Consider the following 164,871-nt stretch of genomic DNA (forward strand, 5'->3'; position numbering starts at 1 on the left):
GTCAGTCATGTTGAGCTCCTGCTCTGCAAATGCGCTGAAAATCGATGTCTGGAAAGCTGAACCGGCAAACGCCGCGCCCGCGGCGTTCATTCACGACGAAGACGCGTGTTGGCACGCTTTGGCGCGTATTGGCGTATGCCGGCGGGCAGGAACGTGTCAGGCCTTGGCCGAACCTGCCTTGGCGGCAGCCGGCTGGACCGCGACCGGCGTGGCTTGCTGGGCGGAAGCGACGCTCTGGAAACCGCTCTGGGCCGTTTCGATGGCCTGGCGGGTCACACCGCGCAGCGTTTCGGCGGCATTGTTCACGGCGGCGAAGGTCGAGTTCAGGGCCGCGACGAAGGACTCCGCGCCCGCGGGCGCGTTTTGCGTCAGGCCTTCGGAAAAGGCCTTGAAACGCTGCTCCTGCTCGCCCGATTGCACCTGGGCGGCTTGAATCCATTCGTTTTGGGTCGTCGTCGCGATGTCGACGAGATGGCGGCCGTACGACATGGCTTTGGCGGCCGCCTGCTGCGACGCACCAATCTGCTGCGTCAGGAACGCGGCGGGATTGCCGCTTTCGAGGGCACCCTTGAGCGTCGCTTCGCTTTCAGCGATGGCAGCCTTGCTGGCCTGGACGTTGAGATCGATCACGGCCTGCACGCCTTCGAAGACGGGCCTGGTGAGCGCAAAGAGCGCTGCGACGCCAGCCTGGTAGTTCGCGCGGAATTGTTCGGGTGCGGAAACAGACATCAGATCATACTCCTTGGTTAGTCTTACTAATTAAAGCGCCAACCCCCGATGGCCTGACTTGCGGCTGTATTCCTATGTTTGAAAACGAATGCTGCATCGCCGCAGTCAATTTAGAGTGTCCATTCTAAGACAGAAATTTAACAATTATGTGGCGATTGATATTAGGTGAAAACCCTTAGCGTAAGTCTTTCAGGTTCAGAAATTGCAGTTGTCAAGCAACATGCATTCTGGATCGGTAAGCTCGACACTGAGCGCGGAAATTGCATGTGAATAAATGGCCCGCGACGGATTTCCGGCGCGGCGCCGTTCAAGTCTGTATAGGGGCTGTTGACCCCTCTGCATCAAGGGAGAGACATCATGATCCGCACATCACTGCGTTCGTCATTTGCCGCCGCACTGCTCGCCGGCACCGCAACGGTCGCGCTCGCACAGGCCGTGATCGTCGAGCCGAATGAGCCGCCACGGCAGCCCGTGGTCGTCGCGCCCACTTCGCCGCCGCCTCCGCCACGGGAAGAAACCGCCCCGCCGCCGCGCGAAGGCTATGTGTGGGAGGGCGGCCACTGGACCTGGGACAGGGGCGTGTATGTCTGGGCGCCCGGCCGCTGGCGTGAGGCCCGCTCGGGCTATGACTGGGTGCCGGGGCACTGGGTAGAGGACGGTCCGAACTGGCGATGGATTCCGGGCCATTGGGCATAACGTGGCATCGAGCGGCATAAGGCCTGAATGCCCGACCTCAAACTGGGAAACGATTATGACGGCGCGTCAGCGGGTTCGCCTGCGGTGCAGACCGGCAAGACCGGGAAGGTCTTGAACGAACGCGATCCGGATGCGGAACTCGTCGCGCGCGTCGGCGCGCGCGATCCGCTTGCCGTGCGCGCACTCGTCGCAAGCAAGCTGCCGCGCCTCATTGCGCTCGCCACACGCCTGCTGGGCGACCATAGTGAAGCCGAAGACGTCGCTCAGGAAGCGTTCGTGCGGATCTGGAAACAGGCACCCACCTGGCGCACCGGCGAAGCGAAATTCGATACGTGGCTGCATCGCGTGGCGCTTAACCTGTGCTACGACCGCCTGCGCGGACGCCGCGAAGAGACCATGGAAGACGTACACGCCGTGAGCGAGCCGGCACCCGATCCCGCAGGTTCGCCCGACCAGCAGATCGAAGCGCGCACGCGCGACGAACGCGTGCGCGCCGCGCTCGCAGCGCTGCCCGTGCGCCAGCGCGAAGCGCTCGTGCTCACTTACTATCAGGAGCTTTCGAACCTCGAAGCCGCCAGCCTGATGGATATTTCGGTGGACGCGCTCGAAAGCCTGCTGGCGCGCGCCCGGCGCACCCTGCGCGCACAACTGGCCGGCGAAGCTGCCGGTAAGGACTCCGTATGACACCCGAACGATTCCACACGCTCGTCGCGGCCTATGGCGCCGACCCGCAACGCTGGCCGCAACACGAGCGCGAAGACGCGCTCGAATGGGCGCGCGCGCATCGCGCCGAAGCCAGCGCGGCGCTCGACGAAGCCATGGCGCTAGACAGCTGGCTCTCCCGCGACATGGTCGCGCCGCCCCCACGCGCACTCTTCGAGCAGATCGTTGCGGGTGCACCGGTGATGCCCGTTGCCGTCGCGAAGCGCCGCAGCTTCTGGTGGTCCGGCGCGGCATTCGCGGGCGTGGGCCTCGCGGGCGCGCTCGCGGGCGCGCTGACGATCTCGTTTGTCGTGCTCGGCGGCACGACGCCCGCCGCCCCGCACGAGACGTATCTCAGCACGAGCTTTGGGGGGACCAGTTCGGACTGGAGCGAATCGAACCTCAACTCCGGCGCCGAGGGGAGTGACGAATGAACGGCCGCTCGTGGAAAACGCTGCTCGTCGGCTCGGTACTCCTAAACGTTTTTCTGCTCGGCGCGATTGCGGGTGGAGCGTGGCGCTGGTTCGCCGTACGCGGCGAGCCGCAGGCACAAGCGACGCAGCGCGTGGCGTTGCGCTTCGCCACCGAGGAGCTGTCGCCGGAACGCCAGCAGCAGTTCGCCCGGACGCTCAAGGCCTCGCGCCGCGAAGGCAGCCAGTACGCGCGCGACGGACGCGACGGACGGCGCGAGGTGCTCGACCTGCTCGCCGCCCCGCAACTCGACCGCAACGCCATCGACGCCGCGCTCACGCGCACGCGCACCGCCGACAGTGCGTTACGCGCGCAAATCGAAAGCGGCGTGGTCGATTTCGCGGCCACGCTCACGCCCGAAGAACGCGTGAAGTTCGTCGAAGGGCTCGAAAAGCGCGGCCAGTGGCGACTGCCGGCGCAACTGCAAAAGCAGCCGCAGAAAGCCGCGAGCGAGAGGAGCGACGCACAATAAAAAATTTGGCTGACCAGCGACGGATAATGCGAGCGACGAGCGTTTAACGGGAATACGCAACGCTCCAGTGAGCACAAGGACCGCGCATGGAAAGCCTTTCGAATGCCCGCGCCGGCGCGATCGCCATGAACCGCTTCGGCCTCGGCGCGCGCGCCGACGAAACGCCGCCGGCCAACGCTCGAGGCTGGCTGCTCGGCCAGTTCCAGGCATACGAACCGCTGCCTGCCGCATGGCGCAACGAGCCCGGCGCACTGGCGCTCGCCGCGCGCTTCGGGGCGCAGCGCCAGCAAGGCATGGCGGGCAGCGCGGCAGCGAGCGCGGCTTCGGAGACGAGCGCACCAGATAACGCACAACAAGCCGCACGCCGCGCGGTCAACCAGGCGATCCGGCGCGAGAGCGTGGACATCTACCGCAGCGCGGTCAACGCGCGCCTCACGAGTGCCCTGCAGACCGACGCGCCTTTCGTCGAGCGCCTCGTGCACTTCTGGTCGAACCACTTCGCCGTGTCGGTGGACAAGGCGCTGATTGCAGGCGTTGCGGGCGCATTCGAAATGGAAGCGATACGGCCGCACGTGCTCGGCAATTTTGCGGACATGCTGATCGCCGTCGAGCAGCACCCCGCCATGCAGCTCTTTCTCGATCAGACGCGCTCCGTGGGCCCCGATAGCCGCGCCGCGCTGCGCGCCGACCAGCGCGACCCCGCGCACAAGCGCGGCCTCAACGAGAACCTTGCACGCGAGATCATGGAACTACATACGCTCGGCGTGCGCACCGGCTATACGCAGGACGACGTGACCGAATTCGCGCGCGCGCTCACGGGCTGGAGCGTGGCGGGCGTGCGCGGACCGCAGCCCGGGAACGCCGCCCCCGGCAGCTTCGTATTTCGCCCTGCGCTGCACGAGCCGGGCGCGCGCACCGTGATGGGCAAGCGCTACGATCAACCGGGCGAGCAGCAGGCGCTCGCCATCCTGAACGACCTCGCGCACGCGAGCGCCACGAGCCGCCATATCGCATTCCAGCTCGCACGCCACTTCGTGGCCGACAATCCGCCGCCCGCGCTCACCGGGCGCCTCGCGCTCGCCTTCGAGCAAAGCGGCGGCGATCTGCCCACCGTGTACCGCGCGCTCGTTGAAGCGCCGCAAGCGTGGGCGAGCGTCGATGCGAAGTTCAAGACACCGTGGGAGTGGACCGTTTCGTCGATGCGGGGTCTCGGCTGGCGCGAACCCGGCGACGCAGGCGAGCTCAATGCCGCGCCGCTGTTCACGCAGCTCGGCCAGCCGGTATGGCGACCGGGCTCGCCCGCCGGCTACGACGACATCGCCGCAAGCTGGGCCGCGCCCGACGCGCTCGTGCGCCGCGTGGAAGTTGCACAGCGCTTTTCGGCGCGCGTGGGCGACCGGCTCGACCCGCGCACGCTCGGCAACACGCTCATGGGCGCCACGCTCAGCGCGCCCACGGCCAGCGCGGTCGCGCATGCCGACAGTGCATCCACGGCGCTCGCCCTGCTGCTCATCTCGCCCGATTTCCTGAGGAGATAACCGCCATGGTTTCCCGCCGCCATTTCCTGCGCGTCGCCGCCGCCGGCGCGGGCGCGATGCTCGTCGCCCCACGGATCGTGTTCGCCAGCGTCGAAACCGAGCGCCGCTTCGTGTTCGTGATCCAGCGCGGCGCGGCCGACGGACTCAACATCGTCGTGCCCTATGCGGAGCCGGCCTACGCCACGCTGCGCGGCCCGCTCACCATCGACATCGACCGTGCCACGAAACTCGACGGCACGTTCGCGCTGCATCCGTCGCTCGCACAGATGGCGCAGATGTACGGCGAAAAGCAGGCGCTCTTCGTGCATGCGATCGCTTCGCCATATCGCGACCGCTCCCACTTCGACGGTCAGAACGTGCTGGAAACGGGCGGCCGCGCGCCCTACCAGGTCAAGGACGGCTGGCTCAACCGGCTCGTCGCCATGCTGCCTGCCTCGCGCGCGAACGCCATTGCGCTCGCGCCGACCGTGCCGCTCGCGCTGCGCGGCACCGTACAGGTGAGTTCGTATGCGCCCTCGGCACTGCCCAGCGCATCCGACGATCTGCTCACACGCGTTTCCGCCCTCTACGAAGCCGATCCGCAACTGCGCGCGCTCTGGACTTCGGCAATGAACGCACGCGCTCTCGCGGGCGACGCCAGCGCGCGGCAGGACCCCGCGAGCGTCGGCAAGCTTGCAGCGAGTTTCCTCTCGCGTCCCGATGGCCCACGCATCGCCATGATCGAAACCGGCGGATGGGACACGCACAGCGCACAGAACGCGCGGCTCGCGAACCAGTTGAAGGCGCTCGACACGATGCTCGCCTCGCTGCGCGACGGCCTCGGCCCAGCGTGGGACAAGACCACCGTGCTTATCGCGACCGAGTTCGGCCGCACAGCCGCGTCGAACGGCACGGGCGGCACCGACCACGGGCAGGCTTCGGTCGCGATGCTCGTGGGCGGCGCCGTTGCCGGTGGACACGTACAGGCCGACTGGCCGGGGCTGCGCAGCGCGGACCTCTACGAGTCGCGCGACCTCAAGCCCACGGCCTCACTCGACGCATTGATCGCGGGCGCGGCCGCGGAGAGCCTCGGACTCGATCCGCAGCGCACGGCATCGACGCTGTTCGGCGATGCGGGCACAAGAAATGCGATGACGGGTTTGATAAGGGCATGAACCGTTAGAACAGACCGGCACCGAAGCGGGCCGCCTTGCGCGGACCCGGATGCCGGCACGCGGCGAGACCAGCCATCCGTTCGGATAACCAAACAATCTTAGTCAGTGGAGGACACCCGTCATGAAGATAAAACTCCTGCAACCCGTGACCCTGGTCGCCTGCGCCGCCCTGCTTTCTGCGTGTATTGTGGAACCGGCCCGACCACCGGAACCGGCACCGCGCGTCGAGGCACCGCCGCCCGCACCCGCCCAGGGATACGCCTGGGTCAAGGGCCACTACCGCTGGGAAGGCAACCAGTGGGTGTGGATTCCGGGGCATTGGGTGCGGGGGTACTAAGATGGCCTTGTGCGGCGGTCAAATCGCATCGAGCGGATAAACCGGCCGCCGCACTTTGCGGAATTCGAGCTTGCCGTAATCCGAAGTCGTGACGCCCACACCCGCGCATTCGATCACCTCCCGCGCGAGATCGCCGAACCCGGCGCGCCAGTGCACACGGCTTTTCAGCACGATAAACCGCTTTTGCGTGGGGTCGATGCCCACCGAAGACAGGCAGTTCAGGTCGAACGGCTCCTGATGCGCCGATACCACCACGATTTCCACCTTGCCGGTGTCGATCACCACGGTCGGCCCGGTATCGTTGAGCGCGCCGCGATACATGGGTCCGCGATTGCGGAACACGCCGTCAAAAACGAGCTTCACGCGCGCCGTCACTTCGATGGGGCGGCTCGTCTCCTGCAACGCGGGCATCGGCAACTTGCCGCCTAGCGAAAGCGTAACGTCATTGCCGACGCCTGCCGCGATCGCCTGCTGAACTGCCTCCGGATCATAGATCGCATAGAACACCGCGCTGTCGAGCCCTTGTTTCAGGACCTCCGCGAGCACTTCGGTAGTATCCATCGTGCCGCCCGACGCCGTGTTGTCGCAATGGTCGAGCAACACGAGCGGGCCAGCGGTCGTCGAAGCCTTTGCGCGCGCAACCGATTCCACCAGCGGCTCGCTCGCATAGAGAAACTTTTCGCGCTCGCGCCACGCCTCGTCGAGCAGCGCATCGCGCAGCCTGGCCGCCTTCGCCTCGTCGCCATCGGTGCAGACCACGACACTCAGTCCCGCGTTCTCGATATCGGCGTTCGGGAAGCCCACGAACAGCGATGCCGCGAGCGCCTCGCCTTCCTCGTACGCCATGCAGCGAGCCTGCAGCGACCTGTTCGGCTCGGCGTGCGTGCCCTGACGCATCACATGAGGCAGCATGGGCTTGTTGCCCCAGACCATCACCGGTCGGATCTCACCCGCGATCGTGCGCGCGAGAATGCGTGCCGCGCGCCGTCCGGCCTCGTACATGTCCACGTGCGGGTAGGTGTGATAGCCGGTGACGACCGTCGCGTGCTTCACGATGTCGTCGTAGAGGTTCGCATGCATGTCGAGCGTCACGCCCACCGGCGTATGCGGGTCGATCTCGCGCAGGCGCCGCAGCAGCGTGCCTTCGCCGTCGTCGAGCGATTGCGTGACCATGGCGCCGTGCAGATCGAGCAGGATGCCGTCATAGCCGCCCTTTGCGACCGCGTCGAGAATCCGCTCGCTGATCCGGCGGTAGGCATCGTCATGCACGGGGCCGCTCGGGAAGGCGTCGGCCGCCACCGGCAGCACGATTTGCGCGCCCAGATCGTCGGCCACGTCGATGTAGGCGCCCAGCGCCCCGCCGGTGCCGCGGTAGGCTTCGAGCGCGGCCTCGCCCGAAATGGCGCCGCCCGTGCGGCGAAAGAAGCGCTCGAACGGAGTGGGAACCGGCGAGAACGTATTGGTTTCGTGCTTGAACATCGCGAGCAGCAAACGCATGAAGGTTTCCTTTCGAAGTGGAGGACGTTTCTTCGCACTGCCTGGCTATCGACGTATGACCAACGCGTTACACAACGCTCAACTGGCATGCCACGCCATGTCGGCATCGAGCGGGTACACGGGGCGCACAAGACGCTCGTAGTGAAAGAGTCCGTAATCGGAGCCGGTCACGCCGCGGCTGTCGCATTCCACCAGCGCGGCCGCTATCGGCACGAACACCGGGCGGCAGTACATGCGCGATTTGAGCAGCAGAAAGCGCGCGCGGCGCGGGTCGATCCCCACGCTCTCGAATACGCCGAGATCCCAAGGCTCGTGGGTGCGCTCGGTCACGACGAGCGTGGCCGCGCCGATATCGAGCACCGCCGCATGCCCCATGTACGCGCGCTGGCCCGTGTAGGTCGGGCCCGTGATCACATATTCGCCGTCGGTGATCGCGCGCACCACGCCCGTCGCCATGAAGGGCGCGCGCGGCGCCGCGCCTTCGCGTGCGAGCTTGTTGCCGACACCCAGCGTGACCCTGGCGCCTACGCCGGCTTCGATCAGTGCCGCCACGGCTTGCGGATCGCACAGCGGCCCGCTCACCATGCCCGTGAGCTCCTGGGCGAGCGCGGCTTCGAGCAGGTCCATCGTGTCGCAGGTACCGCCCGACATGCAGTTGTCGCCATGGTCGAGCAGCAGCACGGGTTTGCCGGCGCCCTGCGCCAGTTGCGCCGCCTGCGCGACTGACGCATCGAGGGGCGGACTGCGATAGACAAATTCGCCGCGTTCGTCCCAGATCTGCCGCGCGATGCGCGCCGCGACCGCCTCGGCAGCCGCCGCGTCGCCGTTGCCCACCACCACCACGCTGATGCACGGTGCCGGAATGTCGGCAAGCGAAAATCCCGCGAGCACCGAAACGGCCAGCATGCCCTGCGCCTCCGCCTCGCGCGCCGCCTCGATGGCGCGGTGCATCGCGCCCCCGGCGCTCGCGCTGCGCAGCGTGGAGGTGAGCAGCGGCGGCTGCCGCCACGCGAGCACCGGTTGCGCGCGGCCATGCATGCGATCGAGCAGCAGACGCGCCGCGTGTTCGCCGGTCTCGTACATATCCACGTGCGGATAGGTCTTGAAGCTCACGATCACATCCGCGTTGTCGATCATCTTCCGCGTGACGTTGCCGTGCAGATCGAGCGCGACGGCTATCGGCGCGTCGGGCACTGCGGCGCGCACGCGCGCGAGCAGATCGCCCTCGCCGTCCGCCGACTGCTGCGCAACCATCGCGCCGTGCAGGTCGAGCATCACCGCGTCGCAGCCGGGCGCGGCGGCGACGATGGCATCGCAGATCGCATCGTACGCATCGGCGGCAACGGGGCCGCCCGGATTCGCCGAAGCCGACACGGGCGTAACGAGTTGCGCGCCTTCGCGCTCGGCGGCGTCGATGAACGCCGACATCGCCGTACGCATGCCCTTGTTCTCGCGATACGCCGCTTCGCCCCAGGCGGGACCGTTGGCGCCGAACGCGGCAAGCGGCGTGGCCACCGGCGAAAACGTATTGGTTTCGTGATTCATCCGCGCGATCAGGATCTTCATGCGTCGCCCTCACGCGCATTAGCCACGCCCGCCGCCGCGAGCATTGCGTGCAGCAGCACGTTGCAGCCGGCTTCCAGATCCTCGGGACGCGCGTCCTCGATTTCGTTATGGCTGATGCCGTCCTTGCACGGCACGAAGATCATCGCCGTGGGCGCCACGCGCGCGAGATACACTGCGTCGTGGCCCGCGCCGCTCACCACGTCCATGGCCGGGAAACCGAGCGTTTGCGCACCCGCCCGCACGGCTTCCACGAGCGCGGGATCGAACGGCTGCGGCGGGAAGTACACGACCTGCTCGACGTCGATGTTCACACCTGCCTGCTGCGCCGCCGCGCGGCACGCCGCGCGCAGTTGCGCGTCCATCGCCAGGAGCGCCGCGTCGTCGGCTGCGCGCAGGTCCACCGTGAGCGTCACGCGCCCCGGAATCACGTTGCGTGAATTGGGATGCACGTCGAGCCAGCCGACGGTGCCGCGCCCGTGCGGCGCGTGCGCCAGCGCGATGCGATTGACCTCCTGAATCAGGCTCGCCGCAGCGAGCAGCGCGTCGCGACGCGAATCCATCGGCGTGGGCCCCGCGTGCGCCTCCATGCCGTGCACCGTCACGTCGTACCAGCGCTGGCCGAGCGCGCCCTGCACCACGCCTATCGTCATCGCGTGCGCTTCGAGCACGGGCCCCTGTTCGATATGCGCCTCGAAATAAGCACCGACGCGATGCGGCTCGAACGGCCTCTCGCCTGCGTAGCCAATATTCTCCAGCGCCTGTGATACCGAAACACCATCGTGATCGCGCTGCGCAAGCGCATGCTCCAGCGTGAACGCACCCGCGAACACGCCCGACCCCATCATCACCGGGACGAAGCGCGAGCCTTCCTCATTGGTCCACACGGCCACTTCGAGCGGCGCGAGCGTGCGCACACCCGCTTCTTCCAGCGTGCGCAGCACTTCGAGGCCCGCCAGCACGCCGTAGTTGCCGTCGAATTTGCCGCCTGTCGGCTGCGTGTCGATATGGCTGCCCGTCATCACGGGCGGCAGGTCCGCCCGCTCGCCCGCACGCCGCGCGAAGATGTTGCCGATGGCATCCACGCGTACCGTGCAGCCCAACTCCTTCGCCCACGCCATAAACAGATCGCGCCCCTCACGGTCGAGCGGAGTAAGTGCGAGGCGGCACACGCCGCCCTTTTTCGTTGCGCCGATTTCGGCGAGCCGCATCAGACTGCCCCACAGGCGTGTGCCGTTCGTGCGCAGGCCGGCGGGCGGAACGCGAGTCATTTCCTGAACTTGCATCGATTGGGTTCCTTGCTTGAATGGAAAGCGGTGCTCAAACCACGCCCACGCCCAGATAGCGGTCTTTTACCGTATGATCGGCGGCGAACTCTGCGTTGCGGCCTGTGTAGACGATCACGCCTTGCTCGATGATGTAATGCCGGTCCGCCAGTTGCGTGCAAACCTCGAGGTTCTGCTCGACCAGCACGATCGCCACGCCCGCCTTCCTGATCTGCCTGAGTTGCTCGACGATCTCTTCGACGATCACGGGCGCGAGTCCTTCCACCGGTTCATCGAGCATCAGCAGACGCGGATGATTCATGAGCGCGCGCCCGATCGCGAGCATCTGCTGCTCGCCGCCCGAAAGCTGCGCGCCGCCGTTTTTGCGCCGCTCCTTCAGGCGCGGGAAAATCCGGTAGATGTCGTCGAGCTGCCACGGCGAATCCTTGCGCGCACCGAGGCGCAAGTTTTCCTCCACGCTCAGCAAGCGGAATATCCCCCGATGCTCCGGCACGAAACACAGGCCTGCCGCCGCAATACGATGCGCGGCTTGTCCGCTAACCGTCCTGCCGGAGAAGTCGATCGCACCACCACGCGGCGCAACCACACCCGCAATCGTCTTGAGCGTCGTGGACTTGCCCGCGCCGTTGCGCCCGAGCAGCGTGACCGTTTCGCCCTCGTTCACCTGCAGCGACACGCCTTGCAGAATATGGCTCTTGCCGTAATACGCGTGAATATCCCGCACGTCGAGCATCATGCGCGGCCTCCCGTAATCATGTTGCCGAGATAGGCGCTGCGCACGCGTTCGTCGCCGCGTATCGCGTCGGGCTTGCCTTCCACGAGCACGCGACCTTGCTGCATCACCGTGATGGTATCGGAGATGTCCATGACGATGCCCATGTTGTGCTCGATGAGCACGACCGTATACTCGTCGCGCAGACCGCGTATCAGCGCCTTCATGTCGTCGAGGTCGTCGATGCCCATGCCCGAAGTCGGCTCGTCCAGAAAGATCGCACGTGGCCGCGCGGCCAGGGCCATACCCACTTCGAGGCGCCGTTGCTGGCCGTGCGAAAGCGCACCCGCCGATATATCCGCATGGCGTTGCAGCGCGAGGCGCTCCAGCACGCGCTCCACCGTCTGGGCGTGGGCGAGCGCGCCGTGCGGCGGGGTCCAGGCATTGAGCGCGCGGCGCGCCTGCACGCCCTGCGCCGCCACGCGCAGGTTCTCGCGCACGCTCAGGTTCTGGAACAGGCTCGTCACCTGGAACGAGCGCGCAATGCCGCGCCGCACGCGTTTGTGATCGGGCTCGCGCGTGATGTCGTGACCGTCGAATACGATGGATCCCGAAGAAATCGGCACCGTGCCCGTGAGCACGTGAAAGAGCGTGGTCTTGCCCGCGCCGTTCGGCCCGATCACCGAATGCACCGTGCGCGGCGCGATGCGCAGGTCCACGCCGGAAAGCGCCGTGAATTTGCCGAAGCGCTTCACCACGCCGCGCGCTTCCAGAATCGCTTCGCTCATGGCTGCTCCTTGCTGTGTGCATCCGCGCCGTCGTGACGCCGCAGCGCGGCCCCGACGCGCTCGCCGAGACCCCACAAGCCGCGCTGCATGAAGAGGCTCACTGCGATCAGCACGAGGCCGAGCAGGAGCAGCCAGCGCGGCCACAGGGTGGAAAGCCAGTCGGCGAAGAGCACGTAGAACGCGGCGCCGATGACGGAGGCGAACAGGTTGCCGCTGCCGCCTATCACCGTCATCAGCAGGATCATTTCGCTCGTGTGATAGTCGATGTTCGAGAGCGGCGCGATGCCGGTCATCATGGCGTGCAGCGCGCCGGCAAGTCCCGTGACCGCGCCGGAGATCACGAACGCCATCAGCTTGAAGCGGCTCACGTGATAGCCCGCGGCACCCGCACGGGCTTCGTTGTCGCGAATCGCGAGCAGCGTGCGCCCGAATACCGAGTGCGATACGCGCACCATCAACGCGAATACGACCACGAACACCACCGCGACGAAACCGTAGTACTGCCACGGCGAATCGAGCGCGACGAGCGCGTGCGATCCGGGCGCAAGCGCGGGACGCGGGATGTCGAGCAGGCCGTTGTCGCCGCCAGTGATGTCGGGCAACGAATAGGCGAGAAAATAGAACAACTGGCCGAACGCGAGCGTGAGCATCACGAAGTACGTGCCGCGCTGGCGTATGGAAAACCAGCCGACAACCGCTGCCGCGAGCGCACCCAGCACAGCCGCAGCCGCAAGCGCCGCGAGCACCGAGGGCACGCCGTGCGTGAGCAGGATGCCGGCGCCGTAACTGCCGAGGCCGAAGAAAATACCCTGGCCGAACGAAAGCAGTCCCGTAAATCCCAGCAGCAAATTGCAGCCCAGCGCCGCGAGCGCGAACACGAGCACTTCGGTCGCGAGCGAGCCGGAGCGCACGGTGAGCGGCAACGCGCACACCACGACGATTGCAAGGAGAACATATCGATAGCGGCGCAGCAGGCCGCCAGGCCCGGCCGCATCGCCTGTGCCCGCGCCGGTGGCGAGCTTCGTCGACTCGATCATGCGGCCCTCCCGAGCAGTCCGTTTGGACGCAGCAGCAGGACCGCCGCCATCGCCACGTAGATCATGAGCTGCGCGCCTTGCGGCCAGAGCGTGCTCATCAGGCTCTGCACGATGCCGACCAGCAGGCCGCCCACCAGCGCGCCGAGAAAGTTGCCCATGCCGCCCACCACGACGACGACGAAGGCCACGCTTAACGCCTCGAGCCCCATGAACGGATCGACGCCGCGAATGGGCGCGGCCAGCACGCCCGCGAGCGCCGCCGTGCCCGCACCGAGCGCGAATACGAGGCTGAACACGCGCGTGACGTTGATGCCGAGCAGCGACACCATCTCCGACGATTCGCTGCCCGCCCGCACCGCGCTGCCAAGGCGCGTGCCTTCGAGCACCCACCAGAGCAGCACCGCGAGCACCGCGGTAAAACCAATCACGAAGAGACGGTACTTGGGATAAACGAAGCTGCCCCAGATCACCACGCCGCCGAGCGCGTCGGGCACGGCCACGTTGTCGCCGAGCGGCCCCCAGACGAGAATCGCGCATTCCTGGATCACGAGGGCGAGCCCGACGGTCGCGAGAATATGGAACTCGTGCTGCTGTGCATAGATATGCCGCAGGACGAGTTTCTCGACGACCCACGCGAGCGCGCCCACCACGGCCGGCACCACCACGAGCGAGAGCCAGAAGCTGCCCGACCACTGCAGAAACTGATAGCAGCAATACGCGCCGAGCAGGTAGAACGCGCCGTGTGCGAAGTTCACGAAGCGCAGCAGGCCGAAGACGATCGAGAGCCCGACCGCCAGCAGGAAATACAGCATCCCGACGCCGATTCCATTGATGATCTGCAGCAGATAGACATTCATGGCGTGCGTAGCGTAGAAGTGACGAACAAGCGGCACCCGAGGCCGCCATGAAACCTCAGGCGATCTTGCACTCCGTCTTGTCGAGCGGAAGGAACGACTGCCCCGAACTGACGATGTCCACGTAGTCGTCGGCGTTCTTCATTGCCGACTTCTTCTTGCCCTTCAGAAGATAGTAGTTCTTGAGCACCTGGTGATCGCCCTTGCGAATTTCCTCAGGGCCCGTCAAACCGGCATATTTCATGCCTTCGAGCGCCGCAATGACCTTCTTCGGGTCGGCGCTGCCCGCCTTCACCATGCCGTCGAGCAGGATTTTCGAGCAGATGTACGAGCCCGCGAGGCTGTAGTTCGGGTTCGCCTTGAAGGCCGCCTGGGTGCGCTGCACGAGGTCGTGATTGAGCGGCGTGTCGATGCCGTGCCAGTACTGCGCACCGAAGTACACGCCGTCACACAGATCCGCGCCGAGCGCCTCGAACTGTTCGAGACCCGAAGCCCATGCCATCAGGATCGTGCAGTTGTTCTTCATGCCGAAACTCACGGCCTGGCGCAGCGTATCGGAGGACTGCGAGCCGAAGTTGAGAATGAGCAGCACGTCGGGCCTCGCCGCCACAGCGTTCGTCAGATAGCCGCTGAATTCCTTTTCGGTGAGCGAGTGGTAGCTGTTGCCCACGTGTTCGATGCCCTTCTCCTTGAACACGTTCTTCGCGGCGGTGAGCAACCCCTCGCCGAACACGTATTGCGGCGTGATCGTGTACCAGCGTTTGGCCTTCGGCTGCATCTGGATGAGCGGGCGCACGGTCTGCTCGATCGCGCCGAACGTCGGCACCGACCAGCGGAACGTCGCCGCGTTGCAGTCCTTGCCCGTGATTTCGTCGGCGCCGGCCGTGGTGATGAACACGCCACCGCTCTTGTCGACTTCCTTGCCCATGGCGAGCGCTTCGGACGACAGCACGCCGCCGGCAAAGAAGCGCACGCCCTTCTGCTGCTCGATCTCCTGCACGCGACGCACGGCCGTAGCGGGCTTGCCCTCGGTATCGAGCGTGGTGTAGTCGAGCGGCAAGCCGAGCACCTTGCCATACTGCTTGACCGCGAGCTGCATGCCGAGATCGGCGTACTTGCCGTTGGCCGCGAACGGCCCCGACATCGGCACGGGGCAGGCCAGCTGCACGCCCGACGCGCCCTGCGCGAAGGCCCGTGAGGACGAAAGGACGCTCAACGCGCCCGGCAAGGCCGACAGCGCGGCCAGTTTCAACAGTTCTCGGCGATTCAAGTTGAGGCTCCTTGTGGGGAAACACACACGAACGACGCGACACACTGCAAAACCGTACCGGCGCATACGAGGCGGCCCGCGAGACGGTGTATTCTATTTATCATGATAAATAGAATGAACCCGATGCTAGGTATAATTAATTTCAGTGTCAATCCGTCAAAAACCTCGTCTGCCTCGCCGCGCCTGCCCATGAAAGACGGCTCGGACAGCACGAAACAACCTCAAGCAGGGAGTCGCGAAGATGGTCACGAACCAGGCCAGATCGGGGACCGCCGTCGAAATCAAGCAGCCCAAGCGCGGCGATCTCGTCGCCGAGGAGATCAAGCGCCTCATTACCGAGAAGGACCTGAAACCGGGCGACCGGCTGCCGCGCGAGGCCGAGCTGCAGCAGCTCTACTCGGTCAGCAAGAGCACGATCCGCGAGGCGCTCAAGTCGCTCGAGGTGCAAGGTCTCATCAAGGTGTCCACGGGGCCGAGCGGCGGCGGCATGGTGGTGGAAGTGCCGCTCGACCGCACGCTGCAATTGCTGCAGAACTATCTGTTCTTCAAGGATGTTTCGATCGATGACATCTATACCGTGCGCCAGCAGCTCGAACCCGAACTCGCCGCAGGCGCCGTGCCGCATCTCACCGAAGCGGACTTCGCCGCGCTCGAAGCGAATATCGAGTGCTGCGACGGTGCGAGCGGGCCCCATGATCGCGGCCACCTCGTGCGTCAGCGCCAGGAGGACATGACCTTTCACGACATCCTGGCGGCCGCGAATCCCAATCCGTTCCTGCGCTTCATCTGCGAGCTCATCAACGAAATGATCCGTCAGCTGATCGAGTTCAGGAACGACACGCCCATTGCGGAACACCGCCGCTTTGGCGCCTCCAACGTCAAGATCCACCGCGAGATTGTCAAGGCCGCGCGCGAGCGCGACGTCGAGCGTGTGCGCGCGCTGATGGTCGAGCACATGATGGAGGCCCCCAAACATGTCAAGCGAATGAAAGGCAAGCTGCGCGGACGGCTGATTCTCGATTCGGAGATTCGCAAACGCGTGCGCATGATCACGGGTACCCGCGCAGCGAACGACAAGGAGGAGTGAGCCGCCGCCACCGGACCTGGCGGGTACGGCTGTCATTGCCCAGACTGGAACGAGTCCGTGCGCCGACACGGCCGGCACGAAGCTTCCCTGTTTTTACACAGTGGGGATATCGACGGAATTCGAATGGGGGCGCGGCCGCTCCCTCAATTCCCACAAGCATGAATCAAAAATTGCTGCATCGCTCTCGCCGGATCGCTGAGCACCGCTCCAGGATGCCACAACATGCCCGCTTCCATCTGCGGAATCGCATCCTCGATGGCGCAGGCGTCGATGCGCTTACCCTCCAGCGACCACGGCCTGAATACCATATCCGAAAGAATCGTCACGCCGAAGCCATGCGCCACGAGCCCGCGCAGCGCCTCCATCGAACTCGTGCGAAACGCGATATTCGGCGCAACGCGCCGCCTTTTCCAGTAGCGCAGCGTCGAAGCCTCGCCCTCGTCCACCGTGAGCTGGATATAGGGATAACGCGCGATGTCGCGCAGCGTGACGGCGCCCATCTGCGCGAGCGGATGCGTCGGCGCGGCCCACAACTGGCGGCGCGAACGCATCAGCACGTGGTGGCCGAAGCGCGCGCGCCGCTCCACGTTGGAAAGCAGCGCCACGCCGAGATCCACCTCGCCCGCGAGCACTGCCTCCTCGATGGCCGGCCGGTCCAAATCGTGCAGATCGATTTCGATCTCGGGATAGGTCGCACGAAAGCGCGCAAGCAGTTCCGGCAGGAAATAGCCGAGCAGCGTATAGGAGGCGGCCATGCGCACCGTACCGCGCAGGCTGTGCGCGCGAAACGGCGCCTTGTGCAGCGCGTCGCGCACCGACTCCAGCACGTGCCGTGCGTGATTGAGGAAGTCCTGCCCGTCGGGCGTCAGTTCCACGCCCTGGGGCAAGCGCACGAAAAGCCGCGTGCCGAGCGCCTCCTCGAGCGCGAGCACCGCATTGGTGATCGCCGACTGCGAGACATGCTCGGCTGCCGCCGCCATCGAAAACTGCCCGTTCTGCGCCGCCGCCACGAAGTAGCGGAACTGCCGCAAGGTCACGTCCTTGGCCATGTGTTTTTCGAATATCGAGAGTCGATCGTTCCGATTCTACGATACGCGGCCCTCGACGTCCCCGCGGCGCTCGTGTCCATGCACAATAGACTAGAGAAAACTTTCAATAGAATTGGAAAACGCCGAGGCACGCCGGCCAATAGACTAGAGAAATAGAAAGGACTCTTCGTTGTCGACCAGCCCGCCACCATCGGCGCATTACCGGTGGCCGTCGCTCGCGATGAAGGCGTTCTGGTTGCCTATCTGCCCGGGCTGGCGATGCGCCGCATTGCCGACCTGCATGCCGGTGAAGCCAAGACCGACGCCCGCGACGCCGCAATCATTGCCGAGGCCGCCCGTTCGATGCCGCATACACTACGTTCGCTTCGGTTGGCTGATGAACCGCTCGCCGAGCTGACCATGCTGTGTGGTTTCGACGACGATCTCGCCGCTCAGATTACCCAGACCAGCAACCGTATTCGCGGCCTGCTCACCCAGATCCATCCCGCGCTTGAGCGAGTTCTCGGACCACGACTGGATCACCCCGCAGTGCTCGATTTGCTCGAGCGCTACCGTTCATGCCGATACGAATTCTACATAGACGGCTCATGGAGATCCTTGCCTTGAATCCGGCAGCCAGCGGCTCGTCTACCCGCCGTTCCCGCTGCCAGGCAACGTCAAGCGCCTGCGGCGAGATAGTCCGCCAGCCGCGTCATCATCGCGTCACAGCGCGCCATCTGCTCGAGCGTGACGTACTCGTCCGGCTTATGCCCCTGGTCCATGCTGCCGGGCCCGCATACTACCGCCGGAATCCCGATCGCGTCGTACAGGCCGCCTTCCGTGCCGAAGGCGACGGTACCGAAGTACTGGCCGTCGTGCGACGCGCCGCTCAGCTCCGCAAGCAGCCGCGCCGCCTCGCTCGACGGGTCGGTCGCGAGGCCCGGATACGCGTTGAGCGCTTCGAAGCGGATGTCGGTGTCCACCTGCACCGCGCGCATCTGCGGCAATAGCGTTTCGTTCGCGTACGCTTCGAGCCGCGTCGCCACGCTTGTGATGTCGAAGTCCGGCACCGCGCGCACTTCGAAATCGAAGTCGCATTCGGCAGGCACGATGTTCAACGCGCGGCCGCCGCGAATCACCCCGACCTGCACCGTCGAAAATGGCGGATCGAAACGCGCGTCGCGGCGCGCGGGTTGCGCCAACTCCGCGCCGATCTCTTCGAGCTTGCCGATCAAACGCGCGGCGTACTGAATCGCGTTGACGCCATAGGGCGCGTACGCGGAATGGCACGCGGCGCCGCGCACGCAGCAGCGCACAGCCATCTTGCCTTTGTGCCCGAGCACCGGCTGCATCTGCGTGGGCTCACCGATCACGCAGACACCCGGCCTGACGCTCCGCTTTTGCAACTCCGCTAGCAAAGGCCGCACGCCGACGCAACCGATTTCCTCGTCGTACGAGAACGCCAGGTGAACCGGGACTGTGAGTTTTCGTTCGACGAACGATGGCACCGCGGCGAGCACCGAGGCCAGAAAGCCTTTCATGTCGGCCGCGCCGCGTCCATACAGCCGGCCGTCTTTCTCGGTCATCTCGAACGGTGCGACGCTCCATGCCTGACCGTCGACCGGCACGACGTCCGTGTGGCCCGACAGCACGACGCCGCCATCGATCATGGGCCCGATCGTCGCGAACAGGTTGGCCTTGGTGCGCGCGTCGTTGTAGAACAGTTCACTCGCGACGCCGAGCTCATGCAGATAGTCCCGAATGAACTCGATCAGTTGCAGATTTGAGTCCCGGCTGACGGTCGCAAAACCGATCAGTCGGGCAAGCAGATCGGTGCTCGAACGCTGGTTCATCGCGTGCCCTTGCAAAGATGAAACAGATTAGACACGTACCGCTCAGCGCTTCTCATACGCGACATACACGCGTTGCAGCGCAATGTGATCGGCGATGTACTTCGCGTCATGCCAGCATCCGTAGATGAACGACGACGCACGGTTGGTCAACTCCGGCAGCCCGAGGAAGTAGATACCGGTTTCCGCCGAAATGCCGCGTTTGTGAAACGGTGCACCGTTCGCGTCGAACGCATCGACCTGCAGCCAGCTGAAGTCGAACTTGAAACCAGTCGCCCAGATGATCGTCTTGATGCCGGTCTTCGCCAGATCGAGCTGCAGGATCGGGCTGCGCACGCAGGCCGGATCGTCAAGCAGCTTCCACGCGTCGGGCTCCTCGGGCAGATCGAGATCGTTGCGCGTGACGTATGCATCCGCTTCGCGCAGCACGTCGAAATACGCTTCGTCGCCGGCCTTGATGTTCGCAGCGAGATCGTTTTCGATTTCCAGCACGCCGTTCGCATAGCCCTTGGTCAGACCCAGCACGGTGATGCCTTGATGCGCGAGGCGGCGGAAGTCCACCGTCTTGCCGCCGTCATAACCGCTGACCGCGAACGCGACATGCTTCTTCTTCGAATTGGTCTTGATCTCGTCCCACTTGCCGAGTACGCCGAGCCACCACACGTAGTCGCGCTCACGGTACGCGCGCGGTGGCCGGTAGTGCTCGCCGATCGAGAGGTACACGGTCTTGCCGCATGCGCGCAGTTCTTCGGCGATCTGCGAGCCTGACGCGCCGCCGCCTACCACCAGCACCGCGCCGTCGGCGAGCTGGCCCGGGTTCTTGTACGCGGACGAATGAAACTGCTGGATGCCGGCAGCGTCGGGGACGATCTTCGGGTAGTCGGGGACCTGGAACGGCCCCGTCGCGGCCACCACGCGCTGTGCTTCGATCACGCCTTCCGAGGTCGTGACGGTGAAGCCCGGCCGCTTCTCGCAGCGCTTCACCTGCTTGACCTCGACGCCGGTCCGCACCGGTGCCTCGATCATCGCCGCGTAGTCTTCGAAGTACTTCGCCATGCGCTCTTTCGGCGGGAAAACATCAGGACCGATGTCGTCGAATTCGAGGTTCGGAAAGCGGTCGTGCCATGCCGGACCGTTAGCGACGAGCGAATCCCAACGCTGGGAGCGCCACGCCTCGGCCACGCGCTTGCGTTCGAGCACCAGGTGCGGAACCTTCATATCAGAAAGGTGCTCGCTCATCGCAATGCCGGACTGCCCCGCGCCGATCACCAGCGTATCGATTTGTTCAACAGACATGTTTGATCCTGAAAGAAGGACTGGTTGTGTGTGCTTCGTTGGAGGGGAAGTGTGCTGAAGAGCGTTGCCGCTGATAACCAGCATTTTCGAAGGCGGGGCTTCGGAAAAACCTAAGCGGTTCGCGCTGCCTGTGCGCAGAGCGGATTGCCTCCGTTTTTCCGACGTGTGCCCTCAAGATTCGCAAACGCCGCGCGTTTCCTTTTCTCGTATCCTTTGACACAACGCATTCGCCGACATCACATCCATGAAACTCGTAGCTTCAGCCGCCCACAGTCAAGCCAACGCGTCGCCATCGAGCGCGCCGGTAGCCGTCAGCATGGATCGCGTCGTTGCGAAGTATCGCGAGAGCACGATCCTGCACGACCTGTCGCTGAAGATCGCCCAAGGGGAGTTCCTCACGCTGCTGGGTCCGTCCGGTTGCGGCAAGACGACCTTGCTGAATCTGATTGCCGGCTTCACGCAGGCCGATCAGGGAGAGATCTTCATCGACGGCAAGCTGGTGACCGATCTGCCGCCGCATCAGCGCGAGATCGGCATCGTGTTTCAGAACTACGCGCTGTTTCCGCACATGGACGTGGCGCGTAATATCGGTTACGGGCTGAAGATGCGCGGCGTGCCGGCTGCCGAGATCGCGCAACGCGTCGATGCCGCGATGCAGCTCGTGAAGCTCGGCGGCCTTGGGCACCGCAAACCGCGCGAGCTCTCGGGGGGACAGCAACAACGCGTCGCGCTGGCGCGCGCGCTGGTGATCAAACCGAAGGTGTTGCTGCTCGACGAACCGTTCTCCGCGCTCGACAAGAGCCTGCGCGGCGCGATGCAGGTCGAGATTCGCGAGATTCAGCGCGAACTCGGTGTGACCACCGTGTTCGTCACGCACGACCAGGGCGAAGCCCTCAGCATGTCGGACCGCATCGCGGTAATGTCGCGCGGACGCATCTGCCAGATCGCGACCCCCGACGAAATCTACCGACGCCCGACCGACCCGTTCGTTGCGTCGTTCCTCGGCGATGTCAACATCCTCCCCTCGCATTTCCACGGCGAAGACGCGACGCATCTGCATCTGCGGGTCGGCGCGGGGCTCGTCAGCATCGAGCGTGAACGGCTGGTCGGCGGACAACACGCCGGCGGCCGCATGGACATCTACGTGCGCCCCGAACACATCCGTTTCGAGCCACTCGGCGCCGACTCGGTGCTTTCCGGCACCGTCGTCAATCACGTGTTCCAGGGCGATCACGTCGATACCTATATCGATGCGAACATCGCCGTCGACGGCGCGCAACGGATCATGGTGCGCACCGCGGGCCTCGAGTCGATCGAGCGCTTTCCGATCGGCACCGTCACCGCGCTCGCGCTGCCGCCGCGCAACATGACAGTGTTTCCCGAAGCGACCGCCTGAATTTGCGCTCGACTTCGCGCTCGATTTTGCGCTTGTCCCCGCTTGAGCTTTAACCCGATCAGAGCAATGACGATACCCACTTCCATGCAGGCCATCGTGGCGCGTGAACCGGGCGGCCCCGACGTGCTGACGCTCGTGGAGCGCGCCGTTCCCGAACCGGGTCCGGGCCAGGTGTTGCTGCGCGTGCTGGCCGCCGGCGTCAACCGACCCGACATCATGCAGCGCGAAGGCCGCGCGAAACCGGCCCGCGGCGCTACCGACGTGCTCGGTCTCGAAGCGTGCGGCGAAGTCGTCGCGTGCGGCGCCGGTGTCGAACGCTTCGCGCCCGGCTCCCGAGTGATGGCGCTGCTGCCGGGCGGCGGCTACGCGCCGTGGTGCGTCGCGCTCGCCGAGCATTGCTTGCCGGTGCACGCGTCGCTCGACGATGCACAAGCCGGTGCACTGCCCGAAGGTCTCTTCACCGTCTGGCACAACCTGTTCGAACTCGGCGGGCTGAAACTCGGCGAGACCGTGCTGATTCACGGCGCGGCGGGCGGTATCGGCACGCTCGCGCTGCGCCTCGCGCATGCGGCGGGCGCGATCGCGATCGCCACCGCCGGCCGCGACGACCGGCTTGACGCGCTGCGCGCGATGGGCGCCGCAGTCGCGCTCAATTACCGCGATACCGATTTCGGTGCCGCTTGCCGCGAGGCCACCGGCGGCCGCGGTGCGGACGTCGTGCTCGACATGGTCGGCGGCGACTACGTGCGGCGCAATCTCGACGCGCTCGCCTTCGGCGGACGTCATGTCAGCCTGTCGTTCCTGCAGGGCTCGCAAGTCGAAGTCGAACTTCTGACGCTGATGCAAAAGCAGTTGAGCCTGCATTCGTCGACGCTGCGTCCGCAGTCCGACGCCGAGAAGACACGCATGGCGCGTGCAATCGAACGACATGTGCTGCCGCTTGTCGCCACTGGCCGCGTCGGGCCCCGCCTGCACCGAAGCCTGCCGCTTGCGCAGGCCGCCGACGCGCACCGGCTTCTGGAGAGCGGCGACGTGTTCGGCAAACTGGTGCTCGTCCCATGAGCGCGCTGCAACTGCTGTTTGCGCCGACCTCGCCGTATGTGCGCAAAGTGATGGTCGGCGCGCATCTGCTCGGACTGGCCGAACGCATCGCATTGCTGCCGAGCGCCGCCAATCCGATCCAGCGCGACGGCCGGATTGCGCTTCACAATCCGCTCGCCAAGGTGCCGACGCTGATCGTCGCCGGCGGCCACGCGCTGTACGACAGCCGCGTGATCTGCGAATACCTCGACAGTCTGCGGCCCGAGTACGGGCTGTTTCCCGCCAGCGGCGCGGTGCGCTGGCAGGCGCTGGGCCGCCAGGCGCTTGGCGACGGGCTGCTCGACGCGGCCCTGCTCGCGCGTTACGAATACACCGCGCGGCCCGCCGACAAACAATGGGAAGACTGGCGCGCCGCGCAGCTCATGAAGGTGCGCGCGTGCGTCGCGGCAATCGAAGCCGAAGCGGGCACGCTCGCGACAGAGCAGTTGACGATCGGCGAAGTCGCGATTGGCTGCGCGCTCGGGTATCTCGACTTCCGCTTTCCGGAGTTCGCGTGGCGAGACACACATCCCGCAAGCGCGCGCTGGTTCGCGCAGGTGCAGTCGCTCGCGGCGATGCAAGCCACCCTTCCCTACGAATCCTGAGCCTCACATGACTGACTCGACGACGTCTTCATCGCCCCCGCAAACGGTCTGGTTTCTGAACGGACCGAACGCGAATCTGTACGGACTCGATGCGAACAAGGTGTACGGCAGCGACAGCTTCCCCACACTTAAGGCCCGCTGCGACGCGAAGGCCGCGTCGCTCGGTTTGACGCTGCATTTCGTGCAGTCGAACTGGGAGGGACAACTGGTCGACTGGATCCAGGAAGCGCGCGGCTGCGCGAGTGGGATCATCATCAATGCCGCGGGGCTCACATACTCATCGGTACCTATTCTCGATGCGCTGCTGTCGTTTCCGGGCAAGATCATCGAAGTCCACATGAGCAACATCTGGCGGCGCGAGAGCTTCCGGCATCACTCGTATATTTCGAAAGCCGCCGACGGCGTGATCGCCGGTCTGGGCGGCGACGGCTACGAGTTCGCAATCGAAGCGATGTCGCGGCTGATTCGACGATGAGCGCTGCCAACACTTCCGCCTCGTCCGGCACACTCGTCTTCTACAGCGAGTTCGACGACTTCGACACCTGGAAACGCGCGCTGCTGGCACAGTTGCCAAACCTGCGCGTGCTGCGCGCCGACGACATCGCCGATCCCGCAGAGATCGACTTCGCACTGGTCTGGAAACCGCCGGCCGGCTTCTTCGCGCGGATGACACGCCTGAAGCTGATTGTGATCCTCGGCGCCGGCGCCGATTCGCTGGCCTCGCGCGACGACCTGCCCGCCCACGTGCCGATCACGCGAATCAGCGACCCGAACATGGCGCGCATGATGGCGGGCTATGTGTTGTTCGCAACGCTGCGCCACGCGCGCGACATTCCGTTTTTCGAAGCCGCGCAGCGGCGCGGCGAGTGGGCGTACAAGCATCCGCGCAATCCCGAGGACGTGCGCGTCGCGGTGCTGGGCCTCGGCGAACTGGGCGCGCTCGCCGCGAGCGAATTGCGGCGGCAGGGGCTGACGGTGCTCGGCTGGTCGCGCAACCCGAAGCAGATCGACGGCGTAGCGTGCTACGCGGGACTCGATGCGCTCGGCAGCGTGCTCGCACAAGCCGACATTGTCGTCGTGATGCTGCCTTTGACCTCCGCGACGCGCGGATTGCTGGACCGCGCGCGGCTCGAAGGCCTGCGCCCGGGTGCGGCGCTCGTCAATGTGTCGCGCGGCTCGATCGTCGATCAGCGCGCGTTGACCGAGCTGTTGCGGACGGGGCACATCGGCTCAGCGACGCTCGATGTGTTCGAACGCGAGCCGCTGCCGCCGCATGACCCGTTGTGGTCGATGCCGAATGTGCTGATTACGCCACATCTGGCGTCGGTTGCGATACCGGCGTCGGCTGCACGGCAGATCGCAGACAATCTGCTGAATGTGACACGCGGCGGCGATCTGGCGAACCGCGTGGATATGGCGCGCGAGTATTAGAGAGTCAAGCAGATGTTCAGGCGCGCAGGGCCCGCGCAAAGCGGGCCTGAGCATAGGTCTGCGCAAGCCCCTTCCCGATCGCACTCAACCGCTCACGCGATGCGTCGCGAGCAACTCCGTGGTGAGTCCAGCGAGATCGGTGCTACCCAGCAAACGCATACACGTTTGCAGTTCCTTATGCAGCATCGTCAATACGTCGCTGGCGCCGACTTCGCCCTCGGCCGCCAATCCATACAGCGGCGCGCGACCCAGTAGCACGCCGCGCGCACCGAGCGCAACGGCCTTCGCGATGTCGCTGCCGCGCCGCACGCCGCCATCGACGAACACCTCCGCCGCGCCCGCTTCGCTGACCGTTTCAGCGAGCAGATCCAACGGGCTGCGTGCGCCGTCGAGCTGTCTGCCGCCGTGATTCGACAGCACCACGCCATCCACTTCGTGCCTGAACGCGAGCCGCGCATCGGCCGCGCTTTGCACGCCCTTCACCAGAATCTTGCCGTGCCAATGCCGGCGCAGCCACGCGAGATCCTGCCAGCTCAAGCCCTGATCCATCCGATGCGTGCGCGTGCCCATGCGGTCTTTGACGCCGGCCGCGAGCAGCGCGCTGCGCGACAGGTTCACGAGTCTCGGCTGACCGTGCACGCCGACCGTCGCAAGCCAGCGCGGATGCGTGACCAGCTCCCATATCAGCCGCGGCGTCCAGCGCACCGGCATCGCGAAACCGGTGCGCGCGTAATCGTCGCGTTGACCGAGGACCGGCGTGTCGACCGTCAGCAGCAAGGTCGAGAACTGGGCGTCGCGAGCGCGCGCCATCAGGTTCTCCGCGATGCGCCGGTCCTGCTGCACATAGAGCTGCAGCCACAGCTCGCCGTCGCTCACGCCGCGTACGTCTTCGAGCAGACTCGTCGACGCACTCGACAACGCAAACGGCAAGCCGGCCGCATGGGCCGCGCGCGCGAGCGCTTCTTCCGCGCGACGGCGGAAGATCCCGTTGATGCCGGTCGGCCCGACCACGGCCGGCCACGCGGCGGGCCGCCCCGCGAGCGTCGTGCGCGTATCGACGTTCGACACGTCGCGCAGCACGCGCGCGTCGAACGCGAGCGCTTCGAACGCGGCGCGATTGCGCCGCAACGTGATTTCGTTTTCGGCGCCGCCCTCCAGATACGCATACGCGAAGCGCGGCAGGAAGCGTCGCGCGGCGCGCCGGTAGTCGGCGACGTTCGCGTAGATCACCGGCTCTCCTCGATGTTGAGGATCTTGCCGAGGCCGAGGAAGTAGTTGGCGAACGCGAGCAGACTCGCGGTCACGACGATATACACGACCGACAGCGCGGCCAATGTCGGGTCGGCGAACTCGCGCACGTAGTTGTACATCGTGACCGGCAGCGTCTGGGTGTCTTCCGTGGTGATGAATAGCGACGCAGTGAACTCGTTGAACGACAGGATCGCCGCGAACAACCAGCCGCCGAACAGGCCCGGCGCGAGCAACGGCACGACAACCGTGAACAGCACTTTCACTGGCGGTGCACCGAGACTGGCGGCCGCGTGTTCAAGCCGCTCGTCGAGATTTTCCATCGACACGTACACACTGCGCAGCACGAACGGCAACACCAGAATCACGTGACACAACACGAGAATCGCATAGCCGCGATCCACGCCGATTTGTGCGACGAGGATCAGCAAGCCGAGGCCGATCGTGAACTGCGGAACGACCATCGGCATCCCGAGGATGGCCTGCAACGTGTCCTTGCCCTTGAAGTCGAGCCGCTTGACCGTGATCGCGACACCCGCGCCGACCACCAGCGCGATCAGTGACGCCCAGAACGTGACGATCAGACTCGAGCGCAGCCCCGCCTGGAAGTCCGCATACGTAAGCACCCGCGTGAACCAGTGCAGCGACCACTGCTGCGGCGGAAACGCGAGAATCGCCTTGTCGTTGAACGCGGCCAGCGTGACGACCACCACCGGCAACAACAGGAACGCAAGGATCAGGCAGATCGCCGCCGGACCGGCGATGCGCAGCGACAGTGGCAAGCTGGGTTTGATCTTCTTCATGTCAATGTCCTCCGAGCCGCTTCAGACGTCCGGTGAATCTGCCGAAGATCAGCAGCGACACGGCGGTCAACGCAAGACCGATGATGCTCAGGCTCGCGGCCAATGGAAAGTTCAGCGAGGACAAGCCCAGCTGATAAACGAGTGTGGAGATGGTCGGCACGCGGCCGCCGCCGATCATCTGCGGCGTCGCGAACGCGCTGAAGGTCCACGCGAACGCGGTGGTCGCACTCGCCAGAATCCCCGGCATCGACAGCGGCAGCGTGACCGTCACGAAAATCCGCACCGGGTTCGCGCCGAGACTCTGCGCCGCGCGTTCGTAATCGCGATTGATGTGCGAGATCGCGGCGCCCAGCATCAGCACGGTCACCGGAATCGTCACGTGCACGAGCGCGAGCACCACGCCGAAGTGCGTGAACATCAGGTCGATCGGCCAGTCGATCAGGCCGAGATTGCGCAGCACCGTATTGACGAAGCCGTTGCTGCCGAGCACGACCGTCCACGAATAGGTGCGCACGATTTCGCCGAGAAACAGCGGCGTGAGCGACATGATCAGGATGATCGATTTGAGCGCGCGGTTGCGCACCCGCACCAGCGCGTACGCCAACGGATACGCGAGCAGCAGCGAGAAGATCATCGTCTCCACGCTCAGGCGCAGCGTATTGAACAGCGCGTTCAGATAGATCATCCGGGTCAGCCCGGAGAAATTCGCAAGCGTGAAACCGCCCACGTCCAGCGAGCCCGGCACATAGGCGCGCAGGCTGAACTGCAACACCGTCAGCAACGCCGCACAAGTACCGAATGCGACGATCACGGCAGGCGCGATCATCCATCCCTTGAGCCTGCTATACATAGTCATGGTGTCAATCTGGTTCGTTGTTCAACTGCTATCTACAACCACCGGCTCCCCGCGAGCCGTGATGCGCTGCGGGGAGCTTGCGGGTTTTCAAAGCCGGCCTGAGCCGGTCGGCGGCAACAACATCAATTCATGATGTTTTCGGCGAACCACTTGCGCCAGGTGGGCGTCAGTTCCGCGCGCAGCTTCGAATCGATCACGATGGTTTGCTTGTTCCACTGATCGCGCGTCGTGAACACGCCGGGTAGCGCCGCGTCGGCCTTCGACACGGCTGCGTCGTCGACCACCGGACTCGCCTTCTGCAGCGCTACGATCTTCGCCTGTACCGCCGGCGACAGCGCGATGTTCATGAACTTGTACGCGAGATCGGCTTTCTTGCTCCCCTTCATGATGCCCATGCTGTCGATGCCGAGAATCGCGCCTTCCTTCGGGATCACCACCTTGATCGGCACGCCTTGCGCGATCTGGTAGTACGCGTTCATCGACAACAGCACTTCGACCGGCGTTTCGCCCGTCTGGATCAGCTGCTCGCCATTCGCGTCGTCGGTGTAGAACGCCTTGAAGTTCGGCTTGAGCGCCTTGAGCTTGTCTTCACCCTTCTGCCAGTTCTTCGCGTCGCCGCCCGAGAGCACCGCCGCGACCGTCATGATGTGGCTCGGGTCCCAGTCGGGCGCCGAGATCTTGCCCTTCAGCGCCGGATTCCACAGGTCGCTCCAGCTGTCGAACTTCATGCTCGGCGGGACCATGTCGGTGCGGTAGCCGATCGTGTACACATACGCCCACGTACCGATGTGGTACGGGCTGATCTTCGCCTGATCGACGAGGTGCGAGTAGTTCGGCAGCTTGCTGAAGTCGAGCTTCTCGAACAGGTTGCTGTTCACGTACAGCCAACCGACCTGCGAGGTCGTCACGGTGATGTCGCTTTCCGGCGTCGACGCGAGCTTGGCCTTGTTCAGACGGTCGATCGTGCCGCCGGTCACGTACTTGACCGGCACGCCGGTCTCCTTGGTGAATTCCTGGCCGACCGTCTGGTCGATCATGTCCCGGAAGTTGCCGCCCCAGGTGCTGACGACGAGCGCATCGGCGGCGCTTGCGGAGCCTGCTGCGACCAGCGCGCTGAACGCAATGCCTGCTGTGAGTATTGTCTTGATCACTCGAATTTCCCCGTAGGTTGATTGAAGAGCACGGCATGACGCGCTGTGCAGGTACGGGGCAATAGTGAAAGAGCGGGCGTGAATCGCCAAGTTGCCTTTTCCGCTGGCGTGCATCGCAATTTCCGACGCGGCTTTTTTTCCTCGCGGGCTGCGACGCGTATATCCCGCGCCTGCCATGCGGGTGCTTGCGGTCCGCTTCTGGTCCGAGCGCGAGCTGCCTTAAGAAAAGCTGACACCTCGCACCGGAAAAGCCAAATAGCCAGCGCGGGCGCCGTCACCGACCATGGCCGCAGTCGACCCAACCAGGACCTTCGCGCCATGAAGCACACCCGCATCCGCACATTCAACACCAAAGCCACCTACCCCGAACAGAAGCTGGACAATGACCTCTGCCAGGCGGTGGTCGCGCGCGGCAGCTTCGTGTTTCTGCGCGGCCAGATCGGCCAGAACCTCGACACATCGGAAAGCGTGTGCATCGGCGACGCGGCCGGCCAGACCGAGCAGGCGATGGCCAACATCGCGATGCTGCTCGGCGAAGCGGGCGGCGAACTCGCCGACATCTGCAAGATCACGATCTACATCACCGACCCGCGTTATCGCGAAGAAGTCTACCAGGTGGTCGGCAAGTGGCTCAAAGGCGTGTTTCCGGTGTCGACCGGCATCGTCGTCGCGGCGCTCGCGCGGCCTGAATGGCTTGTCGAAGTCGACGCGACCGCCGTTATTCCGGACTGATCCAACGCGGGGAAGATCCACATGACCTTTTCGATCATTGCCCGCTGCCCGCACACCGGCCAGTTCGGCGCAGCGGTCGCCTCGTCATCGCCGGCCGTCGCAGCGCGCTGCATCCGCGCGCGTGCCGGCGTCGGCGCGGCGGCCAGCCAGAACATCACCGACCCCGCGCTGGGGCCGCAAGCGCTCGATCTGATGGCTGCCGGCCAGGACCCCACCGAAGCGCTCGCAACGCTGCGCGCGCAGCCGTTCATCGAATACCGACAGTTGATGGCGATCAACGCGCAACGCGCGCCCGCCGTTTTTACCGGTGCCAACGCACTCGGCACGCTCGCGAGCGCGACCGGCGAGCACGCCGCGTGCGCGGGCAACATGCTGGCCTCGCGCGGCGTGCCGGCGGCGATGCTGGCCGCGTTCGAGCGCGCCGACGGACCGCTCGCCGAACGCCTGATGCAGGCCTTGCTCGCGGGCGAGACCGCCGGCGGCGAGGAAGGTCCGGTTCATTCGGCCGGACTGCTGGTGGTGGGCGAACTGGACTGGCCGATCGTCGATCTGCGCATGGACTGGGTCGAACACGGCCCGATCAAAGCGCTCTACGCCGCGTGGCAAGTCTACGCACCTCAGGTGGCCGACTACATCACGCGAGCGCGCGATCCGCGCGCCGCGCCGAGCTTCGGGGTGCCCGGCGATTTTTGACACGGTATCGGGCCCGGGCGCTTTGTGCGACTATCGTCACTGTCTATGCTGGATCCGTTGATCCGTTGCCCGGTGGCGGCTCCACCTCGTTCCATCGTCCCGCTCATGCTGAATCGTATTTCCCTGCGTCAAATGGAGTACTTCCTGGCCGCGGCCAAATACGGAAGTATCGCCGTCGCTTCAAGCCAGATTCACATCTCCGCGCCGTCCATTTCCGCCGCCATCGCGCACATGGAAACCGAACTCGGTGTTCAGCTGTTCATCCGTCATCCGTCGAAGGGCATGACGCTGACGCCGGTCGGCATGCAGGTGATGCAGGAATGCGAGCAGCTGCTCGAACGCGCGTCGAAGCTGTACGACATCGCGTCCGATTCGAGCGAGGCGATGCAAGGCGTGCTGCGCGTCGGCTGCTTCCAGTCGCTCACGCCGATGATCGCGCCGGAAGTGATTTTCGGTTTCGCGCGCGCGTTCAAGAAAATCGATCTGCAACTGGTGGAAGGCGATCAGCGTGAGTTGATCGAGAAACTGCGCAATGGCGAAATTGACGTCGCGATCACGTACGACCTCGAATTGGGCGACGAGGTGGACTTCGAAGTCTTGAGCAAGTTGCCGCCGCATGTGCTCGTCAACGAACTGCATCCGCTTGCTCAGCAAAGCGCGGTGACGCTCGGCGAACTAGCGCCACTGCCAATGGTGATGCTTGATCTGCCGATGAGCCGGGATTACTTTCTTTCGCTGTTCGCGCGCGCGAATGTCGAGCCGCAGATCGCGGCCAGGTCCCGCTCGGAGGACGTGGTGCGGTCGCTGGTCAGCAGCGGCATCGGCTACGCGCTTTTCAACGTGCGGCCGAAGTCGAATCAGGCGCTCGACGGAAAACGCTTTACGCGTCTGCGTCTGGCCGGCGAACATCGGCCGATGCTGCTCGGCCTCGCCACCTACATGCCCGCGAAACGCTCGCGACTTGCACAGGTTTTCATGCAGCGTTGCCGCTCGTACATCTCCGATCAATACATCCCGGGCATGAGCGCCGCACGCTATTTCGACCCGCATCTGATTGGAACGGCCGCGCACAGCGACGCTGCGTAAGTGCAGATCGCGTGCTATCACCGCTTTGCAAGCCGGCGTCGTGTGACGTGACCAGACGTAGTCGACGTAGACGGACGCGTTGGCCTCCCGAATGCCCTGTCGAAGAGCGACAAACAAACGTTACCCCACCGAGAAGAGTCGAAAACAGCGATACGCTGTGCGATAAGCGCCCCAAACAACCCATGCCGCACCGAAGTTCGGCACATGGTCGGACAACCAATACGGTGAGCGGTCGAGCATTGTCCGGGGTGGCGAGATTTAGTTCGCAAGTCTATTGTTCATTGACAGGTCGATCTCACACCAACCGGGTATTAGCGCGGCGCCATGCGCAACGCGCCGTCGAGCCGGATCACCTCGCCGTTCAGATAGCGGTTGCCGACGATATGCTCGACGAGCGCCGCGAACTCCGCGGGCTGGCCAAGACGCGGGGGAAACGGCACGCCCGCGCCCAGCGCCTGCTGCACTTCGGTGGGCATGGCGAGCAGCATCGGCGTTTCGAAGATGCCGGGCGCGACGGTCACTACGCGAATACCGTTGCGCGCCAGTTCGCGCGCGGCCGGCAGCGTGAGCGAAACGACGCCGCCCTTGGACGCCGCATAGGCCGACTGCCCGATCTGCCCATCGTACGCGGCGACCGATGCCGTATTGACGATCACGCCGCGCTCGCCGCCGGCCTCGGGCGTATTGCCCGCCATCGCCACGGCGGCGAGGCGCATCACGTTGAAGGTGCCGATGAGATTGACGCTCACGACCTTCGCGAACAGATCGAGCGAATGCGCCCCTTCTTTTCCGACGATGCGCTGCGCCGGCGCGATCCCCGCGCAGTTGACCACGCCATGCAGCGCACCGAAGCGCTGCGTAACAAGCGCAATCGCCGCCTCGACGCTCGCTGCCAGCGTCACATCCACCTCGACGGCGAGTGCATGCTCGCCGCCGGGCGCCGCCTCGTCACGCGCACGGGCCACGTCGATATCGCCGAACACAACCTTCGCGCCGCGTTCGAGCAGATGACGGCCCACTGCCGCGCCCAGTCCGGAACCCCCGCCCGTGATGAAAAACGTCTTGTCCTGCACAATCATTTGAGTCTCCTCAGGTAGTACCCGTTAGTTATCCGATCTTTCAAACGATCTTGCCCGCGAGTTCCGCTCGATACCGTTCGCGCAAACTGCGCGAGCGCTCGTAATTGCGCTCCTTGACGATACCGAAGCCTCGCACCGCGCCCGGCACGCCAAGCAGGCCGACGGCCGCCGCAAGCGTCTGCGGCGTCAGCTTGCCGAGTACGAGGCGCACGTCGTCTTCGAATTCGCCGATCATCGCGCGCTCGATCACGCGGTCGCGCTGCCGTGCGAACGGATCGAACGGCGTGCCGCGCAGCGCCTTGCCATGCTTGAGCGCGCGCAGCAGCGGCTCGGCCACACGCCGCGCAATGCGATCTTGTTGCGGCGTCCTGTTTGCGCGTCGCGGCGCGTGAGGAGCGGCGGCGCCATGTGGAAAGTCTTTTTGCCCGTCGTGCCGTCGAACAAACCGCGGAGGTACGCGCCGAAGCCGCCATCGGTGTGCAGACGCGCAACCTCGTACTCGTCCTTATAGGCAAGCACCTTGAAGTAATGACGCGCTGCCGCCTGCGCGAGCGCACCGCTCGCCCCTTCGATCCCACGCTCCGCCTGCGCGACGGCATCGACCAGCGCGCGATAGCGCTTCGCATACGCGGCGTCCTGGTACTGCGTGAGATCGTGCTCGCGCCCGGCCACGAAGCGCGCGAGATCGAACGGCGCGTTCGCGGCCGCAACGTCCACTCCCGTCACGCGTTCGAGCGCGCGAGCGTCCTGTGCGATCAACCGTCCCCAGAGGAACGCGCGTTCGTTCATCGTCACGGCCGCGCCATTGAGCCCGATTGCGCGCAGGATCGAGGCTTCGGAAAGCGGTACGAGGCCCGACTGATACGCGTAGCCCACCATCATCATGTTCGCGGCGATGGCGTCGCCGAAAATCGCTTCCGCGGCCGCCGTGCAATCCCAGAACACCGCGCCATCCGCGCCCATCGCGCTCTCTATCGCCGCCTGATGGACGGCCTTGCTCACGGGCAGATCGCCGTCGCGCACGAAGTCGGCGGTCGCGGTGATGCGCTCGTTCACGATCGCGCGCGCGCCGCTGCCCGGCAGGCGCGAGAGCGCGCCCGACGATGCCGCTACCACGGCGTCGCAGCCCAACAGCACGTTGGCCGCATGGGCGCCGATGCGCGAAGTCGTGATGAGGCCGCGGCTCTGCGCGATCTGCACGTGACTCAACACCGCGCCGTTCTTTTGCGCGAGGCCGGTGAAGTCGAGCGTCGAGGCGCCGCGCCCTTCGAGGTGCGCGGCCATGGCGAGGATCGCGCCGATCGTCACGACGCCCGTGCCGCCCACACCGGTCACGACCATGCGCAGATGCTGCTCCAGCGCCTGAGGCACGCGTGCGGGCGGCGCGAGCGTGGCGCCCAGTTCGGCTTCGATGCGCTGAATGCGGGCGGCATCCGGGCGTTTCGGCTCCATGCCCCTCACCGTCACGAAGCTCGGGCAAAAGCCCTTCACGCACGAGGTGTCCTTGTTGCAGCTCGACTGGTTGATGGCCCGCTTGCGGCCCAGCTCCGTTTCGAGCGGCTCGATCGCGATGCAGTTCGACTGCACGGAGCAGTCGCCGCAGCCTTCGCACACGGCCGGATTGATGACCACACGCGTGGGCGGATCGATCAGCTTGCCGCGCTTGCGGCGGCGGCGCTTTTCGGCGGCGCAGGTCTGGTCGTAGACGATCACCGAAACGCCCTTCTGCTCGCGCAAGCGGCGTTGCAGCGCATCGAGCGCGTCGCGGTGCAGGAGCGTCACGCCCGCCGGCAACACCTGCGAGCCCGCGTACTGCTCGGGCCGGTCGGTCACCACGGCGACTTCGTTCACGCCTTCGGCCTGCACCTGCGTCACGACGCGATGCACGGTGAGACCGCCCTCGGCTGGCTGGCCCCCGGTCATCGCCACCGCGTCGTTGAAAAGGATCTTGTAGGTGACGTTCGCGCGCGCCGCCACGGCCTGGCGGATCGCCAGGCTGCCCGAGTGCTGGTAGGTGCCGTCACCGAGATTCACGAACAGATGCGGCATGTCCGTAAAGGTCGACATGCCGACCCACTGCACGCCTTCGCCGCCCATCTGGCAAAACGTCGCCGTGTTGCCCGCCTCGCCGAGCGCCATGATGTGGCAGCCGATGCCGGCCGCGGCATGCGAGCCTTCGGGCAGACGCGTCGATGTATTGTGCGGGCAGCCCGCGCAAAAGAACGGCTTGCGGGTGAGCGGTTCGCCCTGCGGCACCTGAGCGAGCGCGATCACGCGCTGCGCGCCCGAACGCGCATAGGTTGCGCCCGCTGCGACAGGTGGCACATCGATCTCGACGTGCCGGAAAAACCGTTGCAGCGCGAGCGCCAGCTGCTCGGGTGCGAACTCCATGGCGGCGGGAAGCAGCGGCTCGCGCTCGCCAAGCGTCTTGCCGTGCACGGAGGGCCGCTCGTCGGCACGCACGTTGAAGAGCGCCTCCTTGATCTGCCGCTCCACGAACGAGCGCTTCTCCTCCACGACGAAAAGCGCCTGCATGCCGCGCGCAAACCCCTTGAGCCCTTGCGTTTCGAGCGGCCAGATCATGCCGACCTTATAGAGGCCGATACCGAGTTGTTCGAGGCGCCCGGACGTGAGCCCCAGCGCCTCGAACGCAGCCAGCACGTCCGCATGCGCCTTGCCCACCGTGACGATGCCCACGCGCGCCTGCGCGGGGCGCAGCAACGCGCGGTCGAGCGGATTGGCGCGCATGAAGGCGAGCGCGGCGGGCAGGCGTTCTTCGAGCACGCGGCGCTCGAGCTCGGCACGCTCCGCGGGCCAGCGCAATTGCGGGTCGTAATTGAAGCCGCGCTGCGCCGGCACCGCAATGTCCCCGGGCAAACGCAACGGCGGGCTGCGGCCCACGCGCATCGAGCGGCCGCTTTCCACCGTCTCCGTAATCGCCTTGAAACCGACCCACAGCCCGCTGAAACGCGAAAGCGCATAGCCCGTGAGTCCGTACTCGATGTACTCCGCAACCGTGGCCGGAAAGAGAACCGGCATCATCGCGCCTTCGAAGACATGATCCGTCTGGTGCGGGAACATCGACGACTGCGCCGCGTGGTCGTCGCCGGCCACCGCCAGTACGCCGCCGCGCCGCGCGGTGCCGAGCATGTTGGCGTTGCGAAAGACGTCGCCGGTACGGTCCACGCCCGGCCCCTTGCCGTACCACATCGAGTACACGCCTTCCACACGCTTGCCGGGAAACGCGTCGAGCTGCTGGGCGCCCCACAGCATGGTCGCGCCCAGGTCTTCGTTCAGACCCGGCTCGAAGCGCACGTCGAAGTCCGCGAGCAGCGCCTTCTGGCGCCACAGTTCCTGATCGAATCCGCCGAGCGGCGAGCCGCGATAGCCGGAGACGAGACCCGCCGTTTTCCGCCCGGCAAGCCGGTCCGCGCGCGCCTGTTCGATCAGGATGCGCACGAGCGCCTGGGTGCCGGTGAGAAAGACCGTGCCGTCCTCGCGCAGGTAGCGGTCTTCGAGGCGATAGTCCGTATCGATCTGACGGCCGGTCTCGACGGCTCGCATGTTCATGGTTGTCTCCGCTGTTCGACTTGTGGGTATTAGCGGATTCTAGGTAGCCAATAGCGGCGATTCGCGCCAAACTGAGCCACAAGTTGCTCATGAATTAGCAACACTTGCCTCAAATTCACCTTTTTCAGGGAAACTTGGCCAATGAAATTCGACCGCGTGGATGTGGCCATCCTGCACGCCCTGCAGCGCGACGCGCACGTGAAGTCCGCCGACCTCGCGGAATCGCTCGGCCTTTCGCTCTCGCCGTTCTACCGGCGCATCCGTATGCTCGAAGAGCGTGGCGTCATCACGCAGTACGTCACGTTGCTCGATCAGGAGAAGGCTGGCTTTCCTGTCAACGCGTATGTGTCGGTGGCGATCGAGAAGAAGAATGAGACACGGCTAGCCGCGTTCGAGCGCGCGATCTCGAACTGCGACGAAGTGATGGAGTGTTATTTGATGACCGGCGCGTTCGACTACATGCTGCGCGTGGTGGCGAGCGATATCGCGGGCATCGAGCGTTTCGTCATGACGCGCCTCACCAAGATCGAGGGCGTGCGTGACATTCACACTTCCGTGGCACTGCGCCGGGTGGAGTATAAAACCGAACTGCCGGTGCGAGTGCGCGACGAGTGACGCAGCGCAACGCCGCGGTTCATTCAGGAAGTCGAAGGAATCCCCGCTTGATCCATGCCTTCACGCACTCACGCCTTTCGCCCCGTCTTGCGCGCCGCTCGCAACGGCTTTGCGGCGGCTGTGGCGGCGCCCTGCTCCCACTCGGGCACGCGAGCTTCACGGGTCGAACGCAGCGCATCGAGCCGGCCTTCGAGCATGCCCACCTGGTGGCGTAAATCGCCCAGTTGCGCCTGCAATGCCTGAATTTCGGCGCGCGCACTGTCTTCCGTGCGCGCCGCGCGCTGCGTGGCGGCTTCGGCGTCGCGCTGCAACCGCGCGTTGGCCGTGCGCTCGCGCTCGATTTCGAGCTGGGCGCGTTTCTCTGCCGCCTGCCAGCGTGTTTCCGCGAGTTCGGCGCTTGCGCGCAGCCTGTCGCGTTCGGCTGCGAACTCGGCGCGTGCCTGGGTGAGCGCGGTTTCGCGTTCGCCGCCCGCTTCGCGCTCGCGCGCCAGTTCCGCTTCGAGTGCGCCGCGCGTGGCGGCCGCGGCGGCTTGGGCCTGTTCCAGTTCCTGGATGCGCACCTGCGCCGTGAGCAGCGCGGCGGTGCGCTGTTCGAGCGCCACCTCCGTGTGCGCCAGGTCTGTGCGCACGGCGGCCGTCGCGCCTTCCGCGGCGCGGCGTGCGTCCTCCACTTCCAGCCGCAGCGCTTCGAGCGACGCCTGCGCGGCCGCCGTGGCGCGCGTCCAGAGCGCGCCGATGAGTTCGCCGGCGGCCCCCTGCAGTTCCTCGGGCAGATCGGCGTGCTCGATACGCACGCGGCTCTTCTCGCGCAGGGTGGCCCAGAACTCCGAAAGCACTGCCGTAGGCGTGCTCATGCTGCCGCGGCGCACGAGCTGATAGAGCCGGTTGGCCGTGGGCGTGATGCCGTGACGGAAGAACATCAGCGCGCACACTTCGCGATACAGCTCGCGTGTTTTGGGAAACTCGGCCTTGAGGCGTTCGATCTCGGCGGCGAGGCGTACTTCGTCGGAGGCGACGTCGGTCATGAGGGGCAGTGCGGGGCTGGAATGCGTCGATATTACAACGTAAAGCGTACGATTCCTACCGCCCGTACCGGTGAGAAGCGGCACTTGCCTGGCCGCATAGCGCGTGAAAATTATAGAATCCTTGCATTACACTTGCTAAACTATTAAAGCGAATCCAGACGCGACAATAATCTGAATTAATTGCCCGCTTTTTTATCGAGCTGCGTAATTTAGGTTATCTAATGAATCGGCGAGGCCCGGTGCCTGCCTGGGTACGATCCAGACTGCCACAACGCGCTCGCCGCCCGGTCCCTCGCGGTCCGGCTACAGGCGGCCCCACGCCGCCCTTTGCGAAAGCCCTTCTTTCCCGCTTTCCCGACCGGACGCACGCCGCGTCACGCGCGTGCGTAAGCCGCATTGATTCGACCATTGAAGCGGTCGCCTGCAGTTCCGTTCAGTCCATGAAAACGCACGCCCGGCTATTGGCGCGCGCTTGTCCGATCCGTTGAATTGAGAGGTGTGCCATGTCCAGCCTGTCGAGCGAATCCATCGCCACACTGAAAAGCGCGCTGCGAGGCGTTGCCCTGCAACCCGGCGACGCTGCCTACGAAGAAGCCCGGCAAATCTGGAACGCGATGATCGAGCGCCGCCCCGCGCTCATCGTGCGCTGCCGCGGTTGCGCCGATGTGCGCCAGGCCGTGGCGCTCGCGCGTGAATCCGGGCTGCCGCTCGCCGTGCGCGGCGGCGGACACAATATCGCGGGCAGCGCGCTGTGCGACGGCGGCATCGTCATCGATCTCTCGCCGATGAAGTCGGTCAGAGTCGAGCCCGCCGCGCGCCGCGCATATGTGGAGCCAGGCGCCACGCTGCACGACTTCGACCATGAAGCGCAGGCGTTCGGCCTCGCCACGCCGCTCGGCATCAATTCGACTACGGGCGTGGCGGGTCTCACGCTGGGCGGCGGCTTCGGCTGGCTGAGCCGGCGCTTCGGCATGTCGGTCGACAACCTCGTCGCCGCCGACGTCGTGACCGCCGACGGCAATCTGCTGCGCGCGAGCGCGAAAGAAAACACCGACCTCTTCTGGGCGCTTCGCGGCGGCGGCGGCAACTTCGGCGTGGTGACGATGTTCGAGTTCTCGCTTCACGCGGTCGGCCCCGAGATCTACGGCGGGCTGGTCGTGCTGCCGTTCGACGCCGCGAAAGAAGCGCTCACGCACTACCGCGAGGCGGTCGACGCGATGCCCGAAGACCTGAGCGTGTGGAGCGTGTCCCGTCTCGCACCGCCGCTGCCTTTCCTGCCGCCCGAGGTTCACGGCAAGCCGGTCATCGTGTTCGCGATCTGCTATTCGGGGCCGCCGGAAAACGGGCCGAACGCGGTGGACGCAGTGCGGCGTTTCGGCAAGCCTTGTGGCGAACATCTCGGGCCGATGCCCTACGCCGCGTGGCAGCAGGCGTTCGATCCGCTGCTCACGCCGGGCGCGCGCAACTACTGGAAATCGCACAATCTCGCCGCGTTGCCCGACGGTCTCATCGACACGCTGATCGACGCCATCGCCACGCTGCCCTCGCCCGAGTGCGAAATATTCTTCGGGCAGATCGGCGGCGCGACGCAGCGCGTCGCGTCCGATGCGATGGCCTACCCGAGTCGCGACGCGCTCTATGTCATGAACGTGCACGGCCGCTGGACCGATCCCGCCGACGACGCCCGCTGCGTCGCCTGGGCACGCGGCTTCTTCGAAGCTTCCGCGCCGTACGCGCTCGGCAGCGTCTACGTGAACTTCCTCACCGACGACGAACGCGCGCGCGTCGAGGCGGCCTATGGTCCGAACATGAGCCGCCTCATCGCCGTCAAGACGCGTTACGACCCGCACAATCTTTTCCGCCACAACCAGAACATCCGGCCCGAAGGGCCGGCCGAGGGAGGCCAGTAATCTGCGTTTCGATGTCATCGTAAGGAGAATCGCCATGTCGACTTATGTGGTGCTTGCGCAGTTCACCGACCAGGGTATCCGCGCTGTCAGGAACAGCGCCCAACGGGCCGGGCAGGCCGCGGAACTCGCCAGAACTTTCGGCTGTGAAATGAAGCAGATCTACTGGACGCTCGGGAAATACGACATCGTCACGGTCATCGACGCGCCCGACGAGCAAAGCTTCATGGCGTTCGGCCTCGCACTCGGGTCGCTCGGCAATATCCGCACGCAGACGCTGCGCGCCTTGAGCAAGGATGAGTTCACAGCGGTTCTCGGCAAGCTCAATTAGAGTGCGCCGGCGCGCGGCACCCGGGCCGTGCCGCGCCGCCGCCCATCATTCTTCATACCTATGCAGAAGCCGCGCGCCGCATGCGCGGCGCATTTCCCCGCCGGATTGAGGAGGCAGTTCTCTGCCCGAACCCGGCATCGAGCGCTAGCGCCCTCCCGGGAAGCGGTACCCCGCGAGCGAAGTCTTTCTTTTTGGCAAACGTTTGCCGGCGGGGTATCAAGTCTGCGCGCGCGAGGCCGACAACGCGTACATCGCCACGATTTTTTGGAGACCCGGCCGTGACGCGTGTTTTGCTTTTACTAGCCGTAATGGTCGTGACAGGCTGCGCGCAACTGCAGCCGCCCACCACGGCACAAACCGGGAAACCCGCCGTGGCGAACGTCATCATGAAATTCGACATTCCCGCCGATGCGCTGGGCGCGCACGACCCGCAACTGGGCGCGGTGCTCGCCAAGGCCGGCGCGCTCGCCGCCGCGCAGAAGCAACCCACCGTGATCCGCGTGACGGCGCTCGGCCAGGACTTCAAGTACATCAATCAGGCCATCTGGCGGGGCGTGAGCGCGCAAGGGCCCAGGCCCACGCTCGAAAACCTGACGGCGGGCGCGAACCAGACGTACAGCGTCTCGATCGAGCCGTTGCACGCGGGGAGCTGACACGATGCGTCCGATCGTTTTCGCCGCCGCATTCGGCTTTTGTTGCACCGCCTGGGCGGGCCAACCCGCCGGCAGCGCGCCTGCCGCCGCCACCGTCGTTGCCGCTGCCGCGCCCGCCGCCGACAAGGTCTATCCGCCGCTGCCCTCGCTCGCCATGTTGCCGCCCGCCACCGGCGACGACGAGGCGCTTCCCGCGCCGCATTCGGCCTCGCGCAAGAAGAAGATCCATCAGCGCGACTGCCACTGCGCCATGCCCACGCCGCGCCTCGTCGTCTCCGACGCCTCGCGCGCCTATCTCAAGGACATCGAGCAGCAACTCGATTCCGCTCTCGCGCAGTGACGTCGCACAGTGACGCCCAACCCGGAGCTTCGATCCATGCAGCACAAGACCCACGCCCTGCCCCGGTTGCAATCGCGAATCATCGGCGCTGGGATCGCGCTCGTGAGCCTCGCGGCGCTCGGCGCGACGGCCGCGCATGCCGCGCCGAGCGCCGACGAATGCTTCGAAAAGGCCGGCGCCTACCAGGGCGTGAATCCGCTCGTGCTGCGCGCCGTGGCGTGGCGTGAATCGAAAGGCGACGCGGCGGCCGTCAATCACAATGCGAACGGCTCGATCGACGTCGGGCAAGCGCAGATCAACTCGATCCACTTTTCGGAGCTTTCGCGCGAGGGCATTCCGCACGGCGCCCTCACGGACCCGTGCGTGAATATTTTCGTGGCCGCCTGGCTGCTCAAGCAAAAGATGGTGCGATACGGCAACACGTGGCGCGCCATTGGCGCGTACCACTCGGAGTCGCCGCGCGAGCGCGACGCCTACGCGCGCAGCATTCAGGCCATCCTCGTGAGCTGGGGCCAGCTGCAACCGGGGCGATGACCGAAGCGCCCGGCGTCGCCGCCGATTCCTTGCAGGTGCAACGACCGCTTAGCCGCGCAGCTTGTTCAACAGCTTGAGCCCGCGGCGCGCCACGGCCGAATAAAGCTCGGCGCCCTTGAGCGCGGGGTCGATATGGCGTTCGTAAGGCTGCAGCGTGACCGGGAAATACGGCGAAAGCTTTTCCACCACGCGCTGCGGCGAGATGTGCGTGTTGCTCTGGACCACGGCGAACATGCCATCGCTTTCCGGCGCGAGATGGCGGCCCTCGCTCCAGCCTTCCATCCTGTCCGCAAACCATACGCTTTCGTCGGCGTGCAGCGCGCGCTGGCCCGGTTTCGGGCCCGTGTGGTACTGCTCGAGCAATCCAGCGTGCTCCGCGTTGAGCCAGTAAAGCGTGTATTCGGTCCAGTCGAGCGCGTAGTTGGCGAGCAGCACGCGGCGCCAGTCGGTGCCATGCAGCGCCGCGAGGCGCTGTTGCAGGCTCAGGCACAGCGTGCGCGACAGGATGGCCGGCGTCCACCAGATGCCGTCGCGCGTGAGCTGCGGATCGAGATTCAGCAGCTTCGCCGAAGCCTCCCAGTAATACGGCTCCACCGTACGCGGCTGAACATGCGTGAGCGCACGGCCGTCGAGAATCAGCGTATCCGCGCCGAAGCGATGCGTGGCGAAGCAGTCGGGGTCGAGCACGAGGAAATACTCGGTTTCGATCCATTCGGGCGCATTCAGCTTGATGATCTGCTGCCGGTGCCAGTTGCGGATCTGGTGACGCTGTGAGAACTCCGCAAAAATGCCCATGTACAGCGATTCGTCGACCACTTCGATGGGGAAATCGGACCACGCCTTCGCGTAGCCTTTGACCTCGTCGAGTTCGTCGTGCGGCACGACAATCACGAAACGGTGAAACGTTTTGGGTGTCGTGAAGTGACGCAGCGACGAGAAGAGGATGTCGCAACGGCCGATATTGTCGGCGTAATGCCGTCCCCGCGTTTTGACCGGCAGGATGGCGCTGAGCTGGTGCATCGCAGTCAGGTCCCGAATGTTAGAAGAATCGATAAATAAAGTTCGGGATGTAGCCGCGCCGATGCGTGAGCGCAATGCCGATCAGCCTGCCGCCCGCGTCGAGCAGCTGCGTTTTCAGGCCCAGGACCACGGGCTTGCGCGAAACCTCCGCGCGCACCGCCATGACCGTTGCGTCCGCCAGCGCGGCGTTTTCAATGCCGGCGAACGACTGGCTGGCTGGCGGCGCATGCACGACGATGTAGTCGTGCGCCTCGCGCAGCGTGTCGAACAGGCTCGTGGTCTGCTGCCACGAGGCCGGGAACGTGCCGCTTTCCGGCCGCGCGACGACAATGTTGTGCCGCTCGACGCTCTCGAACACGAGGCCGCCCGAAGCCGCGATCTCCGCAGGCGCGGCGCTCGCGGCACGGCTTTGCCCGCCGTGCCCCGACCACGTCAGCAGGCCTTGCGCGTTCGGCGGGCCATAGAGCGGCGCGTTGGCGCCGGACGCCATGTCGAGAATGAGCACCGGCTTGGTCGTGCGGTGCTCCAGTTCGACGGCGAGGCCGCGAATCACCGAAAGCAGCCCGTCGTTCTTGCCGAACGAGAGCGCCATGACCACCTTGGCGGGTGAGTCCGTGCTCGCGTTGATGGCCGCGATCATCCGGCCATACGCCATATGCGCGGGCCGGCTGGCCGCCTTGGCTGCGTCGGCTGACGCCCCGGGCCGGCGCGCGCCGCCGCCGAGCATCACTGGCGCATTCAGCACCGGCAGCAGCAGCGAGCGCTCTGCCTGTTCCGGACTCAGGAAGGTCTCGCGCAGGCTCGCCATGACGAGCACGACGAGCGCCGAAATCAGGAGACCCGCCGCCACGCTCGCCGCAATGATGAGGCTGGCCGACACGCTGCGCTGCGAAGGCGGGAACGGCGCCTGGATCACGCGCACGTTCGTGCTGTTCACCTGGCTCACCTGCCCCTGCTGGATCTTCGCAAGCTCGACCTGGCGCGAACGGTCCTTGAAGCTGTCGGCCAGAATATCGCGCGTTGCCTGCAGCTGGCGCATCTGGCTGGAGACATCGCTCAAGCCCCGCAGCGTCGCGCGGGTGTCCTGGATCTGTCCTTCGAGCGCCTGCTGGCGCGCGGTTTCGCCCGCGATGCTCGCATTGAGCGCGGCCAGCCGCCCTTGCACCACGTCGTAGTAATCGTTGTGGCCGTAGCGCGTGGCCGTGGCCATTTGCGCCTTGCGCCGCGCGATGCTTGCGTGCATATCGGCAATCTGCTGGTCGAGCTGCTGCACGAACGGCGAGCTGTCCATGTAGCGCGAGGCGAAATCGGCGCGGCGCGCTTCGAGCTGCATCAGCGAAAGTTGCATCGTGTCGAGCGCGTGAGCGGCTTCGGAGTCGTCGGTGAAGATCGGAATCGTGGCCTTCACCCCCTTCGACGACGCCTGCTCCGATTTCAGTTCGCCGCGGTGTTGCGCGAGCGACGTGTCGTTTTCGAGCTTTTGCTGGACGAGCTGGCTTTCGAGCAGCACGGCGCGCGAGGTCTGGTCGTCGATATTGACGATGCCGTGCGACTTCTGGAACGCGAGCAAGTCGGCATCGGCTTTTTTCAGTTGCCTTGCGACTTCATCGCGCTGACCGGTCAGGAAGTCGACGCGGCCCGACGTGAAAATCGTCGCGCGCCGGCGGAAGTACGTATCGAGCAGACGCGAAAGCGCGTCGGCCGCTTCCTTGGGATCGGCGTCGTAGTACGTGAGGCTGATGGTGCTCGCAAGATCGTTCTGCTCGATATGCAGCCGATGCTCGAATTCCTGCAAATGGCTGTCGATGTCGTGTTCGCTCGCGTTCGGCCCCAGTTTCGCGATCACCACGTCACGATGCAGTTCCGGGCTGCCGAGGATTTGCGCTTCGACGCCGTCGAGCTGGCCGATGGCGGGCTGCATCGCGGCGCCGCCATTCGGGTTGTTCGACTGGTCGTAATATCCTGCCAGGAGCACCAGCAGCGTGGACTGCGCCCGGTAAGGCATGGGCACCAGAAGCGCGACTGCCACGCCGATCGCTACAACGGAAAGAAATACCGCTGTTGCAATCCTGCGATAATAGAAAAAGGTGTTGAGATAATCCCGGACCGTCAGTTCGACAACAGCCGCCTTCCTTTCAGGCCGTGTTCTAGTAGTTATAACCATACAGGTGCGGTTCCCGGCCAACAGAGAAGTTTCGACGGCGCATATAATACGTAAGAAAACATCCAGAATGTCGCGTAAAACTGACAACTGAGCTAACAACTGCGAAAAAAACGTGTGAGTTCCACCCTTCATTAACGGCAATTCCTGCCGTTACTTGACAAGAGATCAGGAACCGCAAGCCACCGCTTCACCCACGCGCCCGATGAACATACTCCGACCAGCCTGCGTCCTCGGGCTGTTGACGCTTACCGCCTGCACCCAGACCTGGGTGGAGCCGCAATTCCAGCAGCGCGCGCAATTCGCCGCGTGGTCGCAGGCTGCGCCCAGCGTCTATCGCATCGAACCCGGCGACGACCTTTCGGTCGTCATGCCCTTCAATGCCGAGCTGAACTTCCGCGGTTCGGTCGCGCCCGACGGCGGCCTCACCATGCCGTTCGCGGGCACGATCCCGGCCGCCGGCCTCACGGTCGCCCAGCTCGGGGACGCCGTCAACAAGGCGCTGGCCGCCAACGGCATGGCGAAGAACGCCCACGCTTCGGTCTCCATCGTGCAGTCGGCCGCCAAGGTCTATGTGGCCGGCCAGGTCGCGCGCCCCGGCGAAATTGCGCTGCACACGGGCATGAGCGTGCTGCAGGCCATCGCCGCCGCGCAGGGTCTGCTCGACACGGCGCGCACCAACGAAGTCGTACTGATTCGCCGCAGCCCCGATGGCCGCCCGATGCTGCGCACGATCGACCTCGACGCGCTCACGCATCGCGGCGACCCGACTCAGGACGTCGTTCTGCAGGCCACCGACACGATCTTCGCGCCGAAGTCCTCGATCGCCGAAGTCGACCAGTGGGTCGATCAGTACATCGACAAGGTCATTCCGTTCCAGCGGGGCTTCGACTACACGATCTCGAACAACCCCACGACCTACTGAGCCTGCTCAGCGAGCCCGTGCCGCCCGACGGTTTTCCACGTCCGGGCCAACGAATCAGCCGCGAATCAGCCGCGAATCAACCGCAAATCGAACGCGAATCCCACGCGATGGAAACCGCCACCACGACCACCGGGCTTGGCCCCGTCTTTTCGAGCGAGCCCGCCAGGTGGCGGGTCACGTGGTGGCTGCTGGCGCTCTTGCCGCTCTTTGGCCAGACTTTCCACTACCTGAGCACGCTCGTGCCGCTCTGGGCGCTCTCGAAAGCGCTGCCGGTCATTTCGCTGCCCGCCGTGCTGCGTCTGGGCGGCGAACCGCGCTTTCCCATGACGCGACAGATCCTCATCAGCTTTGCCTGGCTCCTGCTCGTGCCGAGCTTCGCCGCCGTGTTCTATTTCCACGAGAGCTTTTTCACGAGCATCACGGCGCAGGTGAAACTGCTGCCCGTCCTGTACTTCTTTTCGTTTCTCGCGCTGCTCCTCACGCTCAGGCCCACGCTCGGCGAGCTGGAGCGCGGCTTCCTGGTGCTCGGCGTCGTCGTCCTCGCGGTGCTGATCGTGCTCTGGGCCGTCGTGCCCTCCGACTGGTACCAGGAGTCGTATGTGATCGGCCAGTCGCCCTTTTTCAGCAGCGACAACCGCGGCCATCGCATCCGTATGTCGATGTATTTCCCGCTGATCCTGCTGTTTTTCTGCTACCGGCGCGCCTTTTTCGAAAAGCATGCGGGCTATCTGTGCGGCGTGCTCGTCGCGCTCGCGGTCACGCTGCTGATCGTCAAGACGCGCTCCATGATCATCGGCATCATGGGCGTGCTCGTCATCAACACCTTCGCCTGGTCGCGCATGCGCACGCGCATTCTGCTGCTGCTCGCCGCGCCCGTCGCGCTCGTCGCCATGTTCTCGGCGGGCTACCTCGCCACGACGTTCAGTACCGACGCCAGCACGGGCTTCGACACGCGCCGCATCACCATCCTGCTCGCCACGAAGTTCCTCGGCAGCGAGCCGATGCGCTGGCTCTTCGGTGTGGGCACGATCAGTTCGACCAGCAAGGACAACCTGATCGACTATTTCCACCACTTTTTCTTCCTCGCCGACATCACGTGGCTCGGCATCGTGTTCGAGTACGGCCTGATCGGCGCGCTCATCATCCTGTTCTTCCAGTTGCGCGGCATCGTGTTCTACCGGCGCCTGCGCAAGAAGGTCGACGACGATTTTCTCGGCGCGCTGTTCGACTATCTCGTCTACGTCCTGCTCATTTCATTCTTTTACCCGCCTACCCTCACGCCCGGCGAGACGGCCGTCATTCTCGCGATCTTCGCGTACATCTGGCGCGTGGGCGAACTGGACGGCGAACACGACGACCATGCCGATCTGCAGGTTGACCATGCCTCGCCTTGAGCGCATCAAGCGCCCCAACCTGCATACCCTGCTGCTCGGCGCGCTGCTCATGTCGGGCGCGGCGGCCTGCTCCGACGCGACCTCGGGCACGCCCTTGCCGGTCGCCATCTCGGTGGATGCCGCCGCCGGCCGGCACCCCATCAGCCCGCTGATTTACGGCATCAACTTCGGCACGACTGCCGCCCTGCAAGACTTGCGCGCGCCCGTCAACCGCTCGGGCGGCAACAGCGCCTCGGCCTATAACTGGCGCATCGACGCACGCAACGCGGGCAAGGACTGGTATTTCGAGAGCCTCGCCGTCGATCCCGCCGATATCAACGACCAGTTCGGCGAGCGCTTCGTCGCGCTCACCCAGGCGGCGGGCGCTACGCCCATCGTGACCATTCCGATGCTCGGCCGTGTGGCGAAACTCGGGCCCGCGCGCGAGACGCTCGCGAGCTTCTCGATCGCCAAATACGGCCCGCAGCCGAATCACGACGTAAACGGCCACGCGGACGCCGGCAACGGCGTGGCGCCCGGCGGCAAGCCGATTACCGGCAACGACGCGAACGACGCCTCGACGCCCGACGACCCGCAAAACGAGCAGGCGCGCGTAGCGGATCTGGTGAAGCAATTCGGCGGCGCAAGCGGGGGCGGCGTGCGCTACTACGCGCTCGACAACGAGCCGAGCCTTTGGCAGCTCATTCACCGCGACGTGCATCCCATAGGCGCGCATGCGAGCGAAATCGCCGACAAGGTGATCGCCTATTCGCGCGCCGTGAAGGCGGCAGACCCGCACGCGCAGATCGTCGCGCCGGAAGAATGGGGCTGGCAGGGCTATTTCTACAGCGGCTTCGACCAGCAATACGCAGCGGACCACGGCCTCGATCACACCCCCGACCGCACAGGCGAAACGCAGGGCATGCCGTACGTGCCCTGGCTGCTCGCGCAGTGGAAAGCGGCGGGTCATCCCGTCGACGTGTTCAGCCTGCACTTCTATCCGCAGGGCGGCGAATACGCCGAAACGGGCGTGACGAGCTCGCAGGCCGTCGCGCTCATGCGCAACCGCTCCACGCGCGACCTGTGGGACCCGAACTACAAGGACCCCACGTGGATCAACAGCGTCGTGGCGCTGATCCCGCTGATGCGCCATTGGGTCGATACGTACTACTACCCCGGCACGCCCATCGGCATCACGGAGTACAACTGGGGCGGCGACACGCTGATGAACGGCGCGACGGCCCAGGCCGACGTGCTCGGCATTTTCGGCCGCGAGGGGCTGGATATCGCCACACGCTGGGGCACGCTCGATCCTTCGATGCCGGTGTACAAGGCATTCAAGCTCTACCGCAACTACGACGGCAACGGCGCGGCGTTCGGCCCGACCAGCATTGCCGCGAAGGCGCCCGACCCGGACACTGTCTCCGCATTCGCCGCCTTGCGCGAACGCGATCACGCGCTGACGCTCGTGGTCGTCAACAAGCAGTTGGACCGCCCCGCCGATGCCGCCGTGACGCTCGATCATTTCGCGGCGAGCGGCGTGGCCGAAACGTGGCGGCTCGCGAACAACCAGTTGTTCCGCATGCCCGATGCGCGTTACGAGGACAGCACGCTGCGCGCGAGCCTGCCCGCGCAGAGCGTGACGCTGTTCGTATTGCGCGGCGCCCAGGCGCGGCATGAGTAAAGCCGGCGAAGCGCGAATGCCAGCGCGCCGGAACGGCGGCTCGATGATCCGGGGCTCGCTCGTGAGCCTCGCCGTTCGTCTGCTCGACCTCCCGAGCCGCTACGGTTTTCATCTGCTGATCGCAGCCATGCTGGGCGTGGTGCAGACAGGCGACTTTTATATCGTGTTCAGCACGATGGTGGCGCTCGCCGGCTTCGGCCGCCTCGGCATCGACCAGGCGCTGACGCGGCAGATTGCGATGGACCTCGCGGCAGGCGAGGCGCACGCCGTGCGGCCGGCCATCCGCCGCGCGTTGGGCCTCGTGCTGCTCACCTCCACGGCCATGTCGATCGCGCTTGGCGCGTGCGCGCTTCCCTTTGCGCACGACGTGCTGAAGAAGCCCGAACTCGCCTGGCCGCTCGCGCTTGGCGCGCTCTCGTTCATCCCGCAAAATCTCGGCGTGACACTGGCCGGTGCGCTGGCCGGACTCCAGCGCGTGGGCTGCAGCCAGATGATCTACTCCTGGCTCTGGCCGGCGATCTTCTGCGCCGTCGCCATCCCGCTCGGCTTGACGCGCGGCATGGGCGCCGCCAGCGCGCTCATGCTGATCGCCGCCAGCTTCACGCTCGCCGCGCTGACCGGCGCATTTCTGCTCAAGCGTTTTCTTGCCGGCGTACCCGTCGGCGCACACGCGCCAGCCGAACCGCCGCGCTTGTTCAAGGCGGGTTTGCCGCTCTTCACGCTCGAATTCACGAAGCTGTTGATCACCTCGGCGCCCGCCATCGTGCTCGGCATCGTCGCCTCTTCGCGCGAGACGGGGCTTTTCGCGCTGGCGTGGCGTCTTGCGCTCGTCATCAATCTGCTGATCAGCGGCGTGACCGGCATGGCCGCACCGAAGTTCGCGAGCCTTTTCGCGCGCAACGACCGGCATGGGCTAGACAAAAGCGCGGCCCAGGCGGCGGGCCTCGTACTGTGCCTCGCGTTGCCCGCCGCGCTGTGCATGCTGCTCTTTCCCGAACATCTGCTGCGCTTGTTCGGACCGGACTTCGGCGGCGGCGCTGCCGCGCTGCGCGTGCTCGCGCTCGGCCAGATCGCCGCGGCATGCTTTACCGCCATGCCCGAACTGCTGGGCATGACCGCCCACACTCGCGTGCTGTACCGAATCAACCTCTACTCGGTCGCCATGCTGCTCGCGGGCCTCGCCGTGCTCGCGCCGCGTGGCGGCAGCGTCGGGGCCGCGGCGGCGGCATCGCTCGCCATTGCCGTGAACGGCGCACTCGCGGCGTGGGCGGCACACCGGCTGCTGAACGTGTTGCCGCTCGCGTTACTTGGGCGATGGGTGCTCGGGCGCGTGCCGGGACGCACGGCGGTGCAAGACAGGAAAGAAGACGCCTAGACCGTCGGGATTTCAGCGGCACCGCCTTCAACTGCTTGCGCGCTCAACGACACATCGTTCCGGCGCGAATAAGCGCGCAGGCGGCACGCCGATTGCGGAATTCACGGTCAAGCAGACGGCAATCGTCTGCATCGGTACCTGTCTCAAGGAGGTACGGATCATGAACAAGGCAACCAGCACCCTTATCGCGGCCGCCGCCGTGCTCGCGCTGTCCGGTGGTGCGTATGCACAAACGGCGCGTTGCGATAGCCGGCATGGCGCTTTTTGCTTAGCTTGACTGAATAAATAAATACTCGCATTTCCCGCAACGCGTCGCGCAGCGGGACACACACACAAGACCCTCGAGCGCGGAAACCGCGCAAGCCGTGCCTGACGCGCGCTTCGGATCGAACCTGTACAACCTGCAGAGCGGCCCTTATCAGATCTCGCGCGTGGGGCCGAACTACGACCAGTACATGAACAGTCCGGTGCATCGGTTCTATCAGAACTGGCAGCAGTCGGACTGCAATATCGCGCACGCGACGCCCGACAATCCGAGCGGTTGCAAGATGGATCTGTTTGCGTGGGTCGAAGTGTCGATCGGCGCGGGATCGAATGGCAAAGCGCAAGCGGCCAACTTCACCGATCAGTCGACCAGCGAAGGCGCGACCGCGCTCGGCTTCTATAACGTGAATACCGCAGCCAGGCACCAACAACTGGTATGCGCAGGACGGCTACTCGGGCGGATCATATAGCAATTGCGCGGATCCGAAGCAGCCGGGCGTCGGCGCAATACGAAAATATCTCGACAGCCTGCCGTATCACCCCAACGCCAACTGCGCGCCCAGCACGTACTATCTGCTGAACAACTACAACCCCGGCTACAACGGTGACGGCACCGTCAACACGAGTCCGTTCACCATTCCACCTTCGCCTGTGCGCACGATCGCCGATACGCTCCTCGAGAACAACATCTCATGGAAATACTACGGCGAAGGCTGGAAGACATTCGTGACCCACCCTTCAACGAGTGTCTACTGCAACATCTGCAATCCGTTTCTCTATGAAACGGCGATCATGAGCAATCCGACGCTGGTGGCCGCGCATCTTCAGGACACGCCGAACCTGTATTCCGACATCGCACACGGCACGCTACCCGCAGTGTCGTTCGTGAAACCGGGCGGATTACTCGATGGGCATCCGTCCTCTTCGAAGTTCGGTCTTTACGAAGGGTTCGTGCACAAGATCATCGATTCCGTCCAGGCGAACCCCGCGTTGTGGGCATCCACTGCGATCTTCATCACGACCGACGAGGGAGGCGGCTACTACGATTCCGGCTACATTCAACCCGTGGACTTCTTTGGGGACGGGCCGCGCATTCCCCTCATCGTCGTGTCGCCGTACTCGCGCGGCGGCCGTGTCGTTCACGACTATTCGGATCACGTGTCGCTTGTGAAATTTATCGAACGCAACTGGTCGCTGGGACATATCACGTCGCGCAGTCGCGACAACCTTCCCAATCCTGTCGAGCTTCCCGCGAGCCCATACGTGCCGACGAACGCGCCGGCGATCGGCGACCTGTTCAGTGCGTTCCAGTTCCCGCCCGCCAAACAGTCCGCAGCGGACAATGGAAACGAGGGCGCGGCCGGCATGCTCCCGTTCTGATCGCAGTCAAGACGCACAGCGGAAACGCCGACGGCCCGCAACCCCAAAGGGACCGTCGGCGCGCTCGCGTATCAATCGATGTCTTTGTCCTTTTCGCGCGCGAGCATATCGAGCGCAAGCACGCGTCCGACATCGCGCACGAACGCTTCCATGACCGCGGAAGATTCCGGGCTGCCCGGTACACAGTCTTCCGGGTTGCGCTTTCCCTGCGCCCGTCTGATCGTGCGGATGCTGTCTTCCAGGGCCCGGGCTTCTGCCCGGATCGGATCGTTTTGCGGTGGTTTGGGTTGTTCGTGCGCCATGCCGGGATTTTCGGCGGCCGGCACACAAACTTTAGCGCCTGAGCATGACGTCTTGATCGGCCAGGGCGCTGCCTTCGCGATAAGGTCCTGCAGGCGCATCGACTGCCGGGATTTTAACGCGACTGCGTACAATTAAGCGCCTGAACAGTCGCGCCGCTGGAAGCGACGTTCACACGCGACTAAGCCATGATGTGAACGCCGCCATCCACGTAAAGCGTTTCGCCCGAGAGGCGCCGCGCATAGGGCGTCGCGAGGTACGCGCAGGTGAAGCCGACGTCCATGATGTCGACCAGTTCGCCAAGCGGTGCCCGTTGCGCCGCCTGGGTGAGCAGCACGTCGAAGTCCTTCAAGCCGGATGCCGCGCGCGTTTTCAGCGGCCCGGGAGATACCGCGTGCACCCGGATCTGCTGCGGACCCAGTTCGTACGCCAGATAGCGTGCGCACGCTTCCAGCGCCGCCTTGACCGGACCCATGACGTTATAGCTTGGGACCACCTTGTTCGCGCCGTAGTAGCTCATCGCGAACATGGAGCCGCCATGCTTCATCAGCGGCGCGGCTAGCCGGGCCATCCGCACGAACGAATGGCATGAGATGTCCATGGCCGCTGCGAAACCTTCGGCGGAGCAGTTGAGCAGCCCGCCCTGCAAATCGCTCTTCGGCGCCCACGCGACGGAATGCACGAGGATGTCGAGTTCGCCCCATTCACGCGCAATCCGCTCGAATACCGCCTCCAGTTCCTCCTGTTTCGAGACGTTGAACGGCATGAAAATTGGCGCTGCGAGGTCTTTTGCCAGCGGCTCCACGTATGGCCTTGCCTTCTCGTCGGCATAGGTGATCGCGAGATCGGCGCCCACCTCATGGAACGCCTTCGCGCAGCCGTATGCGATCGAATGCGCGTTGGCGATACCCGTGACCAACGCCTTCTTTCCGGTCAGCACCGGATGTCGAACACTCTGGCTCATCGGACTTCTCCCTGGCAATCGGGCAGACTCCCAGAATGCCCGCCACTTCGCGCGCGTGTCGCGCGATCATCAGTTCTTCGCTGGCCGGCGTCACCCAGACCGGGACCTTGCTCGACGCCGTGCCGATGCGGGGACCGCCGGCTGCGCATTGAACGCGCCGAACTGGATGATCGACGAACCGGCGTTGAGAACGGGGATGACGTCGGCCATGGTCTTACCCTGTCGCCCGCGCACGTTCGAGCGGCAGGGACGAACGAATCTTGTCGAGCATGCCGAGCTGGGCGGCGGTCGGCCCGGCTTCCTGCACGCGCCGGTCGGCCAGCAGCTTTTCGGCCAGATCGAGCAGCTTCTCCCGGTCTTTGGGGTCTTCCAGCAGACGCGGGAGCGTGGCGAGCGCCTGTTCCGGCTCGTAACGCACGATGATTTCCTGCTCGCCGCGCAAGCGCCTCCACTGGTCGTCCGGAAGCTGGGGCAAATACGCGGCATAGTCTTTGGCGAGCTCACTGCGCAGCGCAAGCCGCGCAAGCGGGATCGGCTCGCCCCGGCGCGCGAGCAGGCAAGCGGCGCGAGCCAGCGCCTCGGTATAGCCGCCTTCGGTCATCGACGCCAACGCGTCCCTCACGTAGGGCAGATCGCGGTAATCTCCGGGCGCCGCAGCGGATCTGACTTGCGGCGCTTCGCCGTGGTCGACGGCGCCCAAGTTTCCGTAGAAGGAGAAAAACGCGCTCTCCGTCATGGCGTCGCGCATCGCGCGATAGAAGTCGAGCGACGCACTGATCATCTCCGAGCCACAGTGCTCGAACGCCCGTAGCCGGGTGTCCTCATGGGCTTCGGCGCGCCGCTTTGCCCTGACCGCCCCGGCAGCCGGCCCGAGCCATGCAAGCCACGGATTCATGTCGGAAAGCGCCCAGCGTTGCGCGCGAAGCGGATGAAACTGCCGCTGCAGGTTCGCCGTCGTTTCGTTCGACGAGGCCCGTACCCACGGCTGCAGGAAAAGCTCGTACGCGCGCTGGTTCAATTCCGACAGGCGTTTGACGGCCTCGAATGGCTGTTCATCGCTACGCCCGAACCGGTTCAGGCGTGCGGCGATATCTTCGAGCCGATACTCCCGGAATGACACGTCGTATGCCGTTTTTCCTGCTTCGCCCCGTCGCTCGGCAATCTCCATGCCGTAGAGACCAGGCGGGAAGGCTTCGATCGCTTCGAGCACGGAAGCGATCTGCTGGTGCTCCTTCTTCGCCACCTTGCCCGAAACGAAAATGCCGAGATGGCCAATGCTCTGGTGCACGAGCCCGACGATCACCTGACCGCGCGCCTTGATCTCCTCCGTGCTTCCGTAGATGTCGGCGACCCAGTTGAACGCCTGTTGCGGCGGCGTGATGTTGTCGCCGAGCGACGCGAACAGGACGATCGGCGACTTGATTTCCCGCAGGTCGAACGCCGCCCCGTCGGGACCCCGAACCTCGCCCGACCATAGCTTGTTACCGACGAACAGGTTGCGCGTGATCCACTCGATCTCCTCGCGGTTCATCAGGTAGTAGCCGCCCCACCAGCGCTCGAAGTCGAGGAAGCGCGGCGGCTCGGTATCGACGTTGTCGAACAGGTGATAGTACTTGTCCCACAGGCTGTTGGCAGGATTGAGGTTCTCGAAGTTCTGCACGAGATGGGCGCCATCGAACTTGCCGTTGCCGAGATCCGCCGTTAGCGACGCGAGCCAGGTACCGCCCAGCATGCCGCCGGCGTAGCGCATGGGGTTGTCGCCCTCGCCTTCGCTCCACGCGCCGCTCCAGTAGGACATGGGGGCGCCGTTGATGACGAGCGGCCCCGTATGGTCCGGGTCGGAACTCGCGAGCATCATGGCGGCCCAGCCGCCCTGGCAGTTGCCGACGATCGCCGGTTTCGGGCTGTCCGGATGCAGTTCGCACACCTTCTTGACGAATTGCGCTTCTGCGGCGCAGACGTCGAGCAGTGTCTGGCCAGGTTCCGGATCGCGAAAGAAGATGACGAAATACACGCTATGGCCAGCCTTCAGCGCGACACCGGCCTGTGAATCGTCCTTGAAGCCGCCGATGCCAGGACCGTGGCCCGCACGCGGATCGATGATCACATAAGGACGCTTGCTAACGTCGACGATCACACCGTCGGGCGGCAGCAGGCGCACCAGCGCGTAGTTGACTGGCCGCGCCAGCTTGCGCCCGTCGATAACGAGTTCGTGGCCGAAATGGAGGACGGGTTGAAGGCCGTCGCGCGTCTGCTCGACGAAGCCGTTTCCGCGCTGACGCAAGGTGTCCCAGAAGAGCACGGAGCGCTCGGCGACATCCACCGCGTAGCGGTAGCCGGCCCAGGGGTCCAGCGCAGTTGCCCATGCAGTTGCCGGTGCAGGCCTTGCCGAAGCGGGTTTGTCGTCCTCGCCCAGCCGTCCGGCTGCATCCGCCAGGCGCCGACTGAACTGGGTCTGCGCTAATTCCGATCGCCTGGCGAGGAGCCGGGCAACCTTGCCGCCGATCTCCTGGCAACGCGCATATTGATTGGCGAGGTCAGTCATGGCATCACCTTCTGGTTCGCGAACGGGTGGCTAAAGCCACGTCCGCCCACTCGATTGAATGAAAGGAATGCTTACGAATATGCTGGTCGATCGCTTGTGTGGCTGCAAAATCGGATAGGGCCGCTATCTGTTCAGACACTGGCAGAGGCGTGTGACAGGTTCGTTACGGGGCCGCGCCGGCGACGAATCCGTTTGCAAGAACTGAATCGTGCAACGGCTCGCGTGCTTTCTCTATAGGACCATCGGCCCATATCCCGATGCCACGGCTGTCCTCGCGGCAGTAGGACCAAAGTCCGATTGACGGACATTCCGCGACATGGGATTCGTCGAATTCGCGCAGTAGCCCACAGGAAGGCAGCGGTGAGACGTTCGACACAGGCGTGCGTCGGCAATGACCACGCATCTCCTCTTGCACGAGGCCGTATGAATACCACTACCCCCACACAGCAAACCGCGGCCGAAAAGCGCGAGCCCATACTCAATACCGTCGAGCGTGTGACCGAACTGTGCTTTGGCCTGTTCATGGCGTTGACTTTCGTCGGAGCGGTCAAGGCGGTCACAGCGGGCGAGGACGCCGGCCGCAAACTGTTTTTGGCCGCCCTCGGATGCAATCTCGCCTGGGGCCTCGCCGACGCCGTGATGTATCTTGTTCGCACGCTCGCCGATCGCGGACAGCGCCTGACACTCGCCCTGACCGTGAAGCGCGAAGCGGACCGCGCCGCGGCAGTGCGAGCCTTGCGCGGCGCGTTGCCGACGGCGCTGGAGCCGCTCGTCGACGACGAAGAACTCGAGCTGATTCGCGCGCGCCTCGCCGCGGCGCCTGGGCTGCCACCTCGCGCGCAGTTCAGGCGCGATGACTTTCTTGGGGCACTGGGCGTTTTTCTGCTCGTCGTCGTGTCGACATTCCCGGTTGCCCTGCCCTTCATCCTCCTGAAGGATCACATGGCGGCGCTCGTCATCTCACGCATACTCACGCTCGCGATGCTCTTCGCCGCCGGTTTCGCGCTCGGACGCTACACCGGCGCGGGTGCGATGAAAGCGGGCTTCGCCATGACGCTGCTTGGAATCGTGCTGACGATCGCGATCATTGCGCTCGGCGGATAGCCCATCGTCCCTCGTCACGCGAGGGCGCCGGTCGTGCGAATCCTGGGCGGCCGGTCGCGCAGCAGCAGCGGCATCAACCGTCGATTGGCGGTTTGCGCCGCCCACTCGCAGTAGGCGGCGCTGCCGAGCACCCAGCCCTCGAGCGTCGCCTGCATCAGGCTATTGACCTCGGATTCGTCGAGAGGCTGTGCCGCCAGGTCGCGGTAGGACCGGTGGCGCTCGAACGGCGTACTGCCGAGCGCGCGGTAGAGCGGATGATCCTTGATGAACCTGTCGGCACGCAACCCGACGTGGTGCGCGTAGCTCGACCACGGGTAGTTGCCCGGCTCGGTCACGAGGCGGCTGCGCACCGGCGCATGATCGATGACCTGGCTTGCGAGCAGAAAATAGCGCTCGGGTTCGATCACGGTTGCCCGGTACTCGCCGCGCCACATCGCACCGCGGCGTCCGTGGCGGCGGTTGAAGGTCTCGACGTAGCGACGGCAAACCGCCTGCATCGCCATGGCCACGCTCGACTCGTATGAGGGCGTGACGAGGAACTGCACCGCGTCGGGCATGAGCACCCACGCGTGGACTGCCAGATCGGCGACGCGCGCGGCGTCCGCGAGGCAGGCGAGGAAGTAAAGGTAGTCTCCTTCGTCGAGGAATGCGGGCCCCGTGAGCCCCTGCAAGATAACGTGCTGCGGTTGTTCCGGGACGTAGTGCCGTGCAAGCCGTGTCATGCTGAATTAACCGGAAATCCGATGTGGGGAAGCGATCCGACAGGTATCGGTCGCCAGACGCTGCGTGAGTGGATCTACGATTGAATTCTATGGGCCACGCGCGGGCGTCTGCGTCGCGAACAGGCCTTTTTTATGGCCTCAATTCGCTGATTTGCCGATCGCTACCGGCGCTTTCAGCGCCACCACTGAATAGTTGCCGCGCGCCGCGATCCGGCACCACTAATCCGCAACAAAAGTTCACGAACTCCATTCGCAGCGCATCTGTGCCGGTCGAAGCCCGGCACCATGCGGTATGCGAATTTCACTGATAGGAATCCGAACGATAGCGTGCGAGCCGAAGCTCGAAACTTCGGCGAACCGGAACGCAGGTGAGCCCAACCGGTCAGCCGGCGGGCGACGCCGGCGGCACAAACGCTTCGGCCTGCAGCGCGATGCGCCACGGCGTCCATCTGATATCAAAAGCCCGTTGCGCGCGGCGCGCGTCGAGCCGGATGTCCTGTTGCCACAGCCGCGCGAGCGAAGGCGGCAGCGGCGGCGGCACCTTCACGCCACCCAGTTTGCGCCCCGCGGTCCCGGCAATCTTCAGCGCAGGCGCCCACACCTTCGTTTCGAGCGCAAGACGCCGCGCGCCGATCCGCTCGACCGGCGTTGCTCCCAAAACGCGAGCATACGCGACGAAGTACTCGTTCCAGCGCGGCGCCTGCGCCATCGCCAGGTTGTAAGTCTGAGCGCCCGAAGCCGGCGCGCGCAGCGCGGCCAGCGCCGCCTGAACGACGTCGTCGATGTGAACGAGATTGCTGCAGCCGTCGCCGGCGGCGCCGAGGTCGCCCAGACGCCGCGCGCGCAGCAGTTGCGCAATGCGCGCCGACCATTGCGGGCTGCCGCCTCCGTAGATGCAGCCCGGACGCAATATCGTGAGCGCGGGCAGCGCAGCAAGCAGCCGCTCCGACTCGACCTTCGCATGGCCATAAGGGCTCACGGCGTCGAGCGCGGCCGCTTCGTCGATACAGCCCTCGGCGGCGCCGTACACCGCCATCGAACTGAAGTGGACCACGGGCAGCGGCGCACCGCGTGCCTGCAGCGCGGCAGCCAGCGCGCGCGCATTCGCGACGATCGCCGCCGGCGCACCTGCCACGCAGTTGACCACGCCGTCCACGTCGGCAAGCGCGGCGGCGAGCGACGCGGGGTCCGCGGCATCGACACGGCGCAGGCCGCTCCCTTGCCTGCGCGAGGCGGCAACCGGCTCGGCCCATTCGGCACGGCTCAACGCTTTCACCAGATGGCGGCCGACAAAGCCGGTCGCGCCGAGTACGAGAATACGGGCTTTCATCACGCGGGTTCGGAATGGTTTGCAGCGGGAACGGACAGCGCGCCGAGATCGGCGGCGCCTTTGAGGTGTTCGGCGAGCCGCAGTGCGAGCGCGACGATGGTCAAGGTCGGATTCGCCTGGCCCGAAGTCGGGAACACCGCGGCGCTCGTCACGTAAACGTTGTCCGCTTCATGCAGCCGGCAGTCGGCATCGACCACGCTCGTGCGCGCGTCGCGCCCCATGCGCGCCGTGCCGATGTGATGGCCGCCATACGCGCCGTAGCGCGTCATTTCGGCTTCGACCCGCGCGGGGTCGTAACTGAACCGGCCAACGCCCGCGCGCTCGACCTCGTGCGCGAGCGCGGCGAGCGCGCGGCTCACGGTCGCAACGTCCTGCTGCGTATAGCGCCAGTCCACGTGGATGCGGCGCAGGCCGAGCGCATCGGTTTCGTCGCCCAGCGTGACGCGGCTCGCCGGATTGGGCTCCTGCTCCGCATGGAAGTCGAGCGAGAAGCGCAGATTCGCGGGTCGCACGATCACCGAAGGAAACTTGCGCGCGGCCAGCGTGCGTCGCCGCAGCCAGTGCAACAGGAAACGCGCCGTGTTCGGCGCGTCGGCAACGACGTTGTTCAAGTGCGCGAGCGTGGAGCCCGCATAGCCCTCGGGCGTGCCGTCGTAGAGGCGCTTCGCGTATTCGTAAGGCACGATGCCGCGCGCGAGATACAGCGCGGAGAGGATGCCGTTGCCGTGCCCGGCGTCCGGAATGCGCGGATGATGCAGCCGCGCAATGAAGTTGCCCGCGCGCAGCGCGGCTTGCTGCTGCGGGCGCAGCGCGAGGCGGCGGCGGCAATAGATGCCCTCTTCCGTCACCTCGTAGCCGTGCCACACGGACTGCGCCGCCGCGAGATCGAGCGTGCCGATGGTGCCCGCGAGATGGCTCATGTAATAGCGGCCCACCGCGTCGTGGGCGTTGCCGAGTCCCCGGCCGCTCGGCCCTGGGCTGTTGAGCAGGAGACGCGGCACTTCGAGCCCGCCGGTTGCAAGCACGTAGGCGCGCGCGGCCACCTCGAACGTTGCGCCTCCCGTCGCGTCCGTGGTGTTCAGTACCCGTACCCGGGCCGCGCCGACACGTCGCGTCGAACCCGCCAGCATCGGCAGGCGGCACAGGTTCGCATGCTGGAGCACACGCACGCGGCCTTTCGCGAGGCGCGCCCGGTAACGCTGACCGAAATCGGTCGGGCAACTGAAACGCTCGAGCGTGTCCGTCGAAAAGACGTCGCTTGCCAAGCCGCCGATCATCGGGCGCGGCGGCGCGGCGAACGCGCCTTCGGCGGTATAGGCGAATTCGCCCGCTTCGCACAGCGCGTTGGCTTGCGGGTAGTGGCGCAGCACGTCGGCGAACGCGATTGGCCACCCGCTGTGCGCGACGTAGTCGCGCACCTCGAAGTCGAACGCATCGAGCGGCATGCAGCGGCCGCCCCACAGCGTGGTCGAGCCGCCGAAGCGGCGCACGCGATAGTGCTCCGGCGGCGGATGAAGCGCCGCATTCGCCACCGTCCCCGCGTACAGCTGCTGGGTTGCGGGCTCGGGCGCATCGCCGCCGCTCTCCAGCACGATCACGTCGAGCCCGCTCTCCTCCAGCGCGAGCGCGAGCGCGATGCCGGCGGGGCCGGCGCCCACGATGCACAGGTCGGCGCGCAGCGTCGTGCCGGCGGGAATCTCACGGGCGTCGGTGATCATCGTCTGTCATGAACGGTAAAGGAGAAACGGGCCGCGGCGATAGTAGCCAATCGCACGCGCGCAACCGCCGGCGCAACCAGAGAAATTTGAGACACATCCCGATTTTTGTCTCCAAAAAAACACTGTTGGATAACCCGGCCCACCGACACAGCAGTAAGATTCTGTCTGAAGTCCAAAACGCCTTGGCAAAAGCCAGGAGACCAGAAAAAAACATAACGTTCGTCGCATGACGGGGGGCACGACGCCGGTTCAACGGGCGCCGTGCGTGGCTCTCGTCGTGTGCGCACGTCGGGGTCACAAAAACAACATGAGCACGCCTTACATAACCGCGGAGCCGCAGGCCTCCGCACGGGGTGTCTTCAAGCCGAGCATTCCCTTGTTCGGACTCGACATTGCAGCGGTGTCGTTCGACACCGCGCTCGACGTGCTTTGCACCGCTGCCTTGCAGCGCGACGGCCGGGCGCGGGTGGCGGTCACGCCGAACGTCGATCACGTGGTGCGTCTCGACACGCAGCCCGATCTTCAACGCCTTTACCGCACCGCCGACTTCCTGTTCGCGGACGGCATGCCCGTTGTCTGGGCGAGCCGCCTGTTCGGCGCGCCGCTGCCGGAACGCGTGACGGGCGCGGACCTGTTGCCCGCGCTGTGCGAGCGCGCCCGCGCGGGCGGCTGGAAAGTGGTGGTGGTGGGCGGCCGCCCGGGCCACGAAGCCACGCTCGTCGCTGGCTTCGCGCAGCATTATCCGGGCCTCGACGTCGCGGTGATCGCGCCTGCCATGACGTTCGACCCGACCGGCCCCGAGGGCGATGCGGTGGCCGAGCGCGTGCGCGCGGCCGCGCCCGATATCGTGTTCGTGTGCCTCGGCATGCCCAAGCAGGAACGCTGGGCCCTGCATCACGCCGGCAAGCTGGCAGGCGGTCTCATGCTGTGCGCGGGGGCGGCCGTCGAGTTCGCCGTCGGCCTGCAGCGGCGTGCCCCCGCGTGGATGCAGCGCTGCGGTCTCGAATGGTGCTGGCGCATCAAACAGGACCCCGCGCGCCTGTGGCGCCGCTACCTCGTGGACGACCGCCGCTTCTTCGGCATCCTGTGGCGTCACTGGCGCGTGGCGCGCACCCGGCGCGGCGCGTAAGGCTGCCGATGCGAGCGCGGCCGGCGCAGGTCCGGCCACGTCTCGCGCGGCGCACGCTTCAAACGGCATTGCGGCCCCAGACGATCGACGGGATCGTCTTCAGCAGGATCTGCAGATCGAGCCACAGCGACCAGTGCGCGATGTAGTAACGGTCGTACTCCACGCGGCGCTGCATCTTGTCGGGCGTATCGGTCAAGCCGCGCAGCCCGTTGATCTGCGCCCAGCCCGTCATACCCGGTTTCACGCTATGGCGCAGCATGTAGCCGGGGATCAGTTGCCGGTACGCTTCGTTGTGTTCCGCCGCGTGCGGACGCGGACCCACGAGACTCATCGAGCCGCCCAGCACATTGAAAAGTTGCGGCAGCTCGTCGAGCGAAGTCCGGCGCAGATACCGCCCCACACCCGTGATCCGGTCGTCGCCGCTGCGGGCCTGGCGCACGCCCTGCTCTTCGGCGTCGCCCTCGTCCTGCGCCGCGACGCGCATCGAGCGGAATTTGTGCACGACGATCGCCCGGCCGTGCTCGCCGTTGCGGCGCTGCCTGAACATCACCGGTCCCGGCGAATCGAGCCGGATCGCCAGAGCGATCGCAAGCATCACCGGCCACAGCAGCGCGAGCAGCAGCGCCGCGCCGGCAATGTCGACCGCGCGCTTGAGCATGCGCGAAAGCCCCAGAATGGGCACGTCGTGCAGCGCCAGCAGCGGCACGCCCGCGAGGTTCGCGCCTGTCGTCGCGACGTCGTGAAGAAAGTGCAGCTCGGGCACGAGATAAATCGCCGCCGTTGAATCGTAGAGACGCGTCACGACGTCGGCCGTGATGTCCTTCACGTCCGTTGCGTCGGCTCGAGCCATCGCGGCCTGCCCCATCGCGAGGAACACGATCTCGTAGTCGTTCGCGTGAATGCGGGCAGCAGCGTCTTCATAGCGGCCGAGATACGGCGGCAGCGCTTCCCCGTCGCGCGGCGCGACGGGCGCATCGTTGTAATAGCCCGCCACGTGAATGCCGAGAATCGGCGAGCGCTGCAGGCGCAGGTTCAGCTTGCGCGCTTCGCTGCCCATGCCGAAGAACACCGCACGGCGCAGGTTGCCGGGCGCGTTGTTGACGCTGTGGGCCACGCCGCGCAAGACAGCGAGGCCTGCGAGCTGCAGCGGCAGCGCAATGGCGGCCCATTGCATGACCAGCGTGCGCAGGGCCGTCGTCCCGTTATCGCCATGCGTCACGAACAGCAGCACCATGAGCGCGATCGGCAGCCGGCACCAGCGCCATGCGCCGCGGCCCAGCATCCACCAGAGATGACGCGCGCTGGCAATCAGATGAAAACGCGCGAACACGACGAACGCGGCCGCGGCGAACGCGCCGGTCAACGCCCGCGTGTAGGGCGTGTCGGCGGTCTGTCCGCGCAGCAACAACAGCGCGACGAGCGCGCCTGTGTTGAGCGCCGCGCTGACGACACCGACCAGCGCCATAAAGAGGCGGTGATGGTGGGGCGACTGGGTGGACATGACGGGTTCGGCCAGTATGTGCGACTGTTTGATACGCCTGATTGGCATGACGGCGGGATTGGGCCGCGGGGGAATGACCGTCTGCGCGAGGCGCAACAGCGGCAAGCGGTGCCGGACGATTCGCCGGAAAGGCGAAACGTGAGACTCGAACACTTGCGATGACATACGTAATGCGAACGTACGCGCTTTTTTAAACATGGAGCGCGATTCGTAGTGCAAGACGGCCGCTCCCCGTCGGCCTGATGGCGCGGACTCCTTTTCCGGCGGCGCGAGTGGTCTGGATTCGCGCCAGCAGCCCGGAATGGAGAGCGGCCATCCCATATTCGCGCGTATCTTACCAGCGCATTATGAATTTGCGTGATCCAGAAAGATGACGCCGCAAGAACGCGCGCTGTTGTTGTGAATTTGCCAATAAGGCTGATTTAACGCCACCGTTATTAATAGGGCAGGTTCGTGGAATGAATGGAAATGAATCGCGATTCTTTTGCGCGCGAATGGGGCGAATCACGTTCGCGCAAACGTTTGATCAAGCAAATCGAAATGCGCGGCGGCGCCGCGCTCGACCACTCGGTGCACCGCTCAGTGCCCCCTCAGTGCCCCGCATAAATTGACCGTTCGCCGACGCTCGCCACGATCGGCGCACCGGCGTCCGAGCTGCCCGTCATCGCCACGCCGCCGAACGCCGTGTTGCCCGGCGCGGCCTGCTGGGCCTTTTGCGCCTGCTCCTGGGCCACGATCGCCTCCGCGTGCTGAATGTCATCCGGGTAGTTGACATCCTTCGCCGCCGGGCGATACCCCGCCTGCTCCACCCGCACGAGATCGGCGCGCACCTGGGCGCGCGTGACCGGCGCGTTGGCGGGGTTGGCGGTCTGTGCGAAAGCGGCAGCGGGAGCGGCCAGGGCGCAGGCAACGAGCAATGTGGAAACGAGTGCTTTCATGATGTTCACCTCTCAAAGAATGGCCGCTGCATCGGGAAGCGATGCCGCCTGAGCCGCCCTCGGCGATGTCGCGAAGGTTGACTGCATTCTGGTCGCGCGGCGCTGACCCAAAGCTGACCTGCCGATTACGAGTTCGTTATCTGGGCACAACGCGCTCACGGCGGCCAACGCCCGCTGCGCGGCGAAGATGACAAATCCGTAATGTCGAGGTCAGCACCGGGTAAGCGCGCCCTTCCGATACTTGCGCCACTCCCGCCTCAACCCGGACCCTGTCATGTGGATCGTCAAACTGGCTCTCAGACGGCCTTACACGTTCATCGTGCTGGCCGTACTGCTCTTTATCCTCGGGCCGCTCGCCATCATGCGCACGCCCACGGACATTTTTCCGAACATCAATATCCCGGTGGTCAGCATCGTCTGGACCTACAACGGCTTCTCCGCCGAGGACATGGCGCACCGCATCACCTCGAACTACGAGCGCGCGCTGACTTCGGACGTGGACGACATCGAGCACATCGAGTCGCAGTCGCTCAACGGCGTTTCGGTCGTGAAGGTGTTCTTCCATCCGGGCGCCGACATCAACCGCGCGATTGCCGAGGCGGCTTCGAACTCCGCTTCGATCCTGCGCATCCTGCCGCCGGGCACGCTGCCGCCGAACATCATCACGTACAACGCCTCCACGGTGCCGGTGCTGCAACTGGGCCTGTCCAGCGCGACCTTGCCCGAGCAGTCGCTTTACGACCTCGGCAACAGCTTCATCCGCACGCAGCTCGCAACCGTCCAGGGCGCGGCCGTGCCGCTGCCCTATGGCGGCAAGATCCGCCAGATCATGGTGCAGCTCGACCCGAAAGCGTTGCAGGCGAAAGGTCTCGCGCCCGCGGACGTCGTGAACGCCGTGAACGCGCAGAACCTGATCCTGCCCGGCGGCACCGCGAAAATCGGCTCGCGCGAATACAACGTGGAGATGAACGGCAGCACGCAAACCGTGGCGGCGCTCAACGACCTGCCCATCAAGACCATGAACGGCAGCGTGGTGTACGTGCGCGACGTCGCGCATGTGATCGACGGCTACGCGCCGCAAACGAACATCGTGCGCGCGGACGGCAAACGCGCTGCACTCCTTACCGTCGAGAAGACCGGCAGCGCCTCGACGCTCACGATCATCCAGCAGGTGAAGGCCATGCTGCCGAAGATCGCCGCGGGCCTGCCGAGCGCACTCAAGATCACGCCGCTCTCCGATCAGTCCGTGTTCGTCAAGTCGGCGATCTCGGGCGTGGTGCGCGAAGCGCTCATTGCGGCCTGCCTCACGGCCGCGATGATCCTGCTCTTCCTCGGCAGCTGGCGCGCCACGCTCATCATCGCCGTGACGATTCCGCTCGCCGTGCTCACGTCGCTCATCGCGCTCGCGGCGCTCGGCGAGACCATCAACATCATGACGCTCGGCGGGCTCGCGCTCGCGGTCGGCATCCTCGTCGACGACGCCACCGTCGCCATCGAAAACATCACGCATCACCTGGAGCGCGGCGCGACGCTGCACGACGCCATCCTCAACGGCTCCGGCGAGATCGCCGTGCCGACGTTCGTTTCGACGCTCTCCATCTGCATCGTGTTCGTGCCGATGTTCCTGCTTTCGGGCGTGGCGCGTTATCTGTTCGTGCCGCTCGCCGAGGCCGTGGTGTTCGCGATGTGCGCGTCGTACTTCTTCTCGCGCACGCTGATTCCCACGCTCGCCATGTATCTGCTGCGCGCACGCACGCCCGGCGCCGCGCCTTCGCGCGGCATCGCCGGTGTGTTGACGCGTTTTCAGGCGGGCTTCGAGAGACGCTTCGAAGCGGTGCGCAACCGCTATCGCGCACTGCTTCAGGCGGCGATCGTGCAGCGCCGCCGTTTCGTCGTGCTGTGGGTCGCGCTCTGCCTCGGCTCGCTCGTGCTGGTGCCATTCACCGGCCGCGACTTCTTTCCCGCTGTCGATACCGGCGAAATCCGCCTGCATCTGCGCGCGCCGACCGGCACGCGTATCGAGGAAACGGCCCGCATCACCGACGAAGTCGAAGCGAAGATCCGCAGCGTGATTCCGCCCGCCGAACAGGCGGCGGTGCTCGACAACATCGGCGTGCCGGTGAGCGGCATCAACCTCACATACGACTCCTCGGACCCCGTCGGCCCCGAAGATGCGGACATCCTCATCACGCTCGCCTCGAAGCACAAACCCACCGCGCAATATGTCGCGAAGCTGCGCAACGTGCTCAACGCCTCGTTTCCGGGCGTGACGTTCGCGTTCCTGCCTGCCGACATCGTGAGCCAGATTCTGAACTTCGGCCTGCCCGCGCCCATCGACGTGCAGATCGTCGGCAACAAGCTCGCGCAGAACCGCGTCGTGGCGAACCACCTGCTCGACGCCATGCGCGACGTACGCGGCCTCGTGGACGCGCGCATCCAGCAACCCGGCGACGAGCCCACCATCGACGTCGACGTGGATCGCACGAAGGCCTTGCAAGCAGGCCTCACGCAGCACGACGTGGCGCAGAACCTGCTCATCGCGCTCTCCGGCAGCTCGCAAACGACGCCCAACTTCTGGCTCGATCCGAAGAACGGCGTGAGCTATCCGCTCGTGACCGAGGTGCCGCAATACGATATTCATTCGCTGCAAACGCTCGCCAACATTCCGCTGACGACGTCGCAATCCGTCACGTTCACGCCGCAGAACCAGCTTGGCACGCTCGGCACGCTCTCGCGCAGCTCGCAGGAAGCCGTGGTCTCGCACTACAACGTGCAACCCGTGCTCGACATCTTCGCGTCGACGCAAGGGCGCGACCTGGGCGGCGTCGCCTCCGACGTGAACCGCCTGGTGAACGCCGCGCGCGCCCAACTGCCGCCGGGCTCCTCAATCGTGATGCGCGGCCAGGTGCAGTCGATGAACGCCTCGTTCAGCGGCCTCGCAGCGGGCCTCGTGTTCGCCATCGCGCTCGTGTACCTGCTGATGGTCGTGAACTTCCAGTCGTGGCTCGATCCGCTCATCATCGTGAGCGGCCTGCCGGCCTCGCTCGCCGGCATCGCGTGGATGCTGTTCGTCACCCAGACCACGCTCAGCGTGCCGGCGCTCACGGGCACGATCCTCTGCATGGGCATCGCCACGGCCAACAGCATTCTCGTCATCAACACGGCGCGCGAGTCGCTCGCTGCGGGCATGGAGCCGCTCGCCGCCGCGCTCGATGCGGGCTTCAACCGTTTTCGTCCGGTGCTGATGACGGCGCTCGCCATGCTGATCGGCATGTTGCCGATGGCGCTGGGTCTCGGCGACGGCGGCGAGCAGAACGCGCCGCTCGGGCGCGCCGTGATCGGCGGCCTCGCAATCGGCACGCTTTCCACACTCGTGTTCGTGCCGGTCGTGTTCGGCATGGTGCATGGCTGGCTCGCGCAACGCCGCGCCGCGCGCGATGCCAGCGACGATGCGCAAGCCGGTGCAACCACTCACGTTGAATAAGGATTCCAGAATGAAATCGCAGACACCGCAAGAGGAACGCGATGCCGCGGCGCAAACCGCAACGCGGGGCCGCCCGGCTATTGTCGTCGGTCTTACCTGCCTCGCAATCGCCGTAACGCTCCTTACGGCGGGCATCGTGCCGCGCCTCGAAGCGCGCACGGCGCAAGCCAGGCAGGTCGCGGCGCAGCGCGAGCTGATCGTCTCCACCCTCACGCCCACGCGCGCACCCGCCACGCAAGACCTGTTGCTGCCCGGCTCGGTGATGTCCTGGGCCGACGCCCCGATCTACGCGCGCACGAGCGGATACGTGCAGCACTGGTACACGGACATCGGCGCGCACGTGAAGGCAGGCCAGACGCTCGCGCAGATCGACACACCCGAACTCGACGCGCAGCTCCAGCAGGCGCGCGCCGACGAAGCCACCGCACAGGCCAACTATCGCTTTGCCAGCAGCACGGCACAGCGCTGGCAGACGATGTTGCAGACGCAATCGGTTTCCGAGCAGGACGCCCAGGCAAAAACGAGCGACGCAGCGGCGAAACTCGCCACGCTGCAGGCAGCGCAGGCCAACGTGGCGCGGCTGCTGGAACTGGTTTCCTACCAGAACGTGACGGCGCCCTTCGATGGCGTCATTACGGCGCGCAACGTGCAGGTGGGCGCACTCGTCACGGCGGGCGGCACGCCCGGCCTCGCCACGATGCCAGGCGAGCTGTTCCATATCTCGCAGACCGACCGCCTGCGCGTGTACGTGGACGTGCCCCAGGACGACGCGGCTCTCGTCACGCCGGGCACGGCCGTCTGGTTGACGACGCAGCAATATCCGGGGCGACGCTTCGAGGCGAGCGTTGCGCGCAGCTCGAACGTGATCGATCCCGTGAGCCGCACGCTGCACGTGGAAGTCGATGTGGACAACCACGACGGCGCGCTGATGCCCGGCGCCTACGCTCAGGTGCATCTTGCGCTCACGGCGGCCGCGCCGGCGCTCGAACTGCCCGTGAGCGCGCTGCTGTTCCGACCGGACGGGGTGACCGTCGCGGTGGTCGATGCAAGGAACACGGTGCAATTGCGCAAGGTGACTATCGGCCGCGACTTCGGCACCTACGTGGAAATCGCAACCGGCCTCGCGCCGGCCGATCGCGTCATCAACAATCCCGGCGACGCCATTGCCAGCGGCCAGAGCGTGCGCGTGGCGGGGCCCTCGGCGGCTGCGCAAGCGAAAGCGTAAGCGAGGCTCATCATGTTCGAACGCCCTCTCCCCGCGCTGCGCCGGATCGTCGTCGCCTGCACGGCAGCGTCGCTCGCGGCATGCTCCACATTGCCGCATTACAGCGCGCCCTCGATGGACGTACCGGCGCACTACGCCACCCAGCCAACACAAGCCGCGGCGGCGCCCGGCTGGAGCGTCGCCGCGCCCGCCGACGCCAAACCGCGCGGCCCATGGTGGACCCTCTTCGGCGACCCCGACCTCGATCAGCTCGAAGCCCGCGTGGACGTGTCGAACCAGAACGTGCGCGAGGCAGTCGCCAATCTCGAAGCCGCGCGCGCAATGGTCGACTATCAACGCGCGGGTTATGCGCCTGTCGTGACGGCGGGCGTGGCGGCGCAGCGCTACCGGACCTCGCAGAACCTCGTGGACCATTCGCTTGCGGGGAAGACGATTCCCGACTATTCGACGGGCCTCACGGCAAGCTGGGAACCCGACCTGTTCGGGCGCGTGAAGGACGCGACCGTCCAGGCCCGCGCCAACGCCCAGGCCACGCAGGCCGACCTCGAATCAGTGCGGCTTTCGGTTGCGAGCCAATTGGCGGCGGACTACTTCGATTTGCGTTCGCTCGATCGCCAGAAGAAGCTGCTCGACGACACCGTGACCGCGTACACGGCGGCGCTGCGCATTGTGCAGCAGCAACTCGCCGATGGCGCGATCGACGCCTCTGCCGTCGCTCAGGCGCAAACCCAGCTCGAAAGCGCGCGCACGGCGGATAGCGACATCGACGTGCAGCGCGCGCAACGCCAGCACGCCATCGCCACGCTGATCGGCGTGCCCGCTTCGACCTTCAGCCTGCCGCCGCGTGTCGACCCCGCCGTCGTGCCGTCGATTCCCGCGGGCGTGCCCTCCGCGCTGCTCGAACGGCGTCCCGACATCGCTGCGGCCGAGCGGCGCGTGGCGGCGGCCAATGCGGGAATCGGCGAAGCCTGCGCGGCCTTTTATCCCGACCTCACGCTCTCCGCGACAGCGGGCCTCGAAAGCACGTTCTTCGCGCCGTGGCTCAGCGCGCCCAGCCTCTTCTGGTCCCTCGGCTCCCAGCTGGCCGGTACGCTCTTCGACGGCGGCCGGCGCGACGCCACGCTAAAAGGCGCGAACGCGCAATACGGCGCGGCCGTCGCCGGCTACCGGCAAACCGTGCTGACGGCGTTCCAGCAAGTCGAAGACAACCTGAGCGCGCTCGCTACGCTGGCGAGCGAAGCCCAAAGCCAGCAGCGCGCGACCGCCGCCGCGCAACTCTCGCTCAAGCTCACCACCAACCGCTACCAGGCGGGCGCGGTAAACTATCTCGATGTGGTGACGGCACAGACCATCGCGCTCTCGAACGAACGCAACGAGGAGCAGATCGCGGCAAGAAGGCTCGATGCGAGCGTGCATCTGCTGGAGGCACTCGGCGGCGGCTGGGACCGCGCGGCGCTGAGCGACCCGAGCGCTAAGGGCGGACAAACGTCAGGATGAACCGCGTGCTGGCCGCATCGCTTTCAGCGCGTGCCGAGCCGCCGTGCAGAGCCATGATCGTGCGTACGATCGCGAGCCCCAGACCCGCCGACGCACCTGTGCGCGGCTCGCGGTGGCGCGACGCGTCCGCGCGATAGAAGCGGTCGAAAATGCGCTCCAGCAGTGCGGCTTCGATGGGCGTGCCGGGATTGGCCACCGCGACCTCGATGGCCGTCGGCGTCTGTGCGACGCTCAGTGTGATCTCCCCGCCGCGCGGCGTATAGCGCAGCGCATTGGCGAGCAGGTTACCCACGGCGCGCCGGAACAGCTCCTTGTCCGCGCGCAGGCGGCCCTCGCCCTGCACGCGAATCTGCACGCCCGCCTCTTCGGCAAGACCTTCGAAGTAGTCGGCAATCTGCGTGAGCGCATCATGCACGTCGAACTCCGCGAGCGTCGTCATGAACTGCGGGTGTTCCGCGCGCGCAAGAAAGATCACACTTTCGATCATGCGCGAAAGCCGTTCGCATTCCTCCAGATTCGATTCGAGCAATGCCTCGTATTCGGCCGTGGTGCGTTCCCGCGCGAGCGCCACTTCGTTCGCGCCGCGCAGGTTGCCGAGCGGCGTGCGCATGTCATGCGCGAGATCCGCCGTGTATTGCGACATACGCTCGAAGCCGCCATGCAAACGGTCGAGCATGGCGTTGATCGATTTCGTGAGCGCTTCGAGCTCGCTCGGCGCGCGTTCGACTTCAATGGGCGTATCGAGCCGCTCCACCGTGACCGTGGCCGCACGCGCCGCCATCTCGCGCAGCGGGCGCAGCGACTCGCGCACGAGCAGCCAGCTCATGAGGAACGCGAGCAGCATGCCGGCCAGGCCGAAGCCGTAGAGCCGCTCGCGATAGTGGTCGAGCAGCCGCCAGCGGTCGGTCATGTCGCGCGCGATGACGATGGTGACGGGCGTGCCGTCCGCCAGCGCCGCGTCCGTGGCGAGTCCGCGCACGGGTATGCCGCGCGCGTTGCGCCACTCCACCACGTCGCCTTCGGTAATGCGTTGCGCCGGGGGCAGGCGCCGTGCGAGCGCCGCTTCCGGGAACGCCGCGTCCGCAATGCCCGCCGTGTTGTGCTCGACCAGTTGCGCACCGCCGGTGCCGAGTATTTCCATGGAAAGCGCGGGATTGCCGAGCACCTGGCTCGCGAGCCGCTCCGCATGTTCGCGCACGTCGTGCTCGTTGTGCAGTTCCTGCGCGAGGCGGCGCGTGTGCCGCGAAATCAGCACGATATCGAGGTCGTCCTGCTGCTTCACTTCGCGATCGAGCGTGAAATAAAGCGTGCTCCCCACGAGCGCGAATACCGCGAGCGTCGTGCCCGCGAAGCTCAGCGCAAGGCCTGTCGCGAGCGAGCGTACCGCCATGCGCGGCATCAGTCGTTCCCTTTGATTTCCGCGACGTAGCCCACGCCGCGCACCGTGTGGATCAACTTGACGTCGAACGCATCGTCCACCTTCGCGCGCAGGCGGCGAATGGCGACTTCCACGACGTTGGTGTCGCTGTCGAAGTTCATGTCCCACACATAGGAGGCGATTTGCGTGCGCGTGAGCACTTCGCCCTCGCGGCGCACGAGCAGTTGCAGCAGCGAGAACTCCTTCGGCGTAAGGTCGATGCGCGTGGTCCCGCGTTTCACGCGCCGGCGCGTGACGTCCACTTCGAGGTCGCCAAGCATCAGCACGTCGCTCTCGCGCGGGGGGCCGCGGCGGGCCAGCGTGCGCACGCGCGCGAGCAGTTCGACGAACGCGAACGGCTTGACGAGGTAGTCGTCCGCGCCGAGTTCGAGCCCCTTCACGCGGTCGCTGATGTCGTCGCGCGCGGTAAGGAAGAGCACCGGCGTGGTGTGCGTGGCGCGCAGCGTCTTGAGCACCGTCCAGCCGTCCATTTCAGGCAGCATGACGTCGAGCACGATCACGTCGTACGCGGCCTCTTTAGCGAGAATCAGGCCTTCCGCGCCGTCCGCGGCGACGTCCGCGGCATAGCCCGATTCCTCGAAGCCCTTCTTCAGATAGGCGCCGGTCTTCGGCTCGTCTTCGATCACAAGAATGCGCATCGCCGTTCAGTTCCGAGTGTGTCCGGCTCAATTGTATGCGCTCGCTGGCCCGCTGCGCCTATCGCCGTGCGTCGTAACGCCGGCCTTGCCCGACTGGGGCGTAACGCGCCCCCGCGGCGCGTACCAGACGCCCATAACGAAAACGGATGCCTCGATAAACATCGGGTAAGCGATGGATGGAATTCGAAGGGCTCTGGGGCGACCGATGCGCGGCGGCGAATTCGCTCATAATGCTCAGTTCCTCGGCCTGCCAGCGTGCGGATGAACCACCATGCATATCGACCGGTTTGAAATTCGCGTACCCGAAGATGCACTCGACGACCTGCGCCGCCGTTTGCGCGCCACGCGCTGGGCCGACGCAACGCCCTCGCCGGCGTGGCAACAAGGGGCCGATCGGATGTGGCTACATGAACTCGTCGCGTATTGGGCAGACGAATACGACTGGCGCGCCGCCGAACGCGCGCTGAACCAGTTGCCGCAGTTCATGGCCGAACTGGGCGATGCGGGTACCGCGGCGGGCCAGCGCGTTCATTTCGTGCATCGGCGCGGCGCGGGCCCGAAGCCCTACCCACTCGTGATCACGCACGGCTGGCCGGGCTCGTTCATCGAATTCCACGCGCTGCTCGACCGGCTCTGCGACCCCGCCGCATTCGGCGCGGACCCAGCCGATGCATTCGATGTCGTCGTCCCTTCGCTGCCCGGCTTTGCCTTTTCGCCCGCGCCGGCGGCGCCCGGCACCTCCGCGTTCCAGATCGCAGACCTGTGGAGCACGCTCATGCGCGGCCTCGGCTACGAGCGCTTCGGCGCGCAGGGCGGCGACCTCGGCGCGGGGGTTTCCATCGCGCTCGCCGCGCGGCACAGCCGGGCCGTGCAGGGCATCCACCTGAACTTCCTGCCCAGTTCGTACGAACCCGCAATCGACGCCGCGCAAGCCCCGCTCACCCCGGCGGAACAGGTCTATCTGCGCGAAAAGGCCGACTGGGCAGCGCTGGAGGGGGGCTACGCGCATATGCACAGCACCAGGCCGCAAACGGCGGCAGCGGCGCTCAACGACTCGCCCGCTGGACTGGTCGCGTGGATCGGCGAGAAGTTTCGCGCCTGGAGCGACTGCGACGGTGACATCGAACGCCGGTTCTCCAAGGACACCTTGCTTACGGACCTTTCACTGTACTGGTTCACGGGCAGCATCGGCACGTCCATGCAGATGTACTGGGAAAACCGTCTCCAGCCGTTTCGTTTTGCGGCCGGGCAACGCGTGGAACCGCCCGTCGCCTTCGCGCGCTTTCCCAAGGAGATCAATCACCCGCCGCGGTCGTGGCTCGAACGCGTGTTCAACGTCGCGCAATGGACCGACATGCCGCGCGGTGGCCATTTCGCCGCCATGGAAGAGCCCGATCTGCTCGCCGACGACATTCGCCGCTTTTTCAGACGGATGCGGGAGTAAGCGACACTGCGCCTGACTGCGCGTCACTGCGCGGCGTTGTCGCCGAACGGATGCGCGGGGGCATCCGTCGCGCGCCACGCGTAACGCCTGAGCAGCGCGGCGTAGCCGTCGATCACGAAACCGCCGCATTTATGCCGATAGTCGTCGCGCCGCATATGGTAGGCGCGCGGCAGTTGAAACCACGGCAAGCGCGGTAGATCGTGGTGCACGAGATGATAGTTGTTGTTCAGATACAGAAAGCGCATGACGAACCCGGCCTCGTTGATGGCGATGCGCGCCTTGGGATGCCACGCCGCGCGATGCTCGTACAGCGAGCGGACCATCGCGAGTCCGAGCGCGGGCCATGTGACGGCGGCGAGATACCACCACCACGGCACGCCCGCGTAACGCTGCACCCACGTGAGCAGCAGCACGACGGCCGCGCCGTGCGCGAACCACATCGGCACGTGTCGCCAGTCGCCGCTTCGCAGCGCTTTCACCGCGCCGGCGAGCATGGCGGCCACGCTCATGGGCGGCCCGATCACCACACGGCCCACGAAGCTCTTGCGTGCGTGCCACAGCACGCGATGCCAGTGCGGCAGGCGGGCCCACTGCTCGTGCCGCACGTAGTTCGTTTCGGGGTCGATGCCCGGCACCGTCAGCGCTTCGTCGCGATGATGCGCCATATGGCTCTCGCGGTACACCGCATAGGGAAACCACACGGCGAGCGGCGGCCAGCCCAGTACCGTGTTTAGCCATGCGAACCGGGTGGGATGACCATGCAGCAATTCGTGCTGCAGCGACATATGCCATGCGCACAGCACGATGAGGCATGGCGTGGCGGCCGCGAGCGTGATCAGCCCTGAGCGTACGAACGTCAGCACCGCAAACCAGCCGCCGTAGATCACGGCGATCAGCAGCCACGTGGGCCATTCGGTGCGTGCGGTGAACCCTGCGGCGAGCGCGGCGACTTCCCGCGCGTGGTCTGCGTCGAAGTATTCGGCCATGTTCGCCAGCTCCCGCGATAAAGGACGGTGCCACTCCATACGGAGAGCAAAGCAATGCAGGTCCTCACCATACCGAACGCGCGGCGTTGCACCAACCAACGAATTGCCATTTGCTTATCTCACCGCACAGCGCGACACGCCGCGAGCGCGCGGCGTAGAATGCGCCGATGACCCGCTGGATCGCCTCCCTGCCGATGTACAACGTGACGCCAGAACATACGGCGTCGTGGCGCTCATTGTTGAGCGACAGTCTGGCCATCGTGGCGCGCGCGTTCGCCCTGGGCGACATCACGATCGAGAACGCGCCGGACGGCGAACTCATGTCCCACTGGCGCCGCAACGATTTGCTGCTCTCGCAGACGTGCGGGTATCCGTACCGCATGCTCGGCCTCGCCAACGAAGTCCATCTGATTGCGACCCCGATATTCGACGCACCCGGTTGCGAGGGCCCGCGCTATCGAAGCGTGCTCGTCGTTTCGGCGCAGGCCTGGGAGTGCGGCGCGAAAACGCTGGAAGCGTGCCGCGGGCTGCGCGCCGCATGCAACGGCGCGGATTCCCATAGCGGCATGAACGCGTTGCGCCACGCCGTTGCGCCGCTCGCACGCGACGGCCGCTTCTTCGCCTCGGTGCGCTGGACAGGTTCGCACGCGGCCACGTTACGCGCGCTGGCGAGCGGCGCGGCCGATGTGGGCGCCATCGACTGCGTTACGTTCGCATTGCTGCACGATTCGCACTTCGAACCGCTCGACGGCGTACGAACCGTCGGCATGACGGCCTCATCCCCTGGACTTCCGCTGATCGCCTCACGCGCACTCGGCGAGGATCAAGCCGGCGCATTGCGCGATGCGCTCGACGCCGCGCTCGCAGCCGACTCCGAACGTGCACACAAGCTGCGACTGCGCGGGTTCGCCAGACTCACTGGCGAGGCATATGCCGAGATCGAGGCGTTCGCGAACACCGCTGCGCAATATGGCTATACCGAACTGCGTTGAACCGCAGCGCCGGACTCATCCGCATAAGAGCGGACATGGAACCGGACTCGCATGATGGATGGACGCTGCATCCCGGTCACGCCGTTGCACGCCGCAAAACGACGAATATAGCTAAGCAATCCTCCCAAAATTGGTTGTCCGCTGGCAGCGCGCTCACTAGCATCGCCTTATCCACAACTCTTCGAATAACGGATCCTATGAAGAAAAGAACCTTGCTGGGTACGATGCTGGCTTCGCTCGCGCTGGGCGTAAGTTGCGGGGGCATGCCGCTCGCGCACGCGGCAGACCGGACGTTGCGCGTGGGCATCATGTCGGGCGAAGACGAGAACGTGTGGCGCGTGGTCGCCGCCAACGCGGCGAAGCGCGGCCTCACGATCAAGGTGACCACGTTCTCCGAATACACGCAGCCCAACGAAGCGCTTTCGAGCCACGACCTCGACGCCAATTCGTTCCAGCACAAGCCGTATCTCGACGCGCAGATCAAGGCGCGCGGCTACAGGATCGTGCCGGTGGGCTTTACCTATGTGCAACCTATCGGGCTGTATTCGCGCAAGGTGAAGTCGGTGGCGGACCTGCCGCAGGGCGCGACCATCGGCGTGCCGAACGATCCGAGCAACGAAGGCCGCTCGCTGCTGCTGCTCCAGGCACAGGGGCTCATCACGTTGCGCGACGATGTCGGCCTGCTGCCGACCGCACGCGACATTGCGAAGAATCCGAAGAATATCCATATCAAGGAACTCGATTCCGGTATCGTCGGGCGCGCGATTGGCGATCTGGATGCGGCCGTTGTCAATACGGACTGGGCCGTGAAGTCGGGGATCAAGATTGCGCAGGAGCGGATTGCTCAGGAGAAGGTGCCGGGCAATCCCTATCGCAACTTCATTGCCGTGAATGAGAAGGACGCCAACGCGCCTTGGGTGCATGCGCTCGTGGAGAGCTATCAGCAGCCCAATGTCGCGTCTGAGATTATTGCCGTGTATCACGGGGCGACGCTGCCTGCGTGGAAGGATGCGCCGCAGCAGTAACAGGAGAGAGTTTGCAGCGGGCGCCGTGATGCTTTTTTATTCGCGGCCGCCCGGCAGCTTGTCAGCTTTGTGGATGCGGGCCCGCCCTACGCTTTCACGGCGTCCCGCGCTTCGATTTGCGCTTTGCCCTCGCGCTCGCGCTTGAGCGCGACAAGCGACGCGGCAACGATCAGCATGCCGCCGATCCACGCAGACAAGGTAAGCCGCTCGCCAAGCCACACGCAGGCAAAGAGCGCGCCGAACACCGGTTCGCTGCCCATGAGCAACGCCACGCGCGTCGGGCTGCTGCGGCTCACCGCGTAGTTCTGCACGAAGAACGCGAACAGCGTGCAGCCCGCCACGAGATAGATCACGCTGCCCCAGAACACGCCATGCCCCTGCCAGGGCGGCAACGGTTGCCACTGGTCGGGCGCGAGAGTGATCGCGAGCGCGGCGCAGCCGATCGAAACGACGGCGGACTGGACCGCCGTCACCGTCAGCGCCGGTATGGCGCCCGACTTCATCACGCGCTTGACCGCGCAGGTCGCCAATGCGCGCAGCAGCGCGGCCAGCACGACCAGCAGATCGCCGGGGCTCGCCGCCACATGGCCGCCCGTCAAGAGCAGCGCGCCAAGCAACGACACGCCGGCGGCCACCCATTCCACGGGCCGCGGCGCGCGCTTGAGCCACGCCCACTCCACGAGCGGCGTGAGCACCACGCACAGGCTGATGAGAAACGCGGCGTTCGAGGCATTCGTGAGCGACACGCCAAACGTCTCGGCCAGAAAGATGCCGAGCAGCAGGAATCCCGCGACGAGCACGCCAGCCTGCTCGCGCCACGTCACGTGACGCAGACCGCGCAACGCGGGCGACAGCAACACGAACGTGATGCCAAAGCGCAGCGCGAGCAGACCCAGCACCGGGTAGACGAGCAGCGCGCCCTTCACTACGCCATAGCTCGTGCCCCAGATAAGCGCGACAGCCACGAGCAGCAGATCGACAGTGCGGGAGGAACGGGTCAGGGCATTCATGGGAAACGAGCCTGCAGATGAGCCGGGAACGGACACATTGTCCGATAATGCTTTCGCAGCGATAATCCACCTTGATGGAACATCATTTATGCTCCGCATGCACAGATGACTTCGCCTTGCCTGCCATGAACCCCGCCGACTTCCTGCCCCTGCTGCCCGATCTGGCCACCTTCGCCCGCGTGGTCGACGCCGGTAATTTCTCGGTCGCGGCGCGCCAGCTCGGCAGCACGCCTTCCACGGTGAGCCGTCAGATGCAGCGGCTTGAACGCGCGCTCGGCACGCGCCTGCTGGAGCGCTCCACGCGCAGCCTGCGGCTCACGGAATCCGGCGCCGAGGTCTACCGTCACTGCGCGGACATGGTCGAAGCCGCCGCGAGCGCGGCACAGGCCGCCAGCCGCCTCACTGGCCGCCCGCATGGCCGCGTCCGCATCTGCGCGCCCATTTCGTTTGCGCAAAGCGTCATTCATCCGCTGATTTCCGGCTTCCTGCGCGCGTACGAAGAGGTCGCGGTGCAGCTCATCTTCACCGACCGCGACGTCGATCCGGTGCGCGACAGCGTCGATATCGTGATTCGCCCGACACCCACGCCGCCGCCGGGGCTCGCGGCGCGGCGGCTCGGCACGGTGCAGTGGATGCCGTGCGCATCGCCCGCCTACCTGCGCGCGCAAGGCACGCCGAAGCACCCGAGGGATCTCGCCCGCCACGACTGTCTCTATCTCGGCGAAACACCCGACGACAACCGCTGGACCTTCCGGCGCGGCGCGCAAACGCATGCCGTCGAGGTGAAGGGCCGCTACATCGCCAACGACGTGGGCGCGCGGCGCGATGCGGCGCTCGCGGACTGGGGTATTGCGAGCCTGCCCGAATTCGCCGCGGCGGACGCGCTGCGCGACGGCCTGCTCGTGCGGGTGCTGCCCGAGTGGTCGCTGGAACCGCGCGCGTACAGCGGCCCGGTATGGATGCTCTATCCGCCGAATCGTTTTCTGCCGCCGAAGGTGCGCGTGTTGATCGACTGGCTCGCGCAGCACATGCCCGGGTGACCGGCGGCATGCGCCCGCTGCTCGTGAGACGATCGGGCATGAACTTGAGCAGCGCCGACATTCACTCACGCGCGTGCACCTCCTAGACTGGGTCATGACAACGAATGCCTGAACCCCTCAAGGAAACACGATGCAAACCCTGCGAACGGATGTCGCCATCATCGGCGCCGGCACGGCCGGACTTTCCGCTTACCGCGCCGCGAAGGCCGAAGGTGCGAGCGCAATCATCATCGAAGGCGGCGCTTACGGGACGACGTGTGCGCGCGTGGGCTGTATGCCCTCGAAACTGCTGATCGCGGCTGCCGAGGCGGCGCACGCGGTGACCATGGCGCCGCTTTTCGGCGTGAATCCGCTCGGTATGGCAATCGACGGCCGGGCCGTGATGGAGCGCGTGCGCAGCGAGCGGGACCGGTTCGTCGGTTTCGTCGTGGACAGCACACTCGCCCTGCCCGAAGCGGACCGCCTGGTCGGGCACGCCCGCTTCATCGACGACGGCCTGCTCCAGGTTGGCGAGCACACGCAGGTGCGCGCGAAAAGCATCGTGATCGCGACGGGGTCGACGCCCACGGTACCCGAGTCGCTCGCCGGACTTGGCGACCGGCTCATCGTCAACGACGACGTGTTCGCCTGGGAGGACTTGCCGCGCAGCGTGGCGGTGGTCGGTGCGGGCGTGATCGGTCTGGAACTCGGCCAGGCGCTCGCACGCCTCGGCGTGCGGGTCACCTTGTACGGCGGCTCGCACGGCAGCGTGGGACCGCTCACGGACCCGCGCCTGATCGGCGAAGCGCACCGCGTGTTCGGCTCGGAAATGAACTTCGAGACGCAGGGACGCGTCGTATCGGCCACGCGCAGCGGTGTGGGCGTGACGCTGCGGTACGCCCGTGCGGATGGTACGCAGTCCGAAGACACGTTTGATTACGTTCTGGCGGCAGCGGGCCGGCACCCCAATGTGGCGAACCTGGGTCTGGCGAACACCTCGCTTGAACTCGACGCGCACGGCATGCCGCGCTTCGACGCGGCTACGCTGCAGGTCGGCACCGCGCCGGTGTTTTTGGCCGGCGACGCGAACGACGTGCTGCCGCTGCTGCACGAAGCCGCCGACGAGGGCCGCGCCGCGGGCCGCAATGCGGCTCGCTTTCCCGAAGTCGAACCCGTTGCGCGCCGTGCGCCGCTTGCGATCGTGTTTTCCGATCCGCAGATCGCCATGGTTGGCAAGTCACATGGAGAACTGGCGGACGGCAGCTTCGTAACGGGCGCCGTGAGCTTCGCGGACCAGGGCCGCAGCCGCGTGATGCTCAAGAACCACGGCATCGGCCACGTGTACGTGGAGCGCGCAACACGGCGCTTCGTGGGTGCGGAATGGCTCGGGCCGGTGGCGGAACATATCGGGCACCTGCTCGCGTGGAGCGTGCAGATGGGACTCAGCGTGAACGAGATGCTGGCGATGCCTTTCTATCACCCGGTAGTGGAGGAAAGCTTGCGCACGGCTCTGCGCGATGCCGCCTCGCAGCTGAATCACCTGGGTTAGGCGCAATTCGCCTGGTTATCCTCTTCAACTCGCAACGGCGCGCACACTGTCAATGAAAGCACTCGTCCTCAGCCGATACGATGGTCTGCTCGAACTGGCCAGGCTCGAGCGCCCGCAGCCGCAAACGGGCCAGGTGCTCGTGCGCGTTCAGGCTGCGGGCGTCCTTCAATGCTGTACCCCCCAGCGACGCACAGTCACCCTCTCCAGCGTATCGAACACCAGATGCTCGACGAGCAGTCCAATCACGATCACAGCCGCAAGCCCGGCAAAAACACGATCGGTATAAAGCTCGTTCCGGTTCTGAAAGATATACCACCCAAGCCCGCCCTGGCCGGCGCTAGCGCCAAATACAAGTTCCGCTGCGATCAGCGTGCGCCATGCGAAAGCCCAGCCCACGCGCAGTCCCGCGATGATCGAGGGCAGCGCCGCCGGCACGAGTATCAGCGCAACCTGGCGCAGCCCGCTCAGACCATAGTTGCGGCCTGCCATGCGCAGCGTGGCCGGAACGCCGAGAAAGCCGGTATACATGTTGAGCGCGAGCGGCCAAAGCACCGCATGCACGAGCACGAAAAGCAGGCTGCCGGTGCCAAGCCCGAACCAGAGCAATGCAATAGGCAGGAGTGCGATGGAAGGCAGAGGATTGAACATCGCCGTCAGCATGGAAAGCACATCGCGCCCCACGCGCGTGGAAACCGCGAGCGACGTAAGCACGAACGCGAGCACCACGCCGATCGCATAGCCGCGCAGCAGCACCGACATCGATATGCCGGTTTTAACGAGCAATTCGCCGCTCGCAATACCCTGCACGAATGCAGCGAGCGTCGCGCCAAAGGTCGGCACGAGCAGATCGTTCGCGACCATCCGCGCCGCGATCTCCCAGCCTGCAACGAGCACGAGCGCGACGAGCGTGCGGCGAAACCAGCCCGCGTCGAGCACGCGCCGCGCGAGCGGCAGGGGCGCCGACTCCGCGCCCGCCTGGACCGGCAACAAGGGGCGCTCGTATTCCGCGCGCACGGGCGGCAAGGGCGGCAGCGTCTGGTGTGGCGTGCTCATCGGCTGGCCTCCTTCACGGCTTCGGTTTCACTATCGGTCTCGAACAGCAAGCGATGAATGCGCGCCACACTCTCGCGAAAGTCCACGCCCCCCAGGCTCGCATGCGAATATGCGTGACTGTTCACCTCGGCGCGCGCGCGTCCCGGATGCGGCGAGAGCAGCAGGATGCGGTTGCCGACCACGAGCGCCTCCTCGATTGAATGCGTGACGAACAGCAACGTGAAGCGCGCGTCGTCCCAAAGACGCAGCAGTTCTTCTTGCATCTTGCGGCGCGTGAGGGCGTCGAGCGCGGCGAAGGGTTCATCCATCAGCAGCACGCGCGGCTGCATGGCGAGTGCACGCGCTATCGCAACGCGCTGCTTCATGCCGCCCGAAAGCGTGTGCGGGTACGCGTCGGCGAAGGCGGCGAGTCCCACCTTGTCGAGATAATGGAGCGCACGTTCGCGCGCTTGCGCGCGCGACAGTTTGCGCGCGACGCGCAACGGAAACGCCACGTTCTCGGCCACGGTTTTCCAGGGCGGCAACTGATCGAACTCCTGGAACACCACCACGCGGTCCGCGCCCGGTCCGCGTACCGGTTCGCCCGCCAGCGAGATCGATCCCGACACCGGCTCGATAAAGCCCGCAATCGCCTTGAGCAAAGTGGACTTGCCGCAGCCCGAGGGCCCGAGCAGCACGAAGCGGTCGGCGCCGTAGACATCGAAGCTCACGTCCTGCGTGGCGCGCACGATGCGCTCGCGGCTGCGGTATTCGAGGCTGACGTTTTCGATGGCGAGCAGGCGTTCGCTGTGTCGTCCCGCTTCGACAGTAGTTTCGGTATGCGCAGGCCGCTCGCTCGCAACAACGCGTGGCGCCGCGCCCGCTTCGCGACGCACAGCGGGAGCGCGCTCCCAGAGTCTGGTGGTGGTGACGTTCACTTTTGCAAATCCAGCGGATAAAACCTCAACATACGGGCATCCGGCGCGCCGCCCAACCAATGAATCGACATATTCAAACCAGGCCTGCTCATAAGCGCGAAATCTTCGCCACCATTGCGAACGGGCCCAGCAAGGGCCGCTCTCTGGCGCCGATGCTGGGCCTGCTCAACTGCCGTTGGCAACCGCCGGATCGTCGAAGAAGTAGTCGCGCCACGACTTTGGTTCGTTGCGGATCGCGCCGACGCGATACATGAATTGCGCGAGCGCGAGCGTATTCTGCGGCGCAGTCTTGAACTGAACCTGCGGATCGCGCAAGATCTTCAGGAGCAGGTTGCGGTCGATCTTCGAGTCGTTCACGCGAATATAGATATCCGCAGCCTGCTCGGGGTGCGCCGCGATGAAATTCGCCGCGTCGGCAAGCGCCGCCACGAATGCGCGATAGGTCTTCGGGTTGTCGTCGCGGAACTTCTGCGTGGCGTAAAGCACCGTGGCCGAACTTGGGCCGCCCAGCACGTCGTACGAGTTGAGCACGATATGCGCCTTCGGGTTGGCCGCCAGTTCCTGCTGCTGGAACGGCGGATTGCCGAAATGCGCCGTGATCACACTGCTGTTGGCGACGATCGCGGCCGTGGCGTCCGGATGCGGAATGGCCTGGCTGTATGGGTCGAGCCGGTCGAACTGCTTCTCGCCCCACTGCTTCGCCGCCGCATACTGCAGCACGCGCGACTGCACGGATACGCCCACGGCCGGCACGGCAATGCGGTCCTTGCCCGTGAAATCGGCAATCGTCCTGACGTTCGGGTCCGTGCTCACGAGGTAATACGGCAGGTTGCCGAGCGATGCCACGCCTTTCACGTTCTGCCTGCCACGCGTGCGGTCCCACACCGTGAGCAGCGGGCCCACGCCCGCGCCGGCCACGTCCACCGCGCCGGAAAGCAGCGCGTCGTTCACGGCCGCGCCGCCAGAAAGACGCAACCAGTCGACCTTGATATCGACGCCGGACTTGCGCCCCTCCTGCTCGATGAAATGCTGGTCCCGCGCGACGTTGAGCATCAGATACACCACGCCGAACTGCTCCGCAATACGGATCTGCCCTTCTGCACGCGCGGATGCCGGCGCACCCAGCCCAAACGACGCGAGCGCAATGGCGAGTGACACTGCGCCCGCACGGCGCCATACGCTCGCTCGCTTCGCGAGCGCATTTCCGGTAGAAAACGACATACTCTGGATTCCTTCTTATTCTATGTGATATCGAACGCGCGAGAAAAGCCCTGCGGTGCGCATCAAAACGGCGTGTCGCCTTCGATGGTGGTGCGATAAAGCTTACGGCGCAGGTGATCAGGCGTGCCCGCCGCGAGGTGCATGAGCGAGCGGTTGTCCCAGAACACGAGATCGTGCTCGCGCCATGTGTGGCGGTAGCAATGCTCCGCGCGCACGCTATGCGCGAACAGCGCGTCGAGCAGCGCACGGCTTTCGTCCTCGGGCAGGTCGACGATGCGCGTCGTGAAATGCTCGCTCACGAACAGCGCCTTGCGACCGGTTTCCGGGTGCGTGCGCACGACGGGATGCACGACGGGCTTGACCTGCGCGACCTGCTGCGCCGTCAGGTTCGGCCGCCACGGGCTGCGCGCCTGGAGTTCCGCATAGCGCGCGAGATAGGTGTGCTCGGCAAACCGCCCTTGCACGGCGCTGCGCAAATGCGCAGGCAGCGTGTCCCACGCGAGATGCATGTTGGCGAACAGCGTGTCGCCGCCCTCTGCGGGCAACTCCTTCGCGTGCAGCAGCGAACCGAGGCTCGGCTTCTCCTTGTACGAGAGATCGGAATGCCAGAAGTGTCCGGCGTCGCCAAGGCCAATGGGCTTGCCGTTCTCCACGATGTTCGAGACGATCAGCACCTCCGGGTAGCCCGCCAGCGCGAACTGGTGCAGCACGTGGATTTGCAACGGGCCGAAGCGGCGGCTGAATTCGACCTGCTGCTCCGGCGTGATGCGCTGGTCGCGAAACACGAGCACATGGTGATCGAGGTGCGCGCGATGAATGCGCGCAAAGTCTTCGCTCGACAAGGGTTGCGCGAGATCGAGACCCACCACCTCCGCGCCAAGCGGCGCATCCAGGGGAAGAATGTCGAAACGTTGGGACGCGTGTGCGCTCGATACGGCAGAAGCGGCGAATGGGGCGGTGGTAGTCACGCAGCAAGCCTTCCAGGTAAGCAATGGTTTCAATCTACGTGATCCGCCCACCGCCTGACAACGAAGCAAATCCGATACGTTTATCCGTTCGAGTCATAAAGCCGCTGTTAAGGCATACGGCGGCATGGGGCATCCCGGCGATCTCGCGGCCCACCTCACACCTACTGCCCGCCCCCGTACATATCGAGCAGCATCAGCGTCACGCCGTTGGTCCAGCCGAAACCGTCCTGCAACGGGTATTCGCCGCCCCCACCGCCGCCTTCGCCCGCGCCCTCGACGATATATTTCTCGACGAGCTTTTGCTGCGTGTTATAGACGTTCTCGACGTCGGCGAGAAAACGCGTGCCGACGGGCTTCGCGAGATCGCTGCGCCCGTATTGCTTGAGGCCCTGGATCGCGATCCAGTGCAGCGGCGCCCAGCCGTTCGGCGCATCCCATTGCTGGCCGGTGTTGTAGACCGACGTGGCGAGGCCGCCCTGCTGGAGCAGCACGTTTTCCATCGTCTGCGCCGTCCTCTTCGCGCGCTCGGGCCACGCCACACCCGCCATCAGCGGATACATCATCGCGGGTGTCTGGTTGTCGCGCGGCTTGCCGAGCCGCCAGTCGTAGTCGCCGTAGTAGCCCTTGTTGTTCCAGAGGTAACGGTTGATGCCTTCGGCGCGGCGCGCGGCATAGCCGGCGAACTGCCCCACGCAGCCGAAGTCGCGCGCGACTGTGCAGGCGCGCACGATCGTCGTTTCCAGATGGAACAGGAGGCTATTCAGATCGACGGGAATGATCGACGTGGTGCGCACGGTCCAGAGATTCTGGTTGTCGCCGAACCAGCGCGAGCTGAAGTCCCAGCCGCTTTCGGCAGTGGCGCGCAGGTCGCGGTAGACCTCGTTGGCGGGGCGGCCCGTGGCCTGCTGCGCGGTCTGGACGTCTTCGATATACGACTCGTCGCGCGGCGTGTCGAGTTCGTCCCAGTAACGGTTGAGCACGGTGCCGTCGCGCAGCACGACTACATTGCGCGTGGCTTGCCCGCGCGGCGTGCTGCTCGCTCCCTGCATCCAGTACGCATACTCCTTGCGCAATGCCGGCAAGTACTTCTGATAAACGCTGTTTCCTTCCTTTTGCGCCGCGAGTTCCACCATGTACGAATAGAACGGCGGTTGCGAGCGGCTCAAATAATAAGTGCGATTGCCGTTCGGAATATGGCCGAAGGTGTTGATCACGTACGCGAAGTTGTCGAGCATATCGTCGACGAGATCTTCATGGCCGGATTCCTGGAGCCCGAGCATCGTGAAGTAGGTGTCCCAGTAGTAGCCCTCCCTGAAGCGCCCTCCCGGCACGACATAGGGCTTCGGCAACGGCACGAGCGAGCTGTTGTCGGGCGCCGAGGTGGTCGTGCGCGTGAGACCGGCCCACAGCCAGTCGATATGCTGGCGCAGGGTCTGCCCCGCCGGCGGCGTGATGCTCTGGTCGGGCGGCGGCATGAAGTACTGGTTTACGAAATTCAACAATGAGAAGCCGGGCTGGTTCTTCTGTGCTTCGTAGAGCTGAACGATGGTTGCGGGGTCCGTGTTCGGCGTCGAATCGACGAAAGTCTTCTGGTCGGGGAAGATCTGCGCCGTCTGCACCGCCACGAAAAGATCGCCGTACAGAATATCGGGCGCGGGCGGCAGCGGCGCGCCCACCTGCGTGTCGGCGAAACAGTTTGCGCAGGCGAGCAAAAGCGTGGCGACGCTGGCTGCGCTGATCGCAGTGCGCGAACGCTGCGGCGACTTTCGGGGCGGGAGTGGCTGTAAGCTTGCTTGAATGCGCTGCGCATCGTTTGGCGATGCGGCGTGGTTGCGGGATTGCAGCTGCGTGCTCATGTTGCCTCCTTGGTGTTGGGGCACTTCGCTGGTCTCCTCGCACCGCCCCTTTCACGCCGTTGTTTGCGGCGCGCGGGTCCGGCTGGATGCGCGATGGCATCGCCGGGTCCCGGGCAACGAGAGCATCGCATGACTTCGCACACCGAATCAACTGCGGCGTGACAATGAGTTACCGTGCGGAAAATTATGCCGCCAACGGAAGAAAAGACGCGGCCGATCGGTAACAGTGGCCGCGCTGTAGCAGCACGTCAAGCAGAAATGCGGGCGCCAGGCACAATAGCCATAGCGCGGGGGCCCACTTGTTTAAACATCGCCCAAATCGTCGATGCGATCCGGAAGCACGTCGCTGCCGGGTTCCAGCGACTCGTCGCCGTCTGCCGAGGCGCGTTCGCCCGTGCCTGCACTATCGGTGTCGCTCCGCGCTTCATCCTCGCCCGCTTCGAGCGCGTGATTGTCGAGCTCGGTGTCGCGGTCGAATTCGTGGCGCTTCGCGCCCTGGGTGTCGCTGCCGGAATCGGATGAATCGCCCGGTCCCAGCGAGCCGGTGTCGTGCCCCGGCGGCATGGATTCGGGAAGATCGTTGTCGGGGTCAAGCGTGCTGTTCATGGCAAGCTCCTTGTAGTGTCGATGGGTCCACGAAACGCGCAGGCGCGTTCCGTGCCGCCCTCCTTGAGGGCCGTTCACTCGTACGTTCAATCGACGGTACGCAGATGACTTCATGCGCATCGTGCGTGCCGAACGTTCCGAACCTAAGCGGAGGTGGGCACCCGGCGTGTAGCAAATCGAAACGATCACGGGCGTGACCGCGCCTGCCTGCGCAAACGCGCAAATGCCATCGCCACGCCAAGGACGCCAATCGCAACACCGCCCATCAATGCGTGCACATGGCGCTCCGTGAAGAGCGGCGCGCCGTCGCTGTGCGCTTCATTGTCGAAGCGGCCACGTGCGCCGATCTCGCCCGGCACGGGCGCATGCAGGTTATCGGGCGCGTCGGGCGCGCGCGGTTTGCCCGTCAACTGCCCTCGATACCCCGCGTGCGCGAGATAGCGATCGAGCAGTCCCGGCGCGACCAGCCCGGCAAGGATGGCGCGCACCGTGGACCAGCCAAGCCAGAGCGTGCGCCGCCGATGTTGCGCGGCAAAGAGAATGGCGCGCGCGGCGACTTCGGGCTCGTACACGGGCGCGACGGGCCGCGCGTCCTGGCCGGTACGGTTGGCCGCCCAGTCGAACTGAGGCGTGTTGATGGCGGGGAGATCGACCAGCGAAATGTGCACGTCGAGGCCGTCGTGAATCAGCTCCGAGCGCACGGCGTCGGTAAAACCGCGCACCGCGAACTTCGCGCCGCAATACGCGGATTGCAGCGGTATCGCGCGCGAGGCGAGTGCCGACCCGACGTTGACGATCGCGCCGCGATTGCGCTTGCGCATGCGCGCGAGCGCAGCCATCGTACCGTGCACCTGGCCGAGATACGTGACCTGGGTCGCACGTTCGAAGTCGCGCGGCGAGATCGACGAGAGCGGCGCGAAAATGGTCGCCATGGCGACGTTCACCCATACGTCTATTTCGCCCATCTCACGCTCGACCCGCGCCGCGGCTGCATCGACGGCCTGCGCATCGGCCACGTCGGTCGGCATCGCGAGCGCGCGCACGTTGTAGGCCGCTTGTAATTGCGCGGCGGCGCGCACGAGCCGTTCGGGTTCGCGCGACAGCAGCGCGACGTCATAGCCGGCCCGCGCGAAAGCTTCAGCGACGGCGCGGCCCACGCCCGCGCCCGCGCCGGTGATGACGGCGATCCTGGGTTGAGTGGTTGTGCGCATCGGGACCGATAACCAGAAAGAGGAGTAGTCTCAATCCGCAAAGGCTATGCCCATAGGGTCCAAACGCGACCCGAAGTGCGGTGAAGACCGCCATGCACTGGCTGGCACCGCATTTGCGCATGCATCCCTTCGCGCGCTGCCGCCCGATTGCGGCGCGCCCATGCCGAGGAGTCCCCGCTCATGTCATCGAATTCATCGTCGAATGCCAGGTCCGCCAAGGCCGACCCATCCGATCTCGACCGCCTCGTCATCGACACGATCCGCACGTTGTCGATGGACGCCGTACAAAAGGCTAATTCCGGCCACCCCGGCACGCCCATGGCGCTCGCGCCGCTCGCGTACCAGATCTGGCAGCATCATCTGCGTTACGACCCTGCCGCGCCGCTATGGCCCAATCGCGACCGCTTCGTACTCTCGAACGGCCACGCTTCCATGCTGCTCTACTCGCTGCTGCACCTCGCGCGCGTGCAAGCGCTAGACGAAGAAGGCAAGCTCGCAGGCAAGCCCGCGGTCTCGCTCGACGATATCCAACACTTTCGCCAGATCGACAGCGTGACGCCGGGGCACCCGGAATTTCGCATGACGACGGGCGTCGAGACGACCACCGGGCCGCTCGGCCAGGGGCTCGGCAACAGCGTGGGCATGGCCATGGCCGGGCGCTGGCTCGAGCAGCATTTCAATCGCCCCGACGCCAGGATCTTCGACTACCGCGTCTACACGATATGCGGCGACGGCGACATGATGGAAGGCGTCTCGCACGAAGCGGCTTCGCTCGCGGGCCATCTGGGTCTGTCGAATCTGATCTGGTTCTACGACAGCAACCGCATCACGATCGAGGGCCACACCGACCTCGCCTATAGCGACGATGTCGAAGCGCGCTTTCGCGGCTACCACTGGAACACGCTGCACGTGAGCGACGCCAACGACACGAAAGCCATCGAAGCCGCCATCCAGAAGGCGCAGGCCGTGACCGACAAGCCGACGCTCATCGTGGTGAAGAGCATCATCGGCTGGGGCGCGCCGAACCGGCAGGACACGGCGGCGGCACACGGCGAGGCGCTGGGCGAGGACGAGGTGCGCCTCGCCAAGCGCGCGTACGGCTGGCCGGAGGACGCGCATTTTCTCGTACCCGATGGCGTGTACGAACGTTTCGCGCAGGGCATGGGCGCGCGCGGCAAGGCGGAGCACGAAGCGTGGAAGCAACGCTACGACGACTACGCGAAGCGCTACCCCGAGCTGGCGAAGGCGCTGAGCTTGATGCTCGAAGGCAAGCTGCCCGAAGGCTGGGACGCCGCGATTCCCACCTTCGAGGCCGACGAAAAAGGCCTCGCCACGCGCGAGTCGTCGGGCAAGGTCCTCAACGCGATTGCGCAGCGCGTGCCGTGGCTGATCGGCGGCGCTGCCGACCTCGCGCCCTCGACCAAAACCAGTCTCAAGTTCGAAGGCGCGGGCAGTTTCGAGCGCGACCACTACGACGGCCGCAATCTGCACTATGGCATTCGCGAGCACGGTATGGGCGCGGTCTCGAATGGCCTCGCGCTTTCGGGTTTGCGCCCGTTCGCTTCGACGTTCCTCATTTTCAGCGACTACATGAAGCCGCCCATCCGGCTCGCCGCGATCATGGAGCTGCCCGTGGTTTTCGTGTTCACGCACGATTCGATTGGCCTCGGAGAAGACGGGCCCACGCACCAGCCGATCGAGCAGCTCGCCTCGCTGCGCGCCGTACCGGGGCTGCTCACGCTGCGCCCCGCCGACGCCAATGAAGTCGCCGAGTCCTGGCGCGTTGCGCTCGCACGTCCGCGCGGACCGGCCTGCCTCGTCTTGTCGCGCCAGCCGCTGCCCACGATCGACCGAAAAAAATACGCAGGCGCACAAGGCGTTCGGCGCGGCGCATACGTGCTCGCCGACGCGCCCGATGGCAAGCAGCCCGAAGTCCTGCTGCTCGCCACGGGCAGCGAAGTTTCGCTATGCATTTGCGCCTATGAGACGCTGAAACAGGAAGGGATCGCGGCACGCGTCGTCTCGATGCCCTCATGGGACGTGTACGAACTGCAGGACGAGGCGTACCGGGACTCGGTGCTGCCGCCGCACATCCATGCACGCGTGGCCGTGGAGCAGGCAGCGACGCTCGGCTGGGACCGCTACGTCGGCCGCTTCGGCTCGCAGATCGTGATGCACACGTTCGGCGCCTCCGCGCCGCTCAAGGCGCTGAAGACCAAATTCGGCTTCACGCCGGAGCACGTGGTCGAAGAAGCGAAGAAGCAGATTGCGCGCTGCAGGGCGGGCGCGGGCGAGTAGTTAGTGCCTGCAGGCTCCGTACATGCGCAAATATCCGCTGTGAAGCATCACCGGCTTGCCGTCCGTCTCTTCGATGAGACGGGCGGCCGCCGCTTCGATCGCGTCGCGGTTGCGGTGGAACGCCTGGCGCAGGTCGGGCTCGCGCAGCGATCTCGCGCCGAAGCGATCTTCCAGCGCTTCAGCCGTAATGGCACAGTCCACCGGGACGGAATCCGCCACCGCAACGAAGGTTAGTGCGAGTTCCTCCGCGTCGTACCCGACCGGACCTTCTGGAAAGGTGATTTTCATGATTGATGGACTCCTGAAATGCTTGCCGGCCAGCCTCCCCTCGCGCCTCACCCGCTCGCGGCAGCCGTTACCTGTGTGCCCGGCCACCGTCGCCGCGCCGTCTACTGCGCGCGCGCCGTACATGCCCAGGTGACGTGGCGCCTTGACCGACGCTCTGGAATGCTTACCGTCTCGTGATGCCAAACAGCAAGCTCGCCAGAAAGAGAATCACGAAGATGAAAAACAGGATCTTGGCAATGCTCGCTGCACCCGCCGCAATCCCGCCGAACCCGAAGACAGCCGCGACGACGGCTATCACGAAGAAAACGATCGCGTAGTAAAGCATTCCCGGCTCCTTTGCAAAAGTCTCCCAGCGTCTGCGCATCAGCCGTGCCTGGGCCGGTTTTCGCCAGAACGCCGGGAGTGCCGCAAAGCGCCGAGTCCCGCGGCATGCCCGTTGCGGGAGAAGCAGGCTGTGGCTCTCAAAGCGAAGGAGGCAGTCATGTACCCGTTGCAATGCGCCTTGCGCGCCGGCCTCGCCGGCCTCTACGCCGTGCTCGGCGCGCAGGTAGCGCTTTCCCAGAGCAGCCCGCAAGCCGGCGGCGCCGAATCACACCCCGAATCACACCCCGAATCACACCCCGAATCACAACCCGAATCACAGCCCGAATCACAACCCATTTCGCGGCCCGACCCGTTGCCGCCGCACAATCTCGCGGCGGGCAATCCCGGTTATGGCGGCGAGGCGAGCGACACGTTCATCACCGCCCACGCGAAGGCCGCGTTGATGGCTGCAGACGGCGTGAACTCCAGCGACGTGCACGTCACCACCCAGCGCGGCGCCGTCACGTTAACGGGAACCGTGCCCGACGAGGCGCAGCGCGACAAGGCCGAAAGCGTGGTCCACGACCTCGACGGCGTAGTCTACGTGACGAACGAATTGAAAGTGTCCAAACCGCGGTAACGCCGCTAACGTCTCACCTCCAACCGCCACCTCCACAGGAACGATTCATGCCGATACTGCGCGCTTTGACGATGTTGCTTCATTTACCGCCGTCCGATCCGCTGGACGACCCGCAACGCCCGCCGCCCAGGCTGCCTGAAGGCGCCCCGCCGCCGCACGTGCCGCCGGAGCGCGCCGGGCACGCGATGCGTTTCGCATGAGGCATGAGAAGAGACAATACGACCACGAAAGGAGTAGACAATGACCCAGGTTCGCGAAGTGATGTCACGCGAGGTCGTGCATATCGCGCCTGACACGACGATCCGCCACGCCGCCGAACTCATGCGCGACCATGACATCGGAGCACTGCCGGTGTGCGACGGCGAGCAGATCGTCGGCATGGTGACCGACCGCGACCTCGCCATGCGCGGGCTCGCCCAGGGCTGCACGGGTGAGGAAACGGTGTCGCACGTGGCGACCTCGGGCGTGCAGTGGTGCTACGAGGACGAAGACGTAAACGTCGTCCAGCGCCGCATGGCGGAGGCGCAGGTGCGCAGGCTGCCCGTGGTGAACCACGAACGCGAACTGGTGGGCACGCTGTCGCTCGGCGATATCGCCACGCGCTGCGACGACGCGCAGCGCGAGCGCATTGCCAATACGCTCGAAGACATTTCGCAGCGGCGCGTGCCGTGACAATCGGGCCGGGCTCAGGTCTGCATCGATGTTCGCCGGCGGCTCCGCCCGCCGGCTAGTCGAACGCCTCCCTCGCGCGCACGCGGCGCTCCGTTGCCGCGAGCGCTTCCTGGCGCCGGTAATAGCGTTCGAGCACGTAGCCCGCCGTCGCGCCGTGTAGCACGACGGACAGCACGATCGCGTCGAGTGCCGCGGGCAAGACAGGCCGCAGCGCATCGCCGGCCACGTCGATACCCCACACCGCGTAATAGAACGCGCCCACGCCGCGTATGCCCATCCATGCCATCAGGACGCGCTGCGGCGCGTCCGCGTGCGAGCCTGCCATTGCCGCGAAAACGGCCAACGGTCGCGCAACGAACACCAGCACGAGCGCACACAGCATAGCGCGCAGGTCGAGCATCTCGCGCCAATGTGCGGAGATCACACAGCCGATGATAAGCAGTACCGATAACTCGGCGAGCCGCTCGATTTCCAGCGTGAAACCCGTCATGCCTTCGGCAAGCCAGACATGCGCGCGCTGCGGATCTTTCGCCACTTCGGTGCGCTCGCCAAGCTGCACGCTTTCGAGTGTTTCGGCCGGGCGGCGCTCGCCCGTCGCGCGCAGTTCCTGGTGGCGCAGCGCTACGCCCGCGGCGAATACGGCCACGAACGCGTACGCGTGCAGCAGCAGCGCCACGCCGTAGGTCACGGACATCAGCCCGATCGCTATGAAGCCATCCAGGCCCACCGCTTCGCCATATCGGGTGCGCAGATGGAACACGACCCGCACGCACAGCGTGGCGAGCACCGCGCCCACGAGGAGCGCACCCACGATGCCCCAAGCCGCCCACGCGGCGAATGCCGTCGCGTTCTGCGTGCCGGCGCCGTGTACGCCGCACAGTGCTAGACCGAGGAGCGCGAACGGCATCGCCGCGCCGTCGTTGAGGCCGCCCTCGCCCGAGAGCGCGAATCGCACTGGCTCGGCGTCGCCGGCTTCATGGACGCGCAACTCGTTGGCGAGCACCGGGTCGGTCGGCGCCAGCGTCGCGGCAAGAAACAGAGCCACGCCGGTGGCGGCGCCCAACGCCGCGCCAAACGCGTACATCAGCGCGACACTGAACGCCATGGCCAGCACGCCAAGGCGCAATGGCAAGCACCAGAGCCGGTCGCGCAACCGCACGCGCAAGTGCATGCCGACGGAAAACAGCGAGATCACGAGCCCGGCCTCCGCCACCACGGTGAGCGTGCGTACGTTCTGTGCAAGGTCGGCGCGCACGAGCCCGAGCACACCCGGCCCGACGATCACGCCCACGGCCAGATAAATCATCGCGCCTGTAAGCGGCAAGCGCGCGATCGGGCCCCGCGCAAGCGCCACGAACACCAGCAGCACGCCGATCAGCAAAAACCATAGTGCTTCCTCGGGCATCGCAAGACTTCCCTCCTCATCAATCGATAGAAACAGCGGAATTCGGCCACTTCGAACGAGAAACGGCACAGCGCGCCGCAATAGATCGCGAGGCCATCCCGTTCATTGCCCATGCCCTCCCGAACTCGCCGCTTCCCGTATGCGCAAGGAGGATGCCAGCGCGGCCGCGCACCATGGCGGGGACCCGGGCGCGCGCATTGCTGAATATTCGATGCATCGACGCTGCACGGACGGTCGGACAACCCGATGGCCGCGCGGGAGATGCGAACGCGTCACGCAACCTTCGACTATTTCAGGAGCCCATCATGGCGATGAACCCCGATTCCCCGCAGACCGGCGCGCGTATCGTCGGCAAAGGCAGTGAGACCGCTGCCGGCCCAGGCCCGTACATCATGGCATCGAGCACGCTCGAAGGCGACCGCGTGTACAGTTCGGATAACGAAGAACTCGGCAAGATCAAGCACATCATGCTCGATGTCGAACGCGGACGCATTGCCTACGCGGTCATGTCGAGCGGCGGCTTTCTCGGCATTGGCGACAAGCTGCTCGCGCTGCCGTGGGCCGCGCTCACGCTCGACACCACGCACAAGTGTTTCGTGCTGAACGCGAACAGCGAGCGTGTGAAGGATGCGCCGGGCTTCGACAAGGACCACTGGCCTTCCATGGCCGACATTGGCTGGGCGACCACAGTGCACGAGTACTACGGCGCACGCGCGCATTGGCAGGACGATCCGCTCGCGCCGGGCAGCGGTATCGAGCCGCCCGGAATGGGCGGCCCGAAGCTTTGAGGCTCGCTGGCACATGAGCGAAGCGGGCTCTCGTTGATTCGCGGGCCCGCAACCGGGCGGTGCGCCTCGAGACCGCAGGCGTGCCGGGATCCGTGAAGTCGTATCAGTTCGCCTTGCGCGCCTCGTTCGCGCCCACAACCAACGCCACGACCGCAAGCAGCGCGCAGACCGCCGCAAACACGGCATCGGCCCGGAGATGCCCGGCTGCGCGCGCGAGCACCGCAATGCCGACTGCCGGAACCGAATTGCCCGCGTAGCAGCACAGCAAATATGCCGATAGCAGTTCTGCGCGCCGTTGCGAGGGCGCGATGCGGTTGACCTCCTGAAGGCTGCCGCGGAACCCCCACGCGCAAGCTACGCCTGAGAGCGCCGTCGCCGCCAGCAGCCAGACGAGCGAGCCCGCGACCTGCGCCCATAGCAACATCGCAAGGCCGGGCGGCAGCAGCCACAAGCCCGCGGTCATGGCCGTGCGCGCGGCGAGCGCTGGCGTGGCGACGATCGTGAGCGCCCCCGCCAGATACAGCTCGGCAACGACGGTCCCGCTCAACGCGGGACTGTGTATATGCATGCTGCTGGCGAGCAGATTGGGCAGCAGCGCGGCGTAGAAGCCCAACAGAGCGAAGGTCGCGAAAGCGGTCACCGCAGGCGCCGCGAATGCGAGGCGCAGCTCGCGCGGCACGCCGATACGTGGTTCGAGCGAGAGCTGCGCGGGAGAACGCGCGGGCGATGCAACGGTTTCGCAGGCAAGCGCTGTCAACACCGCCGTGATGACCAGCACGACCAGATGAGCGCCGAACGGCAAGCGTAACGGCCATGGCGCGAACTGCGCGAGCAGTCCCGAGATGACCACGCCCGCGGCCAGTCCGCCGAGATTGACAGCCGCTGCGAGCCGGCTCGCGCGCGCCTTGTCCGCGCCGGGCTGCAGCTCCGCGATCCACGCCGTCGCGCTGGCCGCGCCCACGCCGATCGCGAGACCGCTCGCCGCGCGCGCGAGAAACAGCATTGCGGGATGAATGGCCAGAAGGAAGATCAGCGCGCTCGCAATTGCCACGGCGAGCACAACGAGGCTCACGGGCCGCCGCCCTGCCTGGTCGGAAACACGCCCGAACGCAAACAACGCGATGAGGTTGCCGACCACGTAGGTCGCGTAGACAAGCGTGACGGTCAGTTCGGAAAGGCCGAAGCGCTGCTGATAGAGCGGATAGAGCGGGGTGACCATCGTGCTGCCCGCGTATATCGCGCCGAGCAGCACGGCGGCCGCCACGAGCGACGTGTGGCGGTCCAGCCGGCCTTGCAGGGAGGGTGCGTGCGCGGTCATTCCGGATTCCTCAGCCTGGGAGTGCCTCCGTGCGCGCACTTCGCGTGCCCATACGGCGCGCTCAAGGCCCTTCACGCCGCTTTCGTCTACCATCACGTTTGCATAGTGATCCGATCAGGAGACCGTATGTACGCACACGATCTGAGCGCGCTTTACCGGCGCTACATCGACTGCCTGAACCGGCGCGATTGGGTTTCGCTCGGGGAATTCGTCGCTCAGGACGTTCTCTTGACGACGATGAATTGCCCGCTTTTTTTGACCCCTGCAATCGCATTTGCGGATTGCCGCCACGAAACTCCGAAGGCGTAGCGTCGAACCACTGACGGCAAGCGCGCGACAACGAGGATTGCGCAGGAAAGCCCAGCATTAGCGCAATCCGGCCAATCGTCATCCGGGTATTTCGAAGGTAATGGACCGCGAGCTGCTTTCGAAGCTCATCCTTTAGTAATTCGAAACTTGTGCCGTCTTCTGAAAGGCGGCGCTGCAGTGTTCTCGGGAGCAGCGCAAGAAGCGCGGCGACGCCGGATTTGTCGTCGCTCGACGTGCCAAGCGTCTGCCGCAGCACCTGACGAACGCGATCCGACGTGCCCCCCTCAGCCGCACCGAAGTTCCGGAAAATATAGTCTTCCGCGATCTGATGAAACGAGGCGTTCGCGCCCTGAACATTGGCCGCAAAAGTATCGCGCGCAATGTGCAACGTTGCGCGCCCGGGTTCCTCAAGCAGTCTCGCCCCGAAAAAACGCTCATACGCCGCGCGGCTAACGACCGGTTCATGTGCTATCGAAACGGCGCGAAGGTCGTATTTGTCCCCGGCAAACAGCCGCAGGAAATTGTGCGCGTCCGCAAGGCAAAGGTCGCTGTTCTGCCGCGTGACAACAGGACCGGACAGATGAACGTCGACGGACACGGCGACCGTATTCTTCAGGACTGGGCTGCTCTCGTTGACCGACACGACGATTCCCGGACTGTGCACGAACATGTATCGGATCAGGTCGTTCAGTGCATCCTTGATGGTGGCCGCGTTGCCTGCATCGACAATCGCGTGCATTACGTGGACATCACCGGCGAAATCCCGTTCTTCCAGTTCTGCCATGCACAAGATCCGCGTGCGGTCAGCGCGGGTATCGTGCTTTGCCCCGGCGCGGGGTTCGATATCGTCCCGACCGATTGCCTCGCTGCGGCGCTGAATGTGCAGATGCCCGATGCAGCGCGAATCGACCTCGCCTTTTCGTTTGGAACGAAGCCGAGTATTGGAACGATGAAAACCATTCTGGAGTCCGCAGCAAGTGGCGGTCTGATCAGACAGAATCATCGGCTCGTTTCGGTGCCGAACGCCTGGCACATCCGACGCATTCCGCTTCCCGGCGGCACGCGCTGGGCCGCTTCGCTTCGAAACCATCGCGATCGATATGCCGGAATACGGCCTGACACAGGTGAACCGCGGCAAGCCGGTGCGCTACGACGATTGGGTGCAGGCCGGGAGCGATCTCATCGACATGGAGCTGGCGAAAGACAACCGGCCCATCGTGCTATACGGACTGAGCGCAGGCGGTATGCAGACGTATCACGTCGCGGCAAGGAACCGGAAAGTCAGTGGCATTGTCGGAATGACCTTTCTCGATCAGCGAATCCAGCAGGTTCGCGACGAGACGGCGTTCAACCTGTTCATGAGCCGTGTTGGCGGCCCACTCGCGACGTTGACCGCCCGTACGCCACTCGCCGGCCTGCGCATTCCCATGTCCGTGGCGAGCAAGATGTACACGCTCGTCAACGATCCGGCTGCACTGAAATCCTGCATGGCGGACAAAACGTCGGCGGCAAAGTGGGTGACCATGCGTTTCCTGGCCAGCTACACCGGCTATCAACCCGCTATCGAGCCGGAGGATTTCGACGTATGCCCGATACTGTTGACGCAGCCCGCGCAGGATCGCTGGACGCCCTTGCATCTGAGTCAATTGTTCCTGCAGCGAATCCAGCATGTTCCTGTCACAGTTACGCTGCTGGAAAACGCTGGCCATTATCCGCTGGAGCAACCCGGCCTGAATCAGATGGTGACCGCGATTCATGGCTTTTGCGTCGACGTGACGCGCGACCGCGCGTGATCGCGGATGGATGTCTCGGCTTGTCCGAGGGTGTGTCAAAACCCGTGAGATCGCCTGGACCGGCTCAATTCCCCTTCGTGCGCCCGTCTCCCAGCCTTTTTAACGGCTTCTTTTTTCCGCCAATCGTCAGCGCAAAGCGCTCGCGCGACAATTGGCCTGCCGTCAGCGACTCGCTTCGTCCCGCAGTCGGAACTGCGCAACAGCATCGTTGAGCCGCACGCTCTGCGCTTCAAGCGAAAGCGCGACGGCCGCCCCCTCCTCGACGAGCGCCGCGTTTTGCTGCATCGTTTGCTCCATTTTCGCCACGGTCACGTTGACCTGCTCGATGCCGACCGACTGCTCGTCTGACGCGATGCTGATCTCGCCCATGATCGTGTTGACGCGCTCGACCGCATTGACGAGCTCGGACATTGTCGAGCCAGCCTGCGCGACCAGGCCGCCGCCCTCCTCGACGCGGCGCGTCGAAGCACCGATCAGTTCCTTGATCTCCTTCGCAGCCGACGCGCTGCGCTGCGCGAGCCCGCGGACCTCGGTCGCGACGACGGCGAAGCCGCGCCCCTGCTCGCCGGCGCGTGCGGCTTCGACGGCCGCGTTCAGCGCGAGGATGTTGGTCTGAAACGCGATGCTCTCGATGACGCCGACGATGCCCGTGATCCGCGAGGCGCTTTCGGAGATCGCCGACATCGTCGCGACGACGCGCTCCATCGCCAGTCCGCTGCGCGCCGCGATGTCGGCGGCGCCCTCGACATGGTGGCGCGCATCCCGGGCGTTGTGGGCGTTCTGGCGCACCGCAGCCGTCAGTTGCTCGACACTCGCCGCGGCCTGCTGCAGCGACACGGCCTGCTGTTCGGTACGCGAGGACAAATCGACGTTGCCGCTCGCGATCGCGCGGACGTCGCTGACAATCGTTTCCGCACTCGCGCGTACCTGCTGCACCGTCGCGGTAAGCCCGGCCTGCATCTGCTTCAACGCATTCAGCAGGTAGGCCATTTCGTTTGCGCGAGCGACAACGACGGTGCCCGTCAGGTCGCCCCTGGCGATCTTGTCGAAGTGATCGACAGCGAGATCGATGGGCTCGACGATCGCCTTCGCGAGCGCGCGCTGCGCGAAGAAGCCGACGATGAGTGCAAGCGCGGCTACCGCACCCAACGCCCAGACAATCTTGTGGAATAGCGCGGCAGCCGCGTCGTAGCGGGCCCGCTCGCGGTCGAACTGAAAGATTTCGAGGGCCTCGATCGCCTGCTGGTATCCGGCGAAAAGCGCCGGGGGCGCGGAACGCTGCGTCTCGAGGAAATTGAATGCGTCGTCGTGATCGAGCTGGGACAGCGCCTTCAAGAAGACCTGGTCAAGCAGCGCCTGGCGGCTTTTGTGAAGCGCGTCGAACAGCGCCTGCTCGCGTGCATCCCGATCGTGCAGGCGCGCGTACCCGTCAAGTTCGTCGTTGCTTTGCTTAAGCAACGTGTGGAGCTGCGCGATTTCATTCCTGGCGGGTTGGCCGGCGGCGATGATTTGCGCGACATCGTTAAAGCGCTCGCGTGCGACGAGCATGCGCTCGGAGCTTGTCTTGAGGTGCAGCAGCGACGCGGTGTCGTCGCGGTACATCGATTCAAGCGCCGCATTGCCGGCGTAAAGGCCGACGATAGACGACCCGACGACCAGAACCAGCAGCATCGTGTAGCCGGCGATCGTCGCGGCGAGGCCACCGCGGATGGAAAGCTGTTTGAGCATGGGCTGCCTTGATCTGGCGACCGGCACGCGACCGGCGGCGGATGTATCTTTCGGGTCACGAAACCCGCTTGCCTCTTCGAAGAGTGCGGCAAACGCGGGAGCAATGGACGGGATAACGGCGCAGCCAGCAGCAAGTTTTTCGCTAACGCGACATCGACATGGCAAATTGCGACTTCCGTATGCGCGGCCCGGGGTTTTGTCGCATGGCGCGCTTCTTCCGCTCGTTCCCGGAATACGGTGCGGTATTCTCCTAACCGACACTGATCCAGCCCAAGGAACGGGCACCTATGCGCTAGCGAGATCACGCCTGCGCGTCGGCTATGCTTGTGCGATCTACTGAGACCAACCGTCACCGATATTCATCAGGAACGGTTTCGATACGGAGAAGAAACCTGTCCACATCGCCCCGGCTATGTTGTCGAAGTCGTCGATGCCGGACACGGCCGCGATGCCGCCGTCATCAGATGGAAGGTTCCTGACGAGGCCGGCCAGATTCAGTCTGACTCCCGGTATTGGAACGAGATAGCTATTGAGGAACACCTAAAGACGGCTGTGCATTATGCAGACATAGACCCTTCCCACCAAACACATTCTCGTACCTCTCACTCATTTGGTATGCCGATTAACATATTCAATGTATTTGCGAATCGCCGGTCCGTGTCTCGGTCGTCGCCCCTGCAAGATGACTGCGTGGCCGACCGTTTCCCATCGACGTGGGGTGACTGGGCGCTACCAGCCAGGGAGTTTGGTGGTGCCGGGTCGCTTTCGAGTCTCAAGACCTATGGCGTTTTGCCGATAACAACAGGGGTGTGGCGACGTCAACGCCATCATTCGTTGATTTAATTGGGGGCAAATTGCGGTGTCGCAAGGTGAGGCTATGTCCGGCTTGGCTAACAAATCACGGGAGTATGCGGACGGCACAGCAATCGGCGTCGCCGTCGTCGGGCGCGACACTTGCGGCGGGCTCGTGGTCAGCGCGTGCGATGATCAGTTCCTCCAGATGATCGGCAGAGCACGCACGGATTCGCGCACCTTTCCCATCCCCTTGGATACGCTGCTTCCGGATCATCCGTCGTCCGAATTGCGAGAAAAGCTCCATGGGTGCTTCGCGTCCGACGCAGCGCTGGAACTGGAGCAGGCTTACGAGTTCACCGCAGGCGCTCACCGGTGGCACCTCTCGCTTAAACCACTGAGACATGCAAACGGCACGACTGCGCACGAAATCCTTGTGACGTGTTTTGACAACGCGCCGAAAATGCATCTGACGCACGAACTGGAAGTCAGCGACTCGCGTTTTCGCGCGGTCGTGGACTCGGCCTATGACGCGATAGTGACGATCAACGAGCAGCACAACATCACGCTATTCAACCGCGCGGCAGAAAACCTGTTTGGCTATCAATCGTCTGAGGTGCTTGGACAGCGGATCGAAATCCTGCTGCCAGAAAGATTCCGCGCTAACCATTCGAGGAACGTGAAGCAGTTTGCGGATTCGGTGCAGATGAGCTTGCGGTCGATCACCCCACCGCGGATGGACGAAAGCAACAGCGTGTACGGGCAGCACCGGAACGGCACAATCATCCCTGTCGAAATTGCGATTTCCAAGATCAAGGTCGACGGGGTGATCGAGTTCACGGCCGTCATTCGCGACATCACCGAGCGCGCCCAGCTCATGGATCTGCTGAAGAAGCAGGCCGTCACCGACGCCCTGACCGGCTTGCCAAATCGCCGCGAATTTCTGGACTTTGTCAAAAAAGTGCTCGCCACTGACAAGATTCTGTCCGTATTCATCCTCGACATCGATTACTTCAAGAAGATAAACGACAGCTACGGCCACGATATTGGCGACGAAGTGCTGCGCGTGCTGGCGAAGGTCGGTACGTCGTTTCCGCACGGATCCATGCGGTTCGCGCGATGGGGAGGCGAGGAATTCGTCGCGGCGCTGCCGGACACGGATAGCCGAAGCGCGCTTGCGATTGCGGATACGCTGCGCCGGCGTTTCGAGCAATCGGATTTCGAACATGCCTGGCGTCTGAAACCGATTCCTTTTACGGTCAGCATTGGCGTGGTCACCCGCGACGCCGGCGAGCGCGATGTCGATGCGCTTATGCGGCGCGCAGACCGGGCGCTCTATCAGGCGAAGGAGTCGGGCCGAAACCGGGTGGAGGTAGGGTAGCCCTGGACAAGCTTAGTCAGAGCGAGTAAGCATTGGCGGCACAGGAGCCGATCGATCGCTATGCATCAATGTTCATCCATCGTCCACGAGTACGAGCGGCTTGCCCTTGAACCTCCACGCTGGGTAGCACTCGACTGAGAAAATCGTGCATTCGCCTCGCGATCTCCTCGCCCTTGTCGGCCAGCGCGCAATGACCGCTGTCCGTCAAATGGATCTCTGCGTTGGGCACGACTTCGCGATACCGCAGCTGACAGGACGCAGCGTCGACGATTCTGGAGAACGCGCCGCTGGTGCAGCCTGCACGTGCAGGATCGCAGCGTCGGCTGGTCGGGTTCCCCTCGGCCGATTGTCGGTTCACCCCGTCATCTCGGGGGCGAGACCGCGCGATTACCCTAAAGATGGTGTGAGCGCCGGCGTCGCAACCGTCCTGGTCGCGCCAGCCTTACCTTATCAACGGCTGGCGCCTCCTGAACTCAAATGCCTTGCCGCCGTTCAGATGCCTGTCATGTCCGGCAACGGGCCATTCGACTCAGCGAAATGTCTGCAAACCGTCGTTCATCGGTCGAACTTGATCAAGTCCTTGAAGATTAGTTGTCCCCAGCTATTTCCGCGCGCATGGACGAGCAGCCCGCCTTCAGAGAGCCCGCCAAGCTTGATTGGCGCGAAACCGAGCTTTTCCGCAAGCGCGCCAATCTCCGCTGCGGCTCGGTCGTCGTCGCTCGCCAGAAACACGACTCTCCTGCCACCGTGTGCGGACGGGTCCTGGTCAAGGACGGCAGCGACCAGATGGTTGAAGCCTTTCACCAGTTTGGCCCCACTGAACGCCTTCGCGACGACTGCAGAGGATGGAAGACCGTTCAGTTCATCGAGTGGGGCCTGCGTGTTCATTGCGTCGACGACGGTCTTTCCCTTCCAGCCGGGCAGCGCCCTTGCGACCTCCGGGTGCGACTCGAAACGGACAGCCAAAAAGATGATGTCCGCCTTGACGGCTTCCGCCAGGGTTTGGGGAATGATCGTGGGCCCGATCGCCGCCGTGTGGGATGCAAAGCTCGCCGGGTCACGCGTGGTTGCGACGGATACTTCGATGCCGCTGCGGGCAAATGCCTTGGCCAGAGCCTGGCCGATCTTGCCGAAGCCGATGATTGCGTAGCTCATGAGATTCTCCTACGTTTATCCGGCGCGCTCAGAGCTTGTAGCCGCCGCTCGCTTCAATCGTCTGGCCGGTCACCCAATGACCATCGTCGGAGGCCAGGAACGCCACGACGGCAGCGATTTCCGAGGGTTCGCCGAAGCGTCCCAGCGCGATTTCGGCCTCGACGGCCTTCACGAGTTCGGGATTCTCCCGGAAGGCGGCATTCGCGTCCGTTCGCGTGTAACCCGGCGCTACAGCGTTCGCAGTAATTCCGCGCGGCCCCAGTTCGGCCGCGAGTGCGTGAGTCAGGTTGTTGATGGCCGCTTTGGCCATCGAATAGACGGGTGCTGCCGTCACGGGCTTCGTGGCGGCAGCGGAAGAGATGTTGATGATGCGCCCACCATCGGCGAGACGATCGAGAGCGGCCTGAACGATGAAGAAAGGCGCGCGGGCGTAGACCGCCATCAGGGTGTCCCAACTGTCCGGTGTCGCGTCCTTGAAGCCGACCCAGCCCAGATTGCCGGCGTTGTTGACCAGAATGTCGAGGGTTTTGCTTCCGTTGCGCCGGGTGAATTCGCCGTCGAGTTTCTCGAACAAGGTCGGGACGCTCGCCGGGTCAACGAGATCCGCCTGGATCGCGAACGCCGTGCCTCCGGCTTTCCCGATGGCCGCGACCGCCTCGTGTGCTCCGGATTTGCTGGCGTTGTAGGTCAGCGCGACCGTCGCACCGTCCTTTGCGAGACGTTCGGCGATGGCTCGGCCAATGCCACGCGATGCCCCGGTCACGAGAGCGGTTTTGCCCTTTAGTGATTGTGCCATTTGGTTTTGCTCCTCAGAGTTGCGCCAGACCGCCGTCAACGGCGACCTCGCTGGCCGTCATGAAGCTGCTGTCCGACGACGCGAGAAAGGCAGCCGCTGCTCCGATCTCCGCCGGATCGGCCATGCGCTGGAGCGGCGTCATCGACGCGAAGACCTTCTGGCCCTCCTCGCCCAGCGCTTCCTTCGCGAGTTCGGTCGCCGTCGCCCCGGGCGACAGCACGTTGACCCGGATGCCCGTGCCCTTCAGATCCTCCGCCCAGGTCCGCGCGAGATTGCGCACGGCCGCCTTGCTCGCGCTGTAAGCGCTGAATGCCGGGGCACCCGTGGTGCCCGCGCTCGATCCGGTCAGGATGATCGACCCGCCCTGGCCCATGAGCGGCAGCGCCTTCTGGACCGTGAAGATCGTGCCCTTCACGTTGGTGTCGAAGGTCTCGTCAATGTGCTCGGGGGTGATCTGGCCGAGCGCAAGCGGGCTTCCCGTGCCCGCATTGGCGAAGACGATGTCGAGGGATCCGCGCTCGGCCTTCACCGCCGCGTAGAGTCGGTCGAGGTCGGCCAGATCGGAGACCGAGCCCTTTACCGCGCGGGCATTGGGCCCAAGGTCGGCCACAGCGGCGTCGAGCAACGCCTGCCGGCGGCCGAAAATAAAGACGAACGCGCCCTCCTCGATGAAGCGCCTGGCTGCGGCGCGGCCGATCCCGGTAGCGCCACCGGTGATCACGGCAGTCTTTCCATTCAGTCTGGTCATGTCATGCATCCTTCGAAACAAAAGCGAGACACCATTCTGAAGCGCTTGATTCATGAAGCCAATTGACTGAATATTTATAAGTACCATCTACTTTCTAGATATATATGCTAGATAACGTCACCATCAATCAGCTTCGGGCCTTCGTCGCCGTGTGTGACCAGGGAAGCTTTTCCGGGGCTGCCCGGGAACTGAGGCGTGCACAGTCGGCGATCAGTCACGCGATCAACGCGCTCGAGAGTGCCTTCGATGTGGTGCTGTTCGAGCGCAACACTCGCAAAGCGACGCTGACGGCTGCCGGGCGCAGCCTTCTACCCGATGCTCGCGGGGTGATCTCGCGCACCGAGGAAATGAAGATGCGCGCAGTTGCCATTGCTGAAGCCGGGGTCCCACAGGTCTCGGTTGCCGTGGATACCTACTTTCCGCGCGCGCATCTGATCGAATGCCTGCGCACCCTGCAGGCGGACTTTCCAACGGTTGCAATCAACCTGCGCATGACGACCATGCAGGACGGCGAGCGTCTGGTTCTCGAAGGCACCTGCGCGTTGGCGGTGACGATCACGGACGTGCCGGAGGTGAGCCCCGGCACCATAGAAAGGCTGCATCTATGCGACGCGCAAATGGTGACCGTCTGCGCGCCAGCGCATCCGCTGGCCGCAATCGCGGGGCCAATCCCGCGGGAGGAATTTGGCCGGCACATCCAGCTCGTCGTAACCGACAATCAGCCCGATGCGGAAAAGACACAACAGGGGGTCGCGAGTGAGCGCCAGTGGCGGGTGAACGATCTCGGCGCGAAGCACGATCTGCTCAGGGGAAGCTTGTGCTGGGGGCACATGCCGCATCATATGGTTGCGGAAGACCTCGCGAAGGGGACACTTGTCGAACTACAACGACGCGCGTGGCACATGCGCCCCCTCACGTTCATGATCTCGCAGCGGCGCGGATACGCGTTTTCCGAATGTGAGGCACGGCTGGTCGAGCTCCTTGGCAATCTTCATCCGTTCTTGAAAGGCGGGAAGACCAAGGCCGGCGTAACGCGCGGTCGCTGACGGGTTCGCTCCGCGACGCACGGCGCGTGAATTCCAGCGCTTTCTCTGCGTGTGGTGAATTGGAGCCGAAGGTCGCAATTCGTGCTGACTTCAGCCGATGCCGGTTCGCCTGTACGCCGGGACTCAAATCGTCCCGGCGCGATGATGACTTACTTCGTGGTGTATCCGCCGTTGATGAGGATGGTCTGGCCGGTGATCCACCAGCCATCACTAACGAGATGACGGATGAACGGCACCACATCCTCGACGTCGGTCAACCCTGTTTTCGAAAACGCGGACAGTGCCGCGGCCGTTTTATGGTACGAGACCGCTTCCGCGCCTTCAGCGGGATAAAAGAATGGCGTATCCATAGGACCGGGTCCTACGGCTGTCACTGAAATTCCGCGCGCTCCGAACTCCTTTGCGGCCGCACGCGTATAGTGCTCGACGGGTGCCTTTGTACCCGCATAAGCCGCGTAAAAGGGGGTGAATGCACCGAGCAGCGATGTCACGAGCGTGACAATCTTTCCGTTGTCGTTCACGTGTCGGCCTGCTTCGCGCAGAAAGAAAAATGCGGACTTCGAATTAACGGCGGCCATCTCGTCGTATTCCGCTTCGCTGATCTCCGTGAACGGCTTCTTCAGCACCTTGCCGACCGTGTTGATGGCGATATCCGGACGCCCCACCGCTGCGATCGCCTCTTCGAACAGACGCTCGACCGCTCCCGCGCTTGTCAGGTCTGCCTGGAATGCAACAGCCTCGGAACCGGATTGCTTGACCGCGGCGACAGTTTCGTCCGCCGCGGGCTTCGTGCCGGCGCTGTTGTAGTGAATCACGACCGCCTTCGCGCCGTGTCTGGCCAGGTCCCGCGCGATGAGGCCACCGAGGTTTTTCGCGCCACCGGCGATCAACACTGTCTTTCCCTGGATGTCATGGCTTGCCATTTGTCTTCTCCGATCCGCGTGACCGCCCCACGCAGCCACCTTGACTGTGGATGGTATAGTTCGAACTGTTTCCTATAAAGCCTCTATTTCTGGATGCATCCGTCAGAAATTGCGACCAATGGAGGTGTCGTTTTTCGTGGTGAATGAGTTTCGGCTGAGCTGGCAGACATGGACCGTATTGACTTGTTTCGGGTATTCGCTCGCGTCGTCGAATGCGCGAACTTTACGCGCGCCGCGGATACGCTTGGCATGCCTCGCTCGTCCGTTTCGGCCGCCATTCAGGAACTGGAAAACCGGGTCGGCACGCGATTACTGAACCGAACCACGCGCAAGGTCACGACGACCCAGGACGGCGCCGCCTTCTACGACCGCTGTCTGCGACTCATCGCAGACATGGAGGAAACGGAGAATCTGTTCCGTTCGGCGGACTCCGCGTCCGCCGGTACGTTACGCGTCGACATGCCCGGCCGAATTGGGCGCTTAATTGTCGCGCCTGCACTTCCCGCATTTCTCAACGCCTATCCGCGGATCGACGTTGAAATTGGCGCGACGGATCGAGCGGTCGATCTGATCGAGGAGCGAATCGATTGCGCGCTGCGCGTCGGCACGCTCAATCAATCCGAACTCATTGCGCGTCCGATCGGCGACCTCACGCTGATCAACGTCGCCAGTCCTGCGTATCTTGCCCGGCACGGCATCCCGCGCGATCCTGGCGACCTCGCGCAGCACATACCGGTCGGGTATGCGTCGCCGTCGAGCGGCCGGCTTGCGCAGTGGGAATGGGCTGACGGCGACACGGTCAGGACGCTCGCCATCAAGGGGCGCGTAACCGTCAATAACGCGGAGGCGTATATCGCCTGTTGCCTGGCAGGCCTCGGGCTCATACAGATCCCTGCATATGATGTTGAGGCTCATATCCGCGCTGGAGAACTTGTCGAAGTGATGCCGGAATTCCGTGCTGCACCCATGCCGGTCACGCTGCTTTATCCGCACCGGCAACACCTTTCTCGCCGCTTTCAGGTTTTTGCCGACTGGCTTGTTGAAATCGTTGTAAACAGGTGCTGCGAACGGACGGAGGGCGAATGATTCGCGCATGAGTGCGCGTTGTTTGCCGATCTGGCGCTCGGGAACATCCTGAACGGGCGGATCGTTTGCCTGGAAGACGCAACTGATACGTTTAGATAGCTGAATGGCCGTTATGCCCAGTGGATTTGGCCAACCTTCATTCCGCCCGACGTATCCGGGAAAAGCTGTAATGTTATAACGCCTGAATTGATCTGCGCTGCAAGCGGGTAAAATCTCTACTATGAAAGGCATAGCGCGAAATTTCTTACTCGTTGCAATTCTTCTCTCTGTATCCAATCTCGCCTCGGCTCTCGATGACCGTTTGGTTGGTAACTGACAGGGTCAGAGGGACAAGGATGGAAAGTGTGCCTATATGGCGTGGTCTATGAAAAGATCATCGGATGGAAAGTTCGAAATCGCATTCTGAACCGCCTGGACGAATCACCGGCTACGGGCTGCTGACCGATACCGATAATACCGGCACTACTACGCGCGCCTGGTACGGAGACGTCGAGTTTCTGCCAGGGCCTTGATAACGCAAAGCGGCCGAACTAACTGAGTCCATCTGTTCGATCGGAGTCGCTGTCCAGCGCCACACACTTGCGCGGCGGATGTACAGCCCGTTCGTTCAATGGTTTGCGCAACAGCGACAGCGTTCCGGCGATTAACAGCAAGGCGCCCAACAGATATTCGAACCAGGTGTTTTCGAGCGTTATATAACCACCCAATAACACCATGGGTCCGGCCGGCAATGCAAATGGCCAGAACAACTACCAGCTAAAATACCTGTCCCGAATGAAGCGCCAGTTGACGATCAGGGAAACCAGGATATTCAGGACGAGCGCGGTAGGCTTGATGCTTTTGGGTTCGTATCCCGCCAGTGCCGTGATGGCGATGTATCCGGAAGCCCCGGCTTGCCCTGCGCACGCGTAAAGCAACGCAACCGCCGGAAATGTGCCGCATGTCAGCATGCGTGTGCAATCGTCCATCACGCATCGCAACCCCGATAGGTTGGAGCGATAGTATCGCACTCGAAACTCATGCTTGAAGGGCGTTCTACGCAGCGTGTCCGGACCTCGAGCCGCACGCACAGAACGCCCTGGATGCCAGGTCGCTATCTTGAGCCGAGCCTGTATCCGTCGTTCAGCGTTCCCATGAAAGCGATGATGTCCTGGATATCCTGGTCGGTCATCGCAGGCTTGTCGCCATACTGGCGGTCGAATGGCGCGTCCGCGACGTCGACATTTCCCTGGTACTTCGCCGGGATGTCGTTGTATTTCTGCACCTTGCCTGACGCATCCTTCGGATAGATTCTGTCCGGATTGGTGTTACGCAGGTTGTAGAAGTCCATCACCTGCTTCAGGTCGTGGTAGACGCCATTGTGGAAGAACACGTGGCGTGTCGCCGCGTTGCGAAGCGTTGGCGTGAGGAACATTGCGCAATACTGCGTCTGCTGCACGAGGTCAGAACGGAAAGGACCGCAGACACCAAGGTCGTAGAACTTTGGATCCTTGTTGCTGGGCAGCGTCGGATTGCGTGGCACGCCAAGCGCCTCGTATTGCGTGTCCGTGAAGAGTGGCGGGAGACCATCCCTGGTAGGCTGACTCAAATGGCAACCGGCGCAGTTGGCCTTTGCCGGGTCATTGAAGAGCCGTAGACCGCGAAGTTCTGCACGACTGAGGCGGACTTTCCCCTCAAGCCAGTAGTCGTATTTGCTTGTGAACTCGTGGAACGACTTGTCTTCGAACTCGTAACGTCCAATGGCGAACATTGCCTCGGAAACAGCGAGTTCGTGATTGTTAAAGAGGTTCGGGCCGAATAGCTGCTTCAAAGTCTGTGCGTATCTGGACTTCTCGAGCTTGGCCGAGACCTCATCGACGCTGCCGTTGGCCATCTCCACAGGATTGAGCATCGGGCCAAGTGCCTGCCGCTGCAGCGAATCGGCACGGCCGTCCCAGAACAGCCCACCCTGCGGCACCATCGCCGGTGCGGCTGGCGCGGCGCCGGCGATCTTGTTCGCGCGTTGCGTGCCCTGGGCGGCGGCCGCGACGTTGTTCAGATTGACCGCGGTATCGACGTCACCCTGGTCAGGCCCGATGCTGAACGGCGCCTGACGATAGAGATAAGTCAACGAGGGCGGCGGCCGGTAGCCCATCTGATCCATATGCGGCCCCCCGATTTGAACGGACAGGTCGTTAGGCGGTCCGTACGCGTGCTCCGCGCTGTGACATGTGGCACATGACTGCTTTCCGGAGGCGGAAAAGGACGGGTCGTTGAAGAGCTGTTTGCCGAGCGTCGCGACGGCGCTAAGCGGAGCCTCCGGCGGTCGCACCAGATGCACCGGATGCGGGTTGGCGCCCGTCAGGTCTTCCACCATCAGTCCGACCCTGTCCGGCATACGCTCAGGATAACTGATGGCGTAGGCCGCTGCCGCGACGAGGCCGAGCCCGACAGCCACGCCTGCCGGCAACAGCCAGCGACGCACGGGCGCGGCGCCAGGGCCAGGTTGGCCGCCTGCGGAAAGATCAGATTGCACGGGAATGCTCATGGTGAAAACTCTGGACGTCAAATGAGAAATCGAGCCAGTGCCAGACTGGCTCGACGGGGTTAGGACAGCCTTGGCGGCCCAGCCACGGACCCACGCGTCCGAAGCTGGCGCCAGAATGCCTGGCTTAGCTTGACTGCTTCGTCCCGTCAGTGTTCAGCAACAGCGTACGGGGTGTCGCCACCGACTGCGTGAAGTCGAACATGTTCATGATGCTGCCGGTGGTCGCGTCGTTCGAACCCTGGCCGATACGCTGGCCACCGAGCCAGTTGTCCTCGATGAACTTCACGACAGACGACTGGGTGACGAGCGTATCGTCGACGAAGTTTTTCTTCGCATACGGCGAGATCACGAGGAACGGTACGCGCGTACCCGGACCACAACGTCCGTTGACAGCGCCGCCGTTGATGCCCACGCCCTGCTTCGCACCCGTTGCGTTACAGACGCCCGGACCGTTGAGCTGGTCGGCACCGGTGACGGTCGAACCACCTGCGCTTTCCGTCGTCGTTGCATCGAACGAGGACGTCGTCGGAGGCGTGTAACGGTGATCGAACCAACCGTCGGAGTCGTCGTATGCAATGACGACTGCGGTGTTCTTCCAGTCCGGCTGCTGCATCAGGAAGTTGATGAGCTGCGTGTTGAAGGCCTGCTCGTCGAGCGGGTCGGAGTTACCCGGGTGGCCGTCGCCGACCTCTGGTGCCTTGATGAAGCTGACGGACGGGAAGTTGCCCGCTTGCACGGCAGCATAGAAGTCGTTGACGTCGTACTCGTGGTGGACCGGCGTTGCAGTGTTGTCCTTCGGATCGGTTTGACCGATGAGCGCGACCGACGTCGGCCGCGCGTGCGTCCCGTTTGCCGTCGAAGCGTAATACTGGAACCAGTTGTGGTGCGGACTGTAGTCGGTCGGCGAAGCGCCCAGTACGGACGAGTACGTCGTACGGCTGCAGCCGGTCGTGCCGTTCGCGTTGGTCGCGGTCAGGTCGAAGCCACCCATGAACCCGCCCCACGTGATGTTCTTCGCGTTGAGCAGGTCGCCGATATTCTTCGACGACATCGAGACCGTGCTGGTCTTGGACGAGCAGACGTCGCCGGTGGGATCGGTATCACCGATGAGCGACAGACTGCCCTGCGTATCGTTGATCGTCGAGGAGCTTCCGATGCCCGGGACGGCGCCGTTGTTCGTGCCCGACACGACAGCGATAGCCCCCGGCGTCGACGGCCCGAAGGTGTCGGTGTAGGCGTTGTCGTTGAGCGCAAAGTTTTGCGCGTAGTTCCACAGGGCGGTAACCGTATTGCCGTCGTAATAGCCCATTACGAGGCCCTTCGTACCGAACACACCGCTGCTGCTGACGGTGTTGTTACCCGTGTAGAGCGGGAACAGGTCCATCGCGCCATTGTTCTCGGCCAGTTGCTCCGGGGTGTAGTTGTGGTTCTGGCCTTCGGTATTGGCCTGCGAACGGTCAAGGCGGAACGAATTGGATGCATTCGCACCGTTCAGGGCATTTGCCTTCGTCGGGCTGTTCTGCAGCAGCGTAGCGTTCAGACCCACCACCGACGGCGTACCGGCCGCGGCCGTGAAGGCCGGCTCGCCGACCGGATTGGCGGCGTTGGGGTACGTGCCAAAGTAATGGTCGAAAGACCGGTTCTCGCCGAAGATCACCACCAGGTGCTTGATTGGAGTAGCGGTCTGAAGGGCATCCTGCACCGACACATTGGCTACCGGGGACGCCGGGGTGCTGCTGCTGCTGTGATTATCACTACCGCAGGCGGCCAGCACGAAGAGTGCTGCCGCAAAGGGGATGGGTAAGAGAGCTTTTCGAAACATGGAGGTTCCATGATTTGTTGCTCAGCGTTTCCAGTTGGCGTGGTTTGGAATAGTGCTGCGCGGGGTTGTTGTTATGTTGCAGCCTTACGTTCGCTTTCGTTGTAAGGCAGCGCGCATTCAACCATTTGCGCATGACGTCCCGGGGACGGATGAATTTCTATTTCCTTACCCCTTATTAATAATTGCTTTCTATAAACGACAAACGCCTTTGCAGTTCCACGCCACGGTCGGTATCATCACCGGCCAGCTGGAACAGGGTTCGGTGATCGGTGCTCGCCTGAGGAAAGCTTTTACAACCGGATGATCACGTAAAGGTCGATTGCCCCTCACCCTTGTTCCCGCACCCGCGCAGCGACCCTCAGGTCTGGCCCGTCGCGGCGAAACCGCCAAGGAACCCGGCAGAACAAGAAGGAATAAATGATCGTTCGCGTTGTGATCATCGAAGAGAACCTCGAAAAGGCCGAAGTCCTTTGGCTCAGCGCAGCGGACTGCGGCTTCAAACCAGAGATCGCCTCGGACTTGACCTCGGCAGCCTCATTGATCGACGGGGATCCGCTACCCGACCTTGTGATTTTGACCGCATCGGCCAATGGTGGACGCGGCGTCAGTTTCCTCCAGAACGTGCGCACGAACTTGCGAACGCGATACGTTCCCGTTGTGGTCATTGGCGAAGATGAAACGGACACCGCCTGTGTGCATGCGCTCGAAGCAGGCGCCGATGACTACATCACTCGTCGGACATCCGCAGCCGAACTTTTCGCCAGGGTCAACGCAATCCTCCGGCCCCGGCAGTCACTTACGCGCCAACCCGCTCTCACGGTCAACGGGCTAACCGTGCATCCCGACTCGCACCGGATCTTCACATCGCGTGATGGACAGCAGGTTGAACTGCAAGCGACCAGCAAGGAATTCGAACTGCTATGCTTCCTCCTGTCTCGCCCCGACGAAGTGCTCTCGCGCGAAGCAATCCTTGCCGGAGCCTGGGAACATGGGCAACCTCCCGATACGCGTATCGTGGACGTACTCGTATACAGGCTGCGTAACATGATGCTCGGAACGGCCAGTGAGGGAACAATCCGAACTGTCCTGAAGTCCGGCTACCGCGTCGTAACCCAGGGAACGCAGCCGCAGACCGCACAGTAGATCGATTCGCTCGCAGTGTGGCCGCAGGCAATGCCTGCGGGCGACGCAGGCCGAAAGACTGCGGCCGGTGGCGGCCGGCGAAAACGGTGGCGACGTGAAATAACGGAGCGCCCTTTCAGCGCGCGACTGAATGGCGAAGTGCGCCCCGCCGGCTGCATCAGCCGGGCTCGGGCGCACTCCAGTCATGCATGAAAGGCCAGCCGGCGTCAGGCGTGCGGTGCCTTGTCAAGAGCCAGGCCCGTTGCCGGATCGATGAACAGCTTGCGCTGCTCGAAGTGGCTCTTGCCCGGACGGTCGAAGTCGAACATGCCCATCATGTTGCCCGACGTCGCATCGAACGAACCACCACCGATGCGCTGACCATCGAGCCAGTTGTCCTCGATAAAGCGAACCACCGAAGACTGATCGATGCGCGTGTGGTCGACGTAATTCTGCTTCGCGTACGGCGAGATCACGACAAACGGAATGCGCGTGCCCGGACCGCAGCGGCCGTTCACCGGCTTGCCGTGCAGTCCGTCCGGTGCCGTGCCCGAACCGCAGATGCCGGGGGCATTCAGCTGGTCAGCGACCGAATCGAACGACGAAGCCGTCGGCACGGCGTAAGCATGGTCGTACCAGCCATCGGAGTCGTCCCAGGTCACGACAACGGCCGTTTCATCCCAGTCCTTCTGCTGCTGCAGGAAGTTGACAACCTTTGCGACGAATGCCTGCTCGTCGAGCGGATCCGAATAACCCGCGTGGCCATCCTGGTAGGCCGGAGCCTTGAGGAAACTTACCGACGGGAAATTGCCCGCCTTCACGGCATTGAAGAAGTCGTCGGTATCGTACTGGTGATTCGCGGGGTCGCGCTTGCCATCCTTGCCCGCGGTGTGCCCGATCGCGGCGAGGGAGGCTGGACGCAGATGCTGCGGGTTCGACGTCGATGCGTAATACTGGAACCAGTTGTGGTGCGGGATGTAGTCGGCCGTCGAGGCGCCGACGACCGTCGACAGCGTGCTGCGCGAGCAACCCGTCGTGCCGTTGCTGTTCGTCGTCGCGAGGTCGAAGCCGCCCATGAAGCCGCCCCACGTGATGTCGCGCGCGTTCAGCAGGTCGCCGATGTTCTTGCCGGTAAACATCCCGGTGTCGGTCTTGCTGGAGCACAGGTCATAGGCCGGGTCGACGTCGTTGATCAGCGTGTAGCCGCCCTGGCCATCGTTCACGAAATACGAACCTGCGGCCGACGGTTGCTTCGTCGTCAGAACCGGCACATAGCCGTTGGTTTGCCCGGCCACCACTTCGACCGCGCCCGGCGTGGACGGACCGTACGTCGACGTGTACGCGTTGTCGCTCATCGCAAACTGCTGCGCGTAATTCCACAGGGCGGTGACCGTGTTGCCGTCGAAATAGCCCATCACCTGGCCAGTGGTGCCAAACGCGCCGACACCGCCGCTGGAGCCCTTACCCGTGTACTTCGGGAAGAGGTCGACCTTGCCGTCGTCATACGCCTGCTGCTCAGCCGTATACGCGTGGTTCTGGTCGGCCGTGGCAGCCTGCGTACGGTCGAGACGGTAGGGATTGGACGCGCCGGCGCCATTGGCGGGATTTGTGTTCGGGTTGCCGGTCAGCAGCGTGCCCGAAAGTCCATTGACCTGAGGCGTCCCCGGCTGCGCGTTGAATGCCGGTTCGCCCGACGGGTTCGTCGCATGCGGATAGGTCGCGAAGTAGTGATCGAACGAGACGTTCTCGCCGTAGATCACGACCAGATGCTTGATCGGAGTGGCCGTGTGTACGCCGTTCGGATGGTTCCTGTCATGGTCGTCAGCCGCACTCCATGCTACTGTCGATGCGAATGCTGCGGCGGTGAGCGAACCAAGTGCTACGTGACGCCATTGCATATTCGGCTCCTGGTTGGATTCGTATTGCCGGGGATGACCGCGGAGCCGGGGCGCGGAGATGTCCCTGATCCACATCACAATGCTTTCGCCCTTTAGGTAGGGAGGCTGCGCGGCACCGGTATTAGAACATCGGGGTATGAAGGCCCGGCGTCAGACTCCTTACGAAATATTTTCGCGGGAGGAATTTCGCTTCGGACGCGGCGCAATATTCTGACGAATGAAGTAAAGGGAGTCTCGCGCATTCACGCGCGGACGCCCTGTGCAACTGAACCGCGCAGTCAACGAGGATCTGTGCACGCACAACTGCCATGCAGCAGTGAGCGAGTGCCAGTTGTTGCTCGTGAAGCGCAGACGGTCGGCGTGCCGCAGCCCCTTGATAGCTGCCGTCGAGCCAGGGCTTATGCGAATGGCAGAAGAGGATCGGATATCGTCCGCTGGCGATTGCCGCAGACTGATCCTCCTTCCGTCGAAAGGATAATCGCGATGGAAGCCATTGACGTTCGGCAGCGCGCGGCGCGTGCCATGGAACAAGGGAAGGCTGACCGGCCAGAAGCCACCACTGAAACTCAGAAAGATCTGGTCGATTCGTATCCGTTTGAAACGCGCAGGAAGCACGCGGGACCTGGCAATGTTCAATCTGGCGATCGACAGTAAGCTTCGGGCCTGCGATCTCACGAGGCCACGAGTCTCCGACGTTTGCCACGGCTCGCACGTGGCGGCGCGAGCAACCGTCATGCACCAGAAGACGCAGCGGCCGGTGCAGTTCGAGATCGCCGGGCAGACACGTGCGAGCGTAGAAGCGTGGATCAAGCGGCCGCTCTCGCGTCCGGTGACTTTCTGTTTCCGAGCCGGATCCACGGCTCGCCGCATGTGTCGACACGCCAGTACGCCCATTGGATACATCGCTGCACCGGATCGATCGGACCGGACGATACGGCTACGGAATGCATCTAATGCACCGCACGAAGGCTTCGCTGATCTACCGCCGCACAGAGAACCTGCAGGTGGTGCGGGTGCCGCCCGGTCACTCAAAGCTCGATAGCACGGTGCGATACCTGGGAATCGAGGTCGACGATGCGCTGGAGATGGCGGAGCAAACCGACGTGTGAAGCGGTAACGCCGGACAGCGTGTGGACGCTGTCCGGCCACGTCAACAATTAAGATCCGTTAAGCGGCTATGGCGCTGGAGTTTCGGGGTCCGCCACCCCGGCGCGCGCAAGCGAGTCGATTTCACTTGCACCTGACGCTACGTCAGCTTCTATGGTTGACACCAACGACTGGGAAGGCAATGCGACTAAAAATTGGCGAACTGGCGAAGAAGGCGGGATTGAGCGTCCGGGCCCTGCATCACTATGATGCGATCGGGCTACTGTCGCCGTCGCAGCGCACCGACGGTGGCGCGCGCCTGTATGGGAGGAGCGACCTGATTCGGCTGCATCGTATCGAGGCGCTGAAACGGTTCGGGTATTCGCTCCCGGACATCAAGGCCAGCCTAGATGGTCAACTGACTGGCGTGCCGCTACAGCTTCTGCAGCGCCAGATCAAGGAACTCGACACGCAAGCATTGCGCGCGCAGCGCCTCAGTCGCCACTTGCAACACCTTGTGGACATGATCGCCGCCGGCAGCGAGATCGCGGCGACCGACTGGCTGAACGCTTTGGAGCTGATGAACATGTACCAAAAACATCTTGACGACGACGAACTCGATGCGCTGCTGGCATCCGGGCCGGATACGGTGGCGCCGACGGATCCGTCGTGGTCCGCGCTCATCGACAAGGTCCACGTTGCCGTGCAGCAGGCCCTACCGACCGAAAGCGACGCCGCACAGGCACTGGCCTGGCGCTGGATCAGGCTCGTGGTCCAAATGACCCGCAACGACCCGGCACTCGCCACCAAGCTGATGATGATGCAGCTCGGCGAGCCGCGCGCCCGACAAATCGTCGGCATCACGGCGGAAATGCTGGAATGGATCGACGAAGCGTTCACGCACGCACGCTGCGCACTGTTCGCCAGGTACCTCAGTCCAGCGCAGGCCGACGAGGTGCGGCGTCGCCAGTTTGCCACCGCGAAAAGTCAAGCATGGCCGGCGCTGGTGGTCAAACTGAGGGAACAGATGGAAGCGGGTGTCCACGCCGGTGCCGCGCCGGTGCAGGCGATCGTCAAGCGCTGGCAACAACTGTTTCTCGACAGTTTTTGCGGAGACGACGCGGTCCTGGAGGCGCGCGTGCGCGATGCCTTGATGCGCGAACCGGATCTACAACTGGGCATCGGTCTCGACGATTCGCTGTTGGCCTATTTGCACAAAGCGTATATCGTCGGCAACGACATGACACCGGTCAACGCCGGACCCAAGCCGAGCGCGTTGATGGTTGCGACGCAACGGGCCGCACATCAACTGCTTGATTGGCCGTTGGTGCTCGACGATCCCATTGCGCTGACTGTCCTCGGCGTGGCCGAAGCACGGGCATTGCGTGACGACATCGATAGATTTCGTCATCCGATATCGGTGGGAATGCGTAGTTCGGTAGTCGTACGCAGCCGGCTTGCCGACGACGTGTGGACCGGGGCTACCGAACGCGGCATTCGCCAGTATGTTGTGCTCGGGGCGGGACTCGATACCAGCGCGTACCGGCACCCCGATGCGTCGGGTCATATCTTCGAGGTTGACCTGCCAGCGACGCAAGAGTGGAAGCAGGCGCGCCTGCGTGAGGCAGGCATTGCGGTGCCGCCGTCACTGCATTTTGTGCCTGTTGACTTCGAGAGCGTCGGTCTTGCGGAGGGGTTGGCGCGTGCCGGTTTCAATGCTGCAGCACCAGCCATTTTCAGTTGGCTCGGCGTAACGATGTATCTCGACGAGGCCGCAGTCGTTGAGACCTTGCGCTTCATCGCTGGCTGCGCCAAAGGCAGTGCGGTCCTGTTCGAATATGTGATGCCACTTTCGAGCTTGCCGCCGATCATGCGTATCGCGATGGAGCAGTTGACGGCGCAATTCGCCGAGCGTGGCGAGCCGTGGAAGAGCTTCTTTGAACCGGCCGTCCTGGCCGAGATGCTGAATGAATTGGGCTTCAGCCATAGCAGCACATGGACTCCGGACGCATTAAACCAGAGTTATCTCGCAAACCGTACCGACGGACTGCGTATCGGTGCGACACCCGCACGTCTGGTTCTGGCAACGGTCTGAAAATTCATCCTGGCTGGGGTGATCCAGATCCCGATCCAGGTAAGCCTCACTAGACGCTTCGACGCCGCGCCGATCTCCAACGTCTACTTCGGGGACCATTGAAAGACCGTAGTGGTCAAGTTATGCCTTTTCCATGAAAAGCGCGACCGAGGCGATCGGCGCACTCGACTGTGGGGCACAGTGCGGCGGCCATGAAGGTACGTTCGACATTGCCGCGCAGTTCGTTGACAATAAGTTCAGTGATCGCGCCAAGCCGTCGGGATGAGGAAATGACGCACGGAGCACGATGGCTGATTAGCTTATGCGCAAAGGACTAATTTTGACGAGGAAATAACCGTATGAAAATAGATGCATTTGCCTTCGGCACGACCAACTGGGCGGAAGTCGAGACAACGGAACACAGAGGGGAAACCGGCGTAGCTTATTGGCGCACACGATTTTTTGGTGAAAAGCCGAATCAAATCCGAGTGCGGATGGTGGAATATACCCCTGGCTATCTTGCGGACCATTGGTGCCAAAAAGGGCACGTTCTTTTCTGCCTGGAAGGCGAGTTGGAAACAACCCTCGAAGATGGACGGAAATTCGTTTTGACAACCGGCATGAGTTACCAGGTTGGCGATAACGTGGAGCCACACCAGTCCTATACGAAGACGGGTGCCAAGCTCTTCATCGTTGACTGAGCGGCCGCTATTGAGCGACCGTCCTGCCTTACGCGAGGCCGTCCCCTCTCCAGGCAGGAAACGCAACAACGCCGCCACAATCGCTTCCGGAGCGTCCTCTTGTACGAGATGCCCGGCGTTGGCAATCACTTGCAGTTGGGCACCGGGGATAGTGCGCTGCAACTGTCGACCGCGCTCCGCAGGAATCCATTGATCGTCTTCGCCTCAAGTCACCAACGTTTGGCAGCGCACCTTTGAGTACGGCGGGGAAACCTCCTCGGTGTAGCGCTGATCCATCTGCGCAATCTGGCGGTAAAACGCTGCTTGCCCCACTGTTCCGAGCCAGGGTAGTACATAGGGGCGGAGCTCCTCGTCAGAGACAGAACGATGTATGGCACCGCGCACGTAAGCAGGCACGATGGCTTGGTGAATATAGATTTGCATCGTACGCCAGCGCAAGCGATCGTAGCGGTCGGTCGTCGTGCGCTCACCGGCCAGGACCGGCCGGTCGCGTCGGTACAACGTGGGACCGCTCTTGAGCCGGAAACCGCCTGTCGACGAGTTTCATGACCTGGATGCCGGTGCAGCCTGGTCTCAAGCCGTTGTCAGATCTGATGACACTGCTGCATCGGTGGGGAATCGGCTACGTCCGAGCGTGGCGCACTGATAATGCCTCAACAAGGGGGCTGCTGCACCCCGCGTCCGCTCCAGGATGTTGAGGTGGCGTCGAAGGAGACTCACGAAACGTCACTTGCCAGCACCGCGACATTCACGTTCGGCAAGCGATTCAGCATATTCGGTGACAGTAGCAACTTGGCCGCGCGCACACCTGCTCCCATCACAACCTGCTCGCGCTGCATGACCGCCTCATCGACGAGCACGACCCAGTCTTTGGGCGCGCCAAAAGCGGTGATGCCACCGAATTCCATGCCCGTCAACTCGACGGCGACCTCACGTTTGGCAAACGAGAGGCGCTGTGCGCCGAGTTCGGCCTTGACGGCCCCATTGATATCGAGCCGCCGCGATCCAAGCGTCACTACAGCCGCGTGGTGGTCCGCCCCATCCTTCCGGTAACGCAGGACGATCGTATTGGCGCAGTCCTCGAGGCTGAAGCCGTAGCGCTCGCTGAATTGCGTCGTGTCAGACGCCTCGCTGTCGACGAGAAAGACCGTAATGTCGTTGCCGGTCAATTCCGCAGCGACCTGTCCCGGCAAGTATTGGTCATATTCCGATTCGGGAACAACGTTTAGATTGCGCAACAGCTCGCTCATTTTTACCACTCCATTCGGACTAACGACGCCCCAGCAGATTGACGAAGACAACGCCGCCAATCACCATCAAGCCTCCACACAGCATGAGCGGGCCAGGATGCTCTCCCGTCAAGGCGACTGGCAACAAGGTCGCGACAGCCGGTGTCAAATACAGGAAATTCGCAGCCCGTGCCGCCCCAAAATGGCCGAGGGCAAATCTCCACGTTGCGTACCCGATCGCCGCCGGGAACACACGAGGCACGCCAACAGCGAGGACTGTCTTCCCGCTGGCCACGGACAGCAATGATATCGCAGCGGCCAACCACGGCGACAAACAGAGCGCGCCCGAGCGCAGTGTAAACGCAGCACTCGGTAAGGCACCGTAGCGTGAAACAAGCGGCCTGTGCAGCACAAAAAGACGGCGCAGCAAAATGCAGCCGCAAAAATCAGGCTTGCCCGTGACGGCGACCGCAAGACCCGGCAGGAGCGCAGAGCTGGAAGTACGTGAGAGAGTTACGGTATTCATCCCGTGATCTTGCCCTTCACCGGGATGCAATCCGTACACGCAGGAGCAGTTACCACGCGAAACCATGTCTGGCTCTACTCTGGAATTTGCTATGCGGATCACATTGCCGGGAATTAGACAATTTGCCTTTCTGGTGGCGTTAGGTGCAGGTAGCGCGAGCGCGCTTGCGAAGATTCCAGGTGTTGCATCGACCGGTTGAATCCGCTGCCATCCTTGGCCGCTGGCTTATGCCATAACCCGGACATCCAGACGGCCATTCGTCTCCCCGTAACGGCCGCTCCTGAACCTTGGCGCCACGAGGCTTTCAATGGCGGAGTAGAAGATTACCAATTGTTTCAATGTCGCAAGATAACTTGCAGCCAATCGAGGTTATGCTTCGCGCACCAGGGACAAAACAAAAGGTGCTCGAAATGAAGGGCATGCATAAAGCACTAATCGCCGCTATTTTTGCGTCGGCCGCCCTCGCAGCCTGCGGTGGAGGAGGAGGGAGCAGCAACAATAGTGGAAGTACCCCAACCGGCACCATAAACGTCCAGATGACCGACGCGCCCTCGTGCGGCTTCGACCACGTCTACGTAACAGTAAGCCAGGTGGGCATTAACGCCAGTTCGAGCGCCGGCGACAACGACAGCGGGTGGACCAACATCACGCTCGCGTCCCCGCAGAAGATCGATCTCCTTTCGCTGACGAACGGCACGATGGCAACCCTCGGTCAGGCTACGCTGACCGCGGGCCGATATCAGCAGGTGCGGCTCGTCCTTGCCCAGAACCAGGGGAACACGGTGGCCAATTCGGTCGTGGTGTCGGGAACGACCAGCGAGCAGCCACTCGCCACGCCCAGCGCAACCCAAAGCGGCCTCAAGATCATTCGTCCGTTTGACGTGCCCGCGAATGCAACGGTCGATCTCGTGCTCGACTTCAATGCCTGCAAGTCGGTTGTTCAGAAGGGCAACGGCTCGTACGCCCTGAAGCCCGTGATTACAGCGACGCCGACCACCGTCACCGGCCTGATTGACGGCTATGTCGCAACGGCTGAGGCCGGCGCCACGGTGTATGCCGAACAGAACGGCAAGGTCGTGAGTGGCACAGTGGCGGACAGCACGGGCCACTTCGTGTTTTCGACACTGGTGCAGAGCTCGACCAACGGCAACTACGACATCGTGATCGTGCAACCCAACGAGGCCACGGGGATCATTGCTTCCGTTCCCGTTGTCGTAGGCGCGACGACCCACGTGTCAACGGCAAACCAACCGATTGCGCTTGCCGCCTCGGCAATGAATACCGTGAGCGGCACCGTCACGGCATCGGCGGACGCGAGTTTGCGTGCGCTTCAGACGACATCGGCAGGTGTGTACGAGATTGCATCGGCGAACGCAAATCTGGATACAGGTGCGTATACAACGAGCCTGCCCGTGGCGGCGCCGATGACCGGCGTCTATAACGGCACATTGCCTGTGAGCCTGACCACAGCGGCGGCGGCCGGCCAGTACACAGTCGAAGCGGACGCGGCCTCCGGCGCTACGCAATCGACCGCCGTCAACATCACGGGTGGAAGTCTAACCAACGTGAACTTCACTTTCTGAGTACTGCAAGATGACGAAGGGGCGATCGCCCCTTCTCTTCGGGGGACGATCATGAAAAGAATCATCATCGCTTTGGCAATTGCTTCCGGTACGCTGGCTAGCTGTGCCGTATACGTGCCGGGAGAGCCAGGCGTAGCCGCACCGCCGCAAGGCGGTCCAGGCAATGGGTTCTGTCCGCCGGGGCAAGCCAGGAAAGGCAACTGCTGAGAAGACTCGCCGCGTGGCAGCCTCGTCCTGCGCGGTAAAAGCTACAATGAGGAGATCCTGCGTCCGGTAGTCGTGACGCAGCTGCCGCGCAACGACGAATCCGTCCATGCCGTGCATGTTGATATCCAGAATCACTATCTCAGGTGTCCATTCGTGCAAGGCAACGAACGCCGCCGAGCCAGTGAACACGAACCGGGCATCGTACCCCGCAAGAGAAAGCAGCATGGTGGCGGATTCGGCTCCGTCGAGGTGATCGTCCACGACAAGCAGCCGGCGGCGTGACCGGGTTGGCGCGCGCAAGCTTCGCATAGTCCAGCGTGCGGTGCCGAGGGATAGCGGCATTTTCGGCAATACGGCCCAGTTCGTCTGAAGTTTGTGCGCATCGGCTGTTCCAGCTACAACGCAAGCGCGGCTACAACAATAAAAACTGCGTGTACGGCCCGCATCGCGGGCGGGAGGAACCCATGACCCTGTCGGACTTCATTGAAGCAAACCTGACCGAGCTGATCGATGACTGGACGGCGTATGCCCGCAGGCTCAGCGCGGAAGGAAGCGCTCTGAACGTAGACCAGTTGCGTAACTCGGTCCGTGACCTCCTCGTTCGCATTGCGGCCGATATGCGCGAAACGCAGACTGCGGCGCAGCAGACAGCCAAATCGCTCGGCGACCGGCCTCCTTCAGAGTCCGGATTCAACGAAACAGCGCACAGGCATGCCGACGATCGTCTCGCTCAGGGCTTCGGAATTAACGAGGTGGTGGCGGAATACCGCGCGATGCGCGCCAGCGTCCTGCGCAGGTGGCAAGGAGCATCGCAGCTCGATGCCTCGTCATTCCAGGAGATGGTTCGCTTTAACGAGGCGATTGACCAGATGCTCGCGGAATCGGTTCGGCAGTATGCGCAACGAACCGAGCGCATCCGCGACCTGTTTGGCGGTGTGCTCGCACACGATTTGCGCTCGCCGCTCGGCGCAATCCTGAATTCGGTGGAGATCCTTCTGCGCGACAACGGTCTCTCGCCGCTCAGCGTTAAGGCGATCGCGCACGTGCAGCACGGTGCCGGACGCATGAAGCGAATGATCGACGATCTCTTCCTCTTCACCCGCGCCCGCCTGGGCGACACACTCCCCCTCGAGCCCACGCCCCAGGATATGGGGCACATCTGCCAGGACGCAGCCGATGAAGTCCGTGCTGCGTTTCCGGACGCACAGATCGTGGTGCAACTGACGGGCGAACTCGATGGCAATTGGGACGCCGGCCGGATCAGCCAGTTGCTGGTCAACCTGATTTCGAACGCGGTTCAGCATGGATCGGGGAAGATATGCGTGAGAGCCACCGGGTTCGCAGATCGGGTGACCGTCGCCGTTTCGAATACAGGTAGACCCATACCGGCGCAGTTGTTGCCGACGCTCTTCGACCCATTGACACGCGCGACCCGCACGCAAGGACGACAAGGCACGACTTCCGGCATGGGCCTCGGTCTTTATATCTGCCGGAGCATCGCAGTCGCCCACAAGGGAACCATTCGGGCCGAATCGACGGAAAACGGGACGATTTTCACGCTGCAGGTGCCCCGTTTTCTGATCTCGCCCTGACCAATTCGACTTGAGGTGCGCGCTTTCCAGGCGACCGGGTGCTGGTGCCCGCCTGTGAGGGCGAATCGCCCAGCCACTGCATGAATTCGCCCACATGCTGCGCCCAGAGGTCGGGACGAGTCATGGTGAAATGAAGTTCGTGAATGGAAAGACGGGAGCCGAGGTACGGCTGGGCTTTTTCGATCAGGAGACGGGTGAGCAAATCGACGCGGCGGATCTGGCCATCAAGGAAGGCCCGGGGGCGGACGATCGGGTCCGTTGGCGCCTGTCTCAAGGTGAGCAACGCCGCCGGAAAGCATAATGTGAATCAATGAGATCTCTCGCGATAAACATCGCATCGGCCGCGATCCGCAGCGACGTCGCGCAGCTGATGGGAAGGAAAATAGCGATCCGACAATGTCTCCGAATTAGAACTGCCTGAAACTTGCCATTGCGTAAGTGCAATGAAGTACTTCGTTTTGCCAACTACCGCGAACGTCACTTCGGCATTCGCCAGGCCGGATCGCTGAGACGCGCGGCGAAGTAATCGGACAGCGCCGCCACCTTCGCGGGTCGCGCGCGCGCCGACGGCGTGACGAAGTAAAGCCCGCCTTTCGTCAGCGACCAGTCGGTGAGGATCGCTTCAAGACGGCCATCGGCGAGATATTCCCCCGCGATGAATTCCGGCAGTTCCGCGATCGCGAGACCCGCCAGCAGCGTGGGCAACAGCGCATCGGAATTCGTCACGCGCAGCGGGCCGGTCGGCATGACCGGCTCTTCCTCGCCCGCGCCGTTCGTGAAGCGCCAGACATCGCTACGCGCGCGATACGCGTACGAGAGACACGGGCGGTCCACCAGCTCGCGCGGATGCGCGGGCCGCCCTTCGCGCGCCAGATACTCCGGCGACGCCACCACGTATTGCGTCACCGCGCACAGCCGCCGCGCGACCAGAGATGAATCCGGTAGCGCGGCGATACGCAGCGCGGCGTCGAACCCATCGGCGACCAGATCGACCGACGCATCCGATAGATGCAGGTCGATCGACACTTCCGGATACGCGCGAAAAAAGCCCGGCAGCAGCGGCGCGACCCAGCGCAAGCCGAACGACATCGGCACCGCGAGGCGCACCAGCCCGCGCGGCTGCACCGACATTTCGCGCGCCGCGCTTTCCGCCGCTTCGGCCTGCCGGTAGATCTCGCCGGCCTTCTCGCAGATCGTGCGGCCGAACTCGGTCAGCGCCAGTTGCCGCGACGTGCGGTTGAAAAGCCGCGCGCCCAGCCGGTCCTCCAGGCGGGCCACGCCGCGCGAGACCGTCGCCACCGACACGCCCATCGCGCGCGCCGCCGCCGCGAACGATCCTTCCTCGGCGACCTTCGCGAACATCGCGAGTCCCTCGAAATCAGGCAGCTTCGCCATTTCCCCTCATCTTTTCATTTCTGCAACGTTAGGTTGCAATCAATTCTATTTTGAAAAGACTGGCCCGTCGATATTCTTCTCACATCGCAGCACGCAACACCAGGTGCAAACATCCACTGAACGAAACAAAAGGAGCATCACCATGGCACGCAAACTCGACAACAAGATCGCACTCGTCACCGGCGCAACCAGCGGCATCGGCCTCGCCGCCGCCCGGCGTTTCGCCGCCGAAGGCGCGCACGTCTATCTCACGGGCCGCCGTCAGGCCGAACTCGATGCGGCCGTAAAGAGCATCCACGAAGCGGGCGGCCAGGCGACCGGCGTGCGCGTCGACTCCACGAAGCTGAACGAACTCGACGCGCTGTATGCGCAGATCCAGGAAGAACAGGGCCGTCTGGACGTGCTGTTCGCTAACGCAGGCGGCGGTTCGATGCTGCCGTTCGGCAACATCACCGAAGAGCACTTCGACGACACCTTCAACCGCAACGTGAAGGGCGTGCTGTTCACGGTGCAAAAGGCACTGCCGCTACTGGCCAGGGGCGCATCGGTGATTCTCACGGGGTCGACGGCCGGCAGCGCGGGCACGGCGGCGTTCAGCGTGTACTCGGCTTCGAAGGCCGCGGTGCGCTCGTTCGCACGCAACTGGATTCTCGACCTCAAGGAGCGCCAGATCCGCGTGAACACGATCAGCCCGGGCGCGACCCGCACACCCGGCCTGCTCGACCTTGCCGGCGACGATGCCGCCCAGCGCCAGGGTCTCGCCGACTATCTGGCCGCGCAGATCCCGATGGGACGTCTGGGCGAGCCAAACGAAATCGCAAGCGCCGCGCTGTTCCTCGCCTCGGACGATGCGAGCTTCGTGAACGGCATCGAGTTGTTTGTGGATGGCGGCCAGCAGCAGATCTGAGCGTGACCAGGCCGCGTGGGGGACGGTGGACGCGGCGCCATCGTCCCCTCTTCTGGAGCTTCTGACGCTCACGTTCGCGCGAGATAGACAAATGGAAGCGGGCAGCCTCCCTACGGCTGTTTTTCCAGCTTCACGATGGTCAGCGTGCCGTTGACGTTTTCGACTCGCACCTTGACCTTGTCGCCTTCGTGAATCTGTTTTTCATTGCGTTTCCGTGGTTTGGGTAGAAGGCATTTTTGTGCCCGAGGGTTTTGCGTGGGTAAAGCCAACCTCGTCGCGTCGCCTCACTCGGCGACGCTGCAGGAGGAACCATGCTGCGGGAATGACCAACATTGAGAGGATGGGTGCCGTGACCATGCCTCCAACCATTGGCGCGGCGATTCGCTGCATCACCTCCGAGCCGGCACCCTGCCCGACCATGACAGGAATCAGGCCGGCAAGAACCACCGCCACCGTCATGGCCTTCGGCCGCACGCGCAAGACCGCACCTTCGCGGATTGCGTCGAGCAGCATGGCCTCGGTCATTGGCTCGCCCGGCTCGAGCCGCCGCTTGAGTGCGCCCTGCAGGTACAGCAGCATGACGACGCCGAACTCGGCGGCAACCCCCGCGAGCGCGATGAAACCGACCGACGTTGCGACGGACACCGCATGGCCCAGTATCCAGATGAGCCAGAACCCTCCGACAAGCGCGAACGGCACCGTCGACATGAGCAGCAACGCATCGGCAACCGAGTGAAAGGTCATAAACAGCAGCACGAAGATGATGACGAGCGTCACAGGAATGACCGTGCGCAGCTTCGCCGCTGCACGTTCGAGATACTCGAACTGCCCTGACCACGCAATGGAATATCCGGGCGGCAGCTGCACCTTCGCGGCGACGGCGTGTTGCATCGCCTTCACCGCCGATTCCAGGTCCACGTTCCGGATATCGACGTAGACGTAGCCCGAAAGCCGTGCGTTTTCGCTTCGAATCATCGGCGGTCCATCGGAGATCCGGATATCCGCCACGTCGCCAAGCTGGATTTGTCCCCCTCGGTCGGTCAACACGGGAAGCTGTCGCAGCTTTTCGAGCGAATCGCGGACTTCGCGCGGATAGCGGATGTTGATGGGAAAGCGCTCGCGCCCTGCAATGACTTCGCCGACGTTGTCGCCGCCCACGGCCGTGGAAACCACAGACTGGACATCCCCGACGGAAAGGCCATAACGCGCCGCTGCCTGCCGGTTGATGTCGACGTCGATGTATCGCCCGCCATTCAGCCGCTCTGCAAGTGCCGAGGTGACGCCCGGAACACCCTTCACCGCCGCCTCGACCTGCCCGGCCACCTTGTCGATCTCATTCAGGTCAGGCCCGGAAATCTTCACGCCGACCGGCGTTTTGATGCCCGTGGACAGCATGTCCAGACGGTTGCGGATAGGCGGCACCCAGACGTTCGACAATCCCGGCACCTTCACGGTCTTGTCGAGCTCGTCGACCAGCTTCTCGGGCGTCATACCAGGACGCCACTGGCTGCGCGGCTTGAACTGGATGGTGGTTTCGAACATCTCGAGCGGAGCCGGGTCGGTCGCCGTGTCGGCGCGGCCCGACTTGCCGAACACGGTCGCAACTTCGGGCACGGTCTTGATGAGCCGGTCGGTCTGCTGCAAAAGCTCGGACGCCTTGTCTGCCGAAATGCCGGGAAGCGCCGTCGGCATGTATAGCAAGTCGCCCTCGTCGAGCGGCGGCATGAACTCGCCGCCGAGGCGCGAGAGCGGAATGGCAGTCAGCAGGAGCGCGACCCCAGCCAGCCCAATGGCGACCCACGGGCGGCGCAGTGCGGCTTCGAGCACCGGCCGGTACAGGCGAATGAGCACGCGATTGATGGGGTTTGCACGCTCATGCGGGATGCGTCCGCGAATCAGATACCCCATCAGTACCGGCACCAGCGTGACCGACAGGCCGGCAGCCGCTGCAATGGTGTAAGTCTTCGTGAAGGCGAGCGGAGAGAAGAGCTTGCCTTCCTGCCCCTCCAGCGAAAATACAGGGATGAACGACAGCGTGATGATGAGCAGCGAGAAGAACAGTGCCGGTCCCACTTCCGCCGCCGACGTCGCGATGTGTTCCCAACGCTGCGCCGTCGTCATGGGCCTGCCGGGATGTTCGTGTTCGTACGCTTCGAGATGCTTGTGGGCGTTCTCTATCATCACGATGGCCGCATCGATCATCGCGCCGATGGCAATGGCGATACCGCCGAGCGACATCAGATTCGCATTCACACCCTGATAGCGCATGACGATGAAGGCGGCCAGCACGCCGAGCGGCAGTGACAGGATGGCCACGAATGCGCTGCGCAGGTGAAACAGGAACACGGCACAGACCAGCCCGACGATGATGAACTCTTCGATGAGCTTGTCCTTCAGGTTGTCCACCGCGCGCTCGATGAGCCGGGAACGGTCGTATGTCGTGACGACCTCGACACCCGCAGGCAGCGCCCGCTTCAGGTCGGCGAGCTTTGCCTTGACCGCGTCGATGGTCGTCAGCGCGTTTTTGCCTGAACGCATGACGATGACACCGCCCGCGACTTCGCCCTCTCCGTTCAGCTCGGCAATTCCCCGGCGCATCTCCGGTCCGATCTGGATGCGGGCGACGTCGCCCAGCAGAACAGGCGTACCGGCGTCATTGGTGCGAAGGACGACATTGCGAAAATCATCGAGCGAACGCAGGTAGCCCGACGAGCGGACCATGTACTCCGATTCCGCCAGTTCGACCACTGAGCCGCCGGACTCCTGGTTCGCCTTGCCAAGGGCATCCGCTACGATGGCCTGGGTGATGCCGTATGCACGCAGCTTGTCCGGGTCGAGCACGACCTGATACTGGCGCACCATCCCGCCAATGCTTGCCACTTCCGACACGTCCGGCACGGACTTGAGCTCGAATTTCAGGAACCAGTCGTTGAGTGCGCGCAGTTCCCCCAGGTCGTGCTGTCCCGTGCGGTCGACGAGCGCGTATTCATAGACCCAGCCCACTCCCGTCGCGTCGGGACCGAGTGACACCGTCGCACCTTGTGGAAGGCGACTCTGGACCTGGTTCAGATATTCAAGGACGCGCGAGCGGGCCCAGTACGGGTCGGTCTTGTCATCGAACAGCACATAGACAAACGCGTCCCCAAACGACGAGTACGCCCGGATGGTCTTTGCCCCTGGGACGCCCAGCAATGTCGTCGTGAGCGGGTACGTCACCTGGTCCTCGACGACCTGGGGAGCCTGACCCGGATACGACGCCTTGATGATGACCTGCGTATCGGACAGGTCCGGCAACGCGTCGAGTGGTGTCTCCTTGAGCGAGTAGACGCCCCAACCCGCGACAAGCACTGTCGCCAGCAATACCAGGAAGCGGTTATGGATGGACCAGCGTATGAGTCGCGCAATCATTTGGCGCCTCCCACGGGTTCGACTTTCGTCAGCTGGTAGCCGTCGTCCGATTGCCTGAAGACGAAGTGGACTGTCTGGCCGGGCTTGATGTCGGGAAATGCGCCGGACGACGGCTTGTCGAACGACATCGTCATCGCACCCCAGCCCAGTGCCGGCACCGGTTGATGCGAGAAGGTGATGTCGGCAGCCGTCACCTTTTCTACCTTGCCGGTGGTCTCGTAAGTCTGCGGGTCAGCGCCCGGCGTGGATGCGGGAATGGCAGCACTCGCGCCCGCAGCGCCTTCGAGTCTCGGCAGGACCGATTTCAGGCTGGCTTCCGAGTCGATCAGGAACTGGCCAGATGCGACGACCGTCTCACCATCGCTCAAGCCACGGATGACTTCGGTCTCGCTACCGACGTCGTTGCCGACCGTGACGTCTGCAGGTTGCAGGCGGCCGTCCGCGTTTTTGACGATCACGACCGAGCGTTTGCCGGTCGTGATGACGGCTTCGGACGGCACGAGCAGCCGCGAGACAGGTTTTTGCGCATCGACGCGCACCCGCATCAGCATGCCGGGCGTGAGCCTCAATGCGGCGTTATCGATTTCGAGCCTCGCCTGCAGTGTGCGGCTCGACGTGCTGATGCCGGGCAGGATTTCGCGAATCAGCCCCTTGAAGTGCTGCGTAGGGTCGCCGCTGAACGTCGCGTCGACGCGCATGCCGGGCTGCACGCTCAACGCCAGGTGCTCGGGAATCTCGACGATAAGCCAAAGCCTCGATAGACCTGCGACCTTCGCAAGCGTCTGGCCGGGCGCGACCTGCGCGCCATCGCGCACGTTCAGTTCGGTCACGACCCCTGTCTCCGGTGAGGCGAGGACGATGTGCGTTTGTACCTTGCCCGTCCGGTCGAGGCCGGCAATGACGGCATCCGGAATCGACAGCGCGCGCATGCGCGTGCGCGACGCTTCCAGCAAACTGTTGTCCATCTCGCCGCGCTTGAGCGCGAGGTATTCCTCCTGCGGGGCGAGCCAGTCGGGAACGAAGAGCGAAGCAATCGGTGCGCCTTTCGCAATCCGTTGCATCGGTGCGCTTGCGTACAGGCGGTCGATGTAGCCCGTCACGCGCGACTGCACGACATCGGCCTGTGACTCGTCGAATTGCGTGGTGCCGACGGCATCGAAGCCTTCCGCCGTTTCCTCACGCCGCACGGTAGCGTAGCGGATACCCAGGTTCTGCTGAAGGCCCGGGTTGATTGCGATACCGGGCGAACCACCGCCTTCGTCCGCATAGACAGGCTCGAGTTGCATGTCCATGAAAGGCGACTTGCCGGGCTTGTCGAAGCGCTGGTTCGGCACCATCGGGTCGTGCCAGTAGAGCACTTTCCTGCCGGTTTTCGGGTCAGTCAGATTGCCGGAACCCAACGCGGCGGCCGTGTTTGCGCCCGTTGCCGGCGCGTGCCGCGAGCCGGCGAAATACCCGGCGCCGAGAAGCGCTGCAGCGGCAAAGACCGCCAGGATCGCGCGTGCCAAAGGTTTTTGAGTCATGGTTTGCTCCTTCATTCGGCAGCGGCCATCGTCGTTGGCACAACCTGGTATTCCAGTTGGGCCCACGTCTGCGAAACCTCACGCTTGAGGTCGAGAACCTGGATCTGCGCATCCAGTTGCGCCCGGCGGGCCGCAAACGTATCGGCTAGCGAACCGGTCCCCGCCTGGTAAGCGGCGACGGCGAGTTCGACGCGCTGGTCGGCGGCCGGCAACAGGGACCGGGTGAGATTCGCGATGCGTTCGCGACCGCTGGCGAGCGTTGCCGACGCGGTGCGAATATCGGCTTGCACCTGCCGGAGCGCGTCTTCGTACATCAGATGGGCCTTGGTCGCGAGTTCGGCCTTCTCCGATACATCACGGTCCTCGCGGTCCCTCCGGTTAATGGGCAAAGGAATGCGCACCCCGACCGACACCATGTTCGAATACGCTCCGCCGCGTTGCTGGTACGAGACTTCCCAGGTCCAGTTGGGGCGGCGCTCGCTGCTGGCGACAGCCGTGCTGGCATCGGCGACGGCGATGTCATCGGCCGCTGCGACGAGTATCGGCTGCACCAGCCGGAGTTCATCGGGTGGCAAGGAAGAGACATAGGACTCGGGCGCGGGCGGCTCGCCCGTCACATCGGTCGCAGGCGTCGCGGTCCAGCGCGAGAGACCAATGAGCGCGGTCTGATACGTTTGCTGCGCCTTGAGCACCTGGTCCTGCGTCTGGGCCCGCGTTGCCTCGGCTTGTACGACGTCGGCAGCCGTCGCCCTCGCTCCCCGGTATGCGGCCTTTGTCGCGGCGAGTTCGTGAGTCATGTGATCCAGCAACGCCTGCTGGAGCGTCAGGGCCCGCCTGGCATAGACGGCGTCAAGCCAGGCAGTGGCGGTCTGCTGCCGCACATTCGCGAGTTGTGCGAGATAGCCGGCCTGCTCGCGCTTCACCACCTCGCTGGCGAGGTCGGAACGAAGGCGCCGCTTTTCCCGCGAGACCCACTCCTGCTCGATGCCGATACGCCGCATCGTCATGAAGTCCTGGCCGATGGTGAAGCGCTGCGCGCCATTTATCGGCAGGTTGTCGACGCCGGCCGCGAGCACCGGGTCCGGCAATTGCCCCGCCCGGACCGCGGCTTCGGAGCTCGCGTGTACGGACGCCTGCGCGGCCTGCATGGCCGCAGAGTGGTCGGTTGCCGCCTGCAACGCCGCTTCGAGCGTGAGGGGCGCTTGCTGCGCATGCGCGGCAGAAGCAAGCCATATCAGCGCGGCGCAAATCGGGCGCGCGCGCAGGGATGCACGCCGGCATGGCGGCGTGCCAATCGTCAAAAACATGTTCTAACCCCAACGATGGAGCCCCAAACGGGACTTCACGTCCTGGACACAGGACGACCTCGCCGCTCACGCGGCGAACCAGTCAAACGAGGGTTAGATGGCTTGGGGAGGCCGCCAGAGGCCGTCCGGCACGTGACCGGCAAACGACTCGGCGTAGTGGAAAACGACCTGACGGGTGACAGTCATGGGATGGCTGACGGTCGCCTGCGCGGGAGGGTAGTAGATGCTGGCGAACTGACACTGTGCCGCACCCTTGCAGAAGCCGTCCTTGGCCTTGCTCGCCGACGACGGCTTCATCGTCTCGCATCCCGGCATTTCGGCGGACACGGAGCCGTCGTCGTGCATCGGCATCGACTGCTGCATCGGACATTCGCCCGCCATGCCGGTGGCTGCCAGCCCGCTCAGGGGCAGCATCGCGCACAGCATCAAGACGAGAATGGTCCGGAGAATTTTCATGGCAGCGATTGCAGGCAGCCGATTCTATCGTGTTTGCGTTTCATTTTGTCCGCTAGCGGTGACTATTCGCCATACAGCGTCCGGATCGCCAGCGGCCGTTTACTGCGGTAGATCCGACCTGACGATCGCGACGACCCAGTCAACGAACGTTCTGATTGCGACAGTGGCGCGTGCCTGAGGATAGACGATGGAAATCGGCACGGGCGCGCATCTCGCACTGGAGAGCACCTCCTTGAGGCGGCCGCTTCGAAGATAAACCGAAGCCGCAAACTCGGAAAGCTGAATCAAGCCGAGCCCCTCCAGACCGCACTGCAAATACGCCTCCGTTTCGTTGACAGCGAACCGGCTGCGCATCGGCATCTCCAGATTTTCGCCGTTCACGCGAAAGCGCCAGTCGAGCGGTCGGCCGGTCGCGTTCGACAGGTAATTGATGGTCCGGTGATTGGCGAGCGCGGCAATCGACTCCGGCTCGCCGTATTGCCTGAGATATCGGGGCGATGCACAGGTCAGCCAGTTGAGCTGCCCGAGCCGGCGGGCTACCAGCGCCGAATCTGCGAGCACCCCGGTGCGAATCGCGCAATCGATACCTTCGTAGATAAGGTCCGATGGACGATCGCTGAGACCGAGCACCAGTTCGATGTCAGGATACTGAGCCTCGAATTCGCGCAACCTCGGTACGATGATCGACCGGCCGATCACGCCGGGCATATCAACGCGAATCCGTCCGCGCGGCGCATTGGTCCGCACGGACACGTCGCTCTCCGCGCTATCGATATCCGCGAGAATGGCCTGGCAGGATGCCAAATAGCGCACGCCCGCCTCGGTAAGGCTAAGGCTTCGCGTGCTTCTCCTGAGCAGCGGCGTGCCGAGATATGCCTCCAGGTTCTTGATCATCGTGGTCACGGACGAACGGGGCATCGACAAGGTCTCCGCGGCCTTACTGAAGCTTCGCGCCTCGACGACCCGCACGAACGTTGTCATCGCTTGAAGTTTGTCCATGAGTTGTGCGTGTAACCCGCGTGATTGGCTCGGGAGTGCCATGTTACCAACCCGATGGCATGGGGCGTCCAGTTTGGCCGCGCAGGCACGCCGTACGGTTTGTCCCTCACGCGTTGTGTATTCAGACACCGCGAACAATGTGCAGCGTTTGCGCACCTACACTGCGAACCGTTGGGACCGCTTCGGCTTTCGGCGATATCCGCCCGGAGCGAGCCCGTTTTGTCATTTTTGTCCCGAACGGAGGGTGCGCATGTTGAACAACGAAGCAATATTGGTTTTGGGCGCGGGAGAACTCGGCATGGCGGTGCTGCGCAATCTGGCACGACATGCGAGGCACGCATCCGGCGTATCCATCGCGGTCCTGCTTCGGCCATCGGCGATGGGGTCCGACGATCCGGCAAAACGCAAGGAGTTGGGCGAGCTGCGCGAACTCGGTATCGAATTCGTCGAGGGCGACCTCACCCGGCAATCGTGCGCCGATCTCGCCACCACCTTCCGTCGATTCGATACGGTCGTCACAGGGTTCGTCGGCGGTCCGGGCGTGCAGCTGAAAATCGCGCAGGCTGCACTCGAGGCCGGAATCAAGCGATTTTTCCCCTGGCAGTTCGGCGTGGACTACGATCTCATAGGCAGGGGCAGCGCACAGGACCTTTTTGACGAACAGCTCGACGTGCGCGACCTTCTTCGGGCGCAGACGCTTACCGAATGGGTGATCGTCTCCACCGGCATGTTCACGAGTTTTCTGTTCGAGCCGTCGTTCGGCGTCGTCGAACTCGCAACGCATACGGTCAATGCGCTGGGCAGCCTCGACAATGCGGTGACCGTCACGACTGCCGAGGACATAGGCGTCATGACGGCTGAGATCGTCTTTGGCGAGCCACGGGTTTCGAACCAGGTGCTACACATTGCCGGGGATACGGTAACGTATCGCGAAGTGGCCGACACGCTCGAGCGTGCGCTTGGTGTACGACTCGAACGTCATGTATGGACTGTGCCTGAACTGAAGCGACTGCTGGCCGAAGCGCCCGACGACACGTTGCGCAAATATCGCGTGGTGTTCGCTCAAGGACGAGGCGTTGCATGGGACAAGGCGCGGACGTTCAATGCCCAGAAGGGTGTCCCTCTCTGCGGGATCGACGGCTGGGTGCGCGATAACCTGCCGCGCCTGCGCGCTGCTTTCCCCGCGCCGTGATCACGAAGACCGGCTAAACCTGAACTTTCAACTCGAAACGCTCAGAGGCATGCCGTGGATTGCGTTGTGTGGGCAATCGGTCCCGAACCGAATACGCCCGACTTGGCACGGCGCCATGTCCTATGCGGTGCGCCCTAGCGAAGCGCAGCCGCCACCGCTTCCTCAATCTGCAGCGCAAAGCGCGCTTCAACATCGGGCACCGTGTAGCCAATCGACAGTTCCAGATACGCGTCGCCTAGAACCAGCTGAACGAATGTGGCGGCCCGCAACGCAGCAGTCGATTCGTCGAACCGCTTTCCCAGTATTTTCGCGGCGAAGGCACGCACGACCTTCGCACCATTTTCATAAAACACCTGGCCGAGTTCCGGAAGACGCTCGGCCTCAGCAACGATGGCCCGGTAAAGCCGCAGATTGTCCGGCGTGATAAGGCTTTGCGCCAATACCCATCCCAGCGCGCGCAACGCGTCTTCGGGTGATCCGTCGGATTGCCCGTCCTGAGCGCCGGCAAGAAATCCCCCCACTTCGGCACACATCGAGCTCACCAGACCCACGAAGAGCGCCTCCTTCGACTTGAAGTGGCGGTAGACCGTCTGTTTGCCGACGCCGGCGGCCGCGGCGACATCGTCCATCGTTGCCAGGCCGAACCCCTGGCTCAAGAAAACGGCTTTCGCGCCGTCGAGGATGGCGGACCGCTTCCGGCGTTGCAGCGGGCTTAGTTCGGGGAGCGAGGACGTGTTCATGCCCGATAAATAGCAGATCGCCGAGCCGTTGACAAGACTGACCAGTCTCGTTTAGATTTGGCGAAACGAGACTACCTGGTCTCGTTTGAGGGGCATATCCGCCTCGCAGGCAACCGTCGAGGAGAACGTTATGGAACTTTTCATCACAGGTGGTACTGGCTACATCGGGCAAGCGGTCGCGCGCAAGGCAATCAGCCTCGGCCATCAGGTGACGGCGCTGGTGCGCGAAACCAGGTCGGAGGCCGCGGGCACCCTGGCACGTCTCGGCGTGAAACTGCACGGCGGCGACTTGCGCGAGCCACAGTCTTTCGCTGCGACTGCCGGTGCCGCTGATGGCGTGCTGCACATGGCGTCGACCAACGACGCTTGCGCCGGTGCTGCCGACGAGGCCGCGGCTGCGGCGATGCTTTCGCATTCGCATCCGGGCGCGGCGTTCGTCTATACGTCGGGGACCTGGGTCTACGGCAATACAGGGGGAGCGCCCGCGACTGAAGCGTCGGCGCTGAACCCGACACCACTCGTCGCCTGGCGGCCCGCAGTGGAGCAACATGTGCTGGCGCTGGCAGCGAGCCGTTCGATTGCCGCAGTGGTTCTCAGGCCGGCAATGGTGCATGGCTACGGCGGCGGCATCTTCGGCATGCTTGCCAGCATGGTCCGTCAGACCGGCAGTGTGAGGGTCGTCGGCAATGGTCGCAATGACTGGCCCGCCGTTCACGTCGACGATCTCGCGACGGCATACCTGAGCGCAGTGGAGCAGGCGGCAAGCGGTGACGGTCGAGTTGCGGGACAGATCTTCAACGTGGTCGCGGAGGATGCCGTTGCCGTCGCCGAAATAGGCGAAGCGATTCGGGCATCGGCCGGCGCCGACCGCGTCGAATCATGGCCGCTCGACGACGCTCGCAAGTCGCTTGGGCCATTTGCTGACGCACTGGCGCTCGACCAGACGGTAAGCGGCCAGCATGCCCGCCGGGTCCTTGCGTGGGAACCCCGCGGCCCCGGCCTGATTGCGGACCTCGCAGCGCAAAAGCACGATCAACAAAGCAACGGAGCATGACGATGGCGTGGAACAGTGTGTCTCTTGAATCGATCCTCGCGATGATCTTGACGGTTCTGTTCGCGGTGGCTGGGGTGGTCAATCTCGCAAGACCCGGCGCGGTGAAGCGCGACTTCGCGCGCTGGGGTTACCCGGCATGGTTTCCGTTGCTCTGCGGCACGCTGGAGCTGTTCAGTGCCGCACTTCTTGCTGGGCAACAAACCCGGGTCTTAGGCCTGACGCTGGCCGGCGCGATCATGGCCGGCGTGCTCTTCACCTTGCTACGGAACCGGGAGCCGTTCCGGCATCTCGCCCCGGCGCTGATCTTCTCGGCTCTCATTGTGGTTACCGTGGCGGCCCGCAGCTGAAACCGTGCCGCTGTCAGGCGAGCGAGCCCGGGACGCCAAGCCTGGGACCCGCGCAGCCCTTGGCGAAGGTCCGTTGTCGAGAGCGACGACATCGTTACGATCGACTCATCGGGGGCGCATGAGCTTCTCGTTAAACGCATAATTGGCGTACCTGGCGACATCATGGGCCGGGGCGCCTTCTCGCTGGACCCAACTCACTTCGATTTGCGACGGCCCGACCGGTTCGGCGAGCGTCCGGAGAACTTTCAGTGCGAATTCCACCGCCTCGGCACTAGAATTCAGGCATGGTCGCATTCCCGAAGGAGGCTGCCATGACTCAGTCCATGATCAGTTTTTGGGTTGGCCTTGTGGTTCTCGTTGTCATTGCCATGGCCCTGTCCCGTCGCTACCGGCGCGATCACCCGGGAGGGAGCCTGAGCGAGTGGCTCGACACACACCATATGAGCTGGATGCATCGCAAACACTAGCGTTCTCGTTAGAGGAATACCATGCCGACTTATCAGTACAGGTGCGAGAAGTGCGGTGAGATGTTCGAGCATACCGAGCATCTCGCCGAACATGAGACGGCTCATCCGCCTTGCCCAAAGTGCGGAAGCGAGAAGGTTCAGCACACACCCACACCCTTCGTGGCGAAAACACCCCGAAAGTCCTGAAACCGCTTCAGCCGCTCAGGTCGGCGCCCGTTGCTCCCTGTCCCGATGATGGTCTGCGGCGAGGAACATATACATCGCGGGCACGACGAACAGTGTGAACAGCGTACCGATCGACATCCCCGTGAAGATCACGAGGCCCATCGCGTTGCGGCCGGCCGCGCCCGCACCCGATGCGATCACGAGCGGCACGACGCCCAGCACCATGGCGGCCGTCGTCATCAGGATCGGCCGCAAGCGCACGCCCGCCGCTTCTTCGAGGGCTTCGCGCTTGCGCCGCCCCGCGCGTTGCAGTTCGTTTGCGAACTGCACGATCAGAATGCCGTGCTTGCTGACGAGGCCCATCAGCGTGACGAGGCCCACTTGCGTGTAAATGTTCAGCGTCGTGAGTCCCACGTTGATGAAGATCAGCGCGCCGAACAGCGCCATCGGCACCGATACGAGAATCACGACCGGATCGCGAAAGCTCTCGAACTGGGCGGCGAGCGCGAGAAACACGATGATCGTCGCCAACAGCAGCGTGGTCACGAAGCCGCCTGATTCCTGCACGAATTGTCGCGACAAGCCGGAATAATCGGCCGTGTAGCCCGTCGGCGCGGCGTCGACGGTGGCCCGGCGCAGGAAGTCGAGCACCTCGCCCTGCGAGATGCCCGGTGCGAGCACGCCGGAAATCGTCGCCGAATTGAATTGCTGGAAGTGATTGATCGACTCCGGCACGACGTTGCGCTTCAGATGCGTGACCGTCGACGCGGGAATCACGCTGCCATCGGGGGTGCGCAAGTAATAGTCGAGCACTTGCGACGGATTCAGCCGGTCCGTTTGCAGTACCTGCGGAATCACCTTGTACGAGCGGCCGGCAATCGAAAAGTAGTTGACGAAGTTACCGCCGAGCGCCGCGCCCAGCGTCTGCCCGACATCGCTTTGCGTCAGGCCGAGCGAAGCGACTTTGTCGCGATCCACGAGCAACACGCTTTCCGGCTTGTCGATCTTCAGATCGCTGTCGACGAAAAAGAACATGCCGCTTGCGCGCGCCTTTTGCAGCACGGCTTGCGACACTTCGTTGAGGTTCTCGAACGGCTCCGTCGTGCTGATGACGAATTGCACGGGCAATCCTTGCGCGCCCGGCAGGGGCGGAAACTGAAATGCGGCGACGCGCGCGCCCGCGATGCCGTTCCACTTCTGCTGCAATTCCTGCTGCAATTGCGTCGCGCCCTTCTTGCGCTTGTCCCACGTTTTGAAGAGCACGCCGCCGATGCCCTGGTTCAGCGTCGGCACGCCCGTGAGCTGGAACATCTGTGCATATTCGGGCAACTGCTTCGAGATCTCGAAGACCTGATCCGCGTAGGTCTGCATCTGCTGGATCGTCGCGTTCGGCGGCCCCAGGACCTGGGACAGCACGATACCCTGATCTTCCTGAGGCGCAAGCTCCGATTGCGACGTCATGAAGAGATACACCGTGCCGCACAGGAGCAGCGCGCCCATCACGACGAACACGGGCCACGTGTCGAGCATCGCATGCAACAGGCGCCGGTAGCCGTGATGCACACGATCGAACTGCCGGTCGACGAAGCGCGCGAAGCGGCCCGACTGCTGGTCCGTGCGGAAAAAGCGCGAACACATCATCGGCGAAAGCGTCAACGCGATCACGCCCGACACGGTGACCGCGCCCGCCAGCGTGAACGCGAACTCGGTGAAAAGCGCGCCTGTCAGACCGCCCTGAAAGCCGATGGGCGCGTACACGGCGATCAGCACGACCGTCATCGCGAGAATCGGGCCGCCGAGTTCGCGCGCCGCGATCAGTGCGGCTTCGAAAGGCGTCTTGCCCTCCTCTTTCATATGCCGGTCGACGTTCTCGACCACAATGATCGCATCGTCGACGACGAGCCCGATGGCGAGCACGAGCGCAAGCAGTGTCAGCAGATTGATCGAATAGCCGAGCGCCTGCATCACGAAAAACGTGCCGATCAGCGAGAGCGGCATCGCGATCACGGGCACGATCACCGCGCGCAAGCTGCCGAGGAAAAGGAAGATCACGACGGTCACGATCAGCAGCGCCTCGACGAGCGTCTTCACCACTTCTGCGATCGCCGTGTTGATGAAGTCGGTCGCGTCGTAGACGATGTCGCCCGTCATGCCCGTCGGGAACTGCCTCTGCAGGTCCGGGAATAGGGTTTTCACGCGCTTCGCCACGTCGAGCACATTCGCATCGGGCGCCACCTTGATGCCGATGAACACCGATCGCTTGCCGCTGAACGCGACGTTGAAGTCGTAATTGTCCGCGCCGAGCACGACATTCGCGACGTCTTCGAGGCGCACGATCGCGCCGTTCTTCTGCGTGACGACGAGTTTCCTGAAGTCCTCGACGGAATGCAGGTCGGTGCCTGCATTGAGATCGACGCTGATCATCTGGCCTTTGGTCGTGCCAAGCGTCGCCAGATAGTTGTTGTTGCCGAGCGCCGTGAAGACGTCGGCGGCCGTCACATTGTGTGCGGCGAGCCTGCTCGAGTCGAGCCATGCGCGCAGCGCGAACTGACGGCCGCCGAGCACTTCCGCCGTTTGCACGCCCTGGACCGAATCGAGCTTCGGTTTCACGACACGCAGCAGATAATCCGTGACATTGTTGCTCGGCAGCACGTCGCTGTAAAAGCCCATGTACATCGCGTCGGTGGTTTGACCCACTTGCACGGTCAGCACCGGCTGTTGCGCCTGCGGCGGCAACTGGTTGCGCACCGAAGCGATCTGCGTGTTGATCTCTGTGAGCGCGCGATTGGAGTCGTAGTTGAGTCGCAGCGTCGCGGTGATCGTCGACACGCCCGTAGTACTCGTCGACGACATGTAGTCGATGCCCTGCGCCTGCGCAATCGCGGCTTCGAGCGGCTGCGTGATGAAGCCCGCCATGGTGTCGGCGCTCGCGCCATAGTACGCGGTGGTGATCGTCACCACGCCGTTCTCGGTTTGCGGATACTCGCTGACCTTCAGCGCCGCAAGCGAGCGCAAGCCGAGCACGAGTATCAGCAGGCTCACCACCGATGCGAGCACCGGGCGTTCAATGAAGATGTCGGTGAATTTCATCGCGCGCTCTTCTATTGTTCCTGAGGCGTCGGATTCGGGCTGTCCGCAGGTAGCACGCGGTTGTCGATCACGAGGGGCGTGCCGTTTTTCAGTTTCAGCTGGCCGCTCGTCACAACCTGCGTGCCTGCGTTGATGCCCTTGAGAATGGCGACCTGGTCGCCGCGCGTCGGCCCCGGCGTGACGAACACCTGTTGCGCGACGGGCATGATCTTGCCTTGTGCATTCTTTTGTTCGCCGGGCTTCACGATGAACACCGTCGCGCCATACGGGTTATAGGTGATCGCCGTTTGCGGCAAGGTCAGAAAGCGCTGCGCGCCGCCCGCGTCGATCTTTACGTTCGCATACATGCCAGGCAGCAGCTTGCGCTCGCGATTGTCGACGGTCGCCTCGATCTGGACGTTGCGCGTCGTGCTGTCCACGCGCGGATTGATCGAGCGGATCTTGCCGTCGAACGTGCGGTTGCCGAACGCATCCGTATCGACGGCGATGGCCTGGCCAACCTGCAATTGACCGAGCTGCTGCTGCGGCAGAAAGAAGTCGGCGTAGATCGGGTCGATGGCTTGCAGCGTGACGATGGCGTCCCCCGGATTGAGGTACTGGCCGGGGTTGACTGTCGTGATGCCGACGCGTCCCGCGAACGGCGCGCGAATCGTCTTCTTCTCGACGAGGGCGGCCTGTTGATCGACCTGGGCTCTTTTGCTCTTGAGGTCGGCGGCGTCGGCGTCGAGCTGCGCCCTGGCAATCGCCTGAATGCCGAACTGCGCCTTGTCGCGGTTGTAGACCGTTTGCGCGAGGTCCGCCGCCGCTTTGAGCGACGCGAGCTGCGCCCGGTCCGAATCGTCGTTCAGGCGCACGAGCACCTGATCTGTCTTCACCTCCTGGCCCGAGTTGAACGCGATCTCGCGCACGAGCCCGGCCACTTCCGTCGTCACGTCGACGCCGCGCACCGCGCGCAGGCTGCCCACCGCCGCAAGCTGCGGCTGCCAAGTCTGATAGCCGGCGATAGCAGCCGTGACGGTGGCGGGCGGCGCGGTGTTGCTCGCCATGAACTTCTTGATCATGTGCGCCTTGAACAGATTGAAACCGACCAGCGCGCCGAGCAGTATGGCCACGCAGATCAGCATGATGATCATCCGCTTTGCCATCGGTTTTTTCGTCGTCATCGTCATGTCCTGGCGGGAGCGGCCATTGCACAAGAATTCATTTCTGCGTAGCCGGCGCGGGCTGGGCTGCCTGGCTCGTCGTCACGTCGTTCCACCAGCCGCCGCCGAGCGCCTGAAACAGCGCCGCCGTGTCCGCATAGCGCGCGGCCTGCGCCTGGGCGAGATTCACGACGGTCTGCTGGTATTGACGCTGTGCATCGAGCAGCGCCAGATAGCTGACGCCGCCGATGCGAAACTGGCCGCGCGTCAGGTCGAGCGAATCGCTGGCCGCGCGCCATGCTTGCGTCTGCGCGCTCAGGCCGGTTGCATCGTGCTCGAGCGCGCGTAACGTGTCGGCGACGTTCTGGAATGCGAGCAGCACCGTTTGGCGATATTGCGCGTTGGCCTCGTCGAATGCCGCTTCTGCGGCGCGCTTTTGCGCGCTCAACTGGCCGCCGTGAAAGATCGGCTGCGTGATGCCTGCGCCGAGGCTCCAGATCATGTCGGCGTACTTAAGAAGGCCCGCGGGCGTCAACGCCTGCGGACCGTAACTCGCGGAAAGCGTGAGCTGCGGATACAGGTTCGCCGTCGCGACGCCGACCTGGGCGCTCGCCTGATGCAACGTGGCGTCGGCGGCGAGAATGTCGGGGCGTTGCCGCACGAGCGAAGACGGCACGCTGACGGGCAGGGTTTGCGGCAGCGTGAACATCGAGATCCTGAACTCCGGCACGTCCGTATCGCTCGGCGGCTTGCCCGCCAGGACGGCGAGCTGGTGACGCGTCTGATCGAGCGACTGATGCAACGGCGGCAACGTCGCGCGCGTCTGCGCGACCAGCGTTTCCTGCGCCAGCACGGCGGTGCGGCTCACGCCGCCCAGCTCGAGTTGCTGGCGCATGATGCGAAGCTGCGCGTCTTCGTCGTCGGCGATGCGCTCGGTCGCATCGATCTGCTCGCGCAGCGAAGCTTCCTTGATGGCTGCCGTCACGATGTTCGCGGTCAACGCGAGATAGGCCGCCTGCAACTGGAAGCCCTGGTAATCGACCTGCGAGCGCAGCGATTCGAGTTCGCGCCTTCCGCCTCCGAACACATCGAGGTTGTACGACACGTTCACGGATGCGTTATAAAGGTTCAGCAGTTCCGTGAGTTGCGGCTCGCCGAACGTGACGCCGTTGAACTTCTCGCGCGTCGCATTGGCCTTCGCATCGACGGACGGATACAGCGTGGTGCCGATTTGCGCACGAAGATTTTCGCCGGCCTGCCTGAGCGCCGCTTGCGCCGCGGCCACGTTGGGGCTGTTGGCGAGCGCTTCGCGGATCAGCGCGTCGAGCGGCTCGCAATGAAAGAGCGTCCACCACTGGGCGGGAATGTCCTGGCCGGCCACGAACAGTTGCGGGACACCCGACGCGCCCGGCGCTGAGGCCGTTTGAACGGGCAGCGGCGTGGACGTGAAAGTGCCGGTAGCGGGCGGCGCGGGCGTATGGTAATCCGGGCCGACCGTGCAGCCGGAGAAGGCGATCAGGACAGTCACCCACGCAGCACGCGTAACAGTCTCGCATGCTGCATCGCGGCGAGACGCGCTGCGCGAATGCCGGTGCAGGCAGCGGCGACTGAAACCGTGGTTGACGTCATCGATCATCGATCCACCTTGTTTCACTGCGTGGAATACGAACGAAACGGCAGATGCAGAGTTTGAAATCATGCCACAGGTGCCGCTCGTCTGATCGACCTGAACTACCATGGAATCTATTCCCTTGCTGGCGACGTGCCCACGGAGGTCGACATGAGTGGCGACGCATCGAATGAAAGCGGTCCTGATCTGGCACAGGGCGTGCCCATCGAATCTCTCGGCGAAGCGAGCCTGTTGTCAGGACACGTCGGTCATGATGCGGTGCTCATAGCACGGCTCGGTAATGAATTCTTCGCGATCGATGCTGCCTGCACTCACTACCACGGCCCGCTCGCCGAGGGGTTGATCGTCGGGGACACAGTACGGTGTCCATGGCATCACGCGTGCTTCAGTCTGCGCACGGGGGAAGCGGTACGGGCGCCTGCGCTCGGCCCTGTCATGTGCTGGGCTACGGAGATCCGGGGCGACAGGATTGTTGTCCTGCACAAAAAAGCGCCACCCGCGGGTTCCGTGACCCCGCCGGCCGGCGCGCCACAGAAGATCGTGATCGTCGGTGCAGGGGCTGCAGGTTTCGCGGCTGCCGAGCGTCTGCGGCGCCTCGGCTACGCGGGCAGTCTCACGATGCTGAGCGACGACGATGCGCCGCCGGTGGACCGGCCAAACCTCTCGAAAGACTATCTGGCCGGCAGTGCGCCTGAGGCGTGGCTGCCGCTTCGCGATGACGCTTTCTACGCAGATCAACGCATCGATCTGCGCCTGAACGCCGGTGCCACGCGCCTTCACGTCGCCTCGCAGGAAGTGGAACTCGCGGATGGCAGCAGGGTGCCCTACGACCGCCTGCTTTTGGCCACGGGAGCCGAAGCGGTGCGCTTGCCGATCCCCGGCATGGATTTGCCGCACGTGCATACCCTGCGCACATTGGCCGACAGCCGCGCCATCATCGCTCGCGCGACGAACGCGCGGCGCGCGGTTGTCATCGGAGCCAGCTTCATCGGACTGGAAGTCGCGGCGTCGTTGCGCGCGCGTGGCCTTGAAGTCCACGTAGTGGCGCCGGAGCAGCGTCCGATGGAACGTGTGCTGGGGTCACGGATGGGCGAATTCGTGCAGCGACTGCACGAAGAACACGGCGTCGTCTTTCACCTGGGAAACACCGCCAGCGCGATCGATACGCAGCAGGTATCGCTCAAGGCGGGCGGCAAACTGGAAGCCGATCTGGTGGTGGTCGGCGTCGGCGTGCGGCCGCGACTGACACTGGCCGAGCAAGCCGGCCTCGCAATCGACCGCGGCGTGGTGGTCGATGCCAGCTTGCAGACGAGCGCGCCAGGCATATTCGCGGCCGGCGACATCGCTCGCTGGCCCGATCCGCACAGTGGCGCGGCAATCCGCGTGGAGCACTGGGTCGTCGCGCAGCGCCAGGGACAAACGGCGGCGATGAACCTGATGGGCGGGCGTGAGAAGTTCGATGCCGTGCCATTCTTCTGGAGCCAGCATTACGATGTCCCGATTAACTATCTCGGACACGCGCAGAGCTGGGACGAGATCACCGTTGACGGCGATATTGCACAACGCGACTGCTTCCTGCGCTACAAGCGAGACGGCCGTGTCGTCGCCGTGGCCTCCATTTATCGCGATGTAGAAAATCTGCGGGCAGAAGTCGAAATGGAGCGCGACTGACGTCCGCACCGTCGGTTCATGAAGAATCGGCGGCTAGTCGAGTTTCATGATGCCCATGTGCATCGCGGTGTCGGCACACATGACGACCAGCGTGTCGTGCGAAACACCCTCGGTCAACCGATGATTCAGCACCTCGTCGAATGTCCCGGCGCACTCCGAGACCGCGCTCATCGCGTCTCCTTCTGTCCGGTTGTAGGCGCCAGCGAGCAGCCATCGCGCCCGGCATTTTGCGGCGTCTATCGTTTCCTGAACCGAAGCATCAGGGTCTGCTGCGCGACATTCGGGAATCGCTACAGGCTGGAATGCCTGCGACAAGGTGGGGATGAGGAAGGCAGCGGCAACGATGTATCGACGGCACATGGCAGCTCCTTTCTTGAGGATCTTCTTACCGCCGTTGATTCGCGACGATGAGTCAATCGACAATCTATCACTTCTGCCAGCGTCGGTGCGTGTGCCAGCCGTCACGGCCCATGGAATGACGAATACGAATACAACGCATTCCAATCCGGTAAGCATGGGTGCAATTGCCCGGTTCGCCTGCGTACCGTTATGCGGCAACCCGTCGCCCGACGCCTGCGCGTGGGCGTCGGGTTTCGCAAGTTGCTGGACATCGAAAGCTATTAGCCGTTTGATGAAGAGAATGATCCAGACTCATCGTTTCTCGACTTCCGGCTTCAGCGTTGGATTACGCGCGTCCATGCAGAACGTCGAATGACAATCCAGGTTTTCTGTCAGTCACCTTTTCCCGGTTTCCGACATGGGCTCGCCACACGTCTTGCACCGATAGCATGTGTATCCGTGCGAGTCCGTACCGTTGTCCATCAGTCCGGTCGTGCGAATCGACTCCCACTGGGACGAGCCCTCTTGATCGTCTTCGCACGCCACCTCTTCGCCCTCGTGTCCGTTGATGCACACGAAGTATCGCCGTACCAACGTCGTCATCGCTGCCCTCCTGCGGCTCAGGGTTACTGCGAAGCGGCGCTTCAGCCGCATAAGCTGGCCCTGGAGGCCCACTCGTGCAGGTTCGAACTCCTGAAGAGTCGCCGCCTGCACAATCCGCTCCGTAATACGCTATCCCGTGAATTCGGGCGATGCTACAGGGAAGTATGGTCGGTCCATATCCGTTTCTCAACCTGTGCCGCTCGACTCTTCGCCTTCTGGGAAAATGGGCGCGTGAGTGCTGGCTCTTACCGGCCGCGCGCGCCGGACATCGGCATCATCCCGATTCCGGCTTGCATAATCCGGCTATCCTGACGTTCTTTGCGCCTCAACCCGCGCCCCGTTGCGACAGTATGGTGCGCTGCATCAACGCGCGTCCGCCTGGATCGGCACGATGACATGGTCAAGACGGACGCAGCCGATCCGGCCTCGACGCGAAGCCGCCGATACCGGGGCAGGAAGACGGCCAACCTGCCGACGTGGCGAATCGAACATCACTGGCTGCTGGATATCTTCTGGGGCAGCCGCCCAATGACGGGGTATCACGCCTGGGTCTTCCCCTTCATGGCGCTGTTCTTCCACCTGCCCCCGCTCTTCAACTGGCAGTGAGTGGTCGTGTGGCGCACCGAGGCGCGCATCGTCGCCTGCATCATCCTGTTCTGGCTGACTGAAGACTTTCTCTGGTTTGTGCTCAATCCTGCTTATGGTCTCGCGCGTTTTGCACCGGCCTATGTGCCGTGGCATATCCACTGGTTCTGGTTCGCGCCCACCGACTGCTGGACCATGAGCGCAGCTGCAGCCGTGCTTTTTTTCGTTTCGCGTGTGCGCTGATGGGTCCCGCGGTCTTCATATGAAGCCTCTATTGCTGCTTCAAATCGAATATCCGGTTCATCAACACCCATTTCTCTCCAACCGGTGTCCACGGAGTGGGGGCCTGCAACGTCCACATCAAAGTCTCCCATTGCTGAACGACGGCATTGCCTGGTGCAGCTTCAGCCATTCGGTCAGCATCGTAGAGCGCATCGTCCGCTTCAATGATCATGAACAATCGGGTTCCCAGCCGATAGATCTCCATGTCCGTGACGCCATGATCACGTATGTGACGAACGACTTCGGGCCAAACCTCGCGATGGTAATCCTCGTAGCGGGCAATGAGTTCGGGATCGTCTTTCAGATCCAATGCAAAACAGTGGCGCATCAGAGGAGTCCATGGCTCGTCAACAAACGACGCAAGCGCGGCTGAGCGTTGCGCAGCGACAAAGCATTCGCGAGTTCGATCAGCGGCAGTATCCGCCTTTTGACCTTCGCTACGTGGTTTTGCGCGATGTCTGCAATCCGGTGATCGAGATAGGGATTGCGGAACCGGTCGCGCACGCTGGTCAAGTAGTTCTCGGCCTGGGCTCCCATGTCCGTCGCCCCGAAGACAGGCATAACCTCCTCTCGCCATACGGCTTCGAGTTCATCACGCATATGCGGATCATGCATTGCATCGAGCACCGTTTCGGACAGCGGTCGCTGTTCGACAAGCCACTGCTGCGCCAGCCAGCTATGGCCAAGATTGAGAAAAAACAGTTTCAACCTTTCGTGGCTGCGCAAGTCGCCCGTCAGAACAAGGCTCTCGTGCGTGCACGGTAATTCCATTCCCGCACGTCGTTCGACAGCCCATAATGCGTAGGGCTCGGCCACCGCGCCCACAGGATCAATCGGTTCGGATACGATCCGGTCAACGAGCGAGTTCACCCAGACACATCTTTCACGTACGTAGTCGATGAAGGGCTCGGACAACGACCACTGCGTTGCCAGACCGAGCACGATCTCGCGCAGGGTATCGCCGTTGTTCTCCACTAATTCGCACGGGAAAATCGACACGCCATCGCAGGGGCGTTCCTGCCAACGCGAATGAAGCAAGGCGAGAAGCTTCGCGGGGTAGCTGCGAGGCACGGCCCCGCCGTTCGACAGCAGATCGGGCGAATCTCGCTCGTCGAGACGGTAGCCCGTGTCGCCCGTGTTCGACACGATAACGCGCACGTCTTCGATCGCCGCACGGCGAACCGTCGCCCAGTCGCGGTCGGCAATCCACGCGGAGCGAATGCCGTTGCAGACGACGACTTTGTCCACCACCGCGCCATGTTCCCTCCCCCGGATCCGCACAGGATAGCCGCCAGGCCGCGACAGCGCAGCGACGCGCGCGTGACTGACGGGATTGCCAGTGGTCTGCACAACGCCGATACCGCCAATCGCATCGCCGCGCTCCAGCGCTTGCGACACGAATAGCGCGACATGCGCGAGGAGAAATCGGCTCGTGCCAAACTGAAGTATGGGTTCACTCATGCTGCCTGTCCCGAACATTGCATGGCATTCGCTCAGCACTCCACCAACGCTTTCACCACCGTCTGCCCGGTCTCGAGCAAGCGCGGAAACGCGTCCGGAACATCGGCGAGCCGCATTCGGTGCGTGTTCAGGGCGCGATCCGGAATGCGCCCCGCACGCATGGCTTCCAGCACGGTCTCGAAATCGGCGGCAGTGGCGTTCCGGCTGGCGAGCAGGGTCGTCTCGCGCTTGTGGAACTCCGGATCGGAGAACGTCACCTGCCCCGGCACAATCGAGATCAGCGTGTATTTGCCGCCGTGGGCCACGAATCCGAATCCACGGTTCATTGCATCGATATTGCCCGTCGCGTCGAAGACGACATCGAAAAATTCGTGGTTCGTCAGCGATGCAAGTTGTTCGGCGTCCGTTGGGCCGACAGCGACAGCAGCGTCGACATTCAAGTGAGCCTCGCAAAATTGCAGACGATCAGCGCGCGTATCGAGGCAGGTCACATTGGCGCCTCGCAGTTTCGCGAAGATCATCGCGGCCATGCCGATCGGACCGGCGCCGACCACCAGCACGCGTTGACCGGCCAATACCTCCGCCCGTCGCGCCGCGTGCGCCCCGATTGCCAGAAATTCGAGCATCGCGGCCTGATCGAGCGTGACGCCTTCGGCCTTATGAACGAACTGCGCAGGTACGCTGAGGTATTCGGTAAGTGCGCCATCTCGATGCACACCCAACACCTTGATGTCGACGCAACAGTTGGTCTTGCCTTGTCGGCACGCAACACAACGCCCGCACGACAGATAAGGCATGACGTAGACGCCGTCGCCGGAAGCCAATCCCGAGTCGGGTTCAGCCTCGACGACCACACCGGAAAATTCATGTCCCATCACGCGCGGGTACTGCAGATAAGGCTGATTGCCTGTGAAGATGTGCAGGTCGGTACCGCAAATGCCAACGCGGGACACGCGCAGCAGTACCTCGCCGGCTGCTCGAACGGGCGCGTCGGAGTGCTGCGCCCGCAGCACTCCCGGCGATTCGCAAATCACGCTAAGCATAGGGATGTCCTCTTGATCAAATCATCATGCATGACTCCACCGTACGTGTAGTCGAAGACCGGTCTAAAAGGTAACGGCTCGGCCCAGCCCTCGTCTCCGGGCTTCACACCGGCACCCGGGCGCATCAGCCGGCCCACCTTCGAACTCAGCGAAAAGGCTTCTCTCGCGCGCCGGCATCGACGCAGGAGATCGACAACATCGACATCGTCAGTAAAGGACGTTCTTCGCCGTGGGTGAATCGAGATTTTGCTTGTCGACCATCACGACGCCCGTATCGATATCCTTCGCGACCCGCTTGTGTTCGATGACGTTGACGACCGTCTGAATTCCCTTGTATCCCATCTGCCAGGAGCCCTGAACGGCGATCCCCTGGATCGTCCCGTCGCGCACGAAGTTTTGCAGGTCCTGATTGCCGTCAAATCCGATTGCCACCACTTTGCCCGCCTTTCCACTCTGTTTGAGCGCGCGTCCCACCCCGACTGCGGTCGGCTCGTTTGCACCGAAAATCCCCTTCAGATCGGGGTTCGCGGAGAGGACATCGGTGGTCTGATTCAGCGCCGTCGCCATCTGGGACTGGGAATAGTATGGACCGACGATCTGCAGCCTGGAATGCGCCGCGAGATATTTCTTGAAACCGCCGACACGCCCAATTTCCGATCCGGCACCCGGCACGTAGGACATGAGCGCAATCTTTCCCGTCTGGCCGACGCGGTCGATCAGCGCCTGCGCGCAAAGCTCACCGGCCTTCTCGTTGTCGGTCGACAGGAACGACTGGTAGTACTGCTTGCCGCCATCGGACAGCGCGGAGTCGATCAACACGACGGGGATATGCGCCTCCCACGCTTTCTTGATGGCCGGCACAAGCGCATCGGGATCCGACGGCGCGAGCACAATACCCGCGACGTGCCGGTTGACGGCGTTCTCGACCATGTTCACTTCATCCGCGATATCGGATTCCGCGGCCGGGCCCTGGAAGGTCATCGTGTAGCCCTTCGCGTCGCCGAGTGCAGCATTCGCGCCTTTCTGCACGTTTTGCCAGTAATTCGAATTGACCGTCTTGACGATGACGGCGATCTCGCCGCCTGCCGCATACGCACCCGTGCTGAACGCCGCGCACAACAACGCCGATGCCGCAAAAATCGAAAGCTTCTGCATGTCTCGCTCCTCTTTTTTCGTGGTTGAACTACGTTTGATTAACGCTTCCTGCTTCGCAATTGATCGATCCAGACGGTGCCCAGAATCACGACGCCGATGATGATCTGCTGGATGAAACTCGACACCCCGTTCATGTTCAGGCCGTTGCGCAGCACGCCAATGACGAACGCGCCGATGGCGGTGCCGGAAATCGTGCCCACGCCGCCCATCAGCGACGTGCCGCCGATCACGGCACTGGCGATCGCGTCGAGCTCGTACATGACGCCTTCGTTGGGCTGGCCGGTCACGAGACGCGACATCAGCACGCAACCCGTGACCCCGGCCAACGCGCCGGAAAGCACATAGGTGAACATCGTCACGCCTCGAACGTCGACACCGGAGAGACGAGCCGCCTCGGGGTTGGAGCCGACCGCGTAGATATGCCGGCCGAGCGAAGTCTTCGACAGGAGGATGGCGCCCGCGACGAAGAACACGATCATGATGACGACGGGATAGGGAATGCCTGGAAACGTCGTGTCCGGAAAACCATCCGCGCCGATATGGGAAACCCGGAACAACGCGCCGTTGCCGAGGACACCAAACGCGTTGCCAAGGTCCGAAACCGGCCGGGCCCCGGTAATTTGCAGGGCGAGACCTCGGGCGACCAGCATCATGCCGAGCGTCGCAATGAACGGCGGCAACCGCATTCGCGTCACGCAGATGCCGTTGACGTATCCGCACAGCGCACCTACGAGCACTCCACAAAGCATGGCGAGGGGCACCGCCATACCGGCCTTCGCGAGCAACGCGGCCGAGACGCCCGCGAGCGCAAGTACCGAACCGACCGAGAGGTCGATACCGCCTGTGATGATGACGCACGTCGCGGCAACGCCCAGGTAGGCGATCGAGGTCACCTGCAGGCTGACGGTCATCAAGTTGCCGACAGAAAAGAATGCCGAGCTGGTGACCGAGAACGCAATCACCAGTGCAACGAGGCTGCCCAGAGCCGCGAACTTCTGAATGAGGTCGCGGCGCCGCTGCCGAGCGGAGCGATCCGCGGGCCGGCTACGATCCGATGTCATTTCAAGCATGTGTCCGCCCCGAAGCAAAATGCATGATCTCCTCCTGACTGGTTTGTTTCGTTTCAAGCACGGCGGCTATCCGGCCCTCATGAAAAACGGCGATCCGATCGGTCATGCCAAGCAACTCAGGCAACTCCGAACTGATCAATACGACACCCACGCCGTTCGCGGCGAGCCGGTCCATCAGCCCGTAAATGGCGAACTTCGCGCCTACGTCGATGCCGCGCGTGGGCTCATCGAAGAACAGGATCTTCGACCCCCGGTAAAGCCATTTGCCGATCACGACCTTCTGCTGATTGCCGCCCGACAGGTTGCGAACGATCTGCGCAACCGACGGCGTGCGAATGGCCAGGTCATGCACATAGCGGCGCGCGACTGCGGTTTCTTCGTCGAAGCGCAGGAAACCCGTGCGAGACGAGATGCCGCCCACGTTCGAAAGCGTGATATTCGCGGCGACCGACATGCCGAGCGCGAGGCCCTCCTGTTTGCGGTCTTCCGACAGGTAAGCAATGCCATGGCGAATCGCTTCGCGCGGCGAATGAATCGTCACGCGATTGCCGAGCAGCTCGAGCGTCCCTTCATCCAGCTTGTCCGCACCAAAGACCGCTCTGGCGACCTCCGTGCGCCCCGCCCCCATGAGACCTGCAAAACCGAGGATTTCGCCTTTACGCAACTCGAATGACACGGGGCCGAATACGCCATGGCGGCGCAGCTCCCGCGCGCTGAGCAGCACATCTTCGGTGGGCATGGATTGCCGCGCAGGGTATGCATCGTCAAGGGATCGCCCCACCATGCGCGCGACGATGTCATTCACGCTCAACGCTGCGAAATCGTCAGTCGATATATGCCGACCATCGCGCAGGATCGTCACGCGATCGACGATCTGTGCCATCTCGTCGAGGCGGTGCGAGATGTAAAGGATCGCCACGCCGGCCGCGCGCAGCTCCTGAATGATGCGAAAAAGCTGGGCCGTTTCCGCTTCGGTCAAGGAGGACGTCGGTTCGTCCATGATCAACACGTTCGAATCGAACGAAAGCGCCTTCGCGATTTCCACCATCTGCTGCTGTGCGATCGACAGCGTGCCCACCAGCGTCGTGGGAGGCACGTCCAGGCCGATGCGCTGCAAGCAGCGCAATGCATCCGCATTGAGCTTGCGGGTATCGACAAACGGTCCACGCTTCGGCTCGCGTGCGAGATAGAGATTCTCTGCCACGCTCAAATGCGGAACGAGGTTCAGTTCCTGATGAATGATCGCGATGCCTGCGGCCTGCGCCTGGGAGGTCGAACCGAAGCGGACCGATGCGCCGCGAAAACGCATGGTGCCTTCGTCTGGCGGGTACTGGCCGCTGATGATTTTCATCAGCGTCGATTTGCCGGCTCCGTTCTCGCCGCAGACCGCGTGAACCTCTCCCTCCCGAAGGTCCAGACGAATGCCATCGAGGGCCACCACGCCGGGAAATCGCTTCACGACGCCTTCGAGGCGCAGGATCTCCCGTCCCGGTTCACTCCGATCGACAGCGGCGAGGCTTGATGGACTGCGGGGCACTGTCATGGCGTCTCCATGTCCGACCAACCGGGCCTGCACGCGGTCAGTCCAATTTAGGTGAATTAAAGCTAAATTCCCTCTTTTGGTCAAGCCAATATTGATTTATAAATATCGATCTTACCAACGGTGAAAACCCCTGGAAACCCCGATACATCCGGCAATCGCCTGCAAATCAAAGGTTGCGAGCCACCGTGCTAGACTTTGACGCAGGCTGCAAGGTCCTCTGCGGCGTCCCGTTCACCCATACGATGAAATCAACAGAACCCAAGCGGCTTTACCAATCCGTCGCCACTCAAATCCTCGCGTTGATCCGTCAGGGCGAATTTCCACCCGGAGAGCGTTTGCCGCCCGAACGTGAACTCGCGCTCAAACTGGGCGTGTCGCGGCCGTCGCTACGCGAGGCATTGATCGCGCTCGAGATCGGCGGCCAGGTCGAGATACGAATGGGATCGGGCGTCTATGTCTGCGAGGCGGGTGAGGACGCCACAGGCACAGTGGGAGCGCTAGGCGACAGTCCATCGGAATTGATGCAGGCACGAGCCGTTATCGAAGGCAGTGTGATCGTGCTTGCCACGGCACATATGACCGCGGCCATGCTGGACCGGTTACGCCGTACAGTCGAACGGATGCGTCGACTCGCGGCAGCGGGCAAATCGCCAGTTGAGGCGGACCGGCAATTCCACATGTTGATTGCGGAGGCCGCTGGCAATTCGGTGCTCAGCCGCTATATGGGAGAGTTATTCGACAGCCGCCATGATCCGATCGCGGCCGCCATGCGAGGTCATGCGGAAAGTCCGCAAACCTGGACGGCAGCCGTGCAGGAACATGAGGCTGTGCTCAAGGCTTTGCAGGCAGGCGACCCTATCGCAGCGCAAACAGCCATGCGCGCACACCTCATGGCTTCCGAAGAGCGGTGGATTAGCGGGGCGTTGAAACAAGACATGGATTAGTGGTTTGCATGGTGGTCGTGTGCCCTCATTGCGCTCCAGGCTGCATGAGAGTCCATGTAGTCTCTCCAATGCGTGATCTTCCGGTTTTCGATCTTGATGATTGAGCAGAACCGGTTGTTGTCTTGCACGCCTGTCGCGAGGATGGTTCCGTGAACCTCGTATTCGATGACACAGCCGGTGCCTGTCTCGTGGGTAATCAACTTATCGGCAGATTGAAGCGCGATGTTGTCGACGTAGCCTTGGAACGCAGCCATCAGGCCGGTTCGTCCTTTGATAACGCGGGGCCAGCCCAGATCGTAGAGAACCTCGTAAATGACATCGTCGGCAACGATGTCGAGAGCGTGCTTGTCGGTCGACTCCCGGTTCGGCGGCGAAGCCTCTGTTGCGACCGACGGTCAAAAACGGCGCTCTAGCGGGAGCTCTCGAGATTGCGCAATCTAATCGCGCTCGCGATGGCGTGCCGGCAACACTTGAAGGCGGCGCTGAACGCTTCGTCCGAACTATCAAACGGCCCACGCTGGCCGCGAACTTCCGCCTCGGTCCGCGAAATGTCTCCAGAGCGTTCTGCGTACGTGATGGGCTCGACGATGTAGTACTTTGCTTCGCCCTTCGAAGTAAGCCTGCTTTCGACTGCTGCCCTCATTTGCCAACCATTAAACGTGTCGAGGCGCGTTTCCATAGGCCCTCCCGGCTAGAATTGGGAAGACCGTCGCGAGATCGAAAGTACGATTCCCTAACCGATTCCCTGACCCATGGTGCGCCGAATGCTGCGCGCGCACAAGGCAAATATGCGGGCATAAGCGGTGCACGAGATTGCCGTCTTCGGTTACAATAGAAAGCTGATTCGCGCCATACGTGGCACAACAAGATCTCCGTTGTGCTCCTTGCGAATCCTCCCCCAACTGATCGCCCGGTGAGTCCGGCGACAACCCTATTCGTTGGACGTGCACCTAACCGCCTGGACCGGAATAGCTGCCTCCTGCGTCTGACTCTTCCATTTATCTGCAGGACCCGCCGCCCGAATGGGGCGTAGACCGTGACATCCTTGACGCGTGGCCGTTCATCGCCCGCGCACCTCTCACCATCGTGTGGTGAGTGACTGTCAACGCCCATGGCTTGCTCCTCGACAAGGCATCGCGCATCGATGGCAGGCGAATTAACCAGGACCCCTGAATGGCAAAAGAAGAACTGCTGGAACTCGACGGTATCGTTGAAGAGGTGCTTCCGGACAGCCGCTACCGCGTCACGCTCGACAATGGCATCGTGGTCGGCGCGTACGCGTCCGGACGTATTCGTAAGAATCACATCCGCATCCTTGCCGGAGACAGGGTCACGCTGGAACTTTCGATGTACGACCTCACGAAAGGACGCATCAATTTTCGGCACAAGGACGAACGCAGCGGCGGCACAACGCAAAAGAGCGCGTTTCGCCGTCGTTAACCTGCCGGATGCGGACGCAGGCTGGGACCCGGTCACCACCGTACCTGGCGCACTGCTGTCATCGCCTGGCCGCACGCGCATCGCAAGCGGGACAGGAGCCGGGAAGTTTCGCTGTACAAAGGCACCAATGGGCGTAGTATGAAGTCACTGACGCCCCACGGCCGTTCCCGGCGCATCCCCCCCGTAGCCCTTCCGGCAGGATTCGGACCATTTGCTTTCTTCGCACGCCGAATAATCGCAGCCACCCGTGTGGAGACTGGATTCAGTCGCTCGCACTCCCTCCACAATCTGCCGCGTAGTGATGCGGCCGCAAAGGCAAGCCATGACAACAGTGCTCCGCTTCTACCGTGGGCTCGAAATTTACCCGCTCGTCTATCCGCATCGCCCCACTGCAGCAGGGGGCGGGCATAACTACGGCGAAGGATTCGATGCGGCCGTGCGTATTCAGGAACCGGAAAGTTCAGCGGGGACGTCGCGCAGCCGCGTATTCAGACTTGCCCAGAGGACACCCTTCCAGAACGCCGGCGACGCACGCCGCGCATCGGCCGCATATGCAGTTCGCCTCATCGACACCTGTCCTGAGAACATGAGCGTGCTCGATCTTCAGGCGTGAGTTGCGGTCCGCTCGCCATCACGCCCAACTGGCAAACGTCCGCGGTGAGGCATGCTGCAGGACAGGAAGATGAAAATGAGCAGAAATGAGCTGCTGGACCTGATTCGACGTAACGGCACAGGCATTATCGACCGGTTTCTTCCCTCGGGAGCTCGCGCCGAACTGGAAAGCGTCATCTGTGACGGCCATCGTGAGGTCGATGCGGATGCGTGGCTGATGTTCATGTCAATCCGCGCTCTGCTGCGCAACGGTGGGATGCCGAGCTGCGAGTCGGACTGTGAAGCCGGCCGTGTCATGGCTCTTCTAAATGCGTAACAAGGCTTGCCGCGCGGCAGTCACAAGAGAAAGCAATGCACTTTAATTCAACGCGGTTCCTCATTGACCCCACCCCACGCCGGGCCGACGGCGAGTATATGGCCCACGCCCGTATCAGTTGCAGCCGTGCTGATGGCAGCGAATGTGACGTTCATCTGAGCGGCGATCTGGCGGGCTTCGACTTGCGCGACGACGCGATTGCCTACGCGAAGAACTGGGCACGGGAGTGGCTGGATGCGCGATTTGGCTGAGCAAGCACGAACCCGCAACCGGGAAAAAAATGACTACTGCAATCCCATTGGGATGCCTCCAACGGGACCCGGCTTGCGCAGAATGGTTGGAATCCTGAATAATTCAGACGTAGTCATGCAACATGCGTTACGAATTTCGACCAGGCAAATCAAGCGGCGCAAGGGGCGGGAACGACGTAGCGTCACGAACGCCACACGGGCGAGCATTCGGTCCCACATGAGCATCGCGTACAGAACGGCACTCACGAGGCAGCCGGCGACAGCTTCAAAGGGAAATGTCTTGACTTCGATCACTTTCCCCGGTAGCGTGGCGTACTGAAGTCTTCAAGAAGCGCGATTGCTGCTCATCATTGACCGCATCCTGCGGTATTCGTTGTCCTCTCCCCTCCTTGATCTTTTCCCCGCGCCCGTCTGGAGCGCATCTATGTACGTTCATACTCAGGAGAATTCCATGGACACCGGTACCGTAAAGTGGTTTAACGACAGCAAGGGTTTTGGATTTATCACGCCCGACGCGGGTGGCGACGATCTGTTCGCACACTTCTCGGAAATTCGCGGCGACGGCTTCAAGACGCTCGCAGAAGGCCAGAAGGTCAGCTACGAGACGAAGCGCGGGCCCAAGGGCATGCAGGCCTCCAATATCACCCCGCTGTAAGCCATCTGCGCTTGTACCGCCCGATGGCGGCACCGCCCGCGCGCCCTTGAATTGGGATCCATTGGCCATCTCGTGCCACCTGGCGAACTGCCAGCCACCCGCCGCGATGACCTGCGTCTCGCTCGGCCCGTCTCTCCGAGCGAGATGACCGGCCCCAGCATTTTTGAAAAGACAATAGTGCAAAATCCTGTTGCCAGGCACTACCGCGGTTATGCGGTCAGGCCTTCGGCTCACCGTCTTCCCGACGGTTGCTTTTCTTCGAACCTTACTCTTACCCGCCCGGGCGATCGCGAAGAACGTTCGCGTTACGAGTTTTATTCGCTCGGCTATTTCTCGACCGAACTGGAAGCCCTGGGCTTTTCAGATCATTGGGGGCGCGACTGGATCGACACCCGGGGCTAGTTCGGCTTCGGCAACTCACCGTGCCGATGCCGGCACGATCCAGACTCCCCCGACCTGTTCCGAAGGAGGCACATGGTGCAAAAGCCAGTCATAAGTCCAGAGGAATTTGTCGATGAGATCAATCGGCGCCTCCCGGAGCACGATTGTTATAGTGCAGGCCTGCGCATATTTCTTGTACCGCGTAACGGCCGGGGGGAGGATGCTATCGGTATCGACTGGGAGCCCCGCACGGCGCGCAATGGTGTAATCGCTATAAGCGAGACTCACCGTGAGGTATCTGCGGAATTTGTCGTGAGCAAATATCTGGGGCGGCGCCACTGATCCGCTGAAGAGCCGCCATCTCCGACCAACCGGTTGTCCCCGTTCAGCAACAACGGCCGGGCGTGGAGACTGTGGCGCCAGGCGTCGAACCGCTCGTGCCGATGTGCCCGCCCGCGTCGCTGGCGGGCGCGAGTTCGCGAGCGGCGATCCGGTGCAAGCGGGCGCCGGCCGCTTCATGCGTTTTTTACGCGAAACGCATTTCCTTTCATGCCGTGTGACCGACATCAAGCAGAGCCCCTGGCGGCATTCCGGCAGCCGTTGCTGGCGAAAGCGTCGCCGGATTGGGCGCTTGCGTTCGGCTGCATACCCAGGGGGTTTCCCGCCGCTTGAATGTCATCAGACGCGTAGTACGATGAGATCATCGAAAAACAGAATTAGAGGTCCCTCCATGGACACGACCGCAAGACACGCGACGGGCATCGCATTGCTTGCAGTGGGCTGTGCAATATCGGCAGCGTCCCACGCCTATAGCAAGGAAGAAGACGCTGCGGCGCAGGACCGCGAAGTCCAGGCGGCCTATGACCGGGGCTACAAGGCCGCCAGGGAGGAGATGGCGCAGGCGGCGGCACCTGCTGCAGCGCCCGCGAAGAAGACCGCCAGCGCGGCTGCGCAGAAACCTATCCTCGACATCAAGCACACGTATGGCGACGCAGGCGAAGTCTCGACGGTCATGACCGTGCCGGTCGTGGTCAAGCCGCTCGCGGATGGACAAGGCGCGCAAAGCGGACAAAGCGTGGGAGAGACGCAAGAGGCGCAAGACGTCCAGGACTCCACTGCCGCGGCTCCGGCTGCAGCGGCGGCTCCCGATCAGACGAACGCGCGCGCCACGGCTGCGCACACCGCCCACGCCGCGCCGGCTGCGGCCGCCCGGCAACCGCAGTCGCAGCCGCACGCCTATGCGCAGGCGAGTGCGAACCGTCGCACCGTTGCGGCAACGCCGCCCGCGCAGGACGACGTCGCGCCGCCGGAGTCGCTGGCGAGCGACGAAGCCGTCGAGGAACCGGAGCCGCCGCGCTCCGCGCAGATCTACTCGACGCAGGGCCAAGGTTACGCCCAACCCTACTACCAACCGGCGCAGCCAAGGGTCCAGCAATACGCGCCGCCCCAGCCGTATGACTATGCCCAGCAGCCGGCGTATGCGCAGCCGCCCGCCTATGCGCAGCAGCAACCGGTGTATGCGCAGCAATACGCCCAGCAGCAATATCCGCAGCAGCAGCCCATGTCCGCGCAGCCCCGGCCCGCTTACTACCCGCCGCCCGCACCGTGGGGCGCGCAGTACCAGCAACCGCCGGCGCGTTGGGTGTACTGGTCGCCGCAGTACGGGCGCTGGATGTATTACTGAGCGCCGCTTATCAGCGCGAGTCGTTCGTCTGGAAGGCGAGCAGGCAGCCCAGAGCGGAGAGGGTACCGGCCAAGCCGATGCCGAAACCGGAGGCGATATTTTCCGCTGTCGTCGCGCGGCGCTGCAGCGTCGGTGTCGAGCTGAGCAGCACGGGGAGCAGGCGGAAGGTAGCGGGTAGCGGGCGGAGGTTCGCTTTAGAACCCATGCCGGGCGCTGATCGCCGCACCGGTGTCATGCGAGCGCGCCAACGGAAGATGCGCATCGGCAGAGAGATCCCAGTCGCCGACCGTGACGAGCGGCGGCGTTTGCGGGTGGAGCGCCTGGTTGGGAATCCCGTTGCTGTCGACCTGGGCTCCCGGCGTGCGCGCCCCGTTGCCTGCCGCATCGACTGCACCGGCGGTGCCGTCCGGAGTGCCAGGCGTTGCAGCAGTGGTTTTCGCCAGATGCGCGCCGTACTGCCTTTCAAACGGCGACGGGTATTCGTAGCGTTTTGCGATTGCGGGCAAAGAGACGGAAGGCGCCGCCGGCGCAGGTGCGGCCGCAACGGCGTGTTTCGGGGCGTGGCCCTTCGCGTCCTTCTGGACGTGCTTTTGAACGTGCTTCTGGACAGGCTTCTGGGTGTGCGCCGCCTTGGCGGGTTCGGCCGCCGAGACGCTGGCAAGCGCCAGAAGAGCGACACCCAAAAGCCATCCCTGGATCGGATGCTTCATGGAACGAAATCTGCGTTTGGAAACTGGTGCCGCATCGAATCGCTGCGCAGCACTCGCCCCTGGAGTCTAGATCAATCACAAGTCCGACCAATCGGGGTCTTCCCTCGCCTTTCGCTCGCATCTTCACACGGACAACGCAGCGCTTCGACATACTGCACGCGCCTGGCGCCGCCAAGCCGGCGGCGGGAACGACGTTCTCCAGTCAGAATGCGAGCGTCGTGCGCAGGCCGAGCACCGCCTCGTCGCCAATCCGCCTAGATGGGTTCTGCGGGTCCGGAATGCCGCCCGCGGGCCGGAAGAAATACTGAAAGTCCGCCTGCAATTGCCACCACGGCGCGATCTGATACTGGTAAGTCGCTTCCAGAACCGTCTCGGCGCTGCGTGACGGGTAGCCAGGCGTCGCCACCGCCTGGGCGCTCGCGTAGTCCTGCGCGTGCGAGCCGATGTGCGCGTAGCCGACAGCCAGGCCGGCCACATCGTTATCGCGTCCCTTGAACGGCGCCTTGAGCGTCACGCCCGCGTTAACCCCGAGGTCCACGAGGTTGCGGTCGCCGGGCGCGCCCATCACGCGCGCGAACACGCCCAACGATTGCGGACTGTCGGCGCCCGGACGCCACACCATCTGGTCCGCCACGGCATAAATGCTGTAGTTGCCGCGATGGCTAACCGGGCCGCCCACGCCCGTCACGCCCGTTGCCGGATCGGCAAAGCGGTTGCTGTTGTACCAGAAGCCGAGCTTGTAGGTGCCGGGCATTCCGACTGGCTCGGAATCCGAATGATTAGCGGATGGCTGATTAATGGCATACTGAATTTCGCCGATTACCAGCGCGCCATTGCCCAGGTTGAAATTCGTGCCGCTCGCGTTGAGCTTTTGCGGGTCCCCCTCGCCCGGCGCCGGGTTGCCGTCGAATACACCGCCGAGCACGGTGATCGCGTCGCTCGGCGTGGCGCGCACGCGCACGCCGAGCGACGAGAGCGGATATGCAGGGCCGCCCGCCGGCAGATTGACGGACGGCAGCACCGGCCAGCCGAACGTCGCGTTCATGAACGTATTCGCGTACTGGCTGACCATGAACTCCTGGTCGAGGCTTTGCTGACCGATCTTCACGTCGACCTTGCCGCCGGGCAGCGTCTGCTGGTACCACAATTCCCACAGGCGGGTCGAGGCATCGGCCTCGATGCTGCTCGCATTCTGCAGCGTTTGCAGGTTGCGCGCAGTCAGGCTCGTGCCGTGAATCTGGAAGCCGGACACATTGAACATACCGCCTGGCAAACCGAATGCCTTCTGCGTGTCCAGGCCGAGGCTGAACTCAGTCACACCTTGATAAGCGCCGCCGCGACTCGTTCCGCCGCTCAGGTTGCCCATGTACTCGCTGGTTTCCTGCAGACCGAACGACAAACCGTACTGGGCGAGCCAGGGCCGCAAGCCTCCCATATCGCCAAAGAGGTTCGAGCGTTCCCAGAGGCCCGTGGGCGCGGCAGCGTTCTGATCGGCAGCGGGCGCTTGTTGCTGATCCGCCGCGCCTGATGACGAAGCCGGTTGTGCGGGCGAATTTTCGCCGCTGGCCTGCGCGAAGGCGGCAGGCACGACACCCAGCGAAAGGACCGCGCTCAGCGTAATGGGCACGGCCGAACCGGGCAGCCTGCTCTTGAATACGTTTTTCATGGTATTTGTGGGACTGTAGTAGGTTGCGGGCAGATCCGCCATTCAACGCAGAGCGTGCCTGCGAAGCTTGATGAAACTGTGTCCGGCGTGCAAGTTTTCTACGCGAAGCGCGTCCGCGGCCATATGCGAAAGCGCAGTCATTCCTGCAAGCAGGCTTGCAAATGGCAATCGATCAGAGGGAGCGTGCTGCTGGGAGACGGGTCACAAATGCGACCAGGACCAGTCGGTAATGAAGCGCGCTAACCCGGCATAAGCGAGTTAGCGGCGAAGGAGTGAACCTGCGGCGGCTATCTCGCGGTGGTGCCGCCGGTGCTGACCGGCAGCGGACTTCCACTACTGGAACATACGTCCACGGAGGACTCCTTTGCTATGACGGGGCCGATTGTATTGGGCACGCAGATAAAAAATCAAGTAAAAGAAGCATAAAGGCGAGGCCGGCCAGCAGGCAGACGGTACGCGCCGCAGCCGTCTTCCTTCGCGCACCCCCAACCATGGCGCCATGCCGACGCGGGCTTCGCTCGCATACGCTCTGGTGCGGCCTCACGAGCGCTTGCGCCCTGTCAGAACCGCTCGACGCGGAATGGCCGCGGGTCCACCACCGTCGGCGCGCCCGTCATCATTTCCGCAATCAGACGCCCCGTGACCGGGCCGAGCGTGAGACCGTGGTGCGCATGGCCGAAAGCGAACCAGAGATCGTCGTGCTTCGGCGCGGGCCCAATGATCGGCATCATATCGGGCGTGCAGGGGCGGCAGCCCAGCCACGGCTCGGCATCGAGCCGCGCGCCAAGTGGGAAGATATCGCGCGCGAGCGGCTCCACCGCTTCGAGCTGAATAGGCGTTTTGGGCGAATCGCGAAAACCGAGTTCGACGCCGGTCGTGAGACGCGTGCCGCGTAGCATCGGCGTAATCAGGAAGCCCGCTTCGGCGTCGAGCACCGGCTGGCTCAGCTTCGCGCCGTTCGTGAGCGCGTAATGCATGTGATAGCCGCGTTTCACGGCGAGCGGCAACTCGTAGCCCAACCGCGCAGCGAGATCGCCCGACCACGGTCCCATGGCGATGACCGCCGACTTCGCGAGCACAGGGCCGTCCTGTGTCATGACGCGCCACGACGGTTCGAGCGTCGCGGCGTCGCCAATCAGCACGCGGCCGCCAAGCTGCTCGAAGTGCTTCGAATAGGCCGTTACCAACCCCTTCGGATCGCTAACCGAATCGGAATCGGTGTAGCGCAGGCCGCCCACCAGCGTATGGCTGAGCGCGGGCTCGGCGGCGCGCAGCGCGCAGGCGTCCAGCACCTCGTGGCCCACGCCGTACTCGCGCTGCCAGCGTTGCGCCTCGGCCACCGTGGTTTCCATCGCGGCGGCGCTGCGAAACACTTTCATCCAGCCGTTGGTGCGCAACAGCGCCTGCGCGCCCGCCGCCTCGATCAGCGCGCGATGCTCGGTCACACAATGCTCGATGAGCGTGGCATACGCGCGCGCGATTTCGGCGTGCCGGTCAGCGCGCGAATGGTACCAGTAGCGATACAGAAACGGCAGCAGCCTGGGCATCGCCCCCGGGTGATAGCGCACGTCCGTCGAGCGGTTGCGCGCGTAGCGCAGCAGCGCGGCAAGCTCACGTGGAAAAGCGTAGGGGTAGACGCCCTCGCGCTGAATCAATCCCCCGTTGCCGTGCGATGTTTCATTGCCTGGCGCCCTGCGGTCCACGAGCGCGACCGAGAGACCGCGCAGCTGCAATTGCAAGGCCACCGAGACGCCGACGATACCGCCGCCAAGCACGATCGAATCGAATTTCATTACGCAATGTTCCTGGCTAGAAGGCACTCAGGCGAGCGCGGTGAGTGCCGCTTCGACGTCGAGGCCCGGGCCCATCGGCGATGCCTGCACGCAGGCCCGCCGGGTGGGTATCCTTGCGGATTTCCCAGTGCGATTGAGGCCACGACGCTGCGCCTTCAAAAGGGAGTCGAGATGCGAGTTATCATATACGAGAAAAATAATTTTTCGTATACGACAAAACCCGTAACCGGCAACCGTCCCTTCCATGGCAAAGAGCACAGCACGAAATAACCCAACCGGGCAGGCGGCAACGGAGATCGATCACGCGGCCGTTGGCGCGCGTTTGCGTGAGGCGCGCAAGGCGCGCGAGCTGACGTTGATGCAGCTATCGGAGCTGTCGGGTATCGCCGTCTCGACGATTTCGAAGGCCGAGCGCGGCGACATTGCGCTCACCTATGACAAGTTCGCGGCGCTCGCGCATGCGCTGAACGTGGACTTCGACACGATTTTCGGGCGCAGGAAGCGCAAGGCGGCCGGCCCGATGAAGCCGTCGCTCACGCGCGCGGGCAAGCAGATGATCTACGACACGCCGAACTACGAGTACGGCATGATCGCCAACGACCTCACAGGCAAGCGCATGGTGCCGATGCGCGGACGCATCCACGCCCGCACAATGGACGCGTTCCCCGATTACATCCGCCACAGCGGCGAGGAGTTTCTGTTCCTCCTGCGGGGCGAGCTGGAACTGCATTTTGAAAACGGTACTGTCTTCAGGCTGTCGCCCGGCGACAGTCTTTACTTCGACAGCGCCGTGGGGCACGTGTATCTCAGCACGGGCGCCGAGGATGCCGAGGTGCTGGTCTGTTGCGTAGACAACGACTCACACCGGCTGCCCGAAACACTCTGAGCGAGCGCACGCAAGCGCGATGCCGCCGCGTCTGAACGGCGGCACCACA

Annotated in this window: 147 protein-coding genes and 8 pseudogenes; 73 read left to right on the forward strand and 82 right to left on the reverse strand. The window is 63.9% G+C overall.

Translation table 11 applies throughout. From position 1 onward, the window contains the following. Positions 1 to 156: 156 nt before the first annotated feature. Entirely contained in the window at positions 157 to 729 is a 573-nt protein-coding gene (gene phaP, locus BHE01S_RS20110; protein WP_042267053.1) for a TIGR01841 family phasin, read from the reverse strand. A 360-nt stretch (positions 730 to 1,089) separates the two neighbouring features. Here phaP and BHE01S_RS20115 point away from each other — a divergent pair, with 360 nt between their 5' ends. The 7 genes from BHE01S_RS20115 (at position 1,090) to BHE01S_RS36905 (ending at position 6,099) form a co-directional block, all read left to right on the forward strand. After that, a complete protein-coding gene (locus BHE01S_RS20115; protein WP_042267257.1) occupies positions 1,090 to 1,425 on the forward strand; it encodes a YXWGXW repeat-containing protein in 336 nt (111 codons plus the stop codon). A gap of 27 nt (positions 1,426 to 1,452) precedes the next feature. Next, positions 1,453 to 2,109: an RNA polymerase sigma factor gene (locus tag BHE01S_RS20120; RefSeq protein ID WP_084069044.1), complete on the forward strand. Its 657-nt coding sequence runs from the start codon at positions 1,453 to 1,455 to the stop codon at positions 2,107 to 2,109. Then, positions 2,106 to 2,561: a hypothetical protein gene (locus BHE01S_RS20125; RefSeq protein WP_042267055.1), complete on the forward strand. Its 456-nt coding sequence runs from the start codon at positions 2,106 to 2,108 to the stop codon at positions 2,559 to 2,561. The genes BHE01S_RS20120 and BHE01S_RS20125 overlap by 4 nt, the downstream gene beginning before the upstream one ends. Further along, positions 2,558 to 3,070: a periplasmic heavy metal sensor gene (locus BHE01S_RS20130; protein ID WP_042267056.1), complete on the forward strand. Its 513-nt coding sequence runs from the start codon at positions 2,558 to 2,560 to the stop codon at positions 3,068 to 3,070. Before BHE01S_RS20125 ends, BHE01S_RS20130 begins: the two co-directional genes overlap by 4 nt. Positions 3,071 to 3,156: 86 nt before the next feature. Beyond that, positions 3,157 to 4,608, forward strand: a complete 1,452-nt coding sequence (locus tag BHE01S_RS20135; RefSeq protein ID WP_042267058.1) for a DUF1800 domain-containing protein — start codon at positions 3,157 to 3,159, stop codon at positions 4,606 to 4,608. 5 nt (positions 4,609 to 4,613) lie between these two features. Continuing rightward, the gene (locus BHE01S_RS20140) at positions 4,614 to 5,762 is read left to right on the forward strand and encodes a DUF1501 domain-containing protein (RefSeq protein WP_042267060.1); all 1,149 of its coding nucleotides are present in this window, start codon (positions 4,614 to 4,616) and stop codon (positions 5,760 to 5,762) included. 121 nt (positions 5,763 to 5,883) lie between these two features. Continuing rightward, positions 5,884 to 6,099 carry a YXWGXW repeat-containing protein gene (locus BHE01S_RS36905; protein WP_042267061.1) on the forward strand — a complete coding sequence of 72 codons (216 nt, stop codon included), beginning with the start codon at positions 5,884 to 5,886 and terminating at the stop codon, positions 6,097 to 6,099. Positions 6,100 to 6,117: 18 nt separating this feature from the next. On the opposite strand, the gene BHE01S_RS20150 is transcribed toward BHE01S_RS36905, so the two are convergent. The 8 genes from BHE01S_RS20150 to BHE01S_RS20185 form a co-directional block, all read right to left on the reverse strand. Further along, positions 6,118 to 7,596: a M81 family metallopeptidase gene (locus BHE01S_RS20150; protein WP_042267064.1), complete on the reverse strand. Its 1,479-nt coding sequence runs from the start codon at positions 7,594 to 7,596 to the stop codon at positions 6,118 to 6,120. Between the two features lie 78 nt (positions 7,597 to 7,674). Further along, positions 7,675 to 9,162 (reverse strand): M81 family metallopeptidase, encoded by a 1,488-nt coding sequence (locus BHE01S_RS20155; protein ID WP_042267066.1) that lies wholly within the window; start codon positions 9,160 to 9,162, stop codon positions 7,675 to 7,677. Next, positions 9,159 to 10,445, reverse strand: coding sequence for a Zn-dependent hydrolase (locus BHE01S_RS20160; RefSeq protein WP_042267068.1), 1,287 nt, complete (start codon positions 10,443 to 10,445; stop codon positions 9,159 to 9,161). Before BHE01S_RS20160 ends, BHE01S_RS20155 begins: the two co-directional genes overlap by 4 nt. 34 nt (positions 10,446 to 10,479) lie before the next feature. Then, a complete protein-coding gene (locus BHE01S_RS20165; protein ID WP_042267071.1) occupies positions 10,480 to 11,181 on the reverse strand; it encodes an ABC transporter ATP-binding protein in 702 nt (233 codons plus the stop codon). Next, entirely contained in the window at positions 11,178 to 11,945 is a 768-nt protein-coding gene (locus BHE01S_RS20170) for an ABC transporter ATP-binding protein (RefSeq protein WP_042267073.1), read from the reverse strand. The genes BHE01S_RS20165 and BHE01S_RS20170 overlap by 4 nt, the downstream gene beginning before the upstream one ends. Continuing rightward, positions 11,942 to 12,982 (reverse strand): branched-chain amino acid ABC transporter permease, encoded by a 1,041-nt coding sequence (locus BHE01S_RS20175; RefSeq protein WP_042267074.1) that lies wholly within the window; start codon positions 12,980 to 12,982, stop codon positions 11,942 to 11,944. Before BHE01S_RS20175 ends, BHE01S_RS20170 begins: the two co-directional genes overlap by 4 nt. Further along, positions 12,979 to 13,839 carry a branched-chain amino acid ABC transporter permease gene (locus BHE01S_RS20180; protein ID WP_042267075.1) on the reverse strand — a complete coding sequence of 287 codons (861 nt, stop codon included), beginning with the start codon at positions 13,837 to 13,839 and terminating at the stop codon, positions 12,979 to 12,981. Before BHE01S_RS20180 ends, BHE01S_RS20175 begins: the two co-directional genes overlap by 4 nt. A gap of 55 nt (positions 13,840 to 13,894) precedes the next feature. Then, the gene (locus BHE01S_RS20185) at positions 13,895 to 15,106 is read right to left on the reverse strand and encodes an ABC transporter substrate-binding protein (protein ID WP_042267076.1); all 1,212 of its coding nucleotides are present in this window, start codon (positions 15,104 to 15,106) and stop codon (positions 13,895 to 13,897) included. Between the two features lie 241 nt (positions 15,107 to 15,347). On the opposite strand from BHE01S_RS20185, the gene BHE01S_RS20190 reads away from it, so the two are divergent. Next, the gene (locus BHE01S_RS20190) at positions 15,348 to 16,193 is read left to right on the forward strand and encodes a FadR/GntR family transcriptional regulator (RefSeq protein WP_042267079.1); all 846 of its coding nucleotides are present in this window, start codon (positions 15,348 to 15,350) and stop codon (positions 16,191 to 16,193) included. A 143-nt stretch (positions 16,194 to 16,336) separates the two neighbouring features. Here BHE01S_RS20190 and BHE01S_RS20195 read toward each other — a convergent pair whose 3' ends face one another. Continuing rightward, positions 16,337 to 17,242 (reverse strand): LysR family transcriptional regulator, encoded by a 906-nt coding sequence (locus tag BHE01S_RS20195; protein ID WP_042267080.1) that lies wholly within the window; start codon positions 17,240 to 17,242, stop codon positions 16,337 to 16,339. 162 nt (positions 17,243 to 17,404) lie between these two features. On the opposite strand from BHE01S_RS20195, the pseudogene BHE01S_RS36910 reads away from it, so the two are divergent. Beyond that, positions 17,405 to 17,800 (forward strand): annotated as a pseudogene (locus BHE01S_RS36910) (IS110 family transposase); the annotation flags it as partial. Between the two features lie 98 nt (positions 17,801 to 17,898). Here BHE01S_RS36910 and argE read toward each other — a convergent pair. Beyond that, the gene (argE, locus tag BHE01S_RS20200) at positions 17,899 to 19,074 is read right to left on the reverse strand and encodes an acetylornithine deacetylase (RefSeq protein ID WP_042267082.1); all 1,176 of its coding nucleotides are present in this window, start codon (positions 19,072 to 19,074) and stop codon (positions 17,899 to 17,901) included. A gap of 42 nt (positions 19,075 to 19,116) precedes the next feature. After that, a complete protein-coding gene (locus BHE01S_RS20205) occupies positions 19,117 to 20,367 on the reverse strand; it encodes a flavin-containing monooxygenase (RefSeq protein ID WP_042267083.1) in 1,251 nt (416 codons plus the stop codon). A gap of 316 nt (positions 20,368 to 20,683) precedes the next feature. On the opposite strand from BHE01S_RS20205, the gene BHE01S_RS20210 reads away from it, so the two are divergent. The 5 genes from BHE01S_RS20210 to BHE01S_RS20230 all read left to right on the forward strand — a co-directional run bounded on the left by BHE01S_RS20210 (position 20,684) and on the right by BHE01S_RS20230 (position 24,879). Then, positions 20,684 to 21,763 carry an ABC transporter ATP-binding protein gene (locus tag BHE01S_RS20210; RefSeq protein WP_245639794.1) on the forward strand — a complete coding sequence of 360 codons (1,080 nt, stop codon included), beginning with the start codon at positions 20,684 to 20,686 and terminating at the stop codon, positions 21,761 to 21,763. Positions 21,764 to 21,829: 66 nt separating this feature from the next. Continuing rightward, on the forward strand, positions 21,830 to 22,825 hold the full coding sequence (locus tag BHE01S_RS20215) for an NAD(P)H-quinone oxidoreductase (RefSeq protein ID WP_245639795.1): 996 nt from the start codon (positions 21,830 to 21,832) through the stop codon (positions 22,823 to 22,825). 5 nt (positions 22,826 to 22,830) lie between these two features. Further along, positions 22,831 to 23,448: a glutathione S-transferase gene (locus BHE01S_RS20220; RefSeq protein WP_042267260.1), complete on the forward strand. Its 618-nt coding sequence runs from the start codon at positions 22,831 to 22,833 to the stop codon at positions 23,446 to 23,448. 7 nt (positions 23,449 to 23,455) lie between these two features. After that, complete coding sequence (locus tag BHE01S_RS20225) at positions 23,456 to 23,923, forward strand: type II 3-dehydroquinate dehydratase (RefSeq protein ID WP_042267088.1); 468 nt, start codon at positions 23,456 to 23,458, stop codon at positions 23,921 to 23,923. Further along, positions 23,920 to 24,879, forward strand: a complete 960-nt coding sequence (locus tag BHE01S_RS20230; protein WP_042267090.1) for a 2-hydroxyacid dehydrogenase — start codon at positions 23,920 to 23,922, stop codon at positions 24,877 to 24,879. Before BHE01S_RS20225 ends, BHE01S_RS20230 begins: the two co-directional genes overlap by 4 nt. Positions 24,880 to 24,963: 84 nt before the next feature. Here BHE01S_RS20230 and BHE01S_RS20235 read toward each other — a convergent pair whose 3' ends face one another. The 4 genes from BHE01S_RS20235 to BHE01S_RS20250 all read right to left on the reverse strand — a co-directional run bounded on the left by BHE01S_RS20235 (position 24,964) and on the right by BHE01S_RS20250 (position 28,937). Further along, positions 24,964 to 26,109, reverse strand: a complete 1,146-nt coding sequence (locus BHE01S_RS20235; RefSeq protein ID WP_084069047.1) for an alpha-hydroxy acid oxidase — start codon at positions 26,107 to 26,109, stop codon at positions 24,964 to 24,966. Then, a complete protein-coding gene (locus BHE01S_RS20240; protein WP_084069048.1) occupies positions 26,106 to 26,930 on the reverse strand; it encodes an ABC transporter permease in 825 nt (274 codons plus the stop codon). Before BHE01S_RS20240 ends, BHE01S_RS20235 begins: the two co-directional genes overlap by 4 nt. 1 nt (position 26,931) lies before the next feature. Further along, positions 26,932 to 27,786: an ABC transporter permease gene (locus tag BHE01S_RS20245; RefSeq protein ID WP_042267093.1), complete on the reverse strand. Its 855-nt coding sequence runs from the start codon at positions 27,784 to 27,786 to the stop codon at positions 26,932 to 26,934. 122 nt (positions 27,787 to 27,908) lie between these two features. Further along, complete coding sequence (locus BHE01S_RS20250; protein WP_042267094.1) at positions 27,909 to 28,937, reverse strand: ABC transporter substrate-binding protein; 1,029 nt, start codon at positions 28,935 to 28,937, stop codon at positions 27,909 to 27,911. 318 nt (positions 28,938 to 29,255) lie between these two features. On the opposite strand from BHE01S_RS20250, the gene BHE01S_RS20255 reads away from it, so the two are divergent. The 3 genes from BHE01S_RS20255 to BHE01S_RS20265 all read left to right on the forward strand — a co-directional run bounded on the left by BHE01S_RS20255 (position 29,256) and on the right by BHE01S_RS20265 (position 31,448). Next, complete coding sequence (locus BHE01S_RS20255; protein WP_042267095.1) at positions 29,256 to 29,669, forward strand: RidA family protein; 414 nt, start codon at positions 29,256 to 29,258, stop codon at positions 29,667 to 29,669. Between the two features lie 21 nt (positions 29,670 to 29,690). Further along, a complete protein-coding gene (locus BHE01S_RS20260) occupies positions 29,691 to 30,362 on the forward strand; it encodes a DUF1028 domain-containing protein (protein WP_042267097.1) in 672 nt (223 codons plus the stop codon). A gap of 105 nt (positions 30,363 to 30,467) precedes the next feature. Then, the gene (locus BHE01S_RS20265) at positions 30,468 to 31,448 is read left to right on the forward strand and encodes a LysR substrate-binding domain-containing protein (protein ID WP_042267098.1); all 981 of its coding nucleotides are present in this window, start codon (positions 30,468 to 30,470) and stop codon (positions 31,446 to 31,448) included. A gap of 311 nt (positions 31,449 to 31,759) precedes the next feature. On the opposite strand, the gene BHE01S_RS20270 is transcribed toward BHE01S_RS20265, so the two are convergent. Beyond that, complete coding sequence (locus tag BHE01S_RS20270; RefSeq protein ID WP_042267100.1) at positions 31,760 to 32,527, reverse strand: SDR family NAD(P)-dependent oxidoreductase; 768 nt, start codon at positions 32,525 to 32,527, stop codon at positions 31,760 to 31,762. 40 nt (positions 32,528 to 32,567) lie between these two features. Further along, positions 32,568 to 36,097 (reverse strand): annotated as a pseudogene (locus BHE01S_RS20275) (indolepyruvate ferredoxin oxidoreductase family protein). Positions 36,098 to 36,238: 141 nt separating this feature from the next. Here BHE01S_RS20275 and BHE01S_RS20280 point away from each other — a divergent pair. Next, on the forward strand, positions 36,239 to 36,712 hold the full coding sequence (locus tag BHE01S_RS20280; RefSeq protein ID WP_042267102.1) for an Lrp/AsnC family transcriptional regulator: 474 nt from the start codon (positions 36,239 to 36,241) through the stop codon (positions 36,710 to 36,712). A 68-nt stretch (positions 36,713 to 36,780) separates the two neighbouring features. Here the strand turns inward: BHE01S_RS20280 and BHE01S_RS20285 are convergent, their stop codons facing one another. Next, entirely contained in the window at positions 36,781 to 37,737 is a 957-nt protein-coding gene (locus BHE01S_RS20285) for a DNA-binding protein (RefSeq protein WP_042267104.1), read from the reverse strand. A gap of 503 nt (positions 37,738 to 38,240) precedes the next feature. Between BHE01S_RS20285 and BHE01S_RS20290 the strand changes: the two genes are divergently transcribed. From BHE01S_RS20290 to BHE01S_RS20310, 5 genes are all read left to right on the forward strand, one after another. After that, a complete protein-coding gene (locus tag BHE01S_RS20290; RefSeq protein WP_042267106.1) occupies positions 38,241 to 39,647 on the forward strand; it encodes an FAD-binding oxidoreductase in 1,407 nt (468 codons plus the stop codon). Positions 39,648 to 39,681: 34 nt separating this feature from the next. Further along, positions 39,682 to 39,975 (forward strand): GYD domain-containing protein, encoded by a 294-nt coding sequence (locus tag BHE01S_RS20295; protein WP_042267107.1) that lies wholly within the window; start codon positions 39,682 to 39,684, stop codon positions 39,973 to 39,975. Positions 39,976 to 40,253: 278 nt separating this feature from the next. After that, positions 40,254 to 40,628: a hypothetical protein gene (locus BHE01S_RS20300; protein WP_042267109.1), complete on the forward strand. Its 375-nt coding sequence runs from the start codon at positions 40,254 to 40,256 to the stop codon at positions 40,626 to 40,628. Between the two features lie 4 nt (positions 40,629 to 40,632). Next, a complete protein-coding gene (locus tag BHE01S_RS20305) occupies positions 40,633 to 40,968 on the forward strand; it encodes a hypothetical protein (protein ID WP_042267110.1) in 336 nt (111 codons plus the stop codon). Between the two features lie 36 nt (positions 40,969 to 41,004). Then, positions 41,005 to 41,502 (forward strand): lytic transglycosylase domain-containing protein, encoded by a 498-nt coding sequence (locus BHE01S_RS20310; protein ID WP_042267111.1) that lies wholly within the window; start codon positions 41,005 to 41,007, stop codon positions 41,500 to 41,502. Positions 41,503 to 41,550: 48 nt separating this feature from the next. Here BHE01S_RS20310 and BHE01S_RS20315 read toward each other — a convergent pair whose 3' ends face one another. Further along, the gene (locus tag BHE01S_RS20315) at positions 41,551 to 42,522 is read right to left on the reverse strand and encodes a DUF6492 family protein (protein ID WP_042267113.1); all 972 of its coding nucleotides are present in this window, start codon (positions 42,520 to 42,522) and stop codon (positions 41,551 to 41,553) included. A gap of 19 nt (positions 42,523 to 42,541) precedes the next feature. Continuing rightward, the gene (locus tag BHE01S_RS20320) at positions 42,542 to 44,551 is read right to left on the reverse strand and encodes a GumC family protein (protein ID WP_042267114.1); all 2,010 of its coding nucleotides are present in this window, start codon (positions 44,549 to 44,551) and stop codon (positions 42,542 to 42,544) included. Between the two features lie 337 nt (positions 44,552 to 44,888). Between BHE01S_RS20320 and BHE01S_RS20325 the strand changes: the two genes are divergently transcribed. The 6 genes from BHE01S_RS20325 (at position 44,889) to BHE01S_RS39680 (ending at position 51,684) form a co-directional block, all read left to right on the forward strand. Next, positions 44,889 to 45,608, forward strand: a complete 720-nt coding sequence (locus BHE01S_RS20325) for a polysaccharide biosynthesis/export family protein (RefSeq protein WP_042267117.1) — start codon at positions 44,889 to 44,891, stop codon at positions 45,606 to 45,608. A gap of 107 nt (positions 45,609 to 45,715) precedes the next feature. Next, complete coding sequence (locus BHE01S_RS20330) at positions 45,716 to 47,002, forward strand: hypothetical protein (RefSeq protein ID WP_042267120.1); 1,287 nt, start codon at positions 45,716 to 45,718, stop codon at positions 47,000 to 47,002. After that, the gene (locus BHE01S_RS20335) at positions 46,989 to 48,665 is read left to right on the forward strand and encodes a glycoside hydrolase family 44 protein (RefSeq protein ID WP_042267122.1); all 1,677 of its coding nucleotides are present in this window, start codon (positions 46,989 to 46,991) and stop codon (positions 48,663 to 48,665) included. The genes BHE01S_RS20330 and BHE01S_RS20335 overlap by 14 nt, the downstream gene beginning before the upstream one ends. Positions 48,666 to 48,681: 16 nt before the next feature. Continuing rightward, a complete protein-coding gene (locus BHE01S_RS20340) occupies positions 48,682 to 50,040 on the forward strand; it encodes a lipopolysaccharide biosynthesis protein (protein WP_245639798.1) in 1,359 nt (452 codons plus the stop codon). Positions 50,041 to 50,405: 365 nt separating this feature from the next. After that, on the forward strand, positions 50,406 to 50,774 hold the full coding sequence (locus BHE01S_RS39675) for a hypothetical protein (RefSeq protein ID WP_052406011.1): 369 nt from the start codon (positions 50,406 to 50,408) through the stop codon (positions 50,772 to 50,774). Between the two features lie 181 nt (positions 50,775 to 50,955). Continuing rightward, entirely contained in the window at positions 50,956 to 51,684 is a 729-nt protein-coding gene (locus tag BHE01S_RS39680) for an alkaline phosphatase family protein (RefSeq protein ID WP_052406013.1), read from the forward strand. A 71-nt stretch (positions 51,685 to 51,755) separates the two neighbouring features. On the opposite strand, the gene BHE01S_RS39160 is transcribed toward BHE01S_RS39680, so the two are convergent. The 3 genes from BHE01S_RS39160 to BHE01S_RS20355 form a co-directional block, all read right to left on the reverse strand. Then, a complete protein-coding gene (locus BHE01S_RS39160) occupies positions 51,756 to 52,118 on the reverse strand; it encodes a hypothetical protein (RefSeq protein WP_245639799.1) in 363 nt (120 codons plus the stop codon). A 47-nt stretch (positions 52,119 to 52,165) separates the two neighbouring features. Next, complete coding sequence (gene fabI / locus BHE01S_RS20350; RefSeq protein ID WP_042267125.1) at positions 52,166 to 52,948, reverse strand: enoyl-ACP reductase FabI; 783 nt, start codon at positions 52,946 to 52,948, stop codon at positions 52,166 to 52,168. Positions 52,949 to 53,162: 214 nt separating this feature from the next. Further along, positions 53,163 to 55,493, reverse strand: a complete 2,331-nt coding sequence (locus BHE01S_RS20355; RefSeq protein WP_042267127.1) for a DUF3141 domain-containing protein — start codon at positions 55,491 to 55,493, stop codon at positions 53,163 to 53,165. A gap of 423 nt (positions 55,494 to 55,916) precedes the next feature. Here BHE01S_RS20355 and BHE01S_RS20360 point away from each other — a divergent pair, with 423 nt between their 5' ends. Then, positions 55,917 to 56,597, forward strand: a complete 681-nt coding sequence (locus BHE01S_RS20360) for a VIT1/CCC1 transporter family protein (RefSeq protein WP_042267129.1) — start codon at positions 55,917 to 55,919, stop codon at positions 56,595 to 56,597. A gap of 14 nt (positions 56,598 to 56,611) precedes the next feature. On the opposite strand, the gene BHE01S_RS20365 is transcribed toward BHE01S_RS20360, so the two are convergent. From BHE01S_RS20365 to BHE01S_RS20375, 3 genes are all read right to left on the reverse strand, one after another. Then, positions 56,612 to 57,319 (reverse strand): transposase, encoded by a 708-nt coding sequence (locus BHE01S_RS20365; RefSeq protein ID WP_042267131.1) that lies wholly within the window; start codon positions 57,317 to 57,319, stop codon positions 56,612 to 56,614. Between the two features lie 382 nt (positions 57,320 to 57,701). After that, positions 57,702 to 58,649 (reverse strand): NAD-dependent epimerase/dehydratase family protein, encoded by a 948-nt coding sequence (locus BHE01S_RS20370; protein ID WP_042267133.1) that lies wholly within the window; start codon positions 58,647 to 58,649, stop codon positions 57,702 to 57,704. Continuing rightward, positions 58,649 to 60,367: an FAD-dependent oxidoreductase gene (locus BHE01S_RS20375; protein WP_042267135.1), complete on the reverse strand. Its 1,719-nt coding sequence runs from the start codon at positions 60,365 to 60,367 to the stop codon at positions 58,649 to 58,651. Before BHE01S_RS20375 ends, BHE01S_RS20370 begins: the two co-directional genes overlap by 1 nt. 307 nt (positions 60,368 to 60,674) lie before the next feature. Here BHE01S_RS20375 and BHE01S_RS20380 point away from each other — a divergent pair, with 307 nt between their 5' ends. After that, positions 60,675 to 61,496 carry a WecB/TagA/CpsF family glycosyltransferase gene (locus BHE01S_RS20380; RefSeq protein ID WP_063769099.1) on the forward strand — a complete coding sequence of 274 codons (822 nt, stop codon included), beginning with the start codon at positions 60,675 to 60,677 and terminating at the stop codon, positions 61,494 to 61,496. A gap of 58 nt (positions 61,497 to 61,554) precedes the next feature. On the opposite strand, the gene BHE01S_RS20385 is transcribed toward BHE01S_RS20380, so the two are convergent. Together BHE01S_RS20385 and BHE01S_RS20390 are read right to left on the reverse strand one after the other, a co-directional pair. Continuing rightward, complete coding sequence (locus tag BHE01S_RS20385) at positions 61,555 to 62,997, reverse strand: undecaprenyl-phosphate glucose phosphotransferase (RefSeq protein ID WP_042267264.1); 1,443 nt, start codon at positions 62,995 to 62,997, stop codon at positions 61,555 to 61,557. A 590-nt stretch (positions 62,998 to 63,587) separates the two neighbouring features. Beyond that, a complete protein-coding gene (locus BHE01S_RS20390; protein WP_042267265.1) occupies positions 63,588 to 63,935 on the reverse strand; it encodes a DUF4148 domain-containing protein in 348 nt (115 codons plus the stop codon). A 274-nt stretch (positions 63,936 to 64,209) separates the two neighbouring features. On the opposite strand from BHE01S_RS20390, the gene BHE01S_RS20395 reads away from it, so the two are divergent. The 3 genes from BHE01S_RS20395 to BHE01S_RS20405 are packed head-to-tail and all read left to right on the forward strand — an operon-like array spanning position 64,210 to position 70,141. Continuing rightward, positions 64,210 to 67,419, forward strand: coding sequence for an efflux RND transporter permease subunit (locus BHE01S_RS20395; protein ID WP_042267139.1), 3,210 nt, complete (start codon positions 64,210 to 64,212; stop codon positions 67,417 to 67,419). 10 nt (positions 67,420 to 67,429) lie between these two features. Then, positions 67,430 to 68,644: an efflux RND transporter periplasmic adaptor subunit gene (locus BHE01S_RS20400; protein WP_042267141.1), complete on the forward strand. Its 1,215-nt coding sequence runs from the start codon at positions 67,430 to 67,432 to the stop codon at positions 68,642 to 68,644. Positions 68,645 to 68,656: 12 nt separating this feature from the next. Further along, positions 68,657 to 70,141, forward strand: a complete 1,485-nt coding sequence (locus BHE01S_RS20405) for an efflux transporter outer membrane subunit (protein WP_042267143.1) — start codon at positions 68,657 to 68,659, stop codon at positions 70,139 to 70,141. On the opposite strand, the gene BHE01S_RS20410 is transcribed toward BHE01S_RS20405, so the two are convergent. Both BHE01S_RS20410 and BHE01S_RS20415 read right to left on the reverse strand, forming a co-directional pair. Next, positions 70,116 to 71,531 carry a heavy metal sensor histidine kinase gene (locus tag BHE01S_RS20410; RefSeq protein ID WP_042267266.1) on the reverse strand — a complete coding sequence of 472 codons (1,416 nt, stop codon included), beginning with the start codon at positions 71,529 to 71,531 and terminating at the stop codon, positions 70,116 to 70,118. The genes BHE01S_RS20405 and BHE01S_RS20410 overlap by 26 nt on opposite strands. An 8-nt stretch (positions 71,532 to 71,539) precedes the next feature. Continuing rightward, on the reverse strand, positions 71,540 to 72,217 hold the full coding sequence (locus BHE01S_RS20415; protein WP_042267145.1) for a heavy metal response regulator transcription factor: 678 nt from the start codon (positions 72,215 to 72,217) through the stop codon (positions 71,540 to 71,542). Between the two features lie 271 nt (positions 72,218 to 72,488). Between BHE01S_RS20415 and BHE01S_RS20420 the strand changes: the two genes are divergently transcribed. After that, positions 72,489 to 73,661 (forward strand): epoxide hydrolase family protein, encoded by a 1,173-nt coding sequence (locus tag BHE01S_RS20420; RefSeq protein WP_042267148.1) that lies wholly within the window; start codon positions 72,489 to 72,491, stop codon positions 73,659 to 73,661. Positions 73,662 to 73,684: 23 nt separating this feature from the next. Here BHE01S_RS20420 and BHE01S_RS20425 read toward each other — a convergent pair whose 3' ends face one another. Beyond that, positions 73,685 to 74,647 carry a fatty acid desaturase gene (locus tag BHE01S_RS20425; protein ID WP_042267154.1) on the reverse strand — a complete coding sequence of 321 codons (963 nt, stop codon included), beginning with the start codon at positions 74,645 to 74,647 and terminating at the stop codon, positions 73,685 to 73,687. Between the two features lie 167 nt (positions 74,648 to 74,814). Here BHE01S_RS20425 and BHE01S_RS20430 point away from each other — a divergent pair, with 167 nt between their 5' ends. Further along, positions 74,815 to 75,639 (forward strand): phosphate/phosphite/phosphonate ABC transporter substrate-binding protein, encoded by an 825-nt coding sequence (locus BHE01S_RS20430; protein WP_042267156.1) that lies wholly within the window; start codon positions 74,815 to 74,817, stop codon positions 75,637 to 75,639. 224 nt (positions 75,640 to 75,863) lie between these two features. Further along, on the forward strand, positions 75,864 to 76,664 hold the full coding sequence (locus BHE01S_RS20435; protein ID WP_042267268.1) for a MetQ/NlpA family lipoprotein: 801 nt from the start codon (positions 75,864 to 75,866) through the stop codon (positions 76,662 to 76,664). 86 nt (positions 76,665 to 76,750) lie between these two features. Here the strand turns inward: BHE01S_RS20435 and BHE01S_RS20440 are convergent, their stop codons facing one another. After that, on the reverse strand, positions 76,751 to 77,674 hold the full coding sequence (locus tag BHE01S_RS20440) for a DMT family transporter (protein ID WP_042267157.1): 924 nt from the start codon (positions 77,672 to 77,674) through the stop codon (positions 76,751 to 76,753). A gap of 125 nt (positions 77,675 to 77,799) precedes the next feature. Here BHE01S_RS20440 and BHE01S_RS20445 point away from each other — a divergent pair, with 125 nt between their 5' ends. Both BHE01S_RS20445 and BHE01S_RS20450 read left to right on the forward strand, forming a co-directional pair. Further along, positions 77,800 to 78,714, forward strand: a complete 915-nt coding sequence (locus BHE01S_RS20445; protein WP_042267159.1) for a LysR family transcriptional regulator — start codon at positions 77,800 to 77,802, stop codon at positions 78,712 to 78,714. Between the two features lie 130 nt (positions 78,715 to 78,844). Then, on the forward strand, positions 78,845 to 80,242 hold the full coding sequence (locus tag BHE01S_RS20450) for a dihydrolipoyl dehydrogenase (protein ID WP_042267160.1): 1,398 nt from the start codon (positions 78,845 to 78,847) through the stop codon (positions 80,240 to 80,242). Positions 80,243 to 80,407: 165 nt separating this feature from the next. Here the strand turns inward: BHE01S_RS20450 and BHE01S_RS20455 are convergent, their stop codons facing one another. The 7 genes from BHE01S_RS20455 to BHE01S_RS20485 all read right to left on the reverse strand — a co-directional run bounded on the left by BHE01S_RS20455 (position 80,408) and on the right by BHE01S_RS20485 (position 88,074). Next, complete coding sequence (locus BHE01S_RS20455) at positions 80,408 to 81,295, reverse strand: ABC transporter permease (RefSeq protein ID WP_042267161.1); 888 nt, start codon at positions 81,293 to 81,295, stop codon at positions 80,408 to 80,410. Continuing rightward, positions 81,292 to 82,272, reverse strand: coding sequence for an ABC transporter ATP-binding protein (locus tag BHE01S_RS20460; RefSeq protein WP_042267162.1), 981 nt, complete (start codon positions 82,270 to 82,272; stop codon positions 81,292 to 81,294). The genes BHE01S_RS20455 and BHE01S_RS20460 overlap by 4 nt, the downstream gene beginning before the upstream one ends. Before the next feature lie 105 nt (positions 82,273 to 82,377). Continuing rightward, positions 82,378 to 83,433, reverse strand: coding sequence for an ABC transporter substrate-binding protein (locus tag BHE01S_RS20465; protein WP_042267164.1), 1,056 nt, complete (start codon positions 83,431 to 83,433; stop codon positions 82,378 to 82,380). A gap of 62 nt (positions 83,434 to 83,495) precedes the next feature. Continuing rightward, entirely contained in the window at positions 83,496 to 84,401 is a 906-nt protein-coding gene (locus BHE01S_RS20470) for a TauD/TfdA dioxygenase family protein (RefSeq protein ID WP_042267166.1), read from the reverse strand. A gap of 161 nt (positions 84,402 to 84,562) precedes the next feature. Next, a complete protein-coding gene (gene treA / locus BHE01S_RS20475; RefSeq protein WP_042267168.1) occupies positions 84,563 to 86,257 on the reverse strand; it encodes an alpha,alpha-trehalase TreA in 1,695 nt (564 codons plus the stop codon). A 303-nt stretch (positions 86,258 to 86,560) separates the two neighbouring features. Continuing rightward, on the reverse strand, positions 86,561 to 86,863 hold the full coding sequence (locus tag BHE01S_RS20480; protein WP_042267169.1) for a hypothetical protein: 303 nt from the start codon (positions 86,861 to 86,863) through the stop codon (positions 86,561 to 86,563). Between the two features lie 185 nt (positions 86,864 to 87,048). Then, complete coding sequence (locus BHE01S_RS20485) at positions 87,049 to 88,074, reverse strand: SDR family oxidoreductase (RefSeq protein WP_042267171.1); 1,026 nt, start codon at positions 88,072 to 88,074, stop codon at positions 87,049 to 87,051. A gap of 180 nt (positions 88,075 to 88,254) precedes the next feature. On the opposite strand from BHE01S_RS20485, the gene tkt reads away from it, so the two are divergent. Then, positions 88,255 to 90,372 carry a transketolase gene (tkt, locus tag BHE01S_RS20490; RefSeq protein WP_042267172.1) on the forward strand — a complete coding sequence of 706 codons (2,118 nt, stop codon included), beginning with the start codon at positions 88,255 to 88,257 and terminating at the stop codon, positions 90,370 to 90,372. On the opposite strand, the gene BHE01S_RS20495 is transcribed toward tkt, so the two are convergent. Together BHE01S_RS20495 and BHE01S_RS36920 are read right to left on the reverse strand one after the other, a co-directional pair. Then, positions 90,373 to 90,660 (reverse strand): DUF1488 family protein, encoded by a 288-nt coding sequence (locus BHE01S_RS20495; protein WP_042267173.1) that lies wholly within the window; start codon positions 90,658 to 90,660, stop codon positions 90,373 to 90,375. A 163-nt stretch (positions 90,661 to 90,823) separates the two neighbouring features. Further along, positions 90,824 to 90,985, reverse strand: coding sequence for a DUF1328 domain-containing protein (locus BHE01S_RS36920; protein WP_042267175.1), 162 nt, complete (start codon positions 90,983 to 90,985; stop codon positions 90,824 to 90,826). A gap of 156 nt (positions 90,986 to 91,141) precedes the next feature. Here BHE01S_RS36920 and BHE01S_RS20505 point away from each other — a divergent pair, with 156 nt between their 5' ends. Beyond that, positions 91,142 to 91,603 (forward strand): BON domain-containing protein, encoded by a 462-nt coding sequence (locus BHE01S_RS20505; RefSeq protein ID WP_042267176.1) that lies wholly within the window; start codon positions 91,142 to 91,144, stop codon positions 91,601 to 91,603. A gap of 240 nt (positions 91,604 to 91,843) precedes the next feature. Next, on the forward strand, positions 91,844 to 92,275 hold the full coding sequence (locus BHE01S_RS20510; RefSeq protein WP_042267178.1) for a CBS domain-containing protein: 432 nt from the start codon (positions 91,844 to 91,846) through the stop codon (positions 92,273 to 92,275). Between the two features lie 55 nt (positions 92,276 to 92,330). On the opposite strand, the gene BHE01S_RS20515 is transcribed toward BHE01S_RS20510, so the two are convergent. Next, positions 92,331 to 93,680, reverse strand: coding sequence for a cation:proton antiporter domain-containing protein (locus tag BHE01S_RS20515; RefSeq protein ID WP_042267179.1), 1,350 nt, complete (start codon positions 93,678 to 93,680; stop codon positions 92,331 to 92,333). A 305-nt stretch (positions 93,681 to 93,985) separates the two neighbouring features. On the opposite strand from BHE01S_RS20515, the gene BHE01S_RS20520 reads away from it, so the two are divergent. Further along, positions 93,986 to 94,468: a PRC-barrel domain-containing protein gene (locus BHE01S_RS20520; RefSeq protein WP_042267181.1), complete on the forward strand. Its 483-nt coding sequence runs from the start codon at positions 93,986 to 93,988 to the stop codon at positions 94,466 to 94,468. Between the two features lie 103 nt (positions 94,469 to 94,571). Here the strand turns inward: BHE01S_RS20520 and BHE01S_RS20525 are convergent, their stop codons facing one another. Together BHE01S_RS20525 and BHE01S_RS39165 are read right to left on the reverse strand one after the other, a co-directional pair. Further along, the gene (locus BHE01S_RS20525) at positions 94,572 to 95,786 is read right to left on the reverse strand and encodes an MFS transporter (RefSeq protein WP_042267183.1); all 1,215 of its coding nucleotides are present in this window, start codon (positions 95,784 to 95,786) and stop codon (positions 94,572 to 94,574) included. 61 nt (positions 95,787 to 95,847) lie between these two features. Continuing rightward, positions 95,848 to 97,098 (reverse strand): AraC family transcriptional regulator, encoded by a 1,251-nt coding sequence (locus BHE01S_RS39165; protein WP_245639801.1) that lies wholly within the window; start codon positions 97,096 to 97,098, stop codon positions 95,848 to 95,850. 91 nt (positions 97,099 to 97,189) lie between these two features. Between BHE01S_RS39165 and BHE01S_RS20535 the strand changes: the two genes are divergently transcribed. Continuing rightward, positions 97,190 to 97,888, forward strand: coding sequence for an alpha/beta hydrolase (locus tag BHE01S_RS20535; RefSeq protein ID WP_407669537.1), 699 nt, complete (start codon positions 97,190 to 97,192; stop codon positions 97,886 to 97,888). Positions 97,889 to 98,050: 162 nt separating this feature from the next. Here the strand turns inward: BHE01S_RS20535 and BHE01S_RS20540 are convergent, their stop codons facing one another. Then, entirely contained in the window at positions 98,051 to 99,616 is a 1,566-nt protein-coding gene (locus BHE01S_RS20540) for a methyl-accepting chemotaxis protein (protein ID WP_042267187.1), read from the reverse strand. 333 nt (positions 99,617 to 99,949) lie between these two features. Continuing rightward, on the reverse strand, positions 99,950 to 100,156 hold the full coding sequence (locus BHE01S_RS20545; protein WP_042267188.1) for a hypothetical protein: 207 nt from the start codon (positions 100,154 to 100,156) through the stop codon (positions 99,950 to 99,952). Positions 100,157 to 100,493: 337 nt separating this feature from the next. Between BHE01S_RS20545 and BHE01S_RS20550 the strand changes: the two genes are divergently transcribed. After that, on the forward strand, positions 100,494 to 101,789 hold the full coding sequence (locus BHE01S_RS20550) for a sensor domain-containing diguanylate cyclase (protein WP_042267190.1): 1,296 nt from the start codon (positions 100,494 to 100,496) through the stop codon (positions 101,787 to 101,789). A gap of 555 nt (positions 101,790 to 102,344) precedes the next feature. Here BHE01S_RS20550 and BHE01S_RS20555 read toward each other — a convergent pair. The 3 genes from BHE01S_RS20555 to BHE01S_RS20565 are packed head-to-tail and all read right to left on the reverse strand — an operon-like array spanning position 102,345 to position 104,488. Next, on the reverse strand, positions 102,345 to 102,944 hold the full coding sequence (locus tag BHE01S_RS20555; protein ID WP_042267191.1) for an NADPH-dependent F420 reductase: 600 nt from the start codon (positions 102,942 to 102,944) through the stop codon (positions 102,345 to 102,347). A 28-nt stretch (positions 102,945 to 102,972) separates the two neighbouring features. Beyond that, positions 102,973 to 103,740 (reverse strand): SDR family NAD(P)-dependent oxidoreductase, encoded by a 768-nt coding sequence (locus BHE01S_RS20560; protein ID WP_042267270.1) that lies wholly within the window; start codon positions 103,738 to 103,740, stop codon positions 102,973 to 102,975. 13 nt (positions 103,741 to 103,753) lie between these two features. Then, positions 103,754 to 104,488, reverse strand: coding sequence for an SDR family NAD(P)-dependent oxidoreductase (locus tag BHE01S_RS20565; protein WP_042267272.1), 735 nt, complete (start codon positions 104,486 to 104,488; stop codon positions 103,754 to 103,756). A gap of 104 nt (positions 104,489 to 104,592) precedes the next feature. On the opposite strand from BHE01S_RS20565, the gene BHE01S_RS20570 reads away from it, so the two are divergent. Then, a complete protein-coding gene (locus BHE01S_RS20570; RefSeq protein ID WP_042267193.1) occupies positions 104,593 to 105,534 on the forward strand; it encodes a LysR family transcriptional regulator in 942 nt (313 codons plus the stop codon). Between the two features lie 149 nt (positions 105,535 to 105,683). On the opposite strand, the gene BHE01S_RS20575 is transcribed toward BHE01S_RS20570, so the two are convergent. After that, on the reverse strand, positions 105,684 to 106,457 hold the full coding sequence (locus BHE01S_RS20575) for an SDR family oxidoreductase (protein ID WP_042267194.1): 774 nt from the start codon (positions 106,455 to 106,457) through the stop codon (positions 105,684 to 105,686). Positions 106,458 to 106,625: 168 nt separating this feature from the next. Between BHE01S_RS20575 and BHE01S_RS20580 the strand changes: the two genes are divergently transcribed. Both BHE01S_RS20580 and BHE01S_RS36935 read left to right on the forward strand, forming a co-directional pair. Next, entirely contained in the window at positions 106,626 to 107,543 is a 918-nt protein-coding gene (locus BHE01S_RS20580) for a LysR family transcriptional regulator (protein WP_042267195.1), read from the forward strand. Positions 107,544 to 107,947: 404 nt separating this feature from the next. Further along, a pseudogene (locus BHE01S_RS36935) lies at positions 107,948 to 108,055 on the forward strand (DUF3047 domain-containing protein); the annotation flags it as partial. A gap of 581 nt (positions 108,056 to 108,636) precedes the next feature. On the opposite strand, the gene BHE01S_RS20590 reads toward BHE01S_RS36935, so the two are convergent. Further along, positions 108,637 to 110,070: a cytochrome-c peroxidase gene (locus BHE01S_RS20590; RefSeq protein WP_042267197.1), complete on the reverse strand. Its 1,434-nt coding sequence runs from the start codon at positions 110,068 to 110,070 to the stop codon at positions 108,637 to 108,639. Positions 110,071 to 110,194: 124 nt separating this feature from the next. Next, positions 110,195 to 111,892 carry a phospholipase C gene (locus BHE01S_RS20595; RefSeq protein WP_042267199.1) on the reverse strand — a complete coding sequence of 566 codons (1,698 nt, stop codon included), beginning with the start codon at positions 111,890 to 111,892 and terminating at the stop codon, positions 110,195 to 110,197. Positions 111,893 to 112,309: 417 nt separating this feature from the next. On the opposite strand from BHE01S_RS20595, the gene BHE01S_RS20600 reads away from it, so the two are divergent. After that, entirely contained in the window at positions 112,310 to 113,035 is a 726-nt protein-coding gene (locus BHE01S_RS20600; protein ID WP_084069057.1) for a response regulator transcription factor, read from the forward strand. A 206-nt stretch (positions 113,036 to 113,241) separates the two neighbouring features. Here BHE01S_RS20600 and BHE01S_RS20605 read toward each other — a convergent pair whose 3' ends face one another. After that, positions 113,242 to 114,912, reverse strand: coding sequence for a phospholipase C (locus BHE01S_RS20605; protein WP_042267203.1), 1,671 nt, complete (start codon positions 114,910 to 114,912; stop codon positions 113,242 to 113,244). Between the two features lie 483 nt (positions 114,913 to 115,395). On the opposite strand from BHE01S_RS20605, the gene BHE01S_RS39170 reads away from it, so the two are divergent. The 4 genes and pseudogenes from BHE01S_RS39170 (at position 115,396) to BHE01S_RS20620 (ending at position 118,773) form a co-directional block, all read left to right on the forward strand. Further along, positions 115,396 to 115,566 carry a hypothetical protein gene (locus tag BHE01S_RS39170; RefSeq protein WP_245639809.1) on the forward strand — a complete coding sequence of 57 codons (171 nt, stop codon included), beginning with the start codon at positions 115,396 to 115,398 and terminating at the stop codon, positions 115,564 to 115,566. Beyond that, positions 115,487 to 116,021: pseudogene (locus tag BHE01S_RS36940) on the forward strand (tyrosine-type recombinase/integrase). The gene BHE01S_RS39170 and the pseudogene BHE01S_RS36940 overlap by 80 nt, the downstream one beginning before the upstream one ends. A 179-nt stretch (positions 116,022 to 116,200) precedes the next feature. Next, entirely contained in the window at positions 116,201 to 118,093 is a 1,893-nt protein-coding gene (locus BHE01S_RS20615; protein WP_042267208.1) for an SAM-dependent methyltransferase, read from the forward strand. Between the two features lie 338 nt (positions 118,094 to 118,431). Next, a complete protein-coding gene (locus BHE01S_RS20620; RefSeq protein WP_042267209.1) occupies positions 118,432 to 118,773 on the forward strand; it encodes a DHCW motif cupin fold protein in 342 nt (113 codons plus the stop codon). A 54-nt stretch (positions 118,774 to 118,827) separates the two neighbouring features. Here the strand turns inward: BHE01S_RS20620 and BHE01S_RS39175 are convergent. The 3 genes and pseudogenes from BHE01S_RS39175 to BHE01S_RS36945 form a co-directional block, all read right to left on the reverse strand. Then, a pseudogene (locus BHE01S_RS39175) lies at positions 118,828 to 119,187 on the reverse strand (alpha/beta fold hydrolase); the annotation flags it as partial. A 302-nt stretch (positions 119,188 to 119,489) separates the two neighbouring features. Beyond that, a complete protein-coding gene (locus BHE01S_RS20630) occupies positions 119,490 to 120,023 on the reverse strand; it encodes a YbaK/EbsC family protein (protein WP_042267211.1) in 534 nt (177 codons plus the stop codon). Between the two features lie 19 nt (positions 120,024 to 120,042). Then, positions 120,043 to 120,528: a DMT family transporter gene (locus BHE01S_RS36945; RefSeq protein ID WP_245639803.1), complete on the reverse strand. Its 486-nt coding sequence runs from the start codon at positions 120,526 to 120,528 to the stop codon at positions 120,043 to 120,045. A 410-nt stretch (positions 120,529 to 120,938) separates the two neighbouring features. Here BHE01S_RS36945 and BHE01S_RS20635 point away from each other — a divergent pair, with 410 nt between their 5' ends. Then, positions 120,939 to 122,111: a DUF4382 domain-containing protein gene (locus tag BHE01S_RS20635; RefSeq protein ID WP_042267275.1), complete on the forward strand. Its 1,173-nt coding sequence runs from the start codon at positions 120,939 to 120,941 to the stop codon at positions 122,109 to 122,111. A 228-nt stretch (positions 122,112 to 122,339) separates the two neighbouring features. Here the strand turns inward: BHE01S_RS20635 and BHE01S_RS39570 are convergent. Further along, a pseudogene (locus BHE01S_RS39570) lies at positions 122,340 to 122,660 on the reverse strand (response regulator); the annotation flags it as partial. Between the two features lie 122 nt (positions 122,661 to 122,782). Here BHE01S_RS39570 and BHE01S_RS20645 point away from each other — a divergent pair. Next, positions 122,783 to 123,910 (forward strand): sensor histidine kinase, encoded by a 1,128-nt coding sequence (locus tag BHE01S_RS20645; protein WP_042267214.1) that lies wholly within the window; start codon positions 122,783 to 122,785, stop codon positions 123,908 to 123,910. Positions 123,911 to 124,040: 130 nt separating this feature from the next. Further along, the gene (locus tag BHE01S_RS20650) at positions 124,041 to 124,211 is read left to right on the forward strand and encodes a hypothetical protein (protein ID WP_174479519.1); all 171 of its coding nucleotides are present in this window, start codon (positions 124,041 to 124,043) and stop codon (positions 124,209 to 124,211) included. A 176-nt stretch (positions 124,212 to 124,387) separates the two neighbouring features. On the opposite strand, the gene BHE01S_RS20655 is transcribed toward BHE01S_RS20650, so the two are convergent. Then, a complete protein-coding gene (locus BHE01S_RS20655) occupies positions 124,388 to 125,305 on the reverse strand; it encodes a LysR family transcriptional regulator (protein ID WP_042267216.1) in 918 nt (305 codons plus the stop codon). Between the two features lie 142 nt (positions 125,306 to 125,447). Between BHE01S_RS20655 and BHE01S_RS20660 the strand changes: the two genes are divergently transcribed. Further along, positions 125,448 to 126,212 (forward strand): SDR family NAD(P)-dependent oxidoreductase, encoded by a 765-nt coding sequence (locus BHE01S_RS20660; protein ID WP_042267217.1) that lies wholly within the window; start codon positions 125,448 to 125,450, stop codon positions 126,210 to 126,212. A gap of 110 nt (positions 126,213 to 126,322) precedes the next feature. Here BHE01S_RS20660 and BHE01S_RS39185 read toward each other — a convergent pair. From BHE01S_RS39185 to BHE01S_RS20685, 6 genes and pseudogenes are all read right to left on the reverse strand, one after another. Further along, positions 126,323 to 126,412: pseudogene (locus BHE01S_RS39185) on the reverse strand (copper-binding protein); the annotation flags it as partial. Between the two features lies 1 nt (position 126,413). After that, positions 126,414 to 129,620 (reverse strand): efflux RND transporter permease subunit, encoded by a 3,207-nt coding sequence (locus BHE01S_RS20665; RefSeq protein ID WP_042267219.1) that lies wholly within the window; start codon positions 129,618 to 129,620, stop codon positions 126,414 to 126,416. Further along, on the reverse strand, positions 129,617 to 131,143 hold the full coding sequence (locus BHE01S_RS20670; RefSeq protein ID WP_042267277.1) for an efflux RND transporter periplasmic adaptor subunit: 1,527 nt from the start codon (positions 131,141 to 131,143) through the stop codon (positions 129,617 to 129,619). The genes BHE01S_RS20665 and BHE01S_RS20670 overlap by 4 nt, the downstream gene beginning before the upstream one ends. Before the next feature lie 11 nt (positions 131,144 to 131,154). After that, positions 131,155 to 132,450 (reverse strand): TolC family protein, encoded by a 1,296-nt coding sequence (locus BHE01S_RS20675; RefSeq protein WP_042267220.1) that lies wholly within the window; start codon positions 132,448 to 132,450, stop codon positions 131,155 to 131,157. 93 nt (positions 132,451 to 132,543) lie between these two features. Further along, complete coding sequence (locus BHE01S_RS20680; protein WP_042267221.1) at positions 132,544 to 132,906, reverse strand: hypothetical protein; 363 nt, start codon at positions 132,904 to 132,906, stop codon at positions 132,544 to 132,546. 99 nt (positions 132,907 to 133,005) lie between these two features. Then, positions 133,006 to 133,905 carry a LysR family transcriptional regulator gene (locus BHE01S_RS20685; RefSeq protein WP_042267222.1) on the reverse strand — a complete coding sequence of 300 codons (900 nt, stop codon included), beginning with the start codon at positions 133,903 to 133,905 and terminating at the stop codon, positions 133,006 to 133,008. Positions 133,906 to 134,155: 250 nt separating this feature from the next. On the opposite strand from BHE01S_RS20685, the gene BHE01S_RS20690 reads away from it, so the two are divergent. Continuing rightward, positions 134,156 to 135,097, forward strand: a complete 942-nt coding sequence (locus BHE01S_RS20690; RefSeq protein WP_042267224.1) for an aromatic alcohol reductase — start codon at positions 134,156 to 134,158, stop codon at positions 135,095 to 135,097. Positions 135,098 to 135,231: 134 nt separating this feature from the next. Here the strand turns inward: BHE01S_RS20690 and BHE01S_RS20695 are convergent, their stop codons facing one another. Next, on the reverse strand, positions 135,232 to 135,837 hold the full coding sequence (locus BHE01S_RS20695; RefSeq protein WP_042267225.1) for a TetR/AcrR family transcriptional regulator: 606 nt from the start codon (positions 135,835 to 135,837) through the stop codon (positions 135,232 to 135,234). Positions 135,838 to 135,967: 130 nt separating this feature from the next. On the opposite strand from BHE01S_RS20695, the gene BHE01S_RS20700 reads away from it, so the two are divergent. The 3 genes from BHE01S_RS20700 (at position 135,968) to BHE01S_RS36965 (ending at position 137,891) form a co-directional block, all read left to right on the forward strand. Continuing rightward, entirely contained in the window at positions 135,968 to 136,891 is a 924-nt protein-coding gene (locus tag BHE01S_RS20700) for an NAD-dependent epimerase/dehydratase family protein (RefSeq protein ID WP_042267226.1), read from the forward strand. Next, complete coding sequence (locus BHE01S_RS20705; RefSeq protein WP_245639804.1) at positions 136,888 to 137,238, forward strand: DoxX family protein; 351 nt, start codon at positions 136,888 to 136,890, stop codon at positions 137,236 to 137,238. The genes BHE01S_RS20700 and BHE01S_RS20705 overlap by 4 nt, the downstream gene beginning before the upstream one ends. Positions 137,239 to 137,726: 488 nt before the next feature. Beyond that, positions 137,727 to 137,891 (forward strand): FmdB family zinc ribbon protein, encoded by a 165-nt coding sequence (locus BHE01S_RS36965; protein ID WP_042267229.1) that lies wholly within the window; start codon positions 137,727 to 137,729, stop codon positions 137,889 to 137,891. A 15-nt stretch (positions 137,892 to 137,906) separates the two neighbouring features. Here BHE01S_RS36965 and BHE01S_RS20720 read toward each other — a convergent pair whose 3' ends face one another. From BHE01S_RS20720 to BHE01S_RS20730, 3 genes are read right to left on the reverse strand one after another with little or no spacing between them, the layout of a single operon-like run. Beyond that, positions 137,907 to 140,960 (reverse strand): efflux RND transporter permease subunit, encoded by a 3,054-nt coding sequence (locus BHE01S_RS20720; RefSeq protein ID WP_042267231.1) that lies wholly within the window; start codon positions 140,958 to 140,960, stop codon positions 137,907 to 137,909. A gap of 11 nt (positions 140,961 to 140,971) precedes the next feature. After that, complete coding sequence (locus BHE01S_RS20725) at positions 140,972 to 142,123, reverse strand: efflux RND transporter periplasmic adaptor subunit (protein ID WP_042267279.1); 1,152 nt, start codon at positions 142,121 to 142,123, stop codon at positions 140,972 to 140,974. Positions 142,124 to 142,160: 37 nt separating this feature from the next. Then, positions 142,161 to 143,738, reverse strand: a complete 1,578-nt coding sequence (locus BHE01S_RS20730; RefSeq protein WP_084069064.1) for an efflux transporter outer membrane subunit — start codon at positions 143,736 to 143,738, stop codon at positions 142,161 to 142,163. 144 nt (positions 143,739 to 143,882) lie between these two features. On the opposite strand from BHE01S_RS20730, the gene BHE01S_RS20735 reads away from it, so the two are divergent. Continuing rightward, a complete protein-coding gene (locus tag BHE01S_RS20735; RefSeq protein WP_042267233.1) occupies positions 143,883 to 145,403 on the forward strand; it encodes an FAD-dependent oxidoreductase in 1,521 nt (506 codons plus the stop codon). A 33-nt stretch (positions 145,404 to 145,436) separates the two neighbouring features. Here BHE01S_RS20735 and BHE01S_RS20740 read toward each other — a convergent pair whose 3' ends face one another. Then, positions 145,437 to 145,826, reverse strand: coding sequence for a hypothetical protein (locus BHE01S_RS20740; RefSeq protein WP_245639805.1), 390 nt, complete (start codon positions 145,824 to 145,826; stop codon positions 145,437 to 145,439). A gap of 915 nt (positions 145,827 to 146,741) precedes the next feature. On the opposite strand from BHE01S_RS20740, the gene BHE01S_RS39885 reads away from it, so the two are divergent. Further along, a complete protein-coding gene (locus BHE01S_RS39885; protein ID WP_407669535.1) occupies positions 146,742 to 146,951 on the forward strand; it encodes a hypothetical protein in 210 nt (69 codons plus the stop codon). A gap of 6 nt (positions 146,952 to 146,957) precedes the next feature. Beyond that, complete coding sequence (locus tag BHE01S_RS39890; protein ID WP_407669536.1) at positions 146,958 to 147,173, forward strand: hypothetical protein; 216 nt, start codon at positions 146,958 to 146,960, stop codon at positions 147,171 to 147,173. Positions 147,174 to 147,201: 28 nt separating this feature from the next. Here the strand turns inward: BHE01S_RS39890 and BHE01S_RS20755 are convergent, their stop codons facing one another. From BHE01S_RS20755 to BHE01S_RS20780, 7 genes and pseudogenes are all read right to left on the reverse strand, one after another. Beyond that, entirely contained in the window at positions 147,202 to 147,540 is a 339-nt protein-coding gene (locus BHE01S_RS20755; RefSeq protein WP_042267237.1) for an L-rhamnose mutarotase, read from the reverse strand. Further along, complete coding sequence (locus BHE01S_RS20760; protein ID WP_042267239.1) at positions 147,540 to 148,673, reverse strand: mannitol dehydrogenase family protein; 1,134 nt, start codon at positions 148,671 to 148,673, stop codon at positions 147,540 to 147,542. Before BHE01S_RS20760 ends, BHE01S_RS20755 begins: the two co-directional genes overlap by 1 nt. A 32-nt stretch (positions 148,674 to 148,705) precedes the next feature. Next, positions 148,706 to 149,716: a zinc-binding alcohol dehydrogenase family protein gene (locus tag BHE01S_RS20765; protein ID WP_042267240.1), complete on the reverse strand. Its 1,011-nt coding sequence runs from the start codon at positions 149,714 to 149,716 to the stop codon at positions 148,706 to 148,708. Beyond that, positions 149,716 to 149,886: pseudogene (locus BHE01S_RS39195) on the reverse strand (aldo/keto reductase); the annotation flags it as partial. The pseudogene BHE01S_RS39195 and the gene BHE01S_RS20765, both read right to left, overlap by 1 nt. A 37-nt stretch (positions 149,887 to 149,923) precedes the next feature. Further along, a complete protein-coding gene (locus BHE01S_RS20770) occupies positions 149,924 to 150,871 on the reverse strand; it encodes an ABC transporter substrate-binding protein (protein WP_042267242.1) in 948 nt (315 codons plus the stop codon). Positions 150,872 to 150,909: 38 nt separating this feature from the next. Next, entirely contained in the window at positions 150,910 to 151,941 is a 1,032-nt protein-coding gene (locus tag BHE01S_RS20775) for an ABC transporter permease (RefSeq protein ID WP_042267244.1), read from the reverse strand. Beyond that, positions 151,934 to 153,484: a sugar ABC transporter ATP-binding protein gene (locus BHE01S_RS20780; protein ID WP_042267245.1), complete on the reverse strand. Its 1,551-nt coding sequence runs from the start codon at positions 153,482 to 153,484 to the stop codon at positions 151,934 to 151,936. The genes BHE01S_RS20775 and BHE01S_RS20780 overlap by 8 nt, the downstream gene beginning before the upstream one ends. A 242-nt stretch (positions 153,485 to 153,726) precedes the next feature. On the opposite strand from BHE01S_RS20780, the gene BHE01S_RS20785 reads away from it, so the two are divergent. After that, entirely contained in the window at positions 153,727 to 154,428 is a 702-nt protein-coding gene (locus BHE01S_RS20785; RefSeq protein ID WP_042267283.1) for a FadR/GntR family transcriptional regulator, read from the forward strand. Here the strand turns inward: BHE01S_RS20785 and BHE01S_RS20790 are convergent. Next, positions 154,425 to 154,760, reverse strand: coding sequence for a nuclear transport factor 2 family protein (locus BHE01S_RS20790; RefSeq protein ID WP_281177765.1), 336 nt, complete (start codon positions 154,758 to 154,760; stop codon positions 154,425 to 154,427). The genes BHE01S_RS20785 and BHE01S_RS20790 overlap by 4 nt on opposite strands. An 841-nt stretch (positions 154,761 to 155,601) precedes the next feature. On the opposite strand from BHE01S_RS20790, the gene infA reads away from it, so the two are divergent. The 7 genes from infA (at position 155,602) to BHE01S_RS20830 (ending at position 159,767) form a co-directional block, all read left to right on the forward strand. Further along, positions 155,602 to 155,868 (forward strand): translation initiation factor IF-1, encoded by a 267-nt coding sequence (gene infA, locus BHE01S_RS20800; protein WP_042267248.1) that lies wholly within the window; start codon positions 155,602 to 155,604, stop codon positions 155,866 to 155,868. Between the two features lie 322 nt (positions 155,869 to 156,190). Beyond that, positions 156,191 to 156,481, forward strand: coding sequence for a hypothetical protein (locus BHE01S_RS20805; protein ID WP_042267250.1), 291 nt, complete (start codon positions 156,191 to 156,193; stop codon positions 156,479 to 156,481). 69 nt (positions 156,482 to 156,550) lie between these two features. Beyond that, positions 156,551 to 156,796, forward strand: a complete 246-nt coding sequence (locus BHE01S_RS20810; protein WP_245639806.1) for a hypothetical protein — start codon at positions 156,551 to 156,553, stop codon at positions 156,794 to 156,796. 35 nt (positions 156,797 to 156,831) lie between these two features. Further along, positions 156,832 to 157,047 (forward strand): hypothetical protein, encoded by a 216-nt coding sequence (locus BHE01S_RS20815; RefSeq protein ID WP_042267251.1) that lies wholly within the window; start codon positions 156,832 to 156,834, stop codon positions 157,045 to 157,047. A gap of 451 nt (positions 157,048 to 157,498) precedes the next feature. Beyond that, the gene (locus BHE01S_RS20820) at positions 157,499 to 157,702 is read left to right on the forward strand and encodes a cold-shock protein (RefSeq protein WP_028207638.1); all 204 of its coding nucleotides are present in this window, start codon (positions 157,499 to 157,501) and stop codon (positions 157,700 to 157,702) included. Positions 157,703 to 157,879: 177 nt separating this feature from the next. Continuing rightward, positions 157,880 to 158,104 carry a hypothetical protein gene (locus BHE01S_RS36970; RefSeq protein ID WP_407669538.1) on the forward strand — a complete coding sequence of 75 codons (225 nt, stop codon included), beginning with the start codon at positions 157,880 to 157,882 and terminating at the stop codon, positions 158,102 to 158,104. 709 nt (positions 158,105 to 158,813) lie between these two features. Beyond that, entirely contained in the window at positions 158,814 to 159,767 is a 954-nt protein-coding gene (locus tag BHE01S_RS20830) for a hypothetical protein (RefSeq protein WP_052406018.1), read from the forward strand. Positions 159,768 to 159,777: 10 nt separating this feature from the next. Here BHE01S_RS20830 and BHE01S_RS37935 read toward each other — a convergent pair whose 3' ends face one another. The 4 genes from BHE01S_RS37935 to BHE01S_RS20845 form a co-directional block, all read right to left on the reverse strand. Next, positions 159,778 to 159,972: a hypothetical protein gene (locus tag BHE01S_RS37935; RefSeq protein WP_157025523.1), complete on the reverse strand. Its 195-nt coding sequence runs from the start codon at positions 159,970 to 159,972 to the stop codon at positions 159,778 to 159,780. Then, on the reverse strand, positions 159,962 to 160,477 hold the full coding sequence (locus BHE01S_RS20835; protein ID WP_042267253.1) for a hypothetical protein: 516 nt from the start codon (positions 160,475 to 160,477) through the stop codon (positions 159,962 to 159,964). The genes BHE01S_RS37935 and BHE01S_RS20835 overlap by 11 nt, the downstream gene beginning before the upstream one ends. Before the next feature lie 202 nt (positions 160,478 to 160,679). Then, entirely contained in the window at positions 160,680 to 162,143 is a 1,464-nt protein-coding gene (locus BHE01S_RS20840) for a carbohydrate porin (RefSeq protein ID WP_042267288.1), read from the reverse strand. Positions 162,144 to 162,703: 560 nt separating this feature from the next. Further along, on the reverse strand, positions 162,704 to 163,936 hold the full coding sequence (locus BHE01S_RS20845; RefSeq protein WP_042267254.1) for an NAD(P)/FAD-dependent oxidoreductase: 1,233 nt from the start codon (positions 163,934 to 163,936) through the stop codon (positions 162,704 to 162,706). 244 nt (positions 163,937 to 164,180) lie between these two features. Here BHE01S_RS20845 and BHE01S_RS20850 point away from each other — a divergent pair, with 244 nt between their 5' ends. Then, complete coding sequence (locus BHE01S_RS20850; RefSeq protein WP_042267255.1) at positions 164,181 to 164,822, forward strand: helix-turn-helix domain-containing protein; 642 nt, start codon at positions 164,181 to 164,183, stop codon at positions 164,820 to 164,822. The last annotated feature ends 49 nt before the right edge of the window (positions 164,823 to 164,871 follow it).

The sequence above is a fragment of the Paraburkholderia heleia NBRC 101817 genome (genome assembly GCF_000739775.1).
Lineage (GTDB): Bacteria > Pseudomonadota > Gammaproteobacteria > Burkholderiales > Burkholderiaceae > Paraburkholderia > Paraburkholderia heleia.

Excerpts from the sequence above, each read along its gene's own strand:
- phaP (WP_042267053.1), bottom strand. The coding sequence starts at position 729 with ATGTCTGTTTCCGCACCCGAACAATTCCGCGCGAACTACCAGGCTGGC.
- BHE01S_RS20120 (WP_084069044.1), top strand. The coding sequence starts at position 1,453 with ATGCCCGACCTCAAACTGGGAAACGATTATGACGGCGCGTCAGCGGGT.
- BHE01S_RS20125 (WP_042267055.1), top strand. The coding sequence starts at position 2,106 with ATGACACCCGAACGATTCCACACGCTCGTCGCGGCCTATGGCGCCGAC.
- BHE01S_RS20130 (WP_042267056.1), top strand. The coding sequence starts at position 2,558 with ATGAACGGCCGCTCGTGGAAAACGCTGCTCGTCGGCTCGGTACTCCTA.
- BHE01S_RS20135 (WP_042267058.1), top strand. The coding sequence starts at position 3,157 with ATGGAAAGCCTTTCGAATGCCCGCGCCGGCGCGATCGCCATGAACCGC.
- BHE01S_RS20140 (WP_042267060.1), top strand. The coding sequence starts at position 4,614 with ATGGTTTCCCGCCGCCATTTCCTGCGCGTCGCCGCCGCCGGCGCGGGC.
- BHE01S_RS36905 (WP_042267061.1), top strand. The coding sequence starts at position 5,884 with ATGAAGATAAAACTCCTGCAACCCGTGACCCTGGTCGCCTGCGCCGCC.
- BHE01S_RS20150 (WP_042267064.1), bottom strand. The coding sequence starts at position 7,596 with ATGCGTTTGCTGCTCGCGATGTTCAAGCACGAAACCAATACGTTCTCG.
- BHE01S_RS20155 (WP_042267066.1), bottom strand. The coding sequence starts at position 9,162 with ATGAAGATCCTGATCGCGCGGATGAATCACGAAACCAATACGTTTTCG.
- BHE01S_RS20160 (WP_042267068.1), bottom strand. The coding sequence starts at position 10,445 with ATGCAAGTTCAGGAAATGACTCGCGTTCCGCCCGCCGGCCTGCGCACG.
- BHE01S_RS20165 (WP_042267071.1), bottom strand. The coding sequence starts at position 11,181 with ATGATGCTCGACGTGCGGGATATTCACGCGTATTACGGCAAGAGCCAT.
- BHE01S_RS20170 (WP_042267073.1), bottom strand. The coding sequence starts at position 11,945 with ATGAGCGAAGCGATTCTGGAAGCGCGCGGCGTGGTGAAGCGCTTCGGC.
- BHE01S_RS20175 (WP_042267074.1), bottom strand. The coding sequence starts at position 12,982 with ATGATCGAGTCGACGAAGCTCGCCACCGGCGCGGGCACAGGCGATGCG.
- BHE01S_RS20180 (WP_042267075.1), bottom strand. The coding sequence starts at position 13,839 with ATGAATGTCTATCTGCTGCAGATCATCAATGGAATCGGCGTCGGGATG.
- BHE01S_RS20190 (WP_042267079.1), top strand. The coding sequence starts at position 15,348 with ATGGTCACGAACCAGGCCAGATCGGGGACCGCCGTCGAAATCAAGCAG.
- BHE01S_RS20195 (WP_042267080.1), bottom strand. The coding sequence starts at position 17,242 with ATGGCCAAGGACGTGACCTTGCGGCAGTTCCGCTACTTCGTGGCGGCG.
- argE (WP_042267082.1), bottom strand. The coding sequence starts at position 19,074 with ATGAACCAGCGTTCGAGCACCGATCTGCTTGCCCGACTGATCGGTTTT.
- BHE01S_RS20205 (WP_042267083.1), bottom strand. The coding sequence starts at position 20,367 with ATGTCTGTTGAACAAATCGATACGCTGGTGATCGGCGCGGGGCAGTCC.
- BHE01S_RS20210 (WP_245639794.1), top strand. The coding sequence starts at position 20,684 with ATGGATCGCGTCGTTGCGAAGTATCGCGAGAGCACGATCCTGCACGAC.
- BHE01S_RS20215 (WP_245639795.1), top strand. The coding sequence starts at position 21,830 with ATGACGATACCCACTTCCATGCAGGCCATCGTGGCGCGTGAACCGGGC.
- BHE01S_RS20225 (WP_042267088.1), top strand. The coding sequence starts at position 23,456 with ATGACTGACTCGACGACGTCTTCATCGCCCCCGCAAACGGTCTGGTTT.
- BHE01S_RS20230 (WP_042267090.1), top strand. The coding sequence starts at position 23,920 with ATGAGCGCTGCCAACACTTCCGCCTCGTCCGGCACACTCGTCTTCTAC.
- BHE01S_RS20240 (WP_084069048.1), bottom strand. The coding sequence starts at position 26,930 with ATGAAGAAGATCAAACCCAGCTTGCCACTGTCGCTGCGCATCGCCGGT.
- BHE01S_RS20245 (WP_042267093.1), bottom strand. The coding sequence starts at position 27,786 with ATGACTATGTATAGCAGGCTCAAGGGATGGATGATCGCGCCTGCCGTG.
- BHE01S_RS20255 (WP_042267095.1), top strand. The coding sequence starts at position 29,256 with ATGAAGCACACCCGCATCCGCACATTCAACACCAAAGCCACCTACCCC.
- BHE01S_RS20260 (WP_042267097.1), top strand. The coding sequence starts at position 29,691 with ATGACCTTTTCGATCATTGCCCGCTGCCCGCACACCGGCCAGTTCGGC.
- BHE01S_RS20265 (WP_042267098.1), top strand. The coding sequence starts at position 30,468 with ATGCTGAATCGTATTTCCCTGCGTCAAATGGAGTACTTCCTGGCCGCG.
- BHE01S_RS20270 (WP_042267100.1), bottom strand. The coding sequence starts at position 32,527 with ATGATTGTGCAGGACAAGACGTTTTTCATCACGGGCGGGGGTTCCGGA.
- BHE01S_RS20280 (WP_042267102.1), top strand. The coding sequence starts at position 36,239 with ATGAAATTCGACCGCGTGGATGTGGCCATCCTGCACGCCCTGCAGCGC.
- BHE01S_RS20285 (WP_042267104.1), bottom strand. The coding sequence starts at position 37,737 with ATGACCGACGTCGCCTCCGACGAAGTACGCCTCGCCGCCGAGATCGAA.
- BHE01S_RS20290 (WP_042267106.1), top strand. The coding sequence starts at position 38,241 with ATGTCCAGCCTGTCGAGCGAATCCATCGCCACACTGAAAAGCGCGCTG.
- BHE01S_RS20295 (WP_042267107.1), top strand. The coding sequence starts at position 39,682 with ATGTCGACTTATGTGGTGCTTGCGCAGTTCACCGACCAGGGTATCCGC.
- BHE01S_RS20305 (WP_042267110.1), top strand. The coding sequence starts at position 40,633 with ATGCGTCCGATCGTTTTCGCCGCCGCATTCGGCTTTTGTTGCACCGCC.
- BHE01S_RS20310 (WP_042267111.1), top strand. The coding sequence starts at position 41,005 with ATGCAGCACAAGACCCACGCCCTGCCCCGGTTGCAATCGCGAATCATC.
- BHE01S_RS20315 (WP_042267113.1), bottom strand. The coding sequence starts at position 42,522 with ATGCACCAGCTCAGCGCCATCCTGCCGGTCAAAACGCGGGGACGGCAT.
- BHE01S_RS20325 (WP_042267117.1), top strand. The coding sequence starts at position 44,889 with ATGAACATACTCCGACCAGCCTGCGTCCTCGGGCTGTTGACGCTTACC.
- BHE01S_RS20330 (WP_042267120.1), top strand. The coding sequence starts at position 45,716 with ATGGAAACCGCCACCACGACCACCGGGCTTGGCCCCGTCTTTTCGAGC.
- BHE01S_RS20335 (WP_042267122.1), top strand. The coding sequence starts at position 46,989 with ATGCCTCGCCTTGAGCGCATCAAGCGCCCCAACCTGCATACCCTGCTG.
- BHE01S_RS20340 (WP_245639798.1), top strand. The coding sequence starts at position 48,682 with ATGCCAGCGCGCCGGAACGGCGGCTCGATGATCCGGGGCTCGCTCGTG.
- fabI (WP_042267125.1), bottom strand. The coding sequence starts at position 52,948 with ATGAGCCAGAGTGTTCGACATCCGGTGCTGACCGGAAAGAAGGCGTTG.
- BHE01S_RS20355 (WP_042267127.1), bottom strand. The coding sequence starts at position 55,493 with ATGACTGACCTCGCCAATCAATATGCGCGTTGCCAGGAGATCGGCGGC.
- BHE01S_RS20360 (WP_042267129.1), top strand. The coding sequence starts at position 55,917 with ATGAATACCACTACCCCCACACAGCAAACCGCGGCCGAAAAGCGCGAG.
- BHE01S_RS20365 (WP_042267131.1), bottom strand. The coding sequence starts at position 57,319 with ATGACACGGCTTGCACGGCACTACGTCCCGGAACAACCGCAGCACGTT.
- BHE01S_RS20370 (WP_042267133.1), bottom strand. The coding sequence starts at position 58,649 with ATGAAAGCCCGTATTCTCGTACTCGGCGCGACCGGCTTTGTCGGCCGC.
- BHE01S_RS20375 (WP_042267135.1), bottom strand. The coding sequence starts at position 60,367 with ATGATCACCGACGCCCGTGAGATTCCCGCCGGCACGACGCTGCGCGCC.
- BHE01S_RS20380 (WP_063769099.1), top strand. The coding sequence starts at position 60,675 with ATGAGCACGCCTTACATAACCGCGGAGCCGCAGGCCTCCGCACGGGGT.
- BHE01S_RS20385 (WP_042267264.1), bottom strand. The coding sequence starts at position 62,997 with ATGTCCACCCAGTCGCCCCACCATCACCGCCTCTTTATGGCGCTGGTC.
- BHE01S_RS20390 (WP_042267265.1), bottom strand. The coding sequence starts at position 63,935 with ATGAAAGCACTCGTTTCCACATTGCTCGTTGCCTGCGCCCTGGCCGCT.
- BHE01S_RS20395 (WP_042267139.1), top strand. The coding sequence starts at position 64,210 with ATGTGGATCGTCAAACTGGCTCTCAGACGGCCTTACACGTTCATCGTG.
- BHE01S_RS20400 (WP_042267141.1), top strand. The coding sequence starts at position 67,430 with ATGAAATCGCAGACACCGCAAGAGGAACGCGATGCCGCGGCGCAAACC.
- BHE01S_RS20405 (WP_042267143.1), top strand. The coding sequence starts at position 68,657 with ATGTTCGAACGCCCTCTCCCCGCGCTGCGCCGGATCGTCGTCGCCTGC.
- BHE01S_RS20410 (WP_042267266.1), bottom strand. The coding sequence starts at position 71,531 with ATGGCGGTACGCTCGCTCGCGACAGGCCTTGCGCTGAGCTTCGCGGGC.
- BHE01S_RS20415 (WP_042267145.1), bottom strand. The coding sequence starts at position 72,217 with ATGCGCATTCTTGTGATCGAAGACGAGCCGAAGACCGGCGCCTATCTG.
- BHE01S_RS20420 (WP_042267148.1), top strand. The coding sequence starts at position 72,489 with ATGCATATCGACCGGTTTGAAATTCGCGTACCCGAAGATGCACTCGAC.
- BHE01S_RS20425 (WP_042267154.1), bottom strand. The coding sequence starts at position 74,647 with ATGGCCGAATACTTCGACGCAGACCACGCGCGGGAAGTCGCCGCGCTC.
- BHE01S_RS20430 (WP_042267156.1), top strand. The coding sequence starts at position 74,815 with ATGACCCGCTGGATCGCCTCCCTGCCGATGTACAACGTGACGCCAGAA.
- BHE01S_RS20435 (WP_042267268.1), top strand. The coding sequence starts at position 75,864 with ATGCTGGCTTCGCTCGCGCTGGGCGTAAGTTGCGGGGGCATGCCGCTC.
- BHE01S_RS20440 (WP_042267157.1), bottom strand. The coding sequence starts at position 77,674 with ATGAATGCCCTGACCCGTTCCTCCCGCACTGTCGATCTGCTGCTCGTG.
- BHE01S_RS20445 (WP_042267159.1), top strand. The coding sequence starts at position 77,800 with ATGAACCCCGCCGACTTCCTGCCCCTGCTGCCCGATCTGGCCACCTTC.
- BHE01S_RS20450 (WP_042267160.1), top strand. The coding sequence starts at position 78,845 with ATGCAAACCCTGCGAACGGATGTCGCCATCATCGGCGCCGGCACGGCC.
- BHE01S_RS20455 (WP_042267161.1), bottom strand. The coding sequence starts at position 81,295 with ATGAGCACGCCACACCAGACGCTGCCGCCCTTGCCGCCCGTGCGCGCG.
- BHE01S_RS20465 (WP_042267164.1), bottom strand. The coding sequence starts at position 83,433 with ATGTCGTTTTCTACCGGAAATGCGCTCGCGAAGCGAGCGAGCGTATGG.
- treA (WP_042267168.1), bottom strand. The coding sequence starts at position 86,257 with ATGAGCACGCAGCTGCAATCCCGCAACCACGCCGCATCGCCAAACGAT.
- BHE01S_RS20480 (WP_042267169.1), bottom strand. The coding sequence starts at position 86,863 with ATGAACAGCACGCTTGACCCCGACAACGATCTTCCCGAATCCATGCCG.
- BHE01S_RS20485 (WP_042267171.1), bottom strand. The coding sequence starts at position 88,074 with ATGCGCACAACCACTCAACCCAGGATCGCCGTCATCACCGGCGCGGGC.
- tkt (WP_042267172.1), top strand. The coding sequence starts at position 88,255 with ATGTCATCGAATTCATCGTCGAATGCCAGGTCCGCCAAGGCCGACCCA.
- BHE01S_RS20495 (WP_042267173.1), bottom strand. The coding sequence starts at position 90,660 with ATGAAAATCACCTTTCCAGAAGGTCCGGTCGGGTACGACGCGGAGGAA.
- BHE01S_RS36920 (WP_042267175.1), bottom strand. The coding sequence starts at position 90,985 with ATGCTTTACTACGCGATCGTTTTCTTCGTGATAGCCGTCGTCGCGGCT.
- BHE01S_RS20505 (WP_042267176.1), top strand. The coding sequence starts at position 91,142 with ATGTACCCGTTGCAATGCGCCTTGCGCGCCGGCCTCGCCGGCCTCTAC.
- BHE01S_RS20510 (WP_042267178.1), top strand. The coding sequence starts at position 91,844 with ATGACCCAGGTTCGCGAAGTGATGTCACGCGAGGTCGTGCATATCGCG.
- BHE01S_RS20515 (WP_042267179.1), bottom strand. The coding sequence starts at position 93,680 with ATGCCCGAGGAAGCACTATGGTTTTTGCTGATCGGCGTGCTGCTGGTG.
- BHE01S_RS20520 (WP_042267181.1), top strand. The coding sequence starts at position 93,986 with ATGGCGATGAACCCCGATTCCCCGCAGACCGGCGCGCGTATCGTCGGC.
- BHE01S_RS20525 (WP_042267183.1), bottom strand. The coding sequence starts at position 95,786 with ATGACCGCGCACGCACCCTCCCTGCAAGGCCGGCTGGACCGCCACACG.
- BHE01S_RS39165 (WP_245639801.1), bottom strand. The coding sequence starts at position 97,098 with ATGATTCTGTCTGATCAGACCGCCACTTGCTGCGGACTCCAGAATGGT.
- BHE01S_RS20540 (WP_042267187.1), bottom strand. The coding sequence starts at position 99,616 with ATGCTCAAACAGCTTTCCATCCGCGGTGGCCTCGCCGCGACGATCGCC.
- BHE01S_RS20550 (WP_042267190.1), top strand. The coding sequence starts at position 100,494 with ATGTCCGGCTTGGCTAACAAATCACGGGAGTATGCGGACGGCACAGCA.
- BHE01S_RS20555 (WP_042267191.1), bottom strand. The coding sequence starts at position 102,944 with ATGAGCTACGCAATCATCGGCTTCGGCAAGATCGGCCAGGCTCTGGCC.
- BHE01S_RS20560 (WP_042267270.1), bottom strand. The coding sequence starts at position 103,740 with ATGGCACAATCACTAAAGGGCAAAACCGCTCTCGTGACCGGGGCATCG.
- BHE01S_RS20565 (WP_042267272.1), bottom strand. The coding sequence starts at position 104,488 with ATGACCAGACTGAATGGAAAGACTGCCGTGATCACCGGTGGCGCTACC.
- BHE01S_RS20570 (WP_042267193.1), top strand. The coding sequence starts at position 104,593 with ATGCTAGATAACGTCACCATCAATCAGCTTCGGGCCTTCGTCGCCGTG.
- BHE01S_RS20575 (WP_042267194.1), bottom strand. The coding sequence starts at position 106,457 with ATGGCAAGCCATGACATCCAGGGAAAGACAGTGTTGATCGCCGGTGGC.
- BHE01S_RS20580 (WP_042267195.1), top strand. The coding sequence starts at position 106,626 with ATGGACCGTATTGACTTGTTTCGGGTATTCGCTCGCGTCGTCGAATGC.
- BHE01S_RS20590 (WP_042267197.1), bottom strand. The coding sequence starts at position 110,070 with ATGAGCATTCCCGTGCAATCTGATCTTTCCGCAGGCGGCCAACCTGGC.
- BHE01S_RS20595 (WP_042267199.1), bottom strand. The coding sequence starts at position 111,892 with ATGTTTCGAAAAGCTCTCTTACCCATCCCCTTTGCGGCAGCACTCTTC.
- BHE01S_RS20600 (WP_084069057.1), top strand. The coding sequence starts at position 112,310 with ATGATCGTTCGCGTTGTGATCATCGAAGAGAACCTCGAAAAGGCCGAA.
- BHE01S_RS20605 (WP_042267203.1), bottom strand. The coding sequence starts at position 114,912 with ATGCAATGGCGTCACGTAGCACTTGGTTCGCTCACCGCCGCAGCATTC.
- BHE01S_RS39170 (WP_245639809.1), top strand. The coding sequence starts at position 115,396 with ATGGAAGCCATTGACGTTCGGCAGCGCGCGGCGCGTGCCATGGAACAA.
- BHE01S_RS20615 (WP_042267208.1), top strand. The coding sequence starts at position 116,201 with ATGCGACTAAAAATTGGCGAACTGGCGAAGAAGGCGGGATTGAGCGTC.
- BHE01S_RS20620 (WP_042267209.1), top strand. The coding sequence starts at position 118,432 with ATGAAAATAGATGCATTTGCCTTCGGCACGACCAACTGGGCGGAAGTC.
- BHE01S_RS20630 (WP_042267211.1), bottom strand. The coding sequence starts at position 120,023 with ATGAGCGAGCTGTTGCGCAATCTAAACGTTGTTCCCGAATCGGAATAT.
- BHE01S_RS36945 (WP_245639803.1), bottom strand. The coding sequence starts at position 120,528 with ATGAATACCGTAACTCTCTCACGTACTTCCAGCTCTGCGCTCCTGCCG.
- BHE01S_RS20635 (WP_042267275.1), top strand. The coding sequence starts at position 120,939 with ATGAAGGGCATGCATAAAGCACTAATCGCCGCTATTTTTGCGTCGGCC.
- BHE01S_RS20645 (WP_042267214.1), top strand. The coding sequence starts at position 122,783 with ATGACCCTGTCGGACTTCATTGAAGCAAACCTGACCGAGCTGATCGAT.
- BHE01S_RS20650 (WP_174479519.1), top strand. The coding sequence starts at position 124,041 with ATGAAGTTCGTGAATGGAAAGACGGGAGCCGAGGTACGGCTGGGCTTT.
- BHE01S_RS20655 (WP_042267216.1), bottom strand. The coding sequence starts at position 125,305 with ATGGCGAAGCTGCCTGATTTCGAGGGACTCGCGATGTTCGCGAAGGTC.
- BHE01S_RS20660 (WP_042267217.1), top strand. The coding sequence starts at position 125,448 with ATGGCACGCAAACTCGACAACAAGATCGCACTCGTCACCGGCGCAACC.
- BHE01S_RS20665 (WP_042267219.1), bottom strand. The coding sequence starts at position 129,620 with ATGATTGCGCGACTCATACGCTGGTCCATCCATAACCGCTTCCTGGTA.
- BHE01S_RS20670 (WP_042267277.1), bottom strand. The coding sequence starts at position 131,143 with ATGACTCAAAAACCTTTGGCACGCGCGATCCTGGCGGTCTTTGCCGCT.
- BHE01S_RS20675 (WP_042267220.1), bottom strand. The coding sequence starts at position 132,450 with ATGTTTTTGACGATTGGCACGCCGCCATGCCGGCGTGCATCCCTGCGC.
- BHE01S_RS20680 (WP_042267221.1), bottom strand. The coding sequence starts at position 132,906 with ATGAAAATTCTCCGGACCATTCTCGTCTTGATGCTGTGCGCGATGCTG.
- BHE01S_RS20685 (WP_042267222.1), bottom strand. The coding sequence starts at position 133,905 with ATGGACAAACTTCAAGCGATGACAACGTTCGTGCGGGTCGTCGAGGCG.
- BHE01S_RS20690 (WP_042267224.1), top strand. The coding sequence starts at position 134,156 with ATGTTGAACAACGAAGCAATATTGGTTTTGGGCGCGGGAGAACTCGGC.
- BHE01S_RS20695 (WP_042267225.1), bottom strand. The coding sequence starts at position 135,837 with ATGAACACGTCCTCGCTCCCCGAACTAAGCCCGCTGCAACGCCGGAAG.
- BHE01S_RS20700 (WP_042267226.1), top strand. The coding sequence starts at position 135,968 with ATGGAACTTTTCATCACAGGTGGTACTGGCTACATCGGGCAAGCGGTC.
- BHE01S_RS20705 (WP_245639804.1), top strand. The coding sequence starts at position 136,888 with ATGACGATGGCGTGGAACAGTGTGTCTCTTGAATCGATCCTCGCGATG.
- BHE01S_RS36965 (WP_042267229.1), top strand. The coding sequence starts at position 137,727 with ATGCCGACTTATCAGTACAGGTGCGAGAAGTGCGGTGAGATGTTCGAG.
- BHE01S_RS20720 (WP_042267231.1), bottom strand. The coding sequence starts at position 140,960 with ATGAAATTCACCGACATCTTCATTGAACGCCCGGTGCTCGCATCGGTG.
- BHE01S_RS20725 (WP_042267279.1), bottom strand. The coding sequence starts at position 142,123 with ATGACGACGAAAAAACCGATGGCAAAGCGGATGATCATCATGCTGATC.
- BHE01S_RS20730 (WP_084069064.1), bottom strand. The coding sequence starts at position 143,738 with ATGATCGATGACGTCAACCACGGTTTCAGTCGCCGCTGCCTGCACCGG.
- BHE01S_RS20735 (WP_042267233.1), top strand. The coding sequence starts at position 143,883 with ATGAGTGGCGACGCATCGAATGAAAGCGGTCCTGATCTGGCACAGGGC.
- BHE01S_RS39885 (WP_407669535.1), top strand. The coding sequence starts at position 146,742 with ATGGTCAAGACGGACGCAGCCGATCCGGCCTCGACGCGAAGCCGCCGA.
- BHE01S_RS20755 (WP_042267237.1), bottom strand. The coding sequence starts at position 147,540 with ATGCGCCACTGTTTTGCATTGGATCTGAAAGACGATCCCGAACTCATT.
- BHE01S_RS20760 (WP_042267239.1), bottom strand. The coding sequence starts at position 148,673 with ATGAGTGAACCCATACTTCAGTTTGGCACGAGCCGATTTCTCCTCGCG.
- BHE01S_RS20765 (WP_042267240.1), bottom strand. The coding sequence starts at position 149,716 with ATGCTTAGCGTGATTTGCGAATCGCCGGGAGTGCTGCGGGCGCAGCAC.
- BHE01S_RS20770 (WP_042267242.1), bottom strand. The coding sequence starts at position 150,871 with ATGCAGAAGCTTTCGATTTTTGCGGCATCGGCGTTGTTGTGCGCGGCG.
- BHE01S_RS20775 (WP_042267244.1), bottom strand. The coding sequence starts at position 151,941 with ATGCTTGAAATGACATCGGATCGTAGCCGGCCCGCGGATCGCTCCGCT.
- BHE01S_RS20780 (WP_042267245.1), bottom strand. The coding sequence starts at position 153,484 with ATGACAGTGCCCCGCAGTCCATCAAGCCTCGCCGCTGTCGATCGGAGT.
- BHE01S_RS20785 (WP_042267283.1), top strand. The coding sequence starts at position 153,727 with ATGAAATCAACAGAACCCAAGCGGCTTTACCAATCCGTCGCCACTCAA.
- infA (WP_042267248.1), top strand. The coding sequence starts at position 155,602 with ATGGCAAAAGAAGAACTGCTGGAACTCGACGGTATCGTTGAAGAGGTG.
- BHE01S_RS20805 (WP_042267250.1), top strand. The coding sequence starts at position 156,191 with ATGACAACAGTGCTCCGCTTCTACCGTGGGCTCGAAATTTACCCGCTC.
- BHE01S_RS20810 (WP_245639806.1), top strand. The coding sequence starts at position 156,551 with ATGAAAATGAGCAGAAATGAGCTGCTGGACCTGATTCGACGTAACGGC.
- BHE01S_RS20815 (WP_042267251.1), top strand. The coding sequence starts at position 156,832 with ATGCACTTTAATTCAACGCGGTTCCTCATTGACCCCACCCCACGCCGG.
- BHE01S_RS20820 (WP_028207638.1), top strand. The coding sequence starts at position 157,499 with ATGGACACCGGTACCGTAAAGTGGTTTAACGACAGCAAGGGTTTTGGA.
- BHE01S_RS20830 (WP_052406018.1), top strand. The coding sequence starts at position 158,814 with ATGGACACGACCGCAAGACACGCGACGGGCATCGCATTGCTTGCAGTG.
- BHE01S_RS37935 (WP_157025523.1), bottom strand. The coding sequence starts at position 159,972 with ATGGGTTCTAAAGCGAACCTCCGCCCGCTACCCGCTACCTTCCGCCTG.
- BHE01S_RS20835 (WP_042267253.1), bottom strand. The coding sequence starts at position 160,477 with ATGAAGCATCCGATCCAGGGATGGCTTTTGGGTGTCGCTCTTCTGGCG.
- BHE01S_RS20840 (WP_042267288.1), bottom strand. The coding sequence starts at position 162,143 with ATGAAAAACGTATTCAAGAGCAGGCTGCCCGGTTCGGCCGTGCCCATT.
- BHE01S_RS20845 (WP_042267254.1), bottom strand. The coding sequence starts at position 163,936 with ATGAAATTCGATTCGATCGTGCTTGGCGGCGGTATCGTCGGCGTCTCG.
- BHE01S_RS20850 (WP_042267255.1), top strand. The coding sequence starts at position 164,181 with ATGGCAAAGAGCACAGCACGAAATAACCCAACCGGGCAGGCGGCAACG.